Source organism: Pseudomonas sp. GW823-FHT06E10 (assembly GCF_058794995.1).
Genome location: NZ_JBXAHJ010000010.1, coordinates 1 through 229357, shown reverse-complemented (window position 1 = coordinate 229357; position 229357 = coordinate 1). Strand labels below are relative to the sequence as shown.

Below are 229357 nucleotides of genomic sequence, written 5' to 3'. Positions count from 1 at the left end.
CATCCAGGCATGCTTTCGAGCATGCTGCGGGGCATCAGCGCCAGGCCGGCACCGGCGCTGACGCAGGCCAGCATGCCGTGATAGGACTCCATTTCGAAAATCTTGCCGGGCACCGCCGCGCCATTGGCGAACCAGCTTTCGAAATGATGGCGATAAGAGCAGTTGGAGCGGAAGGCATAGATGTTTTCGCCATTCACATCCTTGGCCCGATGAATCGGGTCATGGTTGATTGGGGCGATCAGGACCATTTCCTCCTCGAATGCAGGCACGCCCTCCAGCGCCGGATGCAACACCGGACCATCGACAAATGCAGCGGCCAGCCGCCCGGACAGCACTCCATCGATCATGGTCCCGGAGGGGCCGGTGGACAGGTCCAGTTCGACCTTGGCGTGCTTCTGGTTATAGGCGGCCAATAGCTCTGGAATACGTACCGCTGCAGTACTTTCCAGCGACCCCAGGGCGAAGGCTCCCTGCGGTTCTTCACCCGCCACGGTGGCGCGCGCCTCCTGAACCAGGTCGAGAATACGTCGAGCGTAATCCAGAAAGCTCCAGCCGGCCGGCGACAGGCGCAGGCGACTCTTCTCACGAATAAACAGATCCACACCCAGGTCCAGTTCAAGCTGTTTGATTCTGGTCGTGAGATTCGATGGCACCCGGTGGATATGCTGGGCGGCCACGCTGATGCTGCCGTGCTCGGCGACAGCCTTGAAAATTTCGAGCTGAACCAGATCCAAGTCATTCTCCAAACGTGAACGTTATGCTCAGTATTATTCAGTTTCCAGAAAACATATAGCCCCATAACCTGAGCACATTCCTACCTCGCAGGACGGTGCCATGACCAACGTATCCAGCCTTACCCATGCCATTTCGATCAACCCCGCCACGGGCGAGCAGATCGGCCATTACCCTTTCGAATCCGATTCGGCATTACAGGCCGCGCTGACGCGGGCCGCTACCGGGTTTCGCGCCTGGCGCGGCAAACCGGTTGAACAGCGCGCGCAATTGTTGATCAACCTCGGTCAGGCCTTGCGCAACAATGCACAGGCCATGGCGAACATGATCACCCAGGAAATGGGTAAGCCAATTGCTCAGGCCCGCGGTGAAATTGAAAAATGTGCGCAGCTCTGCCAGTGGTACGCCGAACACGGCCCCGCCATGCTGAGCCCGGAACCGACTCTGGTGGAAGGCGGCAAGGCACGCATTGAATATCGCCCCCTGGGCCCGATTCTCGCCGTGATGCCGTGGAACTTCCCCATCTGGCAAGTCCTGCGTGGCGCGGTCCCCACCCTGCTCGCCGGCAATACCTACGTACTCAAGCACGCGCCAAACGTCATGGGCAGCACCTACCTGCTGCTGGAGGCCTTCAAGCAAGCGGACTTCCCCGAAGGTGTTTTCGAGGTCATCAACGTCACCCCGGACGGTGTATCCAAGGCGATCGCCGATCCACGCATCGCGGCCGTCACCCTCACCGGTAGCGTGCGAGCGGGCATGGCCATCGGTGCTCAGGCCGGAGCCGCACTGAAGAAATGCGTATTGGAACTGGGTGGCTCCGACCCCTTTATCGTGCTGGACGACGCGGACCTCGATGAGGCGGTAAAAGCCGCCGTGATCGGGCGCTATCAAAACACCGGACAAGTCTGCGCCGCAGCCAAACGACTGATAGTCGAGCAAGGCATTGCCCGGGAATTTACCCGCAAGTTCGTCGAGGCCACCCAACAACTGGTTGTCGGTGATCCACTGGCTACCACCACCTATATCGGCCCGATGGCTCGCTTCGATCTGCGCGATGAACTGGATCAACAGGTGCGCGACACACTAAAAGAAGGCGCGACGTTGCTGATGGGTGGAAAGAAGGCTGAAGGCCCAGGTAACTACTATGAGCCCACTGTACTCGGCGACGTGACCGATCAGATGACATCATTCAAACAGGAATTGTTTGGTCCAGTGGCCTCAATCATCACGGCCCGAGACGCAGCCCATGCGCTGGAGTTGGCCAATGATAGCGAGTTCGGCCTCACCGCCACCCTCTACACGCGCAATGTTGAACTCGCCCGGCAGATGGCCAGCGAACTTGAAACCGGCGGCGTGTTCATCAACGGCTATAGCGCCAGCGATCCGCGTGTCAGTTTTGGTGGCGTGAAGAAGAGTGGCTTTGGCCGTGAACTCTCGCATTTCGGTGTGCGTGAATTCTGTAATGCACAAACGGTTTGGCTGGATCGGCGCTAGGGCCGGTATAAATAGGGGTAATTTTCAGACACGAAAAAGCCCAGCCTTCTCAGGCTGGGCTAATTCATTGAAAAACAGGGTCGGGACGGAGTGATTGAAACTCGCTCCCTGCCACCCCATACAGTTAATCAATACTCATCCCTGGTTCAATTTACCCATCTTCAAGCCCAGTAAAAACGGACCATCCTGCGCATCACTCTTCTCATCGAAGGCGATCAACATTCACACTCCATCGCACCGAAAGTTATTTATCCGGACAAGTACCCCCATTACCTTTCATCCTGTTACACCTTATTGAACAGTGATTACTGGACAAACTCTAACACTCACACTTTCCACAAATAACACCCCTCCCAATAACAGTCAGACCAACATCAATTAGTCTCGCTGACTTCTTATAACATTCGTTGACACTAAGACGTAGACACCCTAGATTAATGGCACTCTGCCAACGCCAAGACGACGCATCAACTTTTAAAAGTTAATGGAATGCTGAGTTTCTGAGTTATTTCATAACTGGTACAACGCATGAAATATGTAGACGATATTGCGAAACTCTTTACACGTTTTGGCGCCAATGCGGAGAGTTACCAGGAAATACAACCGAACTACAAAGATTTCAAAGACGACCCGGTTACACCAGCACTCGCTGAGCCAGAACCGTCGGTGGCCTTGCCTCCCCCAACACCAACACCAACGCCAACGCCCCCTGTATTTCTAATGGACGAGCCACAGCCTTCTTTATTGGTTGGCGCGTTGGTCGAGCCTGTGAAGAATGTTGTCCTCTCGCAACCTTCACCCATATCCCCTCCCCTGACCAAGCCACCTGCGAGTTCTGCTACGTGCGATCGTCAGCGATTGAGCGACCTGTTGCGTGAACTCAACCAGGTTCGTCGGGACGGTCTACCAGAAATAACTCGCAAGCGGACCAAGGCGAAGGTCATTGCTATCGTTTCGGCGAATGGTGGAGTGGGTAAAAGCACCGTCGCCGCCGGCCTCGCAAAAACCCTTCGGCGCCCTGGCGGGCGTACCATCGCTATTGATCTGGACCCTCAGAACGCGCTGTCCGGCCACTTGGGTATCACCCGGCAGGTTCCCGGGCTGATCCAGCTCAAAGAACAGCACGCAGACTGGGGCGCTCATCGCCTGCCGGGCTTTAGCGACAGCGAGTGCCTGCCCTTCGGCACTGGCGAGGTGAACGACCGCCGATTGCTCAAGCAGTTGATGCTTGAAGATTCTGACTGGTTGAATCAGCACCTTGCGTCAATGAACCTCAGCGAAAACGATACCGTGATCCTGGACACTCCTTCGGGTGCGACCGTCTATTCGCAACAGGCACTCGACGCCGCCGATCTGGTGCTGGTAATGACGGTGGCCGACGCGGCCTCCTACCTGGCACTGGACACTATGACCCAGTGGCTGGAAACCAGCCCAAGACGCGCGCAGCGGCACCGGTATGTGCTCAACCAACGGGATGACTCGCGTTCGTTCTGCAGGGACATGGGCGTGCTGTTTCGGCGGCGGCTCGGCGCCAACCTGATCGGGACGATTCGCCTCGATCACCAGTTCAACGAGTCGCTGGCCTATGGTCGGGACCTGCTGCAGTACGCACCTGAAAGCATTGGCTGTCAGGATATTCTCTCGCTGTCAGGCACGGTCCATGCCCTGCTTTTCACGGATGCTTCCAGCCTGCAGGGCACGCCATGACCGCCCGGCTGAATCAGGCACCTGCGAAGGCGTGGTGGCTGGAGGAGCTATTGGACACTTTCCAGGCTCACGTCAGTCGATGGCCCAAGCGTTGGCGCCAAGGTCTGAAGCTCTCAGCCGGGCTGTTCGCCGCATTGCTGGTGCTGGGTATCCTCACCGCGCCGCTGAACCTGTATTCCCAGGCCGCGTTTGCTGCCGTCTGTTTCGCCACCAGCCTGATCATCCGCAAGCAAGCCGGGCGTTTGGCGATCCTGACCCTGATCACCCTCTCGCTGATCGCTTCGCTGCGCTACATGTACTGGCGCCTGACTGACACCCTGGGCTTCGACAATTGGCAGGATGCCGTATTTGGCTACGGGCTGGTGCTGGCCGAGCTGTATGCCTTGCTCATCCTCGTCTTCGGCTACGTACAGACCGCTTGGCCGCTGCATCGTAAACCGCAGTTTCTGCAACAGCCGCCCGCTGAATGGCCGACGGTAGACGTTTTCATTCCCACCTATAACGAAGCGTTGGGCATCGTCAAACTGGTAGTGCTTGCCGCTCAGGCCATCGACTGGCCCGAGGGCAAACTGCGGGTGCACATGCTCGATGACGGACGCCGGGAGGAATTCAAGGCTTTCTGTCAGCAGATTGGTGTCAACTACATCACCCGCGACAACAATGACCATGCCAAGGCCGGCAACCTCAACGAAGCACTCAAAGTCACCGACGGCGAGTTCATCGCCATATTCGATGCCGACCACGTGCCCACCCGCTCCTTCCTGCAGATCACCATGGGCTGGTTTTCAAAGGACCCGAACCTGGCGTTGCTGCAAACACCGCACTTCTTCTATTCACCCGATCCGTTCGAAAAAAACCTCGATACCTTTCGCTCGGTACCCAATGAAGGTGAGTTGTTCTACGGCCTGGTGCAGGACGGCAACGACCTGTGGAACGCAGCATTTTTCTGCGGCTCTTGCGCGGTCATCCGGCGGACTCACTTGCTGGAAGTCGGCGGCATCGCCACCGAAACCGTGACGGAGGATGCGCACACGGCACTCAAGCTCAATCGCCGTGGCTTCAATACGGCCTATCTCGCCATTCCACAAGCGGCGGGCCTTGCCACCGAAAGCCTTTCCCGACACATCAGCCAGCGCATACGTTGGGCGCGAGGCATGGCGCAGATTTTTCGGACCGACAATCCGCTATTTGGTAAAGGTCTGAACCTGGGGCAGCGCATCTGCTACCTCAACGCCATGATGCACTTTTTCTACAGCCTGCCCCGGCTGGTGTTCTTGACCGCACCCTTGGCCTATCTGTTTTTCGACGCGCAGATTTTCCATGCCTCGGCGTTGATGGTCACGGTCTATGTACTGCCGCATATTTTCCATTCCAGCCTGACCAACTCCGCCATCCAGGGACGTTTCCGTCATTCCTTCTGGAACGAAGTGTATGAGTCGGTGTTGGCCTGGTACATCATGCGACCGGTACTGTTGGCCCTGATCAGCCCTTCGCTGGGCAAGTTCAATGTGACCGACAAGGGCGGCACCATCGAGAAGGACTATTTCGACTGGAAGCTTGCACGGCCTTACATCGTGCTGCTGACCTTGAACATGATCGGTCTGGTGATTGGCGTGATGAAGCTGGTCGGGAGTGATTCGGCCGAGGTCACGACCTTGCTGATCAACCTGGCCTGGACCGTGTACAACATCATTATCGTCAGCACCGCCGTAGCGGTGGCCACTGAGTCCTCCCAGGTACGCAACGAACCCAGGGTGCCCGCTGACCTGCCCGTGCGTGTCTACCGCGAAGACGGCACCTGGTTCGATTGCAAAACTCAGGACTTCTCACAAAACGGCGTGGGTCTGGCACTGCCACCGCAGGTTCAGCTCAGCGTCAATGAGAAGCTGCGGCTGTGCATTCTGCGCACGCCGCCTTCAAGCCTATTTCCCGCAACAACGATCTTCAACAACGACGGCGTTGCAGGCGTGCAATTCGAAGGTTTGACCCTGCGCCAGCAAAGTGAACTGGTGCGACTGACCTTTTCACGGGCCGACACCTGGGCCAATACCTGGGGTAACGGCCGCCTCGACGCGCCCATGTCGGCATTGCGCGAGGTCAGCAGCATTGGCTTACGCGCCATCCTGCGCTTGTTCGTTGCAAGCCTGAAGGACAGCCACGCGCTGCTGCGCAAACGCCCCGACACTCCATCACCCATCGACTCCACCGCGGACACGCAACGATCTTGAAGCCTTCCACTCGCCGGACCTTTCTTCCTCGTCGCTCACTCATGCTGATCGCCTGCTCGCTAGTGGGCTGGAACGGCTGGGCGTTGAATGCTGCCGCCCAAATCAGCGCCACAGAACCGGTGGTGATGACGGTCGCATCGCTGCCCGGGACCGATACCCCGAGCAACAGCTATACCCGCACCCTCAAGGAGCTGGGCAAAAGCTATTCGATGACCCTTAAAGGCGTGGAGGCGACCGACAGTGTGAATTTCGATGTGCGCGCCGATGAGGTCGTCACGGCTGCACAGGTCACGCTGCAGTACAGCTACTCACCGGCGCTGCTGGCCGACCTTTCGCAAATCAACGTGCTGATCAACGATCAAGTGGCCGCCAGCCTGCCCCTCCCGAAGGAAGAGGCCGGTAAATTGCAGACCCGGACCGTGCAGATTCCGCCGCAGACCATCACCGAATTCAATCGGCTCAGCCTGCAGTTCATCGGTCATTACACGATGCAATGTGAAGACCCTTTGCACTCCAGCCTTTGGGCCAGGATCGGCAACGAGAGCCAGCTGAGCCTCCAGGTGACGTCGATTAAACAGCCCAACGACCTGTCCGCTCTGCCGCTTCCCCTGTTCGATCGTCGAGACGCCTCGCCCCTGAAGCTGCCCTTCGTGTTCGCCGCCCGCCCGGGCGGTCCTGAGCTTGAGGCCGCCGGGATCCTGTCGTCCTGGTTTGGCGCCCTGGCCAGCTACCGTGGCGCAACCTTCCCCGCCAGCCTCACCAGCCTGCCGGCCAAGGGCAACGCGGTGGTGTTTGTCATCGGTAACGAATCAACGACCTTGAGTGGTTTGCCGATCAAAGAGGCCACGGGGCCGACATTGACCCTCATGAGCAACCCGAATGATGCTCAGGGCAAACTGTTGATCGTCTCCGGGCGCGATGGCGCCGATCTCAAGGTCGCCGCGACAGCGTTGGTCCTCGGCGGCTCGGCCTTTTCCGGACAGAGCGTGGTGATCGACCGGATCGACTCGCTCAAGCCACGCCAACCGTACGACGCGCCAAACTGGCTGCCCTCCGATCGCCCGGTTCGCCTGGGTGAGCTGGCCAAGCCCGCAGAACTCAATGTGTCGGGTTACAACCCGGGACAAATGACGGTAGCGCTGCGCTTGCCACCCGACCTGTTCAACTGGCGTGAGCCCGGTGCGCAACTTGACCTGAAATACCGCTATACGCCGCAACCGGTCTCCACAAACTCTTCGTTGCTGATCAGTTTCAACGACACCTTTATCAAGTCGATCGACCTGCCTTCGATCGAGAGACTCGGCAACAGCGACAGCCTGCTGTCGATGCTCAAAACCGACGACAGCCTGGCCCGCACGTCGCGCATGCTGTTGCCGCTCAATTCAGTCGCGCTGCAATCGCGCCTGCAATTTCGCTTCATGTATGACTACATCAAACAGGGCGAATGCCGCGACATCATCATCGACAATATGCGCGGTGTGATCGATCCGGACTCGACCCTGGACCTCAGCCAGTACGAACATTTCATGGCCATGCCCAACCTCGGGGTGTTCAAGGACAGTGGCTTCCCGTTCACCCGCATGGCCGACCTGTCTGAAACATCGGTGATCCTGCCCAACGAGCCAGGCCCGGCCGACCTGAGCGCCTATCTGACCCTGCTGGGCCGCTTCGGCGACTCCACCGGTTATCCGGCCACCGGCGTGAAGGTGGTCCACGCCGATCAGGTGGCCGAGCAAAGCGACCGGGATTTGCTGGTACTCGCCTCGGGCAACAATCAGCCGCTGCTACAGCAATGGCAAAGCCTTCTGCCGGCTAAAGGCGAAGACGCTGCGCAGTACTTTGAACTGTCTGACCTGCCCTTGCGCCTGCGCAACTGGATCAGCCCGGATACGAAAACCAATCTACGCGAAGCGCGCAGCAGCTTCAGGTTTAGCGCTGAGGATGGCAGTGCTTATCTGACCGGATTCGAATCGCCGCTCAAGAGTGGCCGCAGCGTGGTGTTTATCGCCGGCACAAGGCCAGACGGCCTGGCCGACGTGACCAACGCCCTGCTCAGCAGCGAAGAAAATGCCCAGCAATTGCAAGGCAGTCTGGTGGTGGTCAGGGGCAAGCATGTCGAGTCGTTAGTCGCCGAGCAGGACTACTACGTCGGGCGCCTGGGTCCGTTGCGCTATCTGCAGTGGTACCTCTCGCAGAACGTAATTGCGCTCATGCTGTTCACCCTCCTCGGGGTCCTGCTGCTTGCTTGCATGGCCTATCTGGCCCTGCGCTTACGGGCCAAACGTCGTCTTGGCCAATGAGCCGCGCAGGCCTGTGTCGTCCATGAGCAGCCGGGGTACTTCACTTCGCCAGGGCCTGCGCGGTAACGCGCGCAGGTTGAGCGCGGTGCTTGCGCTTGCCCTGCTGGCGCCGGCGATAGCGGCCGCAAACTCCTGCGAGTCGCCAGCCTGGCCACTGTGGCAAACCTACGCAACGCGCTTCGTCCAGGACGACGGCCGGGTTCTGGAATCGAGCCTGAAGAGCAATCACAGCACCTCTGAAGGGCAGTCCTACGGCATGCTCTTCGCACTGATCGGCAACGATCAGCCACGCTTCGACACGCTCTGGCGCTGGACCTCGGCCAATCTCGCCGGCGCAGACATCGCCACACGCCTGCCGGGCTGGTTATGGGGGCAAGGTACGGACGGTCAGTGGCGCCTGCAAGACGTCAATTCGGCCGCCGACGCCGACCTGTGGATCGCCTATGCCCTGCTCGAAGCCGCACGCCTGTGGGATCGGCCGGACTATCGCCAGGACGCCCTGCACCTGATGGCGACGATCGAAGCGCAATTGGTCGTCAACCTGCCCGGGCTGGGTCCGATGGTATTGCCTGGACCACAGGGCTTCGTCCAGCCGGACGCACTCTGGCGCCTGAACCCCAGCTACCTGCCACTGCCACTGTTACGGCGGCTGGCCAAGGAAGCACCGTCCGGGCCCTGGCAAGCGATTGCCCGCAACACCGCGACGATGATCGCCCAATCCAGCCGCCACGGCTTCGTCGCGGACTGGGTCGGTTATCAAGGCACTTCAGCGCAATCGGGTGTCTTCGTCAGCGATCCGATCAATGGCGACACGGGCAGCTACGACGCCATTCGCGTGTACCTCTGGCTGGGCATGAGTGATACCTCCGAGCCGCTGGCAGCGCTGCTGCTCAAACGGCTGGACGGCATGGCCCGCAGCACTGTCGCGACGGGTTCCCCCCCGGAAACAGTCGAGGTTCGCCACGGCAGTGCCCGGGGTCAGAGCCCGTTCGGATTCCGGGCTGCGCTGATTCCCTACCTTCAGGCCAAGGGGCAACCCGGGTTGGCCGATCAGCAGCGACACCGCGTGGAACTCGCCTTGCGCGAGGCACTGGCCAGGCCTGATGCCGACGTCGGTCCGCCGCGTTACTACGACTTGATGCTCAGCCTGTTCGCGCTCGGCTGGGCAGAAAAACATTACCGATTCCGGGAAGACGGAACGCTGAAACTCTCCTGGGAGACCGCATGCACGCGCACCACCGCACGCTAGCCATCGCCGCCATGAGCGCATGGACGGCTGCTGCCCACGCTCAAAGTCCGACGCCACAGACATTACTCGTCGAGCAAGGGCAGTACTGGCAGTTGCACAAAAACCCTCAACGCGCTGCGGAAGTCTGGCTGAAAGTCCTGCTGCTGGACCCGGTCCAGGTTGACGCACTGTATGGCCTGGGCTTGATCGGCGTGCAACAGGGCAAGCCACAACAGGCGCAGCAATACCTGGCCCGCTTGCAAGCCATCGAGCCAGCGCCTCGGCAGGCACTGCAATTGGCGCAGGACATCGCCCTGGCACAACCGCAGAGCCAGCAGCGCCTGGAAGAGGCTCGGCGCCTCGTCGATGCCGGTGAGCGCGACAAGGCGACCGCCGAGTTTCGCTCGCTGTTCGATGGCCGTCCGCCTCAAGGCACGATCGGTCGCGAGTATTACAACAACCTTGCCTTCAATCAGGCTGACTGGCCTGAAGCACGCAGCGGATTTCAGCGCCTGCAACGAGAAATGCCCAATGACTCGATCGTCGCGCTGTTTTACGCCAAGCATCTGGTGCGCCATGAAGACAGCCGTGCCGAAGGTATCCGCGCCCTGGCCGCGCTGACCCAGCGTACCGACATTGCCGGTGATGCCGACGAAAGCTGGCGCCTGGCGCTGACCTGGATCGGTCCACCCAATCCGGCACAAGTGCCGTTGTTCGAGGCGTACCTCAAGACGCATCCGGATGACGTGGAAATTCGGGCGCAGATGGACAAGGGCAAGCAACAGGTAGTAGCAACGACGGCCAGTAAGGGATGGCAACCGCCCGCCGACGTCGCGCGCGGCCTGAAGGCGCTCAAGGCAGGCGATCAGGCTACCGCCGAACAGGCTTTTCAAGCGCGCTTGAAAACCCAACCCGATGATGCCGACGCGCTGGGCGGTCTTGGGGTTGTTCGCCAGCAGCAACGCCGACTGGCCGAAGCGGAAAAGCTCCTGGTTCAGGCCACGCGACAACCTGACGGCAGCCAGTGGCAAGCCGCACTGAACGAAGTGCGCTACTGGTCTGCGTTGCAGCAGGCTCGGGACGCCCAGGCCAAAGGCCAGTCAGCCCAGGCACAGGCCCTGGTAAACCAGGCGCTGCGCCTGACTCCGAACGGGGTCGACGCTCGCCTCGCCCTGGCGGATATTCAGGCCAGCGCGGGCCAGTTCGATGACGCTCAGGGCAACTATCGCCAGGTATTGAACCTGCGCCGCGACGACCCTCAAGCACAGGAAGGGCTGATCAACGTGCTGCTCAAGAGCGGCAAGAACGATGAAGCCCTGCAACTGATCAACAGCCTGCCCGCCACCGGGCAGGCAAAGATCGGCCAATCCGCTCGCCTGAAAGCCTTGCGTGCGACGCAACTGGCCGCCCTCGCCGAACAACGCAACGACCTGCCCGCAGCGCGCAACGCCTTGCAAGACGCGTTGCGCTACGAACCGGACAACATCTGGACGCGTTTCGCCCTGGCCCGCCTGAACCTGGCGATGGGCGAACCGCAAAAGGCCCGGGACCTGATCAACGCCATGCTCCAGGCCCATCCCGACAATGCCGATGCGCTTTACGTCAGCGCCTTGCTGTCGGTCCAGATGGGTGAGTGGAAAGCCGCACAGACAACGTTGGGACGCTTGCGCCCCGACCAGCGCACCCCGGACATGCAAGCGCTGGCCGCTGATGTCAGCCTCAACCTGCAACTCAGCCAAGCGATAGAGTTGGGCAAACGCGGACAGCGCCAGGAAGCCCTGACCTTGCTCGATCGTATTCAGCCGATGGCCAACAACAGTCCGGATCGCACAGCGAGCCTGGCTTCGGCCTATGTCGACATCGGCGAACCGACCCGTGCACTGGCCCTCATGCGCGGCCAGTTGCAACACACCACGGCGCCCTCGGCGGATTTCATCCTGCAATACGCCGCTGTCCTGCTTAAATCCGGAGAAGACGCACAGGTCAACGAGATTCTGCGCGACCTTCAGAACAGGCCCTTGAACGCGCCGGCTCGCAAGCGTTTCGACGACCTGCTCTACCTCTATCGCATCCGCCAGGCTGACCAACTGCGTGAACGCGGCGATCTGGCCAATGCCTATGACACGCTGGCGCCCGCACTGGCACAACGTCCCGGTGACAGCGCTGCCGTCGCGGCCCTGGCGCGGATGTACTCGGCCAATGGCGACACGGCAAAAGCCCTCGAACTCTACAAACCGCTGTTACAGCACCAGCCAAACGACCCGCAACTGCTGCTGGGTGCTGCCGACGCGGCGGTGCTGGCACACGACACGGCCTTTGCCGAACAGGCGCTGCAACAGCTGCTCAAGACCGAATCCGGTAACCCTCAAACGCTGACTGAGGCCGCACGTCTCTACCAGAACATGGGCAAAACCGGCACGGCCACCGATCTGCTGCGCAAGGCCGTGGCCATCGAACAGAGCGAGAAACGCAGAAGCCAGGGCGGCCAACTGGCCGGTTCGACGGTGGCGCCCAACCCTTTTGCCGGGTTATCGGGCTCACGTAACGAAGTCAGTCGCGACACTTTACTGGCAGCCATCCCGCCACCGGTTCAAGAGATGCCGGGCCGCATGACGTCCCACACCCCTTTCGGCGTCGATGCCCCGCCAAGGCCGCAGCAGGCGAGCAATCCATTCGAGTCGCAGCTGCCACGTGCAGCATTGGTGAGCGAGGACATCAGTCCCGCACAACTGGCACTGAGTAAAATCCTCCAGGAGCGCAGTGCCTACGTGACCCAGGGCGTGAGCATTCGTAGCAACGACAGTGAGTCGGGACTGAGCAAACTGACCGACATTGAAACACCGCTGGAAATCAATATTCCGCTGGATGAAAGCCGCGTCGCCCTGCGCGTGACGCCGGTCTCGCTGAACGCCGGCAGTGCCAGCAGCGAGGCGTTGTCGCGTTTTGGCAATGGTGCGCAGAGCGGCAGCGTCGGTTCGCAAAAAGCCGAGGGCGTCGGCCTTTCCGTCGCCATTCAACGGCCCGCGGATGGGCTCAAAGCCGATCTCGGCACCACCCCCCTCGGCTTCAAATACAGCACCGCCACTGGCGGCATCAGCGTTGATCGCCCCATCAGCAACACCTCTAATGTCCGTTACGGCGTGAGCGTTTCCCGGCGTCCGGTGACTGACAGCGTCACCTCGTTTGCCGGCACCACGGACAAACGCAGCGGGCAGTCCTGGGGCGGAGTGACCGCCAATGGCGGGCGCGGCCAGTTGAGCTTCGACGACAACGAAGTCGGCGTATATGGCTACGCCTCCTGGCACCAGTTATTGGGCAACCATGTCGAGTCCAACAGCCGCAGTGAACTGGGCAGCGGTGTGTACTGGTACCTGCAAAACGCAACGGACAGCAAACTGACCGTCGGCCTGAGCATGACCGGCATCAGCTACGCCAACAACCAGGACTATTTCACCTACGGCCACGGCGGCTATTTCAGCCCGCAGACGTTCTTCGCCCTGGGTGTACCGGTGACCTGGGCACAACGCACCGGGCGCTTGACGTATCAAGTCAAGGGTTCGGTCGGCGTGCAGCATTTCGAGCAGGACAGCGTCGACTATTTCCCGACCGACAAAGCCCTGCAGGCGGCCTCGGGCCTGCGCTACGCAGGGCAAAACAAAACCGGGATCGGCTACAGCGTTGCGGCGGCGGCTGAATACAAGGTCGCTTCGAAGTTCCTGCTGGGCGCCAATCTGGGCCTGGACAACGCCCGCGACTACCAACAAATCAGCGGTGCCCTGTCCTTGCGCTACCAGTTCGAGGAGATCAACGGCCCCATGAGCCTGCCGGTCAGCCCGTACACCTCGCCTTATTCCAACTGATCATTCTGGAGCTTTCGATGCCCACTTCTGCCCTTGCCGGTCTGACTCTCCTTGTCCTTGGGGAGAGCCACATGAGCCTTGCGGACCATTTGCTGGAGCCGCTGCACGACAACCTGACGCGCCAAGGCGCCCAGGTCCACTCCATCGGTGCCTGCGGCGCCAGCGCCGGCGACTGGCTGATCAGCAAGAAGGTCGACTGCGGTGCCGAGCGCAAAGGCAACGACAAGATCGTGATCAAGGGCCGTGACGCCACTACCACACCGATCCAGGACCTGATCGCCGCCGACAAGCCCGACCTGGTGGTACTGGTCATCGGCGACACCATGGCGTCCTATGACAAGCCGGTGTTTCCGAAGGCCTGGGCATGGCAAAGCGTCACCGGCCTGGCCAAGGCCATCGCGGCCACCGGGACCCGCTGCGCCTGGGTGGGCCCGGCCTGGGGCAAAGCCGGTGGCATGTACCAGAAGAATGACGCCCGCACCCAGTTGATGTCGCAGTTTCTGGCCGCGAACGTGGCGCCTTGCACCTACATCGATTCGCTGACGTTTTCCAAACCCGGACAGTGGATCACCACCGACGGCCAGCACTTCACCGTCGCCGGTTATCAATCCTGGGGCAATGCGATCGGTGATGCCGTGGCCAAACTGCCCGCCGACCGCATCAGCAGCACAGGAGCCGGTAAATGACCCGATCCGCATTCAGCTGGGCACTGTTCGCGCCCTTGGTGTTGAGCCTGCACGCCGAGGCTGCCGACATTGCCCTGTACCCGACGGGCCCGGATCAGGACTCGGCCTTCCTGCGCTTTATCAACGCCGCCGACCGCCCCCTGCAACTGCTGGCCGAAGGCTCGCGGGCTAGCCTCAAACTCGAAGGCACCCATGCTGTGTCCGACTACTTGCCCGTGCCCGCCAACCAACCGATCAAGGGCACCCTGGAACGCAACGGCAATAGCCAGCCGCTGGACATTCAGGTGGCGGCAGGCGAATTCGCCAGCGTCATCGCCTTGCCGGACAGCGCACAAGGTATCCGCCAGGTCGTCATCCGTGAGCAACCCGACGATTTCAATAGCCTGAGGGCCTCGCTGGCGTTTATCAGCGCCGATCCTGCGTGCACCCAGGCCGGGTTGCGCGCTGCGGGGAAGAACGCCGACCTGTTCAAGGAAGTGGCCAACGGCAGCGTGCAACGCCGAGCGATCAACCCGGTCAGCCTGTCGGTTCAATTGGTCTGCGCCCAAACCAACGTCGGTGCCCCACTTGACCTGGGCCAGCTCAAGGCCGGCGAGCGCTACAGCGTCGTGCTGCTGCCTGGCGCAAATGGCCCTTACCTGTTGCTCGCGACTGACGTCCTGGCCCACTGATCGGATCGCGCCACCACCATGGTTTTTGCTTCTCTCGAGTTTCTGACGTTGTTCCTGCCGCTGTTCCTGTGTGCCTATGCAGTGTGCCCAACCGCCTGGCGCAACGTCACGCTACTGATCGGCAGCTGGCTGTTCTATGGCTGGTTGAGCCCACAGTTCCTCGCGGTGCATGTGGCGCTGACGATCACGGCGTGGGTCGGCGGCTTGCTGATTGACGCCTTACGGGAAGAAAGCAAGGGCCGCGTACGGCTACTCGCAACGCTGATCGTGCTCAACACGGCGGTGCTGTGCTGGTACAAGTACGCCAACATCGTCGCCAGCACCTTGATCGATGCCGCCACCTGGTACGGCGCCATGCCCCTGGACTGGCAGCGGGTCATCATGCCGGCCGGGCTGTCGTTTATCGTATTGCAGGCGATTTCCTATCTGGTGGATGTGCATCGCCGCACCGTGCCGGTCGAACGCAGCTTCATTAACTACGCCACCTATATTTCGATGTTCGGCCATTCGGTCGCCGGCCCCATCATTCGCTATGACTGGGTTCGGCGCGAGCTGAATCAACGTTGTTTCAACCTGCAGAACTTCTCGCTGGGTGCGCGCAGGTTCATGGTCGGGATGAGCATGAAGGTGCTGGTGGCCGACACCCTGTCGCCCGTGGTCGATGTGGCGTTCAATGTGCAGAACCCAAGTTTCTCTGACGCCTGGATCGGCTGCCTTGCCTATTCCTTGCAACTGTTCTTCGACTTCGCCGGCTACAGTGCCATGGCCATCGGGCTGGGACTGATGCTGGGGTTTCACTTTCCCGAGAACTTCGACCGTCCGTATCTGGCCAACAGCATCCAGGACTTCTGGCGCCGCTGGCACCTGTCGCTGTCCAGCTGGTTACGTGACTATCTGTACATTCCGCTGGGTGGCAATCGCAACGGCACCTGGAAAACCTACCGCAACCTGTTCCTGATCATGGCCATCGCCGGTCTCTGGCACGGTGGCGACAGCTGGAATTATCTGCTGTGGGGCTGCGCCCATGGCCTCGCGTTATGCGTTGATCGTGCCTGGAGCCGTTCCACCCTGCCCTCTGTACCGCCGGTGCTGTCCCATGGCCTGACTCTACTGTTTGTGTGCCTGGCCTGGACACTGTTCCGCGCCCCCGACTTTCATAGCGCGTTGAGTCTGTATGCCGGGCAGTTCGGCCTGCAGGGCATCGCCCTCGGTGATGAACTGTCAGTGACCCTGCGCCCGGTACACGGCCTTGCAGGCTTGCTGGGTGTGTTCGGTGTCATCGCACCACTGCTGCGCCCTTACTGTGAGAAACGACTGGGCGGCATTGCGTTTTACGCCGCTGCCCTTTGGCCCATTGCCGGTTTCATGCTGTCGTTCGCACTGATCGCCAGTCGCGAAACCGTACCCTTCCTGTACTTCCAATTCTGATGACGACCCCAAAGCACACCCCGCCACCCACTCAGCCAGATGAGCTGGCGACACGCTGCAGTCGGCTGGCAGGCGTGGCGTTGCTGATATTCCTGTTCATCGGGCTGCTGTCCTCTGGCCGTCTGATCGTCTCAGGGCAGATCTCGCTGTTGCCCGATAAAGTGCTGACCCCGCAGCTTTTTGATGGCGATATCACTCATCAGATCGCCAGGGAACTGTCGAACGCTCAACTCCCCACGACCTTCGCCGAGCTGGAGCGCGGTGTCAGCTGGCTCCTGCTCAGTGACACCGGGCCAAGGGTTCGCTCGGGTTGTCCTGACTGGTTGTTTTTGGCCGATGAGCTCAAGGTCAATCATCAAGCACAGCGCAATGCCGATGCCAAAGTCCAGGCAATGATTGATCTGAAGCAGCAGCTCTCCCAACGTGGCATCAGCCTGCTGGTGGTCATCGTTCCAGACAAGAGCCGCATCGCTTCCGGGCAGCGTTGCGCACTGCACCGCCCAGCCACTCACGAAAGGCGCATCCAGGCCTGGACTTCGAAGCTGGATGTGGCTGGCGTGGCGAATCTGGACCTCACCGGTGCGCTGACGCCACTGGGGGCCAGTGCCTGGTTGCGCACCGATACGCACTGGAGCGAGTCCGGCGCGAAGGCGGCGGCCGAGGCTATCGCGCAGCGACTGAAGCCCCTGGGCATCAGCGCAACGCCACGCAGGTCGTTCAACGAAAGTCATGCCCCGCTCGCGGTGCGACCTGGCGATCTGGTCCATCTGGCGGGCATCGACTGGCTGCCGCTAAAATGGCAACCCGCACCCGAAATGGTCGCCCAGACCAGCACCCACGAACTTCCCGTTGCGTCAGCCGCCAGCCCTGACACGGAGGCAGACCTCTTTGGCGATGCCGACCTCCCCAACACCGCGCTCATCGGCACTTCATTCTCACGCAACTCCAACTTTGCAGGGTTTGTGCAGCAGGCGCTGGGCGCCCCCGTAGGCAACTTCGCCAAAGACGGCGGAGCATTCTCCGGCGCTGCCAACAGCTACCTCAACAGCCCAGCCTTCAAAGAAACACCGCCAAAGCAAATCATCTGGGAGATCCCGGAGCGGGACCTGCAGTCGGCTTACATCGAACCCATTGCCTATCGCTTGTTGCGGTAGGCATGCCTTCCCTTAAACTCCACCAGGAACGCGCCTACACTGAAATGCACAGCGATTGAGAGGACATGGAGCTCCACGCATGCGGACTAGCGCCCTTGTGATACTCCTTATCAGCTATGCCGTGCTGATGGTGGTTTTTTTCAAGCTAAATGCTCGAAACAATCGACGCCGCAGAGAGGGTCTTTACCAAGCCTTTGAAACGACCATGCGACAGCATGGGATCAAATCTTTCGAGATCCTCAAGGAAAGTATTTATATCGGTAACAACTTTCGGCCATCAGAACTGTGCCGGGTATTGCTGGACGATTCAGGGCACTACTTTCTTTACTTGCACGCCAGCAACACGCAACCAACTTTAACGCCGCTGACCGAGGAGCGAGCGTTACAAGCTGCACAGGGTGACATAGGAATTCAGGCATAGATCATCGCAACCGCTACCACCAGTCCCCTCCGGGGAGAGTGCGTGTAACGCAACTAGCGAGGTGAACCAATAAAACGTAGCTCACCTTCAAAGCGTGCCCTACGCCCTTCATCAGATTTCCACGACCCACTTACTAGCCTGCCGGTGAACTGCGAATAGTCACCGGCACCACTGCGACTCACAGGGTACTCCGTCGTTGTCGCCATCCATTTTCATTCCTGGGCAATTACGCAGAAAATTTTTGGCCTCTGCGCACGACGTCATCTGCGAGCAATACTTGCGTCCGTCGCATTTGACTGGAGCCGAAACAGGCTTCGGCGCAGTCAAGACCACGGAGATTCTTTGAGGACTCGATAGCCGAGCCTCAGCCCAGGACTGTAATTCAGGGGAAAGCTTCCAAGCCAACAGACCAACAACAAGCACAACCAAAATCAGTTTCATCTTGATCCATCCATGATGAGAGACCGTTTGTGTTCTCACGTTGCCTGCTTTACAGCGTAATCCACTAATCCACATACAGCCTGCCGGTGGGAAGCGGCAAATTGCTACGCGAGATGGAAGGAAGAGCAGATGCCAAATACTGACCTGCTCCCTTCCCTGCTGTTCAGGATCAGCGAAAACCAACTCGCCCTGAAGGCCATCGATAAAAATGGAGAATTCATCAAGATGACGCTCGCGGTGATGATGACGTCGGTGTGACTCAGGCCAGTCACGCTCGACAGCACATTCGGAGCAAGGAAATACCTCCCCTTTTCCTCGGCATGCTCACGCCATCACCCGGCGTGAGCATGCGCTGATTACTCAGATAAAGGCGAAGTCCGCCTCGGTGATGGCTGCCTGTGGGACGCCGGTCAAGGTGATGCTTCCCACACCCGGCTGGCCAGTGACGGTTATGACGGCCTCGCCTAATTGTTCTCCAACAGTGAGATTCGCGAAGGTCAATCCGCTGGCGCTAAGGTTGATCAGGTCAGTGCCGTCCTCGAAGTCGGCGATAGTGTCCGTTCCCCAGAGGGAGGGAAAGTTCACTGCGAAACGTCCGCAGGGATTCATCGATGAGATCGTGGCAGCGCGGGTGGCGGCATGATCCTCTTACCAATAGCAGCCCCGCTCTACATGCTCTGGCTCATCTACAAGGGGCCGCGACGGTAAAGTCAGGGTCGCTTATTTCCCTTTGCCCAACCTGCAATCATCAGTACCAACCCAGGAATCCAAAGACCGGGCGCGGTGATAGTAACGCCGCAGATCGCCAGTGGCAGCCCAGTTAAGAACAACGGATTTCGAAACGCCTTTTCCATAGCATCAACTCCTTTAAGAACGTATCTCATTAAACCACAAACCCTGCCGGTGAACGGCGGGCGAAGAATCCCTATGTCCAATCGAAGCGCGGCCCAAGTCGCGCCCGTCCCTCCCCGTTTTATCCGAGCCATGGATGCACCTGGCTAATTGGGAATGTGCCGGGATGTATTCAACAAAACTGTCCGGCCGAACGTTCGCGAATTTCCCATAGGAAAACAGAGCGTTGGCTTCGACCGGATTGAGCTCGACCCGTGGCGGACGTCTACATCGAAGCCATGGCAATTGAAAAGACCGCAAATCAGAACAGCAATCGCCCTCGCAGCGAGCGCCAGCCCGAACGCCGTAAACAGAAACAAGCGCAGCACAAAGATCACTGGACGAAGGTTGAAGAGAGGTATTTGACGCGAGCATTCAAAGAATGCCCGGGAGGCGTCGAACTGCTACGCAGGATGGAAAGAAGAAGAGATGCCGGGCTTTCACGAAGTGCGCGCGCTGTCGCTGCACCTGTACAAAAAAGCCGGAAAGGATGGACAGAAAATCGCTGGTCATGCAAGCGAAGGCATGACCAAAAACTACCAGCGGGACCACGAGGAAATCGTCTGGTCCGAGGCAATTCCGGACCTGAATATCAGTGAAATCACCGGGTAGTTTTGCGCCAGTTTTGTGCAGGCACAAAAAAGCCGATCTAGCTGATCGGCTTAAGTGTCTGATTTTACTCAGGAATAATGGTCGGGACGGAGTGATTCGAACACTCGACCCCTAGCACCCCATCTCCTTTTTCATACTTCTTGAAAGCTTCCAAAATTTCACTCTGGATTTTTCTAAGCTAGTATTTACATGAGCTCCAGCGGTGTTCTGCTCTACGAGAGTCCAGTAACGTCCATCAAGAGCCGACGTTTTTGTGGGGGTAAAAGTAGGGGGAACCCATTTTATGGCCAAAATCACCATCAAAGAACTCGAGTCGCTGACCGCCAACGATGCCGGCCGAATCCTCCGGGAGGATGGCAATCTGGCCGGTCGAATTTCCCTACGTAAGGACGGCGTGTCGGTCAGTTTTTTCTATCGGTATCGGTGGGGCGACCAGAACAAAGAGTACTCCTGCGGGTCCTGGCCACGCAAATCCCTGACCGACATCCGCAAGGCCCGCAACCATGCCCGAGCGCTCATCGATGAGCAGATCAATCCCAACGAACACAAGAAAACCGTCAAGGCACAAGCGCATGCCGCTGCTAACGTAGAGGCCGAACAGGTAAAGACGTCGACGGTGCAAACACTGACGGTCCAGGATCTGGCCCAGGCCTGGTTGCTGGATGGCGTGGCGCGCAAAGACGGCAATGCCGAGTTGCAGCGCCGTTTTAACAAGGACCTATTCCCGGCACTTGGCAGGACAGCGGTGAACAATGTTTCCGAACACGATGTTCGGGCGCTGATCCGCGCCGTGGTCAACCGCGGCGCTCACCGGCAAACCATCAGTTTCTTCGCCGACCTCACCCAGATGTTCAGTTGGGCTAGAAAGCGCCAGCCCTGGCGGGCCTTGTTGGTCGAGGGTAATCCAACTGAGCTCGTCGACATCTCCCCATTGATCCCTGCCGACTACGAGGCAGAAAGAAGCCGGATTCTTTCGCCGGCTGAGCTGTTGGAACTGCACAACCGCTTCCAGCAAATGACCGCCGATTACGACGCCCTCCCCGCGGGCCAAAAATACGACGGCATTCGGCCGTTGAAAAAAGAAACTCAACTCGCGCTCTGGATTAGCCTGGGCACCTTGTGCCGGATTGGCGAGTTGCTGCAGGCCGAATGGAAAAATGTCGATCTGGACCGACAGACCTGGTTCCTCCCCAGTGAAAACCTCAAAGGCACCCGCGGCAAGAAACAGGACCACCATGTCTTCCTCTCGCCCTTTGCGCTGCATTTTTTTCAGGAACTCAAGAGCCTAACGGGAGACTCTCAGTGGTGCTTTCCGAACAAACAGGATGATCAGCATGTGGATGTGAAAGTGGTGAGCAAACAGGTCGGTGATCGCCAGGCCCGGTTCAAAAACCGCAAGGCCCTCTCCAGGCGGAGTCACGATGATACCCTGGTGCTTGCCGACGGCCAGAATGGCGACTGGACACCGCATGACCTGCGCCGTACGGGCGAAACCATGATGCAGGCCTTGGGGGTCAGCCTGGACGTCATCGATCGCTGCCAAAACCACGTGCTGGCCGGCTCGCGGGTGAGACGCCACTACCTGCATCACGATTATGCCGAAGAGAAGAAACGCGCCTGGAATCTGTTGGGCGATCGACTCAGTGCCGTGTTGTCCTCCACCTACGAGCATCCTACGGCTGAGTCGATGATGTCTTTTCCAGCGTACGCAACGTCAGACATGCGGTCACCCTCATAAGTGAATCGCATCCAGAGTTCTCCGGGTCTCTACATCAGCGATAATCTCGTGCTGTGAACTAAAAATTCGCGGTGAACATCTATTCACCCGAGTACAACAATAGGGTTTTCGGTGTTCTTAAAAATGCACTGGATTGGGCCTCTCTGCCGGGTTTCAATTCACCGTTGAAAAACAACCCCGTACTGATCATGACCTCTTCACCGGGCCTGCTCGGCGGAGTACGTGCCCAGTCTCAACTGCGCGAAACGCTTTCGGCCACGCTTTCCAAAGTGACCAGTTGCCCCCAGATCGTCATTCCCGGAGTCAATCAAAAAATCCGGGATGGCAGATTCATCGATGAAACAACGATCGAGTTCATGCTCGCGGCGGTCGATGACCTGATCGGTGAAATCAAACTTTTGACATAGCCGCTCGCACCTTGCAGTCGCTCCAAACCCCACGCATCAGCTCCTTCAACATCAATGCCTCCGCCCAGCGATCCATGATGTCACGCCCGTCAGCCCCCGTGATCGCATAAGGTGGCGGGCCGAGTTCACAGGTGAAGGACAGGCTGGTGGGTGTGTTCGGGCGGGCCAGCCAATCCTCGATCCCGTAGCGCCACCAGCCCAGGAATCGGTCCAACCAGGGTCGATGCTGGGCGAAGCTCAAGGGCACCTGAACCTGTTCGCCGTTGGCGACCCGGCCGTGAAAGCCCCAACTGTGGCGCAGGATGGTAAGGATCTGTTCGTCGTCTTCAGCAGTGGCCGACTCAGGCAATTCCCGGCCCACGACGTAGTGGGACAAGTCGGCCAACAGTTTGAGGTCGGGCATTTGCGCGAGAATGTCGAGGGTGAACAGCAGGTCGCTGGTGAGGCGGTAACGGTGGGTTTCCAGCAGGATCGGAAAGTCCACCTGCTCGGCCAGACGCTGCCAGCCTTCGATCAGTTCAATGGCTTGCGCCAGCGTTCGCGGCCGGACGTCTGCCTGTAGCGTGAGGTGGTGGCAGCCGTAGCGGGAGACGACATCGAGCGCGGCCGCCAGATCATCCACGGTCCGGGGGAACAGTTGACCTTCGATTTGCAGGCCTTGCGCCCTGGCGGCGGCGCTCAGGCGTGCAGCCTGTGGTGCGACCCAGAAATGGTCGGTGATCCCGTCGAAACCGGCGGCGGCGATTTTCTCCAGTTGCGCTTCAATGGAAAGGTCGCATTGGCCACGGTGATCTTGCATGGCCCACAAGGACTGAAACACCAGGAATTCGCGCATATCAGTTCCTCAACAATTGTTTGAGCGATACATCGGCATCGGCTAAAGCGACCATCGAGAGAGGGTTATGGTTAGTGATCAACCGTTCGCACAACTTGATGTCCTTGGCGACGCTATTGCCCTGACCCCAGCCGCAAGCCCCTAGCAGATGTTGTTCGGCATCGAGGTAGAACAACAGGAAACCACCACCCGCGGTTGTCCGGCTCACCGTCGGTTCAGTGTTGGCGATGACGCCTACGGTTTGCAGCCCCCAGTCGTACTGATCGGACCAAAAGCCGGGAATGACGTCGAAGGGCTGCTCGCCCCCCAATAGGTTCAGAGCGGCGTGACGGCCCTGGGTTTCGGCGTTGCGCCAGGTTTCCTGACGCTGGAAAACCCCTTGCGGGTGCAGACGAAACTCACAGACGTCGCCTGCTGCAAAGATGTCCGGCGCACTGGTGCGCAGCTGCGCATCGACGCGAATGCCCTGACCAACTTCCAACCCGGCGGCCACGGCCAACTCGGTGTTGGGTTGCATGCCGATGCCCACCACGACCAGGTCGCAGGGCAACAACTGGCCGTCGACCAGTTGCACCGTTTCAGCGCGGGTGGAGCCCTGCACCGCTTCAATCGCCACGTTCAGCCGGACGTCCACGCCCTGGCGGCGATGCAACTCCAGCAGGACACTGGACAATCGCTCAGGCAGGACGCGACCTGCCAGGCGCGGCCCGGCTTCGAGCAAGGTCACCCTGCAACCCAGGGCACGGGCGGTTGCGGCGACTTCGAGGCCGATAAAGCCACCGCCGATGATCACCAATCGGGCGCCTGGCAGCAGCGAATCGCGCAGTGCGACCGCCTCGTCATGGGTTCGCAGATAAAGTACGTTGGGCAGATGCTCGGGCACCGAGGGCAACAATCGCGCCCTGCCCCCGGTCGAGAGCAACAGTCGGGCGTAATGCAACCAACTGCCGTCGGCCAACTGCAATCGATGCTGCTGCGGATCGAGGTTTTTCACCGGGTTGCCGGCCAGGTGCTCGATGTCCAGTTCGTCGAGTTGAGCGCTATCGCACAAACTGCAACCCGTCAGTTCAACCGTGCCCTGTAACAGCCCTTTGGACAGCGGCGGACGTTCGTAGGGCGGGTGGGATTCGTCGCCGATCAGGATCAGGCGACCGCGATAACCTTCAGCACGCAGGGTCAGCGCCGCGCGGCCACCCGCGTGCCCGGCGCCGACGATGACCAGTGGAGCATTGATAGAACTCATGGCACAGACTCCCTGCAATTAAACCGTGATTGCGAGCAGGACACGCCCCGCCTCGACCCGCACCGGATAAGTCTTGAGATTGACGCACACCGGTGCGCCAAGGGCTTTGCCGGAGCGGTAGTCGAAGCGTCCGTTGTGCTTGGGGCACTCGATGACATGCTCCATCACCAGGCCATCGGCGAGGTGGATGGACTCGTGGGTGCACAGGCCCGCGGTGGCGAAGAACTCGTCGTCTGCAGAGCGGTAGACGGCATAGGTGTGCGGGCCATGGTCGAAACGAATGACATCCTCTTCATTTATTTCGCCCACGGCACAGACATCGATCCATTGGTCGGTCATGGCGTTTTCTCTTGTAGTGTTACAGCCAGGAAGGTGTCAGGCCGGCGTTACTTCAGCTTCTGCCTGGACGGTTGCGGCAGGTTCTGCGCGCGGTGGTAAAGGTCGACGGATGTGATAGTTCGGGTCTTTGCGCTGCTTCCAGATCGTCGGGATGATTTCCCGGAAGGCCTCGTACAGGCTGGTGTAAGGCGGAGGGCAGTCGTGGCGGATTTCCTCGTGAAGCTGCGCCAGCGCATGAAAAGGCACCATCGGATACATGTGGTGTTCCAGGTGATAGTTCATGTTGAGGTACATGAAACGCAGTACCGGGTTCATGTAAATCGTGCGGCAGTTGCTACGGTGATCGAGTACGTCTTCGGCCAGACCGACATGCTGTGTAAGGCCGAACAGGTAGGACAGCCAGCCGCCATAGAGGGTTGGAAGGCCGATAAACATCAGCGGCAACCAGCTCTGCATATACAGTGCAGAGCACAGGACAAGCCCATAGATCACCAGCCAGACGCGCGCGTCCCTCGCCACCTTGGGCCACTCGGATTCGGGGATGAACGTCTGCTCTTCTTCATCCATCCGCCCGACTGCATGACGGCAGACTGACCCCATCGTTTTCAATGCGTAAGGCATCCTGAAAAAGCTCAGCACCATATTGATCAGGCTCGGCGGACGCGGCTCGACGATCTCAGGGTCGCGACCGACGATGATGGTGTCGGTGTGGTGCCGTGCGTGGCTCCAGCGCCAGACCTGGGGTTCGAACATGAACATGAAGCTCGACAGCTGGTAGACCGCATCATTCATCCAGCGGGTTTTGAACGCCGTCCCGTGACCGGCTTCGTGCCAACGGGCATTGGACGCCGTGCCGTAAAGCAGGCCATAGACGAAGAAGAACGGAACACAGGCCCAGGAGCCCCAGAACCAGTAACCGCCGAACCCGGTCACGACCATCGCCAGCAGCCAGATCGCGGTATCGCGCAAAGCCGGACCGTCGCGGCGCTGCATTAATTCCTTCAGGCGTTTACGGGGAATGGGAGATTGATACCAATTGGCCGAGACCAGGCCTTTTTGCGCGGCTTTAGCGGCTTCGGGACCGGTCAATCGATAATCCCGAGGCATGGGTTTACCGGAGTTTTCAGATGCTGCGTGTTGTTCAGGCATTTTATTGTTCTCCGCAAGCTTGATGGTTTAAGGCACTTGCTTCGATGCGGGATCACATCGTTGGAGAAAAGATAGAGAGCCCAAAGATTACCCTCAAGCCCTTGAATACATTCCCTATCAAGCTATCATCCAGGCCCATTGAAGCTTGATAGTTTTCTATCAAAGCGCTTGCGGGGCCCGTCATGAACAACACTAAACGCCCAACCATCGCCACGGTCGCCGAGCACGCTCGGCTGAGTGTCGCCACTGTGGACCGGGTGCTCAACGCCAGGGCTCCGGTCAGCCCGGCTACCGCCGAGCAAGTCTTCCAGGCCGCCGAAGCGGTCGGTTATTTCGCCGCCCGGCTGATCGGTCAGCGGATCCGCGAACGGCGTCCCAGCTATCGTTTCGGCATCCTGCTGCTCGGTACTGCCCAGGCGTTCTATGCCAACGTTGCCGCCGCCATCACCGAGGCAGCGCAGCGTCACGCCGGCGCCAACCTGAGCTGCCAATTCGAATACGTTTTCGATCGCACACCCGGCGCCATCATTGCCCAGATCGAACAACTGGCGGTGCAGTGCGATGGCCTGGCGGTGGTCAGCTTCGCTCACCCGCTGATCAATGCTGCCATCGCTCAGATCAGAGCAGCGGGCGTACCGGTGATCGCCCTGCTGTCCGACATCCATGAGGCAGCGGATGAGCCTTACGTCGGCCAGGATAATCATGAGGTCGGGCGCACCATGGGCTGGCTGATGGCTCACACGTGTGGCGCACGCAAAGGCAGCATCGGGGTCTTGCTCGGCGGTCACCGTTTTCTCGGCCATCAGGCTCGGGTGGAGGGGCTGCGCAGTTACCTGGCGGAACGTGCACCCGGATTGCGGCTGCTTGAAGCGGTGATCAATCTGGACAACTGCGACATCACCGAAGAGGCGACGCTGGAACTCGTCGCGCGCCATGACGACTTGCGGGGTTTGTGCGTGGTCGGCGGGGGCGGCGACGGCATCATCAGTGCCCTGTCGCAGTTACCGAAGCGACCGAACCTCTGCTGCATCCTGCAGGAGTCGACCAAGTTGTCGCGGCAAGCCCTGGATCAGGGCTTGATCAGCCTGGTCATCGATTCCCAACCGCGATTGCTGGCGGCAGCGCTGGTCGACTTGCTGGTCGAACTGCAGACCACGCCGGACTTCGATCCAGTCCGGCATCGGGTCCATATTCCGTTGCAGATCATGACCTCAGAAAACGCTCGAGGCTGACGGTGTGAGCGGCCTCGTCACAGGCTGGGGTCCGAACGAAAAACCTCGGCATTCAGGCCGAACCGATTCATCTTGTTGTACAACCCGCCACGAGAAACATTCAGCAGTTTGGCGGCCAGGCGAATGTTGCCGCGGGTATCCTTCAGGGCCGCAATGATCGCATTCATTTCATGGGCACCAAGGTCCAGTGCGGCCCGGATTTCGGGCAAACTTCCCGGCGCCGACGGCCGCTGCCTTTGCTTGATTTCAAGCGGTAGATCACCCGGCTGGATCAGTTCGGTCACCGCCAGGTTGGTCGCCCGTTCGATGGTGTTTTCCAGCTCGCGAACATTACCCGGCCAGTGGTAGGCCGACAGAATTTCCAGCGCCTCTGGCGAGAGGCCTTGCACCGATTTGCGCAGTGAGCGCGCGCACCGGCTGAGAAAATATCGCGCCAGAAACGGCACATCATCCCGGCGCATCCGTAGCGGTGGAACCGTCAGGCTCAGAACGTTGAGCCGGTAGTAAAGATCCTCGCGGAATGCACCCTCGGCCACCGCCTGACTCAAGTTGCGGTGGGTGGCCGCGATGATGCGCACGTTCACCTGCTGCGACTTTTTCGCGCCCACGCGTGTCACCTCGCCTTCCTGCAAGACGCGCAGCAGGCTGACCTGGGCATCAAACGACATGTCACCGATTTCGTCGAGGAAGATCGTTCCGCCATCGGCCAATTCGAACTTCCCGGCAGAGCCGCCGCGGGCCGATCCGGTGAAGGCACCTTCAACATGCCCAAACAGCTCGCTCTGCACCAGATCTCGAGGAATAGCCCCGCAATTGACGGCCACGAAAGGACCGCTGCAACGGTCACTGGCGTTGTGGATCGCCTGGGCGAACAACTCCTTGCCAGTGCCACTTTCGCCCAGGATCAGTGTGGTCGAGTCACTACGACTGGCGATCCGTCCCAAGTGCAACGCATCCTGAATGGCTCGCGAACTGCCCTGAATGGTTTCGAAGGTGTAGCTGGCCTGAGTGCCGATGATCCTCCGGGTAATTTCCCGGATGCGTCGGTTCTCACGCAGCGAGACGATGCGCCCGCCCTGCTCCAGTGAACACACGGACACCAGGCACGCCAAGTGGCTGCGATCATGCAATTCAAAGGTGCAATCCAGATCTCTTATCCCTTCATACTGCTGCCCTTCCCCGCCGCGCAGCAGAATCTCATTGGTCAGCTCGCTCCGACCCAGACGCTGGAACGGACTACCCAGCAAATCCAGGCCCACGCGAAACAATTGCCGGGCATAGCGATTGAGCGCCTTGATGCAGCCGCGCTCATCCAGCACCACCAGTCCTTCGTTCAGCACTTCAAGCACGGTTTGTTGTTCTTCCAGCAAGGCCTGCAGCGCCATCTGCCGCGAAACCGCTTCAGCTGCGGCCTGGACGGTGCCGAGGGTATGAAAATGAAACCAGCCGGGCTCTGCGGTCAGGGTCAGCATGGCCAGTGTCCGGCCCTGGGCATCCCGGATCGGCGCGGCGGCACAATGCATGCGCCGCCGACGCAGGTCCACGCCGAAGTTTTCTTCGGCCAGCACATACACCAATCGGTCTTCGGCAAGCGCCAACCCCGTGCAGTTGGTGCCCTGCACCGACTCCAGCAGCCGGCTGCCCACCGGGGTGAGGTCCAGGCCGCAGAAATACAGCGTCGTCCCTTCGGCATCGGTCAAATTGATATGGCCTCGGGGGTTGTAAGCGAGCAACCCTCGCATGACCTCCGCCGCCGCGGTGATCAGCACACGATTGGCCGCCAGCGTTGCGGCCAGGACACCAGGGGTGACAAAACGGTATTGACCATCATCGGGATCGAGGCCGGCACTGACGCTGCGCAACCAGGAGTCCCAAATAATCTGCCTGACCCCGGCAGGTCGATCGATGCGACCATTCAGACACGCCAGCCAGGCTTGCTCCAGCTCAGCGATGGGTCCTTCGCTCAACGACGCCGGACCGAGCGCCGTAATGTAATCGAGGTCTTGCACGCTGAAGGCCATTGGCTGTGGGATCACCATTTGCTCCTATGTTCATATTTTCGACATGTCAGTATAGACATGTCATCAGAATGAACACGTATTTCAAAAATAGATTAGCAACTCCTTAAATATCAATGACTTAAATATTGGCACAGCCCTTGCTCTTGGCTTTGTACCAGCGAGGGCATTCCTGCTGTCGAGTCATTGAACAACAATAAAAGGGAGTCATTTCATGAGTACATCCAAGATCATCCGCCTCGGCCTCATCGGTGCTGGCCGCATGGGCAGCTTTCACGGCCTGACGGCCGCCCGGCACATTCCCGGTGCCTGCCTGGCGGCCATCGCCGACCCGACACCTGGCCAGGCCGCTCGCCTCGCCGCAGAGTTGGGTGTAGAGCAAATCTACACCGATCCACAGCAACTGCTCGATGACCCGGAAATCGACGGCGTGTTGATCGCTGCCCCGGCCCGCAGCCATGCCGAATTGGTGATCAGTGCGGCCCGCGCCGGCAAAGGCGTGTTTTGTGAAAAACCCATGGCCATCACCCTGGACGAAGCCGACCGCGCCATCGCCGCCGCTGCCGACGCACGAGTAACGCTGCAGGTCGGCTTCAACCGCCGCTTTGCCAAAAGCTTCCGCACAGCCCACCTGGATGTGGTCGCCGGCCGGATCGGTACGCCGCAACTGCTGCGCTCGCTGACTCGCGACCCGGCGCTGAACAATCCGGCCGCCTCGCCGCAGTGGGTGATTTTCCTCGAAACCCTGATTCATGACTTCGATACCCTGCGCTACCTCAATCCCGGTGCCGAAGCGGTTGAGGTTTTTGTCATGGCCGATGCCCTGATCGCCCCGGACTTCAAGGACAAGGGCTTCCTCGACACCGCCGTGGTCACGATCCGTTTCGACAACGGCGCCATCGCCACCGCCGAGGCGAATTTCCAGGCGGTGTATGGCTACGACGTTCGGGGCGAAGTGTTCGGCAGCGCCGGCATGCTGAGCATGGGCAGCGTCAATGACTCTGACCTGGTTCGCTACCTGGCCAATGGCATCCAGGCCGACACCCTGCGCCTGGACACCGACCTGCTGCGTGACGCCTATGTGGCCGAGCTCAACCACTTTGTAGACTGCCTGCGCAACGGCGAAAAACCGCTCGCCAGCGGTGAAGATGCCCGCGCGGCACTGGCCATTGCCCGGGCGTGTATCGAGTCCTTCCAGCAAGGCAAAGCGGTGCGCGTGCAAGGAGCCCGTCCATGAGTTTCACTCCGTTCAAACTGGCGATCAGTGCCGAAATGGTGTTCCTCGACCTGCCGTTCACCGAACGGGTCAAACGCATTCACGAACTGGGCTTCAGCGCCGAAATCTGGAGCTGGACGACCAAAGACATTCCCGCCCTGGTCGCCACCGGCGCTGATTTCACTTCCATGACGGGTTACATCTCGGGCAACCTGACCGATCCCGAAGACATCCAGCACCTGCTCGACAGCGCGCGGGAATCGCTGGCCGTTGCCACCCAGCTGAATTGCCCGAGCCTCAATCTGCATGGCACGGGCCTGGGCGATAAAGGTTTACCAGTAAAACCCGTGGCTCATACCACCGGACGCATGTGGTTGAGCGCCTGCAAGACCCTGGAAAAAATCGCTCGCCTGGGCGAAGACGCCGGCCGGGTGTTTCTTCTGGAAAACCTCAATACCGAGGTGGACCACCCCGGCACGCCGTTCGCTCGCGCCGACGATACCCTGGCGTTGATCGATGCTGTGGGCAGCCCTCATCTGAAGATGAACCTGGACCTTTACCATGCGCAGATTGGCGAGGGGAACCTGATCGAACTGATCCAGCGCGCCGGCAGCGCCATCGGTGAAATCCAGGTCGCTGACGTCCCCGGGCGCATGGAACCGGGCACCGGCGAAATCCATTACCCTGCCATTGCCAAAGCCTTGTTCAGTATGGGATACACCGGTGTCGTCGGGCTTGAGGGCTGGGCCAGCGGCGACAGCGAAGCGGCACTCGAACGTTTCCGGCAAGCGTTCACGCTGGATTGAGGAGCCTTCGGCGCGCTTGGACGTTGACTCTACGCGCGCCAGCAACCCTCCCCCTTGATCTCGATGAATGTCGACTTATAACAACAAAAGGAAAACCACCATGCGTCGCTGCACACTACTTTTTGCCACGCTGCTACTCGTCTTCAGCCAATGGGCCGCCGCCAACTATCGCGTCGGTGTCAGCATCGCCAGGGTCGACGACAACTTCATGACTTATGTGCGCAGCGGCCTGGAGGAAGCCGCCAAAAAGGACAACATCCAGATTCAGTTCGAAGACGCCCAAGGCGATGTGGTTCGCCAGCTCAATCAGGTCCAGGGCTTTCTCAACCAGAAAGTCGATGCGGTCATCGTCTTGCCCGTGGACACCGCCGCCACCGCCAACATGACCCGAGCCGCCGTCGAAGCGCAGACGCCACTGGTCTACGTCAACCGCCACCCGGACGAACGCGTCTTGCCCAAAGGCGTTGTCACCGTGGCGTCGAACGACATTGAGGCCGGGCAACTGCAAATGCGCTACCTGGCCGAAAAACTGGGGGGCAAAGGCACCCTCGCGATCATCATGGGTGACCTGGCGCAAAACTCCACGCACGACCGCACCGAAGGCGTCAAACAGGTGCTCAAGGACTATCCCGGGATCAAGATTGTCGAACAACAAAGCGCCGAATGGCAGCGCAACAAAGGCATGGACCTGACCAGCAACTGGCTGCTGGCCGGCACGAGTTTTGATGCCATCGTCGCCAACAATGACGAGATGGCCATCGGCGCTGCCATGGCACTGCAGCAGGCCGGCAAAACCAAGGGCGAGATTGCGATTGTCGGCATCGACGGCCTGCCCGACGGCCTGGCAGCGATCAAGCGCGGGATGCTGGTTGCTTCAGTCTTTCAAGACCCCAAGGCCCAAGCGGCCACCGCGCTGCAAGCGGCCATCAAAATGATCAAGGGTGAACCGGTCGAGGCGGATGTCTGGGTGCCCTTTCAGTTGATCACACCGGAGCAGGTTGCCGTGTATGAGAAACACTATAAATAGCGTCCAACGCTAACCAATGACGCCGCTGTTCCAGTCAGGAATCAGCGGCGTTTTTCGTTGAATGAACAGCGTTGTGCGAAATCCCGATAAAAGCGTGATGAAAGTCCCCCCCTCCCAAACTTACTCGTATATTTCTCCCTGAATTCGCCACTGTTATACGGCCTGCCCTATGGTAAAGTAAAAAAGCCGTCACTACAACGCCCTCCCTATTTCTGGCGCTGACCATCACCCTCACTAGGAAGAGAGCTTTCCCAAACGCCCCGTTTCATAACGGGAGTCGAGGTCAACCGTTGTACGTTGGCCAGGGTCGAAAGGCTCTCATCGCATGGCTGTTGGAAGGCTGGGAAATCCTGAGTGCTGACGCGCGGCAGGTAGCCCATCCCCCCGAATAACCTCTGGGCATCGACCACATGCGGGATCTCAACGAACGCCGTCTCGACAGCCTCGATAGCTAACCTGTCTCCCTCATGATGCGTGGCAAACACCGTGGCTAAAAAGTCAGGCCGAGTGCGCCTGGGGCCTGTTGCATCCCCCGTGGTGAGGATGCGCAGCGCCTGGCAGGCAGTGCCAAAGCGTTAGAAGCAGCGGGCGCATTCGCTATCCTGATCGAGAGAGTGCTGGGCAAATCGATTGGCTGGCAATGGGGATGAGTTTCGCGTTCAAACGATCAGTGTATGCGGGAGAACAGATCACCTGCCACTGACTCATCGCAGACATCGATGAACGCGGTCACACAAAAAGCCGGAGTCAGAATGCTCAACGCAGTGGGAATCACAGTGCTGAAGGCGACTACGACTGGAGTGCTACCCGGATCTGAGGAACGTGAGTGCCTCAAACAGATGATCGCTGGCGGAGATCCTGCCAACGGTGCTGCCGGATCCCCTGGTTGATAGCCTGGGATCGATGGCATGCCGTTGATAGGTTTATTTCAATGCGTGATGGGGGTATGGGGAAGCGAGAGCCAGAACAGGCCCTCGCTGTTTGCAGTCAAATTCAGCGCTTGAGTTTGCGCTTGTTACGGTATTGGTCGATGACCACTGCGACCACGATGATCAGGCCCTTGATGATGTCCTGGATGTAAGCATCGACCCCGACGAAAGTGAACCCGCTGGCCATCACCCCAAGGATCAGTGCACCGATGACCGTGCCGGTGATGCGCCCTACTCCGCCCGCCAAACTGGTACCACCGATGACCGCGGCGGCAATCGCATCCAGTTCATAGGACATGCCCATCCCGGCCTGGCCGGTGGCGGCACGGGCCGAAGCCACCACGCCCGCCAGCCCCGCCAGCAACCCGGCGATGCTGTAGACGATGACCAGATGGCGTTTGACGTTGATACCGGACGTACGCGCCGCCTGCATGTTGCCGCCGATGGCGTAGGTGTATTTACCGTACTTGGTGTAGCGCAACGCGATGTGGAAGATCACCGCCACCACCAGGAAAATGATCACCGGCATCGCGCCGTGACCGATGGCCGTGTAGGAATCCGATAGCATGCTCACCGGCTGGCCTTCGGTGTAGTACCGCGCCAGGCCACGGGCCGAGACCATCATGCCCAAGGTGGCAATGAACGGTGGAATCCCGGTAATGGCAATGATGCTGCCGTTGATTGCCCCCGCCAGCAGCCCGACACCGAGCCCGACAATCACTGGAATCCACACCGGCAAGTCAGTCAGCGACGGGAACACCGCACGGGCGAAATCCGAGGTCTGCGCCAGGCTGGCGGCAATCATCGCCGACAACGCCAGCACCGAGCCTGAGGACAGGTCAATGCCAGTGGTGATGATCACCTGGGTCACGCCAATCGCCAGCAGGCCGATGATCGACACTTGCAGGATCATCAATACCAGCCGCTGGGAGTTCATCAGGAAGCTCTGGTCGCGCACGATCCAGCCGAACATTTCGAACACCAGGCCGATGCCGATCAGCACCAGGAAGATGCTCAGCTCGGTCGGAAAGCGCCGGCGACTCTTGACCGGTGCCGTTGCTGGCTTGTTTTCCAGTATCGCGTTCATAACCACTCACCCTTCTATCGCATCGTCGACGCTGGCCGAGCCAGCGCCGGCATCCATTAGTGAACCGCGGACATGCCCGAGGCCAGTTGCATCACTCGCTCCTGAGTCGCTTCGCTGCGCTCGAGAGTGCCCATCAGGTCGCCCTCGTGCATGACCATGACCCGATCGCTCATGCCGAGCACTTCCGGCAGTTCCGAGGAAATCATGATCACCGCCATGCCTTCGCTGGCGAGGTAGGAAATAAGCCGGTAGATCTCGACCTTGGCGCCGACATCGATGCCGCGGGTCGGCTCGTCGAGAATCAGGATTCGTGGATTGGTCATCAACCAGCGCGCCAGCAAGGCTTTCTGCTGATTTCCGCCGGACAGCGTGTCGATGCATTGCTCCAGCGACGGGGTTTTCACCCGCAGCTTCTTGCACATGTCTTCGCACAAGGCGCGCAGGGCTTTTTGCTGGATGAAACCGTGGCCGGCGAAGTGCGGCAGCACCGCCATTTCCATGTTCTCCAGCACCGACAGACACGGGAACAGGCCGCTGAGTTTGCGATCCTCGGTCAACAGGGCGAAGCCCTTCTCGATGGCCATGTGCGGGTCGGTAATGCGCACCACTTCACCATCTAGGCGAATCTCGCCACCGTCGCTCGGGGTGATACCAAAGATCGCCTCGGCGACGTTGGTCCGCCCCGAGCCCATCAACCCGGCAATGCCGAGAATCTCGCCAGCATGCAGATCGAAGGACACGTCCTTGAAAATGCCATCGAGCTTGAGGTCGCGTACCGACAGCAACAGATCGCCGATCGGCTTCTCGCGCACCGGGAACAACTGGCTAAGCTCGCGGCCGACCATCATTGAAATCAGGCTGTCACCGTCCATGCTGTCGGCGCGTTGCAAGCCGATGTAGGCGCCGTCACGGAACACCGCTACTTCATCGGCGATACTGAACACTTCATTCATTTTGTGGGTGATATAGATGATGCCTTTGCCCTGGCTCTTGAGGTCGGCAATGATCGAAAACAGATGGGCGACCTCCTTGTCGGTGATGGCCGAGGTCGGTTCGTCCATGATCAGAATGTCGGAATCGTAGGACACTGCCTTGGCGATCTCGACCATCTGCCGTTCAGCGATACTCAGATTGCCTACCTGTTCTTCCGGATCAAGGTTGATGCGCAGGCGCTCCAAAAGCTTCGCCGTACAGCGATGCATTTCCCGGTGGTCGATCATGTGGAAACCATTGAGCTGCTCACGGCCGATCCAGATGTTCTCGGCGATGCTCATGTGCGGCATCAGGTTGAGCTCCTGATGGATCATCGCGATCCCGGCCTGCAGCGCCGCCAGGGGTGTTTCGAAGACCACCGGCTTGCCCCGCAGGCGCAGTTCGCCGGCGTCCGGCTGGTAGATACCGGCGATGATTTTCATCAAGGTGGATTTGCCCGCGCCGTTCTCGCCCATCAGGGCCAACACGGAACCGGGGCGTACCCGCAGCTGTACGTCGGACAAGGCCACCACCCCGGGGAAACCCTTGCTGACGTTGACGATTTCCAACAGGTACGGCTCATCGACAGGCGTTACAGTTGGCTGGACACCCATCAATGGGGTGCTCGAAGCAGTCGCTGAAGCGAACATGATCAGGTACTCCATCAGCAAGGTCGCGGTTGCCACCTTGCGTGTTTATTGTTGTTATTGAACGGACGGACTATTTGAACTGGTCAACGTTTTGCAGCGTGATCAAGCGATACGGCACCCATACGGCCGGCTCGACCGGCTCGTTTTTGGCCATTTTCACTGCGGTCTCGATCGAACCGTCTGCCTGCCCCTTGGCGTCCTGGAACACAGAGACGACCAGAGACCCCTTCTTCACGGCGTTCAAACCGTCAGGCGTACCGTCGACACCGGCGATCAGAATACTGCCCTTTTCCACTCCGGCCTGTTGCAGGGCCATCGCGGCGCCGATGGCCATCTCGTCGTTGTTGGAGACGACCGCATCGAACTTGCGGCCCTGGGTCAGCCAGTCGTTAACCAGGGTCATGCCCTTGTCCCTCAACCAGATGCCGGTTTGCTCTTGCTCGATCTTGATGTTGGGGTACTTGGCCAACACCTCTTTGACGCCCTTGGTACGGTTGGTGGTGGAGTTGTTCGCCAGGTCGCCCAGCAGAATCACGATGTCACCCTTGCCGCCCATTTTGTCGGCCAGGTATTGCATCTGCATCTGCCCCGCCTCCAGGTCGTTGGAGGCGACAGTGACCACGCCTTTGGGCAGGTTCAGGTCATCGGGACGACGGTTGACGTACACCAGCGGAATGCCGGCCTTGACCGCCGATTCAGTGATTTTTTTGGTCGCGGCGGTATCCACCGGGTTGACCACAATGGCGTCGACCTTCTGACTGATGAAGCTTTCCACCTGGCTCAACTGCCGGACCACGTCGCTGCGCGCGTCTTCGAACTGCAGCTTGACGCCGTCTGGATAGGATTTGGCTTTTGTGTCCATGGATTCGCGCAGGTAGGTCAGCCAGGTGTCATCGAACTGCGACATGCTGACGCCGATCTTCATGTCAGCGAGTGCAGCGCCGCTGGCGAACATCAGGGACAAGGCGAGTGAGGCGAAACGGATCTTGGTCTTCATGAAAAGTCTTTCTCCACATTCTTGTTGGTTTTATGGATAAGGCGTGACGATTTCAGTAAGCGGACAAGCGGGAAAAGAGTTGGAACCGGGTGCGAGGCAGCTCGCTGGAAATGACTTTATTGGAAAATATTTTCTATATCAACTCATTTTAGAATTTTATTCCAATTTTACTCAATGACGCTCGAAGGGGCTCAATTGCACCACCTGATGGCGCTCGGCACTCAGCCGCGCAGCGTCTAGCACACGGGTGGTCGCCAGTGCATCACGGGCGTCAACAGGCATTGGGCCACCGCTCTGCAATGCGGCTTGTAGTTGTAAATAGAACTGATTCCAGCAACCGCGCTCGGAGGAAACCCTTTCGCGCACTTCGCCCTGTTCGAACCAGCCCCAGCGGCGATGCTCCTCCACGCCCCAGCGTTCACCTTCGGATTTCGGCGTGAGCCCGGCGAGCGCCGACGCCTCCTGCCCGTCCAGGCCATCGACGCTGTAGCAACCCTGGGTTCCGCTCACGCGAAAGCGCGGGCCGGGGGTGTTTTGCAGGCAACTGCCGCCCAGGTGCGAGGTCACGCCGTTGGCGTGGACCAGGGACATAAAGAAGCCGTTGTCGAAGACCTGGCCTTTTTCGACGTAATCCAGTTCGGCGTAAACCCGAGTGACGGGGCCGAACAGCAGCAGCGCCTGATCCACCAGATGGCTACCCAGATCGCGCAGGAAACCGCCGCCACTGCCGTTGTTCACCGACGATGGCCAATAGCGTTCGATTCGCGATTCGAAGCGGGTGACCTGGCCCAGCGCACCGGACTCGATGAGTTTGCGCACGGTGAGAAAGTCCGAGTCCCAGCGCCGGTTCTGGTAGACGCTCAGTTGCACACCCTGGCGCTCGGCCATGGTGATCAGGGTTTGCGCCTGTTGCGCATCGGCGGCGAACGGCTTGTCGCTGACCACCGCCACCCCGTGTTCGATGGCGTCGAGCACCAGCGCCGGGCGGCCTTTGAGCGGTGTGGACACCACCAGCACATCGACCCCGATTTCGACCAGTTGACCGATGCTGTCGAAGGCCGGCACACCGGGGTGTTCTGCCGCCAGCAACTGGCGCCGCTCCGTTGAACGGGTAACCACACCGACGAAGGTTGCACCCGGCAAACTGCTGATCAGTGGAGCATGGAAAAAACGGCCGCCATGGCCGTATCCCACAAGTCCGATGCGCATGAAAACATTCTCCTTATAGTTAGTTACCGGATGTACACGGCCCCTGTGGTAGCGGGCTCGCTCCCACAGGTTTTTGTGTATGCCGGTCATTGGCAGAGTTCGCGGGTCACGCGTTCGAGCATCATCCGGTTGGACTCGTCTGGCCGGTCCTCCCAGGCGAACACCGAGACGGTGGCAATGCCGTCGAACTTGATTTCGCGCAAGGTGCCGAAGAACGCTTCCCAGTCGACCTCGCCCTGGCCGATGTCCAGGTGCTGGTGCACGGTGGCGGTCACGCCCGGCGGGTTGACGATGTAGCGCAGGCCCGACGACGCCTTGTGGTTGTAGGTGTCGGCGATGATCAGGTGGCTTAGCTTTGAGCCGGCGTACTTGAGCATCGAGGCGATGTCACCTTTGCCGTCGTCGTAGAAGAAGGTGTGCGGCGCGGCATAGAGGTAGTTGATCCAGTCGCGATCCAGCCCGCGAATGATGTCCACCGACTCGTTGTTGCGCTCGCAGAAATCATAGGGGTGCGCCTGTATATCGAGCTTGATGCCCTCACGCTCAAACTCCGGGATCAACTCGTCCATGGAGCGCATGAACTGGTTCTCGCAGACCAGCGGATTATCCGATTGCCCGGTGAACTCGGTGTTGACCAGTTCGCAGTCCATCTCCACGGCAATCTGGATCGCGCGCTTCCAGTTGCGCACCGCGGCCACGCGCAAACCTTCGTCGGCAGCGGCCCAGTGGTACATCGGTAATAAAGAAGAGAGTTTGACCCCGGTGTCGCTCAGGGCTTTGCGAAATTCCTTGATCCGCGCCTTGTCGACCCGTGGGGCCTTGTAGAACGGCAGGAAATCTTCCCGGGGCGACAGCTCGATGTGTTCGTAGCCGAGCTCGGCGACCTTGTCGACCATCTTGCCCAGAGGCAGGTTGCGGTACATGTAGGGGTCTAGTGCGATGCGCATGATTTTGTTCTCCCGTTAGAGGGACTCAGCCCTCACACCAACCCTGTGGGAGCGAGCTTGCTCGCGATAGCGGAGGGTCAACCAACATTGATGTTGAATGTGCCGCCATCATCGCGAGCAAGCTCGCTCCCACATGGGTTAATAGTTAGCTGTAGAAGTGTGGGCGCTCTGGCAGGCCGACTTTGACAATCGCCCCGCTGTTCTGCGCCTCGATGCACGCATCCGCCGCCACCGCCGCGGCGAAGCCATCCCACGCCGAAGGACCGCCAACCTGCCCGGCGCGCACGCCATCGATGAACGCCTGCAACTCAACGTCATACGCCGCGATGAACCGATCCTTCCAGTCCATCAGAATCGCGTTGGACAGCTTCGCCCCGCTACGCAGTTGAACCTGGGACGGTTCCGGCAGTTTGGCGATGCCAGTCTCCCCTACCACTTCGCACTGGATGTCGTAGCCGTACTGGCAATTGACGAAGACTTCCACGTCGATGCGCGTGCCCTTGGCGGTTTCCAGCAACACGATCTGCGGGTCTTTCAAATGGGCGTGGGCCTTGCTGGTCTTGCGCGGGAACACCACCTGTACCGACACGTAGTCGTCATCGAGCAACCAGCGCAGCACATCCAACTCATGGATCAAGGTATCGGTGATCGCCATGTCGGTCTTGTAGTTCTCGCCCACAGTCGGGTTGCGGTGGGCGCAATGCAGCATCAACGGCTCGCCGATCTGGCCGCTGTCGATCACTGATTTCAGCGCCCGATAACCCTCGTCGTACGGACGCATGAAACCGACCTGCACCAGCCGCTTGCCATGAGCCACTTCGGCCTCGACGATCTTGCGGCAGCCTTCGGCAGTGACTGCCAGAGGCTTTTCACAGAACACGGGTTTGCCGGCGGCAATCGCCGCCAGCACGAACTCTTCGTGGCTCGGGCCCCAGGAAGTGACGAGGATCGCCTCGACTTCCGGCGCCTTGATCAGCGCATGGCCGTCGGGATAAACCTCGGCGGTCAGCTTCAAATCGGAAACGACCTTGGCCGCTTGCTGCAAATTGATGTCGGTAACCGCGACGACCTGGCTGTTGAGCAAGGTCTGGCTGCAACGACGGATGTGGTCCTGGCCGATGGCCCCGGTGCCGATGACGCCAATCTTTAAAGACATGAAAACTCTCCTGTGAAGACTTGTTGTTGGTTTCAGGGGCAATCAGTACTGACGGGCCTTGGCCAGTCGTTCGTTCAGGGTCTTGGCTACCGCATCGGTACGGGCACTGGTGGAAACCTGCGCCACACCGACTCGCCACCACGACAGGTATTTGTGAATCATGGTCTTGGGCAAAACCTTGATATCGATCAGCGTCGAAACTGTCTGCAAGCGCGCATCCGCCAGTGCAGCTTTCAGTTCTTCAACGGTGTTCACTTTGTAAGTCTTGCAGCCATAGGCCGCCGCGCTCATGGCGAAATCCACCGGCACGAAGCCGCCATCGAGCTTGCCGGTTTCCGGGTTACGGAAGCGGAACTCGGTGCCGAAGCTGTCCATGCCGTGTTCCATCTGCAGGTTGTTGATGCAGCCGAAGGTCATGTTGTCCAGCAGCACCACGTTGATCTTGCGCTGCTCCTGGATCGAGGTCGCCAGTTCCGAGTGCAGCATCATGTAGGAGCCGTCGCCCACCAGCGCATAGACCTCACGGTCCGGTTCGGCGAGTTTCACACCCAACGCAGCGTTGACCTCGTAACCCATGCAGGAATAGCCGTACTCGACGTGGTAGGTGTTCACGCCCTTGCTGCGCCAGCTGCGCTGCAAGTCGCCAGGCAGGCTGCCGGCGGCGGCGACGATCACTGCGTCGTCCGCCAGGGTTTCATTGAGTACGCCGAGCACGCGGCTCTGGGTCAGGCAGGAACCGGTCAGTTCAATGAATTCGCGCAGGACGGCCGGGTCCATGTGGTCGTTGATTTCCGGTACGAAATCCTTTGCCTGATATTCCACCTGATAGATGCGATCGACTTCTTCATCCAGTTGCGCCTTGGCCTGACGGGGTTGATCGCCCCAACTGGAGCGATAGTCGCCCAGGGCATCAGCCAAGGCGTTCAAGCCGGTTTTGGCGTCCGCCAGCAGTTGCACCCCGTCGAGTTTCAGAGCGTCGCAGGGGCTGATATTAAGATTGAGGAACTGAACCTCGGGGTGTTTGAACAAGGATTTCGAAGCGGTGGTGAAATCGCTGTAACGGGTGCCGATACCGATGATCAGATCAGCGTCCCTGGCCAGCAGGTTCGCCGCCAGGCAACCGGTTTCACCGATGCCACCGACGTTCAGCGGATGGCTCGACACCAGCGCACTCTTGCCCGCCTGGGTTTCGGCGAAGGGAATATCGAAGCGCTCGGCAAACGCTTGCAACGCGCTATTGGCGCCAGAGTACTTGACCCCGCCACCGCAAATAATCAGCGGTTTGCGCTTGCCTTTGAACAGCGCCAGCGTATCACCCAGCATGGCTTCGGTAGCCGGACGACGCTCGATACGGTGTACACGTTTTTGCAGGAAGTAATCGGGATAGTCGTACGCCTCGGCTTGCACGTCCTGCGGCAAGGCAAGAGTCACGGCGCCGGTTTCGGCCGGATCGGTGAGCACGCGCATGGCGTGGATCGCCGCCGTCATCAGTTGCTCGGGACGGTTGATGCGGTCCCAGTATTTGCTGACAGCCTTGAATGCATCGTTGGTGCTGATGCTCAGGTCGTGGAACTGCTCGATCTGTTGCAACACCGGGTCGGGCTGGCGGCAGGCATAGACATCACCGGGCAACAGCAGCAATGGAATGCGGTTGGCTGTCGCGGTGGCGGCAGCGGTCAGCATGTTCGCCGCACCCGGCCCCACGGATGAAGTACAGGCGTAGATCTTGCGCCGCAGGTGTTGTTTGGCGAAACCGATAGCCGCGTGGGCCATGCCTTGCTCATTGCGGCCCTGATGGACGATCAGGTCACAGCTGTCTTGCTCCAGGGCCTGCCCGAGACCCAGCACGTTGCCGTGGCCGAAGATGGTAAAGATCCCGGCGACGAATTTGCTCTGAACCCCATCGACCTCGATGTACTGGTTATCGAGGAATTTCACCAGGGCCTGGGCCATGGTCAGTCTTGTTGTGGTCATGCTTGCACCTTCCTTTGAAGCTAAATCCGGTATGTGCTGTGAACACTGATCATTGTGGGAGCGGGCTTGCTCGCGATGGCGGACTGGCAGCCAGCATCAATGTTGAATGTGCAGGCCCCATCGCGAGCAAGCTCGCTCCCACAAGGGTTCTCCAATCAATTCGATAACTGTCTCAGGCCAGAGTTTTTTGCAGGTGATCCATGCTCGCGCCGATCGCCCGCTCGATATCCGCCAGCCCATGCACGCTGTCGGCGAACGGTTCGAACGACAGGTAGCCGCTGTAGCCGGTAGCGAGCAAGGTGTCGATCTGCGCCGCATTGCCGAGAATGTCGCCTTCACCCACCAGCATTCGGTGACCATCGCGAATGGTCGCCAGTGGTGCTTCGGCATCCTCGACCCCGGAGATGTGTACCAGCCCGGTCAGCTCGGGGAAAAATTCATGTTCACTGGCCAGGTGATGGTGGAAGGTGTCATGCACCAGACGGAACACATCCAGCCCGCCGATGGTCTTGATCGCGTCCACCGCCGTGCGTTTACGTCGAAGCGAGCACTCTTCGAAACCCAGCGGCTCGATGAAACCGAAAATGCCATAATCGCGCAGGATCGGTGCCAGCTGGCTCAACGCCGTGCGCAGGCCTGACGCGCGCTCGGCCTCGTTGCGCGGATCGGCACGGTCGTTCAACGGGCACATGACCAAACCCTGTGCGCCACAATCACGGGCATAAGCGGCAAGCTTGCGGGCCTGCTCCCGGCGCTCGTCATTCCACACATCAAACGGATACAGCGCGTTGATCGACAGCACGGTGATGCCTTTGGCTGCACACAACTCGCGCACACGCTCGGGCGCGGTGCCATCCTCGATCTCGACGCCTTTGAGGTCGTTGCGGATCTCGATGGCGTCCGCCTTCAGGGTCACCGCCAGTTCGATGAACGCGGGTAGGGACAAACGTGGGGCGACCATACGGTTCAAGGCGAAACGCAGGGGTTTGCTCATTATTGTTGTTCTCCGTACAGGTGAATTATTTGGCGGTTGGCATGCTGAATTCAGGGCCCTTGGCGATACTATCGGGCCAGCGCTGCATCACGCTTTTGTAGCGGCTGTAGAAGCGGATGCCTTCTTCGCCGTATGCGTGGTGATCACCGAACAGCGAGCGCTTCCAGCCGCCGAACGAGTGCCAGGCCATAGGCACCGGAATCGGTACGTTGATACCGACCATGCCCACCTTGATGCTGCGGGCAAACGAGCGAGCAATGCCGCCATCGCTGGTAAAGCAGGACACGCCGTTGCCGAATTCATGGGCGTTGATCAGGGCCACGGCGCTGGCAAAGTCCGGCACGCGAACGATGCCCAGCACCGGGCCGAAGATTTCCTGCTGATAAATGCTCATCTCGGTCGTGACGTTATCGAACAGCGTCGCGCCGACGAAGAAGCCATTCTCGGCGCCCGGCACCTTGAAGTGGCGACCGTCGACGATCAGCTGTGCACCCTGGGCCACGCCCTGATCGATGAAGCCTTCAACCTTGGCCTTGTGTTCGGCAGTGACCAGCGGCCCCATGTCGGTGTCACCCTGCAGGCCATTGCCGACTTTCAATTGATCGATACGCGGCAGCAGTTTGGCGATCAACCGGTCGCCGACATCGCCGACTGCGACGGCAATCGAGATCGCCATGCAGCGTTCGCCCGCCGAGCCGTAAGCGGCGCCAATCAAGGCATCCGCCGCTTGATCCAGGTCCGCATCGGGCATGACGATCATGTGGTTCTTCGCCCCGCCCAGCGCCTGCACCCGCTTGCCGCGTGAAGTGGCTTGCTGGTGGATGTATTCAGCAATCGGCGTCGAACCGACAAACGAAATCGCCTCGATGTCCGGGTGTTGCAGCAAGGCGTCGACCGCCGTCTTGTCACCCTGGACCACGTTGAACACACCGTCCGGCAAGCCGGCTTCGGTGAGCAGGCGGGCCATCAGCAAACTGGCGGACGGATCACGTTCGGAGGGTTTGAGGATGAAGCAGTTACCGGTAACCAGCGCCAACGGAATCATCCACAGCGGCACCATCACCGGGAAGTTGAACGGCGTGACCCCGGCGCAGACGCCCAGTGGCTGGCGCAGGTTCCAGTTGTCGATGCCACCGCCGATGTTGTCGCTGAATTCGGTTTTCAACAGGTTCGGCGCACCGCAGGCGTATTCGACGATTTCGATGCCACGGGTGACTTCCCCCTTGGCGTCGGAAAACACCTTGCCGTGTTCGCGGCTGATGATTTCTGCCAGTTCATCGTGATGGCGGTCGAGCAATTCCTTGAACTTGAACATCACCCGCGAACGGCGCAGGGATGATTGCTCGGACCAGGCTGGAAAGGCCTTGAGGGCCGATGCGACTGCCTCGTCCACGGTGTTCTCGCTAGCTAGCCCGACCCGTGCCTGCACGCTGCCGGTGGCCGGGTTGAAGACATTGCTGAACCGCTCACTGCCGGTGTCTTGCACCTGACCGTCTATGTAATGGCCGATTACCTGGGCGTCGCTCATCGTTATTGTTCTCCGTGCAGATAGTGGAATTCAGACGTTGGAATTCAGAGATCCAGCAGCCAGCTGTGCTGCGGATCGTTATGGAACTGCCAGACGCGTTTCGGGCCGGCCATCACGTTCAGGTAATACGACTCGTAGCCGTACGGCACACTGACCGGGTGATAACCCTTGGGCACGACCACCAGGTCGCTGTTTTCCACGGCCATGGCCTGATCGATGCTGCGATCGTCGGTGTACACCCGCTGGAACACGAAGCCCTGGGGCGGGTTGATCTGGTGGTAATAGGTTTCTTCGAGAAAGCTCTGGTGCGGCAGGTCGTCGGTGTCGTGCTTGTGCGGTGGATAGCTCGAGGAGTGTCCGGACGGCGTGCGCACTTCGACCACCAGCAGTGAATGGGCGGGCTCGGTGTCCGGCAGGATGTCGCAGACGTAACGGGTGTTGGCGCCCTTGCCGCGCACGCTGCGCTTCATCATGTCGGGCTTGATCAGGCGTGGGCCGAGGGTTTCGCTGGTCGAACCAGGCGCAGCGCACACAGCGATTTGCACATCACTCAGGGCGACCACCTGGGCTTGACTGCCGGGTGGCAAGTACGCGGCGAACGGAGACTTGTCTTCGAACACCGACTGCCGATCGCCGATGTTGTCCCAGTCGAACGCGCCCTGCCCCGGCGCTTCGCCCTTGATGCTGACCCGGCCGCTGAGCAGCACCAGGCACAGTTCTTTATCATCCGCCGAGACCGGCAAGGTTTCGCCCAGGCTCAAGCGGTAAGCAGCGAAGCCGACGTATTCCAGCTCACCGTTGCCCAACTCGACCATGGTGCGGCCGCGGGCGTTGCTTTTGACCAGCAGGCTCATGACGCGATCCTCTCGTCGAGCAACGCACGCAAGGTGTCGTAGCCTTTTTTCGCGTAGACATAACTTGGCGCCACCGCCGGGTCTTGCTCGGCTTCGACCACCAGCCAGCCGTGGTATTCGGCGGCCAGCAGCACATCGAGCAATGAGCCGAAGTCGATATCACCATCGCCGGGCACGGTGAAGGTGCCGTTGATGATGCAGTCCGGGAAGCTCCACAGGTTGTTGCGCGCCAGCTGCACCACCGGTTTGCGCACGTCCTTGAAATGCACATGGCAGATGCGTTCGATGTGTTTGCGCAGCACCTGCAAGGGTTCGCCGCCGCCCATGTAGCAATGGCCCGAATCGAACAGCAGGCCGACTTCGCTGCCGGTCAGGGCCATCAACTTGTCGATGTCCGCCGGGGATTCGACGTAAGCGCCCATGTGGTGGTGATAGGCCAGGCGCACGCCCTGGGACAGGGTGAAGCGCGCCAGTTCGGTGAGCTTGTCGGCGTACTCCTGCCAGGCCTGTTCGGTGTGGAAGCGCGGGCGTTCGACCAGAGGAATGTGCCGGCCCTGGATGGAGTCCGCGACCTCGCCATAGACCAGCACCTTGGCGCCGTTCTTCGCCAGCAGCTCGACATGGCTGCCGATGGCGTCGATTTCCTCGGCCACGGAACGCCGTGCCAGACGGCTGGAATACCAGCCGGACACCAACGCCAGGGCATAGGGCCGCAACACGTCGCCGACGCCTTTGGCGTCCTTGGGGAATTTGCCGTTGAGTTCAAAACCTTCGTAACCGATTTCCTTGCCTTCGCTCAGGGCGGTGCTCAATGGCGTCTCGCCACCGAGGGACGGCAGGTCGTCGTTGCTCCAGGAGATCGGGTTGATGCCAATACGGATAGCGGGCATGGCTGCACCTATTATTGTTTTACACACATCAGTAAGAACGACACGGAACCCTGTGGGAGCGGGCTTGCCCGCGATAGCGGTGTATCAGGCGCCTTTAATGTTGACTGTCAGTCAGCTATCGCGAGCCGGCTCGCTCCCACAGGTATTGCGGTGTTTCGTCAGGCGCGGGACGCACGCCAGGCATCGATCAATTCGACAAAGGTGCCTTGCACTTGGCGAATCAGCACCTCATCGTCGATTTCCCCGGCCAACCACGCACGGCTCGGCTCCTGGAAAATCGTCCGGCCCACGGCGAACCCGCGGCAGGTCCGGCTCTGGCTGGCCTGTTGAAAGCCTTCGGCCAACGCTGATGCCGGGGCATTCAAGCCCAGCAGCACCACACCTCGGCAGTACGGATCGCGTTCCTGGATCAGTTCGTCGAGTTGCTGCCACTCTTCGGCGCTTTGCGCTTCGATCTTCCACCACGCCGGGTAGATGCCCAGGTTGTAGAGGCGTTTGAGGGCGCGATACAGCACGTCCGGGTGGGCCGAGGGGTGATCCTTGGGCGGGATGATCTCCAGCAGCAGTTCATGACCGCTGACCTGGGACGCCTGATACAAACCCTTGATCTGCGCTTCCTGTTCCAGACGCAGCAGAGGCTCGTCGTCGGGATGAAATTGCACCAGGCACTTGATGATCTGCTCTTGCGGCCAGGCGATCAGGTTGCTGCCGATGGAGCGACCGTGTTCGAAGGCCAATGGCCTCGAACCCTGGACTTCCACCGGCCGCGCCACCCACCAGCCGCGACCGGTGGCGGCGTTCAGTGAGTCCTGGCCGAAACGTTGATCGGCCAGCAGCCCGACATCGGCGTCGATGCCTTGCTCACGCAAATCGGCTTCGACCCGCTCCACGGCCTGGATAAAAAGTTGCTTGAGTTCGCAGATGGCATTGAGGTCACGGCCGCCCTTTTGCGCCAGTTCCACCAGTTGCCAACGATGGTCGAAGGCAAAGATGAACAGTTGCTTCCACTGTTTGCGCGGCACGCTGACCTGATGCAGGCGCTGCAACACCGCGTCCTGGTCCGGACGGGTAATCGGCACCGGGCTGTTGAACAGGTAATCCAGTTCGACGCGGGTCGGCATCGCCGGGGCGCAGGCATGGCGCGACACCACCAGGCCGCCACAGGCGTTGGCCAACTGGCAGCAGCGCTCATCGCTGGCGTCCTCCAGCCAACCACTGAGGAAGCCCGACATGAAGGCATCGCCGGCCCCCAGCACGTTAAGCACTTCCACACGCACGCCGGGATAAATCGCACCGTCTTCAAGACGGGTCGGGATCTCTCCATGAATCACCGTGCAGCCTTGCGGACCGAGCTTGACCACCAGGGTCGCCGCGCTCAGGCGCCGGACATTGCGCAGCGCAGTGAGCAAATCCTCGGCACCGCCGGCAATCAGGAATTCTTCTTCAGTGCCGACGATCAGGTCGAAACGCGGAAGGATTTTCTGCACATGCTGGCTGACGTTCTGGTCGGCGACGAAACGGGTCTCACCGTCCGCCTTGCCGGCCAAACCCCAGAGCACCGGGCGGTAGTCGATGTCCAGCACCCGTTTGACGTTGTGCTTTTGTGCATAGTCCAGGGCCTGGATGCTCGACTTGTACACACCGTCGGTGGAGAAATGCGTGCCGGTGATCAGCAAGGCTTTGCTGGAGGCGATAAAGGCTTCGCTGATGTCTTCGGCGCGCAGTGCCATGTCGGCGCAGTTCTCGCGATAGAAGACCAAAGGAAAGGTTTCGCGGTCCTTGAGACCCAGCAGGACCATGGCGGTCAAGCGCTCCGGATCGACCTTGATGCCACTGACATCGCAGCCTTCACGGGTCAGGGACTCAACGAGGAAGCGCCCCATATGGTCGTCCCCTACCCGGCTCAGCATCGCCGACTTGAGCCCCAACCGCGCGGTGCCGAAGGCGATGTTGGCGGACGAGCCGCCGAGGTACTTGGCAAAGCTGCTTACATCCTCCAGACGCGCCCCGACTTGCTGCGCATAGAGGTCGACGCCTAGGCGCCCCAGGCAAATCAGATCCAATTGACGCCCACTGGCAAAACGAGTCTGGCCCATGCTGGCTCCTGTTATTTTTATCAGCCTGCGTTCGGGGCGATGGCCGTACCGAACACTCTTGGTGGATGCAGACTAAAACGACCGGGACCGAACAATCAATAATTATTCCAAATATTTTTTACGTGGAATATTTTTTCCAATAAGCTTTGGCACAAGCGTTCCAGAAGCAGTGCATCGTTTCAGCAAGCTTCACACGGCTGCAAGCTCAAGATTTTATTCGGGCCTACCCTGTAGACTGCGCACAGCCAACCTATTGTCAGGGGACGAGGTGAAAAATCGTCCCTATAAGAACAAGCCAGAAGGATTTCCTCATGTCCCGCACCGATCAGCCGGCTACGACCGAGAGCACGCCCGACAGCGATCTCACCAGCCCCCCGATCAATGCCGAGCGTCTGCTGCAGCTGATCACCGATGAATACGAAAGCCTGCCGCGCCAGCTCAAACGCATCGCCAGCTACATGAGCCAGCAGAGCGACCGGATCATGGTCGACCGCATCAGCGACATCGCTCGCGAGTGCGAAGTGCACCCGTCGGCCATCGTGCGGTTTTCCCAGCGTTTCGGCTTCAGCGGCTTCAGCGAAATGCAGGCGCTGTTTCGCGAGGCGTATACCCACAAGACCACGCCGGTGCAGAACTACCAGCAGCGCATTCGCAGCATGATCGCCAACAAGTCACAGAAGGCCAGCGGCGGCGACCTGGCGCGCGAATGCATCAACGCCACCCTGTCGGGCATCGAACGGCTGGGGCTGGAACTCGATGATCAGGCCTTCGACAAGGCCGTGGATCTGGTGGTCAACGCTGACAACATCTACGTGGTCGGGGTACGCCGCTCGTTCGCGGTGGCTGATTACCTGGTCTACAACCTGCAACACACCAACAAGCGCATCCACCTGGTATCGGGGCTCGGCGGCAGTTACCGCGAGCAGATGCGCAGCGTGCGCGCCAATGACCTGGTGATCGCCATCAGCTTCACGCCGTACGGCAAGGAAACCCAGCACTGCCTGCGCATCGCCCAGCATCATCAGGCGAAAACCCTGATCATCACCGACAGTAACCTTTCGCCTTTGGCCAAGCGCGCCAACACCGTGCTGCTGGTCAACGAAGGCAGCTCGTTTGCCTTCCGCTCGTTGAGTGCGACCTTGTGCCTGTGTCAGGCGCTGTTTATCGCCGTGGCTTATCGACTGGAATTGAAAGTCGATGAGATTCACGAACAGGTCGGGTTCGAAGACTGACCGAGACACTGGCGTTACGGCGCCGCGCGCAGCGAAGAACTCCCACGTTTGCAGGCGAGCGTTCAACCGCCGCATGTAAATATTTATTCCATAATTGATGAAAAGGAATTTTTATTCTATAAGCGGATTTCCTGAAAACAAAAACCAAAGGATCCTGTCATGCGCGAACTCGGAATCGGACTCATCGGCACGGGTTTCATGGGGCGTGCCCATGCCCTGGCCTTTCGCAACGTCAGCGCAGCATTCGAACTGCCCTTCACGCTTCGCCTCGCCGCCCTGGCCGACGCCGATCCCGTTCGTGCCCAGGCATGCGCCACTGCCTGGGGCTTTGAGCAGGCCTATGGCGACTGGCAGCAATTGATCGACGACCCCAATGTCCACCTGATCGCCATCACCACCCCCAACCACCTGCACTACCCGATGGCCATGGCCGCGCTTGCCGCTGGCAAATCGGTGTACTGCGAAAAACCGCTGGCGGTGAACCTTGAACAGGCCAATGCCATGCACCTGGCGGCCAAGGATGCGGGCGTGGTCACCCGTGTCGGCTACAACTACCAGCACAACCCGATCATCGGCCTGGCGCGGGAGTTGATTCAGAGCGGCAAACTCGGTGAGATCATCAGCTTTCAAGGCGAATTCAGCGAAGACTTCATGGCCGATCCAGCGTCCCCCTGGTCGTGGCGCTGTGAGGCCGAACATGCCGGTGGCGCCCTGGCGGACCTGGGCAGCCACTTGCTGGGTATGGCGCGCTATCTGCTCGGCAATGTCGAAGCGGTATGCGCCGATTCCCAGACCGTGCACCGCCAGCGTCCGGCCACAGCCGGTAGCCAGGAACAACGCACAATTGCCGTCGACGATCAGGCCCATGCGTTACTGCGCTTTGCCAGCGGCGCGCGTGGCACCTTCAGCAGCAGTTGGCTCAAGCACGGCTACAAGAATCACCTGAGTTTCGAGATCAGTGGCACCCAAGGCACCCTGGCATTCGATCAGGAGCGTTTGAATGAGTTACGCCTACACCGCGTCGGCCAGGACGGTTTCCAGCGTTTGCTGGCCGGGCCGAACTTGCCTGGATATGCAGCGTTCAGTCCAGCGCCAGGGCATCAGCTGGGCTACAACGAGTTGAAGACGCTGGAAGTGCATGAGCTGATCATGGCCTTGGCCGGCCACGGACAAGCCGGCACTGATTTCGAGCAAGCCTTGGAAGTGGAGCGGCTGGCGACGGCGATTCGATTGGCGGCACGGGAACAGCGCTGGGTCAATATCAAAGAGGTCTGATCGCCGATGAGGCTGCCGCCAATGGTGGTAGCAGGACGAATGCCGGGCGAAAGTCAGTGGAACCTGTACCTGTTCACAGCTGGCCACGCGCCCATGAAGTCCCAGCGGTGTCGCAGGACGCGAAAAGTGCGCTCGCACCATGGGCCTTTTGGTCTCAACAACGTACCCGCAGTTGTTCTGTATCGATGAATCGCCATCGGTCGATTTATGGGGCAATAGCGCTGTTGCCGTACAACCAGGAATGAACCCAACCACTGGCTGTCAACTTAGTTATCAAACAGGGTCCAAGCCCGTGGGACAAATTCCGACTTAATACATCACAGTCAAGAATCCACCTAGAGCCAGTCGTTTTGTAGGGGTAAAAACGATCAAAAATAAAAAGGGGTCGCGAGAAAAAATCTCGCAACCCCTTGAATTATATGGTCGGGACGGAGTGATTCGAACACTCGACCCCTAGCACCCCATGCTAGTGCGCTACCGGACTGCGCTACGCCCCGACTAGGCGTGAAACCCATCCCTCATCTCGAGGAACGCTCAAGAATATATCGCAAGCTTTTGAAAACTGGAAGTATTTAAAAGCGAGAATTTATTTCTTGAGTACCACCAGAACATCTTCGAGCTCGGCGATCATCTGGCGGATCATTTGCTTGTATTGGGTGGTGTCGTCTTTGGCTTCATCACCGGACAAACGCAGGCGCGCTCCGCCGATGGTGAACCCCTGATCGTAAAGGAGCGCGCGGATCTGCCGGATCATCAGCACGTCCTGGCGCTGATAATACCGGCGGTTTCCGCGGCGTTTGACAGGGTTGAGTTGAGGAAACTCCTGCTCCCAGTAGCGCAGCACGTGTGGTTTTACCGCACACAGCTCGCTGACTTCACCAATGGTGAAGTAGCGTTTGCCCGGGATGACGGGGAGTTCGTCGTTATGACTTGGTTCCAGCATAAGCCTCAACTCGGGCCTTCAACTTCTGCCCTGGACGAAAGGTGACCACACGGCGAGCCGTGATCGGGATTTCTTCCCCCGTTTTCGGATTGCGGCCAGGCCGCTGGCGTTTGTCCCGAAGGTCGAAATTGCCGAAACCGGACAATTTGACTTGTTCGTTGTCTTCGAGAGCGTGCCTGATTTCTTCAAAAAACAGTTCGACCAATTCCTTGGCCTCCCGTTTGTTCAGGCCCAGCTCTTCATACAGACGTTCCGCCATCTCAGCTTTCGTCAGAGCCCCCATACGTCACTTCCTTAACGTGGCGTTCAACCTTTGTTCGAGCGAGGTGAGGATGTTTTGCGTTGCGGTATTCACCTCATCGTCATTAAGAGTGCGCGATGGATGCTGCCAGGTCAAGCCGACTGCGAGGCTTTTTCTATCAGGATCAATGCCTTTACCCTGATACACGTCAAATAGCCTGAGGTCTGTCAGCCATTCGCCTGCATTTTCACGGATTACATCCAGTACAGCCGTGGCTGCAACGTCTTTGTGAGCAATCAGCGCAAGGTCACGACGCACTTCAGGAAAGCGCGATAACTCGTGGAATTTTGGCATTTTGCCCGACGCCACTTCCGCCAGAACCAACTCGAAGACGAAGACCGGACGGTCGAGACCGAGGGTTTTCGACAATTCAGGGTGGATAGCTCCAATGAAGCCGACCAGACGACCGTCACGTTCGATGCGCGCGGTTTGACCCGGGTGCAGCGCTGGGTGCTTGCCTGGCACGAAAGTGAACGAATCCAGGGCACCGGCAAAACCCAGCACCGCTTCCACGTCTGCCTTGACGTCAAAGAAGTCGACGGTATCGCGACCCTGCGCCCAGCCTTCCGGCAGGCGACTACCGCAAACGACACCCGCCAACATCGGCTCTTGCTTCAGACCTTCAAGCTGGCCAACGAAACGCAGGCCGCTTTCGAACAGACGCACGCGATCCTGCTGACGGTTCAGGTTGTGCTGAAGCGCCTTGACCAGACCCGGCCACAGCGACGAACGCATGGCAGCCATGTCATTGGAGATCGGATTGGCCAGCAGCAACGGCTCCACACCCGGATTAAACAGTTCGAACTGTTTCGGATCGATGAAGCTATAGGTAATTGCTTCCTGATATCCACGGGCAACCAGCAGGCGCCGCAGTTCAGGCAGGTCGCTACGGGCTTCTGCCTTGGCTTGCGGCGCCAGACGCGCTTGCGGATAACGAACCGGCAAACGGTTGTAGCCATACAGGCGTGCCAGTTCTTCGATCAGGTCTACTTCCAGGCTGATATCGAAGCGATGGCTTGGAACTTCTACACGCCACTGCCCTGCCCCATCGGCAGTAATGGTCAGGCCCAAGGCGTTGAGCAGACGCTCCACCTCGGCCGAATCCATTTCCATACCCAGCATCTGGGTAATACGCTGGGCACGCAGGGTGATCGGAGCAATTTTCGGCAGGTGCTGTTCGCTGACGGTCTCGATGATCGGACCCGCTTCACCACCGGTGATTTCCAGCAGCAAACCAGTCGCGCGCTCCATGGCTTCGCGGGCCAGCTGCCAGTCCACGCCACGCTCATAGCGATGGGATGCATCGGTGTGCAGGCCATAGGAACGGGCCTTGCCTGCAACGGCGATCTGGTCGAAGAAGGCGCTTTCCAGGAACACATCACGTGTGGTCGCGGAAACACCGCTGTGCTCGCCACCCATGACGCCGGCAATTGCCAGTGCGCGGGAGTGGTCGGCAATCACCAGCGTATCGCTACGCAGGCTGACTTCCTGGCCGTCGAGCAGCACCAGCTTCTCGCCCTCTTCAGCCATGCGCACACGGATGCCACCGTTGATTTCAGCGAGATCGAAGGCGTGCAGCGGCTGACCCAGTTCCAGCATCACATAGTTGGTGATGTCGACGGCAGCGTCGATGCTGCGCACGTCGGCACGACGCAGACGCTCGACCATCCACAGCGGCGTTGCTTTGGACAGGTCGACGTTACGGATCACACGCCCCAGGTAACGTGGGCACGCGGCGGGCGCCAGCACTTCTACCGAGCGCACTTCGTCGTGGGCGGCAGGAACCGAAGCCACCACCGGACGGACCACCGCAGCGGCGTACAGGGCACCCACTTCACGGGCCAGACCGGCCAGGGACAGGCAGTCACCACGGTTCGGGGTCAGATCGACCTCGATACTGGCGTCTTCCAGGTCCAGGTAAACGCGGAAATCCTCGCCCACCGGCGCATCGGCCGGCAGCTCCATCAGACCGTCATTACCTTCACCGACCTGCAGCTCGGTTTGCGAGCACAGCATGCCGTTGGACTCGACGCCACGCAGCTTGGCTTTCTTGATCTTGAAGTCGCCTGGCAGCTCGGCGCCGATCATGGCGAAAGGAATCTTCAGGCCCGGGCGCACATTTGGCGCACCGCAAACAACCTGGAAGGTTTCCGAACCGTTGCTGACCTGGCACACGCGCAGTTTGTCGGCGTCCGGGTGCTGCTCGGTGCTCAGCACCTCGCCAACGACCACGCCACTGAAAACACCGGCGGCCGGCGTAACGCTATCGACCTCAAGACCGGCCATCGACAGACGAGCAACCAGCTCGTCGCGACTTACCTGCGGGCTAACCCAGCCACGCAGCCATTGTTCACTGAATTTCATCCTGCTCTCCTAAGAATTCGTTACGACTAGCGAAATTGCGCGAGGAACCGCAAGTCGTTGTCGAAGAACAGACGCAAGTCGTTCACGCCGTAACGCAGCATGGCCAGACGCTCTACGCCCATGCCGAAGGCAAAGCCCGAGAACTCTTCCGGGTCGATCCCGGACATGCGCAGCACGTTCGGGTGAACCATGCCGCAACCCATCACTTCCAGCCAGCCGGTCTGCTTGCAGACGCGGCAGCCTTTACCGCTGCACATCACGCATTCCATGTCGACTTCAGCGGACGGCTCGGTGAACGGGAAGTACGAAGGACGGAAACGCACCGCCAGTTCCTTTTCGAAGAACACCCGCAGGAACTCTTCGATGGTGCCTTTGAGGTCGGCGAAATTGATGTCGCGATCGATCAGCAGGCCTTCGACCTGGTGGAACATCGGCGAGTGGGTGATATCGGAGTCGCTGCGGTATACACGGCCTGGGCAGACGATGCGGATCGGCGGCTGTTTCGACTCCATGGTGCGGACCTGTACCGGCGAGGTATGGGTGCGCAACAACATGTTCGCATTGAAATAGAAGGTGTCATGCATCGACCGGGCCGGGTGGTGGCCGGGGATGTTGAGCGCTTCGAAGTTGTGATAGTCGTCTTCGACCTCAGGGCCTTCGGCGATGCCGTAGCCAATACGGGTGAAGAACTGTTCGACGCGTTCCAGAGTACGGGTAACCGGATGCAGACCACCGGAGGTCTGACCACGGCCAGGCAGGGTCACGTCAATGGACTCGGCGGAGAGTTTGGCAGCCAGATCGGCTTCTTCAAACAATGCCTTGCGCGCATTAAGGACCTCTGTGACACGCTCCTTGGCAACGTTGATCAGCGCACCGACCTGCGGACGCTCTTCTGCCGGCAAATTCCCCAGGGTCTTCATCACCTGAGTCAATTCACCCTTCTTGCCAAGGTAGTGAACCCGGATTTGCTCCAGGGCATTGATATCTTCAGCGCTTTGCACAGCCTCTAGAGCTTGAGAGACGAGCGCATCCAGGTTTTCCATGTACAGACTCCAGATACAAAATAGGGGAAGAGCTTGAAGGCTCTTCCCCTATTTATGACGTTTAACACCTGACCCCACAGATGCGAGGCCGGGTGACTGTCGGGGGTACTTAAGCCAAGGTGGCTTTAGCTTTCTCGACAATCGCAGCAAACGCCGCTTTTTCGTTCACTGCCAGATCAGCCAGAACCTTACGGTCGATCTCGATGGACGCTTTTTTCAGGCCGGCGATGAAACGGCTGTAGGACAGACCGTTGATACGAGCACCAGCGTTGATACGAGCGATCCACAGAGCGCGGAACTGACGTTTTTTCTGACGACGGTCACGGTAGGCGTATTGGCCTGCCTTGATTACCGCTTGCTTGGCAACACGGAATACGCGGGAGCGTGCGCCGTAGTAGCCTTTAGCAAGTTTCAGAATTTTTTTGTGACGCTTACGGGCAATGACGCCACGCTTTACACGAGCCATGAGTTACTTCCTCTATTCTTGACTAAAATTAACGAAGGCGCAGCATGCGCTCGACTTTTGCCACGTCAGACGGATGCAGCAAGCTGCTACCGCGCAGTTGACGCTTACGCTTGGTCGACATTTTGGTCAGGATGTGGCTCTTGAAAGCGTGCTTGTGCTTGATACCGTTAGCAGTTTTCAGAAACCGCTTAGCAGCACCACTTTTGGTCTTCATTTTTGGCATGTTCGGATACTCCGCATTCAGTTGATAAACATAATCAGAAGGCCTGCCGTGCCCTGTTGATTACTTCTTCTTTTTCGGGGCGATGACCATGATCAGCTGGCGTCCTTCCATCTTAGGATGCTGTTCGACCGAACCGTACTCGAGCAAGTCACCTTCAACTCGCTTGAGGAGTTCCATCCCCAGCTCCTGGTGGGCCATCTCACGGCCGCGGAATCGCAAGGATACCTTGGCCCTGTCCCCGTCACTCAGGAAACGTACCAGGTTGCGCAGTTTTACCTGGTAATCCCCTTCCTCCGTCCCTGGACGAAACTTGATTTCTTTAACCTGAATCTGCTTCTGGTTTTTCTTGGCCGCAGCAATCTGCTTCTTCTTTTCGAAGATCGATTTGCCGTAGTCCATCAGTTTGCAAACAGGTGGTACTGCATCGGCGGAAATCTCCACCAGATCCAGCTTGGCCTCTTCAGCCTTAAGAAGCGCGTCTTCAATTGACACAATCCCGAGCTGTTCACCTTCAGCCCCAATTAACCGAACCTCGCGTGCCGAGATATTCTCGTTGATCGGGGCTTTCGGTGCAGTTCGTTTATCTTGTCTCATTTCACGCTTAATAATAATTACTCCGAATCTTGGCGACCACGCCGGGAAACCGCTTGCGCGAGGAACTCAGCGAACTGGGCGACGGGCATCGAGCCCAGGTCAGCACCTTCACGAGTACGCACAGCGACAGTCTGCATCTCGACTTCCCGATCTCCGATAACCAAGAGATAAGGAACCTTGAGCAAAGTATGCTCGCGGATTTTAAAGCCGATTTTTTCATTTCTCAAGTCAGACTTGGCACGAAATCCGCTTTCGTTGAGGGTTTTTTCAACCTCGGCGGCGAAATCAGCCTGTTTGTCAGTGATATTCATCACCACTGCCTGGGTCGGAGCAAGCCACGCCGGGAATGCACCCTCGTAGTGCTCGATCAGGATTCCGACGAAACGCTCGAAGGACCCCAGGATCGCCCGGTGCAACATCACCGGGTGCTTGCGACTGTTGTCTTCGGAGACGAATTCGGCTCCCAGACGGACCGGCAGGTTAAAATCGAGCTGCAGGGTACCACACTGCCAGACGCGACCGAGACAATCTTTCAACGAGAATTCGATCTTCGGACCGTAGAACGCACCCTCGCCCGGCTGCAGATCGTACGGCAGGCCCGCGCTATCAAGGGCTGCGGCCAGCGCAGCTTCGGCGCGATCCCAAAGCTCGTCGGAACCGACGCGTTTTTCCGGACGAGTGGACAGCTTCATCTCGACGTCTTTGAAGCCGAAATCGGCGTAAACGTCCATGGTCAGCTTGATGAACGCAGCGGATTCGGCCTGCATCTGCTCTTCGGTGCAGAAGATGTGAGCGTCGTCCTGAGTGAACGCACGCACGCGCATGATGCCGTGCAAGGCACCCGATGGCTCGTTACGGTGGCACGCACCAAACTCTGCCAGGCGCATTGGCAGTTCGCGGTAGCTTTTCAGGCCCTGGTTGAACACTTGCACGTGGCAAGGGCAGTTCATTGGCTTGATCGCGTAATCGCGGTTTTCCGACTGGGTGGTGAACATGTTGTCGGCGTAGTTGGCCCAGTGCCCGGATTTCTCCCACAGGCTGCGGTCAACGACTTGCGGCGTCTTGATTTCCAGGTAGCCATTGTCACGCTGAACCTTGCGCATGTACTGCTCGAGCACCTGGTACAAAGTCCAGCCGTTCGGATGCCAGAACACCATGCCCGGCGACTCTTCCTGGGTGTGGAACAGGCCCAGGCGCTTGCCGATCTTGCGGTGGTCGCGCTTTTCGGCTTCTTCAATGCGCTGGATGTAAGCCGCCAGTTGCTTCTTGTCCGCCCATGCGGTGCCGTAGACGCGCTGCAATTGCTCGTTCTTGGCATCGCCGCGCCAGTAGGCACCGGACAGCTTGGTCAGCTTGAAGGATTTCAGGAAGCGGGTGTTCGGCACGTGCGGACCGCGGCACATGTCGACGTATTCTTCGTGATAGTACAGGCCCATGGCCTGCTCGTTCGGCATGTCTTCGACCAGGCGCAACTTGTAGTCTTCGCCACGGGCCTTGAACACTTCGATCACTTCGGCGCGCGGAGTGACTTTCTTGATCACGTCGTAATCTTTCTCGATCAGCTGCTGCATGCGCTGTTCGATGGCCGCCAGGTCGTCCGGGGTGAAAGGACGTTCGAAGGCGATGTCGTAATAGAAACCTTCGTCGATGACCGGACCGATGACCATTTTGGCGGTCGGGTACAGCTGCTTGACCGCGTGGCCAACCAGGTGGGCGCAAGAGTGGCGAATGATCTCCAGCCCCTCTTCATCCTTTGGCGTGATGATTTGCAGCGACGCGTCGCTGTCGATGATGTCGCTGGCGTCGACCAGCTTGCCATCGACCTTGCCGGCAACGGTGGCCTTGGCCAGGCCTGCACCGATGGATGCGGCGACCTCGGCTACGGAAACCGGATGATCGAATGAACGTTGACTGCCGTCGGGAAGAGTAATAGTTGGCATGGCGCCTCCTCTCCTAGTGGTGACCCCTACCAAAGGTCACGTGGGTTGGGATGAGCCAGTACAAGATCCGGTCCAGGCCATTCAATGACGAACGCCTGCCTTACAGCGGCAGGAGCCTTGCGGCCAACCGGGAAACCGAACCAGAGTGACTGGGATTCAAATCAGGGTTAATCGTGCATCTGCCGCCATCGGGACTGAAGGTCCATCGGAGCTTGCAAACGCCCGAGCCACGCATGCTAGCACAGATGAACGGTTGCCACGGTGCGCAGGTTTTGCAGCAGGGTAAATTGGCTGTTTTTATGCCAGAGTGCTGAACTTGAAGCGCACTATCGCCCTCAGATAACAAGATATCTGACCCACAAGGAGTATCTCAGCATGCGTCTGAATCGTTTATTCGCCGTAGTCGCCCCCGTCATTCTCCTGCTGCCACTGGCCGCCCATGCAGAATGGCCAAAAGGCGAACGAGAGAAATACATGGCTCAGTGCGTTCCTGCCGCTGCCAAGAAGATTGGTACGCCGGCAGCAAAATCCCACTGCGCCTGCGGTGCCGATGCCATCAAATCGTACCCTGCCGCCGACATTCAGGCCCTGATGAACGACACGGCCAGCGACACATTGAAGCAGCAGGCACTGAGCAAAATTGCAGCCTGCAAGGCCACCAAAACAGAGCAAAAATAAGCCCGCCCCCACGCTTTCAGCCCCTGAAACACTGTTAAAAAGCCGCTGAAACAGGACCTTTCGTACAATTTATTCAGGTTTTTCAGCTTTTTTTATCGCCTTAACTTTCGGCCGAAAGCCTTATAGAACGGGGCTTTCAGCCGCTAAAGGATACAAAGAAAAAACGTCTGATTGGCAAACAGTGCGTCCGGGGGGCTCCCAAACCGAACATTTCGACTATGATACTCGGGTGTGCCCAGTTGGCCTGAGCAGCACAGTACTACTGAAAATATATGTTTCTTGGAGATACACCATGTCTAATCGCCAAACCGGCACCGTTAAATGGTTCAACGATGAAAAAGGCTTCGGCTTCATCACTCCTCAAGGTGGCGGTGACGACCTGTTCGTACACTTCAAAGCTATCGAAAGCGACGGTTTCAAAAGCCTGAAAGAAGGCCAGACTGTTTCCTTCGTGGCTGAGAAAGGCCAAAAGGGTATGCAAGCTGCTCAAGTTCGCCCAGAGTAATTTCCAGGCGCACTAAAAAAACCCCGTCCATGTGACGGGGTTTTTTATGGGTGAAACAAAAGTCGAACGATCAGCCGCAGTTGACGCGGGTCACTACCCGGCTGGCATCGGTGTTCAGGTTCAGGCGATCGGAACGGTACTCCAGCGTCACCATATCGGTTGGCAGCAGGAACCGTGCACTTTGCGCCCCGGCACGGGTACGCGCCTGCTCGAGCAGCTGCGGCGATGCCTGTTTGCCGATGGTGAACTCGGCAGCCTTTGCCTCACAGCGACTGTGACCCGTGTCAGTCGTCGCAACATCCGTTGTTGCCGACTCCGTAGAGGGAGTGCTGCAACCGGCCAGCGTGGCAACGGCCAACAAAGTACCCAATGACGCGAGCTTCCAAGGCATGAAGCCTCCTTATTCAATGATTAAGCTGAGATCGTGCGACAACCAGACTGGCGTTTGGTTTCACAGGGAGCACTGGCACCCTGCCCATGATCCGGACGAGCCGCGATTCTGCCTGAGCGTCGCCCTGCCCTTAATCACTGAATCGTGACTGAATATGAACGACGCTCAATAGACGTCGATGTAGTCGTAAGGAGGATTGGGCCAGTTCTCTTTCAAGGCATTGAAGATTTGCATGACCCAGACTTCATCGCTGGCCGCGACCCGCCCGACATAACCGGAGCCCTTGGCCCAGGTTTCGAGCCGGAACAACAACCCGTCGATATCGGTACCGCCCACGACACCCGAGGAGATGTAGGCAATGCCCCCCTTGGTGACCCGCAACTGGGTGTGCTCATCGTCACTGGCGCCGGCCAGCAACTGACGCACCGCCTCGAGGGTCAGGCCATCCGGGGAGTTCAAATCGATCTGCACAGCGCGTTCCTTGAATATTCGTCAGAGACCAAGTGTCGCACAGCCCTCCTTTCATGCCTAAGTCGACGTGTCAAAAGCCCCGCAAAATGGTTAACTCGGTACTCAGACTTCCCCGACCTCCCGAGTGCCATCATGACCACCGTAAGCATCGACGCTGCCATCAAGGCCAAGTGGCAAGACGGCCACAGCTCCTACAGCCCAAGCAGCACGGAAGAGCTCGCCATTATCGGTATCGACCTTCTGGTCAGGGACCTTGGAACCGAAGCCGCCCAATCGTTCATCGAGCAAATTTTCGAGAAACATCTATCGGACCAAAAGACCGAAGCGGTTAGTACGAGGGAGTAAAACCCGCAGGCAAGCACCTGCGGGAGACGATGCTTACTTCAGGCGGGCCAGGCGCTCGGTCAGCAGATCGAAGAAGCCCTGGGCGTCGCCGCTTTCTACCCAGAAGGCGTTCTTTGGCGCTTTCAAGCCGTCATACCAGTCGACGACGGTTTGTCCAAAGGTCGGCCCTTCGCGGCTGTCGACCACCACGTTGACCGAACGACCGCTGAACAACTGCGGCTTGAGCAGATAAGCGACAACCGTGGCGTCATGCACCGGGCCGCCCGGAAGGCCGTAGTGTTCCATGTCGCCCTTGATGTACTCATTGAGAATACTGCCCACCAGACGACTGGCGTTGTTGTTCAGCGCGGCAATCTGGTTCAGGCGCGCTTCGCTGGTAAGGATCTTGTGGGTCACATCCAGCGGCAGGTAGGTCAGCTTCACGCCACTGTTGAGCACCACTTCGGCCGCTTGCGGATCGGCGAACAGGTTGAACTCGGCCACCGGCGTGATATTGCCGCCGTTGAAGTGCGCACCGCCCATGACCACCACTTCCTTGATGCCCTGAACGATACCCGGCTCCTGGATCAGTGCCAGGGCCAGGTTGGTCTGCGGGCCAAGCATGGCGATGGTAATGCTGTGGGGCTCGGCAGATTTCAGGGTGTCGATCAGATAAGTGATGGCGCTGCCCTTGGCCAGCCCCTTCCTGGGCTCATGCACGGCAATACCCGACAACCCTTCCTTGCCATGAATGTCCTCGGCGTAGATGGGTGTGCGCATCAGGGGCCTGGGCGCCCCCGCATAGACCGGCACCTCTTCGCGCCCCGCCCACTCCCGGGCCAGCCGCGCATTGCGTGAGGTCTTGTCCAGGCGAACGTTGCCGGCAACGGTGGTCAATGCCCGGACATTCAGTACGTCCGGCGACGCCAGGGCGAACAACAGGGCAACGACGTCGTCAGCCCCCGGATCGGTGTCGATGATCAGGTCGATCTTTGGTGCCGCCTGGGCGTTGGTTGCGGTCGTCAGGGTCAAAAGCAGCAGGCTCCGGAGCAGTGGGTGCAGTTACTGAGCATAGCGATGCGGGGCGCACGCCTTGTGCCAGGGACATCAAAACGCGGACAGCCAGTCAAAACGTAACGCCGGCGACCAGCACAATGTTGCAGTACGGCTGGCATTCGCCTGTACGAACAATCGCCCTGGCTTGTCGGCTCAGGACCTTGAATTGTTCATGGGTGAGCAACTCACGCCGACCCAACGCGCCTTCGCCATCCAGCGCTTCCAGCGTGACCAGGGCCGACGGCTTTTTATCGAAGATTTCCTGAGCCAGCACATGGCTTTCGACCTGCATTTCACTGAGCACGACCTTCAAGGTGCTGACAAAGTCCGGAATGCCATGGGTCAGGGCCAGGTCGATCAATTCAACGCCCGGAGGAACCGGCAGCCCCGCATCCCCGATGACGACCCTGTCGCCATGTCCCAATGAAGCGATCAGTCGCGACAGCGCAATGTTGAGCAGAGGTGTCTTTTTCATGGGGTTTTAAACGCCTGTACATCGCTCAAGGCGGGAATTGAAGGCTGCGCGCCGGCACGGGTGACCGACAGCGCCGCGGCCACCTGCCCGAAGCGGATCGCCTGCGCCTCATCGTTACCCGCCGCCAGTGCCGCAGCGAAACCGCCGACGAACGTATCGCCGGCCGCCGTGGTATCCACAGCCTTTACCACGGGCGCGGGGAAATGTTCGAAGCGTTGGCCATCGGCAAACAGCGAACCTTGCGCACCGAGAGTGATGATCACCTTGCCGGCGCCCAGGGCAATCAGGCGGGTTGCCGCGGCTTGTGCGGTGTCCAGGGAATCCACTGACAGTCCGCTCAGGGCCGACGCTTCGCTTTCGTTGGGAATCAGGTAATCGATGGACGCGTACCAGTCCGATGGCAGCGGACGGCTGGCCGGAGCCGGGTTGAGGATGACTGTCTTGCCCAGCTCGCGGCCGCGCTTGAGCGCATGGCCAACAGACGCATCAGGCACTTCCAGCTGACAGATGAGAACGTCCGCCGCACGTATCACCGAATCAAAACGGTCAATGGTTTCTGCGGTCAATGCACCGTTGGCACCGGGGACGATCACGATGGAGTTCTGACTGCTGTCGTCGACCACAATCAACGCCACGCCGCTGGAACCGTCAACGGTGCTCACCGCCCGGCAATCGATCTGCTCGGCCAACAGCGCCCCGCGCAGTGCCTCACCATAAGCGTCATTGCCCACGCAGCCGATCATCGACACCTGGGCTCCCAGCCGCGCCGCAGCCACGGCCTGATTGGCACCCTTGCCACCGGAGACGGTGGTAAACGATTGACCAATCAGCGTTTCACCGCCCTTGGGCAAGCGCGGGGCCCGGGTCACCAGGTCCATGTTCAAACTGCCAATTACCACTACTTTTGCTGACATACATTGCTACTCATCGATTCTGTTTCGGCGGCGCTTTTGATTCAGCGGCTTTCTGTTTTCAACGGCTTTTTGTTTCAACGGAATTGGGCAAACACGCTGGCCAGCGGCGCCGTCGATTCACGCATGACGATACTCGGCGTCACGATCCGCTGATCGGTCGCCAGACCCGGCGTGGCGATTCGGCGCAAAAGCACTTCGGCAGCCATTTCGCCGAGCTGCAGGATCGATTGCCCGACCGTGGTCAGCGACGGGTAGACATACCGACTCATCTGGATATCGTCGAAGCCGATCACCGACAACTCGCTCGGTACGCGAATATTGCGCTCGGCGGCGGCCCTCAGCACACCGATGCCGATCATGTCGTTGGCCGCAAAAACGGCGGTAGGCGGATTGCTTTCCAGCAGAATCGCGGCGGCGCTGTAACCGCCGGTGCTGGTGAAATCGCTTTCCAGCATGCGCCTGGGAGAGACTTCGATGCCCGCCTCCTTCAAGGCCCTGCGATAACCCGCCAGACGCATCTGCGCCACACTGGTGCTTTGCGGCCCGCTGATCGTGGCGATATCCCGGTGCCCCAACTCCAACAGGTGCCGGGTCGCCAGATACGCGCCGTATTCATGGTCGATGCGCACCAGGTCCGCATCGACACCGTCCAGTCCGCGGTCGACGATCACCATGGGCGTGCGGACGCCTTTCAGGCCTTGTGCCAGGCCACTGTCGCCGCCAGCCGAGGCGACAATCAGGCCGTCGATGCGTTTTTCCAGCAGCACACGCAGGTAGCTGCGCTGCTTGTCCGGATTGTCGTCGGAGTTGCACAGGATGACGCAGTAACCGTTTCGCTCGCAGTAATCCTCGATACCCCGGGCCAGTTCGGCGAAATACGGGTTGAGGCTGTTCGGAACCAACAGGCCGATGGTGGCCGTGGTCTTGGCCTTGAGTGAGCGGGCCACGGCGCTGGGAACGTAGTCGAGGGTCTGGATCGCCGCCTCGACCTTGATCCGCACCTCTTCACTGACCGGCCGGGTCTTGTTCACCACATGGGAAACCGTGGTGTAGGAAATGCCGGCAAGGGCTGCCACATCTTTGATAGTCGCCATGACTCAGGTCCGCCGGCTTGCGCGTTGACTGCGATAAGTATCCAGCACCACCGCCACCACGATCACCGCACCGGTAATGATGCGCTTGGTCGGTTCGGTTGCCCCGATCTGCGCCAGCCCCGCGGCCAGCACGGAAATAATCAGGACGCCAAAAAACGTGCTGATCACCGAGCCGCGCCCGCCCATCAGGCTGGTCCCGCCGATCACGACGGCCGCGATCACCTGCAATTCAAGACCGGAGCCAGCATTCGGGTCGGCGGCTTCCAGGCGAGAAATCTGGAACAACGCGGCAACGCCGGCCAGCAACCCCATCAGGCTGAAGACCAGGACCTTGTAAGGCTTCGGGTTGATCCCCGCCAGCCGCACGGCCTCTTCGTTGGTGCCGATACCGATCAGGTAGCGACCGAACACCGTCCGGGTCAACACGGCCTGAGCGACGAAAATGATCAGCAACGCAATGATGAACGACGGCGAAATGCCGAAGGCAATCGGATTGGACAACCAGGCGAACGCGTCGCCGATGTAGGCCGTACGCGAACCGGTCATCTGGTACGCCACACCGCGAGCCATTTCCAGCACGCCCAGGGACACGATGAATGATGGTATCCGCCACGCCACAGTGATCGAGCCGGTGATGGTACCGGCAAGCGCCGCGACGGCCATGCCCAGCAGCGCCGCCGGCAGCACGCCCCAGCCCCACCCAAGAATCGCCACGCTCACGGTCGAGGCCGCCAGCGCCAGCACCGAGCCTACCGACAGGTCGATGCCACCGATGATCAACACAAAGGTCATGCCGACCGCCAGCACCATCAGGTCCGGAATCTGGTTGGCCAGGGTGCTGAAAGTATCGTACGACAGGAAGTGACTGCTCAGCACCGAGAACAGCACGATCATCGCCAACAAGGCACCCGCCAGCCCCAGATAGGTGCCCAGGCCGTAGAAGTTGCCACTGCGTTTGCCGGCATAAGAAGCGGTATTCATGGAAGATCCCTAGGCGCGGCTTCAACGAGCTGCGCATCACGTTTTTGGTAGCCGGCGAAAGCAGCGGCGAGCAACTCATCCTGGGTCCAGCTGTCGCGATCGAAGGTATCGATCAGGCTTCCTGCCGACAGCACGCCGATCCGGTCGCAGATCAGCATCAGCTCGCGCAAGTCGCTGGAGACCACCACCAGCGCCTTGCCCTGGCGGGTCAATTCACCGAGCAGGTTGTAGATATCGAACTTGGCGCCGACGTCGATGCCGCGGGTCGGCTCGTCGAACAGCAACACCGAGCAATCGCGCTCCAGCCAACGGCCGATGACGACTTTCTGCTGATTGCCGCCGGACAACTCGGACACCAGTTGTGCCGGACCGGAACTGCGGATGCGCATGGCGTCAATCTGACGCTGGGCCAGGGCGCGCTCCTTATCGTTGTCGACAAAGCCCGCGCCGGAGATGCCGGGCATGTTGCCCAAGGCGATATTGGCGCCGATCGACTGCGTCAACAAAAGGCCTTCGCCCTTGCGATCTTCAGTGATCAACGCGATGCCATGCCCGACCGCATCCACTGGCGAACGCACATTGATGACCTGCGCCGGCGCCCCCAGGGCAATCGTGCCGCTGTCGGCGATATCCGCACCGAAGATCAGACGCAGCAATTCAGTGCGCCCCGCGCCGATCAAACCGGAAATCCCGAAAATCTCTCCGGCACGGACTTCGAACGACACGTCGCGAACCTTGTCGGACCGGCTCAGGCCCTTGACCGTCAACACCGGAGCGCCGATCTTGCGCGCCCCCATATCGATATGTTCGCCGAGCTCGCGGCCGACCATCAGCGTGACCAGTTGCTCGCTGTTGTAGTTGGCCATCGGCTCGACACAGACCAGGTTGCCGTCGCGCAGCACGGCAATGCGTTGCGCGACTCGCGCCAACTCTTCGAGGCGATGGGAGATGTAGATGATCGATACGCCGCGAGCCTGCAGGCGGGTGATCTGCTCGAACAGCATTTCGACTTCGCGGGCAGTGAGCATCGCGGTCGGCTCGTCGAGAATCAGCACATGACAATCGCCAATCAGGTTGCGGGCGATCTCCACCATTTGCTGGTGGCCGATGCCCAACTCGCCGACCAGGGTGTCCGGGTCGATGGCGTCTAGCCCGACATGAGCCATGGCCTCGATGGCGGCCTTGCGCAACTGCTTGCGACTGATCCAGCCGCCTTTGCTGGGCAAGTTGTCGAGAAACAGGTTTTCCGCCACCGACAGGGTCGGCAGCAGATTGAGTTCCTGCATGACCATGCGGATACCCAGCGCTTCAGCCTGAGCCCGGCTACCCGGACGGTAGTCCTGCCCCTGATACTGCATCTGGCCGGTGGTCGGCGTGACCAACCCGCCAATAATCTTCGAAAGCGTGCTTTTGCCCGCACCGTTCTCGCCGGTCAGCGCCAGCACTTCCCCGCGCATGAGCGTCAGGTCGATGCCGGCCAGGACCGGTTGGGCGTAAGTCTTGCCGATACCACTGACCGAAAGGACAGCGTTCGGAGCGCAAACTGACATAGAAACTCTCCATGCGCCCGTCCGGCTGGACGAGCGCCGTTACGTCGCCAGAAGGCTACTTGGTGACCAGTTCTACCGGCGTTTCGATCACGCCATTGGCGCCGCCGTCGACCTTCTCGCCCTTGAGAATCTTCAATGCAGTCTCGATGCCGAACACCGCCTGTTTAGCCGCGAACTGGTCCGCAGTGGCCAGCACGCGACCATCCTTGAGCATAGGCTGGATGGCATTGATGTTGTCGTAGCCCACCACCTGCACCTTGCCGGCCTTGCCCGCGGCGCGCACCGCAGACACCGCACCGACCGCCATGCTGTCGTTGCCGGCCAACAGGGCCTTGGTTTGCGGGTATTCGCTGAGAATCGACGCGGCTACCTTGTTGCCCTTGTCGATCTCCCAGTCTCCGGATTGCAGGGACACGACCTTGATCTGCGCCGCCTCCATCGCATCCTTGAAACCTGCGGTCCGCTGCTGGGCATTGGTGGTGGTGGACACACCTTCGATGATGCCGACTTCGTCACCGGCCTTCAGCTGTTTGGCCAGGTAGTCCCCCACCAGCCGTGCACCCTTGCGATTGTCCGGGCCTACGAACGGAACATTGATGTTTTTGCTTTTGACGACGGCGGGGTCCAGCTGGTTGTCGATGTTGATCACGGTGATACCGGCATCGATGGCTTTCTTGATCACCGGGACCATGGCCTTGGAGTCTGCCGGCGCAATCACCAGTGCATTGACCTTGGCCAGGATCATCTGCTCGACGATACGCGTCTGGCCTGCGGTGTCGGTTTCATCCTTGATGCCGTTGGAGATGAGGTCGAATTCGCCGGAGTGATCTTTCTGGTAGGCCTTGGCGCCGTCCTCCATTGTCAGGAAGAACTCGTTGGCCAGGGATTTCATGACCAGAGCGACTTTCGGTTTTTCAGTGGTTTCAGCAAAAGCCGAAGAGACAGGCAATGCAGCGGATGCAGCAGCCAACATAGCGACAGCGAGAAGACGTCCAGCGAATGGCAGCTTCATGGGTTCACTCCGATCTTATGATTATTGTGAGCAACGCTTGCGCTGGCGTAAGCTTCACGGCCCGCCGCGATGAAAAGCCATCATTGGAGCCGCGCAAACGTTTGCGTGAACCAAACTATGCGAACCCTGCCGGTATTTGTCAACGACCTGAAAAGCGCTTTCAGCTATGTTTGGCGAAAAACGGCATTCAGCTATGCCGTGGTATTGACCACCGATCCCGTGCCAGAACCCTTGGCCATTTCCTTGATCAGGCTCGCACTCACTTGCAGGATGGCGCCGTTGGTGTCGGCAACTTGCCCCTGTATGGCTGCTACTGCTGTGGTCTTGGCTTCCGGGGTTGGATAGGACGCTGCCTGGGCTTGTGCCAGTTGCTGCTGTTGCTCGCGCAATTGCTGCTGCAATTCCTTCAGACGCTTGAGCAAGACCTTCACCGCAACGCTGGCGTTATCGCTGGCTTCCGATTCGGCCTTTACGCCGGCACCCTCCCCCAGACCTACCGGGCCCGTCTTGACCTGGTTGCCATCGCTTTCCTTTGCACCCGGCGCTCGAGCAGCCGAATCAGCGGCTGCGTCGCTCAAGGCACGAAGGGTGGTGGCCGATTTGCCAGCGATGGTGATGCCGGCGGCATTGGGAATGCCAACAGATAAGGACATGTGAACTCCTGAAGAAAAAGATCCCTTGAAGGAGCATCGACCGGCTCGGGCGTTTCTTTAGTCATGACGGATGATTTGACCCGTTTAAATCCTAAACAAGACCGCGATCCGTTTCGGAGAGCCGAACGCGAATGTTAAACATGTTCGGCATTCCGGACGCCCAGCCTCGAAACCGCTCTGGACACAAACAGAAATACCGTTACAAATCATTAACTTAGGTGTGTTTTTCGATTCAGCGTATTACTGGTACAGATCCTGCTCTTCCCCTCACACCCCCCGGCGTTCAGATTCGCCCGGGGCGTATCTAGATGAACCTGCATCCGCACCGTCTCACAACTAGAAGAGAAAAATAATGACATCTGCACTCAAGACCTTCGTTCCGGGCGCCTTGGCCCTGCTGTTGCTTCTACCCACTGCCCTTCAGGCCAAAGAAGCCGAAACCCAACAAAAACTGGCCAACGTGGTGATCCTGGCCACCGGCGGCACCATTGCCGGCGCTGGCGCCAGCGCCGCCAACAGCGCAACCTATCAAGCGGCGAAAGTCGGCATTGAACAGTTGATCGCCGGCGTTCCTGAGCTGAGCCAATTGGCTAACGTTCGCGGCGAACAGGTCATGCAAATCGCCTCCGAAAGCATCACCAACGAAAACCTGCTGCAACTGGGTCGCCGCGTAGCCGAACTGGCCGACAGCAAAGACGTCGATGGCATCGTGATCACCCACGGCACCGACACCCTGGAAGAAACGGCGTACTTCCTCAACCTGGTGGAAAAAACCGAGAAGCCGATCATCGTCGTGGGCTCCATGCGCCCAGGCACCGCGATGTCCGCCGATGGCATGCTGAACCTGTATAACGCGGTGGCCGTGGCCAGCAGCAAAGACGCGCGAGGCAAAGGTGTACTGGTGACCATGAACGATGAAATCCAGTCGGGTCGCGACGTCAGCAAAATGATCAATATCAAGACCGAAGCGTTTAAAAGTGCCTGGGGTCCGCTGGGCATGGTGGTAGAAGGCAAATCCTACTGGTACCGCCTGCCGGCCAAGCGTCACACCATGGATTCCGAATTCGACATCAAGACCATCAAGAGCCTGCCTGACGTCGAGATCGCCTATTCCTATGGCAACGTCAGCGACACCGCCTACAAGGCCCTGGCTCAGTCCGGCGCCAAAGCCATCATCCACGCCGGCACCGGCAATGGCTCGGTATCGTCGCGAGTGGTGCCCGCCCTGCAAGCCCTGCGCAAGGATGGCGTGCAGATCATTCGTTCCTCCCATGTCAACGCCGGCGGTTTTGTACTGCGCAACGCCGAACAGCCTGACGATAAATACGACTGGGTCGTGGCCAACGACCTGAATCCACAAAAAGCCCGGGTCCTGGCGATGGTCGCGTTGACCAAAACCAATGACAGCAAAGAGCTGCAACGGATGTTCTGGGAATACTGATTCGCCCTCGCCCGACCGGATCCGGTCGGGCACCCCGTGCGCCACTTGCCAGCCTTGGCGAGTGGCTGCCGCGGATCTTACAAAAAAACTCCCTTCGCCTTACGCCAAACGGAACAAATCGCTGTCAGAGGATTTTCTTGGTTTTTAAGCAGTTGCGAAATGGCCTACAGTTAAATACTGTATGCACGTACAGCTTAATAAGGATAATTCCGTGGACACCACCTCAGCCTCTCCCGACACCTATGTACGCATGGGCCTGCGCGTTCAGAAAATCATCAACTCCCCTACCGCACAAAAAGCCAGGGCAGCGTTGATCTTCCGCCTTCCCGACGAGCCGGTGGATGAATGGGAACGCTTACTGGAAGAAATAGACGAAAACGACAACGTCACCCTCGCCTATCGCGACGATGGCGGTGTGCAGATTTTCTGGGTTGTGCCGAAGGAAGATTGAGTCGATGAGTGTCCGCTGGTTTGCTTTGCTGTTTCTGTTTTTTGTCATGGGGGCGCAGGCCGACGCGCCGCGCACTTTTACCGAAGCGAAAAAGGTCGCCTGGAAGCTCTACGCGCCCCAGTCCACCGAGTTTTACTGTGGCTGCAAGTACACCGGCAACCGGGTGAACCTTGAAGCCTGCGGTTATGTGCCACGTAAAAATGCCAAGCGCGCATCCCGCATCGAGTGGGAGCATATTGTTCCGGCCTGGCAAATCGGCCATCAACGCCAGTGCTGGCAAGAGGGCGGTCGCAAGAACTGCACCCGCTACGACCCGGTTTACCAGAAGGCCGAGGCTGACTTGCACAACCTGGTGCCCAGCATTGGCGAGGTCAATGGCGATCGCAGCAACTTCAGCTTTGGCTGGCTGCCCGAGCAGTCGGGGCAATATGGTTCCTGCCTGACCCAGGTCGACTTCAAGGCCAAGAAAGTCATGCCCCGCCCTTCCATTCGCGGCATGATCGCCCGGACCTACTTCTACATGAGCAAGCAGTATGGCTTGCGCCTGTCGAAACAGGATCGACAACTGTACGAAGCCTGGGACAAGACCTATCCGGTACAGGCCTGGGAACGCCAACGCAATCAGAGCGTGGGGTGCGTCATGGGGCGCGGAAACGAGTTCGTCGGCCCGGTAGACATGAAGGCCTGCGGCTGAATCCAGGACGGGACACTGAAACAAAAAAGGCCCCGGTGCTAAACGCCCGGGGCCTTTTTTGTTTCTTCAACGTCTGCGCTACGTTATTGAGCGGCTGGACGCTCAAGCACCAGCAATTCGATGTTCTGTTTCTTCGCGCGAGTGAGCGCCGCGCGAACTTCATCCTGTTTGGCTTCGGCTTCGGCTTTCGAATTGAATGGCCCGACCAGGATTCGGGTATTGCCATTCTCCTTGACGACACTGGACATGAAACTGTGCTCGATCAGCCAGCCACTCAGATCACTGACCGCCTGAGGGGTTTCACCTCGCACTTCAAGATCCCATTGCGGACCGGACACTGGCGCGGGTACAGCAGCCATGGCCGGCTTGGGCTTCGGCGCATCCACACGGCTGCCCTCGCCACATCCCGCCAGTGCCAATATCGCGATGATCAAAACCATTTTGCGCACGACGCTTCCCTCCAAATGCATAAAGCGGCGATTTTAACACCCATGAATACTTCACGAGTGCCGTAAAATGGGCTCAAAACAACGAGATTGATGATTGCGGCCTCTGTATAGTTACGCCTTGGGAATTAATGCCACATCTGCGCGTCAGAAAGAGGCACCCAAACCACGAGACTTCGCACTAATCTATACATACCACCGACCTCTGCACTGTCCGAATCAGGTGCCCCACAAAGCAATCAAGGAGAAGACCATGCTGATACTCACCCGCAAAGTCGGTGAAAGCATAAACATTGGTGATGACATTACGATCACCATCCTGGGCGTAAGCGGCCAGCAAGTCAGGATCGGCATCAACGCTCCGAAGGACGTTGCAGTGCATCGTGAAGAAATTTACCAGCGCATTCAGGCCGGCCTGACCGCCCCGGAAAAGCCGCAATCCTGAATCCTGTTGCAGTCAGTAGCCAGCCCGTTCAGTCCGGAATTACGGCTGGCTAAAGATTCAGCACCCCATCGCCCTGCGCTTTCGCCCCCACCCAAACCCCTGGGGCCGATACTAGCGGCAAGCTCCTTCCTTTTGCTGTCAGACTTTTCTGGTTTACCCCAGGGAAGGATGCGTTCACTGCGCAGTCAACCAAGCATCACGCCTCGCGCCATGCCAGTCGCTGCCACCACCATCAGCAACACCAGCAGCGCCTCGATATGACTGATCCGTGCAAACAGCTTCGCACGGCCGGTATCGATCGCCACTTTACGGGCAAGCGCTATCCGCCATTTGATCAGCGTCACCATCGGCGCAATCTCCAGCAACAAGATCAGGACGAACAGCGTCATCTTCAGATGAAACAGCGGCTGATGCAGGTAATAGTCCGCGCCCTTCTCGTACCCGCCAAAGGCTCGCATCCCGCCACTGATCAATAAAACGACAGCTGAAATACCCCAGATATTGTCCGCCATCAAAACACTGCGCACCTCTGTGGCGCCATCGGCCAAACGCCGAAAAGCCGTGCCTCGAACCAATACCGCCCAGAATCCCAAGGCAAATGCCAGAAGATGAACCGCCGCCAGAAACCATTGAGTCAGCATCGAGAAACTCCTGCCAGGTCGAAGTTGTATGAGCCTGTCAGTAGTAGCCCATGAAATGGCTGCGTGCACGCCATCCGCAGACAATGCCCGAAACACAATATGACAGACCTACTAGACTCCACTGCGCCGGTATTGAGCGTCCATGGCAGTACCCGCCCCAACAGCAACTCACTCTCACCCCATTGAACTGAGTAAACAAAATCATGTGTAAATCATGTGATTCAAGCTCTGCTTCAAACACAACAGGCCGTCGTCGTTTTCTTCAATTTGCCGGATTGAGCGCAGGCGCCCTGCTGCTGACCGGCACACTGCCCGGCAAGATCATCCAGGCAGCCGAAAAAGCGTCAGCCCCACCCAAACCTCAAAACGTAATCAGTCCCGACATGGCGCTGAAAAGACTGATGGAGGGCAATGCACGATATGTAGGCGGCACTTCCACGACGCACGATTTCAAGGCAGAGCGAGAGGCCTTGGTGTCCGGCCAAAATCCGTTCGTGGCCGTGCTGAGTTGCTCTGACTCGAGGATCGCCCCGGAATATGCGTTCGACACCGCGCGCGGCGATCTTTTCTCCATCCGCGTCGCGGGCAACTTCGTTACGCCGGAAGGCTTGGCCAGTCTTGAATACGGGGTTGCCGTACTGGGCGCCCCGCTGATTCTCGTACTCGGGCATGAGAGCTGCGGTGCCATCGAGGCCGGTATCAAGGCGGTCAAGGATCAGACGATTTTCCCCGGTCATATCCCGAAACTGACTGACGCACTCAAGTCGGCAGTCGAGGCAGTACTCAAGCAGCCCGGGAACCTGATGGAAAACGCCACCGCGCAAAACGTCAAAAATTCGGTCAACAACCTGAAACAGGCCTCGCCATTGCTGACTGATGCGCAGAGCAAAGGCGCGCTCAAGATCGTGGGCGGTATCTATCGCCTGGCGAGCGGCAAGGTGGAGTTGATCGTTTGACCCGCAATGCGCACGCCCCCAGCATCGGTGCATGACCCCGCATGCAAAGAGCCCAGCGCGACGGCTGGGCTCTGGTTATCTTCGGTTTTGCATCATTTTATCCGCGAGGACTCTGGCCCTCTCGATCAACAGGTTCTGCCTGTCCTCGTGAGTAGCCTCGCCCACAATCGGGGCAGTCAGATTGCTTTCGGCAATCAATGCAGCGCAGAAATATCGATCCCAGACAGTCGTGTCCACAGGTGCCTGTTTGCTCATTTGATCGGCGTTCATAGGCGGCTCCTTTTGATAAGGTCGCCTTGCTAGTTTACGCCTGAATAACAAAAAATCCGGACCATCATTCACAGGTACCCGCCATTCGTCGCCTGCCGGAACACAACGAGGAATTCGCCCGTATCCGTGGCTTGAGGCTTGCTAAGATCGCCCGTAGCAGCGCCGGAATGACAGGATTCTGACGCCGCAGCCATTCAATCAATGCTTAAGGACGCCAGCGATACGCTTGGTCAGTCACCGGGAGACGTAACGTGTCAACGCTCAACGAAATCGCAATGAACCACGCGAGAATGGCCAAGGAAAAAGCAGGAAAGTCGACCGAACTGAGCGAGCGCCACCTCCAGATCGTAGGGAGCTTCGAAGTACCGTCCATTGAAGTACAACAGAACATCCCAATGCATCTGATCGCAGGAGCACAGGAAGGCCACCACGGCCTTGCAGCGACCTTTGCCCTCTGACGCCTATTGAGGCTGGCGACGACCTGAACGATTACCTGGCAATCACTGGTGGCCCGGTATCCGCTCAGCAATCGTCGCGCCCGCATCAACGTTCACATTGCCCAGCGTGAACGAGCCCGATACGTTGTGAACACCTGAAGAAATCCGGGACAACAAAAAGGGCCCACCTTTCGGTGAGCCCTTCCAGGCCGCCCGCCAGAGCGGACTTTGCCGGGTACGCGCGATGGCCAATTGGTTGAAAGCTAAAAGTTATTTCGCGACATACTTCGCACCGTGCGGGTCGTCAAGTTTTGCCTGCAATATCCCCCACTCGCGCTGAATGATCGAGTAAGGAATAAAGATGCTGAGCCTCTCAGCCCCCTTTACGCCGGAGTGATTGCTCACATCGTTCAGGGTGGTTGAATAGAAACCAATATTGATGCCGACAATATGGCCGTCACTTGCAAGGACCGGCCCGCCCGACATGCCCTTGATCAGCGGGGCATCGTGGATGGCATAGAGATCACCGCTGTGTTCAGCGGCATTGACGAAAGGCGTTTCATACACCTTGCCCTTCCCGGTAGTGGTCATGAAGTAAGGACTCGCCCCAACGGCAGTTATGCTCTCGCCCACACGCGGTGCGCGCCATGACGGGTAGCGGCCGTTGGCCTTGTGCAGGATGAAGACGAGATCACAACCTGTGCTGCAGCTGTACTTCACGTTGGGGATGAACGGAGTGTGGCGAGTGGTTACGGCGTAGTCCTCGTTCCATTGCACGGCCGAGGCCATGTATAGATACGGTGCGGGAAAGCCCGAGTAGACTAAAAAATATGAATCATTCGCAGATCCCGAAAAGTCGGGTTTTACGATGCCGTTGCATCCTGCAGTTACAGCTCCTATTAAAAAGCAGGCCATGATCTTGATCATGATATATCACCGACTTAATAGGGAGAATGTGACTGTTTTTTGTTGTCAATATTTTGTCTTTTATTGGGTTGCAGTACTCCTCGCCGCTTGTTCCAGTTTGACGCTTTCTTACTTATGGCTGAGATTGTAATGGGGCGTATGAATAAATCGCGCTAAGACCAATCGCTTTTCGAACAACTTCAAAAGTTCAAATATTTGGCGCCTGAAAAACGTTAAAGACGAGAATAAAAACCAAGAGTTTCTATGGACTCCCTCGTTAATTACGCCAACGGTCATGGGAAGTAGCACCTACCTGAATCATTCGCCATGCCCTTCACCCACAAAAGCAACAAGAAGCCTGAAGGCAATCCAGTTGTCCTGCACTACAGCGGCGCCGTAACTCACTAACGAAACTCAATATATGCTGACGGATCAGCACCCACCCTTTTTTTCTCACCCGTTAAGCCCGCCCATACGGGAGTTTTTCGCCTGCTACCTACAGTGTGCGCACCTCTTGGCTACGATTTTTTTCATGGAGGAAACGCGATGTCAGAATGTCTTACCGCCGCCCCGCTCAATCCTTCCGACGAAGACTTTATTGCCCTCGATGAAGTTGCTGCCTGGATCGACCAGCGCGGCTCTAAGTGTGTATCTGATCGCATCAATAGGCCGACGTTACGGTGTTTAACAAACCCCAACACCTGTCTTCTAACAATCTGACGATTATCAAATTAACTCGCATTGAATGTGTAGTGCTTGATTTACTAACAAGCGGTGAGGAGCGTGTTATTGGCAACGAGGAAATCCTTATGAAGTTAAATAAGGACCCTTATAATTACAAAGGATTGCCCATATGCCTCAGTAGACTGCAAGCGAAATTCAAGAAGCTCACTAAAGGCAACAACTCCCTCCATTCAGTAAGAAGCCGCGGTTACTGCTTGATCATGTGCATCAATCATCACTTGAATGGCGTTTAGCACATGCGTCAAGGTGATGAAGAGCATGCCGGACAACTGCATCGACAGGGTGCTGGCCGATCTGCCCTACTGCACTACCCAGTGCGCGCGGGGCATGATTATCCCCTTCGAACGGCTCTGGCGTGAGTACCTGCGGATCGCTAAACCGGAAGCGGCCATTGTGGCTACGTGACTTCAGCAAGCGGCAGCTCAAAGTCATGTTCGGTTTTTTTTTTGGGGGGGGGGGGCGCGAATGCACCGCCGACGAGGCAAAGGATCATCTGCTTGAGGCATTGGCCCAAGTAAAGAGGCCTTGCCGTTCGGATCGCCTTGCCAGGGCTTTGACTTCTCCGGCAGAGGCTGCCCCGACAAGGGGCGTGCGCTGAACGCCTGCAAGGTGCGAAAGCAGTGGCAGATCCGCCACGCTGAACTACTTGGTTTTTGTCGCCTGCACCTTATCTCGAATTGGTGCCCACCCTGACCAGTTGCTGGCCATTCAGTAATCCATCTGAAACACACCAGGCCGGGCAAGCGGTAATGACTTTACCCAGCGCAGCGCCAAGTGTCCCGAACACAACCCTGAAAAAAAATAACATTGAGTCTGCCGGTGGACGGAGGGCGATGAATCGCTATGAGGGCCGCGCTACGTGAGGTTGTCAGTGAATGTCTGCAGGCGCCGCGCACACTTACGACCACGTACCGGCCGGAGAGCGCCCCACTTTTCATGAGATCCGAGCCTTGAGGACATGGCTGTACGAGCGGTAGAAATTCCCACAGGAGTCCTTCCAAGCGCTGATGGGGCATGCAGACGAGAAGATGACGAAGCACTATCAGGAGGGGCACGACGAAAAGTAGATCGAGTACATGGAGGTGGGCGCCAAGTTGGCGTTTTGAGCGGGGAGTTTGCAAATCGCAGACAACAAAAAAGGGCCCACCTTTCGGTGAGCCCTTCTAGACCGCCCAGCAGAGCGGATTTTGTTTGGTAGGCGCGATTGGACTCGAACCAACGACCCCCACCATGTCAATGTCTGCTTGCGCAAGCTGCAAGCCCTGCTGCTCTTGGATTTCACAGAACGCCCATTCACATCATGAGGCGTCAAAAATGGCCACTTTCCGTTCCCTTCCATCCGGCAACTGGAACGCTCAGGTACGCGTAAAAGGTAAATCTCCCCAGTCAAAAACCTTCAACACCAAAGCTGAAGCAGAGTCATGGGCGAACCAGATCGAAGCCGTGACGATGGATCGCAAGCATCACACTATTTATACGCTGGGTATGACGTACTGCGAATCCATGCTCAAGGGCAAAGGCAGCTACGACCATGCACTGAAAATCGTGGAGCATCTGGGCAGGCACTTCACGCAGCCCATTCACGAAATCACGCCACAGATGATCAACGACTTCAAGATTATGCGGTTGAAGACTGTGAAGCCGTCCACTTGCAGAACGCAGCTTGCTTTCATGTCGCGGTTCTACAGATTCGCTAAACGCGGCCTGCTGATCGACATCCACAACCCGGTTAGTGATATCGCGCTGCCGAAACCTGACAAATCTTCCGACAAGGTAATCCGTGCAAGCGAACTTGAGCGACTGCTGGCGAAACTGTCTCCAACCATGAGACTGATAGTCGAACTGGCCTACGAGACTGCCATGCGGCGATCTGAAATCCTGAAGCTGACAAAAGACTGCCTGCACCTCAAGGATCGCATTGCCGACGTGATCGACGGGAAGAACGGGACACGGTCAGTCCCCCTCACCCACCGTGCTGTTGAAATACTCCAACTTGCCCAACTGTTGGCCACTGTGGCACGCCACCCAAACGGCCAAGTGTTCACGGTTACACCGCACGCCGTAACTCAGGCTGTGCGCTTGGCACGCGTGAGGGCAGGCTTAGACAGTAGCGTCCGACTGCACCAACTCAGGCACACCAGAATCACGAACGTCGCGAAAAAGGGATTCAACAACGCTCAGATCATGATCGTATCTGGGCACCGAGATACACGATCCGTTGCGCGATACTCCCATCTAAACGTGAGGGATGTGTTGCACCTAATCGACTGATCAAACCGGATAGGCAGCCATGATGAATTAGGAGTTGGCTGCCTCGCCCCAAGCAAATGGTTTAGCCGTATTCCAATCAAAGCAATGGTCGAAGCAATCCAACACCTCAATTTTTACTTTGAAAATAGTTGAAGAAACTGATTGACAATTCGATGTTACGTATTGACAAATGAGAATCATTTCCGTATAATCATACACATAAAGGGAAGAAACTAACGCCACCAAAACCAGTTACCCACAATTGTTCTGCGTTCTCTCTACTGATCTTAGCCCTTCCTTCTAAACGTCAGTAACGTGTTAGTTTTTCTTCGCTAAATTCTAAAGCCACAATCTTTACCGGTTGTGGCTTTTTAATATCCAGAAAACAAACTGTTTAACAAACGCCAAGCCTTTATCACCACCAATCCAATGGAGGATTCATTATGTCCGAAACAAAACAATGTTCCAGTTGTGGAACAAGGCTAGTCAACAAAAGGAGTCACGCATTGACTTGTTCAAATACTTGCCGCTGGCGGGTATGGCAAGCAAAACAATCGGCAATGATTCCAGTGAAATTAATGTTCAGCATCACCAGCTATGCCTTCATCAAAGGCAATGCCGAAGCAATTGGCGTTTCGATCAGTGACTACATTCATGGTCGAGCAACTTCGGAGTGCAAACAATGAGAGTACCATTGAACGATGAAGCGGTTTCTCAACTTGAGTTCATTATGGATCGTACAGGTTACACAAATAAGCAACACGCGATCCAAGTAATGCTTTCGACGATTGCAAACAACCTAAGACGTTCTGGTCAGAAACTGAATAACAAGGTTGAAAGCAAATGAGTACTAGCCTGGATTACTTCAGCCGTGGAATTACACGAGCATTTGAACGACGTAAAGAACAAGCAAAGCAGCAATCAAATGTAGATGCTGCACCTGTTACATCTACACTTTCAGTACCTTCTGCAAAACAATTTGATGAAGAGAAATACAGAACAACGATCATAACCAAGATGATAGCTTTGATTGCCAAACATAAAGGCATCACCGCAAATCATGGTCAGTGATGATTACCACAAAAACCACCAAACAACTCAAGGAATTAATGCAATGACTATATCTATCAAAGGAACACCCCGTAAGTTCGACCCTGCGGAATTGGAACAACGTCAGCAGGGTTTTCACAACATGTATAAAAACACCCTGCAATGCAAAGAGTTAGTGATGGCTCCCATCCTCCATCATCTTTTTCTGAATGTAATCCAGAAGAGCAAAGAAGGTTATGTACTGGATGAAAAACTTCCAGTCAACATTGAAGCACTCAAGCACAGTGTTTACATGATTAAACCAGAGCATTTGCAAGCTGAAGACTTGGCAATTATCAACGAGCGTGTAAAGCAAGAATACATTGCTGAGTTACAAGCAGAGCTCACAGAGTACCGTGAACTACTCACCCAACAATTGTTGGATAAAGCAGAATTGGCAGAGCAGAAAAAGATTGCAGATAAAAGAGCAAAGCTACTTGCTGAAGTAGAGAAGGAGGTCAACGGCGTGTTCAGTGAGCAAGTGGTATTGCCTGAGTAAATCAGCAACACCCTCTACAAGCTCCTACAATGCGTTTTGAGCAACCTACAATGAAAAGTAATACCGTTCTCTGGCTCCGACAGTGTAACAACGCTGCTCGGAGCTTTTACAGCAATCAGCTTTTACCACTTTTTAGCAGTTGACAACTTCTCTAAACTCTTTTTGGTCTAAGGAACTATTTGACGCATCCGAATGGAAAGCACTAGCATCCGCCCCGCTTCAAACAACTACACACAAAACCATCTGGCAGCTACCGAGAGGAATGCCTATGACTTGAACATGAAAAAGGAGAACGATCCATGAGCAATGCGCACAAAGAACAACAAGCTATCGCCCTTCGCAAAGAAGGTATGTCCATCGCCAACATCATGACAGCGACCGGACTGAAAGAACGCAAAGTCAAAGATTTGATCAAGGGCATCGCCAAGGTGTCACCAATCAACACCCCGCTCGCCAAGGCAGTGGAGCGAGTGTTCCAGCTAGCTAAGAGGCAGCACGGCATTCGTGACTATGAGCTACGCGACATCATGCGCGATGAGTATGGCAGCAAGTGGGATACCAGCACTGGCAAGTACGTTAGCAGCTACAGCCAGAACGACATCAAGTATGTGCGGGAGAAGGTACGCATCCGGGCAGCACAGGAGGATTGCAATGTCCTGTTCACACCTGATTGGGTTGACGAGGCAGCACCGACTGCTGGACGTGAGTATCTAGAAGCTGCTGCCAAAGACCTGATGCACAGGATTGAAAGCTACGTTCTTGAGTACATGGAACTCCACGCCACACGCTGGACAGAAGACAGTGAAGAGGCCGCCCTTGCTCAAGCCAAGCAACACTACGCCGCGAAACACTACCTGCTGAAGTTGGCAGTCAAAGGTTATGGAATGGAACCGCTGGCCGTATTGTTGGAACGCTCGCTTGTCCTGACTGACTTGCTTGAAGGTACACCAGATGCATCCATGAGCAGTGTTGACGCGACTAGTGAGAAACTGGACTACTACCCAGAACCTAGATGCACAAACCCGTTCCTAGACTTCGTTGAGTCGCAAGGCTGGCTAAAGGAAGTGGAACACCGGCTCATCTGATGCCCAATCCCGAATGTCCGGGAATTCCCACCATGTCTAAGGGACCGGACATCGGGCACGTTGAGGGGTTGAGGAGCAGAATTTATTACGGCGGGATAAGAGCGAAGCGAACGACTGTTAAAGCGTAAGCTTTGAATAGAATATTCTGTGGTAGTAACCACAGGCAAGGTGTTAGAAAGACAGGAAAGAAGAGAGGGGACAAGATCCCCTCAAATAAAAAATCATGATCTTGAAGAATAACTCTTCTGTCGTTACGACAGGAAATAACTATTCTGTATTCACAGAAGAACATCAAAGGCGGGTGGACTTCGTTATCCCACCTCTTGAAGAGCATTCGCCTATCGGCTCACTTGCGGACATGTTCTGTATGTGAGAGTTACAAGCTCCAGAAGTCATTACTGATTGACGCAATCAGATGTCAGCAATCCTCTGTGTATGTTTACACAGAATACAGTTGGTGAACATTCGGAAAAGGAGTAACGAAGTTAATCAAATACAGGTATTCACTTCCCACCGTTGACGGTGAATCCAACAACTTCATCAAACCCTTGATACCTAACCAGTGTCGAGGGTTTTTATTGGCTGTAGTATTTACAACACTCGACAGTTATCAGGAATGGTATCAGGTTGCCGCTATCCACATTCAGTTCCAGATGAAAGACCAACATGGTCGCAAACACTGATTTTATATGGGCTCAGTACTCCATTGGTTTAAACACAGTCGCAGCTTTATCTGCAATTTCGTTTCGACTGAATGCAATCCGGTTGAATTTAAGAAGAATAATCCAAATGCAGCAGACGCTGGGTAACCACCCATCACAAACGCCGTACAGATTTCCTCACAGGGTGTTGGCGTTAACCATGACCTGAATGTCGATCTTGCGACAGGTGCCGATATACGTCATTCAGTAACGTCTGAGCTACGATCTTTGTTCACTCATCAAGGATGACCACTCATGTCAGACAACCACGCCGCAATCGCTACCGCCGACGTATTAACACTGTTGCTGCACAACCAGCACGCGCTTGCCGCAGCAATCGAAGAAGTTTCTTTGTGGGTTAAGTCAGCAGGTTCGCCCGGTGTGCACGACAATGCGATTGCCGCATTGGAAACCATCGACAGAAATGCATCTGCCATCACTACCGCTATCAACCAGTTACGTCAATGTTGATCGTGTTCAATTGGGTACACCCTATGACCACTGGTCTGGTGAATACAGAAAGGTGTATTCATAGGGTTGCTTTCAGTCTGATACACAGGCAAAGTGTAAACCTCTAGACCCTATGACTACAGAGGCACACCAAATGGTTGACGTTGCGTACATCCGAGTTTCATCCGCTGACCAGAACACCGACCGTCAACTTGACGGCCTGACCTTCACCAAGACATTCACAGACAAAGTGAGTGGTGCCACAACAGAACGTCCCCAGTTACAACAGATGATTGAGTTTGTGCGTGAAGGTGATGTTGTCCATGTGCATTCGATTGACCGTCTTGCTCGCAGCCTTCAAGACCTGCTGAAGCTGGTAGAACAGATCAACGCTAAAGGTGTGTCAGTCAAGTTTCACAAGGAGTCTCTTGAGTTCACTGGTGAAACGAATGCCAGTCAGAACCTAATGTTACAGGTGATGGGTGCTGTAGCTGAGTTTGAACGCTCCATGATCAAAGAGCGTCAACGTGAAGGCATCGCTAAGGCAAAGGCCAAAGGGGTTTACAAGGGACGCACCAAGGCGGTATCCAATGATGATATCCGTGCTTCCATTGCTAGTGGTAAGAGCTACAGAGTCGCTGCTGAGTCCCTTGGTGTATCACTGTCGTCTGTTCAACGTGCCATGAAGGAATAGCACTTGGTAATAGGTTTGCACCAATGACCGTAAAGCGCATTGTTGAACGTCTTGGTCTGACTTTTCCTGTAACGCCATCAGAGCAACGATAAACGCCAAGTGCGTGCCGTGCACTCACATCAAGCTAAAGCAGCCTATACGCGATCATGGGAAGACTCAGGGGGATTTCATGAACAACTTCGCCGGGCGGCATGTCTGAAAGTCCGTGGCATTAATTATGTCGGATCAATATCCAGAGATAACCACCACCGGATTCTGGTCAGTGAACATACGGATTCGACTTGGTTTTCCCGATTCTGAAAAATACATGGTTGGGTGTTCACAGTATTCAAGGTGTTCACAATGTTCACTCAAGGTCACCCAGTCCAACCAACTTCGGCGGTCAAATGCATGAGATGAATATCTGAGGGGGATACAGTACACCGCAAAGTCCTAATTGGAATTAATCCAAAAGCTACGAAAAACGATTGACCGCCGTTATTTTGATTAATCAACCTGCTGTGCGGGATTAATTTTATGATCGTACAATTCTTGATAATCCATAAACTTGTTCATTCTCAACGCCATCAACGGCGATTCATCATACATGCGTTTCAGTGCCTCAAATACTTTTAGAAACACAGTGTCATAGTGCTTTTCAGAACCGGGCAGTCGAGTTATAGAACCAAGAGCGAGCAACGATCGTGCATAGTTCACGAACTTGAGCGAGCCTAATGCCTTGAAATAAGCATAAAACTGGTCAACGGTGTAAGCACTGAGTAATTCGAGTTCTTCGTCCGGGATTCTCTTTCCATGAAAACTATCAACAAGCTCATCGAGACTCCAAACCTTGCTTGCATCTTGAAAATACTGTTCAAGCTTCTCAGTTACATACGGATTTTGAGGTAGTTTGTACATGTCATTTCGATGAGCAATAGAGCGGTTTGCACCAAGAACTTTAAAGTATTCGTCAACAATTGACCTGCCACGTTCTTCTAAACCAGCAGCAGTGAATATTTCAAGAATACCATCAATCTCATAAGGACTTGCGGCATCACCAGATTCAATAACGGCTTTTTCGAACAGGTCCAATAGGTCTGCATCAGGAAGCGACAGGTCATAATGAAATACGTTCCAAGCGTCACTGACTATTTTTCGTCTCTGGTTCTTTTCGACAGTGTCAACAATGGAGTCAATAAGTGGTATTAAAGAATTCGAATCGGCATAACCATTTTTGACAAGCTTTATGATCTCTTTCGTGAAGTCGTCGGCTTCACCATACCCGTACTCGCGAAAAAAATTATCCTTTGCAAATTTTTTGTCTGCAATAGCTTTCTGCTCAGCAGTCAGTTCTTTATTATCTGTCGGAAGTAGAGACCATCCGCCCTTATACTTTTCCAAGTCTTCAATATTAACTACTTTTTCAGAACCTGAGTATTTTGCATAGATTGCTAGTGGGATAAGTTTCGTTGAATCATCGAGGATTTCATCAGGCTTGCCATCTACATAAGGTTTGATTAGGTTGGCGAAATATCTAACTTTACGCAACAACCTAATGTTGTTCATTTCTAGCTTCTTAATGTTCTCCACGATTTTCTTTTCGTACAGTTCAGTGGTGCTGAAAACTACGCTCGCAGCTTCATCCAAGGTCGGTGCATATCTGACCTCGTAATCGAACACTTTTTCACTGAATGTGAAGAACTCATCGTCTTTCTGCAACGATCCTTCATTCAGGATCAGGATGACTGAGCAATCTTTTGACTCGATCAGATTAGAGATTAGACCAAGGACATCCCGAGCCGACAAGGCATTACCACGGCGTTCAAAGTCGTCAATGCAGATGATGGTATCTTTAACCAGTGCATATTGAATTGAATCAATTATCCCGCCAAAACCACCAACGAATGGAATTTTAGCTTCTTTTCCTTGACTGAATATTTTTCGCCACACACCAGTTGCGTCACTGAATTCAAGTTTTTTTATGTTTTCAATAACAGATTCTTTGGTGGTCACGCTTCCCGCCTTGTCGGTAGGAACGGAGTTTTCAAAAATAGACCGCTTTAGGTCAGATAAGGAATTAAGACCAAACAATGAGACATAAGAATACGTCTTACGAACAAATGACCCACGTTGATTCTTGATAACTTTATTCCAGAGATGGGTTTTTCCAGTACCCCACTCCCCTTTAAGAACTATTGCAGAACCTGTTTTGTGAACAGCAAAATCAGTAAGAGCCTTTTCAACTTGAGCAATAGACATGCAGAACCTCAGTACTTACCAATTTGTAGGGTGTCTCCTGAAGTCGGTCCCGATTAAATCCGTTAGACCAACATCCATTGTTGTCTTCACCGATTTCGCCACGCGTTTGAACAGTTATATCCAACTAAGATTCAGGCATACGGGAAAAACTACATGCGTGAACATTCACCAATAAAGTTACGGATTGAAATATTTGAATATGAACACTACTAGAGAACTAAACGCGAGCAAATAAGGTGAGACAAGATCAAGCGTCTCTCGATATTTAATCCAAGCCTCTATCCTATATCTCATCTCGGCACGCAACAGCTTGCGAAACTCCGCCTTACTCCAACCCTTACTATATACATTTAACTCAATATATTCAGTGCAACTGTATTCCCCATAGTAATCATGTGTTCTTGTTGATGGATATCCAATACTCCTCTTTAAAAATCCTGTCTTCTTATATATAGGGCATTCTATTCCAGGCTCATCGCCACCATAAACATTAATCTTCTTCCCTAGCAAGCCTCCTGCCGACTCGGCTTCCTGATCATAGTAGAAAACCTCTCTATCATTTAGCAATCTCCCCGACCAAAAATTAAATAGTTGAGTATGATACTTTTCCGAATAAGCATAGTACCTAAACATACAGGACAGCACGGCGAGCACCAATAAATATCTCAAGCCAACATGATTTGTAAATTCTATCTTAAATATAAAGGTATTAGCCTCCTTGATTTCCGCCCCGCTTACAACTAGAGCCAGCAACAATAGTGAGACAAACATTAAGGCTCTGCGCTTGGACTTGAACCCTGCATCATCGTCCATAGCACTTCTGAATTCATCTACAGTCATGTCAGCTTTTTCTGTCATGGCAATCCTTTAAACTTAGTCCCATGCGCAAATTTCATAAACCCATCATTGATCAACTGACAAAGCCAACTAATACTGCTGGACTCGAAAGGATCGAGTTTATTTTCTATCTAGCATGAGACTTATGCTCAGTTTCATGGCGCGGAATTTTGAATGGCATCTGGATCTATAAGCCTCGACTCACCTAAAAACAGCCTTCCAGTAATCAGATAAGGTCGTAACTTTCTTAGTCGTCTATAGTAGGCAAGTAGAACTCGAAGTTGGTGTAGGGGGTCCACATTCAGATATGCAAAAGACGCTCTATAGTCTTCCCATTGCATCAGTCGAAAAAAGAACTCAATTAGTTCATTGAGACGAGTTGTCACTTCTGGAGTTAGATTTGCAATAGCAGGGTTGCGCTCATCATCGAATCCAGAGATCCTATTATCCTTGAAGTATCTATAAACACCTGCATAATATTGTTCGAGAGCAATATAAGAATCATCGTTTTGGACCTGCAATGCGGATATTTCAATCCGTCTGGCGAGTTCTGGCAGCAGGTCGAGCTTTATATGTCCCGGCGAGTTAAAGCGCATTTCAGTAACTTGCGCTCGGTGTATCGAGGGAGTCACAGCATTGAGACCCGTGAACAGATGTACTGCGCTAAACCCCCCTGTCCAACTGCCGGCCAAGCGACTCAGAGCACCCCTTACAGCACTACGATCCAAGTGCTCTAAGCCGTAGTGAAATGAATACAACTGCTGGTAGGTTTTCGGGATGACTGATATGTCGTCAATATACATATCTCCATCAAGACCCAAAAAATACTCTTCGCTAACTTCTTCGGCCAGTTTTGCGGCAGCTTGAGTTGCAATCGCTGGGACCAAATATGAATCTTGGTCAGGCAAATATTCTTGAGGTAGGTTTTGCCACGTTGTTTGCTGTATTGAGTTTCTTCTATTGGGGATTGATCCGGTATGAAAAATAATTAGCCACTCGGACTCTTGATACACCGCAAGAAGAGTTTTTTCTTGCTCAAGATAATCCCTCAGCGACTTTCGTTGAATTGGAATTACACACCATCTATTTCGGGTTTCAGTGCAGTCCAACCATGCATACAATAAATCGTTACCAAACTCCCCTTTGTACAAACTTAGTAATGGCCCTTCGAACTCGATAAGGTCAGCATTCCAAGAGTGCTTAGAAAGAACTTTTGGTTCGATCTTTGGACCAACGATTCGAGGAAAGGTCATGGTATGGCTCTCAAGGCCGATATGCTGTTCTGCACAGCACCTGCCGCAAATGGGTGTAAATCGAAATGACCGTAGCGATCAACCGAGGTACATGCACCGTCCGCCGGGGTTATTGATACGTTTGCGGCATACCCGCCGAAGATTTTTCGGGCTTTAGGGAAGCTCTTTTGGACACCCTGAAATGCGCTAACGCTCTGATCGTAGGAGCAATGCATGGATAAACCCCAGCATGAGCACTTTTCAGCTGGATCGGTTGCCTTGAGCAGTCTTGGCGGATTGCGGATACCGACAGGAGCAAAGCACTGTGTGCTCACCGGGTTGGCGACCCACCTCCAAGCATCCCTTTGAGTTGGAACAGATCCTAGAGGCGGGCACTGGAAGCCATTTGTACATAACTCAGTTAATTGAGCACTATACGTATACGACATGAAAGTCCTTTTTACGCGTCAAAATTCTGCGTCAAATATCATCGCGCCATCATTTCACAAATAACACACGTTAGAAAGCTCGCTCAAACACCAGATCTATCGGACGAGTCGCAGTGAAAGAACCATACCAATCGACTATTGACTGAGCAGATGTGCTGGGTCGATTTAATGGCGGAACAAAACCTCTCACATGTTCATCTGGTCGAGCAATGTCGCCATACCGCTGGGGATTTTTACCATCGCCACCACGCGATTGGACATCAATTGCCACACAGTTTCAGGTAGGTGTGTGAGCGGTTTCTCTCCCCCTGACGATCAGTCACCCACCGAAGATAAAAGGCTCTTTTATCAGGGTAATGCCGTACTCACCGTGGGTGATCATTTGGTGCACATCGATTTCCGCTGCCGCAAGCCATTCCTTCCAGATGTTATCGATATCTTCCGAACATTGCCTCATGAAGTCGGGGTTGAGACAACCGTCCCACGCCCCGTATTGGGCTGAGCACACCGGGTGCGGTGGCTTTCGTAGAAAGCGGTCTTGATTACTCGTCCTCTTCCTCATCATCCTCTTCATCAGACACAGAGGCAGCGTTCTCATCGACGTAGGACTCACACCCTTGATTGAATGATGCTGACGGCGTGCTACATGACGATTCGTCGTCAACATCGTTTTGCTCAGCCCAGTCATACCCCGCCTGATGCCCTGAGCAGTCGTCGGTGCACTCGTAACCGTCAAACGTAGCGGCAGTCGCCGATGCGCTTCCCAGTAGCAGCACTATTGCAAATAGCATTTTCATTGTGGAGCTCCTTGTGCGCTTCGACCTTGCCCCTGACGAGGGATGACCCGACAACTACAATCCCAGCCGCTCACCCTGCGTGGACAATGCCCATCTTCGCTGGATGTCAGTGCGTCACGCAGAGTGAGCCCCGTCATTATTTTTCTGGCTGGCGTACAGATCCCCCCCACCCCATGCAAAGTCCGTCAGAAACGGGACATGGGGTTGTGTGGAGAGCGGTCTTTCTGAAGTCACCTAGCTAGTCTTCGTAACTGGTCTTGATACCAAGTTGCTGGTGTATCACCGTCAACGCGTCATACACGTATCGCACATGATCAGGTTTTGCACCATTGAACGCCGGGCTTGCCTCCCACTCTCTCGCGTTCACATTTAGTGAATAGGCGATGTGGTTCAGGCTTCGTGCTGCTACGGTGATTCCGGTTTTCTTGGGTAAGCGGAAGAGCAATCTCGCTGTACGGTAGAACATGATCGTGGCAGCAGCGGAGACTATCTCTGCCGAATGATCAGATATTTTTCCCGACAACTCATCATCGACGGCTGCATTGGTAATCTTGGCTTGATGCCTAAGAATTGTATTGGAAAGCCGAGCTAGTGCGGCTCTGAACGCTTGTACGGGCTCAATCACCATCTTGAGTACGTATTGTCCGAGCAGGAAAACAACAACTCCGATCAGGGTCGGGATTACAAAACTCATGGACATCCCTCAATAGAAGCTAGGCATTTTGCAAGGCATGTTACCGGCTGCTGTGGCTGCCTGCCATCACGTCACTGGTTTGCCTTGGAGGCGAATCCGTATGTATTTGAGTCCGGCTGAAGGGGCATGGATTCTGTGTAAAGCGATCTGGTCATTCGCAAGGGTAGGCTTCTTGGATGTCACTCAGTCCTATTCGAAGCGATGTACCTTACACAGCCTCTTTAGGCTGCCCACTTTGAGAATGTGCTGGGGGTGTCCGTCCAGCGTGGGCTGGCTGAAGTCTTCGCCTGTCTTAATCTGAGTGACCACGTTCTCGACCTGAAGCGCATTCCCACGAGCGAAGGCAAGTCGGTACTCTGCCTGATCGATGTAATTGGTCGTCTTCCGCATAACCATCCGTTCAGGCACCGCCCACTCAGCCAGAGGCTCTGTTTCCGGCGAGTAGTAGTCCACCGAGTCGTGCAACAAACGGCCTTGTTTCACCCATTTGCGAAGCCGCAGTGCTGACCGGATTTGAGCAATCAGGTATGCAGGCTCTGCAATCTCAACGCAGACATCAGATTTGAACTCCCTTGCCAGCTCAGGCGAGAACACCTTACTCATACAGAAGACGAAGATTTCACGGTCACGAACGGTTGATTCGAACGTCCCGTGGAATTGCGATGTTTTGCCAGTTGTTGTGTTCGTCAGTTCGAGGCCACCCACCGGCTTGAATACTCGCTTGCCTTCATGCGGATCACCGCGAACCTGCATTTCCTCGTAGTTGCTGTAATACGAAAGCGAGCGAAAAAGCACCTCGCCTCTGCCGACGAACCCGTCCAGATACTTGGAAGAAAGGTACTTGTATAGAGGTTTCAAGGTGCCACCTGATGGTGCTGAAATTGACGAGGGACCCTACTGAATCGCAGGGATGATGCCCAATCGTGCATTGACAGCCTGTTACTCACTTGAAAGGCAATCATACGCCGAATGCGGATGCGTTAAACTTAGCGAAGTCTATCAGCGTAGGAGAACGCTTTGTCCAGTGCGTGGAATATCAAAGAACTGAGAGATTACATCATCGCAGACTGTCCGAAGGATGCGGAGCTGATGGTTGAGATTGCCAACTCACTAGGCCGCTCTCGTCACATCTACGATTACCACAAATGCCTTGCTCGTGATGCGTTTGCGGCTTTCGACGTTAAAAATGACCCGAGCGGGGTGGAGTTCGCCAAGCATGCATTTGGCTGTGTCGAGGATGAAGACATTCTGTGGCGAGCAGGGATTGAGAGCGAAGCCAACCTAATAGCTTGTATCGGCATAACGCGCAATTCGTTTGATAGCTTTGGTCAACTAGTGAACGGTCTTGTAGTACCCACTCCCTGCAAGGGTAATTTCTACATCCACCAAGTAATCAACGCACTCCCAATCGGACAACTCAAAGACCAATTGAACTCTGCTGTCTCGTCGCACTGGTTTGAATATATAAACGCTTTTATGAACACTGTTAAGCATCGACAACTCATTACCCACAACGCATCCTTTTCGTTCATCGATGAAAACCGGGGTGGCAAGATTCGCGGGTTTGATCACAAAGGCAAACATCATCCGGCGTGCTGGGTTCGGGAAGTACTGGAGGGGACTGTAGAGCTACAGAATTCGCTTGTCTCCTGTGGCCGATCACTCAATCGCCTTTACCTTACGGATGCCGCCTGATAGCTCGTTTGGGTTTTAGATGCACACAAGATAATTGTCGCCAAGGCTGCACCACTTAGGTGTACCTAAACGCTGTCACACTTTGAGTTTTTTTGACTGATAAATCCTTGTAAAATCAAGGATTTAGAGATAGGTGGCGACCCCGCCAGCCACACCCCGGCACACAACGTCACCGCTGTGGCTAGCCGCCATCACATCACACGCTCACCAAGACCTCTCGACAACACAACACCCCACTCCCCTCCTGCGACATATAGAAGAATCACAGGTCAAAACAGGTCTTGTAGGCGTTCACATTGCCCAGTGTGAACGAACCCTATATTTTGTGAACGTTCTGCATGAAATCCAGACAACAAAAAAGGGCCCACCTTTCGGTGAGCCCTTCTAGACCGCCCAGCAGAGCGGATTTTGTTTGGTAGGCGCGATTGGACTCGAACCAACGACCCCCACCATGTCAAGGTGGTGCTCTAACCAACTGAGCTACGTGCCTGCTGTGAGGCGGCATTCTACGGAATTCCGGAGGGGTGTCAACACCTTTTTTCGCGCTAACCCTATGAATATGCAAAATATTTAATTTTGCCCGTACAAAGAAGATTTTCCGGGTGCTGGCGGGCGATTTTCAACTCGGGTAGGATCAACGCACTCGTAAAATATATTAAACAGAGGCTGTCGGATGGCTAACACTCCCTACCCAGAATCCTATTACGCCGCATCGGCCAATGCGGTTCCACCGCGCCCGGCGTTGCAGGATGACGTGGAGACCGATGTCTGTGTGATTGGCGCCGGTTATACGGGGCTGTCCTCTGCCCTGTTTCTGCTGGAGAACGGTTTCAAGGTCACGGTGCTCGAGGCGGCCAGGGTGGGTTTCGGGGCGTCCGGGCGTAATGGCGGCCAGATCGTTAACAGCTATAGCCGCGATATCGATGTCATCGAGCGCACGGTCGGTCCCAAGCAGGCTCAGTTGCTGGGGCAGATGGCGTTCGAGGGTGGGCGAATCATTCGTGATCGGGTCGCCAGGTACAACATTCAGTGTGACTTGAAGGACGGTGGCGTGTTCGCCGCGATGACCACCAAGCAGATGGGTCATCTCGAATCCCAGAAGCGCCTGTGGGAGCGTTTCGGGCACACTCAGCTTGAGTTGATGGATCAACGCCGCATCCGCGAAGTGGTGGCTTGCGATCAATACGTCGGCGGGATGCTCGACATGAGTGGCGGTCATATCCATCCGCTTAACCTGGCGCTGGGTGAAGCGGCGGCGGTCGAGTCCCTGGGCGGGACAATTTATGAGCAGTCGCCGGCCATACGCATCGAGCGCGGCGCCAGCCCGGTGGTGCATACACCGCAGGGTAAGGTCCGGGCCAAATTCATCATCGTCGCCGGCAACGCTTATCTGGGCAATCTGGTGCCGGAACTGGCCGCCAAGTCGATGCCTTGCGGCACGCAGGTGATTACTACCGAGCCACTGGGTGAAGAACTGGCCAAGACATTGCTGCCTCAGGATTACTGCGTCGAAGACTGCAATTACCTGCTCGACTACTACCGCCTCAGCGGCGACAAGCGTCTGATTTTCGGTGGTGGCGTGGTGTATGGCGCGCGGGATCCGGCGAACATCGAAGCGATCATCCGGCCGAAGATGCTCAAGGCCTTCCCGCAGCTCAAGGACGTGAAGATCGATTACGCGTGGACGGGCAACTTCCTGCTGACCCTGTCGCGCCTGCCCCAGGTCGGACGCCTGGGCGACAACATCTACTATTCCCAGGGCTGCAGCGGCCATGGCGTGACCTACACGCACCTGGCGGGCAAGGTGCTGGCCGAAGCCCTGCGCGGCCAGGCCGAGCGTTTTGACGCCTTTGCCGACCTGCCCCACTACCCGTTCCCCGGCGGCCAGTTGCTGCGCACACCGTTTGCGGCATTGGGTGCGTGGTATTACGGATTGCGGGACAAGTTCGGGTACTAAGCGACACGCAATACATTGTGGGAGCGAGCCTGCTCGCGATATCGGTCTGGCAGCCAACGAATGTGTTGGATGTTACGACCTCATCGCGAGCAAGCTCGCTCCCACAATGATTTTTTGAATACCCGCAGATGTTGCGTACACCCGCTCCCACAGGTTTTGGGGGTTAGAGACGATCTCGTGGGATACCGCTTCGAATCCGCAAGATATCGGCCAGTACCGCCAGCGCGATCTCTGCCGGCGTCTTGCTGCCCAGGTTCAGCCCGATGGGAGCATGAATCCGCCCCAACTCGACATCCCCCAGACCACCGATGCGCCGCAACCGCTCGAAGCGCTTTTGCGAGGTCTGCATGGAGCCCATCACACCGATGTAAAACGCGTCGGTGCGCACTGCCTCCATCATCGCCAAATCGTCGATACGTGGATCGTGGGTCAACGCCACCACCGCCGTGTCGCTGTGGCAACCGCCGTCAGCGATGAACACCGACGGCAGTTGACGGCGAATCTCCACATTTTCCAGCACGACGCCTTCGAGCACTTCGTCCCGCGGGTCACACAGAATCACCTCGAACCCAAGCCCCACGGCAAACTCCGCACAGGCCTGGGCGACACTGGAATACCCCGCCAGCAGCAAGCGCTGGGCCGCGCCGACGCGTACACGCACCCGGTCGATTTCACGCTCGATACGCACACCCTGCTCACGATCATCGAACAGGCTGCGCACACCACTTTGCAGATCCACTTCGCGGATCAACCGACGTCGGCCCAACAGCGCCGACTCCAGCTCCCGCAGATGCGCTTGTACCTCGCAATCGGCATCAAGCTTCTCGACCAGTACATCCAGCACCCCGCCACAGGGCAGGCTGACGCGTGAGCGTGGATCGTCGCCTTCGCCGTAACGAACAACGCAAACTGGCTCCAGAAACGCGCCCTCGGCGACTCGTTCGAGAAAGTCTTCCTCGACACAGCCACCGGACAGCGAGCCAATCCAGTGCCCATCAGCGTTCACCGCCAGCAGCGAACCCGGTGCGCGCGGTGCCGAGCCGTAAGTGGCCAGCACCGTACACAGCCAGATGCGCTGACCGGCCGCCGACCACTCCAGCGCCCGACGCACCACTTGCAGATCCAGATGCTGCATATCAGTGGGCCTTGTGCTCGAGCGGCGGCGCATCGGCCCGCAACTTCTGCACGTCGTTCACTGCCAGATCATTCGGCTGACCACCCCAGCCCTGACGCAGGTAGTTCAGCAGGTCCGTGAGTTGTTCGTCATTCAGCTTATCGACAAACCCTGGCATCGGTTGCATGTGTTCGAATCCGGAGAACTTCTGCTCACCGATACCGTCGTCGATCACCCGCACTAGGTTGCGCGGATCTTCCAGGCGCAGCGTGGTGTTGCCGCGCATGGCGACGGCGATGTGCGGTTTGCCCTCACCGCCCGGCGCATGGCAACCGGCGCAGACATTCAAATATTCCTGACGGCCACGCTGGGCACTCGGGCTCAGTTTGTCCAACGGCACTTCGACGAGCACTTTCGCCGCAGGCGGCTGATCGCCGAGCAGGAAAGTCGCCATCGCCGCCAGATCCGGATCGCTGAGGCCCTGGGTGCTGTTGTGGAACACCGGGAACATCTCGTTGAACATCGTGCCCTGGGCGCTCATGCCGTGTTTGAGGAACGAGCTCAGGTCCTGATGATTCCAGCCACGGGCCGCCAAGTCAGTGGCCAGCAGGCTCGGTGCCAGATAACCATTGAGAATGCCGCCGGTCATGCGTTTGTCCATCTGCATAGCACCGGGCAGGCCGCGCGGGGTGTGGCACTCGCCACAGTGCCCCAGCACGTCGACCATGTACTGACCGCGCTTCCAGGCTTCGCTTTTGCCTTCAGCCGGTTCCAGCTTCACGTCCTTGCCGTACATCATGTTCCAGCCCATCAGGCCCAGGCGCACGTTGAACGGGAAGCTCAGGCTGGTGACCGGTGCCGCGCGTTCGATCGGCTCGACGGTTTTCAGGTAGGCATGAATCGCGTCGGAATCTGCACGCGGGATCAGGTGATACGAGGTGTAGGGCATCGCCGGATACAGGTTCGCGCCATCACGGCGCTTGCCTTCGGTCAGCGCGGCGAAGAACTCGTCATCGTTGTACAGACCGATACCGTGCTCTTTGCTCGGGGTGATGTTGGTGCCGTAGATCGTGCCGAACGGCGACACGATCGGCAGGCCGCCCGCGTACGGCGCGCCACCCGGTGCGGTGTGGCACGCCATGCAGTCGGCGGCGCGGGCGAGGTACTCGCCTTGCTTGACCTGCGCATCATCGGCGTGAGCTGCCACCACAGGCGCAGCCAGACCAACCGCCAACGCCAGGCGGCTAAGTAGAAGCTTCATGCTTAACCCTCCTTGACCAGGCCGAGATCGGTCAGCACGTTGCGGGTGGCGCTGTAGTAGCGCACGTACCCGGTGCAACGGCAGATGTGATGACCGAGGCTGTCCTCGATGACTTTTTCCAGCTGGCTTTTGACGATGGGCTGACGCTGCAGCTTTTCCACCAGCACGGTCGCGGCATTCACGAAGCCCGGCGCGCAGTAGCTGCACTGGAAGGCGAACTCGTCGACGAAGCGCTGCTGGATCGGGTTCAGCTCGGTGACCTTGCCCTGCTCGTCGCAGGTCGCATGGCCTTCGATGGTCCGAACCTTCTTGCCTTCGAAATAGTGCGCGCCGGTGATGCAAGTGCGCACTTCTTCACTGGTGCCGTCCGGGTTGTCGACAATCACCACGCAGGCGTGGCAGATGCCCTGGCCGCAGCCCAGGCGCGAACCGGTGAGGTTCTTGTATTCGTGCAGGTAGTCGATCATCGGCAGGTCATCAGGGATGTCCACCGGGCCGACGGATTGACCGTTGAGGGTCAGTTGAAGCGGACGGTTAGCCATTGAGGGCCTCCTTGATGCGTGCAGAAGTGATAGGCAGGTCGCGGACACGTTTACCGATGGCATGGGCCACGGCGTTACCGATGGCACCGACCACCGGGATCATCACCACCTCGGCGATGCCCTTGGACGGGTCGCTCGGCGACAATGGCGGCAGGATTTCCGCGGTCTGTTTCCACACCGCGACGTGACGCGCCATCGGCAAGCGGTAACGGTTGAAGTTCCAGTCACCCTCCCCCGGCCCGCCTTCGTACAACGGCATCTCTTCCATCAGCGCATGGCCGATGCCCATGGCGATCCCGCCTTCGAGCTGGCCCCTGACCAGTTCTTCCACCAGCACCCGACCGCACTCGACCCACGAATGGTGGTTGAGCACCGACACCTCGTTCGAACCCTTGTTGACCTTCACTTCCACCAGCGTCGCGACCGGGCTGTAGTAAGTCACCGCCGCGTTGTTCAACTGGGTCGCCGGGTAGGCGATGCCCTGCCGATCCAGTAGATGGAAACCGGCGCTGTTCATCTGCGCCTTCTTCGCCTTCGGTGCACCGTCGCCGTACTTCACGGCCAGACCGTCGAGCGGCAAGCGCTCACGCACGCCGTCGATGCTGAACTCGGCCTCGGCCCAGCTCCAGCGGTTGAAACCGTGCACGGTGGCGCCGCTCACCAGGCCGCGCTCGTGAACGCGCTTGGCCAGCATGGCGAATGGCAGTGGCTCCATACCGTTGGCCGTGAGCTTGCCGTCGACCCAATGGGCGTCTTCGCGGCGCACCACGTAAGGGTTGGCCTGACCGCCGTAAGGGCCTTGTCGCCAGATTTCCAGCGCCGCCGGCCACAGGCCGTGGTTGAACAGCACGCGCGCCGCTTCACGGGTCGCGTGGCTGAAGTAGTACGCCGAGTTGGTGGCCGACGAAGCCGAAGCGACCTTGCCGACCCAGCGCGGATTGCGCAGGAAGTTGTCCTGCTCGGCCTGGCTCATGATGTACGGGTTGCCGCCACTGACCAGCTGCAACTCTTTCCATTCGGTTTCGCCGGTCTTCACTTCGTGCGCCGGAACACCGAGGAAATCGGCCACGACCATGGCCTGGGAGGTGGACATGCCGGTGCCGATTTCGATACCGATGTGGCGCAGGCTGATGCGACCTTCGGCAGTGAATTCAATGCTGGCCATCGGCGCTTCGGAACCGGTACCGAAGTCTTTCTGGCAGATGGCGAAACCCACCCCGTACCAGTTGTCCGGATCGGCGGCTTCGCGTTGTTTCTTGATCGCCTCGCGGTTTTTCCAGACTTCGTGAACCGCGGCCTTGTCGAGAATCTCGTGCAGGCGCAAGGCACCGGCCGGGATCGCGCCCTGGGTGTTTTTCATGCCCGAGCGCAGTGCGTTCTTGCGACGCAGCTCAATGGCATCGACACCGAGGCGACCGGCGATTTCGTCGACCATCATCTCGGTCGCCGCCATGCTTTGCAGGGTGCCGTAGCCACGCATCGACCCGGCTTCAACGGCGCGGGAGTGATAAGCCGTGACCTGCAGATCGTTCTGCGGCATGTAGTAGATCGACTGTGCCGCCGTGGCGCCCACCGCAGCCACCGACGGGCTGTAGTTGATCCGCCCGCCACCGTCGACGCTCATCTCGGAGCGGAAAATCTTGAAGCTGTGGTCGTTCTTGTCCACCGCCAATTGGTAGCGGATGTCGAACGGGTGACGCTTGATGCCGCTCTGGAACTGCTCGTAGCGGTCGTTGGCCAGGCGTACCGGCACTCCGGCGCCATACAACGCCGCCAGCGCTGCATAGTAGACGAAAATGTTGTGATCTTTCGAGCCGTAACCGACGGTGTAACCCGGGTGCATGTTCAGGTTGGCCAGGCCGAAACGCGACGGCGCGATCATCTTCGCGGTTTCGGTCGCGGTTTCCAGTGGGCACTGTGTCGCCACCACGAAATGCAGGGTCTTGGTGGCCGGGTCGTACCAGCCGTTGCCGTTGTCCGGCTCGAGGGCGGCCGGTTCGATCGACGGGGTCTTGTAGCGCTCGTCGAACACCAGCCAGTTGTCCGGCGGCGCATCGATCTGCTGCTTCATGCGCTCGGCGTAGAACAACCCGCGCTCGGTCAAGTTGCCGTGCAGATTCGGCTGGGAGTTCCACACCGGACGACGGTTTTTCAGCATCGGGAACAGAATCGAATCCTTGAGGCTGGCGAATTCGTCTTCGTCCGCCGAGGTCGCGCCGCCGACGCGCACGTAGCGGAAGCTGCCGTACGGATCGCCTTCGTAGAACGGCACCTGGGCACCGTAACGAATCGCCTTGTCATTGAATTTGAGTTGGTTCTTGGCCTGACGGAAGCGCTCGAAGTCGTTCCAGATCAGGATCGCCACCGGGTGGCCGATGAACATCGGCACCTTGCCGGCCGGCAACAGCGGATCCGGGGCGTGCTCCTCGGGGAACACGATACCGTCCTTGACCAGGTCTTCGGCGGTGACGATGCGGTCCGGTTGCAACTCGGCACCGAGCCACGACAGGTCGATGCCTGCAAAGATGTGGTCGGCCTTGATAGTTTTGAGCAGCATGGCGTGGCCTTGCTGCTGCGGCCAGCCCGGCATGTCCTTGGCGCGGATGTCGCGGGCAAAGACCTTGCTGCCGCAGACCTTGGACAAGGCATCGTTACGGGCGCGCGCCTTGCCATTGTTGCCGAGCCACTGCTCGGACGGCACGGTCACGCTGTTTTCCATCAAGGCGGCCAGCGCCTGGCTGCTCAATGGCGTGAGCGTCACGCTCACACCCGCTACCAGCCCGCCCTGAAGGAACGAGCGCCGGGATATATCACGGTTGGACATGGATCATCCTCTGGGCGGTTATGGGGTCCGCCCTTCTGGTTATGTTCTGGAAATCTCGAGTCTTGCAGAAGCCCTTTTCGACGATACAAAGGGCTGTTGTTGACAGTGCAAAGCTGACCGAAAGGTTAAGTTTATAGGCTTATGCCTTCGCGGAAAACTAAAAACTGACCAAGAAATCAAAAAACCGCGGCTTTTCGTCGCAGCAGATCGATGAACAACCCCAACTCCCGGCTGATGTGCTCGCCCTTGCGCAACAACAACCCGAAGGGCGCCATCTGCACATCCAGTTCCACCGGCAGCGCCACCACCAGGCCCATTTTAAGATAGTCGCGCAATGCGGTTTCCGACAGGACCATGATCGCGTCGGTCAGCTGAATCAGTTGCTGCATGGAGTACACCGAACTGCATTCGATGATGTCTGCCGGCAACGGCAACGCCAGGCGCTGCAACGCCTGATCCAGACCGATGCGCGCCGGACTGGTTTCCGGTTGCAGGATCCACGGCCAACCGCTGACCAGCTCCGCCATCTCCAGTTTTTTGCGTCGCGCCAGCGGGTGGCCGGCGTGCACCACCACCAGCAAGCGTTCGTTACCCAGTTGCTCGAAGACGTAATGCTCACTGTCGGTGGCGGCATTGCGCCGGGCGATGGCAAGGTCGATGCGACCCTGTTCCAGCAACTGGATCACCTGGTCGCTGGTGTCGCCCATGATGCGGATCCGCAGCTGCGGATTGAGCGACTTGATTTCAGCAATCGAATCCATCACCAGGCCCGGCGCCGCGCCCATGATGGTACCGATCGACAGATAGCCGTAGCCGCCCAGCTGCCGCGCCATCAGATCCTCGGCACAACGGTCGAGGCCACTGAGGGCCGACTCGGCAAAGCGAATCAGCTCCTGGCCCAACGCTGTCGGGCGCATCCCCCGCGGCAGGCGTTCGAACAGATCGCAGCCGAACATGTCTTCAATCTCATGGAGCATGCGGGTTGCCGCCGGTTGCGACATGTTCAGGCTTTGCGAAGCGCGGTGCAGGTTCTGGCTGCTGCTGAGCGTCACCAACATGTGCAGATGCTTGTAACGCAGGCGATTGATCAGGCTGCGGGAGATGATCGGCGTGGTCATGACGGGCCTTTTTTATCGATACCCTGAAGGTATCAGTTGTGAGCTAGATTCGATTTGTAACGCATCGATCAGCGGCCGTACAGTCTTCCCCATAAGAACAAATGCCCTACCAAAGGAAAACTGCGATGAAGACTCTACCCGCGCCTCTGCTCGCCAAAATTTCCTGGCGGCTACTCCCGTTTCTCCTGCTGATGTACATCATGGCCTTCCTCGACCGCGCCAACGTCGGGTTCGCCAAACAAGCCTTTCAAGCCGACACCAATATCAGCGATGCCGCCTTCGCCTTCGGTGCCGGGGTGTTTTTCGTGGGTTACGCGTTGCTTGAAGTGCCGAGCAACCTGATCCTGCACCGCGTCGGCGCCCGCCTGTGGATGTGCCGGATCATGGTCACCTGGGGGCTGGTCTCCGCCGCCATGGTCTTCGCCCACACAGAAACCAGCTTCTACATCCTGCGCTTCCTGCTGGGCGTGGCCGAAGCCGGCTTCTTCCCCGGCGTGATCCTCTACCTCACCTACTGGTTCCCCAGCGCCGTGCGCGGCAAGGCCATGGGTTTCTTCTATTTCGGTGCACCGCTGGCCTTCATCTTCGGCAGCCCGCTGTCCGGCCTGCTGCTGGAGCTGGACGGCTTCGCCGGCTTCCACGGCTGGCAATGGCTGTTTGCCGTTGAAGGCCTGATGGCGACGGCTGTGGGCATCTGGGCCTACTGGTATCTGGACAACCGCCCGGCCGACGCCAAGTGGCTGACCGTCGAGGAACGCCAACAAGTGCAAAGCCTGCTCGATCAGGAAGACAGCCATAAACAGAACCACGGCCGCAGCCTGCTCAACGTGATCTGCCAACCCTCGGTGCTGTACCTGTGCCTGATTTACCTGCTGATCCAGGCCAGCGTCTATGGCGTGGTGTTTTATCTACCGAGCCAGGTCGGAGGACTGCTGGGGACCAAGGTCGGGCTGATGGTCGGCCTGGTGACAGCGATCCCCTGGATCTGCGCATTGATCGCCGCCTACCTGATTCCCGGTTACAGCGACCGCACCGGCGAACGCCGCCGCACCGCGTGCCTGACCTTGCTCATGGCCGCCGCCGGGATCGCCTGCTCGGTGACCTTCAGCAACCCGCTGCTGGGGATCATCGCCCTGTGCTTCGCCGCCTCCGGCTTCATCGCCGTGCAACCGGTGTTCTGGACCTTCCCCTCCAGCTACCTCGCCGGTAGCGCCGCTGCGGCCGGGATCGCCCTGATCAACTCGTTCGGCGCTCTCGGTGGCTTCATCGCCCCGGTGCTGAAGAACTGGGCCGAGGGCGCCTTCCACTCACCGGCAGCAGGCTTGTACGTGCTGGCCGCTACCACCGTCATCGCCGCGTTGCTGGTGCTGGGCATACGCGCGCCCGGCCATAAAGCCTCGAACAAACCGGCCACCGTTTAAACCTGAGGAGTCACACCATGGGCATTCCAACCATCAAACACGTCCGCGCTTTCACTCTGCGAGGCGGCGGCGCGGATTATCACGACCAGGCCGACGGCCACTGGATCGACGATCACATCGCCACGCCGATGAGCAAATACCCGGAGTACCGCCAGAGCCGCCGCACCTTCGGCATCAACGTACTCGGCACCCTGGTGGTGGAAATCGAAGCCAGCGACGGCACCGTCGGTTTTGCCGTGACCACCGGTGGCGAACCTGCCGCGTACATCGTCGAGAAACACCTGGCGCGCTTCCTTGAAGGCGCCCGGGTCACCGACATCGAAAAAATCTGGGATCAGATGTACCAGTCGACCCTGTATTACGGGCGCAAGGGCATCGTCATCAACACTATCTCCGGCGTCGACCTGGCGCTGTGGGACTTGCTCGGCAAGATCCGCCAGGAGCCCGTGCATCAGTTGCTCGGCGGTGCGGTGCGCGACGAGTTGCAGTTCTACGCCACCGGCGCCCGTCCGGACCTGGCGCAGAAAATGGGCTTCATCGGCGGCAAGATGCCGCTGCACCACGGCCCCGCCGAAGGTGAGGAAGGCCTGCGCAAGAACCTCGAAGAACTGGCGACCATGCGCGAGCGTGTCGGCCCGGACTTCTGGCTGATGCTCGATTGCTGGATGAGCCTGGACCTCAACTACGCCACCAAACTGGCGGTTGGCGCCCACGAATACGGCTTGAAATGGATCGAAGAAGCCCTGCCGCCGGACGACTACTGGGGCTACGCGGCCCTGCGCAACAACGTGCCCAAGGGCATGCTGGTGACCACCGGCGAACACGAAGCCACCCGCTGGGGCTTCCGTATGCTGCTGGAGATGGGCTGCTGCGACATCATCCAGCCGGATGTCGGCTGGTGCGGCGGGATCACTGAACTGGTGAAGATCTCGGCCCTGGCCGATGCCCACAACGCGCTGGTCATCCCTCACGGCTCTTCGGTGTACAGCTACCACTTCGTCGCCACCCGGCATAACAGCCCGTTCGCCGAGTTCCTGATGATGGCGCCGAAGGCCGACGAAGTGGTGCCGATGTTCCACCCGCAATTGCTCGGCGAACCGGTGCCGGTCAATGGCCGCATGCGCCTGTCCGCGCTCGACCAGCCAGGTTTCGGCGTGACCCTCAACCCCGAATGCCAACTGCATCGGCCGTATAACCGCTGAGAAAGGAGTTCGACATGAACATGCCGCACAACGCGTTCAAGGCCGCGCTGAACAGCTCAGCGACCCAATATGGCATCTGGGCCGGGTTCGCCACCGGCTACGCCGCCGAGATCGTCGCCACCACCGGTTACGACTGGATGCTGATCGATGGCGAGCACGCGCCCAACACCGTGCCCGGGGTACTCGCTCAGTTGCAGGCCGTGGCGCCTTACTCGACCGCGCCAGTGGTGCGCGCAGTGAATGGCGATGCCAACCTGATCAAGCAACTGCTGGACATCGGCGCACAGACGCTGATGATCCCGATGGTCGAAACCGCCGCGCAGGCACAGGCACTGGTGCGCGCCATGCGCTACCCGCCCCACGGTATTCGCGGAGTCGGCGGCGGCCTGACCCGCGCCACCCGCTGGGACGGCGTGCCGGACTACCTGAATACCGCCCATGAACAACTGTGCCTGATCGTGCAGGTGGAATCGCGCACCGGTGTGGAAAACGTCGCAGCGATTGCCGCCATCGAGGGTGTGGATGCGGTGTTTATCGGCCCGGCGGATTTGTCGATCGGCCTGGGCCACGCCGGCAACCCCGGCCATCCGGAAGTCCAGGAGCGGATTCAATACGCCGTGAACGCCACACTGGCAGCCGGCAAGGCCTGCGGCATCCTCGCCCCCAACGAAGAAGACGCCCGCCGCTACCAGCGCTGGGGCTGCCAGTTCATTGCAGTGGCCATCGACATCAGCCTGCTGCGCCAAGGTGCCATGGCCACCCTCGCCCGCTACCGCGAACCCGCTGCCACTCAAGCGCCGTCACGCACTTACTGATCTGCCAAGGAGTCGCACCATGTCATCCGTGCCTGTTTACGAAAACTTCATCGACGGCCAGTTCGTGGCCAGCGCTGCCCATCTCGATGTTATCAACCCGGCCACCGGCGCCGTGCTGTCGAAAGTCCCGGCCTCGACCGCCGAGGACGTCGAGCGCGCCCTCGCCGCCGCCCGTGCCGCCCAGAAAGGCTGGGCGCGCAAACCGGCCAATGATCGCGCCGGTTACTTGCGCCGGATCGCTGCCAAACTGCGGGAAAACGTCGCGCACCTGGCGCGCACCATCACTCTGGAACAAGGCAAGATCAGCGGGCTGGCGGAAGTCGAAGTCAATTTCACCGCCGACTACCTCGACTACATGGCCGAATGGGCCCGGCGCATCGAAGGTGAAATCATCACCAGCGACCGCCAGAACGAAAACATCTTCCTGTTCCGCAAACCACTGGGCGTGGTGGCCGGGATCCTGCCGTGGAATTTTCCCTTCTTCCTGATTGCCCGCAAGATGGCCCCGGCCCTGCTGACCGGCAACACCATCGTCATCAAGCCCAGTGAAGAAACCCCGAACAACTGCTTCGAATTCGCCCGACTGGTGGCCGAAACCGACCTGCCGCCCGGCGTATTCAACGTGGTCTGTGGCGACGGGAAGGTCGGCGCCGCCCTGAGTTCGCACAAGGGCGTGGACATGATCAGCTTCACCGGCAGCGTCGACACCGGCTCGCGGATCATGGCTGCCGCCGCACCGAACATCACCAAGCTCAACCTGGAACTGGGCGGCAAGGCACCGGCCATTGTGCTGGCGGATGCGGACCTCGACCTGGCGGTCAGGGCGATCCGCGATTCGCGCATCATAAACAGCGGGCAGGTGTGCAACTGTGCCGAGCGGGTGTACGTCGAACGCAAGGTGGCGGATCAATTTATCGAACGCATCGCAGCGGCCATGAGCGCGACCCGTTATGGCGACCCGATTGCCCAGCCCGACGTGGAGATGGGTCCGCTGATCAACCGCCAGGGGCTGGACAGCGTCAATCGCAAAGTCCGCACCGCGTTGAGCCAGGGCGCAAGCCTGATCAGCGGCGGGCGGATGGCCGACCTGCCCAATGGCTTCCACTTCCAGCCCACGGTACTTGCCGGTTGCCGCGCCGACATGGAGATCATGCGCGAAGAGATTTTCGGCCCAGTGCTGCCGATCCAGATAATCGACGACCTGGACGAAGCCATCGCCCTGGCCAACGACTGCGACTATGGCCTGACTTCATCTATCTACACCCGCGACCTGAGCAAAACCCTGCAGGCCATGCGTGAACTGGATTTTGGCGAAACCTACGTCAATCGCGAGAACTTCGAAGCGATGCAGGGCTTCCACGCCGGCGTGCGTAAATCGGGTATTGGTGGCGCGGATGGCAAGCATGGGCTGTATGAGTACACCCATACTCATGCGGTGTATTTGCAAGGCTGATTGCCGAAAACCAACAACCGAGCAGGAGCGTGCTTGCTCGCTCCTGCAGAATGGGTCGCAAAAACTTAAATCGCAGAAACAAAAAACCCCGGTCTTTCGACCAGGGTCTTTGCTATCGACTCGAAGTAACCAGTGGTTTCTTCGTAGCTCCAAGGCGTTCAGTGGGCCTCGGGGCAGATATGGCGCAGCGGACGGGACTCGAACCCGCGACCCCCGGCGTGACAGGCCGGTATTCTAACCGACTGAACTACCGCTGCGTATCGCTTTGAGCTGACGCTCAAGTAACTTGTCTGATTGAAAGCTCCGAGATTTTTCAATCTCTCTTTCAATCTCGAATCAAGGCATGCCTGACTCGGAAAATATGGCGCAGCGGACGGGACTCGAACCCGCGACCCCCGGCGTGACAGGCCGGTATTCTAACCGACTGAACTACCGCTGCGCGTCGGTGGAGGCATTTCAGCCTACCTCTTGCTTTCGCAAGTATCTCGGAAGTGGTGGGTGATGACGGGATCGAACCGCCGACATTCTGCTTGTAAGGCAGACGCTCTCCCAGCTGAGCTAATCACCCGTTTGCATCTCCGAGGCCGCGAAATTTACGCAGGTAGCGAACCTAAGTCAATAGCAGGATTGAAGTTTTTCTGAAAAAGACAAAATTATGTATGTGCAGCAAGTGCGCTTTCGCGAGCAAGCCCGCTCCCACAGGGGAATGCATTCCAAATGTGGGAGCGGCGGTGCGACGATTCGACTTGCTCGCGAAAGCAGCACATTCAACAACAATCCCGGAGCTTACTCGCTGTAAATCATCTTCTTGGTCATGCCGCCATCGACCACGAATTCCTGGCCGGTGACAAACCCGGCGTTTCTCGACAGCAGCCAGGCCACCATCGCCGCGACATCCTCGACCTTCCCCACCCTGCCCGCCGGATGCTGGGCATGATCGGCCTCGGTCAAGGGTTCGGCACGTTGCACCGAGGGGTCGCGCGCATCGATCCAGCCAGGACTGACGGCATTGACCCGGATCTCCGGGCCAAGGCTGATGGCCAACGCATGCGTCAGGGCCAACAAACCGCCCTTGCTCGCCGCATAGGCCTCTGTGTCGGGCTCCGACTGCCCGGCGCGGGTCGAGGCCAGATTGACGATGGCGCCGCTGTGAGCGCGCAGGTACGGTGCACAGTGCTTGGCCAGCAACATCGGCCCACTGAGGTTCACCGCCAACACCCGATTCCAGTGAGCCAGGTCGAGGCTTTCCAGGGTGATGTTGTGCGGATCGGCAACCGCTGCATTGCATACCAGCGCATCCAGGCGCCCGAACTGACCGAGCACCTCGGCTACGCCCAGCGCGACTTGCCCCTCGTTGGAGACATCCATGGCGATGAACCAGGCGTTGTCGCCCAGCACTTTCGCCACTTTCGAACCGCGCTCACGGTCCAGATCCGTCAGCACGACTTGCCAGCCTTCGCTGATCAGCCAGGCCGAAATCCCCAGGCCAATGCCCCGCGCAGCACCGGTCACCAGCGCTACGCGGCCATTTGAGCCGGTGGTCGGCGCAGACAACTCGATCACAACGCAGCCAGGCCGCGTGCCAGATCGGCTTGCAGGTCCGCCACGTCTTCCAGGCCGACCGCAACGCGGATCAGGCTGTCACGAATACCCGCCGCTTCACGCTCTTGAGGCGCCAGGCGACCATGGGAGGTGGTGCTCGGATGGGTGATGGTGGTTTTGCTGTCGCCCAGGTTGGCGGTGATCGAAATCAGGCGCGTGGCGTCGATAAAGCGCCAGGCGCCCTCTTTGCCGCCCTTGACCTCAAAACTGACGACCGCACCGAAGCCCTTCTGCTGGCGCAGCGCCAGTTCGTGCTGCGGATGGCTCTTGAGGCCGGCGTAATGGACTTTCTCGATACCGTCCTGCTGCTCCAGCCACTCGGCCAGTTGTTGGGCGTTGGCGCAATGGGCCTTCATCCGCAGGTTCAAAGTTTCCAGGCCCTTGAGGAAGATCCAGGCGTTGAACGGGCTCAGGGTCGGCCCGGCGGTGCGCAAGAAACCAACCACCTCTTTCATCTGCTCGCCGCGACCGGCCACGACGCCGCCCATGCAACGACCCTGACCGTCGATGAATTTGGTGGCCGAGTGCACGACGATGTCCGCGCCCATTTTCAGCGGCTGTTGCAGCGCCGGGGTGCAGAAGCAGTTATCGACCACCAGCATCGCACCTTTGGCGTGAGCGATTTTCGCCAGTTCGGCAATGTCCACCAGTTCGGCCAGCGGGTTAGACGGCGATTCGACGAACAGCAACTTGGTGTTGGCCTTGATTGCCGCGTCCCAGCCGGACAAGTCCGCCAAGGGCACGTAATCGACTTCGATACCGAAACGCTTGAAGTACTTCTCGAACAGGCTGATGGTCGAGCCAAACACGCTGCGCGACACCAGCACGTGATCGCCGGCGCTGCACAGGCTCATCACCACCGCCATGATCGCGGCCATGCCGGTCGCGGTGGCCACGGCCTGCTCGGCGCTTTCCAGCGCGGCAATGCGCTCTTCAAAGGCACGCACAGTCGGGTTGGTGTAGCGCGAGTAGACGTTGCCCGGCACTTCGCCGGCAAAACGCGCGGCGGCATCGGCGGCGGTACGGAATACATAGCTGGAAGTGAAGAACATCGGATCACCGTGCTCACCTTCCGGCGTACGGTGCTGACCGGCACGTACGGCCAGGGTATCGAACGCTACGCCTTCGAGGTCGCTGTCCAGCCGACCGGCATCCCAATCCTGACTCATGCTGTCACTCCTTGCCTTGCTCTTGATAGATAAAAGTCTTTTTGCCAGATACAAAACCGGCCCCTCAGGGCCGGTAGTTACTCAGTTGTTGTACAGATCGATGATCGCACTGACTGCCTGCGTCTTGACCTTGGAGGCATCGTTGCGTGCCTGCTCGATCTTGTTCAGATAAGCCTCGTCGACGTCGCCGGTGACGTACTGGCCGTCGAACACCGCGCAATCGAACTTGTCGATCTTGATCTTGCCGCCCCCGACCGCTTCGATCAAGTCAGGCAAGTCCTGATAGATCAGCCAGTCGGCACCGATCAGGTCTGCCACGTCCTGGGTCGAACGGTTGTGGGCGATCAGCTCGTGAGCGCTCGGCATGTCGATGCCGTAGACGTTCGGGTAGCGAACCGCTGGCGCCGCGGAGCAGAAGTAAACGTTCTTGGCACCGGCTTCGCGGGCCATCTGGATGATCTGCTTGCAAGTGGTACCGCGAACGATGGAATCGTCCACCAGCATCACGTTCTTGCCGCGGAATTCCAGCTCGATGGCGTTGAGCTTCTGGCGTACGGATTTTTTCCGCGCGGCCTGGCCCGGCATGATGAAGGTCCGGCCGATGTAGCGGTTCTTCACGAAGCCTTCGCGGAACTTCACGCCCAGGTGGTTCGCCAGCTCCAGGGCCGCGGTGCGGCTGGTGTCCGGAATCGGGATGACCACGTCGATGTCGTGATCCGGACGCTCGCGCAGGATCTTCTCGGCGAGTTTCTCGCCCATGCGCAGACGGGCCTTGTAGACCGAAACGCCGTCGATGATCGAGTCCGGACGCGCCAGGTAGACGTGTTCGAAGATGCACGGGGTCAGGGACGGGTTGGTCGCGCACTGACGGGTGTACAGCTTGCCCTCTTCAGTGATGTAGACCGCTTCGCCCGGTGCCAGGTCGCGAATCAGGGTGAAGCCGAGCACGTCCAGGGAAACGCTTTCCGAGGCGATCATGTACTCGACGCCTTCGTCGGTGTGACGCTGGCCGAAAACGATCGGGCGGATGCCGTGCGGGTCGCGAAAGCCCACGATGCCGTAACCGGTGATCATTGCTACGACGGCATAACCACCGACGCAACGGTTGTGCACGTCGGTGACGGCGGCGAAAACGTCTTCTTCGGTCGGCTGCAACTTGCCGCGCTGGGCCAGTTCGTGCGCGAACACGTTGAGCAGTACTTCCGAATCGGAACTGGTGTTGACGTGGCGCAGGTCAGATTCGTAAATCTCCTTGGCCAGTTGTTCAACATTGGTCAGGTTACCGTTGTGCGCCAGGGTGATGCCGTAAGGCGAGTTGACGTAAAACGGTTGAGCTTCAGCCGACGTCGAGCTGCCCGCGGTTGGATAACGCACATGGCCAATACCCATGTGACCGACCAGGCGCTGCATGTGACGTTGCTGGAACACGTCACGCACCAGGCCGTTGTCCTTGCGCAGGAATAACCGGCCATCATGGCTGGTCACGATACCGGCAGCGTCCTGGCCGCGGTGCTGGAGGACGGTTAGCGCGTCATACAGCGCCTGATTGACGTTCGACTTACCGACGATACCGACGATGCCACACATGCGACGCAACCCCTACTTAATGGATCTGAACTGAGCACTACTCACTGAGGCGTTTTGGCCATCGGCAAGAGTTGCTCCTTGAACGGAATATCAGCGGGTACGCTGATTCCGCTGGCAAGCCACTGACTGCTCCACCCGAGGATCAGGTTTTTGGACCAGTCTGCAACCAATAGAAATTTTGGCACGAGCTGTGACTCTTTCCACCACCCGTCCTGCTGTACCGGCCCCAGGCTCAACAGCCCGACGGCGATAACCACCAGCAACCCGCCACGGGCGGCGCCGAAGGCCATGCCTAGGAATCGGTCGGTCCCGGAGAGCCCGGTGACGCGAACCAGTTCGCCGATAAGATAATTGATCATTGCGCCTACGATTAAAGTGGCGACAAACATGATGGCACAGCCCGTTATTATACGTGCCGATGGCGTTTGAATGTACCCGCCGAGGTACTCGGACAGTGAGCCACCGAACATCCAGGCTACGACTCCTGCGATGATCCAGGTCAGCAGCGATAGTGCTTCCTTGACGAAGCCGCGGCTCAGACTGATCAATGCGGAGATGGCGACGATTGCAACGATCGCCCAGTCAACCCAGGTAAATGGCACAGTGCAGCCTACAGACGGATAAGGCGGCGCATTTTAGCAGAGCCCATGCTTATCGGTAAGCTGCGATTGTCAGTGCATTTCATATCGGGGCGATAGTTTTAACCACGTTCCGGTTGAAAGCGCACCACAAACCCCTTGAGGTTCTGCTGGCGGTTGAGCAAGTCACGCAGCCGGTCGGCTTCGGCACGCTCGATCAGCGGCCCGACAAACACCCGATTTTTGCCGTCGGCGGTACGGATGTAGGCGTTGTAACCCTGGCTGCGCAGGGTTTTCTGCAGTTTTTCCGCGCTTTCACGGTTCGACAGGCTGGCCAGTTGCACCGACCAGCTGACAGACAAACCATTGGCATCGACACGGCTTTGCGTGGTGTCCGGCTTGCCCGGTGCCGCGGTGATCGGCTGGGCAGGCGCCGTTGCAGGCTTAGCCGCCAAAGCCGGGACCGGCGCGGGTGCAGCCGGCTTGACTGCTGGCGCTGGAACCGCAGGCGCTGGAGTCACCGGAACAGCTGGCACCGCCGATTCCTGCTGGGCGATTTCGTCATCGCTCGGCACGGGTTCCTGAGGCAGGGCTTGCGGCTCAGGCACCGCCACGGGCTCGACCTGTACCTGGGGCATCGCCGGCGCCTGCGGAGCCGCGGGCGCTTCGACCGTCACCTGGCGTTGTTCGTCCTGGCGGGAAAACAGCATCGGCAGAAAAATCACCGCCAGCGCGACCAACACCAGGGCGCCAACCATGCGCTGTTTGTATGCCTTATCCAGCAATGCCATTTGCCGCTTCCTCCGTGGAGCGCCGGGCCAGCCACTCAAGGGCCTCGGCGACACAATAAAATGATCCGAACAACAGGATTTCGTCGTCGCTCGTGGCCTGCGCGCACTGCCCTTCCAGGGCGGCCGCGACACTGTCGTATGACGTGACCGACGCACCAAGACCTTGCAACGCGGCGTGCAAATCCGCAACCGAACGTGCCCGAGGCGAATCCAGAGGTGCGACAGCCCAGTGCTGGACACTAGCATTCAATTCGCCGACAACACCACCCAGGTCTTTGTCCGCCAGCAACCCGAACACCGCCAGACGCTTGCCGACCGGCGGGCGGCTGGCCAGGCGACGAGCCAGATACTCCGCCGCATGGGGGTTATGCCCCACATCCAGCAATAGATTCAAGCGCTTGCCTTGCCACTCGAACTCACGGCGATCCAGGCGACCGACCACCCGGGTGGCCCGTAGCGCCTCGGTAATCTGCGCATCCGCCCAAGGCAAGCCGAGCAGCAGGTAAGCCTGCAACGCCAGCGCGGCATTTTCCATCGGTAGATCGAGCAGTGGCAGGTCGCGCAGCTCCACCGCGCGCCCTTGCCCATCGACACCGCGCCATTGCCAGTTGTGATCGGTCACACCGAGGTCAAAATCGCGCCCACGCAGGAAAAACGGGCAATTAAGCTCGCGCGCCTTGTCCAGCAGAGGTTGTGGAGGATTCAGATCGCCGCAGAGCGCAGGCGCGCCCTGACGGAAAATACCGGCCTTCTCGAAGGCCACGGACTCCCGGGTATCACCGAGGTAATCCGCATGATCGACACCGATACTGGTGACCAGCGCCATGTCGGCGTCCACCACGTTGACCGTGTCCAGGCGACCGCCCAGACCGACTTCCAGCACCACTGCATCGAGCCCGGAGCGCTGGAACAGCCAGAATGCCGCCAGGGTGCCCATTTCGAAGTAAGTCAGGGAAGTGTCGCCGCGCCCGGCCTCTACCGCGGCAAAGGCCTCGCACAGCTCGGCATCCGTGGCTTCGACGCCATTGACTGTTACCCGCTCGTTGTAACGCAGCAGGTGTGGGGAGTTGTAGACCCCCACTTTCAAGCCCTGGGCCCGCAGCAAGGACGCCACGAACGCACAGGTGGAACCCTTGCCGTTGGTCCCGGTGACCGTGATCACCCGAGGTGCCGGCTTGCCCAGTCCCATACGGGACGCTACCTGCTGCGACCGCTCCAGGCCCATGTCGATGGCTGAAGGGTGCAACTGTTCAAGGTAGGCGAGCCATTCGCCAAGGGTACGTTGGGTCATAGGCTGGCGGGTACCGGTGGAACCACGATCGGCTCGATAGGGGCAGCAACGAACTTCGGCGTCGGCAGGCCCATCATTTGCGCCAGCAGGTTGCCCAGACGCGGACGCAGCTCCTGACGGTCGATGATCATGTCGATGGCACCGTGCTCCAGCAGGAACTCGCTGCGCTGGAAGCCTTCCGGCAGTTTCTCGCGCACGGTTTGCTCGATCACACGCGGACCGGCAAAACCGATCAACGCCTTCGGCTCGCCGACAATCACGTCGCCGAGCATCGCCAGACTCGCGGAAACGCCGCCGTAGACCGGATCGGTCAACACGGAGATGAACGGGATGCCTTCTTCACGCAGACGGGCCAGCACCGCGGAGGTCTTGGCCATTTGCATCAGGGAAATCAGCGCTTCCTGCATCCGCGCACCGCCGGAAGCGGCGAAGCAGATCATCGGGCAACGTTTTTCCAGGGCGTAGTTGGCGGCGCGAACGAAACGCTCACCGACGATGGCGCCCATCGAACCGCCCATGAAGGAAAATTCGAACGCCGAAACCACGACCGGCATGCCCAGCAAAGTGCCGCTCATGGAAACCAGTGCGTCTTTTTCGCCAGTCTGCTTTTGTGCAGCGGTCAGGCGGTCCTTGTACTTCTTGCCGTCGCGGAATTTCAGACGGTCAACCGGTTCCAGGTCTGCACCCAGCTCGGCACGGCCTTCAACATCGAGGAAGATGTCGATACGGGCGCGGGCGCCGATACGCATGTGATGGTTGCACTTGGGGCAAACGTCCAGGGTCTTTTCCAGCTCCGGACGATACAGCACAGCCTCGCAAGACGGGCATTTGTGCCAAAGACCTTCAGGCACCGAGCTCTTCTTGACCTCGGAACGCATGATCGAAGGGATCAGTTTGTCTACTAACCAGTTGCTCATGCTTTCTTTCTCCAGTACCGGCGGCCCGAACGCTCTGGTTCGCGGCCCCGTGTATGCCCTAGCGCTAAATTCATGTGTGCGGCGATGATCAGTGAATGGCCGGGTCAGCGAAACGTGACCTGCGTACCACCCCATGACCCTCAGCCGTTTTGTACAGTGCAGTGGACGGCGGCAGACTGCCAGCCGTCACATCAACGGGTGCTACCGCGTACCGCTTTGATAAATGCCTGAATCTTTGCGTGATCCTTGATGCCCTTGCTCGCCTCAACCCCGCCGCTGACATCCACGGCATAAGGCCGAACGCGGGCAATCGCTTCGGCGACGTTATCCGGCGTCAGACCGCCCGCCAGAATGACCGGCTTGCTCAAGCCTTGCGGTATCAGTGACCAGTCAAACGCCTCCCCGGTTCCTCCGGGAACGCCTTCGACATAGGTATCGAGCAAGATTCCGCTGGCACTGGCATAAGCATCACAGGCCGCGGCGATGTCATCTCCCGCCTTGACCCGCAGCGCCTTGATGTACGGCCGGTGCCAACCCTCACACTCCGCCGCGCTTTCATCGCCGTGAAACTGCAGCAGGTCCAGGGGCACCGCGTCGAGGATTTCCCCCAGCTCGCAACGGCTGGCATTGACGAACAAGCCCACGGTGGTCACGAACGGCGGCAGCGCCTTGATGATCGAGCGCGCCTGCTGGACCGTCACCGCACGGGGGCTTTTGGCGTAGAACACGAATCCGATGGCATCCGCCCCGGCCTCGACGGCTGCCAACGCATCCTCTATGCGGGTAATCCCACAGATCTTGCTGCGAACGGCTGACATGTCGATACAACTCCAAGACAAATCCGGGAAAGTCCCGGATGGTAACAAAAGCGTTCGAGGGCGTCAGCCGCCAAGTTCCGAGAAGCCGGTCAGGAAGTGCGGACCGATGTAGCGCTCGGGCAACTCGAACTCGTCACGGTACTCGACCTGAACCAGATACAAGCCGAATGGATGCGCGGTCACGCCACCGGTCCGTCGAATCCGGCTCTCCAGCACCTCTTTCATCCACTCCACCGGACGCTCTCCGGCGCCAATGGTCATCAGCACACCGGCAATGTTGCGCACCATATGATGCAGGAAGGCGCTGGCGCGAATATCCAGCACGATCATCTTGCCGTGACGGGTAACGCGCAGGTGATGCAATTCCTTGATCGGCGACTTGGCCTGGCACTGACCGGCGCGAAAAGCACTGAAATCATGGGTGCCGAGCAGGTACTGGGCGGCCTCGGCCATGCGCTCGACGTCCAGCGGACGGTGGTTCCAGGTCACCTCTTCGTTCAAGTGCGCCGGGCGGATCTGATCGTTGTAGATCACGTAGCGATAACGCCGGGCAATGGCCTTGAACCGCGCATGGAAATGCGCCGGCATGACCTTGGCCCAACTGACACTGACGTCATGGGGCAAGTTGATGTTGGCGCCCATGGTCCAGGCCTTCATCGAGCGCTCGACCTGAGTGTCGAAATGCACCACCTGTCCGCAGGCATGCACCCCGGCGTCGGTACGCCCGGCGCACATCAGCGAAACGGGCGAGTCGGCGACTTTGGACAAGGCGTTTTCGAGGGTTTCCTGCACGGTGAGCACCCCGGACGCCTGGCGCTGCCAGCCGCGGTAGCGCGAGCCTTTGTATTCGACGCCCAGCGCGATCCGGAAAAAGCCGTCGGCTGCCATTTCGGCGGCCGGGTTATCTATATTTGCCAAGGAGGGACAGCCTGATGATGTACCAAAGGCGGGCATTATAAGGCCGCCGGGCGGGGATGCCAGAGAGTTCTCCATTGACTGTCCCGGCCTCATCGCGGGCAAGCCCGCTCCCACAGGTTTTGTGAACGACATAAATCTCTGTGGGAGCAGGCTTGCCCGCGATGAGGCCCAAGCAAACAACATCCATTAATGAGCCAAACAAAAACGGCAGCCTCAATGGGCTGCCGCTTTTTTTTCAACCTGCCGATCAATCAAGCCAGGCGCGAAAGCATCTCCTCGGCTTCACTCTTCTGCTCGGCACTGCCTTCGCTTACCACCTCATTGAGGATGTCGCGAGCACCGTCGCTGTCGCCCATGTCGATATAGGCCTGAGCCAGATCGAGCTTGGTAGCGGCTTCGTCAGTGCCCGAGAGGAAGTCGAAGTCATCATCGCTATCCAGCGCGGCATCAGCTTCGGTAAAGGTCGGCTCGCCGATGCTGTTGGACAAGCTCTCCAGTTCGGCGTTGACATCATCCAGCTCTGCCGCGAACGCATCCGGCGCGTCCAGTTCCTCGGCCAGCGACAGATCGAAATCGGCCGGCAACTCCAGATCATCCAGCGCGACCTCAGGAACAGCCGGGGTTTCGGCAACCGGAAAATCCTTCACGCCCTCATCCAGATCCAGCAGGAAATCGTCTTCAGCCAGCATCGCCGGCGACGGTTGCGCACCGAGATCCAGGTCGAGGTCGAAGTCCGACAGATCGTCGAGGTTTTCCTTGATTTCAGTCTGCTGCTGCAACACCGACTCAAAGCTCAGATCGTCGTCCAGCGGGAACTCACCAAGATCCGGCAACGCCGCCACTTCAGGCTCCGGTGCAGGTGCAGGTGCAGGCGCCAAAGGCGTAATCGCGTCCAGATCATCCAGGCTCAGGTCGAAGGCGCTGTCGAGGTCATCCTCGAACGGTGCTGGTTCTGGTTCTGGTTCTGGTTCTGGCGCCGGTGCTTGCGGCTCATCGAGCAACAGCTCCTTGACGTATTGCGCATCCAGTTCGGCAGCAACGGCGGCCGCGGCGATGCCACCGGCAGCCACCAGCGCCATGGCCGGGAAGCGACTTTTGAGTTTTTCAACCTGGGCGAAGTTGTCGCCATTAGCCACCAACTGACGCTCCTGGCCGACGAACGCATCGCGGTCGCCTTGCTGGCCGTAGACTTCCATCAGTTTCAAGCGCAGATCGCTGCGCTTGGGCTCTTGCTTGACGCCGTCCTCCAGCAACGCGGCGGCCTGGTTCAGGCGACCGGCATTGATGTGCGACTGAGCCTGACCCAGCACGTCGTCGGAACGCTCGGCAGCCGGCGCCACCAATGGCGCGGCGATCGGCGTGGTCATCACCACCGGAGCAACCACCGGCGCTGGCGCGGGAGCAGGCGTCGGGGCGGTCGCCAGTTTCACGCTCGGCGGCGGAACTTCCAGGCCTTCGAAGCTGCTTTCCGGCAAGTCGAAATCGGCCGAGAACGGCTGATCTTCGGCCAAGGCACGGGCCATGCGCAGATGTTTCTCGGCTGCTTGCTGGGCTTTGCGTCGACGCGCCAGCAACAGCAGCAGGAGCAGGAGAATCACCGCACCGCCGCCCACCAGGCCCAGCAGCAGCGGATTGGTCAGCAATTCATTGAACTTCTGATCGTCGGATGCCGCCGGTGTCGCCTCAGCGGGCTTCTCGGCTGGCGCGGGCGTTGCCTCAGGGGCAGGCGCAGCGGCAACCGGTGCAGGCGCTGCCGCCGGGTTGGCAGCCAGCTCGGCCGACATTGCCGGCGCTGTCGCAGCCGCCGGTGCAGCTACAGCGCCCTCGGTTTGCAACTTGGCCAGTTGGTTGTTCTTCAACTCGAGCAGGCGCTGCAGCTTGTCCACCTGGCTTTGCAGATCGGCCATGCGGCTTTTCAGTTCGGCGTTATCACGACGACTGGTGTCGAGGCTTTCCTGGGTCACCGCCAGCTTGTTGCTGAGGGCCTTGGCATCTCCGGCAGCCCCTTTGCCAGGGTTCTTGCCGGACTCGGCAGACACCAGGCTCAACTTGTCGGTGGCTGCTTGCGCCGGAGCACCCTCGGTACGAGCGCGATTGGTGGCGTCGAGCTGTTGCTGCCCTGCCCCGGGTTTCGCCACATAGCGCCGACCCTGGCGCCAGGCCTTGTTCTGTGCGGCCACTTCGGCAATGGCCTTGGCTTGCGGCAGGCCAGTGCTCTGCGCCTGGTCCGGCATGCGCAGCACCTGGCCGGTTTTCAGGCGATTGATGTTGCCGTCGATAAAGGCATCCGGGTTCAACGCCTGGATGGCCAGCATGGTTTGCTGGATCGAGCCGCCATTACGCGCCTTTGCGGCGATTTCCCACAAGGTATCGCGCGGCGTGGTGGTGTATTGGGACGGTTTGGTCGCACCGGTGACGGGCGCAGCAACCGTCGACGTCGGCTGTGCAGCCGCTTCAGCGGTTTGCGGCGAGAATTTGGACGGATCGAGCAGCACACTGTAGTCACGCAGCAAGCGGCCGTTCGGCCACATGACCTGAACCAGGAACTTCACCATGGGTTCGGAAAGTGGCTTGCTGGAGGTCACGCGCAGGATGCTTTTGCCGCTGGCGTTGAGCACCGGGGTGAAGGTCAAGTCGTTGAGAAACGCCTGGCGGTCGACACCGGCCTTGGCGAAATCGTCTGGTGAGGCCAGGCTTGGTACCACTTCGGCGGCGGTGAGATCCTTGACATCGAGCAGCTCGATTTCCGCTACCAGCGGCTGGTTGAGCGTCGATTTCAGGGTCAACTCCCCGAGCCCGAGGGCATGCGCCATACCGGAGGACAGCGCCGAGGCGGCCGCTATTGCTAACACCAGTTTGCGAACTTGAACCATTAGCTCATCCTTAGTTTGAACATTCCTCGGCCAGCGAGAAGGTATTGATAGTCGCTGCCGTAAGGCATTGCACGCAACGGCGAGGGTCGTCGCGCGCGATCATTTCATTGATGCCCGGCAAAGCCCCGCAGAGTGGCTCTGCCTTCAGCACTCCGGCAAGCATAGGCTCGCGCGGAATCATTCGACAATTTGTTGCAAAGTATCTTTTACAGCAGGTCTTTTATCAACAACTCGGCCAGCTGCACAGCGTTGAGCGCCGCGCCTTTGCGTACGTTATCTGACGTCAGCCACAGATTAAGTTCCGACGTGTCGTCAATACCATGGCGAACCCGACCAACGTAGACCACATCCTGGCCTACCGCATCGCCCACCGGGGTCGGGTAGTCGCCGGCTTCCACCAGTTCGATGCCGGGAGCGTCTTCCAGGGCCGCATTGACTTTCCCCAGGTCGATTTCACTCGCGGACTGCAGGGTCACGCTATAGCTATCGCCAAAAAACACCGGGGCTTGAATGCAAGTGACGGAAATCTTCAATGAAGGCCGCGCCATGACCTGGCGCAGCTCACGCACCAGGCGTTTTTCCAGCAGCGTATGACCTTGCTCATCCGGTTTACCGACCTGGGCCAACAGGTTGAAGGCCATCTGCCGATCAAAGAATTTCGGCTCCAGCGGCCGCACATTCAGCAGTTCGGCGGTTTGCCGGGCGAGCTCGCTCACGGCTTCGCGGCCCTGGGCCGATACCGCCAGGCTGGCGGTCAGGCTGATGCGCTGCAAATCAAGCAAATCCATCAGTGGCGCGAGTACCACCGCCAGCGTGGTGGCCGACGGGCTTGGACTGCTGACCTGAAAGGGTTTGTTCAAGCCGGCCAACACCTGGGCATTGGCTTCAGGCACAACCTGTGGCGCCTTTTCGGCCGGCAGGGCACCGGAGAGATCGATAACCGAGCAACCGGCATCGGTCGCGCGGGAAGCGAAACTCAACGAAACCGCCGGGCCGGCGGCAAAGAATGCCAACTGCACCTTGCTGAAGTCGAACTGATCGACTTCCCGCACCCGCACGTTCTTGCCGCGAAACGGCACCGAACTGCCGGCCGACTCGCTGCTGGCCAACAAGTGCAGGTTGCCGATCGGGAAATCGCGCTCTTCAAGAATCTGCACAAGTGTTTCGCCGACAGTACCGGTGGCGCCGATCACGGCAATATCAATGGTCTGGCTCATGGGTTTTACCTCTGGCGAAACGGGGGGAGCGGCACTTTACCGGGTGGGTGGGATACAGGCAATTTCTGCCGGGGATTTGTAGTGTCTGTACCGGCCTCATCGCGAGCAAGCTCGCTCCCACAGGGGGTACGCATTCCAATGTGGGAGCAAGCTTGCTCGCGATGACGGAATATCAGGCAACCCATAAACATCAGGTTGCCGGGAATAAAAAACCCGCGCCTCGTTCAAGGCGCGGGTTCTTTCATTGCATCAACCGATCAACGCTCGAGCAGGATCCGCAGCATGCGACGCAGCGGTTCGGCCGCGCCCCACAGCAGCTGGTCGCCGACGGTGAACGCACCGACGAATTGCGAACCCATGTTCAGCTTGCGCAGACGACCAACCGGGATGTTCAGGGTGCCGGTGACCTTGTTCGGGCTCAGCTCCTGAATGCTGGTTTCGCGGTTGTTCGGCACCAGCTTGACCCAAGGGTTGTGCTGGCTGATCAACCCTTCGATATCAGCGATCGGTACGTCTTTGTTCAGCTTGATGGTCAGTGCCTGGCTGTGGCAGCGCATGGCGCCGATGCGCACGCAGATGCCATCGACCGGGATCGGGCTCTTGAAGCGACCGAGGATCTTGTTGGTCTCGGCCTGGGCCTTCCACTCTTCGCGGCTCTGACCGTTCGGCAGTTCCTTGTCGATCCACGGGATCAGGCTGCCGGCCAACGGTACGCCGAAGTTTTCAGTCGGGTAAGCGTCGCTGCGCATGGCTTCAGCCACACGGCGGTCGATGTCGAGGATCGCGCTGGCCGGATCGGCCAGTTGATCGGCAACAGCGGCGTGGGTCGCGCCCATTTGCTTGATCAGTTCACGCATGTTCTGCGCGCCGGCACCGGAGGCCGCCTGATAAGTCATGGCGCTCATCCACTCCACCAGGCCAGCCTCGAACAGGCCACCGAGGCCCATCAGCATCAGGCTGACGGTGCAGTTGCCGCCGATGTAGTTTTTGGTGCCCGCGTCCAGTTGCTGGTCGATGACCTTGCGGTTGACCGGATCCAGAACGATCACCGCGTCATCCTGCATACGCAGGCTGGAAGCGGCGTCGATCCAGTAACCCTGCCAGCCGGCTTCACGCAGCTTGGGGAAGACTTCGCTGGTGTAGTCGCCACCCTGGCAGGTCAGAATCACGTCGAGGGTTTTCAGCTCTTCAATGCTGTAAGCGTCCTTGAGCGGAGCAATGTCCTTGCCCACGGACGGGCCTTGGCCACCGACATTGGAAGTGGTGAAAAACACCGGCTCGATAAGATCGAAATCCTGCTCTTCCAGCATCCGCTGCATGAGCACGGAACCGACCATGCCGCGCCAACCGATCAGACCTACACGTTTCATCGCAACTACACCTTCTTGAAATGTGGGCCGCTGCCTTGTCTTGAATTTGGCAGCGGGCCCGAGAGATTACAGATTCCGCAGCGCGGCGACTACTGCGTCACCCATTTCCTGCGTACCGACTTTAGTGCAACCGGCCGACCAGATGTCACCGGTGCGCAAGCCCTGATCCAGCACCAGGCTGACGGCTTTCTCGATGGCATCGGCCGCGGCCTGCTGGTTGAAGCTGTAACGCAACATCATCGACACCGACAAAATGGTCGCCAGCGGGTTGGCGATGCCCTTGCCCGCGATGTCCGGGGCCGAACCGTGGCACGGCTCGTACATGCCCTTGTTGTTGGTGTCCAGGGACGCCGACGGCAGCATGCCGATGGAACCGGTGAGCATCGAGGCCTGGTCGGACAGGATGTCGCCGAACATGTTGTCGGTAACGATCACGTCGAACTGCTTCGGTGCGCGCACCAGCTGCATCGCGGCGTTGTCGACGTACATGTGGCTCAGTTCGACTTCAGGATAATCCTTGGCCACTTGTTCGACCACTTCACGCCACAGTTGGCTGGAGGCCAGTACGTTGGCCTTGTCCACCGAGCACAGCTTCTTGCCACGGACCATGGCCATGTCGAAACCGACACGGGCGATGCGGCGGATTTCGCTTTCGCTGTACGGCAGGGTGTCATAGGACTGACGCTCGCCGTTTTCCAGGGTACGGGTACCACGAGGCGCGCCGAAGTAGATGCCACCGGTCAGCTCGCGAACGATCAGGATGTCCAGGCCGGCCACGATTTCCGGCTTCAGGCTGGAAGCCTCGGCCAGTTGCGGGTACAGGATCGCCGGACGCAGGTTGCCGAACAGGCCCAGTTGCGCACGGATTTTCAGCAGACCGCGTTCAGGGCGGATGTCACGTTCGATGGCATCCCATTTCGGGCCGCCAACGGCGCCCAGCAACACGGCGTCGGCCGCGCGGGCACGCTCCAGAGTCTCGTCGGCCAACGGCACGCCGTGCTTGTCGATGGCAGCGCCACCGATCACGTCGTGGCTCAGTTCGAAACCCAGGGCGAACTTGTCGCTGGCCAATTCCAGCACCTTGACCGCTTCGGCCATGATTTCCGGGCCAATACCGTCACCTGGGAGAATCAGAATCTGCTTGCTCATGCTTTCCTCATGTCATCAGTCGGTGCGCCTTGGGCGCACCCGGAAAAATTCTATCGCTCGGCCATCAGTACCAGCACATCCGTACTGAACGAACCATCGGCCTCAATCTCAAAATATTCGCGCACTTCATTGCCCATCGACTGCTGCAACTCGCAGATCGCCGCGCGCATCACTTGCGGTGTGCGCATGCGCTCGACCCAGCTGTTGTATTCCAGGCGCAAGCGCTGACGGGTGGTACTGCGGGTGTGCAGCCCCGCCTCGCTGACCTGGCGCAACCACTCGCCAGCGGAATAATCGCGCACATGGCTGGTATCGCGCAGCACTTCGACGCTTTGCAGGTAAGTGTCGAACAGCGGGCTACCCGGTGACAACACGTCGACGAACGCCGCCACACCGCCCGGCTTCAGGACTCGACGCACCTCCCGCAGGGCCACGCCCAGGTCGCTCCAATGGTGCGCCGAATAGCGGCTGAAGACGAAATCGAATTCGCCATCGGCGAACGGCAGGCGCTCGGCGGCACCGTTGACCGTGGTTACGTTGCTCAAGCCACGGTCGACAGCAGCGGCAGCGACCACGTCGAGCATTTGCTGCGACAGGTCGTAGGCCACCACCTCTTTCACCAATGAGGCTACGTGAAAACTCACGTGACCTGCGCCGCACCCCAGATCCAGGACCCTGGCCTCGCCCTGCCCCGCCAGTTCGGCCTGTAGCAGTGCGAATTCGGTGCCCTGAGCGTGTACGGCGCTGCTCAGGTAGGCCGAGGCCTGTTCACCGAATTGCTTCTGGACTACCTGGCTGTGCTGGGCGGTGCTGGTCATGAGGGACTTCCTTTTTCAGGTTTTAGCCTTGTGGTATCTGGGCTGCCGTCTTCGCGAGCAAGCCCGCTCCCACAGGTTTTGTGAACGCCGCAAATCCAATGTGGGAGCGAGCTTGCTCGCGATGGCGTCATTACGTCTTACGCAAATTCAAGCGTCGCGAAACAACCAAGGCTGGCTCGCACGATGTTTGGCCTCAAATGCCGCAATCGCATCGCTGTCCTGCAAGGTCAGGCCGATATCGTCCAGGCCGTTCAACAGGCAATGCTTGCGAAACGCATCAATCTCAAAGCTCAACACCTTGCCATCCGGACGGGTCACGGTCTGGGCCTGCAGGTCAACCTGCAACTGATAGCCCGGATTGGCCTCGACCTGCTGGAACAGTTCGTCGACTTCGGCGTCGCTCAGGATGATCGGCAGCAAGCCGTTCTTGAAGCTGTTGTTGAAGAAGATGTCGGCATAGCTCGGCGCGATGATGCTGCGGAAACCGTACTCTTCCAGCGCCCACGGCGCGTGTTCACGGCTGGAGCCGCAACCGAAGTTCTCGCGGGCCAGCAACACGCTGGCGCCCTGGTAACGTTCGGCGTTGAGGACGAAGTCCTTGTTCAGCGGACGCTTGGAGTTGTCCTGGTAAGGCTGGCCCACATCCAGGTAGCGCCATTCATCGAACAGGTTCGGGCCAAAGCCCGTGCGCTTGATCGACTTCAAGAACTGCTTCGGGATGATCTGGTCGGTGTCGACGTTGGCACGATCCAAAGGCGCGACAAGACCAGTGTGCTGGGTAAAAGCTTTCATGCTGCGCTCCTTCAGATCAATTCACGGACGTCGACGAAACGACCGTTTATAGCAGCGGCTGCGGCCATGGCCGGGCTGACGAGGTGAGTACGACCACCGGCACCCTGACGGCCTTCAAAGTTACGATTGGAGGTCGAGGCGCAATGCTCACCGGACTCCAGGCGGTCCGGGTTCATCGCCAGGCACATCGAGCAACCCGGCTCACGCCATTCGAAACCGGCTTCGAGGAAAATCTTGTCCAGGCCTTCCGATTCAGCCTGGGCTTTAACCAAGCCCGAGCCCGGCACCACGATGGCCTGCTTGATGGTCGAGGCCACTTTACGGCCCTTGGCGATCACGGCCGCCGCACGCAGGTCTTCGATCCGCGAGTTGGTGCAGGAACCGATGAACACGCGGTCGAGCTGAATGTCGGTGATCGCCTGATTGGCGGTCAAACCCATGTACTTCAAGGCACGGACGATGGAGTCGCGCTTGACCAGGTCCATTTCCTTCGCAGGATCCGGCACGTTCTGGTCTACCGCCAGCACCATCTCAGGCGAAGTACCCCAGCTGACTTGCGGCTTGATCTGGGTCGCATCGAGCTCGACAACCGTATCAAACGTGGCATCGGCGTCAGACACCAGGTCTTTCCAGGCTTCAACGGCCAGGTCCCATTCCGCGCCTTTCGGGGCAAATGGACGGCCCTTGACGTAAGCCACAGTTTTTTCGTCCGCAGCCACCAGGCCTACGCGAGCGCCGGCCTCGATGGACATGTTGCAGATGGTCATGCGGCCTTCGACGGACAGGTCGCGAATCGCGCTGCCGGCGAACTCGATGGCGTGGCCGTTACCGCCGGCGGTGCCAATCTTGCCGATCACCGCGAGCACGATGTCCTTGGCGGTCACGCCGAACGGCAATTGGCCTTCGACGCGCACCAGCATGTTTTTCATTTTCTTGGCGACCAGGCACTGGGTGGCGAGCACATGCTCGACCTCGGAAGTGCCGATACCGTGAGCCAATGCGCCGAATGCGCCATGGGTCGAGGTATGGGAGTCGCCGCAGACCACGGTCATGCCGGGCAAGGTTGCGCCTTGCTCCGGGCCGATGACATGGACGATGCCCTGGCGAACGTCGTTCATCTTGAACTCGACAATGCCGTATTCATCGCAGTTGTCATCGAGGGTCTGGACTTGCAGGCGCGAAACCTGGTCAACGATGGCGTCGATGCCGCCCTTGCGCTCCGGCGTGGTCGGTACGTTGTGGTCCGGGGTCGCGATGTTGGCATCGATGCGCCATGGCTTGCGCCCGGCCAGACGCAGGCCTTCGAAGGCTTGCGGAGAGGTCACTTCGTGGATGATGTGACGATCGATGTAGATCAGCGCAGAGCCATCGTCGCGCTGCTTGACCAAATGCGAATCCCAGAGCTTGTCGTAGAGCGTTTTGCCGGCCATCAGACGGTTTCCTCATCAGCTTGTTTCTATGCCCTGGGTCTTGAGCGACTCAATAACCCCTTGGCTTGTGAGGCTGATCCTATGGGGTTACATTAAATAACTCAAATTCATATTTTTTATGCTTTGGATAACCAACTGGAATGCAACTATGGACCTGGCCAACCTCAATGCCTTTATTGCCATCGCCGAGACCGGAAGCTTCTCCGGCGCCGGGGAACGGCTGCACCTGACCCAGCCGGCCATCAGCAAGCGCATCGCCGGGCTGGAGCAGCAATTGAAGGTGCGGTTGTTCGACCGTCTGGGTCGTGAAGTGGGCCTGACCGAGGCCGGGCGCGCCCTGCTGCCGCGGGCTTATCAGATTCTCAATGTCCTCGATGATACGCGCAGAGCCCTGACCAACCTCACCGGCGAGGTGACCGGCCGTCTGACCCTGGCCACCAGTCACCACATCGGCTTGCACCGTTTGCCGCCCTTGCTGAGGGAGTTCACCCGACTCTACCCACAAGTGGCGCTGGATATTCAGTTCCTCGATTCGGAAGTGGCCTACGAGGAAATTCTCCATGGCCGCGCCGAACTGGCGGTCATTACCCTGGCGCCAGAACCCCATGCGCTGGTCAAGGCCACCCCGGTATGGGACGACCCGCTGGATTTCGTGGTTGCCCCGGAGCATTCGTTGCTCAATAACGGCAAGGTCAGCCTGGCGGACATCGCCCGACACCCGGCGGTCTTCCCCGGTGGCAATACCTTTACCCACCACATTGTGCAGCGGCTGTTTGAAGCCCAGGGCCTGACGCCAAACATCGCCATGAGCACCAACTACCTGGAAACCATCAAGATGATGGTCTCGATCGGCCTGGCCTGGAGCGTTTTGCCGCGCACCATGCTCGATGACCAGGTGGCGCGCATACCTTTGCCGGGCATACAGCTCACTCGCCAGCTAGGCTATATCTTGCACACAGAAAGGACGCTGTCGAATGCTGCGCGGGCCTTCATGGCCTTGCTGGACGCTCAACTCGATCAGCCAGGGACTCAAGGCTAAGCTGTGCTAATCCTGTAGAGCCGCGAATTCCTGCCCCAAACGCCCATTCAGCCCAAGGCTTGCCAATGCCCAAATCTGTTGACCGTATTCCGCCAATGCCGCGTATACAGGCACTTGACCCGAAAAGCTCCGAACAGAGCTGGGAAAGTGCCCCGCAATTGTTGGCCGCGCTCAACGGCGCGCGCTTGGGTGCGTGGTATTGGGACATCGAGCGCGGAAAGATCAGTTGGTCCCGGGGCACGCAGGCGCTGTTCGGCTTCGATCCCCGCAAACCGTTGCCATCGGATCTGGAATACCTCGACTTGCTGCCTCCGGAGGATCGCGCGAAAACCGTTCGCGCGTTCCACGCAGTCATCGCTGGCGCACCGCTGGAGCAAGCGATGCATCACCGCATCCGCTGGCCCGATGGCAGCCTGCACTGGCTGGAAATCAGCGGCAGCCTGTTACCGGACAAGCACGGCCGGCCACGGATGATCGGTGTAATCCGCGAGATTACCCACCAGCGCCAGCGCGAACAGGCGTTGAGCAGCTCGGAAAAACGCTTCGCCACCCTGTTCCACCTGTGCCCCAACATGGTCCTGCTGACCCGCCAGGAAGACGGCCTGATCACCGAAGCCAACCAGTATTTCGAAAGCCTGTTCGGCTGGCCGGTGCAAAACGCGATCGGCCGCACCACCCTGGAACTGGGCCTGTGGGTGCATCCCGAACAACGGGCCGAACTGGTCAAGGCCACCAAAGCCAAAGGCGACCTGGTCAGCATGGAAGTGCAGTTTCGCGCCAGCAATGGCCAGGTCCACGACGGCATCCTCAGTGCGCAAAAGGTCGAGCTCGAAGGCCAGCCCTATCTACTGAGCACGTTCCTTGACACCACCGAGCGCAAAGTCGCCGAACAGGCCCTCAAGGACAGCCAGGAACGCCTCGACCTGGCACTGGACTCGGCGCAACTCGGCACCTGGGACTGGCACATTCCCAGCGGCATGCTCTACGGATCGGCACGGGCCGCCCAACTGCACGGTCTGGACGCCAAGCCCTTCCACGAGTCCTTCGACGAGTTCTTCGAAGGCGTGCCCGGCGAAGAACGCGACACCATGCGCGACGCTTACCGCAGTCTGCGTGAAGGCCCGGCCGGCAACTATCAATTGACCTACCGCGTGCAATTGCCCGACGGCACCTCGCGCTATCTGGAAAGCCGTGCCCGCCTCTACCGCGATGACAACGGTGTGCCGGTGCGTATGGCCGGCACCTTGCTCGACATCACTGATCAGGTGGAGCGCGAACAACGGCTGGTGGCCTCCGAAGAGAAATTCGCCACGCTGTTCCAGGTCAGCCCCGATCCGATCTGCGTCACCCGCCAGGACTCCGGCCAGTTCATTGAAATCAACTCCAGCTTCACCCAGACCTTCGGCTGGAGCACCGCCGATGTGATCGGCCGCAGCGCCGACGAAATCGGCCTGTGGGACGCTTCGGCGAAAAGCCTGCGACGAATCGAACAAGTGATCCGCGAACAAGGCCTGAACAACGTGGCCATTCTGGTCCAGCACAAGGAAGGACAGACCCTGACTTGTGTGATTTCCAGCCGCCAGATCAGCGTCGGCGACCAGCCCTGCATCGTCACCACCCTGCGCGATATCACCCAGCAACAGCGCTCGGAAGCGGCGCTCAAGGCCAGTGAAGAGAAATTCGCCAAGGCCTTCCACTCCAGCCCCGACGCCATCACCATCACGGAGCGCGACACCGGACGCTATCTGGAGGTCAACGACGGCTTCTGCCGCCTGACCGGCTACCGCGCCGAGGAGGTGGTGGGCCGCACGGTGTACCAGGTCGGGATTTGGGCCGAAGAAAAACAACGCTCGGCGCTGCTGGCCGAATTGCAGATCAAGGGACGGGTTCATCACCAGGAAATGCTCGGGCGCAACAAGCGCGGCGAACTGCTCACCGTCGAAGTCTCGGTGGAACCGATCACCCTCAATGAAACCGCCTGCCTGCTGCTGACCGCGCGCGACGTCAGCCTGCTGAAAAACGCCGAAGCGCAGATTCGCCACCTGGCCTACCACGACCCACTGACCAATCTGCCCAATCGCGCCCTGCTGATGGACCGCCTGAGTCAGCAGATCGCTCTGCTCAAACGGCATAACCTGCGTGGCGCGCTGATGTTCCTCGACCTCGACCACTTCAAGCACATCAACGACTCCCTCGGGCACCCGGTGGGCGATACCGTGCTGAAAATCATCACCGCACGCCTGGAGGCCAGCGTGCGCATGGAAGATACCGTTGCGCGCCTGGGCGGTGACGAATTCGTGGTGCTGCTCAGCGGTCTCGAAGGCTCGCGCAGCGAGGTCAGCGATCAGGTTCGCCAACTGGCCGACACCATCCGCGAGCTGCTGTCCGAACCGATGTTCCTCGACGGCCAGCGACTGCAAGTGACACCCAGCATCGGCATTGCGCTGATCCCCGATCACGGCTCGACCCCGACCGACCTGCTCAAGCGCGCCGACATCGCGCTCTATCGCGCCAAGGACTCGGGTCGCAATACCACGCAGATGTACCACAACACCATGCAGAAGGCCGCGAGCGAACGCCTGCGCATGGAAACCGACCTGCGCCTGGCCCTTTCCCGGGGCGAGTTTCGCGTGCATTACCAACCCCAGGTCGACGCCCGGGGCGACCGCATCGTCGGTGCCGAGGCCCTGGTGCGCTGGAATCATCCGGAACTCGGCCCGCAGTCACCCGCCGAGTTCATCAAGGTGCTGGAAGACAGCGGACTGATTCTGGAGGTCGGTACCTGGATCCTCGACGAAGCCTGCCAGGCCTTCAAACGGTTGATCGACGACGGCCTGGTGAATCCGTACAAATTCAGCCTGTGCGTGAACATCAGCCCGCGCCAGTTCCGCCAGAACGATTTCGTCGAACGTGTCGAAAACAGCCTGAACACCTATGGCCTGCCCTGCTCCCTGTTGAAACTGGAAATCACCGAAGGCATCGTGATCCAGAACCTGGAAGACACCATCAGCAAAATGCGCCGCCTGAAAAAACTCGGTGTGAGCTTCGCCATGGACGACTTCGGCACTGGCTACTCCTCGCTGACCTACCTCAAGCGCTTGCCGGTCGACACCCTGAAAATCGACAAGTCTTTCATCCGCGACGCCACCAGCGACCCGAACGACGCCGAGATCATCCGCGCCATCGTCGCCATGGCCCACAGCCTGGATTTGAAAGTGATAGCCGAAGGGGTGGAAACGGCGGAGCAGCTTGAGTTCCTGCAGGGGCTAGAGTGTCACTTCTACCAAGGGTATTTGCACAGCCTGCCGTTGCCGGTGGAGGAGTTTCAAAAACTGCTGAAGTGACAGGCACAAAAAAGGGCGCCAATGGCGCCCTTCTTCTTGCTCCGACTCAGTGTTGCAGAGCCGGCTTTTGCGTCCCGTTGATCGGGATGCGCTTGGCTTTCGCCTCTTCCGGAATCACCCGCAGCAGGTCGATGCTCAACAGACCGTTGCTCAGGCCGGCAGCCTTGATCTCGATGTGGTCCGCCAGACGGAAGGACAGCTTGAACGCACGCTGGGCAATGCCCTGATACAGATAAGTGACGTCTTCGTTCGCGTCGCGTTTACCGCCACTGATGGTCAGCACACCTTTCTCGACTTCGAGCTCCAGATCTTCTTCCTGGAAACCGGCCGCGGCAATTACGATGCGGTATTGATCGTCGCCGTGTTTCTCCACGTTATAGGGTGGATAGCTGCTGCCTGGCTCGTTGCGCAGGGCGGTCTCGAACAGGTCGTTGAAACGGTCGAAACCTACCGAGGAACGGAACAGTGGGGCCAAGGATAATGTAGTAGCCATGATGCAAATCTCCTGAAAACAATCAGCAAGGTTTTTTGTCTCCGCGACCCGAATTCGGCATCGCGTAATCCTTAAATAGGGACCGCTGATTGCATTTCAAGAGATTGTTTTCTGCTTTTTTTACAAAAAGTTTCAGGCCGCTTCCGCCACCGGCAGCCCCAGCAAACGCGAGACGTTATCCAGCTCGGTCTCACGACGCAGCACGGTAAAGAGCTCTACCGCCTCGGGATAATTGCGGGTCAGCATCGCCAGCCATTGCTTCAGACGGCCCGGCGACTGGCGTGGCGTCATTTGTGCCTTGGCTTGCAGCCAGAAGTCCTGGATCAGCGGCAACAACTCGGCCCAGGTCATCTCGACCACCTCTTCACCGGCCCGCGCCGCGGCGATCTGCCGGGCGAGATCCGGGCGCGAAACCAGGCCGCGACCGAGCATGATGTCTTCCACGCCGCTGATCTCGCGGCAACGACGCCAGTCTTCGACGCTCCAGATGTCGCCATTGGCGAACACCGGCACCTTGACCACGTCCTGCACTCGCGGAATCCACTCCCAGTGTGCCGGCGGCTTGTAGCCGTCGACCTTGGTCCGCGCATGCACCACGATATGTTCGGCACCGCCTTCGGCCAGGGCCGTGGCACACACCAGCGAGACGTCCGGGCTGTCGAAGCCCAGGCGCATCTTGGCGGTGACTGGAATGTGCGCGGGGACGGCACGACGGACGTGCTCGACGATCTGGTTGAGCAGCTCGGGTTCCTTGAGCAATACCGCACCACCACGGGATTTATTGACGGTCTTGGCCGGACAGCCGAAGTTCAGGTCGATCACTTCGGAACCCAGCTCGCAGGCCAGCGCGGCATTTTCCGCCAGGCACACAGGATCGGAACCGAGCAGTTGCACACGCAGCGGCACACCGGAGGCCGTCCGGGCACCGTTGAGCAACTCCGGACCGAACTTGTGGAAATAGGCAGGTGTGAGCAACTGGTCGTTGACCCGGATGAACTCGGTCACGCACCAGTCAATACCACCCACACGGGTCAGCACGTCGCGCAGGATGTCGTCGACCAACCCCTCCATGGGCGCCAAAGCAATTTGCATGAAAAACACACTCGAGGAAAAACGTGCGGCAGTTTACTGGATAATCGAGCGAAAGACTTGCGCATACCCTTGTGGCGAGGGGGCTTGCCCCCGCTGGGTCGCGAAGCGGCCCCGGCATTTCGTCAGATAAAATGCATCGACAGGTTTTGCGACTGCTTCGCAGCCGAACGGGGGCAAGCCCCCTCGCCACAGGAACCAGTGTCAGGCCGGAGTTTGCAACGCCGGGCCATAACCCTCGATGAACTCCGCCGGCATGCGCTTGGGCTTGCCCGTGGACAGTTCGATGCAGACGAAGGTGGTCTGCGCGCGCAATAGCGTGGTGTTGTCGCTGGGACGGACCAACTGGAAGTGCCGGGTCATTTTAAGGCGCTGATCCCAATCGACGATCCAGGTCGCCAATTGCAACTCATCGTCCTCATAGGCTGCCGCCAGGTAATCGATCTCGTGCCGCACCACCGCCATCGCCCGGTCCAGCCGCCGATACTCGACCAGGTCCAGGCCAAGACGCTGGGAGTGGCGCCAGGCACAGCGTTCGAGCCAGGTCACGTAGACCGCGTTGTTCGCGTGCCCCAACCCGTCAATGTCCTCGGCGCTCACTTGCAGATCAATGATGAACGGCGTTTCCCGATCCCAGCCCATGCCCGACTCCCTGGTCAGATAATTTCGACCGGGGCAGTGTAACGGAAGCTCAGGCGGATTGGCGTGATTGCAGACTGCGCCCGGCCAGCAGTGATAACACGCCATCAATCACCCGAGGGTCGGCCAACACTCGCTGATGACCACCGTCTTTCAAACGCAACAAGCGGCTGTCGAACCAGGCTTCATGGATCAGCTGGGATTCCTTCACAGAGACAAAGTTGTCGTCTTCGGCGTGGACAATCAGGCCGGGCATGTCGAGTTGATAGTGCGCGACATCCAGCGTCGCGGCTCGCATGCCGACGTCTTGCTCGACCTGGCGAATGAACGCCGAGCGGGCCTTCGGTGGCAGCCCGACATAGCGGGCAAAACCACGCAACACACCAAGAATCCGCGCCGGGGCCGCAATGCTGACCAGGGTTTCGGTGCGCAGGCCCAACTGGACCGCGAGCATCGCACTGGCGCCGCCCATGGAGTGGCCGATGACCGCTTGCAGGGGTGGCAGTTCGGCGGCCGCTTCCAGCATGGCGCGGGCGAACAGCACCACATTCGCTTCACTGCCCGGTGAGCGACCGTGGGCCGGACCATCCAGGGCCACGACCGAGTAACCGGCATCGACCAGCGCGGTGATGAGGCTGGCAAACTGCGTCGGCCGCCCTTCCCAGCCATGCATCAGCAATACTGCCGGGCCCTGACCCCAACGCAAGGCCGAGAGACCGAAACGCAGGGTGACCCGCTCGGACTTGGCCAACAGTGGCAGCTCCCAGTCACGCAGCGGCAGGTCCCGTGGCGTCATGAACGCCTGTCGCATTTTGCTTGCGACCAGTTTCGGGGCAACCCAGCCCAAGGTGCCATTAACGCCACGAACCCACTTTAACGTGCTCATCGCATTCTCCTCAGGCCGCAGCCTTCAGGTCAACGCACTGCCGATTTGGCCGCGCGCAGTAATCGATCGGACAACTCTCCTGGCCCCAGCGCCCGCGCCAGAGCCAGCCCACCCACCATCAAGGCCATGTCGGCCAGGGCTTTTTCGGTTTCTTCAGGGCTGGCCGCCAACTGCGCGACCATCAATTCCACATGCTCATTGAGCGCGACACGAAACGCTTCCGGCAGCCGCCCCAGTTCGCCGACCGATGCCGGGATCGGACAGGCCGATTCGGAGGAATCACGGTGCTTGCGCGACAGATAGAACGCCGCCACCAGCGCGCGGCGCTCTTCGCCGGTCAACTCCGCGTCCATGTCGGCAATCAAGTCACGGCGGTGACCGAGCAATTGCCTGAACGCCTCCAGCATCATCGCGTCCTTGCTTTCGAAGTGGGCGTAGAAGCCGCCGACCGTCAGGCCCGCCGCGCCCATCACTTCGCCCACGCTTGGCTCGGCCGGGCCGCGCTGAATCAGCGCTGCGCTGGCAGCCTTGAGGATGCGTTCGCGGGTTTGGGCTTTTTTATCGTTCATCGTTGCCTCCGAATATTACGATTGAAATATTATTCTCATAATAAATTTTAGCAAGTCATGGGCATGACCGCTGGTCTGAAGAACAGTTTTTTTGGAAATGGAGGAATTTGGCCAAACGCCAGACAAACAAAAGGGCCATTCAATAATTGAATGACCCTTATAAATCCCGCAGAGCGGGTAATCGTGGCGTCCCCTAGGGGACTCGAACCCCTGTTACCGCCGTGAAAGGGCGGTGTCCTAGGCCACTAGACGAAGGGGACACAAACCCTTCTATACAACTGATCAGTGCTGAGTGCTGATCGATTCAAGGCCGGTGTGGCCAGACCTTGAACTGTAAAATTGGTGGAGCTAAGCGGGATCGAACCGCTGACCTCCTGCATGCCATGCAGGCGCTCTCCCAGCTGAGCTATAGCCCCGGATTTTTCGCCTCGCGGCGGAGCGACATCTTGCAACATCGCTTCTGTAAAACTGGCGTCCCCTAGGGGACTCGAACCCCTGTTACCGCCGTGAAAGGGCGGTGTCCTAGGCCACTAGACGAAGGGGACGCAAACCCTTCTATACAACTGATCAACGCTGAGTGTTGATCGCTTCAAGGCCGGTGTGGCCAGACCTTGAAGTGTAAATTGGTGGAGCTAGACGGGATCGAACCGTCGACCTCTTGCATGCCATGCAAGCGCTCTCCCAGCTGAGCTATAGCCCCTCATCGTTGATGTCATCGCTGAGGACGGGGCGAATCTTAAGGGCGTATCGAAAGCCTGTCAAACTTATTTTTCAAAAAAATTAAAATTTTTTGCCGACATAACAATCACTTACCGCCCTCCCCCCCGAAAAATCGGGGTCTGAGGACCACTGCGCGCCCAACGACGGGCACACACAATGGCCATCAGCCCTTCATCAAGCGTGTCAGGCAATCGCGCCCAACAGCTTTTCCCACTCCTTGTTTTCTTTCTTCGACACGCCGCCCAGCAGGTCAATGGCCTGGCGCAGACGGAAACGGGTCAGGTCCGGCCCGAGGATTTCCATCGCATCGAGCACCGACACCGAGCTGGCCTGGCCAGTGATCGCAGCGAACATCAGCGGCATGGCATCACGCAGCTTCAGCTCCAGGGATTCGACCACCGCCTGAATGGTCGCGGTGATGCTGTCCTTTTCCCACTGACGCAGGCTTTCGAGCTTCCACAGGATCAACTGCATCAACTGACGAACCTGATCACCCGACAGCTTCTTCGATTCGAACAACTTCGCATCCGGGCTCACGCCACCGGCAAAGAAGAACCCGGCCAGCGGTGCCACCTGGCTGAAGGTTTCGACCCGGCCCTGTACGTGCGGTGCGATCTTCATCATGTATTCGGAATTGAACGCCCACTTCTGCACGCGCGCGGCGAACTCTTCCACCGGCAGGTCGCGCAGCCACTGGCCGTTGAGCCACGACAGTTTCTCGATGTCGAAGATCGGCCCGCCGAGGGACACGCGCTTGAGGTCGAAGTTGTCGACCATTTCCTGCAGCGAGAACTTCTCGCGCTCGTCCGGCATCGACCAGCCCATGCGACCCAGGTAGTTGAGCATCGCTTCCGGCATGAAGCCCATGCGCTCGTAGAACGTCACCGAGGTCGGGTTCTTGCGCTTGGACAGCTTGCTCTTGTCCGGGTTACGCAGCAGCGGCATGTAGCACAGCTCCGGTTGTTCCCAGCCGAAGTATTCGTAAAGCAGGATCAGCTTCGGTGCCGATGGCAGCCACTCTTCGCCACGCAATACGTGGGTGATGCCCATCAGGTGGTCGTCGACCACGTTGGCCAGGAAGTAGGTCGGCAGGCCGTCGGTCTTCATCAGGACTTGCATGTCCATGCGGTCCCACGGGATTTCAACGTCGCCACGGAGCATGTCCGGCACCACGCAAACGCCTTCGCTCGGTACTTTCATACGGATGACGTGCGGCTCGCCAGCGGCCAGGCGACGGTCGACTTCTTCCTTGGACAGCAGCAGCGCGCGGCCGTCATAACGCGGGGTTTCGCCGCGAGCCATCTGCTCGGCGCGCATCTGGTCCAGCTCTTCGGCGGTGCAGAAGCACGGGAAGGCATGGCCCATTTCGACCAGTTGCTGGCAATACTTCTGGTAAATGTCGCCGCGCTCGCTTTGACGGTACGGACCGTGCGGGCCGCCGACATCCGGGCCTTCGCTCCAGTCGATCCCGAGCCAGCGCAAGGCGTCGAAAATCTGCTGTTCGGACTCGCGGGTCGAACGCAGCTGGTCAGTGTCTTCGATCCGCAGGATGAACTCACCGCCGTGCTGCTTGGCAAAGCAGTAGTTGAACAAGGCGATATAGGCGGTACCTACGTGGGGATCCCCGGTAGGCGATGGCGCGATGCGAGTGCGGACGGTGGTCATGGCATGTCTCGAAAAGAATAAAAGCGAAGTTCAAACAAGGCGCGAATGGTAACAGGCGACACCCGCCCGGCTCCAGTGAACAGGGCATTTAAGCCAAGGTTGCGTCTGTAACGCCCGTACAGGGAGGTGAATGGCCGAAAATCAGCCGACAGCATTTACCGCTTATCGGCTGTATGCCAGATTTGCCCGCTGATAACTTCTCTTACAATTTCTCGACTACAGTTTGCCCCATGCCTGCCCAACTCAAGCGTCGCCTCTTCTCGTTCCTGCTGATTGTCCTGTTGATTGCCGGGGGCCTGTTTGCCCATTGGCTCTTGAAGGGGCGCTTTTATGAAAGCACCGACAACGCTTATGTCCAGGGCGAGATCACCCGCGTGTCGAGCCAATTGGGCGCGCGTATCGATCAGGTGCTGGTGCAGGACAACCAGCATGTCGAGAAAGGCCAGTTGCTGGTCAAACTCGAGGGCGACGACTTCCGCCTCGCTGTCGACCGCGCCAATGCCGCCCTGGCCACCCGCCAGGCCGAACGCCTGCAAGCCCAGAGTAAACTGACCCAGCAGGCCAGCCTGATTGCCGCCAGCGAAGCGCAAGTCGCGTCCAGCCAGGCCAGCCTGGGTCGCTCGCAGATCGACCTGACCCGCGCCGAGACCCTGCGCAAACCCGGCTATATTTCGGAAGAACGGGTGACCACCCTCTCCGCCGACAACCACATCGCACGCTCGCAAGTGGCCAAGGCCCAGGCCGACGCGCAAAGCCAGCGCCAGCAGGTCAACGCGCTGAATGCAGAGATCAAACGCCTCGACGCGCAGATCGCCAACGCCCAAACCGACCTGGCCCAGGCCGAACTGAACCTGACCCGCAGCGAAATCCACGCCCCCATCAGCGGCCTGATCGGCCAGCGTGCAGCCCGCGAAGGCCAATATGTGCAGGCCGGCGCTTACCTGTTGTCGATCGTGCCGGACGAAGACATCTGGATTCAGGCCAATTTCAAGGAAACCCAGATTGGCCACATGCAGCCCGGCCAGGAAGCCGAACTGACCTTCGACGCCTACAGCGACACCCCGATCAAAGCCCGGGTCGACAGCCTGTTCGCCGCCTCGGGCGCGCAGTTCAGCCTGTTGCCGCCGGACAATGCCACGGGCAACTTCACCAAAGTCGTACAACGGATTCCGGTCAAACTGACCTTCGCCGCGGACAATCCGCTGCGCGGCAAGATCCGCCCGGGCATGTCGGTCACCGCCAAGGTGAACATCAAGGACACCCCTGAAGAAATCACCCCCAAAGTGAGCCACAAAGACGCCCCTGACGATGGCCGGTGATCAACTGATCCGCCCGGTCGGCGAACCGACCCGGCGGGACTGGATTGCGGTGATGAGCGTGATGCTCGGTGCGTTCATGGCGGTGCTGGACATCCAGATCACCAACTCCTCGCTCAAGGACATCCAGGGTGCACTGTCGGCGACCCTGGAAGAAGGTTCGTGGATTTCCACTTCGTACCTGGTGGCGGAAATCATCATGATCCCGCTCACCGCCTGGCTCGTGCAGCTGCTGTCAGCCCGGCGCCTGGCGGTCTGGGTGTCCCTCGGATTCCTGGTCGCGTCCCTGCTCTGCTCCATGGCGTGGAGCCTGGAAAGCATGATTGTGTTCCGCGCCCTGCAAGGCTTTACCGGTGGCGCGCTGATTCCGCTGGCGTTCACCCTGACCCTGATCAAGCTCCCGGAACACCACCGCGCCAAAGGCATGGCCATGTTCGCCATGACCGCCACCTTCGCGCCCTCCATCGGCCCGACCCTCGGCGGCTGGCTGACGGAAAACTGGGGCTGGGAATACATTTTCTACATCAACATCCCGCCCGGCCTGATCATGATCGCCGGCTTGATGTACGGCCTGGAGAAAAAAGAAGCCCACTGGGAATTGCTGAAAAGCACCGACTACGCCGGCATTCTCACCCTCGGCGTCGGGCTCGGTTGCTTGCAGGTGTTTCTGGAGGAAGGCCATCGCAAGGACTGGCTGGAATCGAGCCTGATCGTAACCCTTGGCAGCATCGCGCTGGTCAGCCTGATCAGCTTTGTGATCGTGCAGACCTCCAAACCCAATCCGCTGATCAACCTCGGCATCCTGCGCAATCGCAACTTTGGCCTATCAAGCATTTCCAGTGTCGGGATGGGGGTCGGGCTGTACGGCTCGATCTACCTGTTGCCGCTGTACCTGGCGCAGATCCAGAACTACAACGCCCTGCAGATCGGCGAAGTGATCATGTGGATGGGCGTGCCGCAGCTGTTTCTGATTCCGCTGGTGCCCAAATTGATGAAATACGTCTCGCCCAAATGGCTGTGCACACTGGGCTTCGGGCTATTCGGGTTGGCGAGTTTCTCTTCGGGCGTGTTGAACCCGGACTTTGCCGGGCCGCAGTTCAATCAGATCCAGATCATCCGCGCCCTGGGCCAGCCACTGATCATGGTCACCATCTCGCTGATCGCGACCGCCTACATCCTGCCCCAGGATGCGGGATCGGCCTCGAGCCTGTTCAACATCCTGCGCAACCTCGGCGGCGCCATCGGCATCGCCCTGCTCGCCACGCTGCTGGATGCGCGGACCAAGGTTTACTTTGATTACCTGCGTGAATCCATCGTGCCGAGTAATCCGCAGGTCGCTGAACGGATCGCCTCACTGGCTGACAGGCTGGGCAATGAAACGGCAGCCCTGGGCAAACTCAGCGAGATCGCCCACCAGCAGGCGTCGATCATGGCCTACAACGATGCGTTTCATTTTGTCGGGATTGCGTTGGGGATCAGCATGGTGGCGGTGTTGCTGACCAAGAAGTTGCCGGAGGGGTTGAAGGCTGGGGAAGCACACTAATTGATACTTGCAGCGCCCTGACCGGCCTCATCGCGAGCAAGCTCGCTCCCACAAGGTTCGGTGTGATCCCTGTGGGAGCGAGCTTGCTCGCGATGAGGCCAGTTCAGACACTACAAATCAAACAGTAATCAACCGCTCGCGCAACTTGCCAATCTCATCGCGCATCTGCGCCGCCGCTTCAAACTCCAGATCGCGCGCCAACGCATACATCTTCTCTTCCAAGGCCTTGATACGCTTGGCGATCTCGCCCGGCGAGCGCAACTCCGCTTCGTATTTGGCGTTCTCTTCCGCAGCCTTGGCCATGCCCTTGCGCTTCTTGCTGCGCGAACCCGGCACGGTGGCGCCTTCCATGATGTCGGCGACGTCCTTGAACACACCTTTGGGGGTGATGCCGTTGGCCAGGTTGAAGGCGATCTGCTTGTCGCGACGGCGCTCGGTTTCGCCGATCGCGCGCTCCATGGAACCGGTAATCCGGTCGGCATACAGAATCGCCCGGCCATTAAGGTTACGTGCCGCACGCCCGATGGTCTGGATCAGTGAGCGCTCGGAACGCAGGAAACCTTCCTTGTCGGCATCGAGGATCGCCACCAGCGACACTTCCGGCATATCCAGGCCTTCGCGCAGCAGGTTGATCCCCACCAGCACATCGAAAGTACCCAGGCGCAGATCACGGATGATCTCGACCCGCTCCACGGTGTCGATGTCCGAGTGCAAATAGCGCACGCGCACACCGTGATCGGCCAAATAATCAGTCAAGTCTTCGGCCATGCGCTTGGTCAGTGTCGTGACCAGCACTCGCTCTTCCAGAGCGACGCGCTTGGTGATTTCCGACAGCAAGTCGTCGACCTGGGTCAGTGCCGGGCGAATCTCGATTTGTGGGTCCACCAGCCCGGTCGGGCGCACCACCATGTCAATGACGCGGCCAGCGTGTTCGGCTTCGTAGTTGCCCGGGGTCGCCGAGACGAAAATCGTCTGCGGGCTGATGCTTTCCCATTCATCGAAACGCATCGGCCGGTTATCCAGCGCTGAAGGCAAGCGGAAACCGTATTCCACCAGTGTCTCTTTACGCGAACGGTCGCCTTTGTACATCGCACCGACCTGCGGAACGCTGACATGGGACTCGTCGATCACCAGCAAAGCATCGGCAGGCAGGTAATCGTAAAGGGTTGGTGGTGCCGCGCCGGCTTCGCGGCCGGACAGATAGCGCGAGTAGTTTTCGATGCCGTTGCAGTAACCCAGCTCGAGGATCATCTCCAGGTCGAAACGGGTGCGCTGCTCCAGGCGCTGGGCTTCCACCAATTTGTTGTTGGAGCGCAGGTATTCCAGACGCTCCTGCAACTCGACCTTGATGCCCTCGACCGCGCCCATCAGGGTTTCCCGTGGCGTCACGTAGTGGCTCTTCGGGTAGAAGGTGAAGCGCGGCAGTTTGCGAATGACTTCGCCGGTGAGCGGATCGAACGCCGACAGGCTTTCCACTTCATCGTCGAACAGCTCGATGCGGATCGCCTCGAAGTCGGATTCCGCCGGGTGGATATCGATCACATCGCCACGCACGCGGAAGGTCGCACGGGCAAAATCCATGTCGTTGCGGGTGTATTGCAGGTCAGCCAGGCGTCGCAGCAATTCGCGCTGGTCGAGCCGGTCGCCGCGATCCACGTGCAACACCATCTTCAAATAGGTTTCCGGACTGCCCAGACCGTAGATGCACGACACCGTGGTGACGATGATCGCGTCTTTGCGCTCGAGCAATGCCTTGGTCGCCGACAAACGCATTTGCTCGATGTGGTCGTTGATCGAGGCGTCTTTCTCGATGAAGGTGTCCGAGGACGGCACATAGGCTTCCGGCTGGTAGTAGTCGTAGTAGGAAACGAAATACTCCACCGCGTTGTTCGGGAAGAACGCCTTGAACTCACCGTACAACTGCGCCGCCAGGGTCTTGTTCGGCGCCAGCACCAGGGTCGGGCGCTGCACCTGGGCGATCACATTGGCGATGCTGAAGGTCTTGCCCGAGCCGGTCACACCGAGCAGCGTCTGGTGCGCCAGCCCGGCTTCGATGCCCTCGACCATCAGGCGGATGGCTTCCGGCTGATCGCCGGCGGGCTCGAAACGGGTGACTAGCTGGAATTCAGACATGAAATACCTCTGGAATCACGCTTGCCGGCAAAACCGGCACGAACGAGAAAGACCGCAAACGACCGATGTCGCCCGAAGAAAAAACTGGATTGTGCTCAATGTGGAGCCGATTGCCAGCGCTTTCAAGGCAAACGTCCTACATCGCGCAAAACCTTTGCCGACGCCTTTCGACTAACGGTCGCAAAATAATCGGAAAAACTTACCTTAAAAGCCGAATAGCCTGTCGCCATTGATCGCGGATGGCCTCTATACTAGCTCCCCGTTTGTGCACCGCTCTAGTGCATTCGGCTGGAGCGCGACACGTCCCTCCACACTCCATTCAGAGCCGCCGCAATAATGAGCCTGTTCTCCGCTGTCGAAATGGCACCACGCGATCCAATCCTGGGCCTCAACGAAGCATTCAACGCCGATACCCGGACCAACAAAGTCAACCTGGGGGTCGGTGTTTACTGCAACGAGGAGGGGCGAATTCCACTCCTGCGCGCCGTTGTCGAAGCCGAAACCATTCGCGCCGCTCAACACGTTTCCCGTGGCTACCTGCCAATCGACGGCATCGCCGCCTACGACCAGGCCGTGCAAAAGCTGCTGTTCGGCAATGACTCGCCGCTGATCGCTGCCGGCCGTGTAATCACCACCCAGGCCGTTGGCGGTACTGGCGCACTGAAAATCGGTGCCGACTTCCTCAAGCAACTGCTGCCGAACGCCGTTGTGGCGATCAGCGACCCGAGCTGGGAAAACCACCGCGCGCTGTTCGAAACCGCCGGTTTCCCGGTGCAGAACTACCGTTACTACGACGCCGCGACCCACGACGTGAACCGTACCGGCATGCTGGAAGACCTGAACGCGCTGCCAAACGGCTCGATCATCGTGCTGCACGCCTGCTGCCACAACCCGACCGGCGTGGACCTGAGCCCGGCGGACTGGAAAAACGTCCTGGACGTGGTTAAAGCCAAAGGCCACGTGCCGTTCCTCGACATGGCCTACCAGGGCTTCGGCGATGGCATCGACGAAGACGCCGCTGCCGTACGCCTGTTTGCCGAGTCGGGCCTGACTTTCTTCGCCTCCAGCTCCTTCTCCAAGTCGTTCTCGCTGTACGGCGAGCGCGTGGGTGCCCTGTCGATCGTCAGCGAATCGAAAGAAGAAAGCGCGCGCGTGTTGTCGCAAGTCAAACGCGTGATCCGCACCAACTACTCCAACCCGCCGACCCACGGTGCCAGCGTTGTCGCTGCAGTGCTGAACAGCCCGGAACTGCGCGCCCAGTGGGAAGCCGAACTGGCCGAAATGCGCCTGCGCATTCGTGGCATGCGTACCCAGATGGTCGACCTGCTGGCACAAAAAGCGCCTCAGCGCGATTTCAGCTTCGTCGGTCGTCAGTGCGGTATGTTCTCCTACTCCGGCCTGACGGTTGAGCAAGTTCACCGCCTGCGCAACGAGTTCGGCATCTACGCCCTGGACACCGGCCGCATCTGCGTGGCCGCGTTGAACCAGAGCAACATCAAGGTTGTGACGGACGCTATCGTCCAAGTCATCTGATGACACCTTGAAATGAAAAACGGGAAGCCATGTGGCTTCCCGTTTTTTATTTGTCACAGATAATTTTCGGCAACTAGAGCGAGCCCTCTAAACTGCACACAACTATCCACTGTGGGAGCGAGCTTGCTCGCGATAGCGATTGTCCTGCCAACATCAATGTTGAATGTGATGCCCTCATCGCGAGCAAGCTCGCTCCCACAGGTTTGAATACACCCTGGAATTCCTGCGAGAACCCACATGAAAAACGATGACCTGCGCGCCGACCGTGATGACCTGGATGACCTGGATGACCTGGATCACTTCACCCCCCGCGCCCCGGCAAAACGCGGCAACAACCTGGTGATGCAAGTAGCCGCCGGTGTGTTTCTCGGCGGCCTGGCCCTGTGGCTGGTGCAATTGGGTGCCACGGCGCTCTACGCCAAACTGATGCTTGGCACGATTACCTTCGGCGGTTAAGCCAGTTCGGTCGCGCGCTGGCTGGCAGCGTCGTCGTAGGCGACATACAGCGATTCAGCGACCTGGCTCTTGATCGCTTTAGTGCTTTCCAGGCCCAGGACAAAACCTTCGGCCTTGCCGCCAGCACGGTTCAATGCTTCAGCGGTGCCGGCCTGAGTGATGGCGTCGAACAACTTTTCAGCGTAGGGGCCGACACCTTTGGGCAGGCTGATCTGAGAGATGCTCATGGGTGCATCCCGTGGTGTCGAGGTGTGAGGGTCAAATGATTCATGGCGCGTACCTTTTCGGCGAATGGCCGGCAGCGCGTGTCACCACTTCCGGGCAGCCATGGTAGACCTCTGGGGCGATCCTGGTAACCGCCAATCGCCGCTAAACCACCGCCCGTCCCGATGATTCGCTCAAATTGTTATTCGGTGCTTGACTTCTCTTTTTGAATCAGTAAGATACGCGCCATTCCGCGATAGCTCAGTTGGTAGAGCAAGTGACTGTTAATCACTGGGTCCCTGGTTCGAGTCCAGGTCGTGGAGCCAGACAGCAACATCGAAAAGCCCCTGAATCGAAAGATCCAGGGGCTTTTTTGTGGTCGATTGAAAAGCCACCGCCTGAAAAGCAAAAAGCCGATCTGTCCATTCGACAGATCGGCTTTTTTCAGTTGCCGTGAACGTCAGACATGCTCACTGCTTTTCGTGTGGACCGCCCGTGGTTCCGCCACGCCGTGTTCCGATTCCAGCACCGGAATCTCCTTGCCGTCGCAATCATGCAGTTTACCGTCGCTGAAGTAGTCCCCTTCACGCAACGCCGCCAGATCCTGATAACGCAGCACCCGCTCGGTACCGGCCGCAAACACCGATTGCTGGTCGGAGTTGCCGGCGGTGAGGTGGTTGAAGGTCAGGTTCAGCACGATGGCCATGATTGCCGAAGAACTGATGCCCGAATGGAAAATGGTCGCGAACCAGCTCGGGAAGTGATCGTAGAAGCTAGGTGCCGCGATCGGGATCATGCCGAAGCCAATCGAGGTCGCGACGATGATCAGGTTGACGTTGTTGCGGTAGTCGACCTTGGACAAGGTCCGAATGCCGCTGGCCGCGACGGTACCGAACAGCACGATGCCAGCGCCACCCAATACGGAGGTCGGTACGGCGGCGATGACCCGGCCCATGAAGGGCAGCAGACCGAGGATCACCAGGAACAGACCGCCGGTTGCCACCACGTAGCGGCTCTTGATGCCCGTGACCGCCACCAGACCGACGTTCTGGGCGAAGGCGCTCTGGGTGAAGGAACCGAAGATCGGTGCGAACATGCTCGACAGCATGTCGGCGCGCAGACCGTTGCCCAGGCGCTTGGAGTCAACCTTGGTGCCGATGATCTCGCCGACGGCCAGAATGTCCGCCGAGGTCTCCACCAGCGTCACCATCACCACGATGCACATCGACAGGATCGCAGCAAAGTGAAAGGTCGGCATGCCGAAGTGGAACGGCGTCGGGAAGCCGAACATCGGGCCCTGGGTTACGGACGAGAAATCCGCCATGCCAAGGAACACCGCGATCACCGTACCAATGACCATGGCCAACAGAATCGACAGGCGAGAGATGGTCGCACTGCCGATTTTGCTCAGAAACAGCACCAGCACCAGCGTTACCGCCGCCAGACCGATGTTCGCCATGCTGCCGAAGTCCGGCGCATGGCTGTTGCCGCCCATTGCCCAGCGCGCGGCTACCGGCATCAGCGTCAGGCCAATGGTGGTAATCACGATGCCGGTCACCAGCGGCGGGAAGAACTTGGTGATACGCGAGAACACCGGGGTTATCAGTAACCCGATCAGGGACGCCGCTATCACCGCCCCCAGCACCGATTGAAACCCGCCCTCCCCGCCACTGCTGACAATCGCCACCATGGTCGCGACGCCGGAGAAGGATACGCCCTGCACCAGCGGCAATTGACAACCAAAAAACGGTAAACCCAGGGTTTGCAGCAGCGTTGCCAGCCCCCCCGCAAACAATGAAGCAGCAATCAACAAACCGATGTCCGCCGGCGAGAGCCCGGCCGCCTGGCCGATGATCAATGGCACCGCGACGATACCGCCATACATGGTCAGAACATGTTGCAGGCCATAAGCCATATTCGCGCCGATCCCAAGATTTTCGTCCTCGGGCCGTTGGTGTGAAACATGGGGCGTTTTCATGGAGGGGGTTCCCTGGTTTTTGTTATGCGCACACTGTATGCAAGACATAGGACAAATGTCTATAGAGTTGTATACAACTTATCAGTCACAAAATGGATACTTGTCCATTTCCGCCTGACACCCACCCTCCTGGCCACGCCAAAAACCTTGAAATACATCCCTCGCCGCCCGCACCCGCGTGCTGACTAGTCTTTTGAATTCCTGGCGACCATCGGTAAGGCCCGCCTCTTCTACATACATATAAAGTATGCATAATGAAGTCATTCGAAATTCAGTTCCACAAGGCCAAGAACGCAGCCAACAAACTCAAGCACCAAGGCATCAGCCTCGCAGAGACTGAACCGGTATTCCATGACGAGCGAGCGCTGACCATCGAGGACAACCACCATGATGAACAACGCTGGATCACCCTGGGGCTGGACGGCAAAGGCCGATTGCTGGTTGTCGTGTACACCCACCGCGATCCGAATTTCGTTCGAATCATTTCCGCGCGCATCGCCACCAAAAGCGAGCGTCGTCAGTACCTGGAGGCATGACCGATGAAAGACGAATACGATTTCAGTAACGCCAGGCGGGGGGCCGTGGCGCCTGCCAAAGGCAAGACCCGCATTACCATCATGCTCGATGACGCAGTCATCGAAGCAGCCCGCGCACTGGCAGAACACGAGGGGTACGGCTACCAGACGGTGATCAACAATACCTTGCGCCGAGCCCTGCTCAACGAAGGCAAGAGCGCACACCTGAAACAAACCCTCACCCCTGCCGAACTCAAGGGGCTGGAGCAGAAACTGGCAGAGGCCTTGCGCGAAATCCAACGGGTGATGGAGCCGGGTGTTCGGCCCTGAAACACAAAGGGCCGATCAATCGGATCAGCTCTGTGCGATGTCCAGGATCAGCCTGTTACTGCGGTGCTGCGATCAATCGTTTCAGAGTCCGTGCCAATTGCGCCTGTTCCGGTACGCGAATGCCGAACTCGCTGCCCAGCAGGCCAATCAGTTCCTGAACATCCGTCACCTCCCGCCGCTCGCTGTCATGGCCAATCCGGTGAATCGCGAAGCTGCCATTGTTGAGCGTGCGTCGCCACCCCTCCCCGGTGCGTGCCACCATCAACTGCTTGACGAAAGACGACTCGGGGTGGGTCGAGACGTACCAGTTGCCCACAGCAAAATCGATATCTTCCTGGCGTTGCAGGTCGAAGATGTACATCGCTCGCCATTCACCCGCAACGTTGGCGCGCAGGGTAAAGCCGTCGACGTGCAGATCGATGCGATACGACTCGTGCGGGGTTGGTTGTTCGGCGCGGGTATCAAGCAACAGGGGCGCGGTCGGTACCATGCCGCCGAAGCCGACGTCGGTGATGTAGCGCACGTCATTGATGATGACCAGGCTCAGGCGGTGGGTCCGGGCAGTCCAGGAGCCCTCCGGCTGCCCCATCACCACCCGGCCGCTGATGGCACGGGCGTCGAAACCCAATTCCTGTAGCAAGGCCAGGAACAGGTTGTTGAGTTCGTAGCAGTAACCGCCACGACCTTCGTGCAAGACCTTCTGCTCTATGGACGGCAAGTCGATCAGCACCGGCTCGCCGGATAATGTGGTGAGGTTTTCAAACGGGAAAACGCCGGTATGGCGCAATTGCAGCTGGCGCAAGGTTTCCAGGGTCGGTGCTGGAGGTGCATCGAAGCCCAGGCGTTCCAGATACAAAGCACGGTCGGTCAGGCGTGGCTCGCTCATCGTTCAGTCCTTTTGCACGCAAGCGGCGGATTGCTCCGCCAGTGGCCGCTATGTATACGGGATCAAGCACTGCCGCCGACAATTGATTTAGCCAATCACCCGGCATGAAAAAACTCAACGCCGCTTGTGCGAGCCCAATTGAATCCAGGTGGGCGCGTGGTCGCTGGCATGGGGCTCGTTACGCACCCACGCATCCACCCCGGCATCTTGCAGATACGGACTCAGGGCCGGGTTGAGCAGCAGATGGTCAATGCGCAGCCCCGAGTTTTTCTGCCAGTGCTGACGGAAATAATCCCAGAACGTGTAGAGCCGATCCTGTGGATGCAAGTGCCGCAATGAATCGGTCCAGCCCTGGTCCAGCAACCGTTGGTAGCACTCGCGACTTTCCGGTTGCAGCAAGGCGTCCTTGAGCCAGGAGCGCGGGTTGTAGATGTCCAGGTCGGTGGGCACCACGTTGTAGTCCCCCGCCAGCACCACCGGATGTTCGCTTCCTTCAAGCGTCTGCGCGTAACGGATAAGCCGTTCGAACCACGCCAGCTTGTAATCGAATTTCGGCCCCGGTTGCGGGTTGCCGTTGGGCAAATACAGGCAACCCACCAGAACTCCGTGGACAGCGGCTTCCAGATACCGACTATGGTTGTCGCTGTCATCGCCGGGCAACCCGCGTCGGCTTTCCAGCGGCTGCGCATCCCGCGCCAGGATCGCCACGCCGTTCCAGGACGCCTGACCCTGCCAAATGGCACCGTAGCCGGCCGCTTCAAGCTCAGCCGCCGGGAATGCGCTGTCCACTGCCTTCAATTCCTGCAGGCAGGCGATATCCGGTTTTTCCCGCTCAAGCCAGGCCAACAGATTCGGCAGGCGTGCGCGCAGGCCATTGACGTTGAACGTGGCGATCCGCAAGTTTTTCATGAACGGACACTCCTGAGGACGAGGTGCCTGACGTGTGGCACCGGCAGGGTGCGTCAGCGGTCCCGGGGGCGCTAGCACCTTGAGCGCACGCCGGTCGATCATAGGCCTTGCTGACGCTGAGAGCTGTGTGGGAGCGAGCTTGCTCGCGATGGCGTCGTATCAGTGGCCAACCATTTGCCTGACCTGTCGCTTTCGCGGGCAAGCCCGCTCTCACAGGGTTCTCGTTTGGCCATGGATCGGTGGCCCCCTGAGGCCCCGTGCCATTCGTCAACCGAGTCGGCACCAACCGCGTGACCCTTCACACTAACATCAGGTAACGACTCATCCCCGGAGACGACCATGATGAACATAAAAATGACTTCACTGCTCATGGCCGGATGGTTGTCGGCTACGTCCCTGGCCACGTTTGCGGCGTCCGGCGATGGTCCTGGCGCGACCGGTACGGCACCCGGCGCAACCCGCAATTCAACTCTGCTGCCAGACAACAACAGGCCCAGCGATCCCTCGAGTAATAACGGGCGCGGACAAAGCCCCGGCTCGCCAAGCGGCAGCACCGGCGTCAATGGCCCGGGCAGTGGCGCGGGCGGCGGCACCGGTGCGCCCGGTGGCGGAACCGGCGGTGCTGGCGGCGGAACAGGTAGCTGGACAGGCAAAAGCCGCCAATGACATGCCGTCATTGGCCGCTTTTTGTGACCTGAGGCCTACATCGGCTTGACCGCTGGCGGGTTCCACTTGCCATTCAGCGCCTCGGCTTTCGGGCCGTACAGACGCATGGTCAGGTTGAACGGCCCTTTGGGTGCCGGTAGCCAGTTGGCCTCCAGGTCCTTGCCAGGGCTTTCGTTCTGGAAATAGAGATCCAGCGAGCCATCGGCGTTGTCCTTGAACGGCATCCAGCTACTGACCGCAAAACGATTGAGTGAGTTGGCGACCTGGAACCCTTCCGGGTCATACAGGGTGATCGACCAGAAGGCATTCACTGGCGGCGCCTCGCCCTTGTTGAAATGCAGCACGTACTTGTTTGCGCCCTCGAGCGGCTTGCCGTTGCTGTCGCCGATGTTCAACGGATAAATTGCGTCCTCGGGCAGGTTGGCACCGAGCCCCACCTGCGTAACGATGGCGCGCTTGAGGTAGTAGTTGCCGTAGACGCCCATGGTGTCAGTGTTCATCGACCAGCCATTGACCTCCCGCGCCAGGGTCGGCACTTTCCAGGTCATCAAGGCCTGCGCATCCTGGGGCACGCTTTGCAGCGCGGCCTGGATTTGCGGATCCAGCGTGTCCATGTCGAACGGCTTGCCGGGTTCGATGCCGATCCGTTTGATCTGCGCCAGCATGGGCTGGTCGGTGCTGTGCGGCGGATTCACTTTCAGCAGTTCGGCAGCGTAAGTGAAGTAGTTGGCAGCCGACATGGAATCGACCTGAATCTTCGGTGGCGTTTTCATGTCCACCGCCGGGTCGACCTTCACGGTGACGGCTTCAGGCTCCTTGCCCAACCGGGACAACGGCGTAACCGTGTAACCGGCCTGGATCTTGTGCACCGCCGCGTAATCCGCCGCGCCATCAGTCTTGGTACGGCCGATGACCCAGACAAACGGAGTTGGCGCCGACAGGTGGCTCATCCCGGCGGGCACCGTCCCGGTCCATCCCGGCGGCGTCACCAGAAATTGCCCGGCCTCAGTGCCCGTGGTGCGCCAGCCCGGCGAAGCGAATACGTCGGTCCACATATCCAGCATCGGTAACAGGTAGAAACGCCCATCGGTATCGGGCGCGGCGATCACCAGCGGTTCCTTGGTCAAGTCCAGCCAGGCAATCGAATACAACGTGTCGAAATTAGAGCGCACCACCCCTCTGAAATCGGCAGGCGGGTACTGCGGCACACTCACAAACATGTTCATCGGGCCTTTACCGAACTCCTTGCCCGGCTCGATGTTGGTGAACTGCTTGCGAGTGACGTCCATGCTCAGCAGCGGGTAAAAATAGATGTAGGCATCCACGCCGATCGAGTGAGCTTCTTCGGCGGTGATTTTCGATTGCGCGTGGCTGGCCAGCGGAAAGATGGCAGTGGCTGCGACGGTCAAAGCAACGGCTGTCAACGTTTGAGGTATCAACATGTTGGCGATCGTCCATGCGAGTGGATGTCTGCCGGGATCGACAGAACAATCGGAACTCTAGACGATCAATTCTGCCAGGCCAGGGAGACAGACCACCGGCAGCAACAGCACCTCAACGATCGGAGCGCATCAACGCCTCGACGCCACCGGCCATCGACAACGTTGCCACGCGGTTTCTCCCCAAATGCTTAGCCTGATACAACGCCGCATCCGCCCGCTCGACAAACACATCCATGCTGTCACGCCCCGACGGCACGAACGAATAGCAACCAAGACTCACCGTCACGTAGCCATTGGGCGAGCCGGTGTGGCAGATGTTCTTGTCGATGACCCTGCGGCGGATCTGCTCGGCAATCGTCATGGCGCCGTGGATGTCGGTGTCCGGCAGCAGCACCGCAAACTCTTCGCCGCCGTAACGCACCGCCAGATCGGCCTTGCGGTGGCAGCAACTCTTCAGCGCGCGTGCCACTTCGGCCAGACAGTGATCCCCCACCACGTGGCCGTAGGTGTCGTTGTAGCGCTTGAAGTAATCGATATCGAGCATGATCAGGCTCAAAGGGCTCGCCTGCCGGGCGCCGCGCCCGAACTCGACGTCCAGCGCCCGCTCGAACAATCGGCGGTTGGCCAATCCGGTCAGGCTGTCGTGGGTGGCGATCAGCTCCAGCGCTTGCTGTGCCCTGCGCAAATCCGCCTCGACCCGCTCGCCAACACGCACCTGATGCAGGAACACCCACCCGAACAGCCCCACGCCCAGCAATACCAGGGCAACAATGAGACTGGAGCGAAACGCCGTGTCGTACCAGCCCGCGAGAATGGATTCCGTGGACGACGCCGCCGTGACCACCAGCGGATACGCCTCCAGCTGTCGGTAACCGTAAAGGCGTGTCACACCATCGATGATGGATGTGAACATCGCATTGCCGGAGCTGGCCAGTGGCAGGGACTTCTGGAAAATCTCGCTCTGGGCCAGCGACGCGCCAATCTGCGCCTCCACAAAAGGTCGACGCGCCAACAGCGTGCCATCGGTCAGGCCGAGAAACATCGAGCCGTTGTCGTCGAGGCTGAAGCTTTTGAAGAACTGGTCGAAGTACGACATCTTGATGCCGGCCAGCAATACGCCCTGGAAACGGCCGTTCTTGTCGTTGACCCGTTTGGAAACCGGAATGATCCACTCACCGTTTTCCCGACTGCGAATGGCCGGGCCGATATGCGCCACCGACGATACGTTCTGCTGGTGATACTTGAAGTACTCGCGATCGGCGACGCCGGGCCCCCGAGGCAGATTTTCAAACGAGGTCACCACCCACTGGCCCTTCTGGTCGAACAGCAGGATGCCGTGCAACTGATCCAGCGCCAGCACGCGCCGAGCGAAGGTCTGCTGCAAGCGAGGCCGTTGGTCCGGGCCGAACCCGTCGACCTGAATCCAGTCCACCAGACTGGTCAACACCAGGTCGGCCTTCATGAAGGTGTCTTCGGCTTGCTGCGCCATGGCCCGCGTCAGGTTCGAAGACGCCACTTGCGCCAGGCTCAGGTCGTGGCGACGGGACTGTTCCAGTTGCAGGTAGAGCAAACCGCACAGGCACAGGCACACCGTGGCAATGAACAATACCGCGGCCTTGCGCAGCGGTATGCGTTTCAATGCGATGCCAGGGGCGTGGTCCGGGTCGTTAAAGCGCGTGGGCAAAAATTCATCCTGTCGGGGGCAAGGCATGGGCAACGACCCAAAGCCCTCAGTCTTCGGGGGGCGTAGTTTACGGGGTTATCCATGAAAAATGGGCGATCACTTGCCCAGTGGTCACACTTGCCCGGTGGTGCTGCAAACATGACCCAGGACAGCGCTGCCTGCTCGCCAACGAGCTACGATTAAATTGACCTCAATACAGGGAATCGACATGAGCAAGGCAGACGAGCTCGCGGCAAAATTGAAACAAACACGGCTTGCCAGCGCGGATCAGGCGATCGATACCTGGCCGGGCCAGGTCTACGAACTGTATCAACGGATAGAGACCTGGCTGCAGCCCTTGACCGAAGTTGGCCTGGTCCTGCGGCGCAACCCCACCCATGTGATCGAGATTTGCCCGATCCGGGGCACTTACCGCTATGCCATCGACCAGTTGGTAATCTCCGGCAACGCCCACAGCCTTACCTTTGACCCGGTTGCACGCTTCACAGCCGATGGCGAGGGACGGGTCGAAATTCACTCACAACCCAAAGAGTTCGCCCTGTTGCGCACCGTGGACGAACACGGTGAAACACACTGGTGGCTACAAACGATCGAGCAGGCCACAGTACAACTGGACGCGGTGGCGCTGACGGAAAGCGATCTGCTTTTAGCGGTGCAACAAGGGCTGGCGCTTTAGGGTGATTGCCGAACGGCTTGGTAATACCTGTAGGAGCGAGCTTGCTCGCGATGGACTCAAGGGCGCTGCGTTTAGCTAGTAAACACGCGGTATCGTTAACGACCATCGCGAGCAAGCTCGCTCCTACAGTATTAGCATTAGCCCATAGCGCCATTGGCATTGGCATTGGCATTAGCCCATAGCGCCCGTTTCCAGTCTTTCGCTACAGCTTGTTCTGCCCCGTCACCACCAGCGGTATCTCTGCGCGACGCAAGTCCAGAGCTGGCAATTTCGTAGGCTGACTCAGGCCCTGCAGCACCCTGGCATCGTAATCATAAATGTCGGGCTTGAACGTCACCCGCCCGTCATTGCTCAGGTCCACGGTCCAGTAAGCCAACAACACCGGCACTTTCACCGGTAGCGGGATGTTCTCGGTCCTGCCATTGGCCAACTGTTTTTGAATCCCGGCGCTGTTCCAGCGCACCGGGTCGTTAAACAACAGCTCGACCAGTTGCAAGGGGTTTTCCACGCGGATGCAGCCTGAACTGGTGGCCCGGACCGTTTTGGCAAACAGCTCGCGGTGCGGCGTGTCATGCAGGTAAATCGCATAGTCGTTGGGGAAGCGGATCACCACCTGCCCCAGCGAACTGTCGGGGCCGGCATCCTGACGCAGGTGGATGCCTCGCGGGTTGCTCCAGTCGACACTCGACGGATCGAGCACATTGCCTTCGCGATCCAGCACGCGAATCCGGTTGGCCGCCAGATAACCCGGATCGTTCTGGACTTTCGGAATCACGTCCTGCTTGAGGATGGTCGGCGGCACGGTCCAGGTCGGGTTGAACGTGATATAGGTGATTTCGGCCTGGAACACCGGCGTACTGCGCACCGGCTTGCCGACTTGCACTCGCGAACGCCAGATCGGCAGACCGTCACGGTACATCGCCACCTTGTATCCGGCGATATCAACGATCACAAACGTGCCCTGCAGTTTGTACAACAGCCACCGGGCGCGCTCCATGTTGACCCGCACCTGATCGATCCGCGCCTCGACCGGCACGTTCAGCGCCGCCAGCGTCGCCGCCCCCGCCACACCATCGGCCGCCAGGTATTGCTCGGCCTGATACTTCTTCACCGCGGCAATGACCTTGTCGTCGTAACCGGTTTTTTTCGACAGGTGCGCGTCCAGGTAACCGCCCGCCACCAGACGCGCACGCAATTGAGCCACCGCCACCCCGTCCATGCCGGGCTTGAGCGATTGCCCTTCAGTGACTTTCGGCCAGCCGCCCGCATCATGGACCTGGCGCAACCGGGCCAGGCCTTCACGCAAATTGCGGTAAATCTCTTCCTGAGGAGGCGCATCGGCGAATGCACGCGCAACGTCATGGGCATCGAGGGCGGCGAACAGGTTGTTCATGTCCTCGTGGGCATTGCCGCCGGCAGGATCGAAATTCCAGTGAATGTCCAGCCGCGACGGATCGACTTTACCCCGGCGCAGTTGCAGCAGCGCGGTGATGAACGTGCGGGTCGCCGCCATATCGAACATCGCCCGTTGCGCCGTGGAAGGCATGGCAGCCACCAGCGACTCATGGGCCTGAGCCAGTTCGGTGATGCGGAAATCCGCCGGATTCAGGCCGTCGATCCGGGTCTCTTCGAGGCTCTTGAGTAATTGCGCCACGTCACGATCATCCGTCCACGCGGCGCGATAGTTGCGATGCATATAGAAATCCAGCACCACCCGGTTGACATCCACACGCTGATGGCGCCTGGACGTGAGCAACGGCGGAAAGGCCGATCGCAGCGGTTCCAGGGTCGCTTGAATCGCTTGGCCGACCGCGTCGTCGGGCGCCGCGGCATCGATTGTGCTGCTCGCCGCAGATACCGGCTCAATCGGCGAAACTTGCCCAAACGCTGCACCGCTGATCAGAAAGCCCATAAAAAACATGCGGCTTATGACGAATGACCTTGTTAACTGCACCATGGATAATCCTTAATCCCCCGTTTCAAACGGCTAGTTTTCCGCTCGCTGCTAGACTCGAAATTATCATGATGAGACCCGACTATGGCGCTAAACCGCTTTGGCCTTTTATTTGCCATTTTACTGACGTGCCTTTCAGTAACGTCAGCCTACGCCGATTCGCTTGAAAACGCGCTGGTCAAAGCAGCACCCGGCGCCGACGCCAAAGTGATTGCCCTGGCCGTTCGTGCCACTCAATGCAGCCGTGCCCAAGGTGTCGCCCCCGCCCAACGACTGGCGGTGATCGATTACTCCCTGCCCTCGACCGAACAACGCCTGTGGGTCTTCGACCTTAAACGGCGCAAGTTGCTGTTTCACGAACTGGTCGCCCATGGCCGCAACAGCGGTGAAAACATGGCCACGCTGTTCTCCAACCGCAACGAAAGCCACGCCACCAGCATCGGTCTGTTCCGCACCCAGCAAAGCTACCTCGGCCAGAACGGTTACTCGCTGCGCATGGAAGGCCTGGAGCCCGGCTTCAACGATAACGCCTTTGACCGGGCCATCGTCATTCACGGCGCGCCCTATGTCAGCCCGGTACTGGCCCGCGCCAATGGCCGCATCGGCCGCAGCCTGGGTTGCCCGGCCGTCAGGCCGGCGATTGCCCATCGGCTGATTGATTCGATGAAGGACGGGCAATTGTTGTTTTCCTACTACCCGGACCAACGCTGGCTGAAGTCGTCTTCCTACATCAACTGCAGCGGCGACACGGTGGCCTCAAGGGAAAAGTCCACTTCACGCCGGTAAGCGACGCCCAACCTGTCAAAACTGTAATCTTCGCCTCAGCCAGCTGAAAGGCACCGCCTGCTAGCCTCATCGACAAGTTCAACAGGCTGACGGGCGGAACAGACGGCATGCACTCCCACACTTCAAGACGCACCTTCGTCAAAGGCCTGGCCATCGGCGGGCTCTTCGGCGGCCTCGGGTTATGGCGCACGCCGGCCTGGGCAATCAGCAGTCCCGGCGAACCGCAGGTGTTGGCCGGTAATGAATTCGACCTGTTCATCGGCGAATCCCCGGTCAACTTCAGCGGCAGCCCACGCACCGCGATGACCATCAACGGCGGCATCCCCGGCCCGCTGCTGCGCTGGCGTGAAGGCGATACGGTGACGCTGCGGGTGCGCAACAGACTCAAGGACAGCACGTCCATTCACTGGCACGGCATCTTGCTGCCGGCCAACATGGACGGCGTGCCGGGGCTGAGCTTCAAGGGCATCGAACCCGGCGGCATGTACGTCTACCAATTCACGGTGCGCCAGAACGGCACCTACTGGTATCACAGCCATTCGGGGTTTCAGGAACAATCCGGCGTCTACGGCCCGCTGGTGATCGACGCCAAAGATCCGGAGCCGTTCCAGTACGACCGCGACTACGTCGTGATGCTCAGCGACTGGACCGACGAAGACCCGGTCGGCCTGATGAAGACGCTGAAAAAACAGTCCGATTACTACAACTTCAACAAACGCACCGTGGGCGACTTCATCCACGACGTCAGCGAAAAAGGCTGGGGGCCAGCCGTCGCCGATCGCAAAATGTGGGCCGAGATGAAGATGAACCCCACCGACCTGGCGGACGTCGGCGGCGCCACTTACACCTACCTGTTGAACGGCCAGGCACCGGATTCGAACTGGACCGGGGTGTTCCGCCCCGGAGAAAAGCTGCGGCTGCGCTTCATCAACGGCTCGGCCATGACCTACTTCGACGTGCGCATCCCCGGCCTGAAAATGACTGTGGTCGCCGCCGATGGCCTGTACGTCAAACCCGTGAGCGTCGACGAGTTTCGCATCGCCGTGGCGGAAACCTTCGACGTTATCGTCGAACCGACCGAAGCGGCCTACACCCTGTTCGCCCAGGCGATGGATCGCACCGGATACGCACAGGGCACCCTGGCGGTGAAGACAGGACTGGTTGCGCCGCTGCCGCCACTGGACCCGCGCCCCCTGGTGACCATGGATGACATGGGCATGGGCGGCATGGACCACGGCAGCATGGCGGGCATGGATCACAGCAACATGGCCATGGGCGATATGCCCGGCATGCAGTCCCACCCGGCCTCGGAAACCGACAACCCGCTGGTGGACATGCAAGCCATGTCCACCTCACCGAAACTCGACGACCCCGGCATGGGCCTGCGCAACAACGGGCGCCGCGTACTCACCTACTCCGACCTGCGCAGCACCTTCGAAGACCCGGACGGCCGCGAGCCTGGCCGCACCCTGGAGCTGCACCTGACGGGCCACATGGAAAAATTCGCCTGGTCGTTCAACGGCGTGAAGTTCTCTGATGCACAGCCGTTGCGCCTCAAGTACGGCGAGCGACTGCGGATCGTACTGGTCAACGACACGATGATGATGCACCCCATCCACCTGCATGGCATGTGGAGCGATCTCGAAGACGAGAACGGCCAGTTCATGGTGCGCAAACACACCATCGACATGCCACCGGGTTCCCGGCGCAGCTATCGGGTTACGGCCGATGCGCTCGGCCGCTGGGCCTATCACTGCCATCTCCTGTACCACATGGAAATGGGCATGTTCCGTGAAGTTCGCGTGGAAGAATGAGGTGCGCCCCATGATTCGATTCACCCCGGTTTTTTTCGCACTCGTGACCTCGACGGCAATGGCCGCCAGCGATGACATGCAAGGCATGGATCACAGCCAGATGGACCACGGCCAGATGCAAGGCATGGACGAGGGCCAGATGCAGCCCGCCGCCCCCAGCGAAAGCCGCACGCCGATCCCGGTGCTGACCGATGCCGATCGCGCTGCGGTGTATGCCGATCCCGCCGGCCACCACGTACATGACAGCACGCTCAACTCCTTTTTCCTCGCCGACAAACTGGAATGGCAGGACGCCGATGACGGCAGCACCCTGGCCTGGGATTTGTCCGGTTGGGTCGGCGGTGACATTGATCGCCTGTGGCTGCGCTCCGAAGGCGAGCGCACCAACGGCGTGACCAAGGACGCGGAAATCCAGGCCCTGTGGGGCCACGCCATTTCCCCATGGTGGGACGTCGTCAGCGGCGTGCGCCAGGACTTCAAACCCGGTGCCCCGCAAACCTGGGCCGCATTCGGCGTACAAGGCATGGCGCTGTACAACTTCGAGGCCGAAGCCACGGCCTTCATCGGCGAAGGCGGTCAGAGCGCCGTGCGGCTGGAAGGCGACTACGACATCCTGCTGACCAATCGGCTGATCCTGCAGCCAACCGTCGAGCTCAACGCCTACGGCAAAAACGATCCGCAACGGGGCATCGGCGCGGGGCTATCCAACACCGAGGCTGGTTTGCGCCTGCGCTACGAAATCCGCCGGGAATTCGCGCCCTACCTCGGCGTGACCTGGAACCGCACCTATGGCAACACCGCCGACTACGCCAACGACGAAGGCGAGGACCGCAGCGAAACCCGCCTCGTGCTCGGTGTTCGGATGTGGTTCTGAACAGACTCACCCAAAACCAACAACAACCGCTTCGAGCGGTAAAGGACCTTGCATGCGCATCTTCAAACCCACCGCTATCGCAGTCGCGTTGCTCAGCGGCCTGCTAGTTAGCACCCTCGCTCAAGCGCACCCCAAACTACTCTCTTCCACCCCGGCGGAAGGCGTAGAAGGTGCATCACCCGACAAGATCGAACTGCACTTTTCCGAAAACCTCGTCACCCAGTTTTCCGGCGCCAAACTGCTGATGACCGAAATGGCCGGCATGGCCCACGCCCCGATGCCGGTCAAGGCCAAAGTCAGCGGCGGCAGCGATCCGAAGACCATGTTCATCATCCCGGCAGCGCCCTTGGCTGCCGGTACCTACAAGGTCGAATGGCGCGCGGTGTCGTCGGACACCCACCCGATCACCGGCAACGTCACCTTCAAAGTGAAATGATCGATGAGCGACTCGGCCAACGTCGTGCTGCGGTTTGTGTTGTATGTGGATTTGATGTTGTTGTTTGGCGTGGCGCTGTTCGGGCTCTACAGCTTCAAGGGACAGGAACGGCTATCCGGGACAGTCTTGCCCTTTCGCCGGCTATTGACGGGAACAGCCGGGCTCGGCGCGCTGCTGTCCATCGCCGGCATGGTGCTGATGGTCCGCGTCATGAGCGGTGAATCAGACGTTACCGAGTTGCGCCCTCACCTCGAAATGATGCTGTTCGAGACAGACGTCGGGTTGGCCTGGGCCGTGCGGATGATTGCATTAGCGGTCGCGGGTTTGGCGTTGATGCTCAACCCACGCGCACCCGGCATCAGCCTGGTGATCGCCGCCACGGCCGGCGGCATCGCCCTCGCCAGCCTGGCCTGGAGCGGGCATGGCGCCATGGACGAAGGCAGTCGTCGTTATTGGCATTTCGCTACAGACATCCTGCACCTGTTGGTGGCGGGTGTCTGGCTCGGCGCGTTGCTGGCGTTTGCGTTGATGGCGCAACCCCGGGCCCTGCAAACCGAAGCGCACATACGGTTGCTGGCTCACGCAGTCAGGCGATTTGAGCTTGTCGGTGCGCTGGTCGTTGTGATCATCACCGTGACGGGCGTGGTGAACTACCTCTTCATTGTCGGGCCGAAACTCGATGAGGTTTTACTCAGCCACTACGGAATTTTGCTGGCGATCAAAGTACTGCTGTTTGCCGGGATGCTGGTGTTGGCGGCGCTGAACCGCTTTTATCTTGGCCCCTTGCTGGAGCGGTCGTTGCGAGAGGGCCAGTATCGCGTGGCAGCCCATGCACTTCGGCGCAGTGTATTGGTGGAAATGGCCGCGGCGATATTGATTGTGGGGTTGGTGGCGTGGCTGGGTACGTTGAGCCCGGAAGTGGAATGAGTCATCTTCAGGGGCGTTGATTTTTCACACTGGTGAAAGTTTCACTACACTCCCCTTTCAAAACCACTCCAGCACAAAAGCCCGATAACAATGACGAAAATCAAAAGAGCAATGATGCTCGGCGGCTTGCTCGCACTCTCCCTTGGCGCCCAGGCAGAACCTTCGCATCTGGACAGCGTCATGCAACAGGGACAACTGCGCGTCTGCACCACCGGCGACTACAAGCCCTACACCCTCAAAGCCGAGGACGGCGAATACTCCGGCATCGACATCGCCATGGCCCGCGCCCTGGCCGACAGCCTTGGCGTCAAGGTCGAGTGGGTGCCCACCACCTGGAAAACCCTGATGCCCGACATGCTCGCCGGCAAGTGCGACATCGCCATGGGCGGCATCTCGGTCACCCTGGAACGGCAGAAAAAAGCCTTCTTCAGCAGCATCCTGGACGTCGACGGCAAAATCCCGCTGGTGCGCTGCGAAGACCAGGCGCTGTACCAGACCGTCGAACAGATCAACCGGCCAACGGTTCGCCTGGTCGAACCCGCCGGCGGTACCAACGAAGCCTTCGTCCACGCCTTCCTGCCCAAGGCGCAATTGAAGTTGCACGACAACGTGACCATCTTTCAGGAACTGCTGGATAAAAAAGCCGACGTGATGATCACCGACGCATCCGAGGCGCTGTATCAGCAGAAGCTGAAACCGGGCCTGTGCGCGGTCAACCCCACGCACTACATGCAATACGGCGAAAAAGCCTACCTGCTGCCCCGCGACGACATCACCTGGAAGCTGTACGTCGATCAGTGGCTGCACCTGGCCAAGGCGACAGGCAACTACCAGAAGATTCTGCGCCAATGGCTGGCGGTGCCTGACGCCAAGTAACGGATCGTTTTTTACGCACAACAAAGGGCGCCCCCAAAGGAGCGCCCTTCTTCATTGCGGAGCGCGTATCAATCGTCGTGCAGCAAACCTGAGCCGTACTCGCCGAAGCTATTGCCGAGCGCACTGCCATGGAAATTCATCTTGTCGGGATTGCTGCTGGTCGGCCCCGGGCCAAACCCGGCTGGCTGCACCGAGTCGGCGGAATAATCACGATGAGAACTCACACCCGAACAGGCGCTCAACAACAAAGCACCGGCAAGCAGCGAGACTTTGACGAGGGTTGCGATCATTTTTTTATTCCTGAGGGTTGAGGCGCGGGGACGTGACCTTTGGCGGTCAGCCTATGCTTCGTCTGTGCCGGACAACGTGAAACTTTGTGGGATGACAGCGTTGGTTCAGGAGCCCGGCGCACCCGAAAGTGCCCCCGCGCACAGCCGCCTTCGTTCGGTGCCCTGTACACAGTTGTCCGACGCCTGGCGGCTGGTAGAGCCTGATGGCCCACTTTACATGAGCAGTAATGTAGTTCATGTGTTCGGTGGCCGGTTCCCTGAGGATTACCAATCGGTTGGCATATAGCATACCCTCCCCCCTCTGCACGTGATGCCAAGTAGCAAACAACAACTCTACAAGCCTGTAAAATCCAGGCAGGACGCGTTATCAGTATGCGTCATCGCACAATCGAATGATCAGGATGAGGCTCAAGGTGATTGATAAAACCGTCTCAGTAAGCTTGGTGGTACCCGTTTATAAAAGCGCAAGTACGCTCCCGCAATTTTACGAACGCGCGCGCGCGACTCTTGATCAGATTTGCGACGACTGGGAGATTATTCTTGTCGATGACGCGAGCCCGGACCAGACGTGGCTTGCCGCTCTGGCACTGCACGAACAAGACCGCAGAGTCAAAGTCGTTCGCTTCGCGAAGAACAAGGGGCAACAACATGCTACGTTGTGCGGCATCGGCTATGCCTGCAAACGCTGTGTCGTGACAATCGACGATGACCTGCAGTGCTTCCCCGAAGACCTCCCTCTGTTTATTGATCAACTTCAAGCCGGCAAGCATGTCGTCATCGGAAAGATCCCGATGGCTGAAAAACAGCACAGCGCCTGGCGCAACATGGCTTCGCGCATCAACCAGAAACTGGTTAGCAAGGTCATGGGCAAACCGACCGGTTTCAGCCTCTCGAGCTACAGGGCCATGAGTCAACAGGTGGCAAGACAGCTCGCCAGATATCAGGGCTCACACCCACATATCGCCGCGATGCTTTTTAATTCGGTGCCCGTCAGCATGATGGCGAACGTGAGCATTCGCCACGCGCCGCGCGCCGATGGCGGCCCAAGCACTTATACCCTTGGCAAGATGTTCAAAACGCTTTCGTTCCTTATCGTCAATTACTCCCTGTTACCACTTCGCTACGTGTCGATCTGGGGCTTTTTGGTCAGCGCGTCGAGCATTTTATTCGCTATGTATGTTCTGCTGCGCACCCTCCTGACCGATCAAATAGTGCCAGGCTGGGCATCGCTCGCGATCTTGCTGTCATTCCTCGCCGGTAACATCCTTCTGGCACTAGGTGTGCAAGGCGAGTACCTCGGAAGACTGGTCGAAAATGCAACCCACCTTAGTCAATTCCCCATTATTGAAGAGCATGTGGAGTAAAGATGACATCCGCTTACCGCGTCGTGGATTATTTCCCTGCTGAACACATTTTAAACAATGGGGTCTTTGCACACCTCGACGAAATCGATGCGCAAACACCAGGCGCACTGGTGTACTGTCAGAACTTGCACTATTTGCAAAAGGCTTTGGCTACGCCCAACGTCGCGTGTGCCTTGTGCCCCGAAAGTTTAAAAAATGAAGAGTTAGCGACTGAAAAATCAATTGTATTCTGTGCCGACCCACGCACCTCTTTTTTCCGCCTCTACAACCGTTTGAGTGAAGAGACAAAGTGCGCAGCTGCGCAAGCACCGCGCATCGGCGACAATTGCACGCTGCACCCCAGCGCCGTTATCTCGCCACTGGCCACACTGGGTAACAATGTCGAAATTTCAGCAAATGTGGTGATCGAAGGCCCTGTCGAGATCGGAGACAATGTCTACATCGGTTCAAATGCCGTTGTAGGCGCCGAAGGCTTGATCACGCTACGCAACGACAACGGCACGCTGATGGTGGTTAAACATCAGGGCGGTGTACGCATTGAATCGGGTTGCCAGATACTTGCTGGCGCAGTAATCGCCAGGTCCTTGTTCCAGCAGCCGACAACCATCAGCGAAAATTGCCAGATCGGCATCATGACCAACATTGGTCATGGCGCCGTGATTGGCAAGAACTCTGTGATTTCTGGCAATACCGTTATTGCAGGACGCACACGCCTGGGGACCGGCGCATGGGTTGGCGCCTCTTGCTCCATCGCACAGGGCCTTGTGATTGGCGACGCGGTACAAATAAAAATGGGCTCGGTTGTCATCGGCGACATCGCCCCAAACGGCGTCGTTTCTGGAAACTTCGCAATCAATCACAGGGCTAACATGACAGCCCACCTCAGGAAACAAAAGTGATGCACTTCATCGAGCTATCACTGGGATTCAAAGGCGAACGAACCTACATACAAGGGTCCGACATGCTCAATGCCACGATGCAGGCCATCACTCACCACGCACCGCACGCACGGATCGAAAAGCTGGACTTCAGAATCAGTAGAATGACCAGACATCTACTCACCTGTCACTGGTGGCCTAGATCAACCCCTCGATCATTGCCGGGTGAGGCTGTCGCTACCTTCACCTTTCAACTCGATGGTATTGATCATGAAGGCAAATTGATTCAAGGCGAAGGTTGCGCCGACACACGACGTGCTTACGACGAGTCGCTGGTTGAAAAACAATGTGTTTTCACACCCGCCCATCGGTCAGTGACCCTGACGACCATGCCAGATGACTTCTCTCCGATCGAAGTGCTGGTATCCATGAACAAGGCACTGCATCTCAAGGAATTGAGCATACCCAGTGGCAGCCAGTGGGTCTTCTGTCGCTGGGAAAGCCCAAAGTGGCCGCCGTGTTCTGACTTGAGCGGGGTAGGGCTGACACTTGAGCAGACGCTGGGCACTCGATTGACCCGTAGTCGCATTGAGCTCAAGGCAGAACATATCGGCATGCTCTACTTCAGCGCCCTCAAGGTCGAGTAGCCTACCGCTGGCACACGAACCTTGCAGTAAGGCGAGGTGCCAGTTCAGCGAGGCTTATGGCTCGACGATCAACACTACACGCCTCTCTCGACAGCTGCTAATGTGCGGCATCTTTTTGAAGCAGGCAACAGAGCAGCCCCCCTCTGTTGCATGGAGTGTGGCAACATGACCACCGTTCAGCTCAGTAGCCTGCAGACAACCTCGTCAACTGCCAGCGATGCCACCAAGCTTCCCTCCCGCAGTACAAACGTACCGGCCGGGGTAACTTCAACACCTATACGATGAATTACTAACCATGCCCCAGACAAAAGAACAACTTATCAACATTATTTCCCAGGCTGATGTTGTAGCAGATGCCTCAACGCTGCGCGACAACATCAACCTGAGCGACCAGGGCATTGACTCTCTCGGCATGTTCAACATCATTCTGTCTATCCAGGATCACTACGCCATCGAGATCCCTGACGAGGATATTGAAGACCTTAAATCCATCAATGACCTGGCCGATTACATAAAATCAAAACTGCAATAACCGACATCCCTTGTCATGTAAGGGAGGGAGGCAGACAGTATGTTCACTCTCCCTCATGCCGTTCTCGACCGTGACAGGGTTCACCAGCCTATTATCTACATAGCGTTAGCCTCACCCTCCTACGTTGAGCACCCTGCATGCCTTTGACGTTTTTGAAATTGTTGATCGCGTTTTTTATCTGTGCATTTCTCATACACACATTTGACCTTAAACTAACGGCATTAATCAGCGACATTACAGCATGGCACTACCTTGCGCTGGCTGCTGTTATCCCAATCACTTTGAGTTCTTTTTTTTCTGCCAACCGCTGGCAAGTGTTCCTGCGGCTCAATTCGATTGACGAAGCGTTAACAAACCTCTGGAAAATAAATCTGATCTCTCAATTTCAAGGTTTGATTTTACCCTCAACACAGGGAGCGGATGCCTTTCGTATGCTTCACATCGAACGACGCCACCCGAAAAAGCGGGGTACCGCAGGCAGTACGGTAATTATTGAGCGCATGATTGGACTATTGGTGTTATGTACCTTTACCCTTTTTGCCTTGCCCTTCTTACCTGCATCAGACAACTACACGCTGCTCATCATGACCGTCGGTGCCGTCAGCAGCATAGCAGTAGTGACCCAAATTATATTGACCAACAAAAAAATCCATGCACTTTATAGCCACCGCACCGTCAAAAACTCGTTACTTGCTCTATTGCTGATGTATATTCAAAAGCTTCATGCCAGCACGATAAACTTCCCCTACCGGCAGGCGCTCACGTCATCCCTGCTTTTTATCTGCTGCTATCAAATATCCCTGATATCGGTAGTGTATTTGGTATTTCGTGCCTATGGCTATGACATCCCCTTCATTCAGCACTTTGCTCTCTATCCAGTCATCGCCATCCTGACCATGGTTCCAATAACAGTGGGCGGGCTTGGGGTACGCGAAGGTTTTTTTGTTTATTTTTATGGTCTACTAGACGTACCAGCCAATATAGCTGTAGGCGCCTCCCTGGCAAACTACACTCTAATGGCCCTGATCCCTGCCACTTGCGGTGGCTTTATTTACTTGTGGGATACTATTCGGGAAAATCGCCAGCAGGACAGAAACTAAAACAGAGAGCCAGATTGATGCCCCCAGATCGCACCCCGCTCCCCAAGTCCGCCTTTGAGGTGCTTGCCCTGGCAGAGGCACGCCACTGGTGGTTTCGCACCCGTAACCGCGTGATCATTTGGGTGCTGAAATCTCACATCGGCAAAATCCGGAATTTCCTGGAGATTGGTTGCGGTACCGGCTTTGTGCTGGAAGGGATTCAGCAGGAGTATCCCGAAACGACACTCACCTACACCGAGTTTTTCGATGAAGGCCTGATGCACGCACGTCGACGCGTGCCCGGCGCAAGCTTTGAAAAGCTGGACGCGCGCGCCATGAACGATGCAGCGCGATTTGATGTAATTGGCGATTTTGATGTCATCGAACATATCAATGAAGATGAACAGGTACTGGCGAACCTTTCCCGTGCACTGCATAAGGATGGTCATCTATTGCTGACCGTTCCCCAGCACCGGTGGCTGTGGTCCGCGGCGGATGAACGCGCCTGTCATGTGCGCCGCTACACTCGACGCGAGCTTGTCGACAAGGTTGGCCGCGCCGACCTTGAGGTTCAATACGTCACATCCTTTGTCACCCTGCTCGTCTCCTTGATGTGGCTGGCACGACAGCGCCCCGGTCAAAAAAATGCGGAAGTAAACAGCGAGTTCGATATTTCTGACCGGACCAATCGGCTCCTTGAATTCGTTATGAAGATAGAGTTTGACCTTTTGAAGGCAGGCATCACCTTTCCTCTCGGCGGCTCACTCTTGCTGTTAGCCAAAAAACAATAATCTGGAGACCTACAGTGAGCGACGTTAAAATTCCCTTCAATCGCCCTTTCATGACGGGAAAGGAACTTTACTATATTGCAGAAGCAAAGTTCCTTAATAAGCTTGCTGGAGACGGCCCCTTCACTCGACGTTGCCATCAGTGGCTTGAACAGTACACCGCCAGCGAAAAGGCACTGTTGACGCACTCTTGTACTGCTGCCCTGGAAATGTCAGCCCTATTGCTGAATATTGAACCTGGGGATGAGGTCATCATGCCCTCTTACACCTTCGTCTCCACTGCCAACGCTTTTGTATTGCGCGGTGGAATACCGGTGTTTGTCGATATCAGAGAAGACACACTGAACCTGGACGAACGCTTGATTGAGGCTGCGATTACACCTCGCACCAAGGCAATCGTTCCGGTTCACTACGCTGGCGTCGCATGCGAAATGGACACGATTATGGAGATCGCCCGCCGGCACGGTCTCCGCGTGGTTGAGGATGCTGCGCAGGGGGTCATGGCCTCCTATAAAGGAAGAGCCTTGGGCAGTATTGGTGATCTGGGCGCATATAGCTTCCATGAAACCAAGAACGTGATATCCGGCGAAGGCGGCGCGCTACTGGTTAACGACCCGACACTGTCATTACGCGCCGAGGTTATTCGGGAGAAAGGTACGGACCGCAGCCGTTTCTTCAGAGGTGAAGTGGACAAGTACACTTGGCAGGAAGTCGGTTCTTCCTACCTGCCAGGTGAATTGACCGCCGCTTTTCTTTGGGCGCAGCTGGAAGAGGCACAGTCGATTACACAAAATCGCCTGGGCAGCTGGAACCACTATCACCAAGCGCTCGAAGGGCTTGAATCGACAGGCGCAGTACGCCGCCCGATCATTCCGGCAGATTGCACACACAATGCACACATGTACTATGTCTTGCTTGCTCCCGGCATCGATCGCCAACGCACGCTAGAGAAACTTAAACACGACAATATCCACCCGGTGTTCCATTACGTACCGCTGCATTCCTCACCGGCAGGACTGCGCTACGGCCGACAACATGGCGCGATGACAAATACAGACACCCTGTCGGAGTGCTTGATTCGCTTGCCACTGTGGGTGGGGCTGACAACGGAACAACAGGCAGGTATCGTCGACTCGCTACAGCGCGCCATATCCTGAAGAGGAACACGCAGCGTGCAATTGCTGATCTGCACACTGCGTAGCTGCACCCATGACATTGGACGCACGGTATATCGTTATCAGTAGATAAATGAACTAACTGCTCAGCACACTAGTGGCCTGACCTCTACTTTTGGCGAGTACTAAAAATGGGGGCTTACCGGGCGAACTGGCGTAACGAAGTGATTTTACAGGCTCGCTTCAGGTAGTCAAAGTGCATGTCAGCACATCTGAGGACTTACCTGGAGTTTCCAGAGAGCTTTCAGGTTCAATGGGGACAATGCAGGTTCAATGCTGGGATTGGGCTATCACTGGCGCCGATTAATAAGCCTTTACTGACGAATTTTGAATAATCGATTTTTAAATCGACTGGGTGTTGAAGAATGAGAGATGTTTTAACAAATAAAATTCCAATAATTGTTCTGGCATTGTTCTTTGCTGTATTACTGAGCGGGGTATTTCTTCCGGTTTACTCCGATGAAGTCATGACAAAATTCAGGGTTGCGCGGCTATTTCTGGAGGACGGAAATGCGGTTACCCTTTATCCACAATGCACAACAACTGCAGGGCGGACAGTTTCATGGGTATTTTATCCGGCCGGTATATTACTGTCGGCGATCTATGCCCACCTGGGTCCTTTTGGCTTGAGAGTGAGCGGTATTTCTTTATCGCTGATCTGGTTTGCCTTGCTCGCGTATTGGTGCTTGGCGCAGGCGCGTGATGTTGGAGGGGCTCTTCAGCGTTTCGCTGGATTGGTGGCGGTGGCTTCACTGGGCGTCCTACCCTATCTGTGGGTCTTGTCGCGCCCTGAACAACTTCTGATGCTGCCGATCCTGGTGCTTTGTTTGTTGGCGCTCTTCTTCAAGGAGCAGAAGTCTGCGCGCGCGCAGGTGGCAATGACTGTTGGGCTTGCATTGTTGCTGACATTATTTTTCTATGCTCACCCGAAGAGCATGTTCTATGCACCATTCGCGCTAGCGGCCGTGTGGTTCGCGACGGCAACGTACCACAAAGCGATTCGCTATGGCTTGTGGCTGTTCGTCGTGGTTCTGTGCATTCAGAACTTTCACTATTTCAGCGCGCTGGCGGGCTGTCAGGATGCGCCGAACATTCAAAAAATGCTGGCGGCCAACACATTGTTACCGGGTATGCTGTTCTCTGCACCAGCTGAGTTTGTCAGCGCCGCATACAATAATTTAATAAGCTTCCCTGACCGGGTGTTGATACATCTGACCTTTAATGCCACTTTTCAATCAGGCTGGCTGCCTCCTATGGTCGGTAGCTTTGAAGAGTTGCCGTACCTCAATCTTGCCATTTATTATTTTCTGTACGCGTTTATTATCGGAATCCACGTTGTAAGCATCCCGGTATTTCTGTTCCAAGTGGTTCGCCGCCAAGTGTCTGCGTCTGTGGTGCTGGCGCTGTTGTTGGTCGGCGCAGATTTGATCAATGCGTTTTTTTACAACATCCAGAATTTTTATGCAGGCATTCAATTCATGCCTGTGTCGATCATCATCACAGCCCTGTTGATGCATTCCCGACGCGCAGTGAAGCCGAGTAACATACCCACGCTAGTCGCCTATTCACTGTTGTTGCTGCTGTCTATGGCGTCGATGGTGACACTGTTAGCCCTCGTGACCCCTGACATCACACGCAACTCCTCCTTCGCTCAATCGAGCTTGCCCGGGCAGCCACTTTCGATTCCGGTGCTGGGGACTCAGCTTCACTTGGATTCAATCAACAAACTGGGGGCGTCATGTGGTATTCCTGCGGAGTCGGCAGAAAATGTCGTAGTGGACCACATGACATATTTTGCCTTTTTGCGCGACAAGAAACCGATCCACGTGCTCTATGTGTCTGAGATCGGCTACGGTGGCGACTTGAGTAACGGCAGGCTGCTGCCATTTCTCAAAGGACTGAATAGCCCAGGCCTGGTCACGCGTTGCGAATGGGTGCCGTATGAATTCCGGCAGGCCCAGGAGAAGGACGATATGGGCTACTGCTGTGTCAATTTCGGCAAGATCTGACTAGCGTTACCGGCATTAGTGCCCTCGGCACCCCGGAAACGGGAGGCCGAGGGGGCTCGATCATTTCCTTGACCGTCACGCCCTTGCGATGGGCCTTGGCAATTGCACCAGGTTCGGCCAGCTCAGCTTCGCGCCGCTTGAGCCGGGCTTGGGTCGTGGTCTTGCGATCGAAGGTCTGGCTTTCCTGATAAACTGTCATACCCTTTTGCATGATGCGGATCTGTGCGGTGTACGCTGCAGAGCCATCCTTGCGCTTGCGAACGGTGATCGATCCCATGGATTTTGCTACACGAGTGGTTTGCGTTGATACATAGCAGCAAGGCTCACTCAATATTAAGCAAAAACCGTAGTAAACCGTAGCAAATGAGAAGTAGCTAAATGCCGATGAAACCCACAGAAAACCTGGCCTATCCAGCAGATTCGGTATCCAGGAGGTTTTCTGTTGCACCCATGATGGATTGGACTGATAGACACTGCCGCTTCTTCCTGCGCCTATTGTCAAAAAACGCCCTGCTCTACACCGAAATGGTCACCACTGGCGCGCTTCTCAACGGCGACCACGAACGCTTCCTGCGTCACAACGAAGCCGAACACCCGCTCGCCCTGCAACTCGGCGGCAGTGTTCCACTGGACCTGGCTGCCTGCGCGCGCATGGCTCAGGAGCATGGTTACGACGAGGTGAACCTGAATGTCGGCTGCCCGAGTGATCGGGTGCAGAACAATATGATCGGCGCGTGCCTGATGGGGCATCCGCAGTTGGTGGCCGATTGTGTGAAGGCGATGCGTGATGCAGTGTCGATTCCGGTGACGGTCAAGCACCGTATCGGGATCAATGGCCGGGACAGTTACGAGGAGCTGTGCGATTTCGTCGGCACGGTGCGGGATGCCGGGTGCACCAGCTTTACCGTGCATGCGCGGATCGCAATTCTGGAGGGATTGTCGCCGAAGGAGAACCGTGACATCCCGCCCCTGCGTTATGACGTGGCAGCGCAGTTGAAGGCGGATTTTCCTGAGCTGGAGATTATCCTCAACGGCGGGATCAAGACGCTGGAGGCTTGCCACGAACATTTGCAGACGTTCGACGGCGTGATGTTGGGCCGCGAGGCGTATCACAACCCTTATGTGATGGCCGAGGTGGACCAGCAGCTGTTCGGCAGCGCGGCGCCGGTGATCAGCCGGGCCGAGGCCCTGGCGCAGTTGCGTCCTTATATAGCGGCGCACATCGCAGCAGGTGGTTCGATGCACCACATCACTCGCCATGTGCTTGGACTGGGAACCGGGTTCCCGGGAGCACGCAAGTTTCGGCAGTTATTGTCGGTGGATATTCACAAGGCCAAAGAGCCTTTGGCGTTGCTGGATCAAGCGGCGGAGTTGCTTGAGGGGCGTTAACGGTTAGCCGCTGCCCTGCGACCAGGCTGCATGTCCTGCAGCCTGGTGCAAGTGTCAGAGCGCTGCAGCTTCGGTCCAGTCAACCCAACCGAATACCCACGTTGCCAGAATCAGCAAACCGAATCCGATCCGGTACCAGGCGAACACGGCGTAACTGTGGCTGGCGATGAACTTGAGCAAACCACGCACGGCGATCATGGCGAAAAAGAACGCCGTCACGAAACCCAGCGCAAATACTGGCAGGTCGCCAGCCTGAAACAGATCCCGATACTTATAGCCTGAATACACGGCGGCACCAACCATGGTCGGCATCGCCAGAAAGAACGAAAACTCCGTAGCCGCCTTACGCGACAGGCCAAACAGCAACCCGCCGATAATCGTCGATCCGGAGCGCGAGGTGCCCGGGATCATCGCCAGGCATTGCGCGAAACCGACCTTGAGGGCGTCGGCCCAGCGCATATCGTCAACATGCTCGACAGACACCACATGTTCCCGCTGCTCGGCCCACAACATGATGATGCCACCCACCACTAATGCCACTGCTACAGTGATTGGATTAAACAGATACTCATGGATCTTATCGGCGAACAACACCCCCAGGACCACTGCCGGAAGAAAACCGATCAATAGATTCAAGGTGAAACGTTGTGCATTGCGTTGAGTCGGTAAGCCGGTAACGATCTCGAGAATCTTGCGACGGAACTCCCAGACAACTGCCAGGATCGCGCCCAATTGAATGATGATGTTAAAAGCCATGGCTCGCTCGCCGCCGAAGCTGAGCAAGTCCGCGACAACAATCTGGTGCCCTGTACTTGATATCGGCAAAAACTCCGTCAGACCTTCGACCATCCCTAAAACCAACACTGATATGGTTGTCCAAAGATCCATTAATTCCTCCCTCAACGACAAATACCCATGCGTCGACTTCGCTCTGATTCAACGCCAACACGAAAGTAAAGCGCATTAGACAAACTAATAAAACTCAATGTTATGAAATGTCCATGGTCAACACCACCAACATGAACGTTATATAACGGTTAATATTGGATAGCTCCGAGCCAAACAAGAGCAATCACTCGCACTTGAATCAACAAAGCCCTACTGCCTCATGGCACCCAATGAAAAAAATCAAGCTGCGGGAACTTTAGCGGCATCCACGGTCGTATTGATGCGAAAAACCGGGACATCGGGACAAAAGATGGCACAATGATATGACCTGTCAGCCCGCGAGATTCCAATAGGCCATCAGGCCTCTTGAGCCATTGGTAAGCAAACGATCACGTGAGAATCACCAGCAACGTTAAAAAAAGGTAGCGACCGCTTGAAAAACGAGTGAAATGTTACCAATTGTCAGTCACAACCGAGAATGGGTGCTTTAACATTCAAATGCCAGCACCCAGCCGAGTCAAAGCATGATGCTTACAGGGAAAATAACGACTACAGACCACAGCTACGCGAAGGAGGAGAAAGGTATTCTCACCGTTGGGCGAACCCACACGCTAGCTGAGGGCTTTAGGGAATTAGTCGCAAGCCACGTAGGCAAGGATATTGCCGTTGATGCAATGTGCTATAGCAACTCATTCAAAAGAAACAAGAATACTGATTCATACCGTGCAATTTTTATCGTAATCGACAGCCCTCAAGCATTTGTTGAAAGCCTCACCGCGGTAGAAAATATTCGCGTCGAAAATCTGGCGTCAATAATTTTCGTGGCCATCACCGGTAGAGGCACCTACAACAAGATGAAGTATTATTTTGCCGGGGCCGACTACTGTATTAATTGCGATACTTTTGCAGACAAAAAATGTGACGTACTGTCCGAATTTTTTAACAGTCCAGAATGGCAAAAAAAGCATAATCTGCTTTTGGACCCTACTCGCATGTGCCTGATTGGCGAGTATAAAAAACTGGATGTATCGTTTGCAGAAATGAAAATTCTTGAGGCTTTTTCTCAGACCAAAAACCAAATATTGAGCCATGATGAAATCGCCATGATCATGGGGCTGAATATAAATTTTTATGACCCAAGAGCCTTGGAAAAGTCGATCAGTCGCCTTCGCGGCAAAATAAAAGGCATGTATGGAACCAACGCCATTCAAAGTATCCGTGGGCATGGATATCGTTTAATCAGGGGTCTGATCTCGACAACCTGATTCTTAATGTAAAAGGGAGTTTCTGTTTTATGAACGCAACAGGGAGCGTGCGATTCTACGATCACGCAGAGCATTACCTGTCTCGACAATTGATCCTCACTCGGGATGACTGCCCGTTTGCCAGCGAGATCAGAATACATTTTGACGATTCTGCTTCCGCGCCCTGCGCGCCAGAGGCGTATCAGATGAGTGGGATCTACAGTGAAGTACTGATGCAAACCAGGCTGATTGCGTTCTCACTAAAAGATCGCGACACCACTAACGGGAGCAAGTACTTAAGCCGTAGTTTTGTTTGCGTAAAACAGTCGGACCTCGCCAACTCTGCGCTCACGGAAGAGTTGATACAGTCCGGCGCTGCTCTGCGCGAATTTGGCCAGACACTGGTTATCGCGCTCAATGAACTACCCCTCTCGGCAGTCAGCTTCGCAGAAAAAAAGAAAATCCTTCATAACGTGTATCTATTGAAAGATCACGGCATAGAAATCGCGCTCGACGATTACAACATCGACGATGAAAGTATCGAAATCTTTACAACCCTGAATCTATTCGACTATATAAAGATTTCCACTTCCTCTCTAGACTTGAGTCTCAAACTCAGCGGCAATCCAGAATTATTCAATCGCCTCCACGAACGCATGACCATGCTCACTCACAACACAAAAGTCTCCTTTATAGCAGACAGAGTCGAGCATGCTGCCAGCCATATACTGGCACGTGCGCTGCCCTTTGATTACTTCCAAGGGAGCCATTACTCCCCCGCCGACAACCTTTAAATCAACACCCAGATGTGCAAATCAGGAGAGAGCCATGGATAGCAGCACAAACCTCCCTAGAAAATACTTTGTCGTGGTTACTCACAACCCCGCACTACAACTAGAGCTTGAGGCATTACTGACCAGCAAGCGATATAACAGTTACGGCACGTCACAGGCAAAGATGTTTTATGAAGGCGTTGCCCCACCCACTTCTGCCCCCAAGCTTATGGAATTTATTTCCCCGCAGGTAGCCAAGATGGTTCCTCCGGTTATCAAGCATGATACCCAGCGCATCCTTTCGACGTTCAAGTCCGAATGGCAAGCAGTCCAATCCGTAACGAAATTTACTCACTTCACATCAACTGCGGACAACGCCAGAGATGACACCAGGGAATGCGTCTCCCAGGCGGCCAAACCGCACGCTCCACTGACTGAAACCTGGCGACTGAGCGATGCCAACGGCGCGCTGACCAAAGATGGCGTGGAGATTGCCTTGACTGGCCTGGAGGCCACGCTGCTGAAAAAAATGCTGCACCATGAAGATCGCGTGGTCAGCAAGGACGATCTTATCCGCAGCATCGGCAGAGAACCTGAACACTATCGGGGTCTCGAAATGTGCCTGAGCCGACTACAGGATAAGTTTAAAAACGCCAGTAACGGCGAACGTCTTTTCCGTGCAGTAAGGAATCGTGGGTACTGCCTGATACAAAAAATCGTACGCGTAAAAAGACCAGCCTGAACCATTCAGGCGCTCACCCCGGCAGTGCAATACAACAATAAAAAAGCACGCCAATTTACCTCCCCCTCTCCACCCGCCCCCTCTAAAAAGCCGTGTTAACAAATTTGAACCCAGACTATTTCTAACGCTGCTCTCGCCCAGATATATCAACCATATACACCGCCCACTCGTTAGAAGTCGTCAGACAGCACTCGCATTAATAAATTAATCTACTCACTGACGAGAGCGCCATTCCTTGGCGTTTCGCTCATCAATGCAGCGCCATCTTATAAAAACAATAACTCTGCTTCATCAACTTTGGCAGTTGTCTGTCGAAACGCGAATGGACGTATTTTGGGGATATCGCATGGTTAACAATCTTCGTATCAATCGAAATACCAACCTCAAAGGATTGACCTTCTGGGGACAGTGGGCACTGGGTCAGGGATTTGTTGTCGCCCTGTTACTTCTAATGGTTTATTACCAGACTGGAACGGTAGAGTTCTATTATCGAGTATGCGCAACGCTTACGGTGCTTGCATCGGTTCCGGCCTATACATGGTGCGGCGTCTATGCAAAGAAAGACAATTACCTGGAAGGGTTGATAAGACTACTGATGGGTTGGTCAATGACACTGGCAGCGTTAGCTATTGTCGCCTTTCTCTGTAAGGCCAACGAACTGTTTTCTCGTCAAATCATTCTTGTATGGGCTATCGGCAGCTACATCGGACAGGCACTGTTGTACGTCCCACTGCATGGTTTTTCGAAGTACTACCAACGGGCGCTTCAAATTGAGCGCAGAACGCTGATAGTGGGTACTGGTGAGCTGGCACTGGGGTTGGCTAACAAGCTTCGTGCCCTCGAGCACTTCCCATTGGTCGGCCTGGTAAGCTCCGACACCACTCCTTTGCTGGAGACAGGCGTGCCACCGGTCGTAGGCCCGCAAGAGGAACTGCTCGAACTGATCAAGACTCATGACATCCGACGCCTGTACATCACGCTCCCCTTGAGCGAAGCGGTACAAATCGAAGAAATGTATCTCGACTTGCTGGATGCCAACGTCGATGTTGTCTGGGTTCCGGACTTGAACAGCCTGACGCTGCTCAATCACTCGGTCAGTGATGTGGATGGCATGCCGGCAATCCATTTGATTGAATGCCCGCTGAGCAGCCAACCCACAGCCGCGTTGAGCAAAAGCCTGCTCGATAAATGCGTGGCACTGATGGCCATTATCGCTCTAAGCCCGTTACTTTTGCTCATTGGCCTGGCCGTCAAATTCACCTCCCACGGTCCGGTATTTTTCAAACAGGAACGCCACGGGTGGAACGGGAAGGTTATCAAAGTCTGGAAGTTTCGATCCATGCGCGTGCACGACGATCACGAGGTGAAGCAAGCCAGTCGTAACGACTCGCGGATTACCCCGATCGGGCGCTTTATCCGTCGCACTTCCATTGACGAGTTGCCGCAGCTCTTCAATGTATTGCAAGGTCATATGGCGCTGGTTGGACCTCGCCCTCATGCCGTTGCGCACAACAACTACTACTCCGGCAAGATTCTCGCCTACATGGCTCGCCATCGAATCAAACCGGGTATCACCGGGCTGGCTCAAATCAACGGTTGCCGCGGCGAGACCGACACCATCGACAAGATGCAGAAGCGCGTCGAGATCGACCTCAAGTACATCAATAACTGGTCGTTGTGGCTGGATGTGAAAATCCTGGTGAAGACGCCGTTCACCTTGCTGTCAAAAGACATTTATTGAGGGCGCACCCGCAGAATCAGGCGGCGTGAAACTAGCACCGGCAACTTAAGAAACTTGAGCGACAACCACCCCGTGGGGAGCTGGGTTCGCCCGCGAAGAGAACACGGCGACTTTTCATTTACGCGCCATTGTTATTCGCGGACAAGCCACACTCCCCCACGGCGGCAAGGCCTCGAAGTCTTGAGTAGGCGTTTCAGTAAGGACGCGACAACACTGGAGTTTGCCGCAACAGCGCAAGGAAGATTCCGATGATTACAAGTGAGCAATGCGCCGCCTCAATGCTTACTGATACCAACAAGGGCATGCTAATCGTTTGCTCACACTGCAGCAGCGTCATCAGGAGCAACACTCGCAGCTCCCCCCTCCTGCAAATCACGCTCGCGCCGGTCCGTAGAGCGAAAGCAGCTATATCCCTGGTTAACCAGATTGATCTCTGCACGCTCGTCCTGGCTCGCCTTGCATTGAACCAAATATCATGCGCTAGCGGTGAGACTCCCAGGCAGGGTCGTTCGAGCAGCCGAAGCAACACAATCAACCCCTTCTGCGCTTATGTGATCAAGTAGCTCCGTGGCTTTCTCCACGACCTTGCGACGGATTTTTCCCGAGGATGGAAACGCACCTGAAAAACGGAATTGGCCGATCATGGAAACTTCGCCCTTTAAAAAACGCGAAATCTTTTGGCAATAACCGAATGCTAGAGAACGCTTTATCCAAAGTAACTCCCTTACACTTCTCATCAAACCACACCTCACAACGCCTAACACACCCCAATGCAGGACAACACAAAAAAACCGAAAACGTTATAATTCGTCCGATAAAAACCGGGAATGTTATTTAATATCTGCCTTTATACGTGGATATTTTTTTGCAACTTGGTAATCACTGGTCGCATAGCATTTAATGGTTGATGTTGTCATGGGTTGGCAGTTATGATTTTTAGCATAGCAACTGTCAAGCACGCTCGAAGTCCAAATTTCAGCAGACCAGAGTCTTCGCAGTGAGAAAGCTGATCCAGCACGGTAACTCCTCACGGAAAGAGGCATATACCCAATAGCTGCAAGTCGTCAAAAAAGTGCCGTTGAAGAAAAACAGAATTTCAGTCTTTCCAATTGCACCATCACCGCAAGTGTGGAATGTCCAGGGAGGTTGCCTTGTTTAATAAGATTCTAATCGTTTGCATTGGCAACATTTGCCGAAGCCCCACTGCAGAGCAATTGTTGCGAGAAGCACTGGTCCGGTCCGACATCGAAGTCAGCTCCGCGGGTCTTGGCGCGCTACAAGACCACCCGATCGAACCCACCGCCCGGATCGTACTGGAAGAACACGGCCATCTGCCACAAGAGCACAAGGCCAATCAACTGACCCCTGCCGCCATTAGCGAATCGGACCTGATCCTGGTGATGGAGCAGTCGCATATAGACCGCGTTCTCAAGATCGCGCCTGAAGCGCGTGGAAAAGTCTTCTTGCTGGGCAAGTGGCAGAACAACCGCGAAATCAGCGACCCCTACCGTCAAGGCAAACCTGCTTTTGTGCATGCATACGCGTTGATTGAAGAAGCAGTAACCGCCTGGGCAACGCGTCTCGCACGCTAAACCATTCCTCGATACCTGTTAAAAAGAACTCACTTATGCAGCAAACTCCAGCATTAACCTCACATGACGATGATGATATCGACTTGATGGGCCTACTCGGGACACTGGTCGATCATAAATGGTTGATTGCCGGGATAACTGCTGCCTCTATGGCCGCTGGTACGGCGTATGCGGTGTTGGCCACTCCTGTTTACGAGGCAACTGCCTTGATACAGGTGGAGGCCAAAAAAAATGACATGCTCGGCTTCTCCGACATCAACAGCATGTTGGGTAAAGAGTCACCTTCAGCCACAGAAATTGAATTAATCAAATCGCGCGCCATCGTCGGCAAGGTTGTCGACAATCTATCGCTCGATATTACTGTCGAGCCGAACCGGTTTCCGGTGATCGGCGACTTTATTGCTCGTCGGTTCAAACCAGACACGGTCAATACGGTCGCAAAGCCATTACTTGGCATGAACAGTTTTGCCTGGGGTGGCGAAACCCTGAAAATATTTCAGCTCGAACTCCCACAAGAGTTTTTGGGTCAGGAATTAACTCTCATCAGCGGTGAAAGTGGCCACTTCACTTTGCTGGATGAAGACAACAATGTCCTGATCGAAGGCCAAGTGGGTCAAGCCTATGATCAGGACGGCATTAAACTGCAAGTCGAAGTGTTGCAGGCGAATCCTGGTACAACGTTCAGCATTGTGCGTGACCCACGCCTGACCAGTATTTTGAAGTACCAAAAGGTACTGGAAGTATCAGAGCGCGGTAAAGAATCCGGTATGATCGGAATGGCTCTTGAAAGCGAGGAACCGGCTGAAGCCATTCAAATCCTCAATGAAATCGCAAAGCTCTATGTACGGCAAAATGTCGAGCGGACATCGGCCGAAGCCGCTCAAAGCTTGGAGTTTCTAAAAGATCAACTGCCTCAGGTCCGGAAAGATCTGGAGAGAGCCGAAAACGCCCTGAACAAGTATCAAATTCGTAGTAAATCCATCGATATCAGTCTGGAAGCCAAAGCCATTCTCGATCAGATCGTGGCGCTTGATACCAGCATCTCCGAACTGAAATTGCAGCAAGCGGAAATGGATCGCAAGTTTACCCGCCAGCATCCCGCCTATCGGGCCTTGCTCAGCCAATTAGGTGAACTGACAGCGAAGCAGGACGGCTTGGCCAAAAAAGTCGAGGGTCTGCCTTCAACACAGCAAGAACTGCTTAGCCTCACCCGCGATGTAAAAGTCAGCACCGAAATTTATACCCAGCTCCTGAATAAATCCCAGGAACTGGATGTAATGCGTGCCGGCACCGTGGGTAACGCGCGCTTGATCGATACAGCCGATGTGGATCTGCGCAAGCCCGTTAAACCCAAAAAAGTCCTGATCGTACTCATTGCCACCCTGCTCGGGGCTTTCTTGGCTACTGCATTGGTGCTTTTTCGAAAAGCCCTTAACCGCGGCGTGGAAAATCCGGACCAAATTGAACAGCTGGGGTTGCCGGTGTACGCATCGATTCCTTTCAGCACACTGCAAAAAGGTGAAGAAAGCAAAATCCTCCGGAACGGCCGAGGCCGCGCCAACAAGGTCGCCCCCATACTGGCAAGCAGTCACCCCACCGACCTGGCCATAGAAGGTTTGCGCAGTCTGCGCACCAGTCTGCACTTCGCCATGCTCGAAGCCGGCAATAATCGCCTGATGATCTCCGGCCCGAGCCCTAAGGTTGGTAAAACGTTCGTTTCCGCCAACCTCGCAGCAGTGATCGCTCAGACCGGCCAGCGTGTATTGCTGATCGACGTGGATATGCGCAAAGGGTATTTGCATAAGGTATTTGGAACTCCCGCTGAAAACGGGCTTTCTGATTTACTCGTCAAGCGCTGCGACCTGGCAACCGCGATCAATAAAACTGAATTCGAGCACCTTGACGTTATCGGTCGCGGACAAATACCGCCCAACCCTTCAGAACTGCTAATGCATGCGAACTTCAGTGCCTTTCTGGAGCAAGTCAGCGCCCAGTACGACTTGGTTATTCTGGATACCCCACCTCTGCTCGCAGTAACGGACGCGGCGATTGTCGGCCGCCAGTCGGGCACAAGTTTGATTGTGACGCGTTTTGCGCTTAACCCGGTTCGTGAAATTGAATTGACCATGCGTCGCTTTGCTCAAAATGGCATTGAATTGAAAGGCGCCATTTTTAATGGCGTTGAAAAGCGCGCCTCGGCAAAATATGGCTATGCCGATTACGGTTATTACAATTACGAATATAAGTCAGAAAGTGTTTAATTAGTGCGCTGCCCTTAATTAAAGCCGAGCGCACCTGAGTTTTAAGGCCGCTCGTTACTGCACGTGCAATATAAGATTCACACCTCCAGGACACATATGAAAAAGATACTTGGGACATTAGCGGAACAGGGCGCCTATACGGGTGGTTTCTTCCTCACCCAAGTCATTGCCGCACGCGCACTGAACCTCAATGACTTCGCTTTGTTCTCTGCACTGTATTCGTCGGTGATTCTGCTCAGCATCATTCATGCCAGCACCGCCGCCGATATCCTACTGATGTTTGGCCGGCGCGGGCAGTCGCTCGAACCGCGCAGCCTGTTGAATATACTGTATCCGGTAGTTGCGCTCGCGGTAGTTGCCACGGGCTACTTCGCGATCACCACGGGCCGCCCATTGACGGTCGTCCTGATGCCGTTCTTCTTCATGGCGTTTATCATGTACTGGTCCTTGCGCAGCTTGGCCATTCTCAATCGCAAGACGTCCGGCCTGCTGGTTCCGCCCCTGTTGCAAGTGGCCGTGCTGTCCACGCTGCTGCTCCTCGAGAGCGCCTCGCTCGACTTGATCGTTGCCCTGATTGCCCTGTGCCTCGGCGCTCCTGCGTTGTTTTTCTGGCGACGCCTAGGCACTGGGAAACGATACGTCATCGAGCCCCGCGACTGGGTTGGCTTCAGCATCAGCAACAGCGCCGCCCAAATTGTGTTGTGGACGATGACCCATGGCATGGTGATCTTCCTGCTGGCTTCCGGTGACACTGCTGGCTCGGCCTTTTTTCGCATTGTCATGACCTTGATCCTGCCAGCTCAATACTTTGGTATTGCTCTGTCCAATCACTACCTGCCAAGGCTGATGAAACTGCGGGCTGAGGACAACGGTGCCTACTACCGGCAATGCGCGCAGTTGGCATTGTTGGGTGTAGGGGCAAGCGCAGTGTATGGCGGGCTGTTGATTTTGGGGGGCGATCGCATTCCGGCTTTGATCTTCGGCGAAGCGTTCAGCGGCATCGGGTTGTCGCAGCTGGCGATCCTGCCAGTCAGCCTTGCCGTCATCCAGTCTGGCCGTACCATTCTCAAGTCATCCGGATTCAACCATTACGTGCTGCTGGCCATGCTGGTCGGCCTTGCCGGCTTCACCCTTCACTTAATCGACCACCACTACACCTTGACCACTGGCGCGATGTTGCTAGGGGTCAACCTGACGGCGGCAATCATCGTGCTAGCCGTGCTGCTGACGGCTTTGTTGACCCGCTTTCATTCTACTCAGGAGCGCGCATGAATATCGTGATTGGAGGGGTTCCGTTCAGTCAGAACCTAGGCGACGGAATCATTTTTGAAAACATCAAGAACCTGTACAACAGCACTGAGAAGGCCGCGAAGGTGTCACCTTTGGACATTGCCGGGCGGGATGATTTCGAAACGGGCGCGACTTCCTCGGATCTTAAATTCAGGATGCTCCACGCTATTCCGGCCGTCGGCCGCAAACCTTTGCTGGCGTTATTTTTCTATCTGAAATACCAATGGGTGTGGCGTAAATCCTGGCGATCCAAACTGGCCGAGGCTGATTTGCTGACCGTAGGCGGTGGACAACTGTTTCTCGATGAAGAGCTCAACTTCCCGCTTAAATTGTATTTTCTGTCGTTGACCGCCAAGCAATTGCCAGCTTTGAAAACCGTGATCGCGTTTGTCGGCGTATCACCCACGCTGAGTCCTCTGGGAAAACTACTGTTTCGACGGGCGCTAAAAAACTTCAATCCACAGTCGATCTCGGTGCGCGACGAAGAGTCCAGGCAGAATTTCATCCGATTGATCAACCCGAACCTCGACGTCAAGGTCGTTCCGGACCCTGGGGTCAATTCCAAGCAGTGCTATAAAGTTGAAAGCGTGCCTTGCGATCAGCACAAAAGGATCGGCATTTGTATTTCCAATCCCAAGGGGCTCGATGTGCAAGGGCGACTCGGCAAACCTTTCCAAGAGCATACCCGCAGTTACTTCAAAAGCCTGGTCGAGTTGCTCGATCGGAAGGGGTATCACGTCTCACTGTTTACAAACGGCGCGAGCGAAGACGAGTTCCTGAAAGACGAAATTTACAACGCGTGTAGACCATTGGTCGACGTGTGTGAAGACAAACCGAAAACGCCCAGTGATCTGGTGAACACTATCAACCGTTACGACCTGATCGTGGCGCACCGGTTGCACGCCAATATTATTGCCTACTCGCTGGGTATCACGTCTATTGGCCTGCGCTGGGATACCAAGCTTCATTCGTTTTTCAAGTCGATCAACCGCGAGCACCTGTTTATTGACACGGTACTCCCAACGGCCGAACAGACCGTCGAGTTGATCGATAAACACCTGAATTTCAGCATGACGAGCCCTGGCTCAGCGTTGATTCATGAGTTGATGGACGAAGTCGAAAGTCACTTGGCGTAATGATCAATAATGGATAACCGTCAGGATGTAACTCTGGGGGCACGGCTGTTGCTGTGCCTATTGTTGATGTCGTTTGTGCTTGCGATCTATATGTTTCAGGACGTGTTGTTGCCCAAGCACTTCTTTACCGATGCCGGCACCATCAGCAACTTGATAAATTACGTCGACCTGGGTAGTGCCCAGACCGACTCGTTCGTCAGCACCGCCTGGGTGTTCAGCAACTTAGGGGACGACGGATCGCAAGTATTCCTGCTGGTCGGCGTTATCAGCGTAGTGCTGCTGATGTCGTTCCGCTCCCAGCGCTACGAACTGGTCGGCTTCACGTTGTTGTACATGGTGCCGTTCACCTTGTTCAATTTGAAGCTCTCGAAAGAGGCGATCGTGATCGTCATGAACTTCAGCTGTTGCCTGGCTTGCCTCTCAGGCCGAAGCAAAGTGTTCAAGGTGGTTTTCGTGGCTTCGTTGTACCTGCTGTATGCCTACTTTTTCAGGTTCTATTACGCGTTCATTGCTGTGGGTATGGTGTTTTTGACCTGTTTCTTTTCCGCACATGGACGCTTGCGTACGACCTTGTTGTGTCTGGCGCTGGTGGCCTGCCTAGTGCTGCCTGGGGACGTCTGGACGCAGTTGCAACTGGCCCGGGATACCGTCAATACCAGTCGAGAAGGCCTTAGTGATTCGAAAACTATTTTCTCGAACCTGTTGACGCCCAATGGCATTGTCACCGCGTTGCCCAATTCGCTGTACGGCGCCGTGCGGTTTTTGTTTGCACCGGCGTTCTCTTTTCGGCCCCAGGAACTCCTGCTCTCCATGGTGCTGTGGAGCGTGATCGTACTCATGGTCAGAAACAAAAATTACAGCCATCCGCTGATGGCCTTGCTAATGGCTAACTTCCTGATCCAGACCTTTTTCGAACCGGACCTAGGGTCGTTCCTCAGGCACATGACGGCCTACGCCTTCTGTCTTTACGCAGTGCCCAAGGCACCGGCCAACCACGCTATGGACGGGGCACGAGCATGAATAGAACGCGCCGCTTGTTAAACGTCGCCGAGACGGCAAAAGGGGGCATCGCCAGTTACCTGAATATACCGGGGCTCAAGCGCGAGGCCTTGAGTTGTGGGTTTTCCTATCCAATCCCCGAAGCTCACAAAGCCCAGGTCATCTCCGTCAATGTGATTACTCATGAGTGCGGGCGAAGTGTGTTCGGGACCTTCTTGCTAGCGGTCAAACTGGCGTCGGCTGTCCGACAGATACGGCCCATCGTGATCTTTGCACACAGTGCCTTTGCCAAAGTCAGCCTTTGCCTGGCGTACACGTTTTTCCTGGCCAAACATATCAAGGCGTTGTACCGCCCTCATGGCGGGACGAACTTTCGCGATAGTTCGGCGCGAATGAAGAAGGTTGTCCAATTCATCGGGCGCGCCATGTCGTTCATCCAGGCGGTGTACGGTAAACATTTCCCACTACGAGCACCGCAAGACTCGAGAGTCGGGTTTCTCCAGTAAATGCACGTTGATCGAAAACTCAAGCCTGAGGGTATTAGCGTTCATTATTTCATCACTCTCTCGGATATTTATTACAAATCCGATCCGACGCAGGAGAGTAATAAATATTGCAACCGAAAGAGCTTGCTAGTCAAAAATACACTTCCGACTAAAATTCAATACTTGCCTCTTGATGCGAGACCATATGAAAATTCTACATGTTGCGGAAACGATAAAGGGTGGCGTTGCGACCATAGCAAGACAGCTTATGCTTTCCCAGATAAGTTCGGGGCTCGAATCCACCTGCCTTGTGCCGAAAACACAAGCTGTCGAGTTGATTAGTGTTCCGCTAAAGAATATCGAGACCTACAACTCGACCGGCCGAAACATTCCGTCACTGCTTAAATTCATAGTCGCTCTTTCTATAACCCTGCATACACGCAGACCTGATATTGTTCATCTCCATAGCACGTTCGCTGGGCTTTGCGGACGAGTCATATTGTTTTTCATGCTACCTTTTTATAGACCAAAAATTATTTATTGCCCTCACGGATGGGCGTTCATAATGGATGGTGGAAACGCTAAAAAAAGAGCATTCGCATTAATTGAGCGACTACTCCTCAAGATCACTGACACGGTCATATGCGTTAGTAAATTTGAACAAGAGGCAGCGCTTTCCCAAGGGTTTTCGAAAGAAAAGATAATCATCGTAAATAACTGTGTCGAACCGCCTCAACCAGTTCAGGCTATTAATCATTTCGACCGCGACGTTGTGAACCTACTTTACGTAGGTAGATTCGACCATGCCAAAGGATTTGATACTTTGGTGGACGCAATGGCCCAGCTTGAGGGACACCCCTTTCGCCTCACTGCAGTAGGAGACACTGTACAGGGTGGCCCTCCGCCAAAAAAACTGAATAACATTAACTACGTTGGATGGCTACACCCCTCTGATTTAGCTGGTTATTTTAGTAACGCTGATGTGTTGATCATGCCCAGCAGGTGGGAGTCATTCGGTTTGGTGGCGGCAGAAGCCCACAGTTATGGCCTTCCCGTCGTTGCTAGCCGATGCTGCTCGCTTCCGGAAGTTGTAGCGGAAGGGGTAACCGGATTTTTGTTTGAACCAGGTTCTTCCCGTGAACTCGTGGCTCTTTTGAAAAGAATACCTCGCTCAACGTGGAGCAAACTGGGGCGCAATTCTTATGAGCGTTACGAGGCAAAATTCAAATCTGAAATTATGTGCACTGCTGTCTTAAACATTTATAACAATAGTCCGACATCCAAAAAGCTTGAAACAAACGAAGCATAAACATGCGGCTAATAAAATTTAAGCTTAAAATATATTAACTCCCAAGCCGACTTGCAATATCGGTGATATGGTTATCCCCTATATCACCGCTGGGTTGGCCCCGAGGTCATTGATTCCTAACACCTGTCGGCCGATGTACTGGTTGTGCCGCCGCGGTGTCAGGGATTTGGCCTACGGACATATGAGTGCGCTACCGACAGCCATCCAAACAACAAGGGTGAACATCTGGAATCTGGGTATCAGTTCAGCGTGCTGGAAATGATTCGGACCTTTGAGCAAGCTGGGGGGCGAGCAGTGTCTCATCAAGTGGTTGAACGTCGCCCAGGGGGGATATTCCCCAGTGCCAGGCTGCTCCGAAAAAAGCCGCCCATGAATTCGACTGGAGGGCCAAGCGTGGTTTGCAGGAAATGATGGTCGATACTTGGCACCGGCAAGCCTCTAACCCGCAAGACTATGGCCAGTAGCATCTCTCGTATGGCGTAGTGATCAGGCGCGAACCATGACACCTGCACCTTATACCCGATAACAATTGTTATAAACAGCGAGCACGTTAGAAAACGTCAGACCTGTCGAGCCTCCTACGCAGGTATTCTTAAGGCAATAATTGCAAGATAAACCTCACTGAGGAATGACCCAGAGGTCTACGCTCATCGAGTTCGAATCAATACTATCCTTAACGTTAATGGACGCTCAGCGTTTTTGGCCTTGCACGCTCGCTTCTTAGTTTCACCGCCAATACCGACGATGCATCAAAAAGGAATCTACCATGACCAAATTACTTGCTTCCGCTCTATTGCTGTCTTTAAGTGCCTCCGTTTTAGCCGCTGAGCCCCCTGCAGCGTCTTCCGCACCAGGCACACCTGCAAAAAACGCTTCTTTGAATCAGTCCACCCCTCTCGTAGGCAGCCTGTCCACAGAGGCTGCTCTCGGCCTCGGCGCCGTGGTTGTCGCCGGAGCCGCTGCACTGTCATCCAGTGGTGGTGGCAGCAACAATGGCAGCGGCACTACCGGCACTACTGGTACTACCGGCACCACCGGTACACGCTAAGCGCACCGCGAGGTCGATAGTCTTCTACTACCCGGAGCAATCCGGGTGGTTCAGTTCTGATGTGTTCCCCCCACAAGTGTCCTCAATCATGATTCGTAGTTTGTCGCTCGCTGTGCTTGCAGGCGTAGCCCTGCAAGGCTGTATGTTCTCACCCGGTCAACACCTGGATACCAGTCAGGTCGGCCGTGATGGCTCACCGGAAAGCAGTCGGATCGAGTTGATTCCGATAACGCCCAAACTGATTGCCCAGAACGCGGCGACAAAAGTGCAAGCCTCGGTGCCCGCCGAATTGTTGGCGTTCAAGCCGGGGGCTTACCGGATTGGCGCCAATGATGTGTTGTACATCACGGTGTGGGACCATCCTGAGTTGACCGCACCATCAGGTGCGCAACAGCAAATTGATGCGAACGGTCGCCTGGTACGCCCAGACGGCACCTTGTTTTACCCCTATATCGGCAATATTCATGCCGCAGGTAAAACCATCGAGGAGCTACGCGGTTTTATTGCCGAGCGCCTGACACAATTCGTCGACAGCCCCCAGGTTGACTTGAGTGTTTTGCGGTTTGCCAGTCAAAAAGTCGTTATTTCCGGCGCCATTTTAAAAGCCGGTCAACAACCCATAACCACGTCGCCACTCACTGTCGTCGAAGCCATGGGTATTGCGACTGTCGATCCATTGAATGCCGACCTTGCGGGCCTGACACTGACCCGGGACGGACGTGAGTACCCTCTCGACCTGGACTCGCTAAACAGCAAAGGCTCGCTGTTGCATAGCGTCTACTTAAAAGACGGCGATCAGTTGTACCTGCCCTACAACGACCGGAAAAAAATCTACGTCATGGGTGAGGTCAACCAGCCGCGGGCACTCACGTACAAAATCAACCGGATGAATCTGGCGAATGCGATCGGAACGGTCGGTGGACTGAACCAGACCACCTCCAACGGCAATGCGCTGTATGTCATTCGAGGTGCGGAAAACCTTGAAACCGAGCCGGCAAAAGTCTTTCAGCTGGACGCCGAATCGCCTACCGCGTTTGCTCTCGCCACCCGCTTCGATCTGCAACCCCAGGACATCGTCTACGTCGGCCCTGCAGGCGTGACCCGCTGGAACCGCTTGATCAGTCAGTTGCTGCCCTCGGCTACTATCCTGGGTACCGGAGCGGCAGCTCAAAACAATCTCAGTGAAGCCAGCAGTCGATAAGGTTTGAGCCGCTTTGAAAACTTTGCGTAACAGCTCATGCCTGGCGGTGGGTTTACTGCTGTGTGGCTGTAATCCGTTGATGCAGGCGTCCCTGGATACCTTTAAAGCCGCCACACTGGGCGTCCAGCCGCTGCAGGTGACTGCAGCGCAAGTGGAGGCCGTGCCCTATGCGCAGATCAAGGTCACCACGGACGTCAGCGAAGGTGTGCTGGCGAAGCTTCGCCAGCAGGACGACCTGGAGTTCTGGGTCGCCTCCGGCAAGCAAGTGCTGTTGATGCGCGATGGTCTGGTCGTGCGCACTGTCGGCCTGAGCATCAATCTCGATGGCACGCGCTTCGACGGTGAGTCGCCGTTCAAGCGTGGCTTGCAGCAATTGCCCGACGGTTACAGCAGTACCCGCTGGATTGATGTCTATCAGGGTCCGCGGGTCGGACTGGCTGTTAACAGTCGTTTCAGTCGACAGGGCATCGAAACCGTCACCATCCTGGACAAGGACTATGCGTTGCAGCGCATAGATGAACGCGTCGACATCCCCGAGCTGGGATTCAAGGCCACCAACCGTTTTTGGGTCAGGCCTGACGATGGCTTGATCCTGCAGAGCGAACAACATCTCACGCCGGAACTTTTCTTGAAGATTGTGCAATTGCGCCCTGACCGGGAGACGGCTCGGTGAGATATTCGAAAACGCTATCGGCTTGCCTGTTGCTGGCAAGTTCTGCGATGACTCAGGCCGCTGTCACGGTCACGGGTGATGTACAAAACGCCGGATCCTTCACGTTCGTGCCAGGCACGCGCTTACTCGATGCCGTCAGCCTGGGACGCCCGAACGCCGAAAGTTACTGGTTGGCCGCCGCCTGGCTGCACCAGCCACTGTTGGAGCAGCAAACCCGCCTTAAGGCCGGCGTGCTGTTCGATCTGAAGTTGCTTCAACGTGGGGCCTTGCTTGAAGAAAAAAACAGCCTTGCGGCCCTGGCTGCGCGCCTGTTTGAAGAGGTCAGCCGACTGCCCGTTACCGGCCGAAAAGTCGCGGTGCTCGACCCCGTGGCGCTGGAGGTTGGGTTCGCCCGCAATTACTCGCTCAGTGACGGCGACCAGCTGATTTACCCTCTACGCCCGACGACGGTCACCGTCCTGGGTGCAGTTGTACAGCCCTGCACGCTGCCCTATCGCGCCCTGCGGCCAGCCCAGGAATATCTCAAAAGCTGTCTGCCGGTGACTGACGCAGATGCCGATTACCTGTGGTTGATTCAGCCCGATGGCCTGGTCAAGCGAGTCGGCAACGCCGCCTGGAACCGCGAAGACGGGGTGTTTGCCACCGCAGGCAGCACAATTCTAGTGCCTGTGAGAAACGATGATCCGGATCTGCCCACACCCGACTTGAACGAGCAGCTTGCTCAGTTTCTCGCCACCCAACCGCTGCCCGAGGTGGCCCCTTGAAGTTACGTTTTGCCGCCGTAGTGTTGTTGCCCTACAGCTTGGCTCATGGAGAGCCGCGTTTTACCCAGAATGATTTCGGTGGTGTGGGTTTGTTGCAAACCCCCACCGCACGGATGGCACCCGCCGGCGAATTCAGCTTGAACGCCAACCGGACAGACCCTTATTCGCGCTATAGCATTTCAATACAGCCCCTTGATTGGCTGGAAGGTAGTTTCCGTTATACCGCCATCAGCAACCGTAAATACGGGCCCGAGTCATTAAGTGGCGACCAGAGCTATAAAGACAAGGCGGTCGATGCCAAAGCCCGCCTCTGGCAAGAAAGCCACTGGTTGCCCGAGGTCGCGCTCGGTTTTCGGGATATTGGGGGCACCGGCCTGTTTTCCAGCGAATACTTTGTGGCGAACAAACGTTACTACAATCTGGATTTCAGCCTGGGCATTGCCTGGGGCTACATCGGTAACCGCGGAGATATCGAGAACCCGCTGGGGTACCTCGATGAGCGCTTTGATACACGCCCGGTAAACTCGGGCACGGGCGACGTCAATACCAACTCGTATTTTCGCGGCTCGCCCGCGTTGTTTGGCGGCGTGTCCTATCAGACGCCCTGGTCGCCCTTGAGCTTGAAACTCGAGTTCGACGGTAACGACTACAAGCACGAACCGCAAAACAATAACCAGGAGCAGGACTCGCCCATCAACATCGGGGCGGTGTTCAAGCTAAGTGACTCTGTCGATCTGACCGCCGGTTGGGAGCGCGGCAACACCGCGCTGTTCGGCATCACTTTTCATACCAACTTCGCCAGCCGCAAGGCGCCGGCCAAGCGCTACGACCCAGCCATCGAAGCGCTTCCGGCAAACGAGCCAACTGCGCCGCTCGACCAGGTCGACTGGGCGGGGGTTTCCAAACGACTGGAAAACAACGCCGGTTACAAGGTCGAACGTATTGCTCAACGCGATTCCGAGCTGATTGTGTATGGCGAGCAGTCGCGCTATTTCTACTCAGCCAAAGGTGTGGGCCGGGCCAGCCGGATTCTGGACAACAGCGCGAATGACGACATCGACTGGTTCACGATGGTGAACAAGCGTTACGACATGCCCGTGGAAGAAACCAGTGTGCCGCGCGAAACCTTCCGGGCTGTTGTGAACAACCAACAGGACCTTGCAGACCTGCACCGCACCACCGAATTGAACCGGGCCACGCCACACATTGAAAACACGCTGTACACCCAGGCACTCGAGCCTTTTACCTATGGTATCGGCTTGGGTTACAAGCAAAACATTGGTGGTCCTGACGGTTTGCTGTACCAGTTGACCGCTGATGTGGACGCAGAGTACCGCTTTACCCGCAACACGTGGACAAGTGGGGTCATAAGCACCAATCTCCTGAACAACTTTGATAAGTTCACGTACGACGCGCCGAGCAATCTGCCCCGAGTGCGGACCGATTTGCGCAAGTACGTCATCACCTCTGATGTAACAATGCCGACATTTCAGCTCAACCATGCCAAGCAATTGGATCAAGACTTGTATGGCATGGTGTATGGCGGTTATCTGGAATCAATGTTCGCCGGGGTCGGTGGTGAATTGCTGTACCGCCCCATGGGCGAGCGTTGGGCCGTGGGAGCTGATTTGAACTTTGTACGCCAGCGTGACTTTGACCAGGGTTTTGGTCTGCGCGATTACAACACCACGACCGGTCACATCACCACCTATACCGAACTGCCGTTCGACTTGCAGGCGGCGGTCAGTGTTGGACGTTACCTGGCGCGCGATTGGGGTGCCACGATCGATCTGTCGCATGAGTTCACTAACGGCGTGAAGTTCGGTGGCTGGGTCACCCGCACCACGGCCTCGTCAGAAGAGTTCGGCGAGGGTAGCTTCGACAAAGGTATCTATATCTCGGTCCCCTTCGACGAGTTGATGAGCGTCTCCACGATGCGTCGCGCCAACCTGGTCTGGGCTCCGCTGACCCGCGATGGTGGCGCGCGTCTTAACCGCCAATATTCGCTGTACACAATGACCAATGGCCGCGACAAAGATGCGTTCTATAAGAACTTTGAGAAAATCACCGAATGAGTTCGTTGTTCCTGGGTGTCACACAACTTCCCCTCTGGATACGCACTCTGTTTTTCATCAGCGTTAGTGGGGTCTTGCTGACAGCCGCTTTGCGAGCGCAACCGATTCCCGAAGGCTTTACCCAGGAAGACAAACTGCATCACTTTGTAGGTTTTTTCGCGTTGTCTTTTAGTTGCCAGTTGGTCTTCCTGTGGGTCAAGGCGCGCTGGATCGCCTTGGGCTGTCTGCTGACGGGGATCCTGATCGGCTTGATTGAGTGGCGATGTAAGCATCCAGTCAAACAGTCCGCTGAGCTCCTGGACACTTAAGACCACGGCTTCGTCCGTGAGCATAGTGAGAATTTGGAGGCTCTACCTATTGGCGAGGCCATCTTAATGCTGTCCGCAATAAATGACGGTTTCTCTTATACATTGGAATAAAGGACGCTTCTATGATCCGTAAATGTCTGTTCCCTGCTGCCGGCTATGGCACGCGCTTTCTGCCCGCCACCAAGTCGATGCCGAAGGAAATGCTGCCGATCGTCAACAAGCCGCTGATCCAGTACGGTGTTGAGGAAGCACGGGATGCCGGCCTGCAGCACATGGCGATCGTCACCGGGCGCGGCAAGCGGGCGCTGGAAGACCATTTCGATATCAGCTACGAGCTGGAGCATCAGATTCGTGGTACCGACAAGGAGAACTATCTCAACGGTACCCGCGAGTTGATGGATACCTGCACCTTCTCTTACACCCGTCAGGTGGAGATGAAGGGGCTGGGGCACGCCATTCTCTCTGGCCGTCCGTTGATTGGTGATGAGCCGTTTGCGGTGGTGCTGGCGGACGACCTGTGCTTGAACCTGGAAGGCGATGGTGTGCTGTCGCAGATGATCGCGCTCTATAAGCAGTTCCGTTGCTCGATCGTGGCCATTCAGGAAGTACCCAACGACCAGACGCACAAGTACGGCATCATCGCCGGCGAGCAGATTCGCGAAGGTATTTACCGGGTTAACAGCATGGTTGAAAAGCCTAAACCGGAAGATGCCCCGTCCAATCTGGCCATTATTGGTCGTTACATTCTGACGGCCGATATCTTTGACTTGATTGCTGATACCGAACCCGGCAAGGGCGGTGAGATCCAGATCACTGACGCGTTGATGAAGCAGGCACAAAGCGGTTGTGTCCTGGCATACAAGTTCGAAGGTCACCGCTTTGACTGCGGCGGAGCGGAAGGTTATATCGACGCGACCAATTTCTGTTATGAGAATTTGTATAAGAAAGGCCTGTAACCGGTAATTTTCAGCTCTTGGGTGCCGCGTTTCTGAGCGGCCATAAACCTTTTGCAAGGCAGACCACTATGAACGCTTCCAGATCACCGATCGACTCTGTCTATAAATCGCTGGACCCTTTTGCACCGGGCAATATGGTTTTGGGGCAGGAGTTCACCGAGGGCAACAGTGGATTGATGGCCTGGTTGCGGACGTACGAAAGAGCACCCTCCTCTACCTCCCCTCAACCCAGATTGCTGGTGGAACGCATCGGGCTTTTCCCCTCCTCCGGGGACATTCGATGTGCAGTCAGTAATCCGACTGCCGTACTGACGCATCTTCATTCGTTGTACGCCAGTAAAGCGCTGGACGTAGACGAGAGCGACGGCCTAAGCCTGACGTTCACTGAATGGCGCTTCAAGATCCACCTCTCGCAGACCGAGCCAGAAATCGTGCTGAACGTTGAGAGTCGTGGTGATGTTGCGCTGATGCAGTTGAAAACTGCAGAGCTGCTGGCCCGGATTGATGAGAAAAGCAGTAGTGAGTCCTAGCTCCACCCTCTTGCCGGGACTCAACATCACGCCAATCGCTATAACCGTGACGGCCCGCCAGAAGTGCGCCAATGAGGCTGCATAAAAGCCTTTTCTGCCCCCGACAGAGTCACTGCCAGCGAGTTCAAGACCCCCTCGGCGGTGTACTTGGGAATGCTCGTACTCAGTAGAATCCCCGCTAGCCCCAGCGCCAGGGCCGGCAAAGGAATTTTGCGGATTTCCCTTCTCTCCAGCCTGAAAAGAAAGACGCACGCCGCGGCTGATCCCACAACCGCCCCGGCAATCGCTTCCGGCAGAGGATGAATCGTCTGACCGACATACTGGATGCTGAACCACCAGGTCGACAGCAGCCCCGCTCCCAGCGCCAGCCATCGAAGGCGATGATCCAGTTGGCGCAACAGCAAACTCAGTACAACGGTCGACACCAGGCAGGCGTTCATTGCGTGGCCACTGATGACCGCGATATCCAGGCTTTCCAGGCCGATTCCCCAGCCCTTGAAAAGCACTTTACTGAAACCTACGACGAAATAGGCTACGAACAGTACGCCTAGCCATAAGAGGGCGAGTTTTCTGGATGCCGTGCACCATAACCAACCCGCGACGACCATGGCCGCTGGAAGCATGACAGTGATTCCGGCGTATTGTGCGATGTACAGTTTTGACTCCAATCTACTTCCTCACGCCTGATGCAATTTTCCAGTGTAATGGACACTGGGCGCGTGTTCAGTAGATACAGCGCTCATCGATCCGAAAAGCACTTCAGACGGTTCTCTACGACAAGCACCGAATAACTCGCGATGTGCATTGCCAGTCCGTCCTCTACCAGCGCGTCCAGCAAGGCAGCCTGTGCCGCGAAGCGCAGGTCGCGGTTGAGTTTTCGAGAGGCGTGCATCTGATCGATCAGAACATGCGTCACTTGATAAGGAGTGTTAACCCTCAGACGTCCCAGCCAGACAGGTAGTTTTTTTGCAGTTTTAGTCTGCTTGATATCCTGTACGCCTGTTGCCTTGTCCGAAGAGGAGCTTTTCGAAACTTCCACGATCTCTTCAAACACGTTGGTCAACTTTTTTAATGCGTAGCCGAGCATCAGATCATCAAACGCATCCAAAAACATATACCTCTTCACTTTGTGAAGTCATTTCTACCATGCAAACACTTGCTATTATCACACTACACTTTATTCGCTTTATATATTTGACGTATTCTAACGATCACACCTTATTAGATAACACCCCACCAACAACAAGATTACCTTCGCGACAACTTAGTGGACTTTTTATAACAATCACTGAGGGCGCAACCAAACTATATAGAATTCAAAAATTTAGCGGTATTACACCCAGGACACAGTGAGCGTTATCAGAAGATTCAGGTGTCAGGTGATCTGATTGCAAGGCGATAACCGTCAGATGAGTTGAACCTGTGAGCCCGCCTGGCATCCTATTTATCGATACCGCCCCCCACCTTTCAAACACCTGTTTTCAGGTTGTTGCCACAGGGGGCATTGATACACGTACACGCCCTTGAGTGGCTGTCAGCGCTCGGGTAATGTCATCAGACCCATAGGACAGAGCACGCCCATGACTTCCAAGCTGGAACAACTCAAACAAATGACAACCGTGGTTGCCGACACCGGCGACTTCGAAGCTATCGCTCGCGTTAAACCCGTGGACGCCACCACCAACCCTTCCCTGCTGCTCAAGGCCGCGGCCATTCCTGCGTATGCCGAGCTGCTGAACGCCTGCGTCAATGACTGCAAGGGTGATGTGGGCCTGGCCAGCGACCGTTTTGGCGTGGCCGTGGGGCAAGAAATCCTGAAAGTGATTCCGGGCCGTATTTCCACCGAAGTGGATGCGCGCCTGTCGTTCGACACTGATGCCATGCTCAAGCGTGCGCATCGCCTGATCGAGCTGTACGACAAGGCCGGTATTGGCCGCGACCGCGTGCTGATCAAGATCGCGTCCACCTGGGAAGGCATCCGTGCTGCCGAGATCCTTGAAAAGGAAGGCATCCAGACCAACCTGACCCTGCTGTTCTCCTTTGCCCAGGCGGCCGCCTGTGCCGACGCCGGGGTGTTCCTGATTTCGCCGTTCGTGGGCCGTATCTACGACTGGTACAAGAAAGCCAACGGCAACGACTACACCGGCGCGGATGATCCGGGTGTGCAGTCGGTGACGCGCATCTACAACTACTACAAGGCCAATGACTACAAGACCGTGGTCATGGGGGCGAGCTTCCGCAACCTGGGCCAGATCGAGCAACTGGCCGGCTGTGACCGCCTGACCATCAGCCCGGACCTCATCGACAAGCTGGCCGCGGACACCGGCAAGCTGGAGCGCAAACTGGCGCCTGGCCATGCCGGTGAAGCGCGCCTGAGCCTAAACGAATCGCAGTTCCGCTGGCTGTCCAACGAAGATGCGATGGCGACCGAGAAACTCGCCGAAGGCATTCGTCAGTTCGCGCGGGATCAGGAGAAGCTCGAGGCGTTGTTGCAGGCCAAGCTGTGAGCTGAGCGGGTGTAATGCAAAAAGGGCGAACCTGTGAGGGTTCGCCCTTTTTTGTATGTGTTTGGTGACTGGCAGGACGCCATCGCGAGCAAGCTCGCTCCCACAGGAGTTCGCGGGATGACTGAGGTCGTGTGCTAAACGAGGACCTGTGGGAGCGAGCTTGCTCGCGATGGGGGTCTGGCTGACCCACATCATTTCAGGGGATCAATGGCGTTCGAGCGCATTCACCAGGTCATGGAAGGCTTCACGATTGGTGTCGTTCAGGCCCATGAGGATCTTGTGCGCTTCGAGCACCTTGATCCGCACCACTTCTTCGGACTGATCCTGGTCTGGCAGGTCGTCCAGGCATTCCGGGCACGGCACCGGCTTGTCAACGATGTTGAACACCTGCTCGAAGCCCATGGACTGCAGCAGCCGCGTGATGTCTTCGTGGGTGGTGACGACGGTCGGCAGCAGGCCAACCTTCTGCCGCGACAGGATCGACAGCTTGGCCAGCAGGCCAAGTGTGGTGCTGTCGATGCTGCGGGTTTCGGTCAGATCGATCACGATCGAATTGAAATTCAACGCGCTGAAGATCCGCTCAATAGTCGCATCCAACGCCGAACACAGGGTCAGGCGAACTTCACCGACGAACTTCAGGACGAAGGTGCCATCCTGCTCGGCGAACTGGATTCTACCGGTACTCATCAAAGATTCCTGCTCAACACCAACAGGGCGATATCATCCGGCATCTCCCCTAGCGTGGCCAATCCAAAAACCTGCCGCAGCCCATCCAGGGTGCCGCCCGCAGCCTTGACCCGTTGGGGCAACGCCGCTTCTTTCTCTTTGAGTGTGGGTTCTGGCAAAAGATCCAGAATGCCATCAGACATCAGCGTCAGGCTGAACGTCGGTGGCAGTTCCAGCACATGGTCTTCGTAGGTGGCTTCGTTGAAGAGGCCCACCGGCAGACCACGCCCTTGCAGATAACGAACACTGTCTGGCGTGTACAACACTGGCAACGGCAAATGACCGCCGATGCTATAGGTCAACAAACCGGTCTCCTCGTCGATGACTCCACCGACCATTGTGACGTGTTTACCCAGCTTACAACTGATCAGGCCCCGGTTGATATGACCAAGAACCTCTGAAGGCTTGAATTCCGGCAGGGTGCCGCTGCGCTTGGACTCGAACAGCAAGCGCGTGGTCATGAACTTCAACAGCACGGTGACGAAGGCTGAGGAGGCGCCGTGACCGGAAACGTCCGCCAGGTAAAAGGCGACCCGTCGCTCGTCGACCCGGAAGTAGTCGACGAAATCACCCGACAGGTACAGCGACGGGATGATCTGGTGAGCAAACTTGAACTCGTCGATGGTCCAGGGGCTGACCGGCAGCATGTTCATCTGCACCTGGCGACCGGCGTTCTGGTCCTCCTGGAGCAGGTTCAGGCTGGCTTCGAGTTCGCGATTGGCCTTCTCCAGCTTCTCGCGGTAGCGCTGGTTCTCCAGCAGCAGGCGCGCACGATCCAGGGCCCGGCGCACAGAGTGCTCGAGCACAGCCAGATCTTCGAGAGGCTTGATCAGGTAGTCCGCCGCGCCCAGGCGCAGGGCTTCGACCGCGTCATTCATCACGCCGGCACCCGACACCACAATCACCGGGGTTTGCGGCGACAGTTCGGTGACCTGGCGAATGAGTTCGAGTCCGCCCATCTGCGGCATGCGCAGATCGCAGATGACCAAGTCGGGCTTGTCTTGCTCGAATACCTGAAGACCCTGCTGACCATTGCTGGCCTGCAAGACGCTGAAACCACTGTCTTCCAAATAGGCGGCGAGGCTCGCGCGCACTACTTCGTCATCATCGATTATCAGCAGCGTGGCACTGGTTTTTGGCATGTGGGCAAACGGCGCCAGAATTAGGTTGGCGTAGCAGGCGGGGATTTTGGCCCGGCGCTGACTACTGGATTCGCTTTCTAGCCTCTCTGTCGCACCGCTTTCGGGCAATTGCCCTACACACGTGTTCACCAGAGGTGCCCTTCTAAGGCGCAGACGGTACTCCCATCCGCGGGGCGTTTCAAGCTCACGCCGATGGTCGCTTGACGTCTTTATTTGTCAAATCACCGAGAGTTATAAGAACAGGCAAATCCGTAACCCAATGGAAGGTTCGAACCTGCGAGTCAAACCGGCCGGGACTACAGTGAAAACCGCGATTTCATCCGCATGCGGGTCTTCGCAGACAAAAAAGGCGGCCTTGATGGCCGCCTTTTTCAGTTTACCGGTCGAGATCAAAAATCGTCTTCGACCTGACCGTCTTTCACCTTGAATTCACGGTTCTGCAAGTACGCATTACGGATGAAGGTGTACTTGTCGCCGGTGATCAGCTTCTCGCTCGACAGCAGGTTGGCACGGGTATCGATGATGTCCAGGGCGTAGAACGAGTTACGCACCGGAACGTCGTTTATGTAACGATAAGCGCCGGTGTAGCTGTCGACGTACTTGGACGGCGCATCACGCAAGGTGCTTGGCCCCAGCAGCGGCAGCATCACGTAAGGGCCGCTGCCGACACCCCAGTAGCCCAGCGTCTGACCGAAGTCTTCGTCATTGCGCTGCAGGCCCATTTTCGTGCCGACATCAATGACGCCCAGCAAGCCGAAGGTGGTGTTGAAAATGATTCGCGCGGTATCAACGCCTGCGGCACGAGGTTTGGCCTGCAGGATATCGTTGGCCAGGTTGCGCACATCGCCGATATTACGGAAGAAGTTGTGAACGCCGTCTTCGACAAACTGCGGCGTCACGTACTCGTAGCCCTGGGCCAGGGGTTTGAGCGCGTAGGTGTCGATCACGTCGTTGAACTTGAAAATCGGGCGGTTGACGCTTTCCCAAGGATCCTCTTCCGTGGCGGCCTGGGCAGCGAACGGAACCAGCATCACACTGGCGCATACACAAATCCTGGCTAGATGATTGCTCCAGCGCATAGAAAAAAAACTCCTTGGTTTGTACTGGCTCGGGCACTTGGCCCAGGCAATAAGTTGGCAAGTATAAGACGTAAACGCCGTTTAACGCACTTTGTACGAGATCCACACGGAAGGAATCGTGCCAAATGTGAGCGTTTCACATCCATGTCATTCAACTGTCACCGTCGTCCACTACCCTTCAGGCTATTTCAGGGACGTCCACATGCCGCTCGCCGAAGCCTTGCCCCAAACCGCACCCAGCCTGACCGCCGTACTGTTCGGTCTCAGTGGCTGCCTGGTGGATTTCGGCGCGCACACGCACCGGCACGGCAGCCACTCGGCCGAACACGCCGAGGCCACGCCCGGCGCACTGGATAGCCTGCGCAGCTTGCAGCGCCAGCAAATCCCCTGCGCCTGGCTCGATGAACTGCCCCCTGCCCTCAGCCAATCCCTGGCCGCTGCGCTGCCGGAATGGATCAAACCCTCGCAACATTCAGCTACAAACAACCCATGGCCCGCCCCGAATGCCTGCTGGCACGCCTTGATGACCCTGAACGTCGAGCGACTCGACGGCTGCGTACTGGTGAGCGGTGAACCCCGTTTGCTGCAGGCGGGGCTCAATGCCGGGTTGTGGACCATCGGCCTGGCGTCCTGCGGCTCGCTGTGCGGGCTGGCGCCCCAGCAATGGCAAGCGCTGCCCCCGCAGGAGCGCGACATCAAACGCGCCAAGGCGACGATGCAACTGTTTGGTCTGGGCGTGCATTCGGTGATCGATCACCTCGGTGAACTCGATACCTGCCTGGCCGATATCAGCTTGCGTCGGCTCAAGGGCGAAAAGCCCTGATCGAGATCATGCACGTTGGGCGCGAGTGGATTAATCTAAAGGTCAGACATCGACCTTTGGCCTGCCGCCATGGTCTATGCCAGTGCCTATCGATAAAAGAAGGAAGAACGCCATGCCTGCCCGCGAACTGCAAGAACAGCTCAATGCCCTGCGCGAGCAATTGGAACAGAATCCTCCATTGTCCGAAGCCGAACGCGCAGAGTTGAACGAACTGATGCAACAGATCGAGTTGAAGCTTGAACTCGAAACCAAAACCCAGGATTCCAGCCTCGCCGATGGCGTCAACCTGGCCGTGGAACGCTTCGAGCTCGAACACCCTACCCTTGCCGGCACCCTGCGCAACATCGGGCAGGCCTTGGCCAACATGGGGATCTGAAACCAGCAATGCCCTTGTAGGAGCGAGCTTGCTCGCGCCTACAGGGTTTCGTTACTGACGGACCAGGCGATGGTTCGGCAGCTGCACCTCTTCAGTGCTGCGATACGGGTTGATATCCAGCCCGCCACGACGCACATAACGCGCATACACCGTCAGTTTCTCTGGCTTGAGCAACCGCTGCAGGTCGAGGAAGATCCGCTCTACACACTGCTCATGGAAGTCCGAGTGCTGGCGGAAGCTGACGATGTACTCGAGCAGGCTCGCGTGATCCAGCGCCGCGCCACGGTACTCCACCGCGACGCTGCCCCAGTCCGGCTGGCTGGTGACCGGGCAGTTGGACTTGAGCAAATGGCTGTGCACGCTCTCCTCGACAATGCGAGAATCATCGCAACGCAGCAGTTCCGGCCGTGGATGCTCGTAGTTGCTGACGCTGATATCCAGTTCATCGATGCACACGCCCGGCAAGGCCACGACGCCTTCGCTCTCGACCTCCTTGAGACTGCGAATGCGCACACCCACCGGCTTGCCCGCAGCCGCCGACAAGTCCTTGGCCAGCGTCGCCTCAAGGCTCGCGGTATCGGCAAACGGCGTCTGGTTCAGGGAGTTGAGATAGAGCTTGAACGACTTCGACTCGATGATGTTCGGCGAATCCGCCGGAATGCTGAATTCGCCGATCGCCACCACCGGCTTGCCCGACGGCAGCAGCCAGGACAGCTCGAAGCAGTTCCAGAAGTCCACGCCTTTGTACGGCAGGGTTTGCGCCGTCAGGCCCAGCTCCGCCCACTTCGCGGTGCGCGGGATCGGGAACAGCAAGGACGGCGTGTAGGTGGCGATGTATTCGCTGGACTTGCCCAGCGGCGAGTGTTCGGCTGCGGGATGCATGGCGGAAACCTGACTGAAGAATCAGCGGATTCTATCAGCCTTTGCTCCCGCCTTTGAGTGCTTACTGACTGACAGTCAGTTTGCCGACCATGCCGGCCTGGTAATGACCGGGAATATTGCAGGCGAACTCAAGGCTGGTGGCCTTGCTGAAGGTCCAGGTCAGCTCGGCGGTCTTGCCCGGTTCCACCAGCACGCTGTTGGGGTCATCATGCTTCATGCCGTGGTCCATTTTGCTGTGATCCATGCCGGCCATTGCCTTCATACCGGTTGGCGCCAGCATGCCGCTCTGTTGCATCTGCAACATTTCCTGCTGGTGCCTGGCGTGCAATGCCGCATCCCCCAAGTTGAACTCATGCAGCAACTGGCCTTTATTGACCAGCACGAAGCGCACGGTTTCCCCGGCCTTGATATCGAGGGACTTCGGCGCGAAGGACATGTCCCCCATCACCACCTCGATGCTGCGGGTCGCCTTGGCCGCCGAGGCCGGTTGACCGAAATCGTAGGTATGCCCGGCGTCTGCCCACACCGGTGAACTCAGCGCCAGCAAACACAGGATTTGCGCCACGGATTTGCGTAAAAACATCGTCATACTCCAACAAGTTAAGGCTCAGCATGCGCAAAACTCTAAACTGCTGCCACTGCCCGTAACCTGACAACCAGATTACAACTTTGTCAGGTTGCCCTGTGCGAATGCTGCCCACGGTATAAAGCCTTCGTTCCACTTGCCATGAGTCGCCCATGAAACTGCTGATCGTCGAAGACCAACCGAAAACCGGCCATTATCTGCGCCAGGGCCTGACCGAGGCCGGGTTCAACACGGAACTGGTGGCCGACGGCAACACCGGCCAGCAATTGGCCCTCAGCGGCGAATATGCCCTGCTGATTCTTGATGTGATGCTGCCGGGTCGTGATGGCTGGCAGATTCTGCAAGCGGTACGCAGCGCCGGCCTGGACACGCCGGTACTTTTTCTGACCGCCCGTGACGCCGTGGAGGACAGGGTTCACGGCCTCGAACTGGGTGCCGATGACTATCTGGTCAAGCCGTTTGCCTTCTCCGAACTGCTGGCCCGGGTCCGCAGCCTGTTGCGTCGCGGCAGCACCACGCCGCAGGAGACCAGCCTGCAACTGGCCGATCTGCGCCTGGACCTGATCCGGCGCCGGGTCGAACGCAGCGGCCAGCGTATCGACCTGACCGCAAAGGAATTCGCCCTGCTGGAAATGCTCCTGCGCCGCCAGGGCGAAGTCCTGCCCAAGTCGCTGATTGCGTCCCAGGTCTGGGACATGAATTTCGACAGCGACACCAATGTCATCGAGGTGGCGATCCGTCGCCTGCGCCTGAAGATCGACGATGAATTCCCCAACAAGCTGATCCATACCGTACGCGGCATGGGCTACGTCCTTGAAGAGCGTCCCGCCTGATGCGCCGTCTCTCCTTGAGCAGCCGCCTGGCCCTGCTGTTTGCCGCATGCACCGCCGTGGTGTCGTTGTTCGCCGGGGTGCTCTTCAGCCGCGCCAGCGAGGCGCACTTCGTTGAACTCGACCAGCAACTGCTGGACGGCAAGCTGATTGGCTTGCGTCGGGCCCTGCACGACTTACAGTCGAGTGACAGCGAAGTGAAACTGGCGGAGGAATTGAGTCGGCAGGCTGACCTGTCCCTGCGAATCACCGGCAGTGACGGCCAGCGCTGGTATGACAGTTCGACCAACATTCCCCAGGCACTGCCGCGCCGGTCCGGATTGTCGACGGTGAGCCATGAAGGCACAGATTACCGCGTCCTGAATGCGCCGCTTTTCGCGGACAAACCCGAGTCACCGCAACTGACTCTGCTGCTGGACATCACCCATCACCAGCACTTTCTGCAACGCATGCAGCATTTGATCTGGCTGACCGTCGGCCTGTCAGCCCTGGCCACCGCACTGCTGGGCGCCTGGGCGGCACGCAGCGGTTTGCACCCGTTAAGGCGGATCAGCGCGGTGGCCAGTGGTGTTTCCGCGCAATCGCTGAACTCGCGACTACCTGAAGAAAACATGCCGCCGGAACTGGCGGAAATGGCCCACAACTTCAACGCCATGCTCGGACGCCTCGACGACTCGTTTCAGCGCCTGTCGGCCTTCTCCGCCGACATTGCCCATGAACTGCGCACGCCATTGTCGAACCTGCTGACCCACACCCAGGTCACCCTCACCCGCCCTCGCCCCATCGAGGACTACCGCGAAGCCCTGCACAGCAACCTCGAAGAGCTGCAATGGATGGCGCAACTGGTCAACGACATGCTCTATCTGGCCAAGGCTGACCATGGACTGTTAATCCCCAAGCGCGAACCGCTGGAACTGGGACAGGAAACGGATCTGCTGCTGGAGTTTTTTGCGCCGCTGGCGGAAGACGCGCAGGTAAAACTGAGTCGCGACGGCAATGCCCGCATCGAAGGTGACCGCAGCATGTTGCGCAGGGCTCTGTCGAACCTGCTGGACAACGCACTGCGGTTCACGCCGGTCGATGGCGAGGTTCGGGTGCGAATCGTCGATCAGCCCAAAGAGTTGCGCCTGACTGTTGAAAACACCGGCCAACAGATTTCCAAAGATCTATTGCCGCGCCTGTTTGACCGGTTTTACCGGGCCGATCCTGCGCGTCGTGAAGGCAGTAGCGAACATGCGGGACTGGGACTGGCGATCACCCAGTCGATCATCCGTGCCCATGGCGGGCAGATTCGTTGCGAATCGGAGAATGGGCGGACGCGGTTTGTGATCGAGTTGCCAAGGGGGGATTGAGGCCGGCAGGTCCAGCCTCATCGCGAGCAAGCTCGCTCTCTCAGTTGACCGAGTTGACTCAGATCTACTGTGGGAGCGAGCTTGCTCGCGATGGCGGTGCTACTGGTTACGAATATCTAAGCGCATGAGCCGGCTCGATCTTCGCCGCACGCCAGGCCGGGTAAACCGTGGCCAGGAAGCTCATGACAAACCCCGCCGTGCAGATCAGCGCCACATCCGCGCCTTGCAACTCAGACGGCAGGTTACTGACGAAGTACACGTCGGAACTGAAGATGTGCTGCCCGCTGACCCGCTCGATCCAGCCCACGATCTGGCTGACGTTCAGCGCGGCGATCACGCCCAATACACCGCCAATCAAGGTGCCGACGATGCCGATCACGGTGCCCTGCACCACGAAGATCGCCATGATCTGCCGTGGCGTGGCGCCGATGGTGCGCAGGATCGCGATGTCCGCCCCCTTGTCGTTCACCACCATGATCAGGGTCGCGATGATGTTGAACGCCGCCACCGCGACGATCATCAGCAACAGCAGGCCGATCATGGTTTTTTCCATCTTCATCGCGCTGAACAGGCTGCCCTGGGTGTGGGTCCAGTCGTCAGCCTTGTAGGCAGCGCCCAGCCCCGTGGCGATGTCGTTCGACACTTGCGGCGCGGCATACAAGTCCTTCACCGCCAGGCGCACGCTCTGCACCTGATTCGGCTCCCAGTGCTGCATCTGCGCGGCATCGGCCATGTGGATCAGCGCCATGGTGCCGTCCAGTTCCGCACCGACCTTGAACACGCCGACCACATTCAGCCGCTGCATGCGCGGGGTAATGCCGCCCGGCGCATTGCTGACCTCAGGCACGATCAAGGTGATCTTGTCGCCCACGTTCAAACGGAAGCGGCGCGCCGTGATCTGCCCGATCACCACGCCGAATTCGCCCGGCTTCAGGGCTTCCAGGCTCCCCTGAACGATGTGCTTGGCGACGATCGACACCTGGCCTTCCAGCGCCGGGTCGACACCGCTGACCTGGATCGGCTGCATCGTGCCCTTGTAGGACAGCATGCCCTCCATCTCGGTGAACGGCACCGCCGCCGTCACTTCCGGGTTTTTCATCGCGGCCGCCGCCACGGGCTTCCAGTCGTCAATCGGGTTCACGCCGACGATGGTGGCGTGCGGCACCATGCCAAGGATGCGCGAGCTCATTTCGCGCTGGAAGCCGTTCATCACCGACAGCACCACGATCATCGCCAGCACGCCGAGGGCGAGGCCGATCATCGAGGTCATCGAGATGAAGGAAACAAAGCGATTGCGGCGCTTGGCGCGGGTATAGCGCGTGCCGATAAAGATCGATAACGGTCTGAACATTCGCTGGGGCACCGTATAAAAATAAAAGACCCGACGCACCTTTCGGTCGCGTCGGGTTTCAATCCGTTAGATGGGAGTCAGGCAACCTTCCTGCAAGTGCAGGACGCGGTCCATCTGGCGGGCGAGGTTCATGTCGTGGGTCACCACCAGGAACGCCGTGCGCATCGAGGTGCTGAGCTCCAGCATCAAGTCCTGGATCCCCTGGGCGGTGTGGGAATCGAGGTTGCCGGTCGGCTCGTCGAGCATCACCAGGCCCGGATTGTTCACCAGGGCGCGGGCGATGGCCACACGCTGACGCTCACCACCGGACAGTTCGGCCGGCTTGTGCTCCAGGCGATGACCCAGCCCTACCCGCTCCAGCAACGCCTTGGCACGCTGACGCGCTTCGGGGATCGCGGTCTTGCCGATCAGCAACGGCATGCAGACGTTCTCCAGGGCGGTGAATTCCGGCAGCAGGTGGTGGAACTGGTACACGAAGCCGAGGGCGCGATTACGCAGCAGGCCGCGTTTCTTCTCGCTCAGCGCCGACAGTTCTTCACCGTCGAGCCAGACGCTGCCCTTGGTCGGTGTATCGAGGCCGCCCAGCAGGTTGAGCAAGGTACTTTTGCCCGAGCCAGACTTGCCGACAATCGCCACACGCTCGCCCGGGTGCAACTCCAGTTGCAGGCCGGCCAACACTTCCACCGATTCCGGGCCTTCCTCGTAGGATTTGCCCAGGCTGCGGCAGCTCAAGATTGCTTTATCACTCATACCCGACTCACTCATAACGTAGCGCCTCCGCAGGCTGGGTGCGCGCGGCACGCCAGGCTGGATACAGGGTGGCGAGGAAACTCAGGACCAACGCCGCGGAGCAGACCATTACGACGTCCTGGCTCTGCACCTGCGACGGCAGGTAATCGATGAAGTACACGTCGGCGTTGAGGAACTTGTGCCCGATCAGGCCTTCGAGGACCGAGATCGCGGCGCTGACGTTCAGCGCCGCGAAGATCCCGACCACCGCGCCGATCGCGGTACCGACTACGCCGATGACAGTGCCTTGCACCATGAACGTGCGCATGATCGTGCCCGGTGTGGCGCCCAGCGTGCGCAGGATCGCGATGTCGCCCTTCTTGTCATTCACCACCATCACCAGCGTGGAAATGATGTTGAACGCAGCGACGGCAACGATCAGCAGCAGCAACAGGCCGATCATGGCTTTTTCCATGCGGATCGCCTGGTACAGGTTGCCGTGGGTGCGGGTCCAGTCGCGGGCGTAGTAGCGGTCTTCGCCGAGGTCGCGGGCGATGCTCCACGCGGTGCGCGGCGCCTGGAACAGATCGTCGAACTTCAGGCGCAGGCCTTGGACCTGATCCGGTTTCCAGCGGTGCAGCCGGGCCAGATCCTGCAGGTTGGTGACGCCAAGATAGCCATCGAGCTCACCGGCGCCGACATGGAAGATGCCGACCACGGTAAAACGCTTCATGCGCGGGAACATCCCGGCCGGGGTCACCGTGACTTCGGGCGCGACGAAGGTCAGCTTGTCGCCGATGGCCGCACCGAGCTTGGCCGCAGCCTTGTCGCCGATGACGATGCCGAACTCACCCGGCACCAGGTCGTCGAGTTTTCCCTGGGTCATGAATTGATCGATGATCGACACCTGGCGCTCTTGCGCCGGGTCGATGGCATTGAGCAGGACTTTCGAGACCTTGCCGTTATTGGTCAGCAAACCCTGCATTTGCGTAAACGGCGCCACGGCGGTCACCTGCGGGTTCTGCTTGATCTTCGCGGCCAGGCCTTGCCAATCGCTGATCGCCTCACCGGACTCGATGGTCGCGTGGGGCACCATGCCCAGCACGCGGGTGCGCATCTCATGATCGAAGCCGTTCATCACCGACAGCACCACGATCATCACGACCACGCCAAGGGCGAGCCCGATCATTGAAGTCAGGGAAATGAATGACACAAAATGATTGCGACGCTTTGCACGGGTGTAACGCGTGCCGATAAATACGAAGAGAGGTCTGAACATGTCGGGGCTTGTTCGGAGGGAAAAGGAACGTCCTTGTGGCGGGGGTCGATAACCAGCTTTACACTCAGACCACCGCCGCTACCATGGGTTCGCCATGTCGACATTAGATGAAGAAGATCGCCGCGAATACTACCGTATCGAGGATACGATCGCACTGGAAATTCGGCCCCTGTCCGCTACTGAAGCCACAGGCCAGGAAGTGTTGCAGGATGCTTCCCCGCTCTTCAACTTGCTCAGCGAACTGCACCTGAGCGAATTCGAGTCGCAACACCTGTTGCGTCAGATCAGCGAACGCGACCGGAACCTCGCGGCGTTCCTCAAATCCCAGAACAAACGCATCGACTTGCTGAGCCAGGTGATCGCCATCACCGCGCTCGGGCAGATCGGCGAACCGCAGCCGGTGATCATTTCCGAAGGCGGCATCGACTTTCAGCATCCATCGCCCATTGCCGCCGGCGCACGCCTGTCGGTCAAACTGGTGCTGATGCCGCAGGCCCTGGGCCTGCTGCTGCGCGCCCGCGTCACCCATTGCGACCGCAAGGGCGACGGCTATGACGTCGGCACCGAGTTCGAACACCTGACCGACGCCCAACGCCAACTGCTGGCCCGCCACATCTTGCAAAAGCAGGCCCAGGAACGACGCCTGGCCCGCGACCAACTCGAATCAGGCAATTAAATTAAGGAAGAACCGTGACCCTCATCTACGGCCATCGCGGCGCCAAGGGCGAAGCACCGGAAAACACCCTGACCAGCTTTCAGGAATGTCTCAAGCACGGCGTGCGTCGCTGCGAACTGGACCTGCACCTGTCCATGGACGGCGAGCTGATGGTCATCCACGACCCGAGCCTCAAACGCACCACTGACCGTCGCGGCAAGGTCGTCGAACACACGGCGGCCGAGCTTGTGACGTATGACGCACGCAAGGGTGGCCCGGGCTGGATCAAGCCGTGCCCGATTCCGACGCTGGAACAGCTGTTCGAGCAATGCGACTTCGATCACTGGCAGCTGGAAGTCAAAAGCGCATCAAGGATGCGTGCCGCAACTACCGTGCTGGCGATTCGCGAAATGGTGCAGCGTCATGGCCTGATGGACAAGGTGACCATCACCTCGAGTTCCCGTGAAGTGCTCAAGGCTGCGCTGGAGTTGGTGCCGGACGTATCCCGCGGGCTGGTGGCCGAGTATGCCTGGCTTGACCCACTGAAGGTCGCCGCCAGCTATGGCTGTGAGATTCTGGCGCTGAACTGGACCCTGTGCACGCCGGAACGCCTGCAAAGGGCGCAGCGTCAGGGGCTGCATGTGTCGGTATGGACCGTCAACGAGCCCGCGCTGATGCGCAGACTCGCCGACTTCGGCGTTGACAGCCTGATTACAGACTTTCCCGGTTTGGCCACCGCCACGCTCGAGAATTGCTGAAATCGGTCTCCCCGGCCGGCTCAGGCCACCGGCCGGAGCCCGTCAAAAAAGCCGGTTGAGGCCGTCGTACGCGGCTACCCGATAGGCTTCGGCCATGGTCGGGTAGTTGAACGTGGTGTTGACGAAGTACTTCAACGTATTGAGTTCGCCCGGCTGGTTCATGATCGCCTGACCGATGTGCACGATCTCCGACGCCTGATAACCGAAGCAGTGAACGCCCAGCACTTCCAGGGTTTCACGGTGGAACAGGATCTTCAGCATGCCTTGCGGCTCGCCGGCGATCTGCGCCCGCGCCATGCTCTTGAAGAAGGCCTTGCCCACTTCGTACGGCACCTTGGCCTGGGTCAGTTCCTGCTCATTCTTGCCGATCGAGCTGATCTCCGGAATGGTGTAGATGCCGGTCGGCACGTCATTCACAAAGCGCCAGCTACCGTTATCGACGATGCTGCCAGCGGCCGAACGACCCTGGTCGTGGGCGGCACTGGCCAGGCTCGGCCAGCCGATCACGTCACCGGCGCCGTAGATGTTCGGCACGCAGGTGCGGTACGCCTCGTCGACTTCGATCTGGCCACGGCTGTTGACCTTCACGCCGATGTTTTCCAGACCCAACTGATCGGTGTTACCGGTACGACCGTTACACCAGAGCAAGGCGTCGGCCTTGATCTTCTTGCCGGACTTGAGGTGCAGGATCACGCCGTTGTCCACGCCTTCGACGCGGTCGTAGTCTTCGTTGTGGCGAACCGTGATGTTGTTGTTGCTGAAGTGATAACTCAGGGCCTGGGAAATTTCCGAGTCGAGGAAGCTCAGCAGTTGCCCACGGTTGTCCACCAATTCAACCAATACACCCAGACCGCTGAAGATCGAGGCGTATTCGCAACCGATCACGCCGGCACCGTAAACGATGAGTTTACGCGGGGTGTGGCCGAGGCTGAGGATGGTGTCGCTATCGTAGATACGCGGGTGGTGGAAATCGATGTCCGCCGGGCGATAAGGACGCGAACCGGTGGCGATGATGATGTGCTTGGCCACCAGTTTCTCGACCACGCCGTTGGCGCAGACCACTTCGATGGTTTGCTCGTCGGCGAAGCTGCCGGTGCCGAAGAATACGTCGACGCGGTTACGGGCGTAGTAGCCGGTACGCGAAGCGACTTGCTTGGAGATGACTTTCTCGGCGCTTTTCAACACGTCCGGGAACGAGAACCAGCGCGGCTCACCAATGGCCCGGAACATCGGGTTGGTGTTGAACTGCATGATCTGCCGCACCGAGTGACGCAGTGCCTTGGACGGGATGGTGCCCAAGTGAGTGCAGTTGCCGCCGACCTGGCGACGGCTATCGACCATCGCCACCTTGCGCCCTGCCTTGGCGGCGTTCATTGCCGCGCCTTCCCCTGCCGGGCCGGAACCCAACACCACCACGTCGTAGTTGTAGACAGCCATGCGTACTCCTCAGAACAGGCCGCGGTACCCTCGGCACCTGCGGCTAAATCACGCCAATGCGTGGCATGAAGGAACAATTTGGGGCCAGTGCAGAACCCGGACACAGTCTATAGAAGCGTCAACGCCGCGCACATTAACCCTTGGTCGCGTCGTAGGCTACTTTTGCCTGCGCTACAACGCCAGTTTTCAATGCTCAAATCGCCGAAATCATTCGGTTTTTTCGCCACTGATGCGTTCAAAAGCGCGACTGCTGCGTGTGACGAAACCTGTATCGGCACGAATCACAAAAAATGCACCGATATCGTGTTTTTCTGCGTAGTCCCAACCGCGCTCCGGGCCGAGAATCAGCAACAGCGTCGATAAGCCATCGGCCATCAACGCAGAAGGATGAATCACTGTGACGGACGCCAGGCTGTGTGAGACCGGCGCACCGGTGCGGGCATCGAAGGTGTGGGAAAAACGCTGTCCGTCCTGCTCGAAATAATTCCGGTAGTCGCCGGAAGTGGACAGGCCGTAGCCGTCGACAACAATGACCCGCTCCGCCACCTGCCGGTCATCCCGCGGCTCTTCCAGGGCAATGCGCCACGGCGAGCCGTCAGCTTTCTTGCCGGACGCCTTGAGCTCACCCGTGGCCTCGGCGAGGTAGTCATGGATGCCCATCGCCTCGAGTCTTGCGGCAATCGTGTCCACGGCATAACCGGCGGCGATGCTGTTGAAGTCGACCTCCACGGCGGCGTCCTTGCACAACCGGTCACCATCGATGCGCAAGTGTTCATGGCCGACGCGCTTGCGGGCTTCGGCGAGCGCTTCGGCGGACGGGACTTTTTCCCCGCGGGCCTGCGGGCCAAATCCCCAGAGGTTCAGCAATGGCTCCACCGTCAGGTCGTAGGAACCGTCACTTTGCGCTGACAGTTGCTCGCCCACGCGGACCAATTCGAGGATCGACGCCGGCATTGCCTGACAGCCGTTGGCCGGCAATGCATTGAAGCGCTCGATGTCCGAGTCGCTGCGGTAGGTCGACATTTGCCGGTCAATGTCAGCGAGGATCTGCTCGACCTGGACACGGACTTCGTCCGGCGCCGGAAGGTCGGCATGGCGCACATACTTGATCGAATAAGTGCTGCCCATGGTCGGGCCGCCGAAGCTCTCCAGAGTGTCGCCGTTGCCGCAGCCTGATAGTGCGCCGAGCAGCAAAAATGCCACCCCCTGCCACCTGATCAACAATTCCCGAGCTCCCCAATGCATCCCCTGACACACCGCCAGGGCCAGCCATTATGCGATAGAACCGTGGGAGCGGGCTTGCTCGCGAAGAGGCCATCACATTCAGCATTGATAGCTCTCTCAGACCGCTATCGCGAGCAAGCTCGCTCCCACATTGGATAGCTGGCGTGATCACTACCGTGCAAACACCACCATACCCTGTGGGAGCGAGCTTGCTCGCGATGAGGCCAGTGCGAACAACACATCCCCCAACAGACAAAAGCAGCACAAACAAAAACGCCCCGACCAAGGCCGGGGCGTTTTCATGTGCAGCTAATGCTTAGCGCGGGAATGCTGGCGGGTTTACACCGGCCATGTCTTCCATCACGCGAACCACCTGGCAGCTGTAACCGAACTCGTTGTCGTACCAGACGTACAGAACAACGCGGTTATCCTGGGTGATGGTCGCTTCAGCGTCCACTACGCCTGCGTGGCGCGAGCCCACGAAGTCGGTGGAAACCACTTCCTGGGAGCTGACGTAGTCGATCTGCTTGTGCAGATCCGAGTGCATGGCCATCTGGCGCAGGTACTCGTTGATCTCTTCGCGAGTGGTGGCCTTTTCCAGGTTCAGGTTCAGGATAGCCATCGACACGTTCGGCGTAGGAACGCGAATCGCGTTACCGGTCAGCTTGCCCTTCAACACTGGCAGGGCCTTGGCGGCTGCAGTGGCGGCACCGGTCTCGGTGATTACCATGTTCAGCGGCGCGGCGCGGCCACGACGGCTGCCCTTGTGGAAGTTGTCGATCAGGTTCTGGTCGTTGGTGAACGAGTGAACGGTTTCGACGTGGCCGTTGACGATGCCGTACTTGTCATTCACAGCCTTGAGCACCGGCACGATGGCGTTGGTGGTGCACGAAGCGGCCGAGATGATCTTGTCGTCAGGGGTGATTTCGCCGTGGTTGATGCCGTGCACGATGTTCTTCAGCGCGCCCTTGCCAGGTGCGGTGAGGATTACGCGGGCAGCGCCCGGGCAAGCCAGGTGCTGGCCCAGGCCATCGGCGTCACGCCATACACCGGTGTTGTCGACGATCAGAGCGTTTTCGATGCCGTACTGGGTGTAGTCGACTTCGGCCGGGCTCTTGGCGTAGATAACCTGGATCAGGTTGCCGTTGGCGGTGATGGTGTTGTTGGCTTCATCAATGGTGATGGTGCCATCGAACGGGCCATGGACCGAGTCACGGCGCAGCAGGCTGGCACGTTTGACCAGGTCGTTCTCGGCGCCCTTGCGGACCACGATGGCGCGCAGACGCAGGCCGTCGCCACCACCGGTTTTCTCGATCAGGATGCGCGCCAGCAGACGGCCGATACGACCGAAGCCGTACAGGACAACGTCGGTGCCTTTGCGGGCGGAAGCGTTCTGCTGGCCAACCACGTCGGCCATCTCTTCACGGACGAACTGCTCGGCACTACGGCCATTGCCTTCGGCCTTGTATTTGGCCGCCAGCTTGCCCAGGTCTACCGAAGCGGCACCGAGCTTGAGCTCGCTCATCGCCTTGAGTAGCGGGAATGTTTCGTGGACGGAGAGTTCGGTTTCGTCGGTCTGGCGATGACGGGCAAAGCGGTGCGCTTTGAGGATCGAAATCACCGAGCGATTGATCAGGCTGCGGCCATAGATCGAGCTCACCACGTTGTTATTGCGGTAGAGCTGACCGATAAGCGGAATCATCGCTTCTGCGAGTGCTTCACGGTCGATCCATTCACCAAGACACTGGTCGGGCTTCTGAGTCACGGGAACCTTCCACATGTAGGGGCAGAAAAAAGGGGCTACATTATGCCGCCGAGTGACGGCCGTAGCAATGCGCGCCCGTCGTGCTTTACGTAACAAATCGTCGTTCAAAAAAATTACGCCTCGCTCCAGCCCAGTAAAACCGGGGCTTTCAGCACAGTCAATTTTTTGGAGCCAAAGTCTCGTTATCCGTAACCCTCCGTAACACTCGTTGTTTTTGCCACTACATATTCATTAATTTTAGGTAAAAAAGCGCAGAATTTTGTCTTTACCACTACATTTCGCCAAACCCGTGCTTTAGACACAGTCAGCAACTGACAGGCGGCATCGTAGACCGCTACAATTACCGACTTTGTCGCAACGCTTGGAGCTCAACCTTCCGTGCCCGTTCTGCGTCTACCGCTTCTCCCTGCCGCGGCAGGTAAACAGCACTGGGGCAACCTGCCCGGTGCCGCCCTGAGCCTGGCCATCGCCGAGGCCGCCAGCGCTGCCAAGCGCTTTACCCTGCTGCTGACCGCCGACAGCCAAAGTGCCGAACGGCTGGAACAGGAGCTGGCTTTCTTCGCCCCGAATTTGCCCGTACTGCACTTTCCCGACTGGGAAACCCTGCCCTACGACCTGTTCTCGCCGCACCAGGACATCATTTCCCAGCGCATCGCCAGCCTGTACCGGTTGCCGGAACTGAGCCATGGCGTGCTGGTGGTGCCGATCACGACCGCCCTGCATCGCCTCGCGCCGACCAAATTCCTGCTCGGCAGCAGCCTGGTGCTGGATATCGGCCAGAAGCTCGATGTCGAGCAAATGCGCACCCGGCTCGAAGCCACGGGCTATCGCTACGTCGATACAGTGTATGAACACGGCGAGTTCACCGTTCGCGGTTCGCTGATCGACCTGTTCCCGATGGGCAGCAAGCTGCCGTATCGCATCGATCTGTTCGACGACGAAATCGAAACCCTGCGCACCTTCGACCCGGAGAACCAGCGTTCGATCGACAAAGTCGACTCGGTCAAGCTGTTGCCGGCCAGGGAGTTTCCGCTGCAGAAAGAAGCGGTCACCCGTTTCAAGGCGCGGTTCCGCGAGCGTTTTGACGTCGACTTCCGCCGTTGCCCGATCTTCCAGGACTTGAGCAGCGGGATTACCCCGGCCGGTATCGAGTACTACCTGCCGCTGTTCTTCGACGAAACTTCGACACTGTTCGATTACCTGCCCCAGGACACGCAAGTGTTTTCCCTGCCGGGCATCGAGCAAGCTGCGGAAAACTTCTGGAACGACGTGCGCAATCGCTATGAAGAACGCCGCGTCGACCCGTCCCGCCCTTTATTGCCACCCGCCGAACTGTTCCTGCCGGTGGAAGACTGCTTCGCGCGCCTGAAGAACTGGCCGCGCGTGGTGGCCAGTCAGCAGGATGTAGAAAGCGGTGGCGGTCGCGAGCGCTTCCCGGCTCGCGAGTTGCCCAACCTGGCGATCGAAGCCAAGGCCACTCAGCCAATGGCGGCACTGGCCGGCTTCCTCGACCAGTTCCCCGGTCGCGTGCTGTTTACCGCCGAATCGGCAGGCCGCCGCGAAGTGTTGCTGGAGCTGTTGGAACGCCTGAAGCTGCGACCGAAAACCGTCGACAGCTGGCCGGACTTTGTCGCCGGCAAGGAACGCCTGGCGATCACCATCGCCCCGCTCGACGAAGGCTTGCTGCTCGATGACCCGGCCCTGGCCCTCGTCGCCGAAAGCCCGCTGTTCGGCCAGCGTGTGATGCAGCGCCGTCGCCGCGAAAAACGCGCCGACGCCAACAACGATGCCGTCATCAAGAACCTCACCGAACTGCGCGAGGGTGCGCCGGTGGTGCACATCGACCACGGTGTCGGCCGCTACCTGGGCCTGGCGACCCTGGAAATCGACAGCCAGACCGCTGAATTCCTCGCCCTGGAATACGCCGAAGGCGCCAAGCTTTATGTGCCGGTGGCCAACCTGCACCTGATCGCCCGCTACACCGGCAGCGACGATGCCCTGGCCCCGCTGCATCGCCTGGGCTCCGAGACCTGGCAGAAAGCCAAGCGCAAAGCCGCCGAACAGGTGCGCGATGTGGCCGCCGAGTTGCTCGACATCTATGCACGTCGCGCTGCCCGCGAAGGCTACGCTTTCGCAGATCCGAAGGCCGACTACGCCACCTTCAGCGCCGGTTTCCCGTTCGAAGAAACCCCGGACCAGCAAACCACCATCGAAGCGGTGCGCGAAGACATGCTTGCGCCCAAGCCGATGGATCGCCTGGTGTGCGGCGACGTCGGCTTCGGCAAGACCGAAGTGGCAATGCGCGCCGCGTTCATTGCGGTGCACGGCGGTCGCCAGGTGGCGATCCTGGTGCCGACCACCCTGCTCGCCCAGCAGCACTACAACAGCTTCCGCGACCGCTTTGCCGACTGGCCGGTGAGCGTGGAAGTGATGAGCCGCTTCAAGTCAGCCAAGGAAGTGAATGCGGCGGTCGCGGACCTGGCCGAAGGCAAGATCGACATCGTCATCGGCACGCACAAGCTGCTGCAGGACGACGTGAAGATCAAAAACCTCGGGCTGGTGATCATCGACGAAGAGCACCGTTTCGGTGTCCGTCAGAAAGAACAGCTCAAGGCCCTGCGCAGCGAAGTCGACATCCTGACCCTGACCGCCACGCCGATTCCGCGCACGCTGAACATGGCGGTGTCGGGCATGCGCGACCTGTCGATCATCGCCACGCCGCCGGCCCGTCGCCTGTCGGTACGCACCTTCGTCATGGAGCAGAACAAGAGCACGGTCAAAGAGGCCTTGCTGCGTGAGTTGCTGCGTGGCGGCCAGGTCTACTACCTGCACAACGACGTGAAGACCATCGAGAAATGCGCTGCCGATCTGGCCGAACTGGTGCCGGAAGCACGGATCGGCATCGGCCACGGGCAGATGCGCGAACGCGAACTCGAACAGGTGATGAGCGACTTCTACCACAAGCGCTTCAACGTGCTGATTGCCTCGACCATCATCGAGACCGGCATCGACGTACCGAGCGCCAACACCATTATCATCGAGCGTGCCGACAAGTTCGGCCTGGCACAGTTGCACCAGTTGCGCGGCCGGGTCGGACGCAGCCACCACCAGGCGTACGCCTACCTGCTGACGCCGCCACGCCAGCAAATCACCCCGGACGCGGAAAAGCGCCTGGAAGCAATTGCCAACACCCAGGACCTCGGCGCGGGCTTCGTGCTTGCCACCAACGACCTGGAAATCCGTGGCGCCGGCGAACTGCTCGGCGACGGCCAGAGCGGGCAGATCCAGGCCGTCGGCTTCACGCTGTACATGGAAATGCTCGAGCGCGCGGTGAAGTCGATCCGCAAGGGCGAACAGCCAAACCTCGATCAACCGCTTGGCGGCGGTCCGGAAGTCAACTTGCGGGTACCGGCGTTGATCCCGGAAGACTACCTGCCGGATGTCCATGCCCGCCTGATTCTCTACAAGCGCATTGCCTCGGCCACCGACGAGGACGGCCTCAAGGATTTGCAGGTGGAGATGATCGACCGTTTCGGCCTGTTGCCGGAACCGACCAAGAACCTGATCCGCATCACAGCATTGAAATTGCAGGCCGAGCAACTGGGCATCAAGAAAGTCGATGGCGGCCCCCAAGGCGGTCGCGTCGAGTTCGCCGCACAGACGCCGGTCGACCCGCTGACCCTGATCAAACTGATCCAGAGCCAGCCAAAACGCTACAAATTCGAAGGTGCCACGATGTTCAAGTTCATGGTTCCGATGGAGCGCCCGGAAGAGCGCTTTAATACTGTAGAGGCGCTTTTCGAGCGCCTCGTTCCGAAAACTGCTTGAAGGACGCCGCATGCGCCTGTTTCGCTCACTGACCCTGCTGACCCTGTTGATGCCAGCGCTGGTCGCACCCACGGCATATGCCGATGACCTGTATCAGGTCGAAATGATTCTGGTCCGTCAAAACGCCGTACCGGCAATCGTCAGCCGCGCCGCGCCGGAAGACTGGGCCGCTGGCGCCCAACCGGTCAGCCCCGACAGCCTGCGCACGCCAAGCCTCAATGGCGAGGTGGAAAAACTCACCAGCAGCGCTGACTACACGGTGTTGCTGCACAAGGCCTGGCAACAGCCCCTCGGCGAAACCGCCAGCAAAGTGGCGATCAGCGACGGCAAGGAACAGTATGGTCAGTACCCGATCGAGGGCACACTGAACATGAAACTGGGGCGCTTTACCGACGTCGACGCCGATTTCTGGGTCAACCAGATCGATGCCAATGGCATGGTGACCGCCAGCGAGCGCTTGAAACAGGAAAGCCACACCAAAAACGGCCAATTGAACTTCCTCGACAACGGCCACCTCGGCCTGCTGATCAAGATCACCTCGCTGACCTCCCCCGCCCCCCGAACAGCTCCCGAAGAAATTCCGGACTGATTCCCAATGTCCGCGACCCTGAGCAAACCCCTGGCACCGTCCTGGGTCAGCCGATTCAAGGAACAGAGCCTGGAGCGTGGCCGCCGCTACGCGCTGGAGAATCGTGTCAGGATCGTCGAAGCCGGCGACGCAACCATCGTCGCCGCGTGTGAAGGCTCGGGCGGTAACGTTTACCGCCAGACCATTCGCCTGCGCGAGTCAGCCAAGGGCACTCTGCTGATGGTCGACGCCACCTGCTCCTGCCCGGTCCACAGCAACTGCAAACATTGCGCGGCGGTGCTCCTGCAAGTGCAGGAAACCCTCGACTACCCCGCTGCCGCCAAAGATGCCGAACTCCTGGAAAAACTCCAGGCAGTCCTGGAAAACCGCAGTCCGAAAGCACCGCCGCAAGTGCTGGTGGACAATGTGCAGCCCGTTCCCCGCCTGTGGCTGGCCAGCATCGAGTTCAGCGCGTTCGAACCGCGCAACGGTCGAATGCAGCGTTACATCCAGCATCGCGCGGCGCTGTCTTTCAGTTACCTGGACGAGTACGTTTCCGGGCAGAAAAACACCGACATCCTGATTCGTCAGGAAACCCAGACGCTGCGGATAAAACGCCACCCGGAAGTGGAACAGTCCTACCGAGAGCAACTGCGAATCCTCGGCTTCAAAATCGCCACCCGGCAAAGCAAGGCCCTGCCGGAAAGTGCCGGCGAGCTGTTCGAGATGGTCAATGACAGCGCCTGGCTGACCTTTACCCTCAATGAACTGCCGAAGTTGCGCACCCAGGGCTGGGAATTGCAGATCGACGAGGACTTCGGTTTCGACCTGACGGCGGTAGACGACTGGTACGCCACGGTCGACCAGGCACCGGAGCGAGACTGGTTCGACCTGGAACTGGGGATCATCGTCAACGGCGAACGCCTGAGCCTGTTGCCGATCCTGCTCAACCTGATGCGCTCCCACACCGAAATCCTCAACCCGGAGCGCCTTGCCCGACGCCGCGACGACGAGCTGATCCTGGTCAATATCCCCAATCGCCCGAACTCCGGGCACGGCCCACTGCAAGTCGCCCTGCCCTTCGGCCGCTTGAAACCGGTGCTGGCCACCCTCGGCGAGTTCTACCTGCAGGAGCCCGGCGACACCACGCTGCGCCTGAGCAAGGCCGATGCCACGCGCCTGAACCCACTGGAAGACATGCCACTGCTCTGGGAGGGTGGCGAACAGATCCGCACCTTTGCCCAGCGCCTGCGCGACATCAAGGACCACACGGCCGTCGCCCCGGACGGTCTGAATGCGACGCTGCGTCCGTATCAGCTTGAGGGCTTGAGCTGGATGCAATCGCTGCGGCAACTGGAAGTGGGTGGAATCCTTGCGGATGACATGGGCCTGGGCAAAACCCTGCAGACACTGGCGCACGTCCTGAGCGAGAAAAACGCCGGTCGTCTCGATCGGCCGTGCATGGTGGTGATGCCGACCAGCCTGATCCCCAACTGGCTCGACGAAGCTGCGCACTTTACGCCGCAGCTCAAGGTACTGGCGCTGTACGGTGCCAGCCGCAAAAAGCACTTCGACAAGCTGGCCGACTACGATCTGATCCTGACCACCTATGCGCTGCTGCCCAAGGATGTCGAACGCCTGGCGGCGCAGCCCTTGCACATACTGGTGCTGGACGAAGCGCAATACATCAAGAACCCGACCAGCAAGGCCGCCCAGGCTGCCCGCGAGCTCAATGCCCGGCAGCGCCTGTGCCTGAGTGGCACGCCGCTGGAAAACCATCTCGGTGAACTCTGGTCGCTGTTTCACTTCCTGTTGCCCGGCTGGCTGGGCGACGTCAAAAGCTTCAACCGCGATTACCGCGTGCCGATTGAAAAACGCACCAGCGAGGTCAGGCTCCAGCACCTCAACGGCCGGATCAAACCTTTCCTGCTGCGCCGCACCAAGGAACAGGTTGCCACCGAGTTGCCGCCGAAAACCGAGATCATCCACTGGGTCGAACTCAATGAGGCCCAGCGCGATGTGTACGAAACCATGCGCCTGGCCATGGACAAGAAAGTCCGCGACGAGATCACCCGCAAAGGCGTGGCCCGCAGCCAGATCATCATTCTTGAAGCCCTGCTCAAGTTGCGACAGGTGTGCTGCGATTTGCGCCTGGTCAACGAGGCGACCCTGCCAAGCCGCGGCAGCACGTCAGGCAAGCTCGATAGCCTGATGGAGATGCTCGAGGAATTGTTCGAGGAAGGTCGGCGGATCCTGCTGTTCTCGCAGTTCACTTCAATGCTGTCACTGATCGAAGACGAACTGAACAAGCGCGGCGTGGCCTACGCTCTGTTGACCGGCCAGACCCGCGACCGCCGCACACCGGTGAAGGAATTCCAGAGCGGCAAGCGTCAGATTTTTCTGATCAGCCTGAAGGCCGGTGGCGTTGGCCTGAACCTGACCGAAGCGGACACGGTGATTCATTACGACCCGTGGTGGAACCCGGCGACGGAAAACCAGGCAACCGACCGGGCGTATCGCATCGGCCAGGAGAAGCCGGTGTTCGTCTACAAACTGATTGCGCGCGGCACGGTGGAAGAAAAGATTCAGCACCTGCAAAAGGAAAAATCCGACCTCGCGGCCGGCGTATTGGATGGGCGCAAGGCCGGGGACTGGAAACTGCAGAGCGATGATATCGAGGCGCTGTTTGCGCCGCTGCCGGAAAACCTCGAAAAACGTTGAGATCTGTGGCGTTTTTAATCCGCCATCGCGAGCAAGTCGGATCGCCGCACCGTCGCTCCCACAGATTCAGAGGTGTCCGCAAAAGACGCGGACACTGTGGGAGCGAGCTTGCTCGCGATGAAGTCAACTCGGTATCAAGCGGGACTCAGCCCTTGAGCACCCTCGCCAGCGTCGACTTCACCTTGCCCATGCCGTCATGCAATGCCTGCTCGATCTCGGCCATGGTGATCACTGCCGTCGACTTGCCCGCCGCTGGGTTCACCACCAGCGCCAGACAGGCGTAATCGAGTTCCAGCTCGCGGGCCAAGGCGGCTTCCGGCATACCGGTCATGCCGACGATGTCGCAGCCATCGCGCTCCAGCCGGGCGATTTCAGCCACTGTCTCCAGGCGCGGCCCTTGAGTGCAGGCATACACGCCATGACTGCTGTAGCCCACGCCTTCCACCGCCAACGCCGCAATCAGTTGCTGGCGCAACGGCTCGCTGTAGGGGTAGCTGAAGTCGATATGGGTGACGTGCTCCAGGTCATCGGCAAAGTAGGTGTGCTCACGACCGCTGGTGTAGTCGATCAACTGATGCGGCACGCAGAAATGCCCGGTGCCCATCGCGGCATGGATGCCGCCCACGGCGTTGACCGCCAGAATGGCTTCGGCACCGGCCTGCTTCAGCGCCCAGAGGTTGGCGCGGTAGTTGACCTGATGCGGTGGAAAACGATGGGGATGACCGTGACGCGCGAGGAACAGTACTTCCTTGCCGGCATACTCGCCGATCTGAACGTCGGCCGAAGGTGCGCCATAAGGCGTGTCCACTGCCAGTGACTGGCGAATGCTCAGGCCTTCGAGTTGAGTCAGGCCAGTGCCACCGATAATCGCGTAAACCGTCATAACGAACAGTCCTTAATCAATCAATTGAGCTTCTTTGAGCGCGCCGACAGCGGCCAGCCAGCGCGGATCCTGACGGTATTCGGTGCTGGCAAACGACTGGCCGCGCATCCGCGCAATGCGCTCGGAAGGCTTGACCTTCAGACGCTGGGCAGCGCTCAGGGCCAGTTCAGCGGCCGCACGGTCGTTGCACACCAGACCCATGTCGCAACCGGCAGTCAGCGCCGCTTCGATACGGCTGGCGGCATCGCCGACCACGTGAGCGCCCGCCATGGACAGGTCGTCACTGAAGATCACGCCATCGAACTGCAATTCGCCACGCAGGATGTCCTGCAACCAGCGGCGGGAGAAGCCGGCGGGCTGGGAATCGACTTGTGGATAAATGACGTGGGCCGGCATGACCGCGGCCAGTTGCTTGCTCAGCCTGGCAAACGGCACCAGGTCATTGGCACGGATCTCGTCGAGGCTGCGTTCGTCGTTGGGAATCGCGACGTGAGAATCCGCTTCAGCCCAGCCGTGGCCGGGGAAGTGCTTGCCGGTGGCAGCCATCCCGGCGCTGTTCATCCCGCGGATGAATGCACCCGCGAGCAAGGCAGCGCGCTCGGGATCGCCTTCGAACGAACGGGTGCCGACAACGGCGCTGCGCTGGTAATCCAGGTCCAGCACCGGGGCAAAGCTCAGGTCCAGGCCAACGGCCAACACTTCGGTGGCCATGATCCAGCCGCATTGCTCGGCCAGGTATTCGGCGTTCGGGTTGTCGGCAATGGCGCGCATGGCGGGCAATCGCACGAATCCCTGGCGCAGGCGCTGCACGCGGCCGCCCTCTTGATCCACCGCCAACAGCAGATCGGGACGGATGGCGCGAATGGCCGCACTCAGCTCGCGCACTTGACGCGGATGCTCGATGTTGCGGGCAAAGATGATCAGGCCACCCACTTCGGGCTGGCGCAACAATTGGCGATCTTCAGCCGTCAGCCAGGTACCAGCGACGTCCACCATCAACGAGCCTTGCAAGCCAGCAGTCATAGAAATTCCTTGATAACAGAAAACCCGGCCCACACGAATTCGCCGCAAGACGCTGTGCCCGGCAGGTCGGCGATTTCAATGGGAAACGGGTTCAGAACGAGAGTCGGCATGGGCGGCTAGCTTAGCGGATGTCAGCTGCCGCGCCCACCCGTGTGCGGTTAAACCTTGGCGGCAACCGGTGTCGATTTGCTACGCGGACGCAACTGGGCCGTGGCCATGGCCGTGTCGGTAACGCCGGATTCGGCGCGCATGCCGGCAGCCAGGAACGGCACCATCAGGCGCATGACCTGCTCGATCGAGGTGTTCACGCCGAAATCGGTTTCGGCAATCGCGCGCAAGGCCTTGATACCGGACATGCTGAACGCCGCCGCACCCAGCATGAAGTGCACGCGCCAGAACAGTTCGATAGGTGGAATACGTGGCGCCGCTTCGTTGACCAGCATCATGTAGCGGCGAAACACCTTGCCGTACATGTCTTCCAGATAACGACGCAAGTGCCCCTGGCTCTGACTGAACGCCAGTCCCAGCAAACGCATGAAGATAGACAGGTCGTTGCCACTGCGCGGCTGCACCACCAGTGCCTGCTCGACGAGGATTTCCAGCAACTCTTCGAGTGTCGGCTTGTTTTCAGGCTTGGCCTGACGCCGCTCCAGCTCTTTATCGAGGCTGATGCAGAATGGCCCGAGGAACCGCGAGAAAACCGCTTGAATCAACGCCTTCTTCGAACCGAAGTGATAGTTCACCGCTGCCAGGTTGACACCCGCCTTGCTGGTGATCAGACGCAACGAGGTTTCGGCGAAACCTTTTTCCGCGAACAACTGCTCGGCGGCATCAAGAATGCGTTCAACGGTTTCCGACTGGGCCATGGCTACTCCGCCTGACAAACACTTGTTTGAAACATACGTTTCAGCCTGTGCATTGTCAAGTCTGGCAGTTCGTTTCGGGAATGGTCGGTCAGACATTTAACCACACAACGGCAAAGCTTCAATCCACCGGCTGTTTGACCGTCCGGCGGCGACTGAAAAAAGGAGCATTGCCAAGACCGACTTACTGTATATAATCCCAGTCACTGTATAAAAAAACAGAGCGATCGATATGCTAAAGCTGACGCCACGACAAGCAGAGATTCTGGCCTTCATCAAGCGCTGCCTGGAAGACAACGGGTATCCACCCACCCGCGCGGAAATCGCTCAGGAACTGGGTTTCAAGTCACCCAATGCGGCGGAAGAACACCTCAAGGCACTGGCCCGCAAGGGTGCAATCGAGATGACGCCTGGCGCCTCCCGTGGCATCCGCATTCCCGGCTTCGAAGCCAAGGCCGACGATTCCACCCTGCCGATCATTGGCCGGGTAGCAGCCGGCGCCCCGATTCTTGCGCAGCAACACATCGAAGAGTCCTGCAACATCAATCCCGCCTTCTTCCATCCGCGCGCCGACTACCTGCTGCGCGTCCATGGGATGAGCATGAAGGATATCGGCATTTTCGACGGTGACCTGCTGGCGGTCCACACCACCCGCGAAGCCCGTAACGGCCAGATCGTCGTTGCGCGGATCGGCGACGAAGTGACCGTCAAGCGCTTCAAGCGTGACGGCAGCAAAGTCTGGCTGATCGCCGAGAACCCCGAGTTCGCCCCTATTGAAGTGAACCTTCAAGACCAGGAACTGGTGATCGAAGGCTTGAGTGTCGGCGTCATTCGCCGCTAAAGGAGGCACCATGCAGTTCCCACAGACATCACCACAGCAAACCCAACTGCCGTTGTTCGAAGCGTTCATGGCACAGCCATTGGCGCCGATCCTGAAAGACGTAGTCGAGTCCCCCTGGAGCGCCGAACCTGACGCTTTCAGCGAGCTGTCACTGCGTGGTGCAGCCGGGAACTGCCTGAGCCTTCTGGCACCGATCCTCAGGGAATTGAGCCAGGACCAGGACGCACGCTGGCTGACACTGATCGCGCCACCCGCCAGCCTGACTCAAGCCTGGCTGCGAGATGCCGGCCTTAACCGCGAGCGCATTCTGCTGCTGCAACCGCGGGGCACCCAGAGCACCCAGCAACTGACTTGCGAAGCCCTGCGCCTGGGTCGTAGCCACACGGTGGTCAGCTGGATCAACCCGCTGAGCCCCCAATCGCGACAACAACTGATCAGCGCCGCCCGTACCGGGGACGCTCAGAGCCTGAATATTCGACTGGGTTAACCGGCGGACAAACGCGTGATTCACCGCGCAAGGCTTCTCCAGGGACAGAGAAGCCGATGAGTAACGACATCAGGAAAAGCGACAGGCGGCGGTCAATGAAGAACCCGCGACCCCTCGTCCTTGTCGAATTCGCCTTCAACCAGGCGACCGGCCATCTGAACACCGACGCTCAACATCGCCTTGGCGACTTCCACGTGCTGCCCTTGCAGGAATGCCTTGGCGTCCTCGGAGAAATCCAAAGTAACCAGAGAACCCTCGTCCTCGGCCCTGCGCAGCTCGATACGGCCGTCTGGTAACTCGACAATTTCTAGAAAGGACGTTGGCATAAAGGACTGTTCTCCACGAAAGGCGGGGATTATATAGGCATCGGCCAGGCTTCGCTCGGGATCTTGACCAGATGCCATCCCAAAACTGTTTCTGTCAGCACTCGTTCAGGCCTTCGCGAAAGCGGATCGCCAACCCCTTCAGGTTCTGACGCCAACTCTCCAGCTCTTCCCGACTCAGCTCTTGCGGCGCCTCCTCTTCATCCAGATTGACAGCCTGAATCAGTGGCTGGGTCACGTCGCCTTTTGGCTTGTGGGGCGCGCGCGGCGGCTGAAACAACGCAGCATGGGCAGCCAACAACTTGGCCAGCCAGGTCTCCGGGTTGTTGGCCAGCTCGACCAGCTCAGCCATTTCCGGAATGGCGATGGTGTCCAGCACCTCGCGAGTCAGCAACAACTCTGCACGGGGCGCATTGGCCTGAGGCAAGCGATAGAAACCGACGATCTCGTGACACAGGCCCAGCAGCGCGCCGTACAGATGAAACAGCGCGGATTCGCGCCCAGCCTGGATCAGCGCCAGCGAATTCATCGCCCGCCCCTCTTCAGTGCGGGCCAGCGCTTCGAGCGACAAGCCGGCGAAATAAATCTTCTGATTGGTGCGGGTGTACAGTTCGTGGGCCATGACGGCAGCCTCCACAACGAAATAATTGCTTCACGCAGGTTTGACAGTGTCGTGGATCAGCCGATCCGACCGCAAGCACAAAACAAAAAGGCCGCATGAAAACCCGAGGGTTCTCATGCGGCCTTGCGCACTGACTGTAGGAGCGAGCTCGCTCGCGATGGGCCTGAGAGCAACACGGGCATTCTGAAGGCCCGCGTCATCGTTGACGACCATCGCGAGCAAGCTCGCTCCTACAGGGAGGGTTGCGGCGTTAGGACTTGGCTGCCGGACGCTTGTCTTCAACCGTCCACTTGCCACCGTCGTAGTAAGCCTTCCAACCGGTTGGCTTACCGTCAACCTCGGTCTGCACGTACTGTTCCTTGGTCTTGCGACTGTAACGAATCACAGTCGGGAGGCCATCCGGATCTTTCTTCGGTGCTTCGCAGAGGAAGTGATACTTCGGATCGATCTCATCCTTGTGCGGGATGATTTCCATCACCAATGGAGCACGAGTCTCGCGGTTTTTCGGGAACTGGCTGGCCGCCAGGAACAGACCGGATGCACCGTCGCGCAGAATGTAGGTGTCGTTGACCTTTTCGCACTTCAGCTCAGGCATCTTCACCGGATCCATCTTCGGCGGCGCCGCATCACCACTCTTCAGCAGTTTGCGGGTGTTCTTGCAGGTGGCATTGGTGCAACCGAAGAACTTGCCGAAACGGCCGGTCTTGAGCTGCATCTCGCTACCGCACTTGTCGCACTCCAGGCTCGGACCTTCATAGCCTTTGATGCGATAGGTGCCCTCTTCGATTTCGTAGCCATCGCAATCCGGGTTGTTACCGCAGATGTGCAGCTTGCGCTTCTCATCGAGCAGGTAGGCGTCCATCGCCGTGCTGCAGATCGGGCAGCGATGCTTGCCACGCAACACCAGCGACTCCGATTCACCCTCGTCGTCCGCAGCGATTTCATCGCCCGGCACCAGGTTGACGGTGGCCTTGCAGCGCTCTTTCGGCGGCAGGCTGTAGCCCGAGCAACCGAGGAACACGCCGGTCGACGCGGTACGGATCTGCATCGGCCGGCCGCAAGTGGTGCACGGAATGTCAGTCATGACGGGCTGATTGGCCCGCATGCCATGTTCCGGGCTTTCGGCTACTTCGAGTTTCTTCTTGAAGTCGCCGTAGAACTCGTCGAGCACGTTTTTCCAGTCGCGTTCGCCCTGGGCCACGTCATCGAGATGCTCTTCCATGCCGGCGGTGAAGCCGTAGTCCATCAGGTTGGAGAAGCTTTCGGCCAGACGCTCGGTGACGATGTCGCCCATCTTTTCCGAGTAGAAACGACGGTTGTGCAGCGCCACGTAGCCGCGGTCCTGAATGGTCGAAATGATCGCCGCGTAGGTCGAAGGACGACCGATGCCGCGTTTTTCCATTTCTTTTACCAGGCTGGCTTCCGAGTAACGCGCCGGCGGCTTGGTGAAGTGCTGGGTCGGATCAAGCTTGATCAGCTTCATCGCGTCGCCCTGGGCCATGTCCGGCAGTACGTCGTCATCGCCCGGCTTGGCGATTTGCGGCATGACGCGGGTGTAACCGTCGAACTTCAGGATGCGGCCCTTGGCGCGCAGCTCGAAGTCGCCGGCACCGACAGTGACCGTGGTCGACAGGTATTGCGCCGGCAGCATCTGGCAGGCGAGGAACTGGCGCCAGATGAGCTCGTAGAGGCGCTCAGCGTCACGCTCCATGCCCGACAGCTTGCTTGGCTCGGTATTGGCATCGGACGGACGAATCGCTTCGTGAGCCTCTTGTGCGCCTTCCTTGCTGCTGTAGACGTTCGGGGTTTCCGGCAGGTATTTCTTGCCGAATTCGCCTTCAATATAGGCACGCGCCATCGCCACGGCATCAACCGAAAGGTTGGTGGAGTCGGTACGCATATAAGTGATGTAGCCAGCTTCGTAAAGACGCTGGGCCATCATCATGGTCTTCTTCACACCGAAGCCCAGGCGATTGCTTGCGGCTTGCTGCAAGGTGGACGTGATGAAGGGTGCCGACGGCTTGCTGCTGGTCGGCTTGTCTTCGCGCTTGACGATGCTGTAGCTGGAAGCCTTGAGCTTCTCCAGCGCGGCCATGGCCTGGGTTTCATTGAGCGGTTTGAAGGCTTCGCCTTTCTCGCGGGCCACGTCGAAGCGCACGGTCGCGCCTTTTGCGGTGCCAAGGTCGGCGTGAACTTCCCAGTACTCTTCCGGGATGAACGCGCGGATTTCACGTTCGCGCTCGACCACCAGCTTCACGGCAACCGACTGCACGCGACCGGCGGACAGACCGCGAGCGATCTTGGCCCACAGCAGCGGCGAAACCATGTAACCCACCACGCGGTCGAGGAAACGACGCGCCTGCTGGGCGTTGACGCGGTCGATATCCAGCTCACCTGGTTTCGAGAAGGCTTCCTGAATCGCCTTCTTGGTGATTTCGTTGAACACCACGCGTTTGTAGCGGGTGTCGTCACCACCGATGGCTTCGCGCAGGTGCCAGGCAATGGCTTCCCCCTCGCGGTCCAAGTCGGTTGCGAGATAGATGGTGTCAGCATCCTTGGCGAGCCGGCGCAGCTCTTCGATGACTTTTTCCTTGCCCGGGAGGATCTCGTACTTGGCTTTCCAGCCATGATCCGGATCGACACCCATGCGCGCGACCAGCTGCTTGCGCGCTTTTTCTTTCGGCGACAGTGCCGGCGCTTCACCCGCAGCAGCCTTGCCGCGCTTGGCGGCTGGCTCTTTGCTGGCGCTAGCCGAACCGCTGGTGGGCAGGTCTCGGATATGGCCGATACTCGACTTCACCACGTATTCGTTGCCCAAATACTTGTTGATGGTCTTGGCCTTAGCCGGGGATTCCACAATGACCAGCGATTTGCCCATGGATCAGAAAATTCCTGAATTCGAGAAGTGAAAGGCGGTTGGCGCCTGACGCGGCACCGCTATATATAGTGGCTACAAGATGAGGTCAAGCGCAGGGCTCTGCGCGCACTCCCCTTATGGCAGCGGAAAAACGCTCGGTTCGGCCTGCACCAAAGCAAAGCGTGGCACCTGTTCGCCGTCAACCTCGACGGACTCCAGGAACATGCTCAAGGGACGCACCCAAAAGCCGTAATCGCCATACAGGGCTTGGTAGAAGACCACTTCTTCTTCGGTTTCCGAATGCCGCGCAACACTGAATACGCGGTACTGCGGACCTTTGTAATGTTGGTAGAGCCCAGGTTGTATCGGCATGCTTTGGCCCTCACTCAAATTTTTTCAAAATAAAAAAATAAATCCGGAAAAACAAAAACCGGGGCACTTGGCCCCGGCTTCCATCAACGAGACGCTTAAACGCGTTCGAAGACGGTGGAGATGCCTTGGCCGAGACCAATGCACATGGTGGCTACCCCGAAGGTACCGCCATTCTGCTTCATCACATTGAGCAAAGTGCCGGAGATACGCGCACCGGAGCAACCGAACGGGTGGCCCAGGGCGATCGCGCCGCCGTGCAGGTTAACCTTCTCGTTCATCTTGTCGAGTACTTTCAGATCTTTCAGCACTGGCAGAGCCTGTGCGGCGAAAGCTTCGTTGAGCTCGAAGAAGTCGATGTCGGAAATGCCCAGACCCGCGCGCTTCAGTGCTTTTTGTGTGGCCGGTACTGGACCATAGCCCATGATTGCCGGATCCACACCTGCCACTGCCATCGAACGAATCACCGCCAGAGGCTGGATACCCAGATCCTGTGCACGCTGCGCCGACATCACGATCATGCACGAGGCACCATCGGTGATCTGCGACGAGGTACCGGCTGTCACGGTGCCGCCCTTTGGATTGAACGCCGGCTTCAGAGCCGCCAGGCTTTCCAGGGTGGTTTCCGGACGAATGGTTTCGTCGTAGTCGAAGGTTTTCAGGAAACCGTTCTCGTCGTAGCCCTGCATCGGGATGATTTCGTCTTTGAACTTGCCTTCCACGGTCGCCTTGTGGGCGAGTTGGTGGGAGCGCACGCCGAAAGCGTCCTGCTGCTCGCGAGTGATGCCGTGCATTTTGCCCAGCATTTCCGCGGTCAGGCCCATCATGCCCGAGGCTTTCGCCGCGTACAGCGACATGTGCGGGTTCGGATCGACACCGTGCATCATGCTCACGTGACCCATATGCTCGACGCCACCAACCACGAAAACGTCACCGTTGCCGGTCATGATCGCTTGCGCGGCAGTGTGCAGAGCGCTCATCGACGAGCCACACAGGCGGCTGACGGTCTGGCCGGCCGAAGTGTGCGGGATCTGGGTCATCAGCGACGCCATGCGTGCGATGTTCCAGCCCTGCTCCAGGGTCTGGTTCACACAGCCCCAGATCACGTCTTCGACTTCGTTCGGGTCGACCTTGACGTTACGTTCCAGCAGTTTGCTGATCAGGTGCGCCGACATGTCTTCGGCACGGGTGTTGCGGTGCATACCGCCCTTGGAGCGGCCCATCGGAGTACGACCGAAGTCGACAATCACGACGTCTCTAGGATTCAAGCTCATAAGTTCACTCTCACTCTAGTTGGGGGCGCTTAACCGAAGAAGCTCTGGCCGTTCTTGGCCATTTCGCGCAGCTTCGCGGTCGGGTGGTACAGCGCGCCCAAATCAGCGTACTGGTCAGCCAGGGCAACGAACTCTGCCACACCGATCGAATCGATGTAACGCAGCGCACCGCCACGGAATGGAGGGAAACCAATACCGTAGACCAGACCCATGTCGGCTTCGGCAGCGGTTTCGACGATGCCGTCTTCCAGGCAACGCACGGTTTCCAGGCACAGCGGGATCATCATCCAGTTGATGATGTCTTCGTCGGTGACTTCGCGCTGCTCGTAAACGATCGGCTTGAGCACTTCCAGTACCGAAGGATCGGCAACCTTCTTCTGCTTGCCCTTCTTGTCGGTCTCGTAGGCGTAGAAGCCCTTGCCGTTCTTCTGGCCCAGGCGCTTGGCTTCGTAGAGCACGTCGACGGCCGAGCGACGGTCGTCCTTCATGCGGTCCGGGAAGCCTTCAGCCATCACGTCACGACCGTGGTGACCGGTGTCGATGCCGACCACGTCCATCAGGTACGCCGGGCCCATAGGCCAGCCGAATTTTTCCATGATCTTGTCGATACGGACGAAGTCCACACCGGCGCTGACCAGCTTGGCGAAACCGCCGAAGTACGGGAACAGGACGCGGTTGACCAGGAAGCCCGGGCAGTCATTGACCACGATCGGGTTCTTGCCCATTTTCTTGGCGTAGGCAACGGTGGTGGCAACAGCCAGCTCGCTGGACTTCTCACCCCGGATCACTTCCACCAGCGGCATCATGTGCACCGGGTTGAAGAAGTGCATGCCGACGAAGTTTTCCGGACGCTTGAGGGCTTTGGCCAGCAAGGTGATGGAAATGGTCGAGGTGTTGGACGCCAGGATGGTGTCCTCCTTGACCTTGTCTTCAACTTCGGCCAGTACCGCTTGCTTGACCTTCGGGTTCTCGACGACCGCTTCGACCACCAGATCCACGTGACCGAAGTCGCCGTACGACAGGGTTGGACGGATGCCGTTGAGCACTTCAGCCATTTTCGCGGCGGTCATGCGACCTTTATCAACGCGGCCGACCAGCAGTTTGGCGGCTTCGGCCAGACCCTGCTCGATACCGTGCTCGTTGATGTCCTTCATCAGGATCGGCGTGCCTTTGGAAGCCGACTGATAGGCGATACCGCCACCCATGATGCCGGCGCCCAGTACGGCGGCCTGCTTCACGTCCTTGGCGATTTCGTCGTAGGCCTTGGCCTTTTTCTTCAGTTCCTGATCGTTCAGGAACAAGCCGATCAGGCTCTGCGCAGCAGAGGTCTTGGCCAGTTTGACGAAACCTGCAGCTTCAATTTCCAGCGCCTTGTCGCGACCGAAGTTCGCGGCTTTCTGGATGGTCTTGATCGCTTCAACCGGCGCCGGGTAGTTCGGACCAGCCTGGCCGGCCACGAAACCCTTGGCGGTTTCGAAAGCCATCATTTGTTCGATGGCGTTCAGCTTCAGCTTTTCCAGCTTCGGCTGGCGCTTGGCCTTGTAGTCGAACTCGCCGGAGATGGCGCGCTTGATCAGTTCCAGTGCGGCATCCTGCAGTTGCTCAGGAGCAACCACGGCGTCGACGGCGCCGACTTTCAGCGCGTCTTCAGGACGGTTTTCCTTGCCGGCGGCGATCCATTCGATGGCGTTGTCGGCACCGATCAGGCGCGGCAGGCGCACAGTACCGCCGAAGCCCGGGTAGATGCCCAGCTTGACTTCCGGCAGACCGATCTTGGCCTTGGTGGACATGACGCGGTAGTCCGCCGCCAGGCACATTTCCAGACCGCCACCCAACGCGATGCCATTGATCGCGGCGACGGTCGGGACGTTGAGGTCTTCGAAATCGCTGAAAATCTTGTTGGCTTCGAGGTTGCCAGCAACAAGTTCTGCATCCGGCAGCTTGAAGTTGTCGACAAATTCGGTGATGTCGGCGCCGACGATGAACACGTCCTTGCCACTGCTGACGATCACGCCCTTGATCGAAGCATCTGCCTTGATGGTGTCTACGGCCTGACGCAGTTCGTTCAGGGTTAGACGGTTGAACTTGTTGACGGACTCACCCTTGAGGTCGAACTTCAGTTCGACGATGCCACTTTCAAGAGCCTTAACCGTGATGGCTTTACCTTCGTAAATCATCAACTGATCTCCACGATATGGAAGCTGAACAGTACACGTCGGACGCAGGCGAACGGCTTGGCAGGGACGTTGATCGTCAATGCTACGCCCATTCCCCCGGCACACCCGCCAACGCGATAGTCGGGATTCTGTAGGAGCGGTCTGAAATACAAACGCTCAATTCATACGCCCGTTTGATTTGGGTACGTCACCTTCACGGAATTTCCGACAATTGTCAATCGCCCGAAACACGGGTTGAAACGCGACTTTCCGGTCATATCCGTACTGCGAAGACCTTAAACACGCTTGAGCATGCAAGGTCATTCATAGAATCAATTGTTAGAAAGTTCGCCCTAATTCGCTGCAGCCCGTGTTTAACAAGCTACGCTGGCGGAACCTAGGGGAAAATTTTGAACGCTTTTGGCGAATGCCCAGCGTAAGATCAGCCAACACCGTTTTTACCGGCCTGCCTGGCCAACTCCAGCCCGATGATGAATGTCGGGCTTTTTATTGCCTGCGAAAAACACCTGTAGGAGCGAGCTCGCTCGCGATGGACGTCAACGATGACGCGGGAAGCCTGGCACCCCGCGGCGCTCTCAGGTTCATCGCGAGCAGGCTGAACTGGTCAAGTAATCCCGGACACCGGTTACGGTGTTTATGCCGCTTTTTGCTCCATGGCTATTGGCGACAGATA

207 protein-coding genes, 10 tRNA genes and 5 pseudogenes (1 of these 222 cut by a window edge) are annotated in these 229357 nt (G+C 58.0%); 103 read left to right on the top strand and 119 right to left on the bottom strand.

What is annotated here, in order from left to right:
- Positions 1 to 734: the 5' portion of a putrescine utilization regulator PtrR gene (gene ptrR, locus AC1Q6Y_RS18190; RefSeq protein ID WP_057715525.1), read on the bottom strand. It extends 145 nt beyond the left edge of the window; only the first 734 of its 879 coding nucleotides appear in the window; the start codon lies at positions 732 to 734; its stop codon lies beyond the left edge, outside the window.
- A gap of 100 nt (positions 735 to 834) precedes the next feature.
- Here ptrR and AC1Q6Y_RS18185 point away from each other — a divergent pair, with 100 nt between their 5' ends.
- From AC1Q6Y_RS18185 to AC1Q6Y_RS18135, 11 genes are all read left to right on the top strand, one after another.
- The gene (locus AC1Q6Y_RS18185; RefSeq protein WP_090454670.1) at positions 835 to 2226 is read left to right on the top strand and encodes an aldehyde dehydrogenase family protein; all 1392 of its coding nucleotides are present in this window, start codon (positions 835 to 837) and stop codon (positions 2224 to 2226) included.
- Positions 2227 to 2754: 528 nt separating this feature from the next.
- On the top strand, positions 2755 to 3933 hold the full coding sequence (gene bcsQ / locus AC1Q6Y_RS18180; protein WP_492624933.1) for a cellulose biosynthesis protein BcsQ: 1179 nt from the start codon (positions 2755 to 2757) through the stop codon (positions 3931 to 3933).
- A complete protein-coding gene (gene bcsA, locus AC1Q6Y_RS18175; protein WP_492624932.1) occupies positions 3930 to 6161 on the top strand; it encodes a UDP-forming cellulose synthase catalytic subunit in 2232 nt (743 codons plus the stop codon). The genes bcsQ and bcsA overlap by 4 nt, the downstream gene beginning before the upstream one ends.
- A complete protein-coding gene (bcsB, locus tag AC1Q6Y_RS18170; protein WP_492624931.1) occupies positions 6158 to 8461 on the top strand; it encodes a cellulose biosynthesis cyclic di-GMP-binding regulatory protein BcsB in 2304 nt (767 codons plus the stop codon). The genes bcsA and bcsB overlap by 4 nt, the downstream gene beginning before the upstream one ends.
- Before the next feature lie 22 nt (positions 8462 to 8483).
- A complete protein-coding gene (bcsZ, locus tag AC1Q6Y_RS18165; protein ID WP_492624930.1) occupies positions 8484 to 9710 on the top strand; it encodes a cellulose synthase complex periplasmic endoglucanase BcsZ in 1227 nt (408 codons plus the stop codon).
- Entirely contained in the window at positions 9686 to 13549 is a 3864-nt protein-coding gene (locus AC1Q6Y_RS18160; protein WP_492624929.1) for a cellulose synthase subunit BcsC-related outer membrane protein, read from the top strand. Before bcsZ ends, AC1Q6Y_RS18160 begins: the two co-directional genes overlap by 25 nt.
- A gap of 17 nt (positions 13550 to 13566) precedes the next feature.
- Positions 13567 to 14235 (top strand): SGNH/GDSL hydrolase family protein, encoded by a 669-nt coding sequence (locus tag AC1Q6Y_RS18155; RefSeq protein ID WP_057715532.1) that lies wholly within the window; start codon positions 13567 to 13569, stop codon positions 14233 to 14235.
- Positions 14232 to 14906 (top strand): alginate O-acetyltransferase AlgF, encoded by a 675-nt coding sequence (locus tag AC1Q6Y_RS18150; RefSeq protein ID WP_492624928.1) that lies wholly within the window; start codon positions 14232 to 14234, stop codon positions 14904 to 14906. The genes AC1Q6Y_RS18155 and AC1Q6Y_RS18150 overlap by 4 nt, the downstream gene beginning before the upstream one ends.
- Positions 14907 to 14924: 18 nt before the next feature.
- Positions 14925 to 16334, top strand: a complete 1410-nt coding sequence (locus AC1Q6Y_RS18145; protein ID WP_492588471.1) for an MBOAT family O-acyltransferase — start codon at positions 14925 to 14927, stop codon at positions 16332 to 16334.
- On the top strand, positions 16334 to 17488 hold the full coding sequence (locus AC1Q6Y_RS18140) for an alginate O-acetyltransferase AlgX-related protein (protein WP_492624927.1): 1155 nt from the start codon (positions 16334 to 16336) through the stop codon (positions 17486 to 17488). The genes AC1Q6Y_RS18145 and AC1Q6Y_RS18140 overlap by 1 nt, the downstream gene beginning before the upstream one ends.
- A 79-nt stretch (positions 17489 to 17567) precedes the next feature.
- The gene (locus tag AC1Q6Y_RS18135) at positions 17568 to 17909 is read left to right on the top strand and encodes a hypothetical protein (RefSeq protein WP_492624926.1); all 342 of its coding nucleotides are present in this window, start codon (positions 17568 to 17570) and stop codon (positions 17907 to 17909) included.
- A 159-nt stretch (positions 17910 to 18068) separates the two neighbouring features.
- Here the strand turns inward: AC1Q6Y_RS18135 and AC1Q6Y_RS18130 are convergent, their stop codons facing one another.
- Positions 18069 to 18350, bottom strand: coding sequence for an excalibur calcium-binding domain-containing protein (locus AC1Q6Y_RS18130; protein ID WP_340317129.1), 282 nt, complete (start codon positions 18348 to 18350; stop codon positions 18069 to 18071).
- A gap of 129 nt (positions 18351 to 18479) precedes the next feature.
- On the opposite strand from AC1Q6Y_RS18130, the gene AC1Q6Y_RS18125 reads away from it, so the two are divergent.
- On the top strand, positions 18480 to 18608 hold the full coding sequence (locus tag AC1Q6Y_RS18125) for a hypothetical protein (RefSeq protein ID WP_256353585.1): 129 nt from the start codon (positions 18480 to 18482) through the stop codon (positions 18606 to 18608).
- A 102-nt stretch (positions 18609 to 18710) separates the two neighbouring features.
- Here the strand turns inward: AC1Q6Y_RS18125 and AC1Q6Y_RS18120 are convergent, their stop codons facing one another.
- Positions 18711 to 18935 (bottom strand): hypothetical protein, encoded by a 225-nt coding sequence (locus AC1Q6Y_RS18120; RefSeq protein WP_489340323.1) that lies wholly within the window; start codon positions 18933 to 18935, stop codon positions 18711 to 18713.
- A gap of 596 nt (positions 18936 to 19531) precedes the next feature.
- Between AC1Q6Y_RS18120 and AC1Q6Y_RS18115 the strand changes: the two are divergent.
- The 3 genes and pseudogenes from AC1Q6Y_RS18115 to AC1Q6Y_RS18105 all read left to right on the top strand — a co-directional run.
- Positions 19532 to 19853: pseudogene (locus AC1Q6Y_RS18115) on the top strand (site-specific integrase); the annotation flags it as partial.
- Between the two features lie 283 nt (positions 19854 to 20136).
- Complete coding sequence (locus AC1Q6Y_RS18110; protein WP_492624925.1) at positions 20137 to 21591, top strand: tyrosine-type recombinase/integrase; 1455 nt, start codon at positions 20137 to 20139, stop codon at positions 21589 to 21591.
- 71 nt (positions 21592 to 21662) lie between these two features.
- Positions 21663 to 21998, top strand: coding sequence for an NADPH-dependent FMN reductase (locus AC1Q6Y_RS18105; protein ID WP_492624924.1), 336 nt, complete (start codon positions 21663 to 21665; stop codon positions 21996 to 21998).
- On the opposite strand, the gene AC1Q6Y_RS18100 is transcribed toward AC1Q6Y_RS18105, so the two are convergent.
- From AC1Q6Y_RS18100 to AC1Q6Y_RS18085, 4 genes are read right to left on the bottom strand one after another with little or no spacing between them, the layout of a single operon-like run.
- Positions 21982 to 22833: a sugar phosphate isomerase/epimerase gene (locus AC1Q6Y_RS18100; protein ID WP_492624923.1), complete on the bottom strand. Its 852-nt coding sequence runs from the start codon at positions 22831 to 22833 to the stop codon at positions 21982 to 21984. The two genes, AC1Q6Y_RS18105 and AC1Q6Y_RS18100, sit on opposite strands and share 17 nt — an antisense overlap.
- A 1-nt stretch (position 22834) precedes the next feature.
- Positions 22835 to 24076, bottom strand: coding sequence for an NAD(P)/FAD-dependent oxidoreductase (locus tag AC1Q6Y_RS18095; protein WP_492624922.1), 1242 nt, complete (start codon positions 24074 to 24076; stop codon positions 22835 to 22837).
- A gap of 18 nt (positions 24077 to 24094) precedes the next feature.
- The gene (locus AC1Q6Y_RS18090; RefSeq protein ID WP_007994296.1) at positions 24095 to 24415 is read right to left on the bottom strand and encodes a MocE family 2Fe-2S type ferredoxin; all 321 of its coding nucleotides are present in this window, start codon (positions 24413 to 24415) and stop codon (positions 24095 to 24097) included.
- Between the two features lie 36 nt (positions 24416 to 24451).
- Positions 24452 to 25564 (bottom strand): fatty acid desaturase family protein, encoded by a 1113-nt coding sequence (locus tag AC1Q6Y_RS18085; RefSeq protein WP_492624921.1) that lies wholly within the window; start codon positions 25562 to 25564, stop codon positions 24452 to 24454.
- 182 nt (positions 25565 to 25746) lie between these two features.
- Here AC1Q6Y_RS18085 and AC1Q6Y_RS18080 point away from each other — a divergent pair, with 182 nt between their 5' ends.
- On the top strand, positions 25747 to 26796 hold the full coding sequence (locus AC1Q6Y_RS18080; protein ID WP_492624920.1) for a LacI family DNA-binding transcriptional regulator: 1050 nt from the start codon (positions 25747 to 25749) through the stop codon (positions 26794 to 26796).
- 17 nt (positions 26797 to 26813) lie between these two features.
- Here the strand turns inward: AC1Q6Y_RS18080 and AC1Q6Y_RS18075 are convergent, their stop codons facing one another.
- On the bottom strand, positions 26814 to 28835 hold the full coding sequence (locus AC1Q6Y_RS18075) for a sigma-54-dependent Fis family transcriptional regulator (protein WP_492624919.1): 2022 nt from the start codon (positions 28833 to 28835) through the stop codon (positions 26814 to 26816).
- Positions 28836 to 29028: 193 nt separating this feature from the next.
- On the opposite strand from AC1Q6Y_RS18075, the gene AC1Q6Y_RS18070 reads away from it, so the two are divergent.
- The 3 genes from AC1Q6Y_RS18070 to AC1Q6Y_RS18060 all read left to right on the top strand — a co-directional run bounded on the left by AC1Q6Y_RS18070 (position 29029) and on the right by AC1Q6Y_RS18060 (position 31863).
- The gene (locus tag AC1Q6Y_RS18070) at positions 29029 to 30051 is read left to right on the top strand and encodes a Gfo/Idh/MocA family oxidoreductase (protein WP_492624918.1); all 1023 of its coding nucleotides are present in this window, start codon (positions 29029 to 29031) and stop codon (positions 30049 to 30051) included.
- Positions 30048 to 30836 (top strand): TIM barrel protein, encoded by a 789-nt coding sequence (locus AC1Q6Y_RS18065; RefSeq protein WP_492624917.1) that lies wholly within the window; start codon positions 30048 to 30050, stop codon positions 30834 to 30836. The genes AC1Q6Y_RS18070 and AC1Q6Y_RS18065 overlap by 4 nt, the downstream gene beginning before the upstream one ends.
- 100 nt (positions 30837 to 30936) lie before the next feature.
- Complete coding sequence (locus AC1Q6Y_RS18060; protein WP_492624916.1) at positions 30937 to 31863, top strand: sugar ABC transporter substrate-binding protein; 927 nt, start codon at positions 30937 to 30939, stop codon at positions 31861 to 31863.
- Positions 31864 to 32069: 206 nt separating this feature from the next.
- Here AC1Q6Y_RS18060 and AC1Q6Y_RS18055 read toward each other — a convergent pair.
- Positions 32070 to 32389, bottom strand: a pseudogene (locus AC1Q6Y_RS18055) (Lrp/AsnC ligand binding domain-containing protein); the annotation flags it as partial.
- Positions 32390 to 32396: 7 nt separating this feature from the next.
- On the opposite strand from AC1Q6Y_RS18055, the pseudogene AC1Q6Y_RS18050 reads away from it, so the two are divergent.
- Positions 32397 to 32486: pseudogene (locus tag AC1Q6Y_RS18050) on the top strand (3-methyl-2-oxobutanoate hydroxymethyltransferase); the annotation flags it as partial.
- Positions 32487 to 32856: 370 nt separating this feature from the next.
- Here AC1Q6Y_RS18050 and AC1Q6Y_RS18045 read toward each other — a convergent pair.
- The 12 genes from AC1Q6Y_RS18045 to AC1Q6Y_RS17990 form a co-directional block, all read right to left on the bottom strand.
- Positions 32857 to 33879 carry an ABC transporter permease gene (locus AC1Q6Y_RS18045; protein WP_057396421.1) on the bottom strand — a complete coding sequence of 341 codons (1023 nt, stop codon included), beginning with the start codon at positions 33877 to 33879 and terminating at the stop codon, positions 32857 to 32859.
- 56 nt (positions 33880 to 33935) lie between these two features.
- Positions 33936 to 35501, bottom strand: a complete 1566-nt coding sequence (locus tag AC1Q6Y_RS18040) for a sugar ABC transporter ATP-binding protein (protein WP_492624915.1) — start codon at positions 35499 to 35501, stop codon at positions 33936 to 33938.
- Positions 35502 to 35571: 70 nt separating this feature from the next.
- Positions 35572 to 36498, bottom strand: a complete 927-nt coding sequence (locus AC1Q6Y_RS18035) for a sugar ABC transporter substrate-binding protein (protein ID WP_007994285.1) — start codon at positions 36496 to 36498, stop codon at positions 35572 to 35574.
- 171 nt (positions 36499 to 36669) lie between these two features.
- Positions 36670 to 37707: a Gfo/Idh/MocA family protein gene (locus AC1Q6Y_RS18030; protein ID WP_492624914.1), complete on the bottom strand. Its 1038-nt coding sequence runs from the start codon at positions 37705 to 37707 to the stop codon at positions 36670 to 36672.
- Between the two features lie 86 nt (positions 37708 to 37793).
- Entirely contained in the window at positions 37794 to 38654 is an 861-nt protein-coding gene (locus AC1Q6Y_RS18025; RefSeq protein WP_492624913.1) for a sugar phosphate isomerase/epimerase family protein, read from the bottom strand.
- A 145-nt stretch (positions 38655 to 38799) separates the two neighbouring features.
- On the bottom strand, positions 38800 to 39810 hold the full coding sequence (gene iolG, locus AC1Q6Y_RS18020) for a bifunctional inositol 2-dehydrogenase/D-chiro-inositol 1-dehydrogenase (RefSeq protein WP_492624912.1): 1011 nt from the start codon (positions 39808 to 39810) through the stop codon (positions 38800 to 38802).
- Between the two features lie 42 nt (positions 39811 to 39852).
- Positions 39853 to 41784 (bottom strand): 3D-(3,5/4)-trihydroxycyclohexane-1,2-dione acylhydrolase (decyclizing), encoded by a 1932-nt coding sequence (gene iolD / locus AC1Q6Y_RS18015; protein ID WP_492624911.1) that lies wholly within the window; start codon positions 41782 to 41784, stop codon positions 39853 to 39855.
- Between the two features lie 172 nt (positions 41785 to 41956).
- On the bottom strand, positions 41957 to 42778 hold the full coding sequence (locus AC1Q6Y_RS18010; RefSeq protein WP_492624910.1) for a TIM barrel protein: 822 nt from the start codon (positions 42776 to 42778) through the stop codon (positions 41957 to 41959).
- Positions 42779 to 42803: 25 nt separating this feature from the next.
- Positions 42804 to 44306, bottom strand: coding sequence for a CoA-acylating methylmalonate-semialdehyde dehydrogenase (locus tag AC1Q6Y_RS18005; protein ID WP_492624909.1), 1503 nt, complete (start codon positions 44304 to 44306; stop codon positions 42804 to 42806).
- Positions 44307 to 44350: 44 nt separating this feature from the next.
- Positions 44351 to 45160, bottom strand: coding sequence for a 5-deoxy-glucuronate isomerase (iolB, locus tag AC1Q6Y_RS18000; RefSeq protein WP_492624908.1), 810 nt, complete (start codon positions 45158 to 45160; stop codon positions 44351 to 44353).
- Entirely contained in the window at positions 45157 to 46050 is an 894-nt protein-coding gene (iolE, locus tag AC1Q6Y_RS17995) for a myo-inosose-2 dehydratase (RefSeq protein ID WP_492624907.1), read from the bottom strand. Before iolE ends, iolB begins: the two co-directional genes overlap by 4 nt.
- Before the next feature lie 158 nt (positions 46051 to 46208).
- Entirely contained in the window at positions 46209 to 48146 is a 1938-nt protein-coding gene (locus tag AC1Q6Y_RS17990) for a bifunctional 5-dehydro-2-deoxygluconokinase/5-dehydro-2-deoxyphosphogluconate aldolase (protein WP_492624906.1), read from the bottom strand.
- A 311-nt stretch (positions 48147 to 48457) separates the two neighbouring features.
- Between AC1Q6Y_RS17990 and AC1Q6Y_RS17985 the strand changes: the two genes are divergently transcribed.
- Positions 48458 to 49378, top strand: coding sequence for a MurR/RpiR family transcriptional regulator (locus AC1Q6Y_RS17985; RefSeq protein WP_223448551.1), 921 nt, complete (start codon positions 48458 to 48460; stop codon positions 49376 to 49378).
- Between the two features lie 159 nt (positions 49379 to 49537).
- On the top strand, positions 49538 to 50653 hold the full coding sequence (locus AC1Q6Y_RS17980) for a Gfo/Idh/MocA family protein (protein ID WP_492624905.1): 1116 nt from the start codon (positions 49538 to 49540) through the stop codon (positions 50651 to 50653).
- Between the two features lie 420 nt (positions 50654 to 51073).
- Here the strand turns inward: AC1Q6Y_RS17980 and AC1Q6Y_RS17975 are convergent.
- From AC1Q6Y_RS17975 to thrS, 9 genes are all read right to left on the bottom strand, one after another.
- Positions 51074 to 51150: transfer RNA gene (locus AC1Q6Y_RS17975), tRNA-Pro, on the bottom strand.
- Positions 51151 to 51239: 89 nt separating this feature from the next.
- On the bottom strand, positions 51240 to 51596 hold the full coding sequence (locus AC1Q6Y_RS17970; protein ID WP_003179985.1) for a MerR family transcriptional regulator: 357 nt from the start codon (positions 51594 to 51596) through the stop codon (positions 51240 to 51242).
- On the bottom strand, positions 51577 to 51879 hold the full coding sequence (gene ihfA, locus AC1Q6Y_RS17965; RefSeq protein ID WP_002553164.1) for an integration host factor subunit alpha: 303 nt from the start codon (positions 51877 to 51879) through the stop codon (positions 51577 to 51579). Before ihfA ends, AC1Q6Y_RS17970 begins: the two co-directional genes overlap by 20 nt.
- Positions 51880 to 51882: 3 nt before the next feature.
- Positions 51883 to 54261 (bottom strand): phenylalanine--tRNA ligase subunit beta, encoded by a 2379-nt coding sequence (pheT, locus tag AC1Q6Y_RS17960; RefSeq protein ID WP_057715538.1) that lies wholly within the window; start codon positions 54259 to 54261, stop codon positions 51883 to 51885.
- Between the two features lie 26 nt (positions 54262 to 54287).
- Complete coding sequence (gene pheS, locus AC1Q6Y_RS17955) at positions 54288 to 55304, bottom strand: phenylalanine--tRNA ligase subunit alpha (protein WP_007975711.1); 1017 nt, start codon at positions 55302 to 55304, stop codon at positions 54288 to 54290.
- A gap of 109 nt (positions 55305 to 55413) precedes the next feature.
- Entirely contained in the window at positions 55414 to 55770 is a 357-nt protein-coding gene (gene rplT, locus AC1Q6Y_RS17950) for a 50S ribosomal protein L20 (RefSeq protein WP_007905879.1), read from the bottom strand.
- Positions 55771 to 55798: 28 nt separating this feature from the next.
- Positions 55799 to 55993 carry a 50S ribosomal protein L35 gene (gene rpmI, locus AC1Q6Y_RS17945; RefSeq protein WP_002553160.1) on the bottom strand — a complete coding sequence of 65 codons (195 nt, stop codon included), beginning with the start codon at positions 55991 to 55993 and terminating at the stop codon, positions 55799 to 55801.
- A gap of 60 nt (positions 55994 to 56053) precedes the next feature.
- Positions 56054 to 56605 carry a translation initiation factor IF-3 gene (infC, locus tag AC1Q6Y_RS17940; protein WP_172435703.1) on the bottom strand — a complete coding sequence of 184 codons (552 nt, stop codon included), beginning with the start codon at positions 56603 to 56605 and terminating at the stop codon, positions 56054 to 56056.
- Positions 56605 to 58527 (bottom strand): threonine--tRNA ligase, encoded by a 1923-nt coding sequence (thrS, locus tag AC1Q6Y_RS17935; RefSeq protein ID WP_090454263.1) that lies wholly within the window; start codon positions 58525 to 58527, stop codon positions 56605 to 56607. Before thrS ends, infC begins: the two co-directional genes overlap by 1 nt.
- Positions 58528 to 58902: 375 nt before the next feature.
- On the opposite strand from thrS, the gene AC1Q6Y_RS17930 reads away from it, so the two are divergent.
- On the top strand, positions 58903 to 59205 hold the full coding sequence (locus AC1Q6Y_RS17930; protein ID WP_492624904.1) for a hypothetical protein: 303 nt from the start codon (positions 58903 to 58905) through the stop codon (positions 59203 to 59205).
- Positions 59206 to 59497: 292 nt separating this feature from the next.
- Positions 59498 to 59710, top strand: a complete 213-nt coding sequence (locus tag AC1Q6Y_RS17925) for a cold-shock protein (RefSeq protein ID WP_003179963.1) — start codon at positions 59498 to 59500, stop codon at positions 59708 to 59710.
- Between the two features lie 70 nt (positions 59711 to 59780).
- Here AC1Q6Y_RS17925 and AC1Q6Y_RS17920 read toward each other — a convergent pair whose 3' ends face one another.
- Complete coding sequence (locus tag AC1Q6Y_RS17920; protein WP_008047240.1) at positions 59781 to 60101, bottom strand: I78 family peptidase inhibitor; 321 nt, start codon at positions 60099 to 60101, stop codon at positions 59781 to 59783.
- A 165-nt stretch (positions 60102 to 60266) separates the two neighbouring features.
- Positions 60267 to 60572, bottom strand: a complete 306-nt coding sequence (locus tag AC1Q6Y_RS17915) for a hypothetical protein (protein ID WP_007975706.1) — start codon at positions 60570 to 60572, stop codon at positions 60267 to 60269.
- A 132-nt stretch (positions 60573 to 60704) separates the two neighbouring features.
- Between AC1Q6Y_RS17915 and AC1Q6Y_RS17910 the strand changes: the two genes are divergently transcribed.
- Positions 60705 to 60917: a hypothetical protein gene (locus AC1Q6Y_RS17910; protein WP_057715541.1), complete on the top strand. Its 213-nt coding sequence runs from the start codon at positions 60705 to 60707 to the stop codon at positions 60915 to 60917.
- Positions 60918 to 60950: 33 nt separating this feature from the next.
- On the opposite strand, the gene AC1Q6Y_RS17905 is transcribed toward AC1Q6Y_RS17910, so the two are convergent.
- The 8 genes from AC1Q6Y_RS17905 to AC1Q6Y_RS17870 form a co-directional block, all read right to left on the bottom strand.
- Positions 60951 to 61958, bottom strand: a complete 1008-nt coding sequence (locus tag AC1Q6Y_RS17905) for a nucleoside hydrolase (RefSeq protein ID WP_492624936.1) — start codon at positions 61956 to 61958, stop codon at positions 60951 to 60953.
- Positions 61959 to 62022: 64 nt separating this feature from the next.
- On the bottom strand, positions 62023 to 62427 hold the full coding sequence (rbsD, locus tag AC1Q6Y_RS17900) for a D-ribose pyranase (protein ID WP_057715542.1): 405 nt from the start codon (positions 62425 to 62427) through the stop codon (positions 62023 to 62025).
- The gene (rbsK, locus tag AC1Q6Y_RS17895; protein WP_057715543.1) at positions 62424 to 63341 is read right to left on the bottom strand and encodes a ribokinase; all 918 of its coding nucleotides are present in this window, start codon (positions 63339 to 63341) and stop codon (positions 62424 to 62426) included. Before rbsK ends, rbsD begins: the two co-directional genes overlap by 4 nt.
- 74 nt (positions 63342 to 63415) lie before the next feature.
- Entirely contained in the window at positions 63416 to 64435 is a 1020-nt protein-coding gene (locus tag AC1Q6Y_RS17890) for a LacI family DNA-binding transcriptional regulator (protein WP_492624903.1), read from the bottom strand.
- Between the two features lie 3 nt (positions 64436 to 64438).
- Positions 64439 to 65416 (bottom strand): ABC transporter permease, encoded by a 978-nt coding sequence (locus tag AC1Q6Y_RS17885; RefSeq protein ID WP_057715545.1) that lies wholly within the window; start codon positions 65414 to 65416, stop codon positions 64439 to 64441.
- Positions 65413 to 66966 (bottom strand): sugar ABC transporter ATP-binding protein, encoded by a 1554-nt coding sequence (locus tag AC1Q6Y_RS17880; RefSeq protein ID WP_492624902.1) that lies wholly within the window; start codon positions 66964 to 66966, stop codon positions 65413 to 65415. Before AC1Q6Y_RS17880 ends, AC1Q6Y_RS17885 begins: the two co-directional genes overlap by 4 nt.
- A 55-nt stretch (positions 66967 to 67021) precedes the next feature.
- The gene (locus AC1Q6Y_RS17875; protein ID WP_057715547.1) at positions 67022 to 67978 is read right to left on the bottom strand and encodes a sugar ABC transporter substrate-binding protein; all 957 of its coding nucleotides are present in this window, start codon (positions 67976 to 67978) and stop codon (positions 67022 to 67024) included.
- A gap of 191 nt (positions 67979 to 68169) precedes the next feature.
- Positions 68170 to 68631 carry a hypothetical protein gene (locus AC1Q6Y_RS17870; protein ID WP_429521202.1) on the bottom strand — a complete coding sequence of 154 codons (462 nt, stop codon included), beginning with the start codon at positions 68629 to 68631 and terminating at the stop codon, positions 68170 to 68172.
- 352 nt (positions 68632 to 68983) lie between these two features.
- On the opposite strand from AC1Q6Y_RS17870, the gene AC1Q6Y_RS17865 reads away from it, so the two are divergent.
- The 3 genes from AC1Q6Y_RS17865 to AC1Q6Y_RS17855 all read left to right on the top strand — a co-directional run bounded on the left by AC1Q6Y_RS17865 (position 68984) and on the right by AC1Q6Y_RS17855 (position 71217).
- Positions 68984 to 70072, top strand: a complete 1089-nt coding sequence (locus tag AC1Q6Y_RS17865; RefSeq protein WP_057715549.1) for an asparaginase — start codon at positions 68984 to 68986, stop codon at positions 70070 to 70072.
- A 181-nt stretch (positions 70073 to 70253) separates the two neighbouring features.
- A complete protein-coding gene (locus tag AC1Q6Y_RS17860) occupies positions 70254 to 70523 on the top strand; it encodes a DUF1654 domain-containing protein (RefSeq protein ID WP_046041595.1) in 270 nt (89 codons plus the stop codon).
- Positions 70524 to 70527: 4 nt separating this feature from the next.
- Positions 70528 to 71217 carry an endonuclease gene (locus AC1Q6Y_RS17855; protein ID WP_057715550.1) on the top strand — a complete coding sequence of 230 codons (690 nt, stop codon included), beginning with the start codon at positions 70528 to 70530 and terminating at the stop codon, positions 71215 to 71217.
- Between the two features lie 83 nt (positions 71218 to 71300).
- Here AC1Q6Y_RS17855 and AC1Q6Y_RS17850 read toward each other — a convergent pair whose 3' ends face one another.
- Positions 71301 to 71666: a hypothetical protein gene (locus AC1Q6Y_RS17850; RefSeq protein ID WP_057715551.1), complete on the bottom strand. Its 366-nt coding sequence runs from the start codon at positions 71664 to 71666 to the stop codon at positions 71301 to 71303.
- Between the two features lie 250 nt (positions 71667 to 71916).
- Between AC1Q6Y_RS17850 and csrA the strand changes: the two genes are divergently transcribed.
- Entirely contained in the window at positions 71917 to 72108 is a 192-nt protein-coding gene (gene csrA, locus AC1Q6Y_RS17845; protein ID WP_007975691.1) for a carbon storage regulator CsrA, read from the top strand.
- 185 nt (positions 72109 to 72293) lie between these two features.
- Here csrA and AC1Q6Y_RS17840 read toward each other — a convergent pair whose 3' ends face one another.
- Positions 72294 to 72749 (bottom strand): DUF2214 family protein, encoded by a 456-nt coding sequence (locus tag AC1Q6Y_RS17840; RefSeq protein ID WP_057715552.1) that lies wholly within the window; start codon positions 72747 to 72749, stop codon positions 72294 to 72296.
- Positions 72750 to 72952: 203 nt separating this feature from the next.
- Here AC1Q6Y_RS17840 and AC1Q6Y_RS17835 point away from each other — a divergent pair, with 203 nt between their 5' ends.
- Positions 72953 to 73705 carry a carbonic anhydrase gene (locus tag AC1Q6Y_RS17835; protein ID WP_057715553.1) on the top strand — a complete coding sequence of 251 codons (753 nt, stop codon included), beginning with the start codon at positions 72953 to 72955 and terminating at the stop codon, positions 73703 to 73705.
- Between the two features lie 75 nt (positions 73706 to 73780).
- On the opposite strand, the gene AC1Q6Y_RS17830 is transcribed toward AC1Q6Y_RS17835, so the two are convergent.
- Positions 73781 to 73975, bottom strand: coding sequence for a hypothetical protein (locus AC1Q6Y_RS17830; protein WP_057715554.1), 195 nt, complete (start codon positions 73973 to 73975; stop codon positions 73781 to 73783).
- 251 nt (positions 73976 to 74226) lie between these two features.
- On the opposite strand from AC1Q6Y_RS17830, the gene AC1Q6Y_RS17825 reads away from it, so the two are divergent.
- Positions 74227 to 74433: a hypothetical protein gene (locus AC1Q6Y_RS17825; protein WP_057715555.1), complete on the top strand. Its 207-nt coding sequence runs from the start codon at positions 74227 to 74229 to the stop codon at positions 74431 to 74433.
- A gap of 249 nt (positions 74434 to 74682) precedes the next feature.
- Here AC1Q6Y_RS17825 and AC1Q6Y_RS17820 read toward each other — a convergent pair whose 3' ends face one another.
- Positions 74683 to 75339, bottom strand: a complete 657-nt coding sequence (locus AC1Q6Y_RS17820) for a trypsin-like peptidase domain-containing protein (RefSeq protein WP_057715556.1) — start codon at positions 75337 to 75339, stop codon at positions 74683 to 74685.
- A 659-nt stretch (positions 75340 to 75998) separates the two neighbouring features.
- On the opposite strand from AC1Q6Y_RS17820, the gene AC1Q6Y_RS17815 reads away from it, so the two are divergent.
- From AC1Q6Y_RS17815 to AC1Q6Y_RS17775, 9 genes are all read left to right on the top strand, one after another.
- On the top strand, positions 75999 to 76295 hold the full coding sequence (locus AC1Q6Y_RS17815; RefSeq protein WP_371318475.1) for a winged helix-turn-helix domain-containing protein: 297 nt from the start codon (positions 75999 to 76001) through the stop codon (positions 76293 to 76295).
- Positions 76285 to 76467 (top strand): hypothetical protein, encoded by a 183-nt coding sequence (locus tag AC1Q6Y_RS17810; protein WP_492624937.1) that lies wholly within the window; start codon positions 76285 to 76287, stop codon positions 76465 to 76467. Before AC1Q6Y_RS17815 ends, AC1Q6Y_RS17810 begins: the two co-directional genes overlap by 11 nt.
- Before the next feature lie 909 nt (positions 76468 to 77376).
- On the top strand, positions 77377 to 78333 hold the full coding sequence (locus AC1Q6Y_RS17805; protein ID WP_492624901.1) for a tyrosine-type recombinase/integrase: 957 nt from the start codon (positions 77377 to 77379) through the stop codon (positions 78331 to 78333).
- Positions 78334 to 78755: 422 nt separating this feature from the next.
- On the top strand, positions 78756 to 78998 hold the full coding sequence (locus tag AC1Q6Y_RS17800; protein WP_492624900.1) for a hypothetical protein: 243 nt from the start codon (positions 78756 to 78758) through the stop codon (positions 78996 to 78998).
- Positions 78999 to 79155: 157 nt separating this feature from the next.
- Complete coding sequence (locus AC1Q6Y_RS17795) at positions 79156 to 79383, top strand: hypothetical protein (RefSeq protein ID WP_492624899.1); 228 nt, start codon at positions 79156 to 79158, stop codon at positions 79381 to 79383.
- Positions 79384 to 79426: 43 nt separating this feature from the next.
- Positions 79427 to 79900 carry a hypothetical protein gene (locus AC1Q6Y_RS17790; RefSeq protein ID WP_492624898.1) on the top strand — a complete coding sequence of 158 codons (474 nt, stop codon included), beginning with the start codon at positions 79427 to 79429 and terminating at the stop codon, positions 79898 to 79900.
- A gap of 299 nt (positions 79901 to 80199) precedes the next feature.
- Positions 80200 to 80985: a hypothetical protein gene (locus AC1Q6Y_RS17785; RefSeq protein ID WP_492624897.1), complete on the top strand. Its 786-nt coding sequence runs from the start codon at positions 80200 to 80202 to the stop codon at positions 80983 to 80985.
- A gap of 956 nt (positions 80986 to 81941) precedes the next feature.
- Entirely contained in the window at positions 81942 to 82157 is a 216-nt protein-coding gene (locus AC1Q6Y_RS17780) for a hypothetical protein (protein ID WP_492624896.1), read from the top strand.
- Positions 82158 to 82290: 133 nt separating this feature from the next.
- Positions 82291 to 82830 carry a recombinase family protein gene (locus AC1Q6Y_RS17775; RefSeq protein WP_492624895.1) on the top strand — a complete coding sequence of 180 codons (540 nt, stop codon included), beginning with the start codon at positions 82291 to 82293 and terminating at the stop codon, positions 82828 to 82830.
- A 486-nt stretch (positions 82831 to 83316) separates the two neighbouring features.
- Here the strand turns inward: AC1Q6Y_RS17775 and AC1Q6Y_RS17770 are convergent, their stop codons facing one another.
- The 6 genes from AC1Q6Y_RS17770 to AC1Q6Y_RS17745 all read right to left on the bottom strand — a co-directional run bounded on the left by AC1Q6Y_RS17770 (position 83317) and on the right by AC1Q6Y_RS17745 (position 89935).
- On the bottom strand, positions 83317 to 85068 hold the full coding sequence (locus AC1Q6Y_RS17770; RefSeq protein WP_492624894.1) for a P-loop NTPase fold protein: 1752 nt from the start codon (positions 85066 to 85068) through the stop codon (positions 83317 to 83319).
- Positions 85069 to 85245: 177 nt separating this feature from the next.
- Positions 85246 to 85926, bottom strand: coding sequence for a hypothetical protein (locus tag AC1Q6Y_RS17765; protein WP_492624893.1), 681 nt, complete (start codon positions 85924 to 85926; stop codon positions 85246 to 85248).
- 134 nt (positions 85927 to 86060) lie between these two features.
- Complete coding sequence (locus AC1Q6Y_RS17760; protein WP_492624892.1) at positions 86061 to 87158, bottom strand: DUF6575 domain-containing protein; 1098 nt, start codon at positions 87156 to 87158, stop codon at positions 86061 to 86063.
- A gap of 970 nt (positions 87159 to 88128) precedes the next feature.
- Positions 88129 to 88383, bottom strand: a complete 255-nt coding sequence (locus AC1Q6Y_RS17755) for a hypothetical protein (RefSeq protein ID WP_492624891.1) — start codon at positions 88381 to 88383, stop codon at positions 88129 to 88131.
- 238 nt (positions 88384 to 88621) lie between these two features.
- Positions 88622 to 89077 carry a hypothetical protein gene (locus AC1Q6Y_RS17750; RefSeq protein ID WP_492624890.1) on the bottom strand — a complete coding sequence of 152 codons (456 nt, stop codon included), beginning with the start codon at positions 89075 to 89077 and terminating at the stop codon, positions 88622 to 88624.
- 189 nt (positions 89078 to 89266) lie between these two features.
- Complete coding sequence (locus AC1Q6Y_RS17745) at positions 89267 to 89935, bottom strand: hypothetical protein (RefSeq protein ID WP_492624889.1); 669 nt, start codon at positions 89933 to 89935, stop codon at positions 89267 to 89269.
- 159 nt (positions 89936 to 90094) lie between these two features.
- Here AC1Q6Y_RS17745 and AC1Q6Y_RS17740 point away from each other — a divergent pair, with 159 nt between their 5' ends.
- Complete coding sequence (locus tag AC1Q6Y_RS17740) at positions 90095 to 90772, top strand: hypothetical protein (RefSeq protein WP_492624888.1); 678 nt, start codon at positions 90095 to 90097, stop codon at positions 90770 to 90772.
- A gap of 413 nt (positions 90773 to 91185) precedes the next feature.
- On the opposite strand, the gene AC1Q6Y_RS17735 is transcribed toward AC1Q6Y_RS17740, so the two are convergent.
- Positions 91186 to 91262, bottom strand: a tRNA-Val gene (locus tag AC1Q6Y_RS17735).
- Between the two features lie 183 nt (positions 91263 to 91445).
- Here AC1Q6Y_RS17735 and AC1Q6Y_RS17730 point away from each other — a divergent pair.
- Positions 91446 to 92729 carry an NAD(P)/FAD-dependent oxidoreductase gene (locus AC1Q6Y_RS17730; RefSeq protein WP_492624887.1) on the top strand — a complete coding sequence of 428 codons (1284 nt, stop codon included), beginning with the start codon at positions 91446 to 91448 and terminating at the stop codon, positions 92727 to 92729.
- Positions 92730 to 92892: 163 nt separating this feature from the next.
- On the opposite strand, the gene AC1Q6Y_RS17725 is transcribed toward AC1Q6Y_RS17730, so the two are convergent.
- From AC1Q6Y_RS17725 to AC1Q6Y_RS17705, 5 genes are all read right to left on the bottom strand, one after another.
- The gene (locus AC1Q6Y_RS17725; protein WP_492588566.1) at positions 92893 to 93864 is read right to left on the bottom strand and encodes an XdhC family protein; all 972 of its coding nucleotides are present in this window, start codon (positions 93862 to 93864) and stop codon (positions 92893 to 92895) included.
- A gap of 1 nt (position 93865) precedes the next feature.
- Complete coding sequence (locus tag AC1Q6Y_RS17720; RefSeq protein ID WP_218496545.1) at positions 93866 to 95104, bottom strand: cytochrome c; 1239 nt, start codon at positions 95102 to 95104, stop codon at positions 93866 to 93868.
- Between the two features lie 2 nt (positions 95105 to 95106).
- A complete protein-coding gene (locus AC1Q6Y_RS17715) occupies positions 95107 to 95646 on the bottom strand; it encodes a (2Fe-2S)-binding protein (RefSeq protein ID WP_015095868.1) in 540 nt (179 codons plus the stop codon).
- Entirely contained in the window at positions 95639 to 98470 is a 2832-nt protein-coding gene (locus AC1Q6Y_RS17710; RefSeq protein ID WP_407515337.1) for a xanthine dehydrogenase family protein molybdopterin-binding subunit, read from the bottom strand. Before AC1Q6Y_RS17710 ends, AC1Q6Y_RS17715 begins: the two co-directional genes overlap by 8 nt.
- Positions 98471 to 98646: 176 nt before the next feature.
- The gene (locus tag AC1Q6Y_RS17705) at positions 98647 to 99588 is read right to left on the bottom strand and encodes a LysR family transcriptional regulator (protein WP_492624886.1); all 942 of its coding nucleotides are present in this window, start codon (positions 99586 to 99588) and stop codon (positions 98647 to 98649) included.
- 125 nt (positions 99589 to 99713) lie between these two features.
- Here AC1Q6Y_RS17705 and AC1Q6Y_RS17700 point away from each other — a divergent pair, with 125 nt between their 5' ends.
- The 4 genes from AC1Q6Y_RS17700 to aldA are packed head-to-tail and all read left to right on the top strand — an operon-like array spanning position 99714 to position 104479.
- Positions 99714 to 101009, top strand: coding sequence for an MFS transporter (locus tag AC1Q6Y_RS17700; RefSeq protein ID WP_090454238.1), 1296 nt, complete (start codon positions 99714 to 99716; stop codon positions 101007 to 101009).
- Positions 101010 to 101026: 17 nt separating this feature from the next.
- Positions 101027 to 102211 (top strand): L-rhamnonate dehydratase, encoded by a 1185-nt coding sequence (gene rhmD / locus AC1Q6Y_RS17695; RefSeq protein ID WP_008067008.1) that lies wholly within the window; start codon positions 101027 to 101029, stop codon positions 102209 to 102211.
- Between the two features lie 14 nt (positions 102212 to 102225).
- On the top strand, positions 102226 to 103026 hold the full coding sequence (locus AC1Q6Y_RS17690; RefSeq protein WP_492624885.1) for an aldolase/citrate lyase family protein: 801 nt from the start codon (positions 102226 to 102228) through the stop codon (positions 103024 to 103026).
- A 19-nt stretch (positions 103027 to 103045) separates the two neighbouring features.
- Positions 103046 to 104479 carry an aldehyde dehydrogenase gene (gene aldA / locus AC1Q6Y_RS17685; RefSeq protein ID WP_492624884.1) on the top strand — a complete coding sequence of 478 codons (1434 nt, stop codon included), beginning with the start codon at positions 103046 to 103048 and terminating at the stop codon, positions 104477 to 104479.
- Positions 104480 to 104659: 180 nt separating this feature from the next.
- On the opposite strand, the gene AC1Q6Y_RS17680 is transcribed toward aldA, so the two are convergent.
- The 19 genes from AC1Q6Y_RS17680 to leuC all read right to left on the bottom strand — a co-directional run bounded on the left by AC1Q6Y_RS17680 (position 104660) and on the right by leuC (position 123799).
- A tRNA-Asp gene (locus AC1Q6Y_RS17680) sits at positions 104660 to 104736 on the bottom strand.
- Positions 104737 to 104841: 105 nt separating this feature from the next.
- Positions 104842 to 104918, bottom strand: a tRNA-Asp gene (locus AC1Q6Y_RS17675).
- A 53-nt stretch (positions 104919 to 104971) separates the two neighbouring features.
- Positions 104972 to 105047, bottom strand: a tRNA-Val gene (locus tag AC1Q6Y_RS17670).
- A gap of 218 nt (positions 105048 to 105265) precedes the next feature.
- Positions 105266 to 106042, bottom strand: a complete 777-nt coding sequence (locus AC1Q6Y_RS17665; protein WP_090454230.1) for an SDR family oxidoreductase — start codon at positions 106040 to 106042, stop codon at positions 105266 to 105268.
- Entirely contained in the window at positions 106039 to 107250 is a 1212-nt protein-coding gene (locus AC1Q6Y_RS17660; RefSeq protein WP_057715568.1) for an O-succinylhomoserine sulfhydrylase, read from the bottom strand. The genes AC1Q6Y_RS17665 and AC1Q6Y_RS17660 overlap by 4 nt, the downstream gene beginning before the upstream one ends.
- An 81-nt stretch (positions 107251 to 107331) precedes the next feature.
- Entirely contained in the window at positions 107332 to 108837 is a 1506-nt protein-coding gene (gene purF, locus AC1Q6Y_RS17655) for an amidophosphoribosyltransferase (protein ID WP_007975670.1), read from the bottom strand.
- A 41-nt stretch (positions 108838 to 108878) separates the two neighbouring features.
- Entirely contained in the window at positions 108879 to 109439 is a 561-nt protein-coding gene (locus tag AC1Q6Y_RS17650) for a CvpA family protein (protein WP_007975669.1), read from the bottom strand.
- Positions 109440 to 109537: 98 nt separating this feature from the next.
- Positions 109538 to 110206, bottom strand: a complete 669-nt coding sequence (locus AC1Q6Y_RS17645; RefSeq protein ID WP_492624883.1) for an SPOR domain-containing protein — start codon at positions 110204 to 110206, stop codon at positions 109538 to 109540.
- Positions 110190 to 111497, bottom strand: coding sequence for a bifunctional tetrahydrofolate synthase/dihydrofolate synthase (gene folC / locus AC1Q6Y_RS17640; protein WP_492624882.1), 1308 nt, complete (start codon positions 111495 to 111497; stop codon positions 110190 to 110192). Before folC ends, AC1Q6Y_RS17645 begins: the two co-directional genes overlap by 17 nt.
- Positions 111494 to 112414 (bottom strand): acetyl-CoA carboxylase, carboxyltransferase subunit beta, encoded by a 921-nt coding sequence (gene accD, locus AC1Q6Y_RS17635; RefSeq protein WP_008047319.1) that lies wholly within the window; start codon positions 112412 to 112414, stop codon positions 111494 to 111496. Before accD ends, folC begins: the two co-directional genes overlap by 4 nt.
- Positions 112415 to 112605: 191 nt before the next feature.
- Positions 112606 to 113232: a phosphoribosylanthranilate isomerase gene (locus AC1Q6Y_RS17630; protein WP_492624881.1), complete on the bottom strand. Its 627-nt coding sequence runs from the start codon at positions 113230 to 113232 to the stop codon at positions 112606 to 112608.
- A 63-nt stretch (positions 113233 to 113295) separates the two neighbouring features.
- Positions 113296 to 114120: a tRNA pseudouridine(38-40) synthase TruA gene (gene truA, locus AC1Q6Y_RS17625; protein ID WP_032829430.1), complete on the bottom strand. Its 825-nt coding sequence runs from the start codon at positions 114118 to 114120 to the stop codon at positions 113296 to 113298.
- Positions 114121 to 114401: 281 nt separating this feature from the next.
- Complete coding sequence (locus AC1Q6Y_RS17620; protein ID WP_492624880.1) at positions 114402 to 117023, bottom strand: motility hub landmark protein FimV; 2622 nt, start codon at positions 117021 to 117023, stop codon at positions 114402 to 114404.
- A gap of 206 nt (positions 117024 to 117229) precedes the next feature.
- A complete protein-coding gene (locus AC1Q6Y_RS17615; protein WP_154860615.1) occupies positions 117230 to 118240 on the bottom strand; it encodes an aspartate-semialdehyde dehydrogenase in 1011 nt (336 codons plus the stop codon).
- A 257-nt stretch (positions 118241 to 118497) separates the two neighbouring features.
- Complete coding sequence (asd, locus tag AC1Q6Y_RS17610; RefSeq protein ID WP_057715575.1) at positions 118498 to 119610, bottom strand: aspartate-semialdehyde dehydrogenase; 1113 nt, start codon at positions 119608 to 119610, stop codon at positions 118498 to 118500.
- Positions 119611 to 119676: 66 nt separating this feature from the next.
- Positions 119677 to 120759, bottom strand: a complete 1083-nt coding sequence (gene leuB / locus AC1Q6Y_RS17605; RefSeq protein ID WP_007997553.1) for a 3-isopropylmalate dehydrogenase — start codon at positions 120757 to 120759, stop codon at positions 119677 to 119679.
- Positions 120760 to 120809: 50 nt separating this feature from the next.
- On the bottom strand, positions 120810 to 121577 hold the full coding sequence (locus tag AC1Q6Y_RS17600; protein ID WP_492624879.1) for a class I SAM-dependent methyltransferase: 768 nt from the start codon (positions 121575 to 121577) through the stop codon (positions 120810 to 120812).
- 147 nt (positions 121578 to 121724) lie between these two features.
- On the bottom strand, positions 121725 to 122369 hold the full coding sequence (gene leuD / locus AC1Q6Y_RS17595) for a 3-isopropylmalate dehydratase small subunit (protein WP_492624878.1): 645 nt from the start codon (positions 122367 to 122369) through the stop codon (positions 121725 to 121727).
- A gap of 11 nt (positions 122370 to 122380) precedes the next feature.
- Positions 122381 to 123799: a 3-isopropylmalate dehydratase large subunit gene (gene leuC / locus AC1Q6Y_RS17590; protein WP_057715577.1), complete on the bottom strand. Its 1419-nt coding sequence runs from the start codon at positions 123797 to 123799 to the stop codon at positions 122381 to 122383.
- A 148-nt stretch (positions 123800 to 123947) separates the two neighbouring features.
- Between leuC and AC1Q6Y_RS17585 the strand changes: the two genes are divergently transcribed.
- On the top strand, positions 123948 to 124838 hold the full coding sequence (locus tag AC1Q6Y_RS17585) for a LysR family transcriptional regulator (RefSeq protein WP_057715578.1): 891 nt from the start codon (positions 123948 to 123950) through the stop codon (positions 124836 to 124838).
- A 65-nt stretch (positions 124839 to 124903) separates the two neighbouring features.
- Complete coding sequence (locus AC1Q6Y_RS17580; protein WP_492624877.1) at positions 124904 to 128182, top strand: PAS domain S-box protein; 3279 nt, start codon at positions 124904 to 124906, stop codon at positions 128180 to 128182.
- 46 nt (positions 128183 to 128228) lie between these two features.
- Here the strand turns inward: AC1Q6Y_RS17580 and AC1Q6Y_RS17575 are convergent, their stop codons facing one another.
- The 10 genes from AC1Q6Y_RS17575 to gltX all read right to left on the bottom strand — a co-directional run bounded on the left by AC1Q6Y_RS17575 (position 128229) and on the right by gltX (position 134243).
- Positions 128229 to 128675 carry an Hsp20 family protein gene (locus tag AC1Q6Y_RS17575; RefSeq protein ID WP_057715580.1) on the bottom strand — a complete coding sequence of 149 codons (447 nt, stop codon included), beginning with the start codon at positions 128673 to 128675 and terminating at the stop codon, positions 128229 to 128231.
- A gap of 132 nt (positions 128676 to 128807) precedes the next feature.
- Positions 128808 to 129767: a tRNA dihydrouridine synthase gene (locus tag AC1Q6Y_RS17570; protein ID WP_492587928.1), complete on the bottom strand. Its 960-nt coding sequence runs from the start codon at positions 129765 to 129767 to the stop codon at positions 128808 to 128810.
- A gap of 201 nt (positions 129768 to 129968) precedes the next feature.
- Positions 129969 to 130406 carry an acyl-CoA thioesterase gene (locus AC1Q6Y_RS17565; protein WP_057715582.1) on the bottom strand — a complete coding sequence of 146 codons (438 nt, stop codon included), beginning with the start codon at positions 130404 to 130406 and terminating at the stop codon, positions 129969 to 129971.
- 49 nt (positions 130407 to 130455) lie between these two features.
- On the bottom strand, positions 130456 to 131289 hold the full coding sequence (locus AC1Q6Y_RS17560) for an alpha/beta fold hydrolase (protein WP_090454212.1): 834 nt from the start codon (positions 131287 to 131289) through the stop codon (positions 130456 to 130458).
- A gap of 29 nt (positions 131290 to 131318) precedes the next feature.
- Complete coding sequence (locus AC1Q6Y_RS17555) at positions 131319 to 131858, bottom strand: TetR/AcrR family transcriptional regulator (protein ID WP_057715584.1); 540 nt, start codon at positions 131856 to 131858, stop codon at positions 131319 to 131321.
- Positions 131859 to 132042: 184 nt separating this feature from the next.
- A tRNA-Glu gene (locus AC1Q6Y_RS17550) sits at positions 132043 to 132118 on the bottom strand.
- A gap of 80 nt (positions 132119 to 132198) precedes the next feature.
- A tRNA-Ala gene (locus AC1Q6Y_RS17545) sits at positions 132199 to 132274 on the bottom strand.
- A gap of 53 nt (positions 132275 to 132327) precedes the next feature.
- Positions 132328 to 132403: transfer RNA gene (locus AC1Q6Y_RS17540), tRNA-Glu, on the bottom strand.
- A gap of 79 nt (positions 132404 to 132482) precedes the next feature.
- Positions 132483 to 132558, bottom strand: a tRNA-Ala gene (locus AC1Q6Y_RS17535).
- Between the two features lie 203 nt (positions 132559 to 132761).
- Positions 132762 to 134243, bottom strand: coding sequence for a glutamate--tRNA ligase (gene gltX, locus AC1Q6Y_RS17530; RefSeq protein WP_407515330.1), 1482 nt, complete (start codon positions 134241 to 134243; stop codon positions 132762 to 132764).
- Positions 134244 to 134473: 230 nt separating this feature from the next.
- On the opposite strand from gltX, the gene AC1Q6Y_RS17525 reads away from it, so the two are divergent.
- Together AC1Q6Y_RS17525 and AC1Q6Y_RS17520 are read left to right on the top strand one after the other, a co-directional pair.
- On the top strand, positions 134474 to 135562 hold the full coding sequence (locus tag AC1Q6Y_RS17525; RefSeq protein WP_492624876.1) for an HlyD family secretion protein: 1089 nt from the start codon (positions 134474 to 134476) through the stop codon (positions 135560 to 135562).
- Positions 135552 to 137102, top strand: a complete 1551-nt coding sequence (locus AC1Q6Y_RS17520) for an MDR family MFS transporter (protein WP_090454206.1) — start codon at positions 135552 to 135554, stop codon at positions 137100 to 137102. The genes AC1Q6Y_RS17525 and AC1Q6Y_RS17520 overlap by 11 nt, the downstream gene beginning before the upstream one ends.
- 117 nt (positions 137103 to 137219) lie before the next feature.
- Here AC1Q6Y_RS17520 and uvrB read toward each other — a convergent pair whose 3' ends face one another.
- The gene (gene uvrB / locus AC1Q6Y_RS17515) at positions 137220 to 139235 is read right to left on the bottom strand and encodes an excinuclease ABC subunit UvrB (protein WP_057715588.1); all 2016 of its coding nucleotides are present in this window, start codon (positions 139233 to 139235) and stop codon (positions 137220 to 137222) included.
- A 336-nt stretch (positions 139236 to 139571) separates the two neighbouring features.
- On the opposite strand from uvrB, the gene AC1Q6Y_RS17510 reads away from it, so the two are divergent.
- Both AC1Q6Y_RS17510 and AC1Q6Y_RS17505 read left to right on the top strand, forming a co-directional pair.
- Positions 139572 to 140768 (top strand): amino acid aminotransferase, encoded by a 1197-nt coding sequence (locus tag AC1Q6Y_RS17510; RefSeq protein WP_057715589.1) that lies wholly within the window; start codon positions 139572 to 139574, stop codon positions 140766 to 140768.
- Between the two features lie 237 nt (positions 140769 to 141005).
- Positions 141006 to 141224 (top strand): hypothetical protein, encoded by a 219-nt coding sequence (locus tag AC1Q6Y_RS17505; protein ID WP_492624875.1) that lies wholly within the window; start codon positions 141006 to 141008, stop codon positions 141222 to 141224.
- Here AC1Q6Y_RS17505 and AC1Q6Y_RS17500 read toward each other — a convergent pair.
- Entirely contained in the window at positions 141221 to 141451 is a 231-nt protein-coding gene (locus AC1Q6Y_RS17500) for a hypothetical protein (protein WP_492624874.1), read from the bottom strand. The two genes, AC1Q6Y_RS17505 and AC1Q6Y_RS17500, sit on opposite strands and share 4 nt — an antisense overlap.
- 227 nt (positions 141452 to 141678) lie before the next feature.
- Between AC1Q6Y_RS17500 and AC1Q6Y_RS17495 the strand changes: the two genes are divergently transcribed.
- Positions 141679 to 141754, top strand: a tRNA-Asn gene (locus AC1Q6Y_RS17495).
- 134 nt (positions 141755 to 141888) lie between these two features.
- Here AC1Q6Y_RS17495 and AC1Q6Y_RS17490 read toward each other — a convergent pair.
- Entirely contained in the window at positions 141889 to 143406 is a 1518-nt protein-coding gene (locus AC1Q6Y_RS17490; RefSeq protein ID WP_057715592.1) for a nucleobase:cation symporter-2 family protein, read from the bottom strand.
- A 254-nt stretch (positions 143407 to 143660) separates the two neighbouring features.
- Between AC1Q6Y_RS17490 and AC1Q6Y_RS17485 the strand changes: the two genes are divergently transcribed.
- Together AC1Q6Y_RS17485 and AC1Q6Y_RS17480 are read left to right on the top strand one after the other, a co-directional pair.
- Positions 143661 to 143942: a BrnT family toxin gene (locus AC1Q6Y_RS17485; RefSeq protein WP_492624873.1), complete on the top strand. Its 282-nt coding sequence runs from the start codon at positions 143661 to 143663 to the stop codon at positions 143940 to 143942.
- A 3-nt stretch (positions 143943 to 143945) separates the two neighbouring features.
- Positions 143946 to 144251 carry a BrnA antitoxin family protein gene (locus AC1Q6Y_RS17480; RefSeq protein WP_090454198.1) on the top strand — a complete coding sequence of 102 codons (306 nt, stop codon included), beginning with the start codon at positions 143946 to 143948 and terminating at the stop codon, positions 144249 to 144251.
- A gap of 55 nt (positions 144252 to 144306) precedes the next feature.
- Here the strand turns inward: AC1Q6Y_RS17480 and AC1Q6Y_RS17475 are convergent, their stop codons facing one another.
- On the bottom strand, positions 144307 to 145137 hold the full coding sequence (locus AC1Q6Y_RS17475) for an arylamine N-acetyltransferase family protein (RefSeq protein ID WP_489340135.1): 831 nt from the start codon (positions 145135 to 145137) through the stop codon (positions 144307 to 144309).
- A gap of 114 nt (positions 145138 to 145251) precedes the next feature.
- A complete protein-coding gene (locus AC1Q6Y_RS17470; protein ID WP_340314222.1) occupies positions 145252 to 146046 on the bottom strand; it encodes an exodeoxyribonuclease III in 795 nt (264 codons plus the stop codon).
- A 339-nt stretch (positions 146047 to 146385) separates the two neighbouring features.
- Here AC1Q6Y_RS17470 and AC1Q6Y_RS17465 point away from each other — a divergent pair, with 339 nt between their 5' ends.
- The gene (locus AC1Q6Y_RS17465; RefSeq protein WP_492624872.1) at positions 146386 to 146712 is read left to right on the top strand and encodes a hypothetical protein; all 327 of its coding nucleotides are present in this window, start codon (positions 146386 to 146388) and stop codon (positions 146710 to 146712) included.
- A gap of 35 nt (positions 146713 to 146747) precedes the next feature.
- Here the strand turns inward: AC1Q6Y_RS17465 and AC1Q6Y_RS17460 are convergent, their stop codons facing one another.
- Both AC1Q6Y_RS17460 and AC1Q6Y_RS17455 read right to left on the bottom strand, forming a co-directional pair.
- The gene (locus AC1Q6Y_RS17460; RefSeq protein ID WP_492624871.1) at positions 146748 to 148154 is read right to left on the bottom strand and encodes a DUF1254 domain-containing protein; all 1407 of its coding nucleotides are present in this window, start codon (positions 148152 to 148154) and stop codon (positions 146748 to 146750) included.
- A gap of 112 nt (positions 148155 to 148266) precedes the next feature.
- On the bottom strand, positions 148267 to 149865 hold the full coding sequence (locus tag AC1Q6Y_RS17455) for a sensor domain-containing diguanylate cyclase (protein ID WP_492624870.1): 1599 nt from the start codon (positions 149863 to 149865) through the stop codon (positions 148267 to 148269).
- A gap of 181 nt (positions 149866 to 150046) precedes the next feature.
- On the opposite strand from AC1Q6Y_RS17455, the gene AC1Q6Y_RS17450 reads away from it, so the two are divergent.
- Entirely contained in the window at positions 150047 to 150514 is a 468-nt protein-coding gene (locus AC1Q6Y_RS17450) for a hypothetical protein (protein ID WP_090454186.1), read from the top strand.
- Positions 150515 to 150716: 202 nt separating this feature from the next.
- Here AC1Q6Y_RS17450 and AC1Q6Y_RS17445 read toward each other — a convergent pair whose 3' ends face one another.
- Positions 150717 to 152471: a L,D-transpeptidase family protein gene (locus AC1Q6Y_RS17445; RefSeq protein WP_492624869.1), complete on the bottom strand. Its 1755-nt coding sequence runs from the start codon at positions 152469 to 152471 to the stop codon at positions 150717 to 150719.
- Between the two features lie 81 nt (positions 152472 to 152552).
- Here AC1Q6Y_RS17445 and AC1Q6Y_RS17440 point away from each other — a divergent pair, with 81 nt between their 5' ends.
- The 6 genes from AC1Q6Y_RS17440 to AC1Q6Y_RS17415 all read left to right on the top strand — a co-directional run bounded on the left by AC1Q6Y_RS17440 (position 152553) and on the right by AC1Q6Y_RS17415 (position 158181).
- Positions 152553 to 153254, top strand: a complete 702-nt coding sequence (locus AC1Q6Y_RS17440; protein ID WP_102668829.1) for a murein L,D-transpeptidase catalytic domain family protein — start codon at positions 152553 to 152555, stop codon at positions 153252 to 153254.
- A gap of 107 nt (positions 153255 to 153361) precedes the next feature.
- Positions 153362 to 155068: a copper resistance system multicopper oxidase gene (locus AC1Q6Y_RS17435; protein ID WP_492624868.1), complete on the top strand. Its 1707-nt coding sequence runs from the start codon at positions 153362 to 153364 to the stop codon at positions 155066 to 155068.
- A gap of 10 nt (positions 155069 to 155078) precedes the next feature.
- Positions 155079 to 155942 (top strand): copper resistance protein B, encoded by an 864-nt coding sequence (locus AC1Q6Y_RS17430; protein WP_492624867.1) that lies wholly within the window; start codon positions 155079 to 155081, stop codon positions 155940 to 155942.
- Between the two features lie 52 nt (positions 155943 to 155994).
- Positions 155995 to 156378, top strand: a complete 384-nt coding sequence (gene copC, locus AC1Q6Y_RS17425; RefSeq protein WP_057715604.1) for a copper homeostasis periplasmic binding protein CopC — start codon at positions 155995 to 155997, stop codon at positions 156376 to 156378.
- Positions 156379 to 156381: 3 nt separating this feature from the next.
- Positions 156382 to 157305: a copper homeostasis membrane protein CopD gene (gene copD, locus AC1Q6Y_RS17420; protein ID WP_492624866.1), complete on the top strand. Its 924-nt coding sequence runs from the start codon at positions 156382 to 156384 to the stop codon at positions 157303 to 157305.
- 90 nt (positions 157306 to 157395) lie between these two features.
- Entirely contained in the window at positions 157396 to 158181 is a 786-nt protein-coding gene (locus AC1Q6Y_RS17415) for a transporter substrate-binding domain-containing protein (protein ID WP_057715606.1), read from the top strand.
- A gap of 68 nt (positions 158182 to 158249) precedes the next feature.
- Here AC1Q6Y_RS17415 and AC1Q6Y_RS17410 read toward each other — a convergent pair whose 3' ends face one another.
- Complete coding sequence (locus AC1Q6Y_RS17410) at positions 158250 to 158471, bottom strand: hypothetical protein (protein ID WP_057715607.1); 222 nt, start codon at positions 158469 to 158471, stop codon at positions 158250 to 158252.
- 413 nt (positions 158472 to 158884) lie between these two features.
- On the opposite strand from AC1Q6Y_RS17410, the gene AC1Q6Y_RS17405 reads away from it, so the two are divergent.
- The 8 genes from AC1Q6Y_RS17405 (at position 158885) to AC1Q6Y_RS17370 (ending at position 166943) form a co-directional block, all read left to right on the top strand.
- A complete protein-coding gene (locus AC1Q6Y_RS17405; RefSeq protein ID WP_157858931.1) occupies positions 158885 to 159835 on the top strand; it encodes a glycosyltransferase family 2 protein in 951 nt (316 codons plus the stop codon).
- Positions 159836 to 159837: 2 nt separating this feature from the next.
- Entirely contained in the window at positions 159838 to 160734 is an 897-nt protein-coding gene (locus AC1Q6Y_RS17400; RefSeq protein ID WP_057715609.1) for a DapH/DapD/GlmU-related protein, read from the top strand.
- The gene (locus AC1Q6Y_RS17395; protein WP_492624865.1) at positions 160734 to 161360 is read left to right on the top strand and encodes a hypothetical protein; all 627 of its coding nucleotides are present in this window, start codon (positions 160734 to 160736) and stop codon (positions 161358 to 161360) included. The genes AC1Q6Y_RS17400 and AC1Q6Y_RS17395 overlap by 1 nt, the downstream gene beginning before the upstream one ends.
- 295 nt (positions 161361 to 161655) lie before the next feature.
- Positions 161656 to 161892 (top strand): acyl carrier protein, encoded by a 237-nt coding sequence (locus tag AC1Q6Y_RS17390; protein WP_057715611.1) that lies wholly within the window; start codon positions 161656 to 161658, stop codon positions 161890 to 161892.
- A gap of 137 nt (positions 161893 to 162029) precedes the next feature.
- Entirely contained in the window at positions 162030 to 162992 is a 963-nt protein-coding gene (locus tag AC1Q6Y_RS17385) for a lysylphosphatidylglycerol synthase transmembrane domain-containing protein (protein WP_492624864.1), read from the top strand.
- Between the two features lie 17 nt (positions 162993 to 163009).
- Positions 163010 to 163762, top strand: coding sequence for a class I SAM-dependent methyltransferase (locus AC1Q6Y_RS17380; protein WP_407515314.1), 753 nt, complete (start codon positions 163010 to 163012; stop codon positions 163760 to 163762).
- Between the two features lie 14 nt (positions 163763 to 163776).
- Positions 163777 to 164916 (top strand): dTDP-4-amino-4,6-dideoxygalactose transaminase, encoded by a 1140-nt coding sequence (gene rffA / locus AC1Q6Y_RS17375; RefSeq protein WP_079246778.1) that lies wholly within the window; start codon positions 163777 to 163779, stop codon positions 164914 to 164916.
- A gap of 383 nt (positions 164917 to 165299) precedes the next feature.
- Positions 165300 to 166943: a hypothetical protein gene (locus tag AC1Q6Y_RS17370; protein WP_492624863.1), complete on the top strand. Its 1644-nt coding sequence runs from the start codon at positions 165300 to 165302 to the stop codon at positions 166941 to 166943.
- Between the two features lie 55 nt (positions 166944 to 166998).
- Here the strand turns inward: AC1Q6Y_RS17370 and AC1Q6Y_RS17365 are convergent.
- Positions 166999 to 167220, bottom strand: a pseudogene (locus tag AC1Q6Y_RS17365) (site-specific integrase); the annotation flags it as partial.
- Positions 167221 to 167327: 107 nt separating this feature from the next.
- Here AC1Q6Y_RS17365 and dusA point away from each other — a divergent pair.
- Complete coding sequence (dusA, locus tag AC1Q6Y_RS17360) at positions 167328 to 168332, top strand: tRNA dihydrouridine(20/20a) synthase DusA (RefSeq protein ID WP_492624935.1); 1005 nt, start codon at positions 167328 to 167330, stop codon at positions 168330 to 168332.
- A 54-nt stretch (positions 168333 to 168386) separates the two neighbouring features.
- Here the strand turns inward: dusA and AC1Q6Y_RS17355 are convergent, their stop codons facing one another.
- Complete coding sequence (locus AC1Q6Y_RS17355; protein ID WP_057715616.1) at positions 168387 to 169220, bottom strand: undecaprenyl-diphosphate phosphatase; 834 nt, start codon at positions 169218 to 169220, stop codon at positions 168387 to 168389.
- Between the two features lie 524 nt (positions 169221 to 169744).
- On the opposite strand from AC1Q6Y_RS17355, the gene AC1Q6Y_RS17350 reads away from it, so the two are divergent.
- The 4 genes from AC1Q6Y_RS17350 (at position 169745) to AC1Q6Y_RS17335 (ending at position 173720) form a co-directional block, all read left to right on the top strand.
- Positions 169745 to 170485: a winged helix-turn-helix domain-containing protein gene (locus AC1Q6Y_RS17350; protein ID WP_492624862.1), complete on the top strand. Its 741-nt coding sequence runs from the start codon at positions 169745 to 169747 to the stop codon at positions 170483 to 170485.
- A 29-nt stretch (positions 170486 to 170514) separates the two neighbouring features.
- Complete coding sequence (locus AC1Q6Y_RS17345) at positions 170515 to 171258, top strand: EAL domain-containing protein (protein ID WP_057715618.1); 744 nt, start codon at positions 170515 to 170517, stop codon at positions 171256 to 171258.
- 34 nt (positions 171259 to 171292) lie between these two features.
- Positions 171293 to 171979 (top strand): winged helix-turn-helix domain-containing protein, encoded by a 687-nt coding sequence (locus tag AC1Q6Y_RS17340; protein ID WP_492624861.1) that lies wholly within the window; start codon positions 171293 to 171295, stop codon positions 171977 to 171979.
- 346 nt (positions 171980 to 172325) lie between these two features.
- Entirely contained in the window at positions 172326 to 173720 is a 1395-nt protein-coding gene (locus AC1Q6Y_RS17335; protein WP_489340116.1) for an undecaprenyl-phosphate glucose phosphotransferase, read from the top strand.
- A 365-nt stretch (positions 173721 to 174085) separates the two neighbouring features.
- Here AC1Q6Y_RS17335 and AC1Q6Y_RS17330 read toward each other — a convergent pair.
- Positions 174086 to 174190: pseudogene (locus AC1Q6Y_RS17330) on the bottom strand (transcription/translation regulatory transformer protein RfaH); the annotation flags it as partial.
- A gap of 681 nt (positions 174191 to 174871) precedes the next feature.
- On the opposite strand from AC1Q6Y_RS17330, the gene AC1Q6Y_RS17325 reads away from it, so the two are divergent.
- The 15 genes from AC1Q6Y_RS17325 to AC1Q6Y_RS17255 all read left to right on the top strand — a co-directional run bounded on the left by AC1Q6Y_RS17325 (position 174872) and on the right by AC1Q6Y_RS17255 (position 190347).
- Positions 174872 to 175312 (top strand): low molecular weight protein-tyrosine-phosphatase, encoded by a 441-nt coding sequence (locus AC1Q6Y_RS17325; RefSeq protein ID WP_489340115.1) that lies wholly within the window; start codon positions 174872 to 174874, stop codon positions 175310 to 175312.
- A gap of 35 nt (positions 175313 to 175347) precedes the next feature.
- Positions 175348 to 177573 (top strand): polysaccharide biosynthesis tyrosine autokinase, encoded by a 2226-nt coding sequence (locus AC1Q6Y_RS17320; RefSeq protein ID WP_492624860.1) that lies wholly within the window; start codon positions 175348 to 175350, stop codon positions 177571 to 177573.
- A 96-nt stretch (positions 177574 to 177669) separates the two neighbouring features.
- On the top strand, positions 177670 to 178845 hold the full coding sequence (locus AC1Q6Y_RS17315) for a polysaccharide biosynthesis protein (protein ID WP_489340113.1): 1176 nt from the start codon (positions 177670 to 177672) through the stop codon (positions 178843 to 178845).
- The gene (locus tag AC1Q6Y_RS17310) at positions 178842 to 179999 is read left to right on the top strand and encodes a polysaccharide pyruvyl transferase family protein (RefSeq protein WP_489340112.1); all 1158 of its coding nucleotides are present in this window, start codon (positions 178842 to 178844) and stop codon (positions 179997 to 179999) included. Before AC1Q6Y_RS17315 ends, AC1Q6Y_RS17310 begins: the two co-directional genes overlap by 4 nt.
- A gap of 9 nt (positions 180000 to 180008) precedes the next feature.
- Complete coding sequence (locus tag AC1Q6Y_RS17305; RefSeq protein ID WP_492624859.1) at positions 180009 to 181019, top strand: hypothetical protein; 1011 nt, start codon at positions 180009 to 180011, stop codon at positions 181017 to 181019.
- Positions 181016 to 181504 carry a hypothetical protein gene (locus AC1Q6Y_RS17300; protein WP_492624858.1) on the top strand — a complete coding sequence of 163 codons (489 nt, stop codon included), beginning with the start codon at positions 181016 to 181018 and terminating at the stop codon, positions 181502 to 181504. The genes AC1Q6Y_RS17305 and AC1Q6Y_RS17300 overlap by 4 nt, the downstream gene beginning before the upstream one ends.
- A 184-nt stretch (positions 181505 to 181688) precedes the next feature.
- Entirely contained in the window at positions 181689 to 182792 is a 1104-nt protein-coding gene (locus tag AC1Q6Y_RS17295; protein WP_492624857.1) for a glycosyltransferase, read from the top strand.
- Between the two features lie 766 nt (positions 182793 to 183558).
- The gene (locus AC1Q6Y_RS17290; RefSeq protein ID WP_492624856.1) at positions 183559 to 183840 is read left to right on the top strand and encodes a hypothetical protein; all 282 of its coding nucleotides are present in this window, start codon (positions 183559 to 183561) and stop codon (positions 183838 to 183840) included.
- A gap of 88 nt (positions 183841 to 183928) precedes the next feature.
- Entirely contained in the window at positions 183929 to 185041 is a 1113-nt protein-coding gene (locus tag AC1Q6Y_RS17285) for a polysaccharide biosynthesis/export family protein (protein ID WP_489340107.1), read from the top strand.
- 13 nt (positions 185042 to 185054) lie between these two features.
- Entirely contained in the window at positions 185055 to 185714 is a 660-nt protein-coding gene (locus AC1Q6Y_RS17280; RefSeq protein WP_057715627.1) for a YjbF family lipoprotein, read from the top strand.
- Positions 185711 to 186478 carry a capsule biosynthesis GfcC family protein gene (locus AC1Q6Y_RS17275; RefSeq protein WP_492624855.1) on the top strand — a complete coding sequence of 256 codons (768 nt, stop codon included), beginning with the start codon at positions 185711 to 185713 and terminating at the stop codon, positions 186476 to 186478. The genes AC1Q6Y_RS17280 and AC1Q6Y_RS17275 overlap by 4 nt, the downstream gene beginning before the upstream one ends.
- Positions 186475 to 188553, top strand: coding sequence for a YjbH domain-containing protein (locus AC1Q6Y_RS17270; RefSeq protein ID WP_489340105.1), 2079 nt, complete (start codon positions 186475 to 186477; stop codon positions 188551 to 188553). Before AC1Q6Y_RS17275 ends, AC1Q6Y_RS17270 begins: the two co-directional genes overlap by 4 nt.
- Positions 188550 to 188861, top strand: coding sequence for a VanZ family protein (locus tag AC1Q6Y_RS17265; RefSeq protein WP_492624854.1), 312 nt, complete (start codon positions 188550 to 188552; stop codon positions 188859 to 188861). The genes AC1Q6Y_RS17270 and AC1Q6Y_RS17265 overlap by 4 nt, the downstream gene beginning before the upstream one ends.
- Positions 188862 to 188983: 122 nt before the next feature.
- Complete coding sequence (gene galU, locus AC1Q6Y_RS17260) at positions 188984 to 189817, top strand: UTP--glucose-1-phosphate uridylyltransferase GalU (RefSeq protein ID WP_057715631.1); 834 nt, start codon at positions 188984 to 188986, stop codon at positions 189815 to 189817.
- Positions 189818 to 189885: 68 nt separating this feature from the next.
- On the top strand, positions 189886 to 190347 hold the full coding sequence (locus AC1Q6Y_RS17255; RefSeq protein WP_492624853.1) for a mannose-1-phosphate guanylyltransferase: 462 nt from the start codon (positions 189886 to 189888) through the stop codon (positions 190345 to 190347).
- A gap of 38 nt (positions 190348 to 190385) precedes the next feature.
- On the opposite strand, the gene AC1Q6Y_RS17250 is transcribed toward AC1Q6Y_RS17255, so the two are convergent.
- Both AC1Q6Y_RS17250 and AC1Q6Y_RS17245 read right to left on the bottom strand, forming a co-directional pair.
- On the bottom strand, positions 190386 to 191015 hold the full coding sequence (locus AC1Q6Y_RS17250) for a hypothetical protein (protein ID WP_407515305.1): 630 nt from the start codon (positions 191013 to 191015) through the stop codon (positions 190386 to 190388).
- A gap of 71 nt (positions 191016 to 191086) precedes the next feature.
- Positions 191087 to 191461 (bottom strand): hypothetical protein, encoded by a 375-nt coding sequence (locus AC1Q6Y_RS17245; protein ID WP_492624852.1) that lies wholly within the window; start codon positions 191459 to 191461, stop codon positions 191087 to 191089.
- 466 nt (positions 191462 to 191927) lie between these two features.
- Between AC1Q6Y_RS17245 and tal the strand changes: the two genes are divergently transcribed.
- Positions 191928 to 192854, top strand: coding sequence for a transaldolase (tal, locus tag AC1Q6Y_RS17240; RefSeq protein WP_057715632.1), 927 nt, complete (start codon positions 191928 to 191930; stop codon positions 192852 to 192854).
- A 204-nt stretch (positions 192855 to 193058) separates the two neighbouring features.
- On the opposite strand, the gene rssC is transcribed toward tal, so the two are convergent.
- The 3 genes from rssC to AC1Q6Y_RS17225 form a co-directional block, all read right to left on the bottom strand.
- A complete protein-coding gene (gene rssC / locus AC1Q6Y_RS17235) occupies positions 193059 to 193541 on the bottom strand; it encodes an anti-sigma factor antagonist RssC (protein WP_057715633.1) in 483 nt (160 codons plus the stop codon).
- Complete coding sequence (gene rssB, locus AC1Q6Y_RS17230; RefSeq protein ID WP_057715634.1) at positions 193541 to 194722, bottom strand: two-component system response regulator RssB; 1182 nt, start codon at positions 194720 to 194722, stop codon at positions 193541 to 193543. The genes rssC and rssB overlap by 1 nt, the downstream gene beginning before the upstream one ends.
- A 389-nt stretch (positions 194723 to 195111) precedes the next feature.
- Positions 195112 to 195801 (bottom strand): MlaA family lipoprotein, encoded by a 690-nt coding sequence (locus AC1Q6Y_RS17225; protein WP_090454130.1) that lies wholly within the window; start codon positions 195799 to 195801, stop codon positions 195112 to 195114.
- Positions 195802 to 196003: 202 nt separating this feature from the next.
- Between AC1Q6Y_RS17225 and pcrP the strand changes: the two genes are divergently transcribed.
- Both pcrP and AC1Q6Y_RS17215 read left to right on the top strand, forming a co-directional pair.
- A complete protein-coding gene (gene pcrP, locus AC1Q6Y_RS17220; RefSeq protein ID WP_492624851.1) occupies positions 196004 to 196624 on the top strand; it encodes an HAD superfamily inactivated hydrolase PcrP in 621 nt (206 codons plus the stop codon).
- 112 nt (positions 196625 to 196736) lie between these two features.
- Positions 196737 to 197000, top strand: a complete 264-nt coding sequence (locus AC1Q6Y_RS17215; protein WP_057715637.1) for a DUF4404 family protein — start codon at positions 196737 to 196739, stop codon at positions 196998 to 197000.
- Between the two features lie 51 nt (positions 197001 to 197051).
- Here AC1Q6Y_RS17215 and queF read toward each other — a convergent pair whose 3' ends face one another.
- Both queF and copI read right to left on the bottom strand, forming a co-directional pair.
- Positions 197052 to 197882 (bottom strand): NADPH-dependent 7-cyano-7-deazaguanine reductase QueF, encoded by an 831-nt coding sequence (queF, locus tag AC1Q6Y_RS17210; RefSeq protein WP_090454128.1) that lies wholly within the window; start codon positions 197880 to 197882, stop codon positions 197052 to 197054.
- 61 nt (positions 197883 to 197943) lie between these two features.
- Positions 197944 to 198465 carry a copper-resistant cuproprotein CopI gene (gene copI, locus AC1Q6Y_RS17205; RefSeq protein ID WP_057715639.1) on the bottom strand — a complete coding sequence of 174 codons (522 nt, stop codon included), beginning with the start codon at positions 198463 to 198465 and terminating at the stop codon, positions 197944 to 197946.
- A gap of 155 nt (positions 198466 to 198620) precedes the next feature.
- Between copI and AC1Q6Y_RS17200 the strand changes: the two genes are divergently transcribed.
- A complete protein-coding gene (locus AC1Q6Y_RS17200; RefSeq protein WP_057715640.1) occupies positions 198621 to 199301 on the top strand; it encodes a heavy metal response regulator transcription factor in 681 nt (226 codons plus the stop codon).
- Positions 199301 to 200650, top strand: coding sequence for a heavy metal sensor histidine kinase (locus AC1Q6Y_RS17195; RefSeq protein ID WP_492624850.1), 1350 nt, complete (start codon positions 199301 to 199303; stop codon positions 200648 to 200650). Before AC1Q6Y_RS17200 ends, AC1Q6Y_RS17195 begins: the two co-directional genes overlap by 1 nt.
- Before the next feature lie 106 nt (positions 200651 to 200756).
- Here AC1Q6Y_RS17195 and AC1Q6Y_RS17190 read toward each other — a convergent pair whose 3' ends face one another.
- The 3 genes from AC1Q6Y_RS17190 to AC1Q6Y_RS17180 form a co-directional block, all read right to left on the bottom strand.
- A complete protein-coding gene (locus AC1Q6Y_RS17190; protein ID WP_090454120.1) occupies positions 200757 to 202001 on the bottom strand; it encodes a lipoprotein-releasing ABC transporter permease subunit in 1245 nt (414 codons plus the stop codon).
- A 66-nt stretch (positions 202002 to 202067) separates the two neighbouring features.
- The gene (lolD, locus tag AC1Q6Y_RS17185) at positions 202068 to 202751 is read right to left on the bottom strand and encodes a lipoprotein-releasing ABC transporter ATP-binding protein LolD (RefSeq protein WP_167362852.1); all 684 of its coding nucleotides are present in this window, start codon (positions 202749 to 202751) and stop codon (positions 202068 to 202070) included.
- 7 nt (positions 202752 to 202758) lie between these two features.
- The gene (locus AC1Q6Y_RS17180; RefSeq protein ID WP_492624849.1) at positions 202759 to 204009 is read right to left on the bottom strand and encodes a lipoprotein-releasing ABC transporter permease subunit; all 1251 of its coding nucleotides are present in this window, start codon (positions 204007 to 204009) and stop codon (positions 202759 to 202761) included.
- 94 nt (positions 204010 to 204103) lie between these two features.
- On the opposite strand from AC1Q6Y_RS17180, the gene AC1Q6Y_RS17175 reads away from it, so the two are divergent.
- Positions 204104 to 204685 (top strand): PilZ domain-containing protein, encoded by a 582-nt coding sequence (locus AC1Q6Y_RS17175; RefSeq protein ID WP_102668917.1) that lies wholly within the window; start codon positions 204104 to 204106, stop codon positions 204683 to 204685.
- A gap of 14 nt (positions 204686 to 204699) precedes the next feature.
- The gene (locus AC1Q6Y_RS17170; protein WP_218496690.1) at positions 204700 to 205422 is read left to right on the top strand and encodes a glycerophosphodiester phosphodiesterase; all 723 of its coding nucleotides are present in this window, start codon (positions 204700 to 204702) and stop codon (positions 205420 to 205422) included.
- Between the two features lie 42 nt (positions 205423 to 205464).
- On the opposite strand, the gene sthA is transcribed toward AC1Q6Y_RS17170, so the two are convergent.
- The 3 genes from sthA to AC1Q6Y_RS17155 form a co-directional block, all read right to left on the bottom strand.
- Complete coding sequence (gene sthA, locus AC1Q6Y_RS17165) at positions 205465 to 206859, bottom strand: Si-specific NAD(P)(+) transhydrogenase (RefSeq protein ID WP_007984277.1); 1395 nt, start codon at positions 206857 to 206859, stop codon at positions 205465 to 205467.
- Between the two features lie 207 nt (positions 206860 to 207066).
- On the bottom strand, positions 207067 to 208104 hold the full coding sequence (locus AC1Q6Y_RS17160) for an FAD:protein FMN transferase (protein WP_492624848.1): 1038 nt from the start codon (positions 208102 to 208104) through the stop codon (positions 207067 to 207069).
- 295 nt (positions 208105 to 208399) lie between these two features.
- Positions 208400 to 209863 (bottom strand): glyceraldehyde-3-phosphate dehydrogenase, encoded by a 1464-nt coding sequence (locus AC1Q6Y_RS17155; RefSeq protein WP_090454111.1) that lies wholly within the window; start codon positions 209861 to 209863, stop codon positions 208400 to 208402.
- Positions 209864 to 210226: 363 nt separating this feature from the next.
- Here AC1Q6Y_RS17155 and mfd point away from each other — a divergent pair, with 363 nt between their 5' ends.
- From mfd to AC1Q6Y_RS17140, 3 genes are read left to right on the top strand one after another with little or no spacing between them, the layout of a single operon-like run.
- Entirely contained in the window at positions 210227 to 213676 is a 3450-nt protein-coding gene (gene mfd / locus AC1Q6Y_RS17150) for a transcription-repair coupling factor (protein ID WP_492624847.1), read from the top strand.
- 10 nt (positions 213677 to 213686) lie between these two features.
- Positions 213687 to 214265 (top strand): CsiV family protein, encoded by a 579-nt coding sequence (locus tag AC1Q6Y_RS17145; protein ID WP_492624846.1) that lies wholly within the window; start codon positions 213687 to 213689, stop codon positions 214263 to 214265.
- A 6-nt stretch (positions 214266 to 214271) separates the two neighbouring features.
- Complete coding sequence (locus AC1Q6Y_RS17140; RefSeq protein WP_349736682.1) at positions 214272 to 216965, top strand: SNF2-related protein; 2694 nt, start codon at positions 214272 to 214274, stop codon at positions 216963 to 216965.
- 145 nt (positions 216966 to 217110) lie between these two features.
- Here AC1Q6Y_RS17140 and AC1Q6Y_RS17135 read toward each other — a convergent pair whose 3' ends face one another.
- The 3 genes from AC1Q6Y_RS17135 to AC1Q6Y_RS17125 all read right to left on the bottom strand — a co-directional run bounded on the left by AC1Q6Y_RS17135 (position 217111) and on the right by AC1Q6Y_RS17125 (position 219737).
- On the bottom strand, positions 217111 to 217848 hold the full coding sequence (locus AC1Q6Y_RS17135) for an S-methyl-5'-thioinosine phosphorylase (RefSeq protein ID WP_349736683.1): 738 nt from the start codon (positions 217846 to 217848) through the stop codon (positions 217111 to 217113).
- 12 nt (positions 217849 to 217860) lie between these two features.
- Positions 217861 to 218871 (bottom strand): beta-N-acetylhexosaminidase, encoded by a 1011-nt coding sequence (gene nagZ / locus AC1Q6Y_RS17130; RefSeq protein ID WP_007974039.1) that lies wholly within the window; start codon positions 218869 to 218871, stop codon positions 217861 to 217863.
- A gap of 158 nt (positions 218872 to 219029) precedes the next feature.
- Positions 219030 to 219737, bottom strand: coding sequence for a TetR/AcrR family transcriptional regulator (locus tag AC1Q6Y_RS17125; protein ID WP_056857021.1), 708 nt, complete (start codon positions 219735 to 219737; stop codon positions 219030 to 219032).
- A 229-nt stretch (positions 219738 to 219966) separates the two neighbouring features.
- On the opposite strand from AC1Q6Y_RS17125, the gene lexA reads away from it, so the two are divergent.
- Both lexA and sulA read left to right on the top strand, forming a co-directional pair.
- Positions 219967 to 220575 (top strand): transcriptional repressor LexA, encoded by a 609-nt coding sequence (lexA, locus tag AC1Q6Y_RS17120; RefSeq protein WP_007995278.1) that lies wholly within the window; start codon positions 219967 to 219969, stop codon positions 220573 to 220575.
- Positions 220576 to 220585: 10 nt separating this feature from the next.
- Complete coding sequence (sulA, locus tag AC1Q6Y_RS17115) at positions 220586 to 221062, top strand: SOS-induced cell division inhibitor SulA (RefSeq protein ID WP_492624845.1); 477 nt, start codon at positions 220586 to 220588, stop codon at positions 221060 to 221062.
- Positions 221063 to 221154: 92 nt separating this feature from the next.
- Here sulA and AC1Q6Y_RS17110 read toward each other — a convergent pair whose 3' ends face one another.
- The 6 genes from AC1Q6Y_RS17110 to fadB all read right to left on the bottom strand — a co-directional run bounded on the left by AC1Q6Y_RS17110 (position 221155) and on the right by fadB (position 228684).
- Complete coding sequence (locus AC1Q6Y_RS17110) at positions 221155 to 221388, bottom strand: hypothetical protein (protein ID WP_015095953.1); 234 nt, start codon at positions 221386 to 221388, stop codon at positions 221155 to 221157.
- A 94-nt stretch (positions 221389 to 221482) separates the two neighbouring features.
- Entirely contained in the window at positions 221483 to 222007 is a 525-nt protein-coding gene (locus tag AC1Q6Y_RS17105) for a DUF6586 family protein (protein ID WP_492624844.1), read from the bottom strand.
- Between the two features lie 250 nt (positions 222008 to 222257).
- Positions 222258 to 224885: a type I DNA topoisomerase gene (gene topA / locus AC1Q6Y_RS17100; RefSeq protein ID WP_492624843.1), complete on the bottom strand. Its 2628-nt coding sequence runs from the start codon at positions 224883 to 224885 to the stop codon at positions 222258 to 222260.
- A 114-nt stretch (positions 224886 to 224999) separates the two neighbouring features.
- A complete protein-coding gene (locus AC1Q6Y_RS17095; RefSeq protein WP_492624842.1) occupies positions 225000 to 225236 on the bottom strand; it encodes a DUF1653 domain-containing protein in 237 nt (78 codons plus the stop codon).
- A 95-nt stretch (positions 225237 to 225331) separates the two neighbouring features.
- Positions 225332 to 226507 (bottom strand): acetyl-CoA C-acyltransferase FadA, encoded by a 1176-nt coding sequence (fadA, locus tag AC1Q6Y_RS17090; RefSeq protein WP_008023006.1) that lies wholly within the window; start codon positions 226505 to 226507, stop codon positions 225332 to 225334.
- A 29-nt stretch (positions 226508 to 226536) separates the two neighbouring features.
- Positions 226537 to 228684: a fatty acid oxidation complex subunit alpha FadB gene (gene fadB / locus AC1Q6Y_RS17085; RefSeq protein ID WP_057715656.1), complete on the bottom strand. Its 2148-nt coding sequence runs from the start codon at positions 228682 to 228684 to the stop codon at positions 226537 to 226539.
- Between the last annotated feature and the right edge of the window lie 673 nt (positions 228685 to 229357).

Bases quoted from the DNA above. Each gene is read 5' to 3' on its own strand.
- AC1Q6Y_RS18185 (WP_090454670.1), top strand. From the start codon at position 835: ATGACCAACGTATCCAGCCTTACCCATGCCATTTCGATCAACCCCGCC.
- bcsQ (WP_492624933.1), top strand. From the start codon at position 2,755: ATGAAATATGTAGACGATATTGCGAAACTCTTTACACGTTTTGGCGCC.
- bcsA (WP_492624932.1), top strand. From the start codon at position 3,930: ATGACCGCCCGGCTGAATCAGGCACCTGCGAAGGCGTGGTGGCTGGAG.
- bcsZ (WP_492624930.1), top strand. From the start codon at position 8,484: ATGAGCAGCCGGGGTACTTCACTTCGCCAGGGCCTGCGCGGTAACGCG.
- AC1Q6Y_RS18160 (WP_492624929.1), top strand. From the start codon at position 9,686: ATGCACGCGCACCACCGCACGCTAGCCATCGCCGCCATGAGCGCATGG.
- AC1Q6Y_RS18155 (WP_057715532.1), top strand. From the start codon at position 13,567: ATGCCCACTTCTGCCCTTGCCGGTCTGACTCTCCTTGTCCTTGGGGAG.
- AC1Q6Y_RS18150 (WP_492624928.1), top strand. From the start codon at position 14,232: ATGACCCGATCCGCATTCAGCTGGGCACTGTTCGCGCCCTTGGTGTTG.
- AC1Q6Y_RS18145 (WP_492588471.1), top strand. From the start codon at position 14,925: ATGGTTTTTGCTTCTCTCGAGTTTCTGACGTTGTTCCTGCCGCTGTTC.
- AC1Q6Y_RS18140 (WP_492624927.1), top strand. From the start codon at position 16,334: ATGACGACCCCAAAGCACACCCCGCCACCCACTCAGCCAGATGAGCTG.
- AC1Q6Y_RS18135 (WP_492624926.1), top strand. From the start codon at position 17,568: ATGCGGACTAGCGCCCTTGTGATACTCCTTATCAGCTATGCCGTGCTG.
- AC1Q6Y_RS18130 (WP_340317129.1), bottom strand. From the start codon at position 18,350: ATGAAACTGATTTTGGTTGTGCTTGTTGTTGGTCTGTTGGCTTGGAAG.
- AC1Q6Y_RS18125 (WP_256353585.1), top strand. From the start codon at position 18,480: ATGCCAAATACTGACCTGCTCCCTTCCCTGCTGTTCAGGATCAGCGAA.
- AC1Q6Y_RS18110 (WP_492624925.1), top strand. From the start codon at position 20,137: ATGGCCAAAATCACCATCAAAGAACTCGAGTCGCTGACCGCCAACGAT.
- AC1Q6Y_RS18100 (WP_492624923.1), bottom strand. From the start codon at position 22,833: ATGCGCGAATTCCTGGTGTTTCAGTCCTTGTGGGCCATGCAAGATCAC.
- AC1Q6Y_RS18095 (WP_492624922.1), bottom strand. From the start codon at position 24,076: ATGAGTTCTATCAATGCTCCACTGGTCATCGTCGGCGCCGGGCACGCG.
- AC1Q6Y_RS18090 (WP_007994296.1), bottom strand. From the start codon at position 24,415: ATGACCGACCAATGGATCGATGTCTGTGCCGTGGGCGAAATAAATGAA.
- AC1Q6Y_RS18085 (WP_492624921.1), bottom strand. From the start codon at position 25,564: ATGCCTGAACAACACGCAGCATCTGAAAACTCCGGTAAACCCATGCCT.
- AC1Q6Y_RS18080 (WP_492624920.1), top strand. From the start codon at position 25,747: ATGAACAACACTAAACGCCCAACCATCGCCACGGTCGCCGAGCACGCT.
- AC1Q6Y_RS18075 (WP_492624919.1), bottom strand. From the start codon at position 28,835: ATGGTGATCCCACAGCCAATGGCCTTCAGCGTGCAAGACCTCGATTAC.
- AC1Q6Y_RS18070 (WP_492624918.1), top strand. From the start codon at position 29,029: ATGAGTACATCCAAGATCATCCGCCTCGGCCTCATCGGTGCTGGCCGC.
- AC1Q6Y_RS18065 (WP_492624917.1), top strand. From the start codon at position 30,048: ATGAGTTTCACTCCGTTCAAACTGGCGATCAGTGCCGAAATGGTGTTC.
- AC1Q6Y_RS18060 (WP_492624916.1), top strand. From the start codon at position 30,937: ATGCGTCGCTGCACACTACTTTTTGCCACGCTGCTACTCGTCTTCAGC.
- AC1Q6Y_RS18045 (WP_057396421.1), bottom strand. From the start codon at position 33,879: ATGAACGCGATACTGGAAAACAAGCCAGCAACGGCACCGGTCAAGAGT.
- AC1Q6Y_RS18040 (WP_492624915.1), bottom strand. From the start codon at position 35,501: ATGTTCGCTTCAGCGACTGCTTCGAGCACCCCATTGATGGGTGTCCAG.
- AC1Q6Y_RS18035 (WP_007994285.1), bottom strand. From the start codon at position 36,498: ATGAAGACCAAGATCCGTTTCGCCTCACTCGCCTTGTCCCTGATGTTC.
- AC1Q6Y_RS18030 (WP_492624914.1), bottom strand. From the start codon at position 37,707: ATGCGCATCGGACTTGTGGGATACGGCCATGGCGGCCGTTTTTTCCAT.
- AC1Q6Y_RS18025 (WP_492624913.1), bottom strand. From the start codon at position 38,654: ATGCGCATCGCACTAGACCCCTACATGTACCGCAACCTGCCTCTGGGC.
- iolG (WP_492624912.1), bottom strand. From the start codon at position 39,810: ATGTCTTTAAAGATTGGCGTCATCGGCACCGGGGCCATCGGCCAGGAC.
- iolD (WP_492624911.1), bottom strand. From the start codon at position 41,784: ATGACCACAACAAGACTGACCATGGCCCAGGCCCTGGTGAAATTCCTC.
- AC1Q6Y_RS18010 (WP_492624910.1), bottom strand. From the start codon at position 42,778: ATGAGCAAACCCCTGCGTTTCGCCTTGAACCGTATGGTCGCCCCACGT.
- AC1Q6Y_RS18005 (WP_492624909.1), bottom strand. From the start codon at position 44,306: ATGAGCGACGCCCAGGTAATCGGCCATTACATAGACGGTCAGGTGCAA.
- iolB (WP_492624908.1), bottom strand. From the start codon at position 45,160: ATGAGCCTGCTGGTCAAAAGCAACGCCCGCGGCCGCACCATGGTCGAG.
- iolE (WP_492624907.1), bottom strand. From the start codon at position 46,050: ATGCCCGCTATCCGTATTGGCATCAACCCGATCTCCTGGAGCAACGAC.
- AC1Q6Y_RS17990 (WP_492624906.1), bottom strand. From the start codon at position 48,146: ATGGGCCAGACTCGTTTTGCCAGTGGGCGTCAATTGGATCTGATTTGC.
- AC1Q6Y_RS17985 (WP_223448551.1), top strand. From the start codon at position 48,458: ATGTCCCGCACCGATCAGCCGGCTACGACCGAGAGCACGCCCGACAGC.
- AC1Q6Y_RS17980 (WP_492624905.1), top strand. From the start codon at position 49,538: ATGCGCGAACTCGGAATCGGACTCATCGGCACGGGTTTCATGGGGCGT.
- AC1Q6Y_RS17970 (WP_003179985.1), bottom strand. From the start codon at position 51,596: ATGCTGGAACCAAGTCATAACGACGAACTCCCCGTCATCCCGGGCAAA.
- ihfA (WP_002553164.1), bottom strand. From the start codon at position 51,879: ATGGGGGCTCTGACGAAAGCTGAGATGGCGGAACGTCTGTATGAAGAG.
- pheT (WP_057715538.1), bottom strand. From the start codon at position 54,261: ATGAAATTCAGTGAACAATGGCTGCGTGGCTGGGTTAGCCCGCAGGTA.
- pheS (WP_007975711.1), bottom strand. From the start codon at position 55,304: ATGGAAAACCTGGATGCGCTCGTCTCTCAAGCTCTAGAGGCTGTGCAA.
- rplT (WP_007905879.1), bottom strand. From the start codon at position 55,770: ATGGCTCGTGTAAAGCGTGGCGTCATTGCCCGTAAGCGTCACAAAAAA.
- rpmI (WP_002553160.1), bottom strand. From the start codon at position 55,993: ATGCCAAAAATGAAGACCAAAAGTGGTGCTGCTAAGCGGTTTCTGAAA.
- thrS (WP_090454263.1), bottom strand. From the start codon at position 58,527: ATGCCAACTATTACTCTTCCCGACGGCAGTCAACGTTCATTCGATCAT.
- AC1Q6Y_RS17930 (WP_492624904.1), top strand. From the start codon at position 58,903: ATGCGTCTGAATCGTTTATTCGCCGTAGTCGCCCCCGTCATTCTCCTG.
- AC1Q6Y_RS17925 (WP_003179963.1), top strand. From the start codon at position 59,498: ATGTCTAATCGCCAAACCGGCACCGTTAAATGGTTCAACGATGAAAAA.
- AC1Q6Y_RS17920 (WP_008047240.1), bottom strand. From the start codon at position 60,101: ATGCCTTGGAAGCTCGCGTCATTGGGTACTTTGTTGGCCGTTGCCACG.
- AC1Q6Y_RS17910 (WP_057715541.1), top strand. From the start codon at position 60,705: ATGACCACCGTAAGCATCGACGCTGCCATCAAGGCCAAGTGGCAAGAC.
- rbsD (WP_057715542.1), bottom strand. From the start codon at position 62,427: ATGAAAAAGACACCTCTGCTCAACATTGCGCTGTCGCGACTGATCGCT.
- rbsK (WP_057715543.1), bottom strand. From the start codon at position 63,341: ATGTCAGCAAAAGTAGTGGTAATTGGCAGTTTGAACATGGACCTGGTG.
- AC1Q6Y_RS17890 (WP_492624903.1), bottom strand. From the start codon at position 64,435: ATGGCGACTATCAAAGATGTGGCAGCCCTTGCCGGCATTTCCTACACC.
- AC1Q6Y_RS17885 (WP_057715545.1), bottom strand. From the start codon at position 65,416: ATGAATACCGCTTCTTATGCCGGCAAACGCAGTGGCAACTTCTACGGC.
- AC1Q6Y_RS17880 (WP_492624902.1), bottom strand. From the start codon at position 66,966: ATGTCAGTTTGCGCTCCGAACGCTGTCCTTTCGGTCAGTGGTATCGGC.
- AC1Q6Y_RS17875 (WP_057715547.1), bottom strand. From the start codon at position 67,978: ATGAAGCTGCCATTCGCTGGACGTCTTCTCGCTGTCGCTATGTTGGCT.
- AC1Q6Y_RS17870 (WP_429521202.1), bottom strand. From the start codon at position 68,631: ATGTCCTTATCTGTTGGCATTCCCAATGCCGCCGGCATCACCATCGCT.
- AC1Q6Y_RS17865 (WP_057715549.1), top strand. From the start codon at position 68,984: ATGACATCTGCACTCAAGACCTTCGTTCCGGGCGCCTTGGCCCTGCTG.
- AC1Q6Y_RS17860 (WP_046041595.1), top strand. From the start codon at position 70,254: ATGCACGTACAGCTTAATAAGGATAATTCCGTGGACACCACCTCAGCC.
- AC1Q6Y_RS17855 (WP_057715550.1), top strand. From the start codon at position 70,528: ATGAGTGTCCGCTGGTTTGCTTTGCTGTTTCTGTTTTTTGTCATGGGG.
- csrA (WP_007975691.1), top strand. From the start codon at position 71,917: ATGCTGATACTCACCCGCAAAGTCGGTGAAAGCATAAACATTGGTGAT.
- AC1Q6Y_RS17840 (WP_057715552.1), bottom strand. From the start codon at position 72,749: ATGCTGACTCAATGGTTTCTGGCGGCGGTTCATCTTCTGGCATTTGCC.
- AC1Q6Y_RS17835 (WP_057715553.1), top strand. From the start codon at position 72,953: ATGTGTAAATCATGTGATTCAAGCTCTGCTTCAAACACAACAGGCCGT.
- AC1Q6Y_RS17830 (WP_057715554.1), bottom strand. From the start codon at position 73,975: ATGAACGCCGATCAAATGAGCAAACAGGCACCTGTGGACACGACTGTC.
- AC1Q6Y_RS17820 (WP_057715556.1), bottom strand. From the start codon at position 75,339: ATGATCAAGATCATGGCCTGCTTTTTAATAGGAGCTGTAACTGCAGGA.
- AC1Q6Y_RS17810 (WP_492624937.1), top strand. From the start codon at position 76,285: ATGGCGTTTAGCACATGCGTCAAGGTGATGAAGAGCATGCCGGACAAC.
- AC1Q6Y_RS17805 (WP_492624901.1), top strand. From the start codon at position 77,377: ATGGCCACTTTCCGTTCCCTTCCATCCGGCAACTGGAACGCTCAGGTA.
- AC1Q6Y_RS17800 (WP_492624900.1), top strand. From the start codon at position 78,756: ATGTCCGAAACAAAACAATGTTCCAGTTGTGGAACAAGGCTAGTCAAC.
- AC1Q6Y_RS17795 (WP_492624899.1), top strand. From the start codon at position 79,156: ATGAGTACTAGCCTGGATTACTTCAGCCGTGGAATTACACGAGCATTT.
- AC1Q6Y_RS17790 (WP_492624898.1), top strand. From the start codon at position 79,427: ATGACTATATCTATCAAAGGAACACCCCGTAAGTTCGACCCTGCGGAA.
- AC1Q6Y_RS17785 (WP_492624897.1), top strand. From the start codon at position 80,200: ATGAGCAATGCGCACAAAGAACAACAAGCTATCGCCCTTCGCAAAGAA.
- AC1Q6Y_RS17780 (WP_492624896.1), top strand. From the start codon at position 81,942: ATGTCAGACAACCACGCCGCAATCGCTACCGCCGACGTATTAACACTG.
- AC1Q6Y_RS17775 (WP_492624895.1), top strand. From the start codon at position 82,291: ATGGTTGACGTTGCGTACATCCGAGTTTCATCCGCTGACCAGAACACC.
- AC1Q6Y_RS17770 (WP_492624894.1), bottom strand. From the start codon at position 85,068: ATGTCTATTGCTCAAGTTGAAAAGGCTCTTACTGATTTTGCTGTTCAC.
- AC1Q6Y_RS17765 (WP_492624893.1), bottom strand. From the start codon at position 85,926: ATGACAGAAAAAGCTGACATGACTGTAGATGAATTCAGAAGTGCTATG.
- AC1Q6Y_RS17760 (WP_492624892.1), bottom strand. From the start codon at position 87,158: ATGACCTTTCCTCGAATCGTTGGTCCAAAGATCGAACCAAAAGTTCTT.
- AC1Q6Y_RS17755 (WP_492624891.1), bottom strand. From the start codon at position 88,383: ATGAAAATGCTATTTGCAATAGTGCTGCTACTGGGAAGCGCATCGGCG.
- AC1Q6Y_RS17750 (WP_492624890.1), bottom strand. From the start codon at position 89,077: ATGAGTTTTGTAATCCCGACCCTGATCGGAGTTGTTGTTTTCCTGCTC.
- AC1Q6Y_RS17730 (WP_492624887.1), top strand. From the start codon at position 91,446: ATGGCTAACACTCCCTACCCAGAATCCTATTACGCCGCATCGGCCAAT.
- AC1Q6Y_RS17725 (WP_492588566.1), bottom strand. From the start codon at position 93,864: ATGCAGCATCTGGATCTGCAAGTGGTGCGTCGGGCGCTGGAGTGGTCG.
- AC1Q6Y_RS17720 (WP_218496545.1), bottom strand. From the start codon at position 95,104: ATGAAGCTTCTACTTAGCCGCCTGGCGTTGGCGGTTGGTCTGGCTGCG.
- AC1Q6Y_RS17715 (WP_015095868.1), bottom strand. From the start codon at position 95,646: ATGGCTAACCGTCCGCTTCAACTGACCCTCAACGGTCAATCCGTCGGC.
- AC1Q6Y_RS17710 (WP_407515337.1), bottom strand. From the start codon at position 98,470: ATGTCCAACCGTGATATATCCCGGCGCTCGTTCCTTCAGGGCGGGCTG.
- AC1Q6Y_RS17705 (WP_492624886.1), bottom strand. From the start codon at position 99,588: ATGACCACGCCGATCATCTCCCGCAGCCTGATCAATCGCCTGCGTTAC.
- AC1Q6Y_RS17700 (WP_090454238.1), top strand. From the start codon at position 99,714: ATGAAGACTCTACCCGCGCCTCTGCTCGCCAAAATTTCCTGGCGGCTA.
- rhmD (WP_008067008.1), top strand. From the start codon at position 101,027: ATGGGCATTCCAACCATCAAACACGTCCGCGCTTTCACTCTGCGAGGC.
- AC1Q6Y_RS17690 (WP_492624885.1), top strand. From the start codon at position 102,226: ATGAACATGCCGCACAACGCGTTCAAGGCCGCGCTGAACAGCTCAGCG.
- aldA (WP_492624884.1), top strand. From the start codon at position 103,046: ATGTCATCCGTGCCTGTTTACGAAAACTTCATCGACGGCCAGTTCGTG.
- AC1Q6Y_RS17660 (WP_057715568.1), bottom strand. From the start codon at position 107,250: ATGAGTCAGGATTGGGATGCCGGTCGGCTGGACAGCGACCTCGAAGGC.
- purF (WP_007975670.1), bottom strand. From the start codon at position 108,837: ATGTGTGGCATCGTCGGTATCGTCGGTAAGTCGAACGTCAATCAGGCG.
- AC1Q6Y_RS17645 (WP_492624883.1), bottom strand. From the start codon at position 110,206: ATGGCATTGCTGGATAAGGCATACAAACAGCGCATGGTTGGCGCCCTG.
- folC (WP_492624882.1), bottom strand. From the start codon at position 111,497: ATGACCCAACGTACCCTTGGCGAATGGCTCGCCTACCTTGAACAGTTG.
- accD (WP_008047319.1), bottom strand. From the start codon at position 112,414: ATGAGCAACTGGTTAGTAGACAAACTGATCCCTTCGATCATGCGTTCC.
- AC1Q6Y_RS17630 (WP_492624881.1), bottom strand. From the start codon at position 113,232: ATGTCAGCCGTTCGCAGCAAGATCTGTGGGATTACCCGCATAGAGGAT.
- truA (WP_032829430.1), bottom strand. From the start codon at position 114,120: ATGGCAGCCGACGGCTTTTTCCGGATCGCGCTGGGCGTCGAATACAAA.
- AC1Q6Y_RS17620 (WP_492624880.1), bottom strand. From the start codon at position 117,023: ATGGTTCAAGTTCGCAAACTGGTGTTAGCAATAGCGGCCGCCTCGGCG.
- AC1Q6Y_RS17615 (WP_154860615.1), bottom strand. From the start codon at position 118,240: ATGAGCCAGACCATTGATATTGCCGTGATCGGCGCCACCGGTACTGTC.
- asd (WP_057715575.1), bottom strand. From the start codon at position 119,610: ATGAAACGTGTAGGTCTGATCGGTTGGCGCGGCATGGTCGGTTCCGTG.
- leuB (WP_007997553.1), bottom strand. From the start codon at position 120,759: ATGAGCAAGCAGATTCTGATTCTCCCAGGTGACGGTATTGGCCCGGAA.
- AC1Q6Y_RS17600 (WP_492624879.1), bottom strand. From the start codon at position 121,577: ATGACCAGCACCGCCCAGCACAGCCAGGTAGTCCAGAAGCAATTCGGT.
- leuD (WP_492624878.1), bottom strand. From the start codon at position 122,369: ATGAAAGCTTTTACCCAGCACACTGGTCTTGTCGCGCCTTTGGATCGT.
- leuC (WP_057715577.1), bottom strand. From the start codon at position 123,799: ATGGCCGGCAAAACGCTCTACGACAAGCTCTGGGATTCGCATTTGGTC.
- AC1Q6Y_RS17585 (WP_057715578.1), top strand. From the start codon at position 123,948: ATGGACCTGGCCAACCTCAATGCCTTTATTGCCATCGCCGAGACCGGA.
- AC1Q6Y_RS17580 (WP_492624877.1), top strand. From the start codon at position 124,904: ATGCCCAAATCTGTTGACCGTATTCCGCCAATGCCGCGTATACAGGCA.
- AC1Q6Y_RS17575 (WP_057715580.1), bottom strand. From the start codon at position 128,675: ATGGCTACTACATTATCCTTGGCCCCACTGTTCCGTTCCTCGGTAGGT.
- AC1Q6Y_RS17570 (WP_492587928.1), bottom strand. From the start codon at position 129,767: ATGCAAATTGCTTTGGCGCCCATGGAGGGGTTGGTCGACGACATCCTG.
- AC1Q6Y_RS17565 (WP_057715582.1), bottom strand. From the start codon at position 130,406: ATGGGCTGGGATCGGGAAACGCCGTTCATCATTGATCTGCAAGTGAGC.
- AC1Q6Y_RS17560 (WP_090454212.1), bottom strand. From the start codon at position 131,289: ATGAGCACGTTAAAGTGGGTTCGTGGCGTTAATGGCACCTTGGGCTGG.
- AC1Q6Y_RS17555 (WP_057715584.1), bottom strand. From the start codon at position 131,858: ATGAACGATAAAAAAGCCCAAACCCGCGAACGCATCCTCAAGGCTGCC.
- gltX (WP_407515330.1), bottom strand. From the start codon at position 134,243: ATGACCACCGTCCGCACTCGCATCGCGCCATCGCCTACCGGGGATCCC.
- AC1Q6Y_RS17525 (WP_492624876.1), top strand. From the start codon at position 134,474: ATGCCTGCCCAACTCAAGCGTCGCCTCTTCTCGTTCCTGCTGATTGTC.
- AC1Q6Y_RS17520 (WP_090454206.1), top strand. From the start codon at position 135,552: ATGGCCGGTGATCAACTGATCCGCCCGGTCGGCGAACCGACCCGGCGG.
- uvrB (WP_057715588.1), bottom strand. From the start codon at position 139,235: ATGTCTGAATTCCAGCTAGTCACCCGTTTCGAGCCCGCCGGCGATCAG.
- AC1Q6Y_RS17510 (WP_057715589.1), top strand. From the start codon at position 139,572: ATGAGCCTGTTCTCCGCTGTCGAAATGGCACCACGCGATCCAATCCTG.
- AC1Q6Y_RS17505 (WP_492624875.1), top strand. From the start codon at position 141,006: ATGAAAAACGATGACCTGCGCGCCGACCGTGATGACCTGGATGACCTG.
- AC1Q6Y_RS17500 (WP_492624874.1), bottom strand. From the start codon at position 141,451: ATGAGCATCTCTCAGATCAGCCTGCCCAAAGGTGTCGGCCCCTACGCT.
- AC1Q6Y_RS17490 (WP_057715592.1), bottom strand. From the start codon at position 143,406: ATGAAAACGCCCCATGTTTCACACCAACGGCCCGAGGACGAAAATCTT.
- AC1Q6Y_RS17485 (WP_492624873.1), top strand. From the start codon at position 143,661: ATGAAGTCATTCGAAATTCAGTTCCACAAGGCCAAGAACGCAGCCAAC.
- AC1Q6Y_RS17480 (WP_090454198.1), top strand. From the start codon at position 143,946: ATGAAAGACGAATACGATTTCAGTAACGCCAGGCGGGGGGCCGTGGCG.
- AC1Q6Y_RS17475 (WP_489340135.1), bottom strand. From the start codon at position 145,137: ATGAGCGAGCCACGCCTGACCGACCGTGCTTTGTATCTGGAACGCCTG.
- AC1Q6Y_RS17470 (WP_340314222.1), bottom strand. From the start codon at position 146,046: ATGAAAAACTTGCGGATCGCCACGTTCAACGTCAATGGCCTGCGCGCA.
- AC1Q6Y_RS17465 (WP_492624872.1), top strand. From the start codon at position 146,386: ATGATGAACATAAAAATGACTTCACTGCTCATGGCCGGATGGTTGTCG.
- AC1Q6Y_RS17460 (WP_492624871.1), bottom strand. From the start codon at position 148,154: ATGTTGATACCTCAAACGTTGACAGCCGTTGCTTTGACCGTCGCAGCC.
- AC1Q6Y_RS17455 (WP_492624870.1), bottom strand. From the start codon at position 149,865: ATGCCTTGCCCCCGACAGGATGAATTTTTGCCCACGCGCTTTAACGAC.
- AC1Q6Y_RS17450 (WP_090454186.1), top strand. From the start codon at position 150,047: ATGAGCAAGGCAGACGAGCTCGCGGCAAAATTGAAACAAACACGGCTT.
- AC1Q6Y_RS17445 (WP_492624869.1), bottom strand. From the start codon at position 152,471: ATGGTGCAGTTAACAAGGTCATTCGTCATAAGCCGCATGTTTTTTATG.
- AC1Q6Y_RS17440 (WP_102668829.1), top strand. From the start codon at position 152,553: ATGGCGCTAAACCGCTTTGGCCTTTTATTTGCCATTTTACTGACGTGC.
- AC1Q6Y_RS17435 (WP_492624868.1), top strand. From the start codon at position 153,362: ATGCACTCCCACACTTCAAGACGCACCTTCGTCAAAGGCCTGGCCATC.
- AC1Q6Y_RS17430 (WP_492624867.1), top strand. From the start codon at position 155,079: ATGATTCGATTCACCCCGGTTTTTTTCGCACTCGTGACCTCGACGGCA.
- copC (WP_057715604.1), top strand. From the start codon at position 155,995: ATGCGCATCTTCAAACCCACCGCTATCGCAGTCGCGTTGCTCAGCGGC.
- copD (WP_492624866.1), top strand. From the start codon at position 156,382: ATGAGCGACTCGGCCAACGTCGTGCTGCGGTTTGTGTTGTATGTGGAT.
- AC1Q6Y_RS17415 (WP_057715606.1), top strand. From the start codon at position 157,396: ATGACGAAAATCAAAAGAGCAATGATGCTCGGCGGCTTGCTCGCACTC.
- AC1Q6Y_RS17410 (WP_057715607.1), bottom strand. From the start codon at position 158,471: ATGATCGCAACCCTCGTCAAAGTCTCGCTGCTTGCCGGTGCTTTGTTG.
- AC1Q6Y_RS17400 (WP_057715609.1), top strand. From the start codon at position 159,838: ATGACATCCGCTTACCGCGTCGTGGATTATTTCCCTGCTGAACACATT.
- AC1Q6Y_RS17395 (WP_492624865.1), top strand. From the start codon at position 160,734: ATGCACTTCATCGAGCTATCACTGGGATTCAAAGGCGAACGAACCTAC.
- AC1Q6Y_RS17390 (WP_057715611.1), top strand. From the start codon at position 161,656: ATGCCCCAGACAAAAGAACAACTTATCAACATTATTTCCCAGGCTGAT.
- AC1Q6Y_RS17385 (WP_492624864.1), top strand. From the start codon at position 162,030: ATGCCTTTGACGTTTTTGAAATTGTTGATCGCGTTTTTTATCTGTGCA.
- AC1Q6Y_RS17380 (WP_407515314.1), top strand. From the start codon at position 163,010: ATGCCCCCAGATCGCACCCCGCTCCCCAAGTCCGCCTTTGAGGTGCTT.
- AC1Q6Y_RS17370 (WP_492624863.1), top strand. From the start codon at position 165,300: ATGAGAGATGTTTTAACAAATAAAATTCCAATAATTGTTCTGGCATTG.
- dusA (WP_492624935.1), top strand. From the start codon at position 167,328: ATGAAACCCACAGAAAACCTGGCCTATCCAGCAGATTCGGTATCCAGG.
- AC1Q6Y_RS17355 (WP_057715616.1), bottom strand. From the start codon at position 169,220: ATGGATCTTTGGACAACCATATCAGTGTTGGTTTTAGGGATGGTCGAA.
- AC1Q6Y_RS17350 (WP_492624862.1), top strand. From the start codon at position 169,745: ATGATGCTTACAGGGAAAATAACGACTACAGACCACAGCTACGCGAAG.
- AC1Q6Y_RS17345 (WP_057715618.1), top strand. From the start codon at position 170,515: ATGAACGCAACAGGGAGCGTGCGATTCTACGATCACGCAGAGCATTAC.
- AC1Q6Y_RS17340 (WP_492624861.1), top strand. From the start codon at position 171,293: ATGGATAGCAGCACAAACCTCCCTAGAAAATACTTTGTCGTGGTTACT.
- AC1Q6Y_RS17335 (WP_489340116.1), top strand. From the start codon at position 172,326: ATGGTTAACAATCTTCGTATCAATCGAAATACCAACCTCAAAGGATTG.
- AC1Q6Y_RS17320 (WP_492624860.1), top strand. From the start codon at position 175,348: ATGCAGCAAACTCCAGCATTAACCTCACATGACGATGATGATATCGAC.
- AC1Q6Y_RS17315 (WP_489340113.1), top strand. From the start codon at position 177,670: ATGAAAAAGATACTTGGGACATTAGCGGAACAGGGCGCCTATACGGGT.
- AC1Q6Y_RS17310 (WP_489340112.1), top strand. From the start codon at position 178,842: ATGAATATCGTGATTGGAGGGGTTCCGTTCAGTCAGAACCTAGGCGAC.
- AC1Q6Y_RS17305 (WP_492624859.1), top strand. From the start codon at position 180,009: ATGGATAACCGTCAGGATGTAACTCTGGGGGCACGGCTGTTGCTGTGC.
- AC1Q6Y_RS17300 (WP_492624858.1), top strand. From the start codon at position 181,016: ATGAATAGAACGCGCCGCTTGTTAAACGTCGCCGAGACGGCAAAAGGG.
- AC1Q6Y_RS17295 (WP_492624857.1), top strand. From the start codon at position 181,689: ATGAAAATTCTACATGTTGCGGAAACGATAAAGGGTGGCGTTGCGACC.
- AC1Q6Y_RS17290 (WP_492624856.1), top strand. From the start codon at position 183,559: ATGACCAAATTACTTGCTTCCGCTCTATTGCTGTCTTTAAGTGCCTCC.
- AC1Q6Y_RS17285 (WP_489340107.1), top strand. From the start codon at position 183,929: ATGATTCGTAGTTTGTCGCTCGCTGTGCTTGCAGGCGTAGCCCTGCAA.
- AC1Q6Y_RS17265 (WP_492624854.1), top strand. From the start codon at position 188,550: ATGAGTTCGTTGTTCCTGGGTGTCACACAACTTCCCCTCTGGATACGC.
- galU (WP_057715631.1), top strand. From the start codon at position 188,984: ATGATCCGTAAATGTCTGTTCCCTGCTGCCGGCTATGGCACGCGCTTT.
- AC1Q6Y_RS17255 (WP_492624853.1), top strand. From the start codon at position 189,886: ATGAACGCTTCCAGATCACCGATCGACTCTGTCTATAAATCGCTGGAC.
- AC1Q6Y_RS17245 (WP_492624852.1), bottom strand. From the start codon at position 191,461: ATGTTTTTGGATGCGTTTGATGATCTGATGCTCGGCTACGCATTAAAA.
- tal (WP_057715632.1), top strand. From the start codon at position 191,928: ATGACTTCCAAGCTGGAACAACTCAAACAAATGACAACCGTGGTTGCC.
- rssC (WP_057715633.1), bottom strand. From the start codon at position 193,541: ATGAGTACCGGTAGAATCCAGTTCGCCGAGCAGGATGGCACCTTCGTC.
- rssB (WP_057715634.1), bottom strand. From the start codon at position 194,722: ATGCCAAAAACCAGTGCCACGCTGCTGATAATCGATGATGACGAAGTA.
- AC1Q6Y_RS17225 (WP_090454130.1), bottom strand. From the start codon at position 195,801: ATGCGCTGGAGCAATCATCTAGCCAGGATTTGTGTATGCGCCAGTGTG.
- pcrP (WP_492624851.1), top strand. From the start codon at position 196,004: ATGCCGCTCGCCGAAGCCTTGCCCCAAACCGCACCCAGCCTGACCGCC.
- AC1Q6Y_RS17215 (WP_057715637.1), top strand. From the start codon at position 196,737: ATGCCTGCCCGCGAACTGCAAGAACAGCTCAATGCCCTGCGCGAGCAA.
- queF (WP_090454128.1), bottom strand. From the start codon at position 197,882: ATGCATCCCGCAGCCGAACACTCGCCGCTGGGCAAGTCCAGCGAATAC.
- copI (WP_057715639.1), bottom strand. From the start codon at position 198,465: ATGTTTTTACGCAAATCCGTGGCGCAAATCCTGTGTTTGCTGGCGCTG.
- AC1Q6Y_RS17200 (WP_057715640.1), top strand. From the start codon at position 198,621: ATGAAACTGCTGATCGTCGAAGACCAACCGAAAACCGGCCATTATCTG.
- AC1Q6Y_RS17195 (WP_492624850.1), top strand. From the start codon at position 199,301: ATGCGCCGTCTCTCCTTGAGCAGCCGCCTGGCCCTGCTGTTTGCCGCA.
- AC1Q6Y_RS17190 (WP_090454120.1), bottom strand. From the start codon at position 202,001: ATGTTCAGACCGTTATCGATCTTTATCGGCACGCGCTATACCCGCGCC.
- lolD (WP_167362852.1), bottom strand. From the start codon at position 202,751: ATGAGTGATAAAGCAATCTTGAGCTGCCGCAGCCTGGGCAAATCCTAC.
- AC1Q6Y_RS17180 (WP_492624849.1), bottom strand. From the start codon at position 204,009: ATGTTCAGACCTCTCTTCGTATTTATCGGCACGCGTTACACCCGTGCA.
- AC1Q6Y_RS17175 (WP_102668917.1), top strand. From the start codon at position 204,104: ATGTCGACATTAGATGAAGAAGATCGCCGCGAATACTACCGTATCGAG.
- sthA (WP_007984277.1), bottom strand. From the start codon at position 206,859: ATGGCTGTCTACAACTACGACGTGGTGGTGTTGGGTTCCGGCCCGGCA.
- AC1Q6Y_RS17160 (WP_492624848.1), bottom strand. From the start codon at position 208,104: ATGCATTGGGGAGCTCGGGAATTGTTGATCAGGTGGCAGGGGGTGGCA.
- AC1Q6Y_RS17155 (WP_090454111.1), bottom strand. From the start codon at position 209,863: ATGTGGAAGGTTCCCGTGACTCAGAAGCCCGACCAGTGTCTTGGTGAA.
- AC1Q6Y_RS17145 (WP_492624846.1), top strand. From the start codon at position 213,687: ATGCGCCTGTTTCGCTCACTGACCCTGCTGACCCTGTTGATGCCAGCG.
- AC1Q6Y_RS17140 (WP_349736682.1), top strand. From the start codon at position 214,272: ATGTCCGCGACCCTGAGCAAACCCCTGGCACCGTCCTGGGTCAGCCGA.
- AC1Q6Y_RS17135 (WP_349736683.1), bottom strand. From the start codon at position 217,848: ATGACGGTTTACGCGATTATCGGTGGCACTGGCCTGACTCAACTCGAA.
- nagZ (WP_007974039.1), bottom strand. From the start codon at position 218,871: ATGACTGCTGGCTTGCAAGGCTCGTTGATGGTGGACGTCGCTGGTACC.
- AC1Q6Y_RS17125 (WP_056857021.1), bottom strand. From the start codon at position 219,737: ATGGCCCAGTCGGAAACCGTTGAACGCATTCTTGATGCCGCCGAGCAG.
- lexA (WP_007995278.1), top strand. From the start codon at position 219,967: ATGCTAAAGCTGACGCCACGACAAGCAGAGATTCTGGCCTTCATCAAG.
- sulA (WP_492624845.1), top strand. From the start codon at position 220,586: ATGCAGTTCCCACAGACATCACCACAGCAAACCCAACTGCCGTTGTTC.
- AC1Q6Y_RS17110 (WP_015095953.1), bottom strand. From the start codon at position 221,388: ATGCCAACGTCCTTTCTAGAAATTGTCGAGTTACCAGACGGCCGTATC.
- AC1Q6Y_RS17105 (WP_492624844.1), bottom strand. From the start codon at position 222,007: ATGGCCCACGAACTGTACACCCGCACCAATCAGAAGATTTATTTCGCC.
- topA (WP_492624843.1), bottom strand. From the start codon at position 224,885: ATGGGCAAATCGCTGGTCATTGTGGAATCCCCGGCTAAGGCCAAGACC.
- AC1Q6Y_RS17095 (WP_492624842.1), bottom strand. From the start codon at position 225,236: ATGCCGATACAACCTGGGCTCTACCAACATTACAAAGGTCCGCAGTAC.
- fadA (WP_008023006.1), bottom strand. From the start codon at position 226,507: ATGAGCTTGAATCCTAGAGACGTCGTGATTGTCGACTTCGGTCGTACT.
- fadB (WP_057715656.1), bottom strand. From the start codon at position 228,684: ATGATTTACGAAGGTAAAGCCATCACGGTTAAGGCTCTTGAAAGTGGC.